This window comes from Pseudobacter ginsenosidimutans, assembly GCF_007970185.1.
In the GTDB taxonomy this organism is placed as follows: Bacteria; Bacteroidota; Bacteroidia; order Chitinophagales; family Chitinophagaceae; genus Pseudobacter; species Pseudobacter ginsenosidimutans.
On sequence record NZ_CP042431.1, the window covers coordinates 6,632,220 to 6,862,905 of the forward strand.

The window sequence follows — 230,686 nt, forward strand, 5'->3', positions numbered from 1 at the left end:
TGAGATCGCCTTCAAGTCCGCGGATGATTGCACCCGGATGGATGGTGAGGGTTTTGTTGTTGGAAACATACACCAGTCCATCCAAATACCAGATGGTGTTGCAATCAAGTGTTTTGTCAACAGTGATCACTCCACGCAGTGTGTCGGTTTTGGCATAGGTACAGGTGTCGCACGAAGCCAATACCGCAGCCCTGACAGGCTGTTCGTTTCTGATTTCCTTGCCCGTTTTTTTACAGGACGCAACAGCTAACACCACCAGGGTGAACATAGCCATAGCCGATACAAATCGAATGTTTGCTCTTTTTTTCATAAACCCATTTTTATTGATTAGAATAAGGAAAAAATGAAGCGGAAATAAGAGGATCAGAAATTGTAATTGAGGGTTATAGAATAAGTTCTACCAGGTTTACTGATGAGATTGATGATATCACTTCCATTTTTGTCGAAAAAATAGGCGCTGTTGGGCAGTTCATTTTTTTCTGCTTTTTCTATATCGTTCTGCCCCATATCTTTTTGATAGATCACACTGTAACTATCCAGGAGATTACTGATGTTCAGTCTCGCTTCCAGCTTACGTTTCAGGAAATAACCTGTCAACTGGAAATCCAGGGATTCCACGGGTCTTTCAAAATAGCTTTCAAAGTACCTGAGCGCAGGTCTGAATACGCGGTTGGTAGTTCGGTTATACGTAAGCGATACACCAGCATATTTGTTATCGTAATAGATCCCTGCATTGTAGGTATAATTGCTCTGACCGCTCAAGGGTCTTTTCTCCTCCTTCAGCACTTCCCTTTTTATGATGATGGAATCTTGTGCAGAATTCATGGTTGCCGATTCGTGCATCTGGCGGACTTTCGCATCCATATAAGTGAAATTGCCATAAAGGATAATATCCCTGATAACCGGCACACCTGTGAATGCAAGGCTCTTCCTGGCTTCCAGCTCAATACCGTAATTCTTTGCATCATAGTTATTCTTCAGGTCAAATACTTTGTTACCGGACTGCTGGTAGATCTCCATTGGGTATTTGAAATTCTTATAGAATAAAGACAAAGACATGATCTCGCCTGCACCCGGGAACCATTCGTACCTGAAATCGTAATTGTGCAAAAGCGTTGATCTTACAAAGCCTCCCAGGTACATGCCGCCCAGTTCGTAATCATATTCCTGGAAAAAGGAAAGGTCGCGCAGATCAGGCCTGATTATGCTCTTTGAATAAGCCAGGCGGAAATTCATTTTTGGCGTCAGCGAATACGTGAGGTTGGCGGAAGGAAAGAACTGCCATTTCTTTTCCCTGTTGTATAGTGCGGCGGGATCAGCATCGGGATACAGGTATTCCAGTTGCCGCAACTGATCGTTCACTTTATCCATGTTGAAAAATTCAGCCCTCACACCCCAGACCAATCGAAGTTTTTTGCCGATGCGGTTATCAAACATGCCATAACCTGCATACAGCGGAACTTTCTTTTCATCCTCATCTCCGAAAGGAACGATGCCCGCTTTCAGATCATGTTCCGGAGTGAAGAGGTTTCCGATGAAAGGATACACACCTGCATCATTGGCACCCATAGTGGCTCGTATCACATAGAACGTTCGATGCTTGTACCACCCCGAAGTGCCTGCTTTGAAAATATTTCGGGTAATGTTCCAGTTGAAGGGAACCTGAACTGAGAGGTCCCAGGCATAGTTCTTTTCCTTTACCTTACTCCAGCTGCGCAATACGCCGGTAGTGCCGTCTCCGGCAGTGGAACCAGCGGGTCCTTTTGCCTCGATGATATTGTACATATTGAAGTCAGCGCCTTTGGTGAGTCCATCAGGATCATTGAGGAATTCAGCCCAGAGCGCATGATTATCCGGGCGCTGGCGGTCCAGGTGGATATAGCTTCCCATCCAGTTCAGCTTGATTCCTTTGCTGCCGATCAAATGTTCGCCTTTCAGCTGGCTTTGCAAGAGTGTGGATTGTTGTGTATTGTCGAAAAATCCCAGCGATAATGCGTCATTGCTATTGTCTGCATGCTTACCGATGCCTGTCAATAATTGCTGGTCCAGCACTCTTGTGTAAAAATTCTGCCATCCTAATTTGAATTTTTTCCCGCTAAAGCCTGCACCTGCCAGCACACCGATATTGGTAGTGAAACCGTATTGTTTTCCATAAAGTCCGATGCTGTCCATTATTCCACTTTCCATTTTTGCATCGAAGCCATTCCTGCCCGAGATCACATCCTGGGTCTGCAATGTATTCCTGTAATTCACGGAAGCAACAAACCCGATCTTCTTTTCATTTTCCAGCGCATACGTCCTGCCGAGAGAGAATGAATAGTTTTGAGACGGTTGAGCATTCATCTGTTGAACTGCCCAGTTATTTCCGAATGCAACCGGTTCCATTCCTTTGCTGTCGTAATACGCAAGTACATCGTTCTTATTCTTCCAATCTGATTTTCCAAAGAGCTTTCTGTGATCTGAAACGGCGCCCAGGTATTCCTTTCCTTCCAGTTTCAATGTATGGAAAGATTTTCCCGTGGTTCTGTCGTTATAGCCACCACCTACAGTGATGGAGTTGAAATTCTGCGAAGGGATATCTTTGGTTGTTACCTGCACCAATCCACCGCCGAACTCTGCACTCTGGTCCGGTGTGATGGATTTATACACCGCCACATTATCGATCATATTGGTAGGGATCATATCGTAGCTGAAATTCTTCCGGTTCAACTCTGTGCTGGGCATGATCTGTCCATTCAGCATGGCCTGGTTGTATCTTTCGCTCATACCACGGATCACCACATATTTATTTTCCATAGTTGCCAGTCCGCTGATGCGTTTCAGTGTTTCACCGAGATTCTTATCTGGTGTGCGTTGTATCTGTTCCGCGCTGATCCCGTCGCTGATAGCGGCAAAGTTTTTCTGTCTCGCATACAAGGCTGCTACGCTTTCCTTCCTGGCAGATGCTTTCACCACCACGGATTCCAGTGATCCTTTCTCTCTCTTCAGTGTTATATTCAGCTCGAAGTTTTGATTTTCCTTCACTTCAATATCAGTGATCTCCTTTTTTCCATAACCTACAGCAGACAGTTCCGCTTCATATTTCCCTTTCAACAAACTGAGAGTGAATCTGCCATCGATGGCCGTGGTTGTACCTTTTTTCCCGATCCGGATACTTACATCTGCGATGGGTTCTCCACTTTCTTCGTCAACCACTTTTCCCGAAACAAGGCCGCGAGCCTGGGCAGCAACCACCGCGGCTGCCGGCTTAGGCTGAGGTTTAATGATCACCAGTGTGCCATCGATAATGAACTGGTAGTTGGTATTACGCAATGTTGCTTTCAGTGTTTCGCGAATAGAAGCATCTTTGATATTTACATTGATCTTTGTTGACTCATTTACATCCGGCATGGTATAATTGATACGATAGCCGGATTGCCTTTCGATAGCCACCAGCACATCTTTGAGTGCGGTATTGGAGAAACTGATACTGATCTTTTTTGCGGGCGCCTGGGCCGGGGCCTGAAATATCAGCAACACAAACAGCATGCACAGGAAGCCGGTTTGCAATAGTTGGTCCGGGGCAAAGGATCTCCCCTTCCCTCTTTCAAGGGATCTTTTGATAGTGTTGAACATTAGAATTACGCTTTACTTTTTGAAAAGATCACGATATGCAATCATGTGGTCTTTTTATTTAACGATGATGGTTGAATCCCTGATCACGTATTTGAAATCGCCCAGCAGGCTCAGTGCATGCACGATCTGTTGTGGTGTATGTTGATTGAAACTTGCTCTGTACAAGCGATTGGCGGCGGATCTGTTTTCGATCTTGTAATTAAGTCCATAACTGTTTTGTATAGCCGTAAGTACTTCTGCCAGGGTTGCATCTTCAAAAATGAATTCATTCCTTGTCCAACCCGCGATCGCATCTTTATTACAATTCAGTTCTTTCCAGTTTCCGTCTTTCTTATGGAATACGCCTGCTTTACCGGGTGTGAGCAAAAGCGATCGAAGCTTACTATTGGTGCCGAATGATACTTTTCCTGTTTTTACGGCTACACTTACCTGTTTGCCTTCAGGTCTGTTGCTTACCTGGAAGGAAGTGCCCAGCACCTGCACGGCAAGACTATCAGTTTTCACCATGAAAGGCATGGCTTCATTGGGCGTTACTTCCAAAAAGATCTCTCCGCTCACCAGTTCCACTTCCCTGCTCTTACCGGCAAATACCTGCGGATATTTCATGGTGGTGCCGCCATTCAGATAGATCACAGTCCCGTCTCCCAGTGTGAGGCGGCTTCTTTCACCAGGTTTGGTATTGACCTCGTTCCAGGCTATTGCTGTCAGTTTTGACGGAGATGATAATTTTCGATAAGACCAGTAGCCTCCAGCAGCTCCACAGGCTACTATCACACCTACCAGGCAGGCTGCGCGAAGCCTGGCGGATTGCCACCAGCGGCGGCCTTTCATTGGAACTATTACAGATTCCTGCTCTGTATGTAATTGTTGATATACAGCTTCAAAATTCCTTGCAGCGCGTTCCTTCTCTTCTGGCGTTGGCGCCGGTCCGTTCAGCATTTCCTCCCAGACCTCAGACGCATGCAAATGCCCCTGTTGTTGCGAAGCCTCCTGCGCCAGGGCTTCCTGTAACAGGGATGCCTCTTCCTGCGACAGATTTCCTTCAGCCAATTTTTTCAGTAACAGGTCTAATGTTCGCTTTTCCAAAATATCCTTTATTACTATTACAAAGCTGAAGACTCCGTACCCTGAGTAAATCAGGTTACGGAATTGTTACCATCAAAAAGATAGAAAAGTAGAAAAAGACACAATGTGTAAGCGAAACAAGCTTACGCAGATCTTTCAGTGCGGCGCTGATATGCCCTTCCACTGTTTTTACTGCCAGACCTTCCAGGTCGGCGATCTGGTTATACGTAAGTCCTGCTTCCCGGTGAAGACGGAAGCAGCGGAGCCTTTGTGCAGGTTTGATGGATTGAAGTGCGCGGTGATAGAGCAGGTCGCTTTCTTTTTGCAGCAGTTGAACCGGGCCTTTGTTATGATCAGTCAGCTGTGCAGATCCCAGGGCCCATGTTAATGCATCGATCCTTTTTTTTTCAGCAACAGCTTTCTGAAGATGATTCAACATAGTGGTGTATACGATGGAGAAGAGCCATCCTTCCAGTGAGCGGCCCGGATCGATCTGTGACCTGTTTTGCCAGACCTTGATATACACTTCCTGGATGATATCATCAATAAAACGATTGTGGTGCAATTGTTTGTTGAGATACCTGAGCACGGCATGGTGCGTTTGATGGAAGAACGCCTGGAATGCCTGCTCATCACCTTTTTTTATTTTCAAAGCCAGTTGTTGCATACAATGCTGGATGAATCTTTGGTGCCTATAAAAGTAGCCGCTTTTTCCAAAGAGCAAGATGTGTACGCATTACCAATACATTAAGGATTAATGCGGATTTTACTAATTTTGCGCGCTATGAAAAAGATTGCCCTGCTTCTAACCATTACAACCAGCGCCTGTGGTCTGCAGCTCAACGCACAGGAAATAGAAAAAGAGAATGAGCTGAACCCTGTAACCGTCACTGCTTCCATGATACGGCAGCGTGCATCGGAAACAGGCCGTAATATAACAGTGATCAAAGGAGAACAATTCAGACAACTGCCAGTGCATTCGCTGGATGAACTGCTTCGCTATCTTCCCGGCGTGGAGATCCAGGCCCGCGGACCGATGGGCTCGCAGAGCGATATCGTGCTGCGTGGCGGCACATTCCAGCAAGTGCTGGTGATCCTCGATGGCATGCGTTTGAACGACCCCAATACCGGCCATTTCAATAGTTATATTCCGATTGCACCTGCAGAGATCGAGCGCATAGAAGTGCTTAAAGGCGCTTCATCCGCTATTCACGGCCCGGATGCCGTTGGCGGTGTGATCAATATCATCACCAAATCCTTCGCAGCACAGAAAGGTGCAGAAGCCCTGCAATTGTCTGCCAGCACAGGTGCAGGTGAATACGGTCTCTGGAATGCCGATGCAGGATTCCTGTACAGCAAGAATAGACTTACCCTTGCAGGCGGCGTTCTCCATAACCAGGCGGATGGTGTGCAACAACGCGGCACTACCGGCTTCTTCAATAACACCACAGCCAGCGTATCCGCCAATTACCACCTCAGTTCCAAATGGAATGTTGCTTATCGCTTCGCTTACGACAACCGCGATTTTGCGGCCCAGAACTATTACACCACCTTCCTCTCCGATACAGCCAGCGAAGAGGTTACATCACGCTGGCACCAGCTGCGGATCGGTTACCAGGATGAGCAGCAAAGTCTTTCCCTCGATGCCGGTTTCAAATCCGTAAGCGATCATTACAAATACAATAATGTATCCATCGCCAATAACAGTACATCAAGATTGTTCCAGAGCCGCCTCATTTACCAGCGAAAACTCTCTTCCTCCACAAACCTCGTAGCCGGTGCTAACCTGATGGATAAGAATATAGAGAGCAACGACAGAGGCAATCATTCGCTCCTCATCGTTTCTCCGTTCGTTTCTTTATCACAATCACTCTGGAAAGGATTTACAGTAAGGCCTTCATTGCAATGGGTGTTCTTCGGCAGCATCTCCAATGAACTGGCGCCACAGATCGATATCTCGCAGAAAGCAGGACAATTCCAACTCCGCGGCAGCGTTGGCAAAACCATCCGTGATGCAGATTTCACGGAGCGTTACAACAACTATAACAAGGCACTGGTGACCAGCGGACGGATCGGCAATCCCAATCTCAATTCAGAAACATCTGTGAGCTACGAAGCAGGTGCAGACTGGTTTTACGGCGAGCACCTGAAACTCTCCGCCACTTTTTTCCAACGCTATCACAAGAGCCTGATCGATTACAGCAATACTGCTTATGCGGATATGCCGAGAAAAGACAATCTCTCACCCTCCGGCACATACGCACTGGCAAAGAATATCTCTTCCGTAGAAACAACAGGATGGGAAACCGATGTGCAATACATTCATCCTTTCTCCGCGCAACATAAACTCACAGCCAGCCTTGGCCTGGTTTGGCTGAGCAGCGAAAGCAGTGAAAGCACGCCGAGCTTTTATATTTCCTCGCATGCTAAACTGCTGACCAATTTCTCCGTGATCTGGAGTTTGAAGAACCTGAGCCTGAGCGTGAATGGGATGTATAAAAAAAGAGAAAAACAGAACCTGCCTGCTATCAATGCAACCGTGAGCAGGGATTATTTCCTGATCAACGGTCGCGCGCAATATGCTTTCTGGAAACAAAGGCTGGGCGTGTTTGTTCAGGTTGATAATGCCTTCGATCAAAGTTACAGTGATCTGTTAGGAACCCCAATGCCTGGAAGATGGCTGATGGGAGGATTGCAGGTGAGATGGAGTAAATAACTGAATAAATCAAGAGAAGGCGCTTTCACCAAAGCGCCTTCTTAACAAAAAGAAAAGGAACAAATACCGGATACTGCATGATCAGTAAATTCCGGTACACCAATCGGGGTTCTGGCATCCTGAACCGTAAAACGCAGTCTGGAAAAGCGTTTCAAGCCTTCCACCTCATTTCCCTTTAGCATAATTTTAAGAATCCAATGATTTGTTTTGCGCAAAAAACAAGTCATGAAAACAAAACTCCTACTCATTCTTTTTGCCGCTTCTTTGGCCGGCAGTTGTAAAAAAAGCGACAAACATTCAGAAGCTCCAAAAGAGGATTTTATCCAGCTTCAGCAGATGGAACATGAAAACGGCACCATCCGTTTTCAATACAATGAACAGAACCAGCTTACCAAAATTGAACAACTGGAACGTATTGGTGATGGATCAGTCTTCCAACCCTACCAATACACCAATTTCACCTGGACCAACGGCATCGTTACCAAAGCCGAACTTTTTGATAAATCCGGCAATCTTTTTTACAAAAGAACAAACTGCAAATATGAAGTTGATGCGCAAAAGCGGATCGCCTATATTGCAAGAACATTCTATCATGAAAACGGAACTGTAGACAGAAAAGACACGGTGGATTTCACTTTCAATGCAAAGGACCAACTGGTTGGCGTGGAATTCAGCGGCGAGAATTATCACGCATACTCTTATGATGCGCGGGGCAATTTCATGCCCGAAGACCTGCAGGAGCTTAATGACAACGAAGTATACACTTATGCCTATGATTTCCGTTACGACAATAATCCAAATCCTTTCGCATCAAAGGGCCTGGGATTGCATGTATTCTCCGTATACTTCGACGAACCTTTTCTCGTAAACCAGCTGCTCTCCAGGAACAATCCCGTATATGCGAAAACAACACTCGGTCATACGATACTTGGAGAACACAATATTCCTCTTTACAGCAATGAGAACAGTTATACTTCTGAATTCAGCAATTCATTCGACACCAATGGAGGGTTGAAAGAAGCAGGATTGAAATATGCCTACCAGAGAAAAGAGAACGGGAATGTGGTGGACGGTTATACGGAGCATACATTGCTGCGGTTCACTTGTTTGAAGAAGCAATAGTATACAAAAAACAAAAGCCGTCTCCAAAAGAAGACGGCTTTCCTATTTTATGGAATGAAAGTCTATGTTACTTTACTTCCTCGAACTCGGCATCGGTTACATTTTCACCACCACCGTTATTCGATTGACCAGCTCCGTTAGCACCTGCCTGATCAGCGCCAGGTTGTGCGCCACCCTGCTGTTGTGCTTTGTAAATCTCTTCGGAAGCGGCTGTCCAGGCATTGTTCATCTCAGCTGTAGCAGCATCGATAGCGGCAATATCCTGTGATTTGTGTGCTTCCTTGAGTTTATTGAGTGCGGTTTCGATCGGTGCTTTTTTATCAGCAGGGATCTTATCGCCAAACTCTTTGAATTGTTTTTCGGTCTGGAAGATCAGACTGTCTGCAGCATTCACTTTGTCAACCTTTTCACGGGCTTCCTTATCGGTAGCCTCGTTGGCGCGTGCTTCTGCCTTCATCTTTTCCACTTCGTCCTTGCTCAGACCGGAACCGGCTTCGATACGGATCTTCTGTTCCTTGCCAGTGCCTTTGTCTTTAGCGGTTACGTGCAGGATACCGTTGGCATCGATATCGAAGATCACTTCGATCTGCGGAACGCCGCGCGGTGCTGGTGGGATGCCATCCAGGTTGAAGGTACCGAGGCTCTTGTTCTGATTGGCCATCGGACGCTCGCCCTGCAGAACATGGATCTGTACGCCGGGCTGGTTATCGCTGGCAGTAGAGAATGTTTCTGATTTTCGTGTAGGGATGGTAGTGTTGCTGTCGATCAGACGGGTCATAACGCCACCCATGGTTTCGATACCGAGAGAGAGCGGGGTTACGTCCAGCAGCAGAACGTCTTTCACTTCACCAGTGAGTACAGCACCCTGGATAGCAGCGCCGATCGCTACTACTTCATCGGGGTTAACACCTTTGTTGGGTTTCTTTCCGAAGAATTTCTCAACGATCTCCTGAACCTTGGGGATACGTGTGGAACCGCCTACGAGGATCACTTCATCGATCTGGGAAGTGCTGAGGCCTGCATCTTTCAGGGCCTGCTCGCAGGGCTTGAGGCAACGCTCGAACAGCTTGTCTGCCAGTTGTTCGAATTTTGCCCTTGTGAGTTTTTTCACCAGGTGTTTGGGAACGCCATCCACTGCGGTGATATAAGGGAGGTTGATCTCTGTTTCGCTGGAAGAAGACAGTTCCACTTTTGCTTTTTCAGCAGCTTCTTTCAAACGTTGCAAAGCCATCGGGTCTTTGCGGAGATCAACAGCTTCATCAGCTTTGAATTCGTCGGCCAGCCAGTCCATGATCACTTTATCGAAGTCGTCACCACCGAGGTGCGTATCACCGTTGGTTGATTTCACTTCAAATACGCCATCGCCCAGTTCGAGGATGGAGATATCGAAGGTACCACCACCGAGGTCGAATACTGCGATCTTCTCGTCGTGCTTGGCTTTATCGAGACCATAGGCCAGTGCGGCGGCTGTGGGCTCATTCACGATACGGCGTACGTTCAGGCCGGCGATCTCACCGGCTTCTTTGGTAGCCTGACGCTGAGCGTCATTGAAATAGGCAGGAACGGTGATCACCGCTTCTGTTACTTCCTGTCCGAGGTAATCTTCTGCAGTCTTCTTCATTTTCTGAAGGATCATGGCAGAAATTTCCTGCGGGGTATATAAACGTCCGTCTATGTCAATACGTACGGTATTATTGTCACCTTTGGCAACTTTATAGCTCCAGTGGCTGATCTCTTCTGACACTTCATCAAAGCGGCGTCCCATAAAACGCTTCACGCTCATGATGGTGTTGTGTGGGTTCGTAATGGCCTGTCTTTTGGCCGGATCTCCTACCTTTCTTTCACCGTTCTTCAAAAAAGCCACCACAGACGGGGTTGTACGTCGTCCCTCATCATTGGCGATAACCACAGGTTCATTGCCCTCCATTACTGCTACGCAGGAGTTGGTTGTACCCAGGTCAATTCCTATTATCTTTCCCATAATTGTGCTGAATTTAATGTTCGCTTATTGGTTATCAATCATTATGCCCATTGGTGGAAAGGTGAAAAATTGGCAGTATCTTCCGTTTTCAAACATGTTTTCTGATGGAATGGCTGTGGATCATACTGGGTTTTGTGCTAATTGTTCTGGGTATCCTGGGCAGTCTGCTGCCTGTACTGCCAGGACCGCCGATCGCCTGGTTCGGACTCCTGCTCCAGAACCTCCGCGATCCCAATCCTTTCAGCACCCAGTTCCTGGTGATCTGGGCAGGCATTGTGATAGTGACCATCATCCTCGATTATGTGATCCCCATCTACGGCACCAAAAAATTCGGAGGCACCAAATACGGGGCCTGGGGCTGCACACTCGGCTTCCTCCTCGCCTTCTGGATGGGACCCTGGGGCGTGATCATCGGTCCATTCATCGGCGCGTTCGTGGGCGAAATGATCGGTGGACAGGATTCCAACCGCTCGCTGAAAGCCGCTTTCGGTTCATTCATCGGCTTCCTGGTGGGCTCCTTCCTGAAAATTGTGGTCTGCTTCATGATGCTCTGGTACCTCATCAAATCTATTTGGTAACTTTCTGGTATGGAACTGACAAGGGATACCTGCCAGCGCATCGTTGCCGCCAAAATATACATGGACGATAATTTCCATGCACCCATTAACCTGGAAGGCATTTCCGAACGCGCTTTCTTCTCCCGTTTCCATTTTCATCGTCTCTTCTGCCGCGTGTACAGGAAAACGCCACACCAGTACCTGACGCGCAAGCGGCTGCTCAAAGCACAGGAACTGCTGCAGCAGGATCTGTCAGTCACAGAAGTTTGTAACGAAGTAGGCTTCGAAAGCATCGGCTCCTTCAGCGTATTGTTCAAAAAAGAGACCGGCATGGGACCGCAAATGTTCCGCAACATGATGCTCATGCGGAAACAGAAAGCCAAAGAGCAGCCAAAAGCGTTCATCCCTCACTGTTTCATTCATCAGCTGGTGGAAAAGAAATAACCTCTCCTCTGAAAAGCAAGATCCGAGAAATGGAATGCCCGCTACTTCCCTAGCTTTATTCCTTATTTAAATCAACGATCATGATCACAAAAATGACGCACACTTCCCTGTTCGTAACGGACCAGGACAAAGCCTATGATTTCTATGTGAACAAGCTCGGCTTCAAAGTGAACACGGATGTAACCATGCCACCGCATGGATGTGAAGAAGGAAAAGAACCGCCACCAGACGCAAAGATGTTCCGCTGGCTTACACTCAATGCGCCCGATCAGCCGGATTTCGAGATCATCCTCATGAGTACCGACAGCTTCGAGCCCGACGATAAAAAAGCGCTGGAACACTTACTCAGCAAAGGTGTGATGGGATGCGGCGTTTTCTATACTTCCAATTGTATTGCCACCTATGAAGAACTGAAAGCAAAGGGCGTGGAATTCAAATCCGAACCGCGCGAACAATTCTATGGCATCGAATGTGTGATGACGGACGGCTGCGGCAACTGGTTCAGCATGACGGAACCCAAAGCCCATTAAGCGCTCTCGTTGCTCTTCACCGCCTCCACTTTGAAGGTGAATTGTTTTTGGGTGAGATAACTGAAGCTCACTACTATTATTGTAGTGAAGATCTTAGCCACGGTGGGATAAAAATGGAATTGCTCCACGAACAATTTAATGAAGACATAATTGAGCCCTATGCACACCACCACCAGCAGGAAATAACGGAAAAGCTGCACCCTGCCCTTCAACGTAGAACCGGGAAAAACAATGAATCTGTTCAGTAAATAGCCGGTCGGGAAACTAACGGTAAACGAAATGAGGAATGCCATGATATGCGGACTGATGGCCCCATGAATGTATGCACTACCTGTTTTTCGAGGATGAAATTGTAGCTGATATAATAGATAAAGATGTCCAACAGTGTATTCCCACCGCCACAGGCGGCATATCTGAAGGTTTGCAGAGGCATCCACTTTTTGAATGGTGGATAGAAAAAATTGATAATACTATTGACCCAGTCTTTCAGCATCATGTTTGAATTCGCGCTGCGAAGTTAGGGGAAAGAGCTGACAGGATTATAGGCGTCCGGCTGGGTCTTGTTGATTATTACATTAAATTTGCCCCCTTAAATCATGTAAATGGGCATTGTTGCAGCAATTCAATCGGCCGTTCATCAGCAGATAAAGTTATTATACCAGACAGATTTTCCTGCCGCTTCAGCATTGGTAAACGAAACCAAGCCTGAATTCGAGGGAGATTATACCGTAGTGCTCTTTGCACTGGTGAAACCGTTGAAAAAGAGTCCCGAAGGGCTCGGACAGGAGCTCGGCGCCCAACTGGTGGCCGCCCATCCGGAACTGTTCAGCGCATTCAATGTGATCAAGGGTTTCCTGAACCTCAGCATTGCCGAAACTTACTGGCTTCAGTTCCTGGACCAGCATGCCGCCAATGCCCAATTCGGTTACCATCCGGCAAATGGACAAAAAGTGATGGTGGAATACTCCTCCCCCAACACCAACAAGCCCCTGCACCTTGGTCACCTTCGCAACAATTTCCTCGGCTGGAGCATCGCTGAGATAGCCAAAGCCAATGGCTTTGATGTGGTGAAGACCTGCATCGTGAACGACCGCGGCGTGCATATCTGCAAAAGCATGCTGGCCTGGCAACGTCTCGGCAATGGCGCCACTCCCGAAAGCACCGGCATCAAAGGCGATCATTTCGTGGGTGATTACTACGTGAAATTCGAGAACCTGCTGAAAGAACAAACAGCTCCCATTCTTGAAAAATTCTCCAAAAACGATACTTCGGATGTAGATGCCAGTGAGTTGCCAAAACTCACAGCCATCCTGAATAAATTACCAGAGCTCAGCGGCGATAAAAAGAAAGAAGCGGAAGACGAGATCAAAGAGATCGCCCGCAACAGCACGGAAGCCATGCGTGCCGTTCGCCAGATGCTGATCAAATGGGAACAGGGCGACCTGGAAACGATGGCCCTCTGGGAAAAAATGAACAGCTGGGTGTACGAAGGTTTCAACGCCACCTACAAGCGCATCGGCTCCGACTTCGATAAAACATACTACGAAAGCAATACATATTTATTAGGTAAAGAGCTGGTGGAATCCGGCTTGCAGAAAGGCGTGTTCTATGCAAAGGAAGATGGCAGTGTTTGGATCGATCTTACCGCCGATGGCCTGGACGAAAAAATCGTAAGAAGAAAAGACGGCACATCCGTGTATATCACGCAGGATATTGGCCTGGCCGTTCAGAAATACGAAGAATACAAATCTGATCAGAGCATTTATGTAGTGGGCGATGAACAGAATTATCATTTCAAAGTACTGAAGCTGATCGCGCAGAAACTGCAACTGCCTTCTGCCGATGGAATTTATCATCTCAGCTATGGCATGGTGGAACTGCCCAGTGGAAAAATGAAAAGCCGTGAAGGTACTGTGGTGGATGCCGATGACCTGATTGCTGAAATGGTAAAGATCTCTGCGGCAAAGACCGAAGAATTAGGAAAAGTAAAAGACTTCAATGAAGCGGAGCTGGCCGAATTGTATGATACGCTGGGACTTGGAGCTTTGAAATTCTTCCTGCTGCGTGTTGATCCGAAGAAGAAAATGCTGTTCAACCCGGAGGAGTCCATAGAGTTCCAGGGATTCACCGGGCCGTTCATTCAGTATACGCATGCGCGGATCAAATCCATTCTGCGTAAAGAAGAAAGTGGAATTACGGGTAGTGCAGTGAATAGTGGTCAGTTGTTCCCATTAGAGAAGTCCGTGATCACATTGGCAGAGCAATTCCCTGCTATCATAGCACAGGCTAACGCTGAGCATAATCCTTCCGTGATCGCGAATTACATTTTTAGAGTAGCACAAACATTCAATTCTTTTTATACAGAGCATTCGGTGATGAACGCGGAGTCTGCTGAGAAAAAACAACTAAGATTGAAGCTGGCAGCAATCACATCGCAGATCATTGCTACAGGGATGAAGTTGTTGGGAATTAAGGTTCCGGAGAGGATGTAAAATTGTTAAGCTTATAAACAAACCGCCTAAGTTCTGATTCTTAGACGGTTTGTTATTTTCCTTCATAAATCAGTAACTTCAACAGGTGCGAAACAAGCATTTAATATCATCGTTGTTGCCCAAACACCTTTTTTGGGATATGAATTATGATCTCCTGGATATAGATCGAGATCAGGATATAATTATTCCAAGGGCTTTGTATATGACAACTCCATCAACATTTCATTTGGATATTGACAAATTAGAGAGCCTGTACACTTCAGATCAAATTATAAGCGTGTTGAAAACTACCAGAGAACTCATCAGCAATGAAGTGTGTGAGTTAGTTGCCAACAGATATTCCATAGCTGTGTTTCGCAGGTTCTCGCTTTAGATTCTGAATAGCCCAATCAATTCATCAACTTCTTCACCGATCTGAAAATATCCGCCTTCGTAAACGGCTTCTCAATAAAATCATCGGCGCCATTATCTAAAGCCACATCTCTCGCTGCCGCATCCAGTCCGGAGATCATAATTACTTTTGTTGCCGGATGTTGCTTTTTTATATCGCCAATATAATCGATCCCGAAACCATCAGGCAGGCGATTATCTAACAATACCAGTGCAGGCTGTTCCTGTAGAAGATATTCCCCTGCTTTTGCCAGGCTGGGAACATGATCGATTTCCATATCCTGACCATCCAGCAGCAGGTTCAACAAGAGGCAGAGATCGCCTTCATCTTCAATGATCAATACTTTGCGCGTATTAGTCTTCGTGGGCTGTGCTTTCATACGTTGCTTGGTTTGTTCAAGCAGGATATAAAAATGTTATGCCAGGTTCTTATCATCAGAGCGATGCCCGGATATGCGATTGATCTCTTCCTCAAATTCCTCTACTGTTGGAATGCTGGATTTCAATTCCTCCGGTAAAGCTTCTGTTAAAGTGAATTCGCTTACACCTATTGGTTTGTTGATCCCCCTAAGTGCGTATTCTACTTCCAGGGATGTTTTGTTCTTACATAGCAAGATACCAATGGTAGGCTGGTCACTGGCATCTTTCAACAGATCATCGATCACAGAAAGATAAAAGTTCATTTTACCTGCATATTCCGGCTCAAACTCCGTGACTTTAAGTTCGATCACAATGAAACAACGTAAGCGGATATGATAAAAAAGAAGGTCGAGAAAATATTCCTTCTCTCCTACCTTGATCGGAAATTGTCTGCCTAAGAAAGCAAATCCTTTTCCAAGCTCTAATAAAAATCGGGTGATCTGCTCCGTTAATTGTTTTTCCAGATCAAGCTCCTGAACATGCGATTCAAGTGCTAAGAAACTGAAATTGTAGGGGTCTTTCAATATTTGCTGGGCTAACAATGCCTGTTGTGCGGGTAAGGTCTCTTTGAAATTCGAAAGCGCTTTTCCCTGGCTGTCGAATAATTTTTGTTCGATATGAAGGGAAAGCACTGATCGGCTCCAGTTATTTTCAATGATCTGGCAGATATAAAACAATGCTGCTTTAGGATCACTTACTTTATTAAGGATAAGAAGATGGTGGCCCCAGGGAATTTCGGCGAGAAGTTGCCGCACAATTACAAAATCCTGATTTTCAAATTCTTCCGCTACATAATGAGTTACATTATCTGCTATATTTTTTGGAAAGTCCAATTCTGCGACAGCTTGTCGCAGAATTTCGTTGCAGTAAAAAAGATAGAACCTTCTGGTATCCCAAAGGTTTCGTGAAGAAAAATCCGAAATGCCTGGAAACTCAGCTTTCAAATCTTTGGAAAGCTGATCAATGATGCGTGATCCCCAGGAGTGTTCAGCTTGCTTTTCTGAGATCACTTTACCAATGTTCCAATAGAGAAGTATCAATGATCTATTAACAGCAAGCGCAGCTTTTGACTGACTGCTTTTTATCCTTGCCTTAATTTCATTCAACATTAACCTGTATTCAAATGGCGCAGCATGCTCTTCCATAAAGGTGAGTTTACGTGAATAATTTTCCCGTCTTGTCTTAATGCTGCTGCCAGTTCAATTCAAGTTACTCCAGGTACGCTCCTGTCACGTTCTTTCCATCTGTTTCTACGTATATATGTTCCTGTAATGTTGTTGCCAGACTCATTCCGATATAATCCGTATTTACCGGAAAGGTCTTATGTGTGCGGTCCACCAGTGCGAGGGTTTGCATTTTGGCGGGATGAGATGCCAGAAAAGGCTTCATGGCATATAGCATAGTGCGGCCGGAGTTGGCCACATCATCGATCAGAATGATCACCTGTTTATTGAAGTCGGGGGTTTCACTTAGAACAACTTCCCCGGGATTTCTTTTATCGAGAGAGATATGGATGAGGTCGATAGTAGCGGTATGGATCTGCTGCAGCAATTGCTGCATGATGGTGGCAATCACACTGCCGTTCTCGCGGATACCAGCCAGGATGATCCTGTTGGCGTCGAGGTTGTTCTCCACGATCTCATAGGCCATGCGTTGGAGTTTCTTTTTAGCCGTTTCCTGGTCCAGTATATAGTTCCTTTCCATCTGATTTTTTTTCAAATCTAATAAAAAACTGAAAACTTGTATCTTAGCGGGCATAACACTTGTTTTCATGTCTATTATCCAGCAAATAGTTTTTGTAATAGCCGCCGGTTTTGCCATCTGGTTATTTGCAAAAAATATCAGCAAGATCCGCCGTAATATCCTATTGGGAAAAGATGAAGATTACTCCGATAATCCTTCCGCACGCTGGCGCAACACACTATTACTGGCATTTGGACAAAAAAAGATGTTCCGCAATCCCCTGGTGGCCGTCCTGCACTTTGTGGTATATGCCGGGTTTGTGATCATCAATGCCGAGATGCTCGAGATCATGCTCGATGGCGTCCTCGGTACCCACCGTCTCTTTGCTCCCATGCTGGGTGGTTTCTATAATTTCCTGATCGATGCATTTGAGATCCTGGCCTTTGGCGTACTGCTCGCCTGTGCCGTGTTCCTCATCCGACGCAATATCATCAAACTGAAAAGATTCATCAGCCACGACCTGGACGGATGGCCGCGCAGCGATGCCAACTACATCCTTATTACAGAGATCGTGCTCATGGCGCTTTTCCTCACCCTCAATGCATCCGATACGCTGCTGCAACAACGTGGATACAGCCATTTTGCCGAGCACCCCACTGGTAATTTCGTGATCAGTCAGTGGATGCATCCACTGTTGAATGGGATGAGTAACGAAGGTCTTCTTGCACTCGAAAGATCCACCTGGTGGCTGCATATCCTCGGCGTGCTGGCATTCCTGAACTACCTGCCCTACTCGAAACACCTGCATATTATCCTCGCCTTCCCCAATGCCTATTACGCAAGACTGGAGCCCAAAGGCAAAATGGAGAACATGCAGAGCATCCAGAACGAAGTTCTTTATGCCATGCAACCGGAACTGGCTCCTGCCAATGCCGTTGCTCCTGATAAATTCGGTGCGAAAGATGTGATGGACCTCAGCTGGCGCAACCTCCTGGATGCTTACAGCTGCACGGAGTGCGGCCGCTGTTCGGCAGCTTGTCCTGCCACACAGACCGGTAAAGCTCTTTCACCACGCAAGATCATGATGGATACCCGCGACCGTGCCGAAGAAGTAGGAAAGAATATCGATAAGAATGGCAGCTTCACAGACGATGGCAAATCACTCCTTCACGATTATATTTCTACTGAAGAACTCCGAGCCTGCACTACCTGCAATGCCTGTGTACAGGAATGTCCGGTAAGCATCAGTCCGCTGGAGATCATATTGCAACTTCGCCGTTACCTGATCATGGACGAAAGCAATGCGCCACAGGAATGGAACACCATGTTCAGCAATATCGAGAACAATTTCGCTCCCTGGAAGATGAGCCCCGAAGACCGGGATAAATGGACAGAGACGGTGTAGTTAGATTCCAGCCCGACTGGACCCATTTTTTTGCAGGACTGTATCCGAGGAATATCTAAAGTTTGCTGTCAAAGGTATGCAGGAGGCATGGAAAAGGTATTAAAAGAGAGTTTCATTCCGGGTTTCACTTGTAGTTTTCTTCCTCATCATCCTATACCCCTGAACAATCGCCGTAACCGCAAACACTCCCCCTATTACATAATTCAGCACATTCTGATTTCCATTCAGGGTATTTACTATCATCCTTCCACCAAAAATAAAAACAGCATTACCCAGAAAAGTGCCAAATCCGATTCCCGAAATATATGCATTGTAATGCGATGCTTTCGGCAACAAAATATTCTTCGCAAACAACACCGTACTCCAACCAAACCAGAATGGGATCTGTACCGGATTGATCGCGCTCATCGTGATCCCTAAAAAGAATCTCGGCATTGTATTACTCAATATCACATTCTTGCCTTCGCCGGAAGGGTGCGCTGCTGCAATAAAAGAAGAAACTGCCAGCGCCACGATGATCACCAGCGTGATCCAGTTCAGCCAGCGAAAAAGTTTTTCCTGTTTCCTTACCCAATCCATCGCCACCAGCGATAATCTCACATAACAGATCTCCACCAGCAGGGCGCCCAGCGAAAACCCAAGCGCGGGGCGTATCCCATCTGTTACTGCTATCTGCATGGCTGCCACATTCAGCGTTCCCAGCGGTAATGTGCCCAGGAAACTGATGCCAAGTCCAACACAAAAAATGCGAAGTAACTGCATGCAGGATTAATAAGATGATTTGAAAAAAGATGTGCCGCTTCTAATCCGTCATCGCGTCCAGCTTTTCGGAAAGCGCTTTGTTCTCCCTGAACATTTCGATCCCTTCGCGAAGCGATAAATACGGATGCCCCTTCCTCCTGTTCTGGCGACTGATACGATTCAATATGATCCAGTGCCGCACGATCTCCTTCCATGCAAAGAAAAGGGAATGTTTCGGATCATAGATATGTGTAGGCTCAGAGCCGGCGCCATTCACTTCGATAATAGCAAAATGCTTTCCGGCTTTGAGCTCTTCCCAGCTCTGGTACCGAACATCCAGGCGTCCATAATAAAAATCAGGGATCTGCCTGCAAAGTGCATCGATAGTTTCCGTAAGCATTTCATCCGTGCGATGGCTCACATCCAGGAACAACGCGCCACGCGCATGATTGCCGAATGGCGAGATCACATGCTTCTCCCCTTTGCTTAGCACAGTATCCAAAAATTCGCCATGAATGGTTTCATAACTCTCCATATACATCAGCGCGCGCTTGTTCTTCAGTAACAATTCACGCATACTGTGAACACCGTCGCCGGTAACGCTCATGAATTCTTTCTCCACGATACCGGTGATGCTTCCACGATCCTGGTCCGGATAGCGGCAATAAAAGATCCCCACTTCATTCTTGTAAGGTACATATTCCTGTATATGGAAATCGAGAAAGGCCGTTTGCGCATAGGCGCGTACGTCATCGTCCGAACCAAGCACTTTCACACCACGTCCACGGCCGCCTACATTGGGTTTGCCCATAAGCGGATAGGATAATCCTTTACGCTGCAGCTCGGCAAGCACATGATCGGCATTACAGGGCAGGGCAAAAAATGCTGTGCGCGGATGCCATTCTTCCGGGATCATCGGAACGATCTCTTCCTTCGATTCGTTCAAAAAACCTCCATTGCGGATGCGTGGATTGGCGGCTGCAAAAAAGAAAAAAGAACGGGCGCGTAAACAAAGCAGGAACCATACGGGATAGATGCAGGCATATACGGCGCCAAAGCTCCAGTACTCCCAGTTGAACAGCCGGATGAAAAATGGTTGATGGAAGAACCTTTGAAAGGAATTCATTATCTGCCTGCCATTATTTTTTCCAGTGATAAAGATACGGATACAGTTTCACTGCTTTGCAGGTCAAGGTACTGCATCAGTGTATCGGATGAACTGAGTTGCAGTTGTGTTACGCTGACGGTGCCAACTTTGCCGCCGCGGTTCATGAGGAGATCGTTGTGCTGATCGCCATCGCCGGTGAACTGGTGGAAATGCATGATGGCTTCCCCATCGGGTTGCCCGTTTCGTTTCAACCATTCATCAAACCAGGATTTGCGCTTATTGATCACTGTTTCATCGTAGAGAGTAACAGAACTCCAGATATAGGGCTTTTCGCCATTCAGATCCCGCTGGTATTTGCGCTTGCCGTCCCACCTGCATTCGAAGAGTAGTCTTTCTTCCCAGAGCACGGCTGTAAAGGGCTCGATATTATTCAGGTTGATGGCCATGAAACTATTGATGGGAGAACTGCTATCGAGCAGATCGAGCAATATAAGGCCCCTGCTCTTCCTGTAGGGAGGTTGTGGTGAATGCGCCACAAAGCCGCCATTAAGAAAAACGAGTGCATTGCCATTCTCGTGGGCGGCGATCCAGGTGCCACCGGCATGCGGGTCTTTTGGAAAGAGAATATGTCCTGATGGGAATTCAGTGATGGCGGGAGCCGCAGCGGACGGCCGCCAGTTCTTTTCGTCTCTGTTAGAGGTAATGTACAGGCGATTGCCTGTAGGTACAAAAGTTACTGTGCACATTGTTGCTTATGCTTAACTGTGGATGATGCCACCCCGAAATTCTCCGGCAGTACAATATCCGCTACTTCTTTGATGCCGATCCTGATCAATGCCATATGGTGAATGGTATGCTCCAGATTGTAGGCCACTTCGCGATAATAATTGGTGCCGATCTGAACAGGGATATCTGAATGCTCGTCGTAGGCTGCTTCCAGTACCAGCATCCTGTCGGCCCTTGCCAGGTTTTGGTGGATGGATTGCAGGAGGGAACCGGCCAGCTCTTTATCGGTTTCGATCAGGAGGTCCCTTTTTCGTTTTTCATAGTTCACGGTTCCGCTTTCATAACCCTGCTCCAGGCATTGAAACAGTTCGATGATATGCCTTACATGCTGACCAATGGTATGATCAGAGAGTGTTTTGCAGGGCTGAACATACTCTTGCCCGGACAATTGCTCCAACGTCCCGGCAAGCTGAACAAAAATGTTGTTGACAGCCTGTTGTAATTGCATCGGTTCGATAGTTTGTATTAGCGTTTATTTTGCTACAACTCGGGCATGAGGGTTCGGGCGGTTTTCCGGAGGACAGGGGTTGTAGCCTTTAGCTACAATCTATAAATAACGTGCCAGCTTTTGATTTGTGCCTCAATGTTATGCAATATGTACCGGCTTTTGAACTTTTGCTGTAGATTTACAAAAATTTTTTTGAATGCATGTACCAAGCATGGCCGAAATGATGGCAAATGGCCAGAACCCGGAGATCCTTTTCTGGGTAGGGTGTTCAGGTAGTTTTGACCAGCGCGCACAGAAGATCACCAAAGCATTTGCCACTATTCTGCACAAGGCCGGTATCAGTTTCGCGATCCTTGGAAAAGAAGAATTGTGTACGGGCGACCCCGCCCGAAGAGCCGGAAATGAATTCATGTTCCAGATGATGGCTTACCAGAACATCCAGATCCTGAATGGTTACGGCATTAAGAAAATTGTCACTACCTGTCCCCACTGCTTCAATATCTTCAAAAATGAGTACCCCGTCCTCGGCGGTACCTACGAAGTGATCCATCATACCACCCTCCTTCAGCAACTGATAGATGAGGGTAAGATCCGTCTCAAAGAAGGCGGCGCCTTCAAAGGCAAACGCATTACTTTTCACGACAGCTGCTATCTCGGCCGCGCCAACGATATCTACGAAGCGCCCCGCAAAGTGCTGGAAACCCTGGACGCAGAGCTGGTGGAAATGAAACGTTGCCGCTCCAAAGGCCTTTGCTGCGGAGCAGGTGGCGCCCAGATGTTCAAGGAAGAGGAAAAAGGCACAGAACGCATCAACTTCGAACGTGCCAACGAAGCCCTGGAAACAGGGTCAACCATTATCGCAGCCGCCTGCCCCTTCTGCAATACCATGCTCACCGATGGCGTCAAGAACAAGGAAAAAGAGAATGATGTTCAGGTGCTGGACGTTGCTGAACTGGTAGCGCAATCCATGGAATAGCATTTCGTATCTTTGCTCCCATGAACTGGAATTTCAAAGAATTACTGCCGGAAGATTTTGCTCCGGATTCAAGAGTGTGGGTATACCAGAGCAGCAGGCTCTTTACCATGGGTGAAGCTTTGCAACTGGAAGACCTCCTCAATCATTTTGCCGCCAACTGGAAATCCCATGGCACCCCCGTGAAAGGATTCGGAACCCTGTTCTTCGGTCAGTTTATCATATTGATGGCCGATGAAAGCGCTACCGGGGTGAGTGGCTGCAGTACAGACAGCTCAGTCCGGCTCATAAAGGATATCGAAGGGATTTTCAAAGTGCATATGTTCGACAGGCTCAACCTGGCGTTTGTCATTAAAGATAAAGTGCAGTTGTTACCTCAATCACAGGTAAAATATGCACTGGAGAATAAGTTTATAGATGAGAATACCATCTTCTTCAACAATGTTGTGCAAACGAAGGAAGAACTGGAGAATAATTGGATGTTGCCGTTGAAAGAGAGCTGGCTCGGTAAGCGCGTGCTGCCTGCTAAAACTGAAGGATAAACGCAGTCCCCTCTCCTTCCACACTCTGCACCGTAATATGTCCGCGGTGCAGCATCATGATCTGTTTGCACAAACTCAACCCAATACCACTTCCACTTTTTTTGGTGCTGAAAAATGGAATAAAGATCTTTTCCAGCACTTCTTCGCTCATACCTGTACCATTATCCGAAACACGGATCACGGTCCTGCGATTGGAAGCGAGATAAGCCGATAAAATAATATGCGGTTCGGGCTGATCTTTCACGGCCTCCATTGCATTCACCACCAGGTTGATCAGCACCTGTTCCACCAGGTTAGTGTCTGCATCCAGCATCAGGTCGGGATCTTTGAGGATCACTTCCACTTCAATCTTCTTCGCCTGTAAGGTAGGCTGCATCAGATGATGCAGGTTCTCGAACATATCACGTACATATACTTTGCGCAGGTTCGGTGCGGTAATTTTATTGAGGTTACGATAGGTCTCTGCAAATTTCAACAATCCCTCACTCCTTCTCTTGATGGTATCGATGCCGAGCTCCAGGTCTTCCAGCACACCGGATCCATTGCCGATCTCCCTGGCGGATTCATGCAGCCTGTTCTTCAAAGTGGCCGCCAGTGAAGAAATGGGGGCGATGGAATTCATGATCTCATGTGTCATCACACTGAGCAGTTTCTGCCAGGCTTTCGATTCGGTTTCATCCAAAGCCTCGTTCACATTCTGAAATGCGATGAGCTTGTATTTGGCGCCATCGGTCTGGAATGCAGTGGCAGACAGCAATACCTTGAACGGGGATTTCTCCAGGTGCGCCGTCCCGATCTTGCTCTCGCCGGGCTTGAGCGCCGTCACCTGTAAATACAGATCAGCATCCCTTCGATTCAGACTATGAATGGTTTTGAGATAAGGCAGCTGCAGCATATTCTTCAGCGCTTCATTCATCCACACAACAGTGCCATCATCTTCACGATACATGAGAATACCTGTATCGATCAGCTCCAGTATTTTTTGAAGATACTGGTACTGCGTTTCGCGTTCACGACTAATATCCTTGATGGTAGTGTTGATCTCATTGAAACCTTTTCGCAATGGTTGTAAGTCAACAGGAGCATGCTTCACATCGAAATAACGGGAGAAGTCGCGGTAATGAACGGACTCCACGAACTGTCCGAGCTCGTCATGTGCTTTGCGCTGTAGTTTGTAGAAGTCCACCAACTGTGCAATGATCACAGGCAAGGCCAGCACCAGGTAAACATACCATCCCTTGAGAATGATCAAACAGGTGATGGTGATGGTCACGAACAATGCCAGCACGCGGTAAAGTACCCTCCATTCCGTTTTGTTGAAAAAGCTCATTGTCAGATATCGTATTTGCTCAGGCGGCGATACAATGCAGTGCGCGTCAGTCCCAGTTCTTTTGCGGCCTTGGTGATATTGCCATTATGTTTTTCTATCACACGCAGGATGGTATTCTTTTCCACTGCGCTCAGCTTGAGCTCATCGGGCTCATCCTGCGATGCAGCGGGAGAAGATTCGATGGGTGAAAAGATGAGGTCCTGTGCCTGCAGCACATTCCCATCAGCCATGATCACGGCCCTTTCGATGGTGTATTGCAGTTCCCTTATATTACCTGGATAATGATAGCTCAGTAATTTGTCCATTGCTTTGGAATCGAATTCCAGAACGGGTTTCAGATACTTGTTACTATAGATCCTGCTGAAATGTTTGGCCAGGAGAATGATATCATTGCCGCGCTTACGCAATGGCGGTACGATGATCTCTACTGTATTGATACGATAGATCAGGTCCTTCCGGAAACGGCTTTCATTGGCGAGCTCTGTCAGTGGCATATTGGTGGCGCAGATCAGGCGGATATTGATATCCACCGGCGTATTGGTGCCCAGTTTCACCACCTGCCTGTTCTGTAAAACACTCAACAGTTTGGCCTGTTGGTGCAGCCCGATATTACCGATCTCATCCAAAAACAAAGTGCCCCCGGTAGCTGCTTCAAATCTTCCAACCCTGTCCTCACGCGCATCCGTAAACGCACCTTTCTTATGACCGAACAGTTCACTTTCGAAGAGGCTTTCCGTGAGCGCACCTACATCCACTTTCACATACACTTTGTCTGAGCGCAATGACTGCTGATGGATGGCTTTCGCGATAAGGTCCTTCCCTGTTCCGTTCTCTCCCAGGATCAGGATATTCGCATCGGTAGGTGCTATCTTTTCGATCTTATAAAAAATATCCTGCATCACTTCCGATTCTCCCAATAGTTCAGAACCCACAACGGAGTCTGTTCTGAAACTGGGCGTGGTAGCAGCTTTTCCCTTTCTCTTGAGGGCTTCGCGGATGGTAATGAGGAGCTTTTCGTTATGCCAGGGCTTCACTACAAAGTCAGCAGCGCCTTCTTTGAGTGACCGCACTGCCAGATCGATATCGCCATAAGCGGTGATCATGATCACAGCCGCCTCGGATTTGAATTCTTTGATCTTTCCCAGCCAGTATATGCCTTCATTGCCGGTATTGATGGAGCTGTTGAAGTTCATATCCAGCAATATCACATCAAAAGACTGTTTCGATAAGATATTGCGGATATTTTCGGGGTTCTTTTCAGTGACCACTTCTTTGGCTTCCGTTTTCAGCAGCAATCTTACAGCGGTTAAAACATCCTGGTCGTCATCTATTACTAGTATCGAGGCATTCTTCAGCGACATGGTAAAAAAATAAATATTCTGTTTTATGCAACAAAACCCAACTACAATTATACCATAAATACAAAGCCATGGCAAACAATTTTTTATAACAGAAAGGCACTGTTCACCCACTGTATCAAAAGCGGACACAAAGTGTAACACTACTGTACATGGTTCCCTGAACTCAGGCACTAACTAACTGGTTTTCACCACCCTTTTAAACTGGCACAGCGTTGTGATTAAGGAGATGCAGTTGTTTTTTTCTCTAAGTTGTTTTTTTAAGTACTCAGGGTCGCCCGGCCGGAACCTCCGGGCGGCTTTTTTCAAACAGTAACAATCTAAAACTTTCATACCGTGGATCGAGTTATTGCCAAAAAGAAATGGACCACCAAAAAGCTGCTGACCATCCTGGGCATCGCAGCTATCCTTATCCTCATCACTGCCAGTTATTATTTCACTTCCGGCAAGAGCCGTCTGAACGTGAACATGGAAAGGATCACCATCAGTGAGGTCCGTAAAGGCACATTCCAGGAATTCATTCCTGTGAACGGCGTGGTGCTGCCCATCACCACCATTTACCTGGATGCCCTCGAAGGCGGCCGTGTGGAAGAGAAATTCGTGGAAGATGGCGCCGTGATGGTAAAAGGCCAACCGATCCTCCGTCTCTCCAATACAGATCTGGCCCTCAGCCTCGTGAACCAGGAAACCTCCGTGTACAACCTGCTCACACAAATGCAGATCGCCAACAACGCCGCTCAACAGAATACCGTTACCAAGCTCAACCAGCTCACCGATGTGGAGAACACACTGAAAGAAGCTGAGCGCGAGTACAGCCTCAACAAAAAACTCTTTGCAGAGAAAGTGATCGGTTCACAGGAATTCAAGAAATCTGAAAACAATTATATCTACCAGGTGCAGAAGAAGAAACTAACGGATGAGATCATGCGCCAGGACAGTGTTACCACGCGACAAAGCGTTGAACAGGCCCGCGAGCTCTACCAGCGCTCCAAAGCCACACTCGATCTTACCCGTAAGAAAGTGGGTGACCTGATCGTACGTGCACCGGTAGACGGCCAGCTCACTTCGCTTGAAGCAGAGATCGGCCAGAACAAGAACAAGGGAGAAAGACTCGGCCAGATAGATGTGCTCAGCGGTTTCAAGGTACGCGCAGATATCGATGAACATTATATCTCCCGCATCTACAACGGTCTCAGCGGTGAATTCACTTTCGCCAACAAGACCTACAAGCTGAAGATCATTAAAGTATTCACACAGGTCACCAATGGCCGCTTCCAGGTGGATATGGAATTCGAAGGCGAAAAGCCACAAGGCATCCGCCGCGGACAAACACTCCAGATCCGTCTCGCACTCAGCGATGAAACAGAAGCGCTGCTGTTGGCAAAAGGTGGTTTCTATCAGCAGACCGGCGGCAATTCCATTTTCAAACTGAGCGATGATGGCAAAACTGCCTACAAGGTAGACATCCAGCTCGGCCGCCAGAATCCCGATTACTATGAAGTGCTGAAAGGACTGAAGCCCGGCGACAAAGTGATCACGAGCAGCTATGAGAACTACGACAAAATGCAGGAACTGATATTGAAAAAAGAATAAAAGCCACTTGTTATGAAAATTCAAAACAGGATCATCTATACCTCCCTGCTCGTTATTGGCTGCGTGCTGTTTGCATGGCCCAACACCACAGGAGTTGTATGCGACGGGCAGCAGACTGCCAGGGCAACCTTCATCATCCGGCCTGAAATGGAAGAAGAAACAGAAAAAGAAGACATGAACCTGATAGAGCCATTGATGAACCTAATGCCATCCTGTAACCTTGGTATTCACTAAACCGTTTATACAAACAAAATCATATGATCAAGATCACCAATCTCGAAAAGGTTTACCGCACTGAAGAAGTGGAAACCGTTGCCCTCAACAAACTCACCCTCGAAGTAAAAGAAGGCGAATTTGTAGCAGTGATGGGCCCTTCCGGTTGTGGTAAATCAACCTTGCTGAATATCCTGGGACTGCTTGACGATCCCGATGCAGGCAGCTTCCTCTTCAACGGCATCGAGGTGGCGCATTTCAATGAAAGGAAAAGGGCTGATCTCCGCAAACACAATATCGGATTCGTATTCCAGAGCTTCAACCTCATCGATGAACTCACCGTATACGAAAATGTGGAACTGCCCCTCATCTATACCGGCGTAAAATCTGCAGACCGCAAGAAACGTGTGGACGAAGTGCTTGACAAAATGCAGATCATGCACCGCCGCAAACACTACCCGCAACAATTGTCCGGTGGTCAGCAACAACGTGTGGCCGTTGCCCGCGCCGTTGTCAACAATCCAAAACTGATCCTCGCGGATGAGCCTACCGGTAACCTGGATTCATCCAACGGTAATGAAGTAATGACACTGCTCACAGACCTGAACGAACAAGGCACAACCATCGTGATGGTAACACACTCGGAGCACGACAGCCGCTTCAGTCACCGCATCATCCGCATGCTGGACGGACAGGCCGTTACCGAGAACATCATGGTATGATCAGTAACGGGATCTGATCATACCCGTATAGCCATGATTTTTTAGCCCTGAACAAATCAAACGGACCACCATGCTGAGAAACTACTTTAAAACCGCCTGGCGCAATCTCTGGAAGAACAGGTTCTACACCAGCATCAATATCGCCGGGCTGGCCATTGGACTGGCCGTAGGACTCATCATCCTTCTCTGGGTGAACGATGAAAGAAGCTATGACCGCTTTCATTCCAATCAGGAACAGATCTTCCGCGTGATCCCCGATGTTGGTTCCGGAGAAGCGAAACAAACCTGGGCCCATGTTCCCGCTCCCATTGCCACTTATAGCCAGCAGGTAGTTCCCGGTGTAAAGAACGCCGTGAGGATCGCAGATAATTACAGGCATAGTTTCTACGCATACAACAACAATAAATTCAGAAGCCTCAAAAGCGTTTATACGGACCCGGGATTCTTTACCCTCTTCAGCTTCCGTCTCAAAGAAGGAAATCTCCAACAACCATTCCCCGATAACAGCTCAGTGCTGATTACCGAATCAACCGCCAAAGCCATTTTCGGAACAGACAATCCCATCGGCAAAACCATCAGCGCCGATAACAAAACGCCTTTCACCGTTCGCGGCATCCTGGAAGATTTCCCTTCCAATTCCACCATCCGGGCAGATATGCTCTTTCCACTAAGCATCCTGGAACAATCATTCACCGCCAACGATTACTGGAAATCCTTCAACGAGAACTGGGGCGATTACAACTACGAAACCTTCCTGCAGGTTGAGCCCGGTACTTCCATTGCCGGTATCGAAAAAAAGCTCAACAGTCTGCACAAGGAACATAATAAATTCGGCACTTCCGTTTATCATCTCCGTCCCATCAGCAGCATTCACCTGCACGGACTGGATGGCAGATCAGGCAATGCGCAGATGGTGAACATCTTCATGGGTGTAGCCATTTTGCTGTTACTGATCGCCTGCATCAATTATGTGAACCTGAGTACCGCCCGGGCCATGCTGCGCGCCCGTGAAGTGAGTGTGAGAAAGATAGTAGGAGCAGGTAAGATCCAGCTCTTCTTCCAGTTCATTGCAGAAACCCTGATACTTTTTCTGATAGCCACTGTGCTGGCTATCGCGCTCATCAAAATATTGATGCCGCTCTACAATACTATCTCAGGGAAGAGCAATGAATTTGAATTGATGAATACAAGCGTGCTCTCCACCATCGGCATCACCATCGCCGGAACACTGGTGGCAGCCAGCATCTACCCGGCCCTCCTGCTTTCCTCCTTCAAACCCATCCTGGCACTGAAAGGAAAGATCAGCAATGGCATCGGAAATTCAGCCTTCAGAAAAACACTGGTGGTTACGCAATTCTCTTTTGCCGTGATGCTCATCATCAGCACCCTCATTATCGGTAAACAACTGAATTTCCTCCGCAGCAAAGAATTGGGATACGATAAATCACATGTCTTCTTTTTCCGAATGAATGAAGTGGAAAAACATTACGAAGCCGTGAGGTCTGCGCTGCTGCAACAGCCAGGTATAGTTGAAGTTGCAGCCGCCAATGCCAGTCTCGCCAATTTCGGCAGCACTACCAGCGATACCGACTGGGACGGCAAGCCCGCCGACAAGGATTTCCTGGTGCATCCTGTTGAAGTGGACAAGAACTTTTTCCCCGTAATGAAGATGCAACTGGTGCAGGGCAAGGGCTTTACCGGCCTGCCTTCTGATACACTGGGACTGGTGCTGAATGAAACCGCTGTGCGCAATGCAGGCATCCAGGACCCCATCGGAAAATCTTTCACCCTCTGGCAAACAAAAGCCACTATCATTGGTGTGGTAAAGGATTTTCATTACACCTCATTGAAGCGGGAGATCGAGCCCGCTGTTTTCTATATTACTGCTACCCCTCCCAGTCTCATGTATGTGCGCACCAATGCAAAAGATGCTTCCAAAGCCATTGCCGCCACAGAAGCAGCATTCAAAAGATACAATGGCGACTGGCCATTCGAATATAAATTCCTGGATGAATCATTCGACAAGCTGTACCGTGCCGATCAGCGCACCGGTCTGCTCTTCAACATTTTTGCCGTGATCGCGATCCTCATTTCCTGCCTGGGCCTGTTTGGCCTGGCCACTTACACCACGCAGGTAAAGACCAGGGAGATCGGCATCCGTAAAGTGTTGGGCGCCTCCGTGGCCGGCGTAACCGGTATGCTGGCGAAGGATTTCGTGAAACTGGTAGCCATTGCCGTGATCATCGCCTCACCGCTTGCCTGGTATGCGATGAACTACTGGTTACAGAATTTTGCCTACCGCACCGGAATTGGCGTATGGGTATTCCTGTTAGCAGGGGCCATCGCCATCCTGATCGCATTGATCACCGTGAGCTCGCAGGCCATCAGGGCCGCGCTCACCAACCCTGTGAAAAGCCTGAAAACCGAATAGGATCATTTCAAATCATCACCCATGTTGCTCAACTATTTTAAAATTGGATTCAGGAACTTGTGGAAGAATAAAAGGTTCTCTGCCATCAACCTCCTTGGGCTCTCCATCGGGATGGCGGCAGCTATTCTCATCCTGTTATGGATACAGCATGAGCTGAGCTTCGACCGTTTCTATACAGACCAGGAAAGAATATACAAAGTGATGAACAGGGCTGATTTCGATGGTAAACTACAGGTTTGGTCCGCTACTCCCAAAATCCTGGGAAAGACCCTTAAAGCAGAGTATCCTGATATAGAATACATGAGCCGTGCAGACGACAACAATCTGCTATTGATAGCGGGCAACAAAAAGATCAATGGAGCAGGCATGTTTGCTGATCCGGATTTCCTGCACATCTTCGATTTCAAACTCAAACAGGGAAGTGTAAGCAAAGCCCTGGACGGCACTTACTCCGTGGTACTCACCGCCACCCTTGCGAAAAAGCTCTTCGGCAATGAAGATCCTATGGGCAAAGTGATTTCCATGAACCCCTATAATGAAGCCAGCAACTTTACTGTAACAGGCGTTCTGGAAGACCTTCCCGACAATTCCCAGTTCAAATTCGAATTCATCCTGCCCTGGCTCTACATGACAAAACTGGGTTGGGACGATGACTGGTGGGGCAACAACTCCGTTTCCACTTTCGTAAAACTTAAACCTAACGTAAACGAAGCAACGCTGAATGAAAAAATAAAGAAAGTCACTATCACCCATTCCAATAACGATGAAGACACGGAAGTGTTCCTTCATCCCGTTTCCAAACTGAGGCTTTGGGAACAATTCGATAATGGAGTGAATGTTGGCGGCAGGATCTCTCTCGTACGATTATTTGGTGTGATAGCCGGCCTGATATTGTTGATCGCCTGTATCAATTTCATGAATCTGAGTACCGCCCGCAGCGAGAAGAGAGCGCGTGAAGTAGGTATTCGAAAAGTAGTAGGCGCTCAGCGCGGTTCACTGATCGGGCAGTTCCTCGGAGAATCAGTGCTGCTCACCTTCATTGCCGGATTGGTGGCCCTGATCCTTGTGCACCTGAGCCTTCCGGCTTTCAACAACCTTGTTACCAAAGTACTCTTCGTCCCCTACACAAATATCTATTTCTGGCTGATGGCAGCTGGTTTTGTTCTGTTCACCGGTTTACTGGCCGGAAGCTATCCTGCATTCTATCTTTCTTCATTCCGTCCCATACGTGTGCTGAAAGGAGCTGCGCATAAAGTACAGGCACTGATCACTCCCAGAAAATTATTGGTGGTAACACAGTTCACCATTGCCATCGTGCTGATCGTATCCACCATCATCATTCGCCAGCAGATCAAACATGCGCAGGACCGCGATGCTGGCTACAACAGAAGCGATCTTGGTTATATCCACCTCACAAAGGAGATCAAAAAGAATTATGATGTGATCGCACAGGCTCTGATCAGTTCAGGCGCAGTTTTGTCTATGAGCAAGACCAGCGCGCCCCTCACCGAGAACTGGAGCAATAGCTGGGGCATCTCCTGGGATGGGAAAGACGAGAGCTCCAAAATTGTTCTCGACCGGTTCTGTACCGATGGCAACCTCGTAAAGACCGCGGGCTTCACACTCATCAAAGGACGTGATATCAACCTGAAAGAATTTCCGGGAGACTCCCTCTCTGCCCTCATCAACGAATCCGCAGCCAGTTTAATGGGATTCAAGGACCCACTGGGCAAGACCTTCGGCGATATGAATAAAACATGGACCATCGTTGGCGTGGTGAAAGACGTGATCCTTGCATCCCCTTATCTCCCCAAATTGCCCATGGTGATTGCAGGACCAAAAGGCTGGTTCAATGTATTACACATACGTCTGAATCCTGAACGATCCACAGCAGACAATCTAAAAGCCGTGGAAGCTGTTTACAAAAAGTTCAATCCCGATTTTCCTTTCAATTTCAAATTCATCGATACTGAATACGAGAAGAAATTCAATGACGAAAAAAGGATCGCCACACTGGCCAGCCTTTTTGCCGGCCTCACCATCTTCATCAGTTGCCTGGGACTATTTGCCCTGGCCACTTATATGGCAGAGAACAGGATCAAGGAAATTGGCGTAAGGAAAGTGCTGGGCGCATCAGTGCTCAGCATCACTACCCTGTTGAGCAAAGATTTCCTGGCGCTGGTGCTGGTATCACTGGTGATCGCCACACCCATTGCCTGGTGGGCCATGCATACCTGGTTGCAGGATTACACTTACCGGATCAGCATTCAGTGGTGGGTATTCATCCTCGCAGGTGCGGGAGCCATTTTGATTGCGCTCGCTACAGTGAGCTACAATTCCATCAAAGCGGCCATGAGCAATCCAACCAAATCACTGAGAAGCGAATGATCATTTAAAAACTTATCCCAATGTTCAAAACATATCTTAGTACCGCATTTAGAAGCCTCTGGAAGAACAAAGTATTTACCATCCTGAATATGCTGGGACTGGCCATCGGTATCAGCGCAGCGCTGGTGATCTACCTGATGGTGAACTGGGATTTCAGCTTTGAGCGCGCCGTACCGGACCATCAGCGCATCTATCGCGTTGTATCCAATTTCACATCGGCAGAGGATAAGTTTTACAACAGTGGCGTGAACGTGCCGCTGGTGAATGCCATCCCCGGTAATATAAGTGGAATAGAAGAAGCAGCGCCTTACCGCCAGCTCTCCGATATGCTGAAGGTTACTGTATTGCGCGATAACGGACAACGCGATATATACAAGAACCAGGAAGGTTTCATCTACACCTATCCATCATACTTCAAAATACTTCCGCAGCAGTGGGTGAACGGAACACCCGATGCATCCCTCAATACGCCCAACCAGGTAGTACTCAACACTGCCAGTGCAGATAAATATTTTCCCGGCATTCCCTATGATCAGCTTACAGGTAAACAGCTTTATCTGGAAGATACAGTAACTGTTACCGTTAGTGGAGTGGTTAAAGTCCGGGAAGACAGAACAGACTTCAATTTCATTGGATTTGTAAGTTACAGCACACTGGCGAAGCCCAATATGCAACCCCACGACTGGCTTGAATGGGACAATACCAGCGATAATACACAAATACTACTGAAACTACCTGAGGGAACATCCTCTGCTTCCATCGCGCAGCAGGTGACCGATCTCTTCCGCCGGAATTATACCCGCGATGTGAAAAGTTCTAATGATCAGTTCTATTCCCTGCAACCACTTACTGATGTGCATTTCGATGCACGCTATCCCAATTTCAACCAGCGCATGGGCAACAGGCCCACCTTGTATGGCCTGCTGGCCATTGCAGGTTTCCTGTTATTGCTCGGCTGTATCAACTTCATCAACCTTACCACTGCGCAAAGCAGTACCAGGGCCAAAGAGATCGGTATCAGGAAAACGATGGGCAGCAGCAAACGCCAACTGATCACACAGTTCATGGGCGAAACGCTTTTGCTCACACTGATTGCCACTATCCTCAGCTGCATTTTGGCGCCCCTGGTATTGAAACTGTTCTCGGATTTCATTCCTGCCGGTATCCGCTTCCCCAATACAGGCGATCCAAATATCTGGATCTTCCTTGCGGCGCTGGTACTGGTGGTCAGTTTCCTTTCAGGCATCTATCCTGCCCTGGTATTGTCGGGTTTCAGGCCCATCCAGGTGCTGAAAAATAATACGGCTACCGATAACGGACATACGAGAAGGACCATCCTGAGAAAAACACTCACCGTTTCCCAGTTTGTGGTGGCGCAGGTATTCATTATTGCCACCCTGATGGTGGCCAAACAGGTGAAGTTCGCGCTCAATAAAGATATTGGCATGCGCAAGGATGCTATCGTATTCATCAGAACGCCCTGGGGCGAGTCCAATCCCATGAAAAGGGAACAACTGGCTGACAGGCTACGCGCCATTCCGGAAATTGCCAATGTGGCCATCGGCGGCCACCCACCCTCCAGCAGGAGTATCTGGACCAGCACTATCAACTATAAAGACGGACAGAAAGATCTGGAAGCCAGCATCGATATCAAAGTGGGCGACTCAAATTACATCCATGTGTATGGCCTTCAGCTCATAGCGGGAAGGAATATACGAAAAAGCGATACGCTCAGTGAAATGCTCATCAACCAGACCTATGCCAATATACTTGGCTTCAAGAACCCTGAAGAAGCCATTGGCAGGAACCTGAGCTGGGATAACCGACTGGTCCCCATTGCAGGCGTACTGAAAGATTTCAACCAGAAAACATTGCACGAAGCTATCCGTCCGCTCGTCATCAGCAATGAGGGCAACAGGCTCAATACCATGCACCTGTTGCTGCATCCGCAGAATGCAACAGGCACTGCCTGGAAAAATGCCCTCGCCAAAGCCGGGCAGGAATTCAGATCAGTCTATCCTGAACTCGAATACAAGGCAGATTTCTTTGATGAATCCCTGGCCAATGCTTACGATAATGAACAAAAAACATCCCGGCTCCTCTTCTGGGCAGCAGGACTGGCCGTACTGATCAGTTGCCTGGGATTGCTCGGGCTTGTCACTTTCACCACCCTGCAGCGCACCAAGGAGATCGGTGTGCGCAAAGTGCTGGGCGCTTCCGTAACGCAGATCGTTAGCCTGCTGAGCAAAGACATCATTGCACTGGTGGCTATCGCATTGCTGATTGCCGTGCCCATCGCCTGGATCGGCCTGCATCAATGGCTGCAGCAGTTTGCCTATCGTGCTGCAATAAGCTGGTGGCTCTTCATCCTTACCGGCGGTATAACCATCATCATTGCACTGATCACACTCAGTTTTCAAACCATCCGCGCAGCGCTTTCCGATCCTGTGAAAAGCCTGCGCAACGAATAACCGAAAAGTACAAGTCATGATAAAGAATTACTGGAAGATCGCTGTAAGGAATGTACTCCGCTACAAGGGGTACTCCGCCATCAATGTGGCCGGACTGGCCATCGGGATTGCGGCTTGCCTGTTGCTGTTCCTCGTGATCAGGTACGAGAATTCCTACGAGAAGTTCAATACCAATTATTCCCGCATATACAGGGCCGTTACGGAAGACAGGGACGCATCCGGTCTGGATTACAATCCGGGTACTCCCTTCCCTGCCATTGCCACCCTGCGCACACAAATGCCCGATGTAACCATCGCCGCCCTCAATGCGCATTTCGGCAGCCAGTTCACGGTGATCGGCCAACTGGAAGCAGGCACCAATATCGAAAAGAAATTCCTGGAAGACAGAGGCGCTTTCTTCATGGAGCCTGAATACTTCAAAATATTCGACGTGAAATGGCTCAGCGGTAATGCCGATGTGCTCAAGGCGCCCAATATGGCCGTGCTCAGCAAAGCCACTGCCACAAAGTATTTCGGCAGCTGGGAAAAAGCCAACGGACAAACCATCCGGCTTGACAATTCCTATGTACTCACCGTAGGCGGCGTGTTTGATGATCAACCCCTGAATTCCGATATGCCCATGAGTGTGATCACCAGCTACGCTACGCTCAGGACCATCAAAGATTATGGTTGGGACGAAGGCTGGGGATTGCTCAGCAGCAATCACCAGGTGATGATCCTCCGCCCGGAGAATATGAGTGAGGCTACCTTACAGGCACGTATAGACGAGTTCAACAAAAAGAACTTCCCCCAGAAAAAGAAAGACGATTACAGAAGAGCCGTGCTGCAGCCACTCAGCATGCTGCACTTCGATGACCGCATGGGCGGCAATTTCGGGGACCATGTGACCAGCAAGGCCTCACTGCTCACACTTTCGCTGATCGGCATACTGATCATCGTGATGGCCTGTATCAATTTCGTGAACCTGAGCACAGCGCAGGCCATTGGCCGCTCCCGCGAGGTAGGCGTGAGAAAAGTTCTCGGCGGTAACCGCTGGCAGCTGTTCTGGCAGATGATGGGCGAAACAGCCGTGATAGTGGTGTTCTCCGTGGGCATCGCACTGCTGCTGGCGCAACTGGCATTGCCTTACCTGAAAACATTCATCAATATAGAAGAAACACCGGCCCTGTTCACAATGAACAATATGCTCTTCCTGCTGGGCATAGCCATTGCCGTTACATTGCTGGCAGGCTCCTACCCCGCACTGGTATTGAGCGGCTTCAGACCGGCGCTGGCACTGAAGAACAAGATCACATCCGCCAATGTAGGCGGCATCTCTATCCGCCGCGGACTGGTGATCACTCAGTTTGCCATCTCGCAGGTGCTGATCATCGGTACCATCATCGCCGTTTCGCAAATGAACTTCGTGCGTAATGCAGACCTCGGATTCAAAAAGGATGCAGTGCTGGTATTGAACAGTCGCGCTGACAGCGCCGTGCTTTCCCGCCAGACGGCTTTCAAGGCAGCACTGAAAGACCTGAATGGTGTGGTGGATGTATCCCGCAACAGCGATGCCCCCTCTTCCGATAACAACTCATCATCCAATTTCTCATTCGATCACCGCGGAGATGATGAGCCTTTCGATATCTTCCACAAATTCGCGGATGAAGATTATTTCAAAACCTATCAGCTGGAACTGCTGGCAGGACGTCCTTTCAGGAAAAGCGATACTATTTCCGAGATCGTGGTGAATGAAACATTTGTAGAAAAAGTGGGCGCAAAAAGTCCTGAGGAAGTGATCGGTAAAGAGATCAGGCTGGGCCGTGGCGGATGGAAGCCCATCGTTGGCGTGGTGAAGGATTTCAAGACCAATTCACTTCGTGAAAGTATCAAGCCACTGGAAATATCCTCTATGAGCAGCAGATACGGTCAGGTGGCCGTAAAATTCAGCGGCAGAAATTTCTCTCAAACCAATAAAGCCATCAAGGATGTCTGGGAAAAATTCTATCCCGAATATGCTTATAGCAGCTTCTTCGTGGATGAGAATATCGCTGAGTTCTACCTGCAGGAAGAACAATTAAGCAGGCTCTATAAATTCTTTGCAGCGCTGGCCATCTTCATTTCCTGTTTGGGCTTATACGGACTGGTAAGTTTCATGGCTGTGCAGAAAACAAAGGAAGTGGGCATCCGCAAAGTACTTGGCGCCAGCACGGGCAATATCGTTTACCTGTTCTCGAAAGAGTTCACCATCCTCATCAGCATTGCATTCGTGATTGCCACACCACTGGCCTGGCTGCTCATGAATAACTGGTTGCAGGATTTTGTATTCCGCGTGCATATCAGCATCGGCGTATTCATTGTAGCGATCCTCATTTCACTGGGTATCGCCTGGATCACCGTTGGTTACAAAGCCGTGCGGGCCGCATTGGCCAGCCCGGTCAAGAGTTTGAGAAGTGAATAAACCATCATAGCCATTCCTTAAAACAACCTTTATGTTCAGAAACCTTCTTAAAACGGCCTTTCGCAATCTCTGGCGGCACAAGGCTTTTTCGTTCATCAATATCATGGGCCTCACCATTGGCATGACGGCCTGCTTCCTGATATTCCTGTTCGTGAAGTTTGAGCTGAGCTATGAGAATTTCCATCCGAAGGCAGACAGGATCTACAAGATTGCGGCAGATATCAAAACGCCCACTGAAGTGATCCACGCCGGAGGGCCCTCCTTTGCCGTACCACCGAACCTGAAAACGGAATTTCCGGAAGTGGAGGAGTTTGCAAGGGTGCTCAATACACCGATGATCGTACGCTATGGCGAAATCAAGTTCAAAGAAGATAATATTCTGGTGGTTGACTCCGCTGCCTTCCGCATTTTTGGCTGGCAATTGCTGAAGGGCGATCCCAATACCGCTTTGGCAGCCCCATTCTCCGCTGTACTCACGGAAACTGCCGCTAAAAAATATTTCGGAAATGAAGACCCCATGGGCAAGACCTTATTGTTGGGAGATCAGGCCCGTCCCAATATCGTAACGGGTGTAATGAAAGATCTCCCTGAAAACACACAGATCAATTCGCCCATGATCTTCAGCATGAGCTCACTCACAGCCGAGCTCAATCCGAACCTCGATAAACAATGGGGCAATTACGGCGCCGATGCCTACATTCTGTTGAAAACCGGCACCACCGGCGCAGACCTGGAAAAGAAGCTCCCCGATTTCCTGAAAAGAATGAATGGTGAGGAAATGGACAAATGGAAAATGTGGGTGACCCTTTTCCTGAAGCCCGTCCGTGATGTATATCTCTATTCAGACCGTAACGACGGCAAGAGCGGTAAGATCAACAATGTGTACATTTTTTCTATTGTTGCCATCTTCATACTCGTTATCGCCTGTATCAATTTCGTGAACCTTACAACAGCCCGCTCCACCGAACGCGCCAAGGAAGTAGGGATCCGAAAAGTGGCCGGGGCCGGCAAGTACCAGCTTATCAGGCAATTCATTGGAGAATCCCTGATCATCAGCCTCATCGCTTTCGGTTTGGCATTACTGTTAACCATGCTGCTATTACCCATGTTCAATAACCTGGCAGGAAAGACAATCAGCACCGGCGTATTCTCCAACTGGCAATATCCCGCCTGGTTGTTTGTGGCATCCGTTGGCATCGGATTGCTGGCTGGCTTCTATCCTGCCCTGGTACTGGCAAGGTTCAGGCCCATCGTGGTATTGAAAGGCAGGTTCGCCACAGGAACAAAAGGCATCCTGCTGAGAAAAGGATTGGTGGTAGCGCAGTTCACCATCTCCATTGCATTGATCATCGCCACACTGGTGGTGTATTTTCAAACCAGCTATATGCGCAACCAGGACCTGGGCTTCAAGAAAGACCAGATGCTGGTGATCAGAACGGAAGCCACTAAAACGCAGAAGACCTTCAAGGAAGAGATCAGGAAAATTCCCGGTGTGAAATCAGTTTCACTCGGATCCAGTGTGCCCGGTAACGGCTGGAATGGCGCCTACTCGGAAATAGAAAATACGAGTGGCGAATACCAGGTGGCCAACCTAAACCTGATCTTCGTGGATTTCGATTATATGCCACAGTTAGAGATCCAGATGGTGGCCGGCAGGCAATTCTCCAGGGATTTCCTCACAGATACCACAAAAGCCATGGTGATCAACGAATCCGCTGTTAAGATGTTCGGCTACTCCGATCCCAAACAGGCCATCGGCAAAAAATACAAACAATGGGGCAGTGAAGGACAGATCATTGGGGTGATGAAGGACTTCAACTACAATGGTCTGCAGGAAGAGATCAAGCCCCTCACCTTACGTATGGCTGAATCCGGCAATGGCGGTTATGACCACCTCACTGTGAATGTGGCAGGTGGACAGATCCCGGTCACCATTGCTGCTATCAAAAAGAAATGGAAAGAGATGGTTCCCAATCTTCCTTTCTCCTACACTTTCATCGATGAAATTTTCGATCATAAATACCGCGATGAGCAGCGCTTCGGCGAGCTCTTCCTGAATTTTGCCGCACTGGCGATACTCATCTCCTGTCTTGGTTTGCTGGGCCTCACCGCCTACAGCACCATGCAACGCACCAAAGAGATCGGTATCCGTAAAGTAATGGGAGCCAGCGTGAGCAATATCCTGCACCTGCTGTCGAAGGAATTCATCTGGCTGGCTGGCATCTCCTTCGTGGTGTCTGCTCCGTTAGCCTGGTTCTTCATGCATAAATGGTTGCAGAATTTCGCATACAGGATCAATATCACCTGGTCTGTTTTCGCCATTGCCGGCACGGCAGCCCTGCTGATTGGCCTGTTCACCATCAGTTTCCAGGCAGTGAAAGCGGCCATCGCCAATCCTGTAAAAGCATTGAGAACCGAATAAAATCTGTAAGCCATGTTCCGGAACTATTGGAAGATCGCCTTAAGGAGTTTGTGGAAGAACAAGAGCTTCTCAGCCCTCAACATTACCGGGCTGGCAATGGGCCTCGCGGCCTGTCTCCTCATCCTCCTGTATGTGAAAGATGAACTGAGCTTCGACAAGTACAATACAAATGCGGACCGCATTTACCGGATCGATACCGATATCCGTTTCGGCGGTTCCGATTTCCTGATCGCTACCGGTCCGGATCCGCTGGCCAAAGTACTGAAAGATGAGTTCCCGCAGATCGAAGCCGTGGCGCGCTTTCGCGGGCAGGGCAACCAGCTCTTCCGCAAGGGCACGGAGAATATCATGGAAGACCGCGTGATCTATGCAGATGCTTCCATCTTTGATGTATTCACATTGCCTGTACTTGATGGCAATCCGCGGCGGGCGCTGCAACAGCCCAATACCGTTGTGATCACGGAATCCACAGCCAGAAAATATTTCGGCAAAACAACAGTGGCCGGGCAATACCTGGAAACAGGCAATCGTAATTTGCAGATTGCCGGCGTGATCAGGGATCTTCCTGCAACCTCCCATTTCAAATACGATTTCTTCATATCACTGGAAACACTGGAGGAAAGCCGCCGCAACCACTGGCTCGGCAATAATTTCAACACCTATTTTTTATTGAAGGAAGGCGCTGGCCCCGAAACTGTGCAGGCAGGTTTACGTGGCATCGTTGTAAAACATGTTGCCCCTCAATTGAAGGGCCTCCTCAACAGTACACTGGATGAACTGGAAAAAAAGGGTGATCATATCCGTTATGATATCCGTCCGCTTACCTCCATCCATCTTCATTCAGACCTTATAGCTGAACTGGGAGCGAACAGCAATGTGCAATATGTGTATATTTTTTCTGCTGTTGCCTTGTTCATCCTCCTGATCGCATGTGTCAATTTCATGAACCTTTCCACAGCCAGGTCTTCCAACCGAGCACGTGAAGTGGGTGTAAGGAAAGTGATGGGCTCATTACGCAGGAGCCTGGTGATGCAGTTCCTGATGGAATCCATTGTTATCAGCATCGTATCCCTGCTGCTGGCGTTGATCCTGGCCTGGTCCTTCCTTCCCTGGTTCAACCAGCTAAGCGGCAAGTCCATAGATTTTGCAAAAGAGATAACTCCGGGTGTTGGCCTCATCCTCATTGGCTTTGCCATTGTGGTGGGCATCATTGCAGGCAGTTATCCGGCCTTCTTCCTCTCCTCCTTCCAGCCCATCAAAGTACTGAAAGGAAAGCTGGCAGCAGGTTTCAGAACAGGCTGGATGCGGAATTCACTGGTGGTTTTCCAGTTCGGCATTTCTATTTTTCTCATTATTGGCACGGTGGTCATTTACAATCAGCTCAATTATATCCGCAATAAGAAAACAGGGTTCAACCGCGAACAGGTGCTGATTGTGAATGATGCACAGATCCTCGGCAATAAATCGACACTGTTCAAGGACGAAGTGAAAAGATCAGGGATCGCCAGAGATGTTACCATGACCGGCTACCTGCCTACCAGCTCCGACCGCAATACAGATGTTGTGTTCAAAGATGCTACCGCCACATCTTCCAACAGTGTTTCATTGCAGATATGGGCAGTAGATGAAGACTATGTGCCTACGCTCGGCATGGAAATGGCAGCGGGCAGGAATTTCAGTCGTGATTTCCCAACGGATTCTTCCGCCGTGCTGATCAATGAAGCAGCAGCCAAAATATTCGGCTATACCAATCCGGTAGGTCAGACCATCTACATGCCAGATGGTTATATCGGCAGCAGCAATTCTCCCTACACTATCGTAGGTGTGGTAAAGGATTTCAATTTCAACAGCATGCGCGAGACTGTTGGTCCCCTGCTGTTGCAGAACCGCTTCGACAGAGGCTCGGTAGCCATCCGGATTCCCGCAGGCAACCAGCAAACTGCTGTTGACAAAGTTCGCGATATCTGGAAAGGGATTGCGCCGGACCAACCATTCCGCTTCACTTTCATGGATGAGGATTTCAACAGGATCTACGAGGCCGAACAACGCACCGGCAAGATCTCACTCGCCTTTTCGATACTGGCCGTGATGATCGCCTGTCTTGGATTATTCGGGCTGGCTGCCTATGCAGCCGAGCAACGCACGAAAGAGATCGGCATCCGCAAAGTATTGGGTGCATCCGTTGGCGGCATTGTTCAGTTGTTATCAAAGGACTTTCTGAAACTGGTATTCATTGCAGAGCTCATCGCTTTCCCCTTTGCCTGGTGGGCAATGAACAACTGGTTGCAACATTTTGCATACAGAAGCGCCATTAGCTGGTGGGTATTTGCCGGAACAGCTATTGTTACGTTATTGATCGCCATACTGACCGTGAGTTTTCAGGCTATCCGTGCTGCATTGAGTAATCCTGTAGAGAGCCTGAGAAATGAATAAAAACAGAAAAGAATAAAACGCCATAGCATGCTCATCAATTCCCTGAAGATTGCCTGGCGCAATCTGATGAAAAGTAAATCTTTTTCACTGATCAATATCCTGGGACTATCTACCGGCATGGCCGTAGTGATCCTAATCGGGCTCTGGATACATGATGAGCTCAGCTATGATCAGTATCACAAGAATTACAGCGCTATTGGTCAGATGATGACCATTCAGAAAAGGGATGGGAAATACAATGCGCACACATATATCGCTGCGCCGCTGGCGCAGGCATTGAGAACGGAATATCCCGATGATTTCAAGGCCGTGGCCCTCACCTCACCCAAAAGCAACTGGTTGCTGGGATATGGAGACAAGAAATTCAACAGGGACGGGATGTGGGTGGAACCTGAATTCCCGGAAATGATGGGACTGAAAATGATAAAGGGGAATTATGCAGGTCTCAAAGATCCCAGTTCTATTTTTTTATCACAGTCGATGTCTTCCGCACTTTTCGGGAATGATGATCCGATCAACAAAACCATTCGCGTCAACAACACGCAGGATGTGAAAGTAGCTGGCATCTACGAGGATCTTCCTCACAATACATCACTGAACGGTGCTGCCTATTTCGGCACCTGGTCAACCTTCGAAGCGCTGAACGGCATTGCCAGGGATGCAGACGATGCCTGGGGCATGCACAGTTTCCTCTGCTTTGTGCAACTTAATGCCGCTGATAATTTTGAGCAGGTCACCAAAAAAGTGGAACATATTCCCATGAAACATTTGGTGGCTGCGGAATCAGGCGAAGAAAGCGTAGTAGTGCATCCGATGAAGGACTGGTACCTGCGCAGTGAATTCAAAACAGGTAAGGCAAGTGGCGGCCGCATTCAGTTTGTCTGGCTCTTCGGTATCATCGGGGCTTTTGTATTATTGCTGGCCTGTATCAATTTCATGAATCTCAGCACCGCCCGCTCTGAAAAAAGAGCCAGGGAAGTGGGCATCAGGAAAGCCATCGGCTCCATGCGGCAACAACTTATCAGGCAGTTCCTGACTGAATCTGTGCTGGTGGCGATCGTATCCGCCATCATCTCTATAATACTCGTTTACATCAGTATCGGCTGGTTCAATCAGCTGGCCGCAAAAGAAATAAACATCCTCTGGGACCAGCCACTGTTCTGGATCTCAATTGCAGGGTTCACCATCATTACCGGTCTGCTCGCTGGTAGTTATCCCGCATTCTATCTTTCTTCTTTCCAGCCCGTAAAAGTTTTGAAAGGCACATTCAGGTCAGGAAGGTTCGCGGCTATTCCCCGCAAAGTGCTGGTGGTGCTGCAATTCACTGTGAGTATTGTGCTGATCATCGGAACTATTGTGGTGCTTCGGCAGATCCAGCATGCACGCAACCGGCCTGTGGGCTTCGCACGTGAAGGACTGATCCAGATCTTCATCAATACACCTGAGCTTCGCGGCCATTATGATGTGCTGCGCGATGACCTGTTGAAAACCGGCGTGGTGGCCAATATGGGGCAATCATCTTCCCCTGTCACCAATCTCTGGGCATCACAGGTAGGTTTCCAGTGGCAGGGAATGGATCCCAATTCCGTTCCTGTTTTTGGCACTACTGCCGTTACACATGATTTCGGAAATACTGTTCAGTGGAATATCACCAAAGGAAGGGATTTCAGCAGGGAATTCGCATCCGACTCAAGCGGACTGGTACTGAATGAAGCTGCTGTGGAGCTCACCGGCTTCAAGGATCCGGTTGGTCAGATCATCAATTGGAATGGCGACAGGTACCATGTGATCGGCGTGGTGAAGAATATCATCATGACATCGCCTTATCAGCCTGTGCAGCCCGGCATCTTTTTGCTCAGCTATAACTGGAGCGAAGTGATCAATATCCGCATCAAACCCGAAACCAGCTTACCCACAGCGCTGGCATCCATAGAAAAAGTTTTCAGGAAACATGATCCTGCTTCTCCCTTCGAATACAAGTTTGCAGATGAGCTGTATGGTTCCAAATTCGCTGCCGAGGAAAGGATCGGTAAGCTCGGTGGATTCTTTGCAGCGCTGGCCATTTTCATCAGCTGCCTGGGAATATTCGGACTGGCTTCCTATGTAGCCGAGCAACGCGTGAAAGAGATCGGAGTACGCAAGGTTTTAGGAGCCTCCGTGTTAAGCATCTGGCAATTGTTATCGAAGGATTTTCTGCTGCTGGTATTCATCGCATTCCTGATTTCCACGCCGCTTGCTTATTTGTTCATGAAGAACTGGCTGCAAAGCTACCAGTACCGTACAGAGCTGAGCTGGTGGTTATTTGGCGTAGCCCTGGGCGGCGCATTGATCATCACTATTTCCACAGTAAGCTACCAGGCAATACGAGCGGCCCTGAGCAATCCCGTCAAAAGTCTGAGAAGCGAATAATACTAATTTTTAAAACACCCGCATATGTTCCGCAATTACCTGATCACAACCTTGAGGTCACTGCGCAGAAGCAGGGTCACCAGTATCATCAATATCACTGGCCTTTCACTCGGAATGGCAGTTGTGATGCTCATTGCACTCTGGGTTCTGGATGAACTTAATCACGATAAGGAACATTCGAACTTTGATACATTAGGACAGGTTTATGTAAATCAGCAGATCAGTGGCAACAAGAACGTGATGATGGCCAATGCCTATCCTTTCGCCAATGAGCTGCGTACAAAATTACCGCAGGACTTTAAGGCAGTTGCACTTGCTTCCTGGCATATGCAAAGCCTCTTTGCTGTTGGTGATAAAAAGCTCAACAGCGACGGCATGTGGGTTCAGGAAGATTTCCCTTCTATGATCACAGTGAATATGATCAGGGGTGATATCAATGCTTTGAAAGACCCTCATGCAGTGCTGATCAATGAAAGTCTCGCCAAAGCCCTGTTTGCTGATGAAGATGCATTGGGGAAACCTTTTCGGGTGGGGAAAGATTTTGAAGTGGCAGTTGCAGGTGTGTATAAGGATCTTCCCCGTAGCTCCAGTTTTTACAATGTAAATTTTTTAGGGAGCTGGAAAGGTTATGAGATCATGCAGCCATGGATCAAAAACAATTCGGATCGATGGGACAATCATTCTTTCCAACTTTTTGTGCAGCTCAACCAGCCCAATGCATACAATGCGATCAACAATAAGATCAGCACTTTACTGAATCCTTATTTCAAAAACCCAAACTGGAAAGAATCATTAATGATCCTGCCCATGAAGGATTGGTATCTGCGAGGTGAATTCAAAAATGGTGAAAGAGCTGGCGGCAGGATCAGATTTGTTTGGCTCTTCGGCGCCATTGGGGTTTTTGTTTTGTTACTCGCCTGCATCAATTTCATGAACCTTGCAACAGCCAGATCAGAAAAGCGATCCAAAGAGGTAGGCATCCGCAAAACACTCGGCTCACAGAAAAAAGAACTGATATTTCAATTCCTGGGTGAAAGCCTTGCAGTGGCGCTGATCAGTTTGGTGATGGCTTTGATACTGGTATCCCTGGTTATGCCCTGGTTCAATGAAATTGCGGCCAAAGACATGCACATCCCCTGGAACAAGCCACTGTTCTGGAGCTGCGTATTGGGTTTTACTGCCTTCACCGGTTTGCTCGCAGGCAGCTACCCTGCATTTTATCTTTCTGCATTCAATCCCATAAGAGTTTTTCGTGGTTCATTCAAAGCAGGAAGATTTGCTGCTTTACCAAGAAAAGTATTGGTTGTGCTGCAATTCACCGTCAGTATTACACTCATCATCGGAACCATTGTAGTAAAAAGACAAATTGATCATGCCAGGAACAGACCTACTGGTTTCGATAATCAGCGAATGGTGCAGATCAATATGAATACGGATGAGTTGAGAAAACATTATGATGTGATTCGCCAGGAATTGCGCCAGACGGGATTTGCAGCCGATATGGCAACCGCTTCCTCTCCCATCACCAGTTTATACAGCACACAGAGTGGTTATAACTGGCAAGGTAAGGACCCGGATTTTATTGCTGATTTCGGCACTATCGGCATCACACACGATTATGGGAAAACAGTAAAATGGGAAATTTTACAGGGCAGGGATTTTTCAAGAAGCTTCCAAGACAGTGCATCCATGATCGTGAATGAATCCGCGTTGAAAATCCTGCAATTTAAAACCCCTCTCGGAGCAACCATAAAATGGGGGGAACGCAATTATGAGGTGGTGGGTGTTGTAAAAGATATTGTGATGACCTCTCCCTATAATCCTGTTGAGCCAACCATCTATATACTCAGTTATGATTGGGCCAACAGCATGCTCGTTCGCCTGGGAGACAATAAGAGTATTCCCGATGCTATTGCCGGAATGGAACCCATTTTCAAAAAACACAACCCTTCTGCGCCTTTTCAGTACAGGTTTGTGGATGAAGTACATGGGAAGAAATTTGCTTCGGAAGAAAGAGTTGGCAAGCTCTCCGGCATCTTTGCCATGCTGGCTATCCTTATCAGTTGTCTCGGCATTTTCGGCCTTGCAACATTTGTTGCGGAACAGCGTCTTAGAGAAGTGAGCATTCGTAAGATCCTGGGCGCTTCTGTTTATAGCATCTGGCAATTATTGTCGAAAGATTTCTGTTTGCTGATACTGCTCTCATTTGCGCTGGCAGCGCCACTGGCCTGGCATTTCATGAATATCTGGTTACAGGATTATGAATACCGTACAACACAGCCCTGGTGGATCTTTGCGATAGCTTTTGGCGTAGCATTATTCCTCACGATCGTTACAGTGAGCACACAAGCTGTCAAAGCTGCGCTCGGTAATACAGTGAAGGCGCTCAAACGCGACTAGAATACTAACGATCATAAATACCTGACATCCTAAACAAAGTATATGCTGAAGAACTATTTTATTGTAGCCATCCGTAACCTGAAACGGAACAAGGTGTTCAGCGTCATCAATATCGTAGGGCTTGCCCTGGGACTCACCTGCAGCCTGCTGATCATGTTGTGGGTATTGGATGAGCGGAGCATGGACCAGTTCCATGTGAACAAGGACCGCTTGTTCTCTGTATACGAAAGACAGTTCTTCGACAATAAAGTGCAGGGAGGTTTTGGCACGCCCGGACCACTGGCCCGTGAGCTGAAACAGATCCTTCCGGAAGTGGAACACAGCGCCTCCATCGGTTGGGAAGACCAGACAACTTTTCAACTGGGCGATAAGATCCTGCAAATGACCGGCAGTTATTCAGACAGTGATTTCTTCAAGATGTACAGTTTTCCATTACTGGAAGGCACTGCACAATCTGCGTTGGCAGATCCCCTGAGCCTCGCTATTTCCCGGAAGATGGCCACAGCCTTCTTCGGCAGTACGCAGGCCGCGATCGGCAAAACACTGCGCGCAGACGACAGGCGCGATTTCAAGATCACTGCCGTGTATGAAGACATGCCAAAGAACAGCACCGCACACTGGGACTATATCATCAACTGGAACTACCTGATGGAAACAGCGGACTGGATCAAACAATGGGATAACAATGGTCCCAGAACAACCCTGCTGTTGCACAAAAATGCCGATCCCGCCAAAGTGGAAGCGAAGATCAAAAATTATATGGATCAGCACCTGGACAAAAACGGGGGCTGGCGCATCGAGCTATACATGATGAAATTCTCCGACCGGTACCTGTATGGCAATATGAAGGATGGTGTACTCAGTGGAGGCCGGATCGAATACGTGCGTTTATTCAGCCTGATAGCTGTATTCATTCTGCTGATCGCCTGTATCAATTTCATGAACCTCACCACCGCCAGATCGATCAAGCGTTCCCGTGAGATCGGCGTGAGAAAAGTGGTGGGCGCTGTCAGGTTCGGATTGGTTAGGCAGTTCCTCGGAGAAGCCATCGTAGTGGCTGGCATTGCCATGATAGTGGCTCTGGCACTACTTTTCCTGGCTTTGCCCTTATTCAATCAGCTGACAGAAAAACAAATTGCCTTTCCATTTGCAGACTGGACTTTCTGGGCCTGCATCCTGGGACTGCTGCTGATAACCGGACTGCTGAGTGGTAGTTATCCTGCTCTCTTCCTTTCATCATTCAAACCCATCGTGGTATTGAAAGGTGTGTTGAAAGTAAGCTCTTCCGCCAACTGGTTCAGGAAAGGACTGGTGGTGTTCCAGTTCACCCTGTCTTCTTTACTGATCATCGGCACCATCATTATTTCACAGCAGGTGCGCTATATCCAAAACAAGAACCTGGGTTATAACCGCGAGAATATAGTTAAAGTAATGCTGCTGGGCGAGCCTGAAAAATATTACAGTCTGTTCAAACAACAGGTGGGTCAGCTTCCTGGAGTTAGCAGTGTTACCAGGGCAGAGCAGGATCCTGTTGTGATCGGCAACAGTACTATCGGCGTGGACTGGGAAGGAAAAGAACCCAATTCCAAACCACTCTTTACGCAGATCGGTGTAGGCTATGATTTTGTAAAGACCATGCAAATGACGATGCTGGAAGGAAGGGATTTTTCCAAAGCATTTGGTACAGATACCGCAGGTTTCATTCTCAATGAGGCTGCTGTAAAGAAAACCGGTTATACGAACCCGATAGGAAAGCCCTTTACTTTCTGGGGCACCAAAGGAACTGTCATTGGCGTGGTGAAGGATTTTCATTTCAACTCCATGCATGAGCCCATCAATGCTCTGGTGATGCACCTGCGCGAAAATGTTAACTGGGGGAATGCCCTGGTGCGCGTGGAAGGCAGTAAGACACAAGCGGTACTCAATAGCATGGAAGCCATCAGCAAACAGATCAATCCCAAATTCCCCTTCACCTATGATTTTGCCGATGAGGAATTCAGGAAAACATTCGCAAGCGAAACCATGATTGAGAGATTATCCAACTGTTTTGCAGGTCTGGCTATCATCATTTCCTGTCTCGGACTGCTGGGGCTGGCGATGTTTGCGGCTGAACAGCGCGTGCGCGAGATCGGAATCCGCAAAGTGCTGGGAGCCGGACTGGGCAGTTTGTTCGGTTTGCTCAGTAAAGAATTCCTGATACTCGTGTTCATCGCTATCCTGATTGCATGTCCGCTTGCCTGGTGGGCTATGAACAACTGGCTGCAGGATTTCGAATACCGGATCAGTATGAATGCCTGGCCATTTGTGATTGCCGGCATCGCAGCATTAGCCATCGCTTTGTTCACCATCAGTTTCCAGACCATCAAAGCGGCCCTGGCCAACCCCGTGAAATCATTGAGAAGCGAATAGAACGACTGTATCAGTACCGGACGGTTTTTGTATCGGAAACGGACTGCGCAATTGTGCCGGAATTATGTAAAATTTTGAAAATCATATATCTTAGGTTCTGGCACAATTATCACAAAATCATTATCATGTTATCACTGAAACATATTTCAAAATGGGTGAACGTTGGCGGCAAACCGAATTTCCTGCTCAAAGACGTGAACCTGACCATCAACCAGGGCGAGTTCGTTTCCATCATGGGACCTTCAGGTTCCGGCAAGTCCACCCTCCTGCATATCATTGGTATGCTGGACGATTTCAATGAAGGCGAATACCTGTTCATGGAACAGCCCGTACATAGTCTGAAAGAGAAACAACGTTCGGCCCTCTATAAACAACATATCGGTTTCGTGTTCCAGGCATATCACCTGATTGATGAGCTCACCGTGTATGAGAATATCGAAACGCCGCTGATCTATCAGAATGTAAAATCCAATGAACGCAAAGCGATGGTGGCTGATATGCTGGACCGCTTCCAGATCGTGGGAAAGAAAGATCTCTTCCCTACACAGCTGAGCGGCGGACAGCAACAGATCGTTGGTATCGCGCGTGCACTGATAGCCAAACCACAGTTGCTGCTGGCCGATGAGCCAACAGGCAACCTCAATTCAAAGCAGGGTGAAGAGATCATGGACCTGTTCAAACAACTCAATAAGGAAGGCGTCACCATTATCCAGGTAACACACTCCGAGAAGAATGCCGGCTATGGCAGCCGCATCATTCACCTGCTGGATGGAAGGATTGAACAAGAGCAATAACCGTATAAAATTTAGAGACCATTCAATTTATCAAAGCCATGAGAGCTGGAAAATTCCTGGCGGGATGCTGCCTTGCCCTTATTGTGACCATTAACCTCCATGCACAAAGCGCCCCTGCTGTGCTCACGCTGAAGCAATGCGTGGAAACTGCGCTGAAGAACAATATGGATGTGAAACTGGCCGACCTCAATTCTCAGCGTGATTTCATATCGCTGCGCGGCGCCAAAGGCGCCATGCTGCCCAGCCTGATTGGCGATGTTCGCCACAATCTCCGTCAGGGCCGCACCATCGATTATTCCAATAACAGCTATACCAATACGAACAATACGGCCGCAGACATTTCTCTGTCTGCTGATGTAACCCTGTTCAACGGCTTCCGTCTTTTCAATAACCTGAAAGCGCGTCAATACATGTTCGATGCCGGCAGAATGGAATGGCAGCAGGCCAGGGATATGCTTACCCTCAACGTGATCCTCGCTTACCTGGATGTGCTCAGCTTTACCGATGTGCTCCAGCAAACGGAACAACTCACAGAGGTAACGCAGAAGCAGGTAGACAGGCTGGCCATCATGCATGAGGAAGGCGCAATCAAACCTTCGGATTACTTCGATCTGAAAGGACAGCTGGCTGCCAACAAACTATCCCTCATCGATACACGAAATCAGCTCAACAATGCGAGGCTCCGCCTGGCGCAGCTGATGAATATCACTTATGATGAAAGTCTCACCGTGGAACGCATCGGCCTGGAACAATTCGATATGACCTATTCCACCACACCCGATGCCGTTTATCAATCTGCACTGGAACAACTGGCGCAGGTAAAGGCAGTGGACCTGGTGAAGAAAAGCGCGGAGAAAGATGTGAAAGCCGCACGCGGCGGGCTCTTCCCTACCGTGAGCCTGGGCGCGGGCTACAACACCAGCTACCAAAGTATCTTTGTTGATACCGCCAACAAGAAGATCCCCTATTTCGATCAGCTCAAGAACAACCGGGGCACCAATGTAGGTGTAGGTGTTTATATCCCCTTCATGAGCGGTTTTCAGAACAGGAACCGGCTCTCGCTTTCGAAGATCGCACTGAAAGAGGCAGAGTATTATGCAGAGAACACAAGAATTCAGTTAAGACAAAATATCGAAAGAGACCATCTCAATATGACGGCTACCCTTAATCGCTACCAGGCCCTGGTAGACCAGGTGGGCAGCTATGCAGAGAACTTTCGTGCTGCTGAAGTCCGTTTCAACAATGGCGCTTCCAATTCCGTTGATTATCTCATTGCGAAGAACAAACTGGATAATTCCAAGATCGATCTGATCATCGCCCGTTATGATTTTCTGCTCAGGACGAGGATCCTTGATTATTACCAGGGAAAACTAAGCTGGTAGACCATATCTTACTGCAGAGGGGCATCTCCAACGGGATGCCCTTTTTTTATGCAAATGCAGGACAGTGCTGTAACTTTTTACGGCCTGTATCGTTTGACAGGCAGACAATCAGCTATGACTGCAAACAATACGAACCGTGATCACTGGGTTGATAACCTGCGATCGGCCATTACCCTGCTGGTAGTGGCCCATCACGCTTCACTGTCTTACACCAGTTTTGCCAGCTTCAACAAAGATGCTTATATCCTGAGCACGCATCCTGTAGTGGATCCGCATCGTTGGGTGGGGATGGACATCTTCGAAAATTACAATGATATTTTCTTCATGTTCCTCATGTTCTTCATAGGTGGCCTTTTCCTGGTGAAGAGTGTGCAGAAAAAAGGAGGCTGGCAATTTACAAAAGACAGGTTCTCCAGGTTGTTCATACCTTTCCTCTTCCCCGGCACAGTATTGATGTTGATAGCATATTTTCCGGCATGGATCATCGCTAAGAACAACACTAACATTGAAGCATATGTGAAGGATTTCTTCACTATCGAAGCATGGCCCGTAGGCCCGCCCTGGTTCATCTGGGTGTTGTTTGCGTTCAATGCTTTGTTTGCGTTTGTATATCCGTTGGCAAAAAATAATATTGCCAGGGCAGGCATGAGGCTCGATACGCTGCAAAACAAACCCTTTCTTTTTTTCATGCTGCTCTTGTTGGTCACCTGGATATTATACGTACCTGTTGCATTCAATATTGGCGCGGGTACCTGGACCGGCTGGGGGCCTTTTGATTTTCAACTGAGCAGGATACTGGCTTATGCCGGGTATTTCCTGTTGGGTGTGATCATTGGCGCCACCGAATTCAATAAGGGGATTTTCAATGTACAGGCTGCCGTGATTGGCCGCTGGAAAAGCTGGCTGGCATTGTCGCTTTTATTGTACGCGCTTATCACACTCAACACAACATGCGGATGGTTGAGAGCCCTCGTTATGGAAAACAGGCTGCACGCCAATACAGCCTGGTTGATATACTATACCGTGTATGCGGCCAGCTGTGCAGCCAGTTGCCTGGCTTTTATCGGACTGTTCAGAACAAAAGCGAATACAACCAATTCCTGGTGGCGATCCTTATCCGCCAATGCTTATCTCATCTATTTGCTGCATTATGTATTTGTGGTCTGGATGCAGTTTGGCCTGATGGAATGGGCGATTGCTGCATGGCTGAAATTCATCATCGTGTTTTTTGTGTCAGTAACGTTGAGCTGGTTCACTGCAGGCTGCCTTCGAAAGATCCCGGTAATCAGGCGCTACCTGTAAATAAAAAAGGGTGTACCTCCAATAGGCACACCCCAGTATTTCACGAATACCACTAAAGGTTCAAAGCAATCACCGGCGATCCGGTCTGCTAACTAAAGTATCAGCCAGGGGCTGCCACAGTCATCTCATGGAAATGGATGCCTGCTGCTCCTTCAAAACCTCAACCAGCGTACATGATGCCTTACCCACATGAAAGACAGTGTACGTAAAAAATTAAAATGATTTTTTTAAAGAGGGGCTCTCTGTTGAGAGCCCTCTTTTTTTCCATTAATCTAATTAAGCATCACTAATCGGATTTTAGTGAGACCTAACGCTGCGATGCGGAAACCGAAGTTTGAAATGATTTATGTCAGGGAATCAGGTGGTAGTTTATTATCGCAAATCTGAATCCTTGTGAACGAAGAAATGAATCAGTATCATTCGTACTAAAATAAGTACATTTTCTTACTAAAAAAAGTAAATATCCTACTACTTCATTACTAAAGATTCTTTTTTAAAGTACTAAGTATACTTATATAAGAATCAATCCGGCGGCTCTCTGTTTATTTGCGTCATGAACAAGGAAAAGCAATTAAAGCAGATCCGTTCGATGATAGACAAAGGCGAAATCACGCTTTTCAAAGAGATATTTGACTACTACGACATCACTCCCATTATCAATCATCTCCGCACCAACCACGCCACACTCACAGGCTATATCAATAACGTAACAAGAATACGCGTTGGCAAGATCATCAGCATAGCTGAGTACTTTGATGTTGATGAAAAAAAGATGATCAACCTCGTGTACAACCAATTACTTGCCGACCGGAAAACAAAAAAAGCGCGAAACAAATAGCTTTGAAGAGAACTCAATCAGGCGGTTCAATAATACCAGCTCACTGATTGTTGAAAGGAGAACACAAATATAAAATAGCCTGCTCTTACATCTTACTGCAGAAAGGAAAAATCTTCCATAAAATTGACCGGAATCAAGGTCGCTTACTTTTTCAATGTACCTGTGGCTTTCTTTGTCGCTGGTTTCTTCTTCTTACCCAGCTGCGTGAAATTATACCCGATGGTGATCCTGTAATTGCGGGTATTGGTACTGCTCAGCGATTCGATATTGTAGGCGGGCGTTGTGGTGAAGCTGCGGTACTCCTGCTTTGCGATCGGATCGATCATATTGAATGTAAGCACCAGTTTCTTCTTTAGCAGTTTTCGTTGCACACCGAAATTCATGCGAAGATTACTGCGCACTGTTCCCTGCGGATTTGCAAATCGGTTATATGTAATACCGGTGGTGATATTCCACATATCGGTCGGCACAAAATTGCCATTGAAATTGGATGTGAAAGTCCCCCCATTGATGAAGCTGGTATTCCTGCTGCTGTACTTGTTGAAAGTATAGCTGGCGCTCAGGTTCACGCGGAGCGCTTTGGAGAAAGTATATCCATTCCAGGTACTGATCTCATACTCTTCTCTCCCATCGATATTGTACCAGCTGGTGGTGGTCTTGTTGGTATCGTTCGGCGCAGGCAACCGCAACTGAGAAAAGATATCGCTCACTTTATTGTAGCCGAGGCTGAGGTTGAGAAAGTACTTGTCGGTAGTTCTTCCGAACACCAGGTCGAAGTTATGTGATGTGGAAGGCAGCAGGTCCGGATTACCGAAACGGAGATTGTTGGTATCGGCAATATCAACTGTCGGGTTCATATGATTGATGCCCGGTCTTCTGATGCTCTTGCGGTAACTGAGGTTCACGCTCAGCACTTCCTCCCATTTTTTGCTCAGCGTGAAGAAGGGCAGCCAGGTGGAATAATTGTTGTCCGCCTTTGCGCCTTCTTTCAACGTGAAGCGGAGATCGGTATTTTCCAGCGTGATGCCGCCGGTAACCGACAGGCTTTCAGAAAGCCGTTGCTTCACCGCTGCACGGATATTGCTGACGCGCTGACGGAAATCGAAACTGTTGCTGAGGTTGGTATTCGGCATCAGCTCTTTCACAGGTACGCTGCGCAATCCATATACATCCACATCGATATCGTTCAGTTCATACACGTAGGAGGCGCCTGTACTAATGGAAGTCTTTTTATTACTGAGTTGTTTATCGTAATTCACCCTGGCATTATAGCCCTTGTTATGTGTTTCGTTGTATTGCAATTGTGTACTGTCTTTTCCGCGTTGCGTATAATCCGGATTGAGCGGAACTTCATAAAAGGTTCTGTCGCTATTGTTCCAGGCAGTATTCGTACCTGCAATGAAGCGGAGCGATTCTCCCGGCTTCTTACCCTTACGCGTATACGTAAAATTGATCACCGGGCTGATATTGTTGCCTTCAGTGGCAATGGACCGCTGGCTGATCCTGTATACTTCATGAAAGCGGTTGATATTGGTGTATTCGTTATCCGATTTGTTGCGGGTAACGGCCTGGCTATAGGTTGCCTGTATATTGAAGAGGTTCCATTTGTCGAGCTCATAATCCACGTTGAGCCTGGCATTGGGGCGGATGCCCTTGTTGAAGCTCTGTCCTGCCGTTGCATAATAGTTGGTGGAATCCTTTCTGAAGTTTTCGCGCATGGAGCGGCTGTATCCGTCGAATTCATTGTAGGCGAATCCCATATTGAGGTTCACGGCCAGTCCTTTTTTCCGGTAATTGATATTGCCGCTGACGCCATATTCACCGCGCGTACCGGCGGTGAGGGTGAGCCTTGCTCCCATGCCTACTTTGCCTTTTTTGGTAACGATATTGATCACACCGCCCTGTTCATTGGCGTATTGCGGCGGCGGGTTGGTCATTACTTCGATCTTTTCGATCATACTGCCGGGAAGGCTTTCCAGCAGGTCTGCCAGTTGTTGTGCATTCAGCTCAACAGGCTTATCGTCGATCAGTATTTTGGGTTCGCGGCCGCGCACCACCAGTTTACCATCGGGATCGTTGGCCACCAGCGGAACGCTTTTCAGCAGTTCTGCTGCATTGGAGCCCGCACTGAGCGCGGATTCGCCGGCATTGAAAGTGATATTGCCATCACGGCTCTGGATCAGGGGCTTTTCAGCATACACCACCACTTCTTCCAAAGCCGTATCGGTATTGGGTTTGAGTGTGAGATCGCTCATATTGAAATCATAACGCTCGGCGCGGATCCAGATACTGTCCAGCGTCAGCGGACGGAAACCCACATAACTGATGGATAATTTATAATAACCGAAAGGAAGGTGCTCGAACTCGAAATTCCCGTTCTGGTCTGTGCGGGTATTGCGCGTGGGGAGTGAATCATTGAACGGACGGAGGGAAACCGAAGCATCGGCAACAGCCTTCTGCAGGGTGTCTATCACATTGCCGGTGATCAGGCCCGGGGCGGATTTCGACTGCTTATCCTGGCCGGAGGCTGATAAGGTTACCAATAGCAGGCAGCAGCAAACAATTAGCAATGGTCTCATTAGGGGCATACACGCGTAAAGATAACGCAAACCCGTATACAGACAAACAACTGTCATCCTGTCATTTACCAGGACTTTTCCCTATCTTTGCCCCTTTAATTTCAGATTGCAATGTTGGATTTCATTACCCAGAAGAAACATGACGAGAGCCGCCAGGGAGAAGCCTTTGCCCCTGAACAGGCTGGTGTGCAACAATTCAGCAAAAGATTTTATATAGAAAGCTATGGTTGCCAGATGAATTTCGCGGACAGCGAAGTGGTGGCTTCCATCCTCCAGGAAGGAGGTTTCGGCGCAACCCGTAATTACGAGGAAGCCGATCTCATTCTTATCAATACCTGCTCCATCCGTGAGAAGGCCGAACAAACCGTTCGCAAACGACTTACCGATCTTCGCAAAGTGAAACAGAACAGGCCCGGCGCATTGATCGGCGTGCTCGGTTGTATGGCGGAACGCCTCAAATCAAAATTCCTCGAAGAAGAGAAACTGGTGGATATAGTAGTGGGCCCCGATGCCTACCGCACATTGCCTTCTCTCATCACAGAAGCCGAAGGCGGACAAAAAGCTGTGAACGTTCTTCTCAGCCGCGAAGAAACCTATGCAGACATTGCACCTGTGCGCCTCGGCGGCGACGGTGTTTCTGCATTTGTAAGCATCATGCGCGGCTGTAACAATATGTGCTCTTTCTGCGTGGTGCCTTTCACCAGGGGAAGGGAAAGAAGCAGGGATGCTATCAGCATCGTGAATGAATGCCAGGTATTGTTTGATGAAGGTTATAAAGAAGTAACATTACTGGGACAGAATGTAGACAGTTATTATTGGGTGGATGAATCCACCGATACAATAGTGAACTTTGCGCAACTGCTGGAAAAAGTAGCGCTGATCAGTCCCCTGCTCCGCGTTCGTTTCTCCACCTCACATCCGAAAGATATTACAGATGAAGTGCTGCATACCATGGCGAAGTACGAGAACATCTGCAAATACATACACCTCCCTGTTCAAAGCGGCTCCACACGCGTGTTGCAGCTGATGAACAGAACCTATACGCGCGAATGGTATATCGCAAAAGTAGACAGGATCCGGGCCATCATGCCCGACTGTGGCATCAGCTCCGATATCATTGCAGGTTTCTGTACCGAAACCGAAGAAGAGCACCAGGAAACCATGAGCCTGATGGAATACAGCAAATATGACCTGAGCTATATGTTCTTTTACAGCGAAAGGCCCGGCACTCTTGCCGCCCGCCGCTATGAGGACGATATTCCTGAGGATGTGAAGAAGAGAAGGCTGGACGAGATCGTGCATTTACAGAATAAGCTCAGTCATGAAAGCAATGTCCGCGATCTTGGCAAGACCTTCAAGGTGCTGATCGAAGGCGACAGCAAGAAAAGCGGGAACGACTGGAAAGGCAGGAACAGTCAGAACAAAATGTTGGTTTTTCCCAAAGGCGACCATAAAGTGAACAAAGGCGATTACGTGATGGTTAAAGTCACAGATTGCACCAAGGCAACGCTACTGGGAGAAATCGTATAAGTTATATTGTCAGAAAGGAGCTAAACGAGTTGTGAATATGGATATCCAATCAATCAAAAACCGGTTTGGTATTATCGGGAATTCACCCGCACTGAATTACGCATTGCAGGTGGCAGCCACGGTAGCCAATACAGACCTTACCGTTCTCATCAATGGTGAAAGCGGTACTGGTAAAGAAGCATTTTCGCAGGTGATCCATGCGTTATCCGCCCGCAAGCACAATCCCTTTATTGCGGTGAACTGCGGCGCGATACCCGAAGGCACCATCGATTCAGAATTGTTCGGGCATGAAAAAGGTTCTTTCACGGGAGCCGTGGATTCCCGCAAAGGATATTTTGAAACTGTCAATGGCGGCACTATCTTTCTCGATGAGATCGGTGAAATGCCCCTGGGCACTCAGGCACGTTTGTTGCGCGTACTGGAAACAGGTGAGTTCATCCGTGTGGGCTCCTCCAAGGTACAGAAGACAGATGTGCGCGTGATTGCCGCCACCAATAAGGACCTGCTGGAATTTACGCAGAAAGGGAGGTTCAGGGAAGACCTCTATTACAGGTTGAGCACTGTGCCCATCCGCGTTCCGGCATTGAGAGACAGGAAGGAAGACATTGGCCTGCTTTTCCGCAGATTTGCCGTTGACTTTGCAGAGAAGTACAAAGCTTCTCCCCTGCAACTGGACGAGGAGGCGAAAGAGATGTTAATTAACTACTCCTGGCCCGGCAATGTGCGCGAACTGAAGAATATTGCAGAGCAGATGAGCGTGCTGGCCAACGATAAGATGGTCACCGGATCAGAGATCAGACGCTTTTTGCCGGACAGGGACTTTTCTCGCTTACCCGTGCTGGTTAGTCCGCAGCCCGGCGGCGGTTCCGCCAACGGACATGAGTTTGCCAATGAGCGCGAGATCCTGTACAAGCTCTTCTTCGATATGAAGAAAGATGTGACCGAGCTCAAGAAGATGTTCGTGGAGATCCTGCAAAACCCCGGCATGGCCGCGGCGCAGAACCAGGCACTGATCAATGAACTGAAGAACAAGGAAGTGCTGAGCAGCTCCCCCGGGTTCATCCCCCACTCCCAGCCCGCTGCCGTGCAGGGAGCCATGCAACCGGTGATGATCCATCACGATGATGATATCCACCATCATGAGGAAGTGGAAGAGAGCCTGAACATCATGGACAAGGAAAAGGAACTGATCATCAAAGCGCTTAAAAAACATAAGGGAAAAAGAAAGGATGCCGCCACCGATCTGGGCATCAGTGAGAGAACCCTTTACCGTAAGTTGAAAGAATATGATATCAAAGAGTAATATGGCCCTGCATTCCGTACGATTCAGCCTGCTCCTCGCAGGATGCATGCTGGTAGCGCTTTTCAGCGGTTGCTACACTTTCAATGATGTTACCATCGATAAGAAGATCAAGACCGCGAGGGTGAACTTTTTCGATAACAAGGCAAGGTATATCAACCCGCAACTGAGCCCGCAACTCACAGACAAGCTGAGGCAGAAGGTGAACAACCAGACCCGCCTCACCCTGGTGCAGAGCGAGGATGCGGATTACGATATTGGTGGATTCATCAGCGACTATTCCGTTACCACTTCCGGTATCAGCCAGCAGCAGGCCGCCACCAACCGTTTAACCGTTACCGTTACCGTCAGGTTCAAGAATAACCAGGACCCTACCAAGAATTTCGAGTCCCCGGTTTCCCGCAGCTTTGAATTCTCGGCCAATCTCAGCCTCCAGCAGGCAGAGGCCCAGTTGACGGAAACCATCATCCAGAATATGACAGACGAGATCTTCAACAAGATCTTCTCCAACTGGTAGGTCCATCATCAATCAACAGCGAAACATACAAGCCCTGTTCATGCAACAACATATTCAATCCATCGTTCAACATTTTTTTCAGAAGAACAGTCTGCACGATGTAGCGGAAGCCGATCTGCAACAGTTTACGAACGACTATCCGTATGCGATCATCGGCCAGTTCCTGCTGGCAGAAAAAATGCGTCACGATAACCAGGAAGCATTCCATGACCAGGCGCTTCGCACCAGTTTATATTTCAACAACCCTGCATGGCTTTACTGGCAGTTGCAGGAACATCCCGAAGCCAATCTCGAAGGGCTGAAAGCCGCCATCACCATGACCGACGAGCCCGAGCTGGAGCACGAGAAAGTGGTGGTTGCCCATACAGAGTCTGCTTCAGGGGATATCACTGCCATCGAGAACAAGGCTTCCGCAGCAACACCTTCTCTCAATATCTCCGATCCTGCAGTGGAGCACAAGGCCGCTATTGCCAGCCAGCCTGTTGTTGCCAAAACCGAAACAGAGCAAAAGCCTGCAGAACTCAAAGCGGAGAACAAGGAAGAAGCTCCGTCAGCCGTAGCACTGGCAGAAGCAGCTGCCGCAGCAGCGCCGCAAACAGTTATCAACGAGATCGGATTTGATCCCTATCATACCATCGATTATTTCGCCAGCCAGGGCATCAAGCTGAAGCTGGAAGAACTGGCCAAAGACAAACTGGGTCAGCAGCTGAAGAGCTTTACCGAGTGGCTGCGCAGTATGAAGCGCGTTGGCCCTGCCGCCATCAACGGCGCCGCCCTGGACGATACCACACAGCAGACCATTCAGAACATTGCAGACACCAGTATCGAGGGTAAAGACATTGTAACTGAAGCGATGGCGGAAGTTTGGGTAAAACAGGGTAACTACCGGAAAGCCATTGCCATCTACGAGAAATTAAGTTTGCAGAATCCGGTCAAAAGCCCTTATTTTGCAGACCGTATACAACAATTAAAAGCTTTGTGATATGATGTATTTATTCCTGGTGCTGATCATTATCCTGACTGCCGTGATCAGCTTGTTCATCCTGATCCAGAATCCCAAAGGTGGTGGCCTGGCAGGTAACATCGCAGGATTCAACAACCAGTTCATGGGTGTGAAGCAAACTACTGACGTATTGGAAAAAGGAACCTGGGTAATGGCTGTAGCTATCGGTCTGCTCTGCCTGTTCTCTTCTTTCTTCATTGCCGGCGGTTCTGCCAAAGGTGTTGATGCGCCTCCTACTGCAGCTCCCAAAGCGGCTACTCCGCCTCCTGCAGCACAGCCTTCCAACACTGTTCCTATGCAACAGCCCGCAACACAGCCTTAAGATTTATTTCAACTTTTTCAATATACCCTGCTGAAATCAGCAGGGTTTTTTAATTTACAGCATCAATCCGGAACATCATGTGGAAAAAACTGATACTGGGATTGCTTATCGTACTGCTGCTTGCCGCAGCTGTGATTGGTATGCGATTCTTTACCTCCAACACGCCCTTTGAAAGCAAACACAAATACCTGTACATCAGAACAGGACAGGCCACTTTCCCGGAAGTGATCAAAACCCTGCGCGACAGCCACCTGGTGAAGAACCCGGGATCCTTCGAGTGGATTGGTCATCGGATGGACCTGGACCAGAAGATCAAACCAGGCCGCTACGAGATCCGCAAAGGAATGAGCCTCTTCAATATTGCACGCATGCTGCGCAACGGACAACAAAGCCCCGTGAACCTGGTGATCACCAAACTGCGTACGCGCCAGGACCTGGCAGCCCTCATCGGCCGCCGCTTCGAATGTGATTCAGCTTCCGTGATGGACTATATGAACAATGCAGATTCCATGAAAGTATATGGCTTCGATTCCACCAGTATCATGACGGCCATCTATCCAAATACTTACACCTATTTCTGGAACAACACCCCTACCGGCATCTTCAAAAAGTTCTTTGCAGAGTACAGGAAGGTTTGGGACGATGAAAGAAAAGAAAAGGCCGCCAAACTGGGCCTCACTCCCGGTCAGGTATATACGCTGGCCAGCATCGTGGAGGAAGAGACAAATGCCAATGAAGAGAAAGGCAATATCGCCAGTGTATATTACAACCGCTACAAGAAGGGATTGAAACTGCAGGCCGATCCTACCGTGAAATTCGCGCTGGGCGATTTCACCCTTCGCAGGATCTACCTGAAACATTTGACGGCAGAAAGCCCGTACAATACCTATCGTGTAGCAGGGCTGCCTCCGGGACCGATCTGTACGCCCTCACTGGTAACAATAGACGCAGTACTGGACCAACCTGTTACCAATTATCTTTTCTTTGTAGCGAAGAGTGATTTTTCCGGCAGGCATACTTTCAGCGAAACCTATACCGAGCACCTGGTGAATGCCAAAGCCTTCCAGAAAGCGCTGGACTCTGTAATGGCGAAAAGACAGGCAGCCAAAGAAGATATCGGCACACAAAAATAAAAACCGGAGAAGCGGCATGACCAAACTTGAACGCATCTTACTGAACCTGCCTCCTGTGAAATTCCTCACGGAAAAGAGCAAGCATATCATTTTGCCGGGCTTCGACAAAGTGCCATTGTATGATGTGATCCTGTTCTTTCTCAGCCAGGTGAAAAAAGTGGGGCTCACGGAACGCGCCGCAGCAGTGGCCTATAACTTCATCATGGCCATTCCCCCTACCTGCCTGTTCATCTTTACGCTGATCCCCCAACTGCCTTTCATTCCAAAGGAAACCATCGAACTGCAGCTGCATCACCTGATCAACGATATCATTCCAGCAAAGGAATACAACCAGGGCATCATCGATTTTGTGGATGGCTTCCTGAACCAGCCACGCGTTGGTCTGATCTCCTTCGGTTTCTTTTTGCTGATCTTCTTTGCCAGTAATGGCATGATGGGGCTGATGCGCAGTTTCAACAAGAACTATATCGGCTTTGAAAAGCGTAGCGACCTGGAGAGCCGCTGGATGGCTATTAAGCTCACCTTCATCATCCTGGGCCTGCTGGTGGCCTGTCTGATCCTTTTAGCCATGCAGGGCGTGGTATTGCGCTGGCTGGGCGTAGGCGCCAAATGGGCCGCTATCCTGAGCCTCTTCCGATGGGTACTGATTGTTGGGCTCGTATTCTATGCTATCGCCTTCATCTACAAATATGCGCCTGCCATGCAAAAACGCTGGAAACTCCTCTCCCCAGGCTCCATCCTGGCCACTTTCCTCAGCCTGCTGGCCACTTTGGGGTTTAGCTTCTTTGTGAGCAATTTCGGAAAATATAACGCACTCTATGGATCTATTGGCACTATCATTGTGGCTATGACACTGATCTATATCAATGCCCTGGTGCTGCTGATCGGGTACGAGCTCAATGTGAGCATACACTCCCTCAAAGCGCTTGCGGATGAAAGGGCGAGACACGAGACAAGCGGCGTGACCGTTCCATGATTTTTTCGTAAACTTTGTATACATAAATAAATCGTCATGAAAAGAAAACTCCTGTTCAGCCTGATGCTGCCTGCACTGGCGATGCTGGCATTCAGATCCGGCAACGAGCCGCTCGCAATCGGTTCGGCTATGCCTAAGGGTGAGATAGTGATGAAAGATATATCCGGCAAGGACATTTCACTGAACAATGCCCGCAAGTCCAACGGACTGCTGGTGATGTTCAGCTGCAATACCTGCCCCGTAGTGATCAACAACGCATCACGCGCCAATGAAGTAAGCAAATTTGCGCTCGACAAAAATGTGGGCGTGATATTCCTCAATGCCAATGAAGCCAACCGTTCAGCTTCAGAATCACTCGATGCCATGAAAGCCTATGCAGCCAAAGAAGGATTCAACTGGTACTATGCAGTTGATCAGAACAGCGAGCTGGCCAATGCTTTCGGCGCCACCAAAACACCCGAATGTTTCCTCTTCGATAAAGAAGGAAAACTGGTGTACCATGGCGCCATCGATGATAGTCCCGGTAAAGCAGAGAACGTAAGCCGCAAGCACCTGCAGGAAGCCATAACAGAGATCAGTGGCGGAAAGGAAGTGAGTGTGAAGACTTCCAAATCTGTGGGATGCACCATCAAGCGACTCGGTTAAGCCCCGTTTTTAAAATCTTTGAAACAGCCCGGATCTGACAGGATCCGGGCTGTTCTGTTTTACGGGGGTTGAAGGATCAGGGGTATTGTTCATATTGGTATTGTATTAATGATGAAATACGGGCCTGAAGGATGGTGAATCCATGCAACTTTAAAAGGAACGATGAATTTGAAAAGGGAGGACGCAGATAGTAAAATTAGTGGGTGTGCAGCTTGTTACAATCCCTCTTACGGGGGCAGGAGATAAAGTAGAAAAGAGTCTGCCAAAGAATGGCAAACTCTTTTTGAAACCGGGAACTGGATCTATTTACATTCCCAGGTGAAATCCGCATCTGGGATCACAAACCACAGGAAGTCGAAGTACCTGGTATGCGGATAACTTGTTTTCAGTGGCAGCCCTTTCTTATTGTATCCGGCAGCTTTGAAGTTGTTGTTGACGCTGTAATTCCTGTTGAGGAACATCCAGAGTGGATGTGTGCGCAGGAAATTGGTCTGATTGTCGTACTCAGCAAATTGATCAATGAGGTTGCCTTTCCCATCATAATTGTAAAGGGTGGTATCAGGGGGATAATGATAGAGGAGATCACGCTGGATAGTGCGACTGATCCTTCCGTACTGATCATATTTGTACGTAGTAACATATTGCGAAAAGGAAAAGATACTTCCATCGGGATTGTAGTATCCCAGGAACCAGCTGGAATCATGCGTTACCCGGTCCTGTTTATCGTAGTAATAATTGATCCTGTATTCGAAATTGGTAGTATCGCCGTAATAGCCGTTGTAGAGGATCAGCCTGTTCTTTTTATCGTACACGAACCTGTGGTTGGGATTGCCTGTGCCCCAGTCGTCATTGCTGATATGCACAGGATTGCCGAGTTTGTTGTATTCGAAAGTCAGCGTGCGGGTGCTTCCGTAGTATCGATGGGTGATGGTTTTGATCCTGCAATCATCTTCGATACCGCCGGGATGGTGTTTGATGTAATCGTAGAGCTTGTTGCAACCTGCAAAAAAAAGGAGGATTGCCGCCATTGAGCACACTCGAATGGTGTTACCGGATAGGTTCATATGGTTTATATTAGAGATGAAGAAATCGCTCACTTGCACATATACTCGAAAACAGCCTGGTCCATGCCCAGACCGAAGAAATTAGCGCGGTTGGGTCCTTCAGGATCCTGGCCGATATTCAAGGGCAGCTTGTTCTGATTGTAGGTGGCTGCCTGGAAAGGATTGTTGACACTGTAATCCCGGTTGACGAACATCCAGATCTTATTGGTACGGTTATAATTGATCTTGTTATCGTATTGGGTGTCTGGTTTGATGAGATTGCCATCGGCATCATATTCATATTTGGTGATGAGTGCCGGCGAGCCGGAATTATCGAACCAGGTGAGTTTGGATTCGATCATGCGATCCCATTTGTCGTACTTGTAATCCGTAACGTTGAAGCCCAGGGCAGGACCGTATTCCCCGTTAATGATCTCTCCCCACCACCAGGCAGTATCGCGGATGATGCGGCCTTTGGAGTCGTGCAGGAATTTTTTGTGGAATTCGTAGAGGCCATTGTCGTAATGTCCGGCGTGCTGTACCAGTCTTTGTTTTTTATCGTAGAAGAAAAAGTGATTGGGTACGGCCGTGCCGGTTAGACTCACGATGGCTGAAACCGGGTACCCCTGGGCATTGTAGGTGAATGTGTAGGTACGGGGACTGCCGGCGGTGAAGCTGATCTTTTTGATATTGCAATATTTGATGTCCCCATCCTTTTGGCTGCGGAGGAAATCACCAACTTTATTACAGGCTACAAACGTAAGAACGATGAGTGTGAGGCAAACGAAGAGCCTCCTGCTGTTCCTTGTCATAACAGTATAGGTTGAGTGTGAGTAATCCCTTACTATGTTTTAACAGGGTTGGCAATAGCAATGAGAAAGGGAAGGATGTGTGGGAGGTAAAGCAGAAATTGGATCAGGTGAAATTACATCAAATTTCAGCCTGATCCAATACTATTTTGTGGTAATAGGCGCGCAGGTTAATTACCGCATTGATAAGTTATGGTAGCGTGTGGCTCCATTTCCAGTTCCAGAAAATATCTGGAATTACCATCGTTATAGGTGGCGAAGAAATCCCTGGGAAGCAGATAACCGATATAAGAAGTTGCCCTGTATGGGTTATTCTTGCTGTAATCCTTGTCGATCAGCCTCCACCAGTTATTGGTATTGTGAATATTGTTCCTGTTATCGTATGTGATACCGGGTCTGATGAGGTTTCCGTTGGCATCATAAGTATACAGTTTTTCAAAGCCGGTCTCAGGCGATTGAGCAAAAACAGTGTAAGTACGGCTGATACGGCCGAGGCTATCGTAACTATAAGTAGTTACATTGGAAGAAATATAATTGGCCGGTTCACCGTTCACCACGTTGCCGAATGCCCAGGATGAATCATGAGTAACCCGATTGTCCGGGCCATAAAAAAACTTCGTATACCTGAAGAACATATCCACGTTATCGAACTTTCGGATATACTTGTTCATGCGCCTTTTGGTATCATAATAGAAGAGCCAGTTGTGGTTCCCTGTGGAGGTAGACCCGGTGATGATGCTGTCAGGATTGCCATAAGCATCATAGCTGAATCTCCACCACCTGTCTGAATTGGTAACCTGAATAAATTCAATATTGCAATAGCGTTGATCGGGCCAGTAGTTGGCTTCGGCTTCGCCGGGCACTTTCAGGCCATCTGATTTTTTGTTGCAGGAAACACACAGGAATACCAGGCCGGTAGTCAGTAAGGCGGCAACGTTGCGAATTACATGTTGCATAAAGAATAAGAGTTTAACTGATGAAAAATAAGAGATCAAAGAGGATTAATTACCGCATTGATACGTGAAGGTGGCATGCGGCATATCGATATCCAGGAAATAACGGTAGTTGGTGTTCAGGTCAGAGAAGAAATCTCTCGGCAACAAGTAACCGATGTAAGAAGAAGCCCTGTAAGGATTGTTTTTGCTGTAGTCTTTGTCTATCAGCCTCCACCAGTTATTGGTATTGTGGATATTGTTCCTGTTATCATACGTGATGCCGGGTTTGATGAGGTTACCATTGGCATCGTAATTATAGGTCTTTTCGAAACCCTCTCCCGGAAACTCAATGAAAGCCGTCCAGGTCCTGCTGATGCGCCCCAGGGAGTCGTAATAATAAGTGGTCACCTGGGAAGCCACATAATTGGTGGGTTCGCCATTCACCACTATTCCGAATACCCAGGACGAATCATAAGTAACACGATTGCCGGGACCATAAACAAACTTTTTGAAGGTTTCAAAATAATCACCCTGGTTATCATACATCCGGATATACTTGTTCATACGCCTGTTGGCATCGTAGTAAAAGAACCAGTTGGGATTTCCGGTAGACGTATTGTTAGTTATGATGCTTACCGGGTTACCAAAAGAGTTGTAACTGAACTTGTACCATCTGTTTTCATTGGTGATCTTGATGGAATCGATATTACAATACCGTTGGTCCGGCCAGTAATTGGCTGCGGCATCACCCGCAAGTTTTTGCACCTCTGCTTTTTTGTTACAGGAAACAGACAGGAACGCAACGCCTATCGCCAGAAAGGTAGCAGCGGATCGAAATACATGTTGCATAAAAGATTATAGGTTTAACAGTGAAAAAATCCTTCAATGGCGGATGTAAACAGGCAGAGGCTTGAAATCTGAAAAGAAGTTTTTGGATAGGAAGATAGAATCGCAGAGTGTGGCTGCAAAATTAGTGATTAATGAACGTGCAGGATCAGCCGGCATACCGCAAATGCGGAATACTGCCTTGAATCGAAGGATAAGACAACTGAATGAGCAATAAGGGGCAGAATAAATTTTCGATCAGGGATATGCGTTATAGCAGGTTGCGAAAGAGGATTTCGGTTAATGCGGATTATTTTGCGGGCGCTATCAGTAATTTTATTTCTGGTTCCACCTGTCTGTCTGTCAACTGGCGTTCGAAGAATTTACGATAGCCGGTGGCTTTGTTGATGAACAGCGTGGCCGGGATACCCCCACTCCATTTCTCATCCACCTTGGGGCAGAAATAATCTGCATTGCTTTCATCCAGCCAGAAGAAGGTGGCGCTGAAATTTTTCTTTTTGATGAAGGATTGTAAACCGGCGGGATATTCTGAATCGAAGTCGAGGCTCACAAGCATCAGTTCCACTTTTTCATTCTTATACTTTTCCACTCCTGTCTGCAGCCAGGGGATCTCCTCTACACAGGGTGCACACCATGTGGCCCAGAAGCTAACTACCAGCGGATGGTCACTGCTATCAATATACGAAATCAATTGATCGATCTTCAGTTTCTTTACGGATTGCGGGAAACCGGTAATGGTTAGAAACAGCAAAAGGAAAAGAAAAACGGATCGTTTCATAATAGTAAAATTTATCGGAGGGCGCCCACTCTCTAAGTATTTGCATCAGGCTCCTGCAACTGCAGCTTCCAGTCTTCCAGCAAACTATCCAGCTCCTCTCCACTGTACCTCCTTTGATCATAATGCCCGGCCAGCACTTTCTGCCGTTTGGCTTCATAAAGGCTCACTGCACAGGCCACGGAAATATTCAGAGAACGGATGATCCCCACCTGCGGGATCACGAAATTGCCATCGGCCAGCGCGCGGATCTCATCACTCACACCGCTGTGCTCATTCCCGAATACCAGCGCCACACTGCCTGCCGCAAAATTGATGCTATACAAATCTACTGCATCACTGCTCAGGTGCGTAGTTAATATCTTCTCATATTTTGCACGAAGCGCAGCAAAACAGGCCGCCGCATCCGTGAACTGATGTACCGTGAGCCATTTGGCCGCACTGCTGCTGCTGCGGGCCCCGAATTTCTTGTGACGCGGGATCTTCGTGTTGAGCACATAGATCTCCTGCACTCCTACCGCATCGCAGGTGCGCATCACAGCTGATATATTATGTGGATCGAATACGTTCTCCAGCACAACGCAAAGATCATTCTGACGCTTGTTCAATACAGATACCAATCGCTCGTAACGTTCCGGTGTCATATTAATAAAATTGAGATAGGTTCCTCAATGCTGGCAATATTACGTGGTATTTTTAAATTATTATCTTCGTTCACAATTAACGCCACTTAAACCCAATATGGCCTATGTTGAAAAAGATCTTCAAGATAACAGGAATCACTCTGTTGGTGCTGCTCATCATCCTTTTTGCAGCGCCTTATCTTTTCAAAGACAAGATTGCCAAAATCGTTAAAGAGCAGATCAACAAGAATGTTGCTGCCAAAGTGGATTTTACAGACCTCAGCCTGAGTTTCTTCCGGCACTTTCCAAGCGCCTCCGTTGCCTTGACGGATCTGCAGGTCACCGGCCCCGAGCCCTTCGGCAAAGACACACTGATCAGCGCAAAGGAGATCTCCGCTGCCGTTGATCTTTTCAGCCTGTTCGGAGACCAGATCAAAGTTACCCGTGTGAATATCGATCAGCCCAGGATCCATGCCCTCGTTAACAAAGAGGGAAAGGCCAACTGGGATATCATGCTGCCCGATACCAGCACTGCAACACCGGAATCGCCCGAAGAGCCTTCTTCCTTCAAAATGAACCTGAAGAAGTATGCTATCAGTGATGCCTATGTGCAGTATTCAGATGCCACCAGTGGCATGAGCGCCGAGATCAATCACCTCACCCACGAAGGATCCGGGGATTTTACCGCCGATGTCTTCACGCTCAGCACCGGCACCAACGCATCTGCCGTTACCTTCACCTATGCAGGCATTCCCTATCTGGCCCGCACAAAGACCAATATCGACCTCGATATCGAAATAGACAGCAGGATCGGCAAATACACTTTCAATACAGAAGAGATCGCATTGAACGATCTGAAGATCGCCGCCAAAGGATTCTTCCAGCTGGTGAACGATAGTACCTATAATATGGACATCGCCTTCAATGCGCCCAGCACAGAATTCAAGAGCATCCTCAGTCTTATCCCCGCTGTATATGCCAATGATTTCGCTAAAGTGAAAACCAGCGGTAAGGCCCTGCTCAACGGTTTCGTGAAAGGAACTTACAGCAGCATAAAAATGCCTGCCTACAATCTCAATCTCCAGGTGGAGAACGGTTTCTTCCAATACCCCGATCTTCCCAAGCCTGTGCAGAATATCAATCTCCAGGTGAAAGTGGACAATCCCGATGGCGTAACCGATAATGCCGTAGTGGAAATTCCCAAAGCGCATATCGAATTCGGTTCCGATCCTTTCGATTTCCATCTGCTGCTGAAGAAACCTGTCACGGATCAATACATCGATGCCGGCGCCAAAGGCAAACTGGACCTGGCAGGCATCACGCAATTTGTGAAACTGCCCAATGGCACCAAACTCGCCGGCCTCGTGAATGCGGATATCGCAGCCAAAGGGAATATGGCCGTGGTTACACAACAAAAACCCGGACAATTCTCTGCACAGGGTTTTATAGATATCAGCAAACTTTTCTATTCATCACCCGACTTCCCTGCGCCGATCCAGAATACCAGTGCACGCATCGACGTAACCAATCCTGATGGAGTGCCCGATCACACCATAGTGAAGATCCCCGCCGCTCATGTGGAAGTAGGAAAAGATATTGCCGACCTCACATTATTGCTGCAGACACCTGCCTCCGATCCTGCATTTGACGGAACGATCAAAGGCGGATTCAATCTGGCCAATGTAGCCCAGTTCTATGCCTTCGAACCTGGCACTTCTTTGGCCGGACAGGTGAACGCCAATATTGCATTCAAAGGAAAGAAATCGATGATCGATAAAAGCCAGTACGATGCCATCCAGACTAACGGTACCGTACAGGCCACGAACATCTCTTACAAATCGAAGGATTATCCCGATGGCGTGAACATCACCAACAGTCTCTTCACCTTCAATCCGAAGAACGTTACCGTGAACAACCTGGCGGGTAATTTCATGCAAACGAATTTCAATGCCAATGGCAGCTTCGATAACCTCATCGGTTATGCGCTGAAAGATGAGCCGCTGGCAGGAACGCTCAACGTGAATGCAGACAAGGTGGATCTCAATAAATTCATGGGCACCACCACTGCCGCACCAGCGGCTGAAGAAAAGAAAGACAGTGCAGCGGCTCCTGCAGCAGCCGGCGATCCTTTCCTCGTTCCGAAGAATATCAAATTCGCGCTCAATACAAAAGTGAACAGCCTTCACTATGATAAAGTGGATTATAAGAATATCAGCGGCTCTCTGCAACTGGCCGATGAAACCGTGTACATGCGCGATGTGAAGCTGGAAGCGCTGGATGGCACCATCGGCCTCAGCGGCTCCTACTCCACCCGCGTGAATAAAAAGAAACCAGACATCTCTCTTACTTATGATGTACAGAACCTCGACGTGCAGAAGACTTTCTTCGCTTACAACACTGTTCAGAAGCTGATGCCCATCGGTAAATTCATTGCCGGCAAACTCACTTCGAAGATGAGTGTGAAAGGTCAGCTTGGCGGGGATATGATGCCGGATCTCAGCTCACTAACGGGCGAGGGTACACTATTTTTACTGCAGGGTGTGCTCAGCAAATTCGGTCCGCTCGATAAACTGGCCAGTACGCTCAACCTGACCGATCTTCAAAACTTCTCCGTAAAAGATATCAAGAACTATTTCGAATTCGCCAACGGCAAAGTGCTGGTGAAGCCTTTCAATGTAAAGGTGAAGGATATCGATATGGAGATCGGCGGTATGCACGGCCTGGACCAAAGCCTGGATTATGTGATCAACCTCAAGGTGCCCCGCGCCAAACTGGGCAGCCAGGCCAATGAGCTGGTGAACAACCTGGCTTCACAGGCAAACGCCAAAGGCATTCCCGTGAACATCAGCGAAACCATCAGCTTCAAGGTGAACCTGGGCGGCTCCATTACCAATCCTGCTGTCAAGACTGATCTCAAAGGATCCGGCGGCAGCCTGGCGCAGGACATGAAGGCGCAGGCCGAAGAATTTGTGGAAGCGAAGAAACGCGCAGCCGACAGCACGCTGGCCGTAGCCAAACAACAGGCGAAGGATTCACTGGAATCTGCGAAGAAAAAGGCCGCAGCTGCCCTGAAAGACGAACTGGCCAAACAACTGAGCGGTAAGAAAGATACTGCTGCAGGTGAAAAGACAGACGTGAAGAAAGACCTGGAGAATACGGGGAAAGGATTACTCAATAACCTCCTTAAGAAAAAGAAAGCAGCCGCGGATAGTACGAAGCAATGATGAAACTACCAAAAAAACAGGGGGGTACCGGTTATTACAGCCGTTTTCCCCTATTTTTGCCCTCCTTAAAACAAATAAGATCAGAACTTACGAATTGAATTGCTTATGGATAAACTGATTTATCTGGTTCCCGCGATGGGTGTTCTCGGGCTCCTGTACACGTTGGTAAAATTCAAATGGGTTTCCCAACAGGACGCTGGTAGTGATCGGATGAAAGAGATCTCCACCTATATCGCCGACGGCGCCATGGCCTTTCTGAAAGCAGAATGGAAGATCCTGGCTTACTTTGTAGTGATCGTAGCCCTTCTCCTCGGATTCATGGCCAGTTCCAATCCGCACTCACACTGGTCAATCGCCATTGCATTTGTTATCGGAGCATTTTTCAGCGCCCTTGCTGGTTTCATCGGTATGCGCGTTGCCACCAAGGCCAACGTTCGCACCGCCAATGCTGCCCGCACCAGTCTGAAGAAAGCCCTCTCCGTTTCCTTCACAGGAGGTTCCGTAATGGGACTGGGTGTAGCCGGTCTGGCTGTACTCGGCCTGGGCGGTCTCTTCATCATAGTAAAGGCCCTGCTGGTTCCCGATGGTTCTTCCGTGAACAGTGCAGACATGGTGAAAGCCATCGAAGTACTCACAGGTTTCTCCCTCGGTGCTGAATCAATCGCACTCTTCGCCCGCGTGGGCGGAGGTATCTACACCAAGGCTGCCGACGTTGGCGCCGACCTCGTAGGTAAAGTGGAAGCAGGCATTCCTGAAGATGATCCGCGCAACCCTGCCACCATCGCCGATAACGTAGGCGATAACGTGGGCGACGTTGCCGGTATGGGAGCCGACCTCTTCGGTTCCTATGTGGCTACTGTGCTGGCCACAATGGTACTCGGGCAGGAAACCATTGCAGTTGATGCATTCGGTGGACTGAGCCCCATTCTTCTTCCGATGCTGATTGCCGGTATCGGTATCCTCTTCTCTATTGTGGGAACCTGGTTCGTTCGCATCAGCGATTCAGCCGGTATCAGCACAGACGCTGTTCAGAAAGCCCTTAACATGGGTAACTGGGGTTCGATCGTGCTCACCGCCATCGCTTCTGTTGGACTGGTTTACTGGATCCTTCCTGAAACGATGAGCCTCCGCGGACATGAGTTCACCAAATGGGGTGTACTCGGCGCCATCGGTGTGGGTCTCGCAGTAGGCACACTCATGAGCATCATCACTGAATACTATACGGCAATGGGTAAACGCCCGGTGATGAGCATCGTTCGTCAGTCAGGCACCGGACATGCCACCAACGTGATCGGTGGTCTGGCAGTAGGTATGGAATCTACCCTCCTGCCCATCCTCGTACTGGCAGGCGGTATCTATGGTTCTTATGCCTGCGCAGGCCTGTATGGCGTTGCCATCGCTGCTGCCGGTATGATGGCCACCACTGCGATGCAGCTGGCGATCGACGCCTTCGGTCCTATCGCAGACAACGCAGGTGGTATTGCTGAAATGAGCGAGCTCCCCAAAGAAGTGCGTGAAAAGACTGATGTACTGGATGCAGTAGGTAACACAACTGCGGCTACTGGTAAGGGTTTTGCCATCGCTTCCGCAGCGCTCACCGCTCTTGCACTCTTCGCAGCTTATGTAGGCGTGATCAAGAACAATGGTTACGATCTCGGAGACGCTATCAATATTTATAAAGCCGATGTTCTGGCTTCACTCTTCGTAGGAGCAATGATCCCCTTCATTTTCTCCGCACTCGCCATCAGGGCGGTGGGAGAAGCAGCCATGAGTATGGTGGAAGAAGTACGCCGCCAGTTCCGCGAGATCCCAGGCATCATGGAAGGAAAAGGCAAACCTGAGTACGACAAATGCGTGGCCATCTCTACAGACGCATCTATTAAAAAGATGATGCTGCCCGGCGCAATCGCTATCCTCTCTCCATTGATCATGGGCTTTGCTTTCGGTCCTGAAGCACTCGGAGGTTTCCTCGCAGGCGCTACCGTGAGCGGTGTACTGATGGGTATGTTCCAGAACAATGCCGGTGGCGCATGGGACAATGCAAAGAAATCTTTCGAGAAAGGCGTTGAGATCAACGGACAGATCTATTACAAAAAATCAGAACCGCATAAAGCATCTGTTACAGGTGATACCGTAGGTGATCCGTTCAAAGACACTTCCGGTCCTTCCATGAACATCCTCATCAAACTGATGTCGATCGTTTCACTGGTAGTGGCACCCACGCTGGCGCAGATCCATGGTTACGGCATTCCTGAAGTGAAAGCTCCAGCCCAAAAAGTGGAAAACACTACCACTGCAAAGGCCGGAGTTATAGCTACAGCAGACAATGCCGTTGTTTATTCGACAAAATAATCCTGGAAATTTTAAGGGATAAACTTTGAAAATATCCCCGGGAATTTTATCTTTGTCGTCCATAACTAAGCACTATATCATACCAAATACCAAAAGTCCCTGTATTTCCATACGGGGACTTTTACATTTTAGTCCACTCCGTTCAACCTTCATATACCACCATCTATTTAATATCCCATTGGTTTATCCACAATAGGGGGCAAATTGTAGGAGCTTGTTAACTTTTTATTACGAAACATATCGTAAATTGAGGCAAATCATTTTATCGGTTATGGCCAACACAAAAACCATCAAGCCCACAGAGAGCGAACTGGAGATACTGAATGTGCTGTGGGTAAAAGGAACAGCCAGTGTCCGCGAAGTACATGAGGAACTGCTGAAGTACAAAGAAGCAGGTTATACCACCACGCTCAAGCTGATGCAGATCATGCATGAAAAAGGACTGGTGAAAAGAGATGACAGCGTGAAAACGCATATTTATCAGGCAACCGTGAGCCGGGAGAAAACCCAGAAGCACCTGGTGGGCAAGATGATCGATACGCTGTTCGGCGGATCGCCTACTGCCATGGTGATGCAGGCGCTGGGCAATCACAAAGCCTCTCCCGAAGAACTGGAAGCCATCCAGCAAATGATCAACAACCTGAAAAAACAATAGAAGGATGAACCAAGTTTACCAATCCGCTTTCCTCAAAGCATTGGGATGGTCATTAATAGACAGCTTGTGGCAAATGGGACTGCTGTGGTTGTTATACGTAGTGCTGACTGCTAATGGAAAACGTTTTCAATCCCACCAGCGGCATAATATTGCCCTGTTATCACTCGCCGGAGGTTCACTCTGGTTCCTGGTTTCACTGGTGATGAATTTTTACGAAGCCGCTGCCGAACCGGTTGTATACAACTGGTACCAGGGTGCAGCAGCTCCTGTAACAGATCACGGTTTCTTCGGCAATCTTTCCAGGAATATCGAATCAGCACTCCCCTTCCTGTCTATTGGCTATCTCCTTGCAGCGGTCTGGTTATTCATCCGTTTTTATTATCGTTATCTTCAAACACGTCAATTACTGAAAGCTAAGATGGTAAAGGCCGCGCCTGAACTGCGCGTATTTCTCCAGCAGGCTGCAGCCCATATGGGCATCAATAAAAAAGTGGCGCTCTGGCTCTCTGCCGCCGCTGAAGCTCCCATGACACTGGGTTTCTGGAAACCCGTGATCCTGCTGCCCATCTCCATCGTGAATCATCTCAGCCTGGAGCAAACAGAAGCCATCCTGCTGCATGAGCTGAAACATATCAAACGCAACGATTATCTCATCAATATTTTAATGGCCTGTGCAGACGTGGTCCTGTTCTTCAATCCATTTGCACAATGGATCTCCGCCACCATCCGCCGCGAACGCGAGAACAGCTGCGACGACCTGGTACTGCAGTTCCGCTACGATCCCGCACAATATGCCACTTCCCTGCTGGTACTGGAGCAACAGCGCTCCGCCACACAACAGACGCTGGCAGTAGCCGCCACCGGGAGTAAAACACCCGCGCTTCTGCATCGTGTGAAACGCATCCTCCACCAGGAACAGGTATGCCCCCCGTTAGTCAACGTATGGTGGCTTACCTGCTCACAGCTTTGCTGTTCGGATTCGTTGGTTTGTACAACCCGGGCAATGTGATCGTCAATAAGATCTATCCCGTTGTGTTCAATACGGAAGCCGCGCCGCAGTTTGCCAGTTATGAGCCCGCTCCCGAAGAGAAGGAAGCTCCCAAAAAAGCTGCGACAGCCTCCAAACAGAAAAAAACCTGCGCTCCCGTTCAGCCCGTTGAAACACTTGAGCCTCTTCCATCACTTCATGTTCTCACAGCCAGCGAAGCAGAACAGTTACTCCGCCTCGCAGCCAGTATTGAGATCGCAGGTATGGTGGAACGCCAACTGGCAGAACAACAACGCCTCATAGAAGAACAACAGCGGCAGGCAGCAGCACAACAGCACCAGGTACAATTTCAGATCCAGATCACTGCTGTAAGTAACCAGCTAACTCTTGAAGCCAGGGATTTCACCCTCGCCAATAACCAGGCCGCCGTTCTTTGTGAACCTGAGAACTCAGCAGAGATCAAGCCTTATGTTCCCCGTAACAGTTTCGCTTATCAATACATGCAGGACAGCTGCACTCCCAAAATATTTGCAGAGGCCAACAAACTGCAGGCTGAGGCCAGAGAAGCCATTACCCGTGCTATGACAGCATTGAAAGAAGTGGACCTGACCAGGCTGGAAAACGAACTGAAAGAGAAAGGCATCGAGCTCCACGCCAACCAGATCCGCCAGGAACTGCATAGGGCATTCATGGAGATCACTATGAAACGCCTCTGCGAAGGAGCCATCAATACTGCCGAAGATGTGCGCGCAATGTATGCGAAAGCACAGGCCGAATGGCAGAAAAAACTGGAAAACTTTCAGCGCGACCGCGCCAAAAAGCGTGTTGAACAGGATGCTTTACGCAGACAGATCGTGGAAGAGCGTCTGATGGAAAACGCGAAACCTGAATTGAAAAAAGCGATCAGGAACAAGTCCGTGGACATTTAATCTTCATCACCAGACATTCTTCGGGCACCAGCTCCCATATTTATTTCCGATGATGAACCCGATCATGAGCTCATGGGTTCCCTTACTCACCGTACTCAAACGCGTGGTGGTGTAATCATATGCATAACCGATATTCAGGGCATTGGAAATATTCAGGCCCAACATCGCGGCAAAGCCCTCTCCCGTTCTGTAACTCACGCCTCCCCAGCAAAGGTCCAGGTATTGCAGTTTCAGGTTAAGGTCCGCCTGCACGGGCAGCGGCCGGATGTATTTCACCATCACCGATGGCAGAAGATTGAACTCATCCGTGAGCAGGAAACGGTAACCAGTAGTCGCAAACAGGTGCGGCACCAGTTTTCCTTCAGTGGTTGTAACGCTATTGTCTGAAAACTTCAGCTTTTGCGGAATGATCTGCCGGGCCGACAGCCCCAGGAAATAATCCGCAGAATAGAGATAGACCCCTGCACTGAAATCCGGTCTGAAATAATTGAGGCTCCTGTTCTCATATACTGCCGGGTCTACCGGCGTAACGATCCCGAAGTCCAGTTTTCCTGTATTCAATCGCAGATTATTTACTCCTGCTCCAAAGCCCGCTGCCAGGCTGGTTTTGGCGCTGATCCCCAGATGATAGGCATAGGTCAGGTATCCTGAGAAGCGGTTGAGCGGCCCCGTTTTATCGTTGATCATCTGAATGCCGATACCATGATGTGGCTCCGCCGCGGTATAAGACTCCCAATATGCCTTCCCTCTCGGATTCTCACCGGGAATGCGGAATGAAGTGGGGGTAGTACGAAAGTCCTGCTTACCCAAAGGCATATGCGCAGTGAAGTAAGTGGTCACAGGAGCACCATCGATCCCCACCCACTGGTGGCGATGACTGACCTTGATATCAGTATAATTCTCGATGCCGGTCAGCGCTGGATTGAGGATATACTGGTTGAGCATGTACTGGGAATAATGCGGTTGCTGCTGTCCGTATACCAGCAATCGCATCAGGGAAAAAAGTAGAAATATAGAAAAGCATTTCATGGATCATCGTATGATGGTCACCGATCCTTTCAGCAATCCTTTGCCGGTTTTAGGATCGATCACCCAGTAATAAGTACCTGCCGGCAGCAGGCTGCCATTCAATCTTCCATCCCAGGCACGGCCATAACCGGTGGAATGGAACACGCGCTGACCATAACGGTTGAATACGTCCACCGTGCAATTTGGATAGGATTCCAGGTAAAGCAACACCCATGTTTCGTTGATACCATCACCATTGGGTGTGAACGCATTGGGCACTACTACCTTCGGTAATACTTTCACCCAAACTTCATCGCTGGCCTTACAGCCATCCCTGCTCGAAACAACCAATGTATACCGTGAATCTTCTTTGGGAGATACCGATGGCTGTGCGCGCGACGGGTCGCGAAACTGATCAGCAGGCAGCCAGGAATAACGGATCCCCTCACCTGTTCCGCTGCCATCGAGGACAGCAACTCCATCCGGCAGAATGCCTTTGTCCGGCCCCGCATTGGCAGTGGGCGTCGGGTTCACGGTAATGGTTTGGGTGGCAGAAGCGCTGCATCCGTTGGCGGCCTGAAAGCGAAAACCCAGTGTATGCGTACCCGTACCTGCCACTGCAGGATGGAAATACCCTTGCGGGTCCATACCCGGTCCGGAGAAAACGCCATTGCCGGGAAAGCCCAGTGTTTCCCGGGCAGGAGGCACTAACGGCGGCGATTCCGCGCAAACCGGGCTCATGCCATCGAAAGCAACTACCGGACTGGCTTTTAGGGTAACCGTTCGCGTAAGGGTACCCAGACAGGCCTCCCCGGTATGGACTTCAAATACAATTTTATGATCACGCGTTGGAGGGTTATTGAAATCATCATACTTATGCGCATACTGTTTACCGGGAGCCGGATCTTCATCCACTGTCTTAACGGTAGGGTCCCGGTCGTAGTCCCACCAGATACTCAGACTGCTCAGTTTTCCGCTCTGTATCCTGGAAGCTTCGCGGATCACCAGTTCCGAACTGGCGCAGAGCGCCCCGGCAGGCAACACGAAATCAGCAGCCTGCACCCTGCCGTTGACGGTAATTCTCTTTTGAATATTGGCCGCACAACCATCCTTCGAGGTCACCTGCAGGCGTACCTGGTAATTGCCTGACTGCGCATAAACATGACCGGGATGCTGGTCAGCCGACGTTTGATTATCACCGAATTGCCAAAGCCATTTGAATTGATCTTCCGAATGATCGGCAATGGAGCTGGAGTCGGAAAACTTAACCAGAGGATCATCGATACACACCTCAGGAAATCCAAAGTTCACCTGCGGCAAAGGGTTCACCATAACGGTTTGCGATACCCGCTCACTCCGACACCCCCTGGCAGTGGTTACCTGCAGGCTGATCGTACGGCTGCCGGTTTCTTCATAGCGATGAGTTATCGGGTTACCGTTAGCAGCCCGCAGCGTTTGGCCGTCACCGAGATCCCATTCCCAGGAACTCAGCCTGTCGCCAACACTGGTGGATGTACTGGCAATGCGGACAGACCGCTGCTCACAGACCGGGTCACGGAACTCAAAGGCGGCAGTTGGTGGCGGCGAAATGCGGAGCAGCCTCACAGCCGTATCGGAAGTGCAGCCGATATCAGTGGAAACAGCATGACGGATATTGTAATTGCCGGCAGCCGCATACCGGATGACTTGATCTGCTGAGCCTGTAGACCTCCGGCCATCGCCATAACTCCAGAACCAATTGGTAAGTGGACGGCCATTGTCGCGGCTCGTTCCTTTTATCAGTACATCATCTGTAATACATCCGTTATGTGTAACCGAAAAGCTGGCGACAGGTTTTTCAAAGACCTGGAAATCAAAGTTGATCAGCTGCTCACCTGTACAACCATCCGAAGTTGGATTTATCACCTGTATCCTGATAGCATAATTGCCCGGTCGGCTGATCCGGTGCTCTCTTTTCAGCCGGTACCGATAAAGCCTGACGCCTCCATCCACCAGCCAGGTTGAATCGTAAACCGGGTTATTGATCAGGGAATCCCGGATGCCGAGAGCATTCAATTCAGTCCCGAAGATCCAATGGATCATGGCAGGCTGATATGGGAATGTCATGGCCAGGCCAAAAGGCGAGTTCCGGCAACTGGCCGGTATATTGATGGGCGAATGATCATTCTCAACGGTCACATACTGGTGGAGATCGCTCAGGTTGGTGCCTGCCGAGTATCCATAGGATTCATTTTGACTGAAACCATAGGCGATGGCATTGAAGGGCGTATCGCAGGCAATTGTATGGGTACCCTGCTCCACCCGGATCTGCGCATAGGCATAACGGCTATCCACGGGATGGGGTTGAAAATCCGAAGCCCTGAACTGACCATCGAGCGTGAAACTATTGATAGCCGCCGGCTGGTTCTTCAACAACACATTGATAAAATGAATGGGGTTGGCATCGTTGATCAGCCGCATACTCAGCATCGTGGCATGGGTGATCACCTGCTCCACCGGGTTCAGCAGGATCATTTCCGGGTCACCATTATTGGTGATCTCCCCGCAATTATTGTTGGTGAAATACTGGGCAACCAGGATGGGGCGATCACCCTCAATCACATGCGGCAGCGCATCATTGAACTCATAATAGAGATTGTTCCTGAAGGAAGCAGGATTTATCAGCACCCCGTCTACCCTAACCCGGGTACCGGGATCAGGACGAATGATCCGGTAATAATTTCCCGGACGGGTAGCGCTGGGAACGGTCAGGAATTTTCTGCCCCAGGTAGTTTTTGGATACAGTTGCTGAATGAGATTATCGCTGGAAGAAGGTACCGTTCCGCATCCGATCCCCAGCCTCCCGCTGCCCGAAAAGGCGGCTATCTTTTTACAATCGTTAGCGGAATTCCGGGTGCGGATAATGGAGCCCGTGAGATCGGTCCTCGACAAATAATTGAATACCTGGCCCCGGTTCAAACGAATGGTATACGCCTGCCCGGCAACCATCGAACCCGACAAACCGGTGGCTGCAGGAATGATCTCTACTTCGGTATTATCCTCGATGGCCACCACGAAAAAATAACTGTAAGAGCTCTCATTCGTTGGGCCCGGCTGAGCGATCTGAGTGAAGTTTACGGAGTAATATTCTCGGCCAATGGTACTGACAGGAAGGCACAAACTGGAGCCTGTGGCCAGGGCTGTGTAGATATGCGCATATACAACAACGGGATGCTCAGCCAGGATATGTATCCCCTTATTACTGATCCCCTCCTGGTTCAGGAATGCATCATGGGTTAGTTCAGGTACCACGGTTATCTGATTGGCCTTCACCTCAAATGTTCCGATAGTGATACCCATCGCCGGGATCTCTACCAGCACTTTTGTGTCCACATCCGAAGTAATATAAATATCCATCCCCGGCAAACTGGCCGTATACATTTGTTGATGGTTCCCGTAGCCGAGCCAGAACTCCTTCCCTTTATTGGTGAAGTCCTGCCCCCAGGCAAAAGAACAAAAAAGCAGACCGGCCAGCAGCAGGATTCTTGACATGCAGGTGATCAGGAAGCGGGTAAGCAGTCGCCTTCCTGGTCCTCAATATATAAAAAATATCAAATACAAATTTGTAGATATGCGTGGGCAGATCAGTCCTTCGAAAGTAACCGGCGAGCATTTTTTCCTTCACAGAAAATGAGGTCGAGGACTGAGCAGTTGGGAATGAATCCGAGCCGGTCTTCGAAAACCTGGCTATACTTTACCGGGTCCGGGAATGTCTGATTGATGGTTTGGGGAAGCACCTTATTCCGGAGGTCGAGCCATTCGGCCGGGTCATAATTTTCCTGGTACCCGGTGGTCAGCTCCATCGTAAAATCCCCATCTATTTTTGAAGCTGCCCATTGCCAGCAGGCCAGGTTCCAATCCAGCAGCCATTCAAAATTTTTCTCATATAATTCAGCCAGCTCATGTTCAAAAAACTGGAACCAGGGGCTCCGGTTATAGCAGCTTTTGAGAGTCTTGAAATGTTGCGATTGCCAGGCCGCATCATTGGCGATCCGGACCTCTTTCATGGGCCTCCTTTGTTCCCGGCCATCCACCAGGGGAACACTGAGAAGGATGGGACCATTGGAGCCCGGCACCACCGTCCGGTTACGAAAACTCATTTTTTGATAGCGATCATATGGATCAAAAACAATATGTTTCAAATCTGTAGAAATCCGCCATAAGATAACCGGCGCAAAATACTGACAATCAACAATTAGTTTCATTACAATTCCTATTTTTCAAATTCTGTTCAATCTCGCTCAAAAATCTTGTAATTACGGACGATTTTGGTCTGTCTTAAATTTGATTTAAATCACCAATAACCTTCATAATCTTATTTAGAAATAGCTATTTACAATTAAATTTTAAATCTAAATATTTTAGTCCCCTGAATTCCTCCAAACTGTCGGTTTGTCGCTCTGATTTTTCTAAAAGAATTAGCAAACAAATTCCTAAAAGTACAACTCCTTTTTGGCAGAAAAAATTAATCCGGTACTTTGTGGTCCATAAAATCTCCTGCATGAAAAAAGCGCCCTGGTTGCTCCTGCTCCCACTCCTTTGGCTGGGTTGGATGGGATGTGCAAAGCCGACCTCTCTCGATTATCTGGGTATCCGGAATGTGAAGGTGTTAAGTATGGGATGGAAGGAATCGACGGTAGCCGTTGATGTGGAATATTACAATCCCAATCGCTACCCCCTGACCCTGAAAAATGCCGAAGTGAACGTTTTCGTGAACGACCGGTATTTCGGAAAATCCACATTCGACAGCACCCTGAAAATTCCGAAACTGGACACTTTTATGATGCCCGTAAAGTTGACTGTCGACATGGCGAATACCGGGATCAGCCTCCTCCAAAATCTCAGTTCGGAAGAAGTGATGATCCGCCTGGAAGGGAGTGCGAAAATTGGAAGAAGTGGAATTTTTATCAATTACCCTATCAAATATGAAGGGAAGCAAAAGCTCGGATTTTGATATTTTGAGCCTTTTCAAATGAATTGGTCCGGCGGTAATCCGCCGGATTTTTTTTTGCCTGGAGTTGCTGTTTTTTCAATTTTCAGGGTTCTGGAAGAGGGGAAATTCTGAAGCGCCGGGAGTCAAAAAGAGGGAATGAACGAACCGGAAGCGGGTCAATTTGCATGACGATTTACTTTAATCCGGAGAGGTTTGCCAGGTCAGTGAAGCCTGGAATTTTCATCATTCAACCGAAAGATCCGGGAGGATCCCGCTCAGAAAATCAACTGAACCTCACCGTAAGATTATCCATCTTTCAAAAAATATACTGGGCGGAAAACCTCAAATCGGGATCATTGCCAGGCGGTTCAAAAAATGAAAAAATGGATTTCCGGACTGCCCATTAGATCTCCTTTTACCACTCTCCGCTCCGAATTCCAGCGGATAATAAGACGGTTGTACTTTCGAAATCGCAGGTCTGAATTTTGGAATTTACCTGCTGCCAGTGCTTTTTTTCAGCTACTAACGGTTGGGGGTAGTTCTACATTCAACTGACATTACAGCAGCTATTTTTTCATAACCAGGCTTTCTGCTCACCATTTTCTCCTCGCGGAAGCGCCCATAGTCACGATATTTTACGCTAAGAAAACAAAGGAAAATTCTATTGAACCTATAGGCTATTACCAGATTTTCAGAGACAAAAAAGTTCCGGCACCAATCAAAAATGAGAGGAGATGATGCTGGCCGGATTGTTCGTGGAAATCAAAAATCAGAGAGCAAATCCACATTTCTTTCTTCCCATGTCCGGCAATGATCCGTCGTTTTTCCGCCCCAAATAATACAGAAAGAAGCTGTAGCAGAAATTAAATCTCACCAAAAACCTGCAGATCCGGGATAGTATTTTGCCTGGTTGAAGGAGCCGGATATTGCCTGAAAAATCCAAAGCAACGGTGGCCCTCTGTACGAAGAATCCCCCGGGCCAGCCGGTATCCGCCAAACAAAAAAGGGCCAACCTTAACGGTCAGCCCTTCACTTATCTGAAAAATTATTACTGTTTTTTTTCGCTCCCGTCTGCCGGTTTCTGACAACACCTGGGCAACTTTTTATACGCCTCTTCATCTGCTTTCACATCATCCGCATCATAACCAATATTGGCGATAGCGGCCTTGATGTTCTCGATGTTCTGACGCTCGGCAAGGAAAGTGACCTTTGTTCTCTTATTCCTGAAATCTACAGTCACTTTTTGCACGCCCTCTTCACGAAGGAGATATTTCTCCATGCGCTCTTTGCACATCTGACATTGAACGGTGGGGGTTTGAATGGTTACAGTCTGGCTACCTTTTTTCTGCTGGGCCAACCCCATTGCAGTGATCCCCAGAACGGCCACCATGAGTAACAGGAGTTTCTTCATAACAGTATTCGATTTACTCCAAATGTACTCATTTCCCCTGCCAGTTCGCAGGGTCCTCGCGCCATTTTAACAAAATGCCTTCCTGTTCCCTGCTCACGATACCTTTTTCAATGGCCAGTTCGATCAGGGTGGGATAATCGGTGAGTGAGCGGTATTCCACCCCTGCCTTTGCAAAAGCTTCTGCTGCAACAGGGAATCCGTAAGTAAAGATGCTGACCATACCAACGATATTCAGACCGGCATTCTTCAGCACATCCACCACCTGGAGACTGCTTTTACCGGTAGAAACCAGGTCTTCGATCACTACCACTTTTTGTCCGGATGTGTAATAACCTTCGATCTGATTGCCCAGTCCATGCTCTTTCGGTTTTGGACGAACATAAATATAAGGCAGCTTCAGCTGGTCTGCCGCCATAGCGCCCCAGGCAATACCAGCAGTGGCTACACCGGCCATCAGCTCTCCATCAGGGAACTCTTCAAATACCACATTACACATTTCAGATTTTACAAATTCACGGATATAAGGAAAGCTCAGTGCCTTGCGATTATCGCAATAGATCGGGCTCTTCCATCCCGAAGCCCAGGTAAATGGTTGCCCGAGATTTAATTTAATAGCATTAATTTGTAATAACTTTTCAGCGACTGCTTTTTTGTTCGGTGCCATAATATTGATTTATTCCTGGTTGCGGCGAAATTGAAATTTGAAAAGGGAAAAGCGAAAATTATTTATGCACATTATCATATACTTTAACGACAAGCCTTTATTCCTGACCGATACCATCACGGATGAGATCGCTCCCTTTGCCCATCACGATGATGCCGTTTACATGGATGAGCTCTCCGCTCCGGGCGTCAATTCCATGATCCATGAGATGAAACAGGAAAAAGTGCATGCCGGAATTTACTTCCACGACGATATCGATCAACTCAAAAAAGCCTTCTGGCGCAAATTCATGCTCATTCAGGCGGCCGGAGGACTGGTGCAGAACGAAGACAAAGCCGTTTTGATGATGTTCCGCCGCGGCAAATGGGATCTGCCCAAAGGCAAGATGGACCCGGGCGAAACGCCCGCCCAAAGCGCATTACGCGAGGTACAGGAAGAAACCGGACTGGCCGAAGTTACCCTGGGAACTCCCCTCACCACCACTTATCACACCTACGATGATGCAGGGCATCATATCCTGAAAGAGACTTTCTGGTTCAATATGACGGCTCCTAAATCACAGCCACTGGTGCCACAACTGGAGGAGCAGATCACGGAACTGGTATGGGCCGATGCGAAAGCTTTAAAAGAATACACGAAAAATACCTTCCCTTCAGTGAGGGAATGTCTGCAAAAAGCAGGATTCTAAGATTATTCATTCAGTGATTCAGTGATTCAGTGATTCATCGCTCGCCTCCGGTGAGTGACTTCTATTCCATCGCCCCTGGCAATACTCAGTTATTTCTTCGGAAGAATGGCTACAGTCAGCCTGCTGATGCAAATGAGTTTCTGATTGTCATCGTGGATCTTAATGTCCCAAACATGTGTTGAACGTCCAATATGAATTGGAGTTGCCGTACCTGTAACAAAGCCTTCAGACGCACTACGGATATGATTGGCATTGATCTCCAGTCCCACGCAGATGAACTTTCCTGTATCTATCACCAGCGCGGAGCCAATACTGCCGAGGGTTTCAGCCAGCACGCAGGATGCGCCGCCATGCAGGATACCATATGGTTGATTGGTACGATGATCTACCGGTATCCGGGCTTTGATCAGATCTGGCCCAAGCTCCGTGAACTCGAGCCCGATATGCTCAGCCATATTATTCTCCCGCATCCGGTGAATATCGTTCAGCTGCAGGTCTTTTTTGAACCAGATCATACGCTTAGCTTTTAGACTTAACAGGCTGCTGGCTGATGCTTGCCGCTACTTCTTTGGGAAGGAACTGCATTACATCGCCTCCATTTTTGAGTACATCACGTACAAGTGTAGAGGCTACGGAAGTGTATTGGGGAAGGCAGGTGAGGAAAACGGTCTCGATATTCTGGTCCAGACTGCGGTTCATGTCTGCAATCGCCTTTTCATATTCGAAATCGTTCACGTAACGGATACCTCTGAGGATGAACTGTGCTCCTACCTGCTGGCAGGCGCTAACAGTGAGGCCTTCGTAAACCACTGCACTTACTTTGGGATCGTTCTTGAAGATCTCGCGGATCCAGCCAAGACGCTGCTCCTCGGAGAACATGGGCACTTTGTTGATATTGCGGCCGATACCGATCACCAGCTTGTCGAATAACGGCAATGCACGGTTGATAATATCAAGGTGACCGATAGTAATAGGATCAAAGGTTCCGGGGAACAAAGCGATTCTTTGCATGGCAATGCATTAAAGTTTAGCAAATCAGGATGCCGCAGGCACATCCCTTCCTCCCGAAAGCAGATACAGGGCAGCCATTCTCACGGCCACACCATTCTCTACCTGGTTCAGGATGATCGATTGCCCGCTGTCTGCCACATCACTATCCAGTTCCACTCCTCTGTTGATGGGACCCGGGTGCATGATCACCACTTCTTTATTGAGGCTTTCGAGCAGTCTTTTATTGATTCCATAGGCCAGGTTGTATTCCCTCAATGAAGAAAAGAGCACCTGGTTCTGTCTTTCCAGTTGAATGCGCAGCACATTGGCCACATCGCACCATTCCAGCGCCTTTCTAAGATTGTATTCCACGCGTACATCGAAGGCTTCCTGGATATGTTTGGGGATCAGTGTGGGCGGCCCGGCCACCATCACTTCTGCTCCCATTTTTTTCAGCAGGTACATATTGCTCATCGCAACGCGGGAGTGCATGATATCACCAATGATGGCCACTTTCAAACCTTCCAGCTTTCCCAGTCTTTCACGCATGGAGAAAGCATCCAGCAATCCCTGTGTGGGGTGCTCGTTGATACCGTCGCCGGCATTGATGATGGCTGCGGGAATATGTTTGGCCAGAAAATGGGGCGCTCCGGTTGCACTGTGACGCATCACCACCATATCCACTTTCATGGAGAGGATGTTGTTGACAGTATCCAGAAGGGTTTCGCCTTTGGAAACAGAAGAACCGGAAGCGGTGAAATTAATGGTATCGGCGCTGAGCCTTTTTTCGGCCAGCTCAAAGGAGATTCTTGTACGGGTGGAATTCTCGTAGAATAAATTCACAATTGTCACATCTCTCAAAGAAGGCACCTTTTTGATGGGGCGCTGTAACACTTCCTTGAATTCTGTGGCAGTGTCTAGAATAATCTGAATATCCTCGCGGGTTAGATCCCTGATACCGAGCAGATGTTTTACAGAAAGTCGCATTTCAGGGGGCGAAGTTAAAGGAAAAATCAATACATGCCATCAGGGCCTCCGAGAAGGCCAACTTCATCCTTTCCATCTTTCTCCTTCCAGAACACTTTCACTTTCTGGGAAATGATGGAATCGATGGACCTGCCTACGTAATCGGCCTGTATGGGCAACTGCCTGCTGAAGCGACGGTCAACCAGCACACAGAGTTCCACTTTTGCGGGCCTGCCAAAATCCAGCAGGGCGTCCAGCGCGGCGCGAATGGTACGGCCGGTATACAGCACATCGTCTATCAGGATTACATTCTTGTTCTCGATGCTGAAAGATATATCGGTGTGATTGGGAACATGCAATTCCCTGCGTACGTCATCACGGTAAAAAGTAATGTCCAGCTTTCCATACTGCACGGTGCCGGGAGGCACTATTTGACGGATCTCCTGCACCACACGATCACTCACAAACACACCACGCGGCTGAATGCCGATCAGTACGGTATTTTCCAGGTTGGTATGGTTCTCCAGGATCTGGTGACTTAATCTCTTGATGGTAATGGCCAGTTGCTGCTCGTTCAATACAGTTTTCAAACCCGAAATTTTTATAAAAATACTTCAAAGAGGCAAAATAACGCCAAATTATTGGAACGGCTGCTTTGCATCCATAAAACAGCGAAACCTGCCGTTGATGCTGTAACGCACCTGTGCAGGTTTCACTTTCGAATTATTTTCAGAAAATTATTTTCCGCTCCAGAGTGTATAAGTAATACCTAACTGGAATACGCGGTTGAACAGCTTCGCATCGCCATCATCATCCAGTCTGCTCAGACCGAAAATGTAGCGGGCATCGATACCTACCGGAGTGGATGGGAATTCGTAGCTGGCGCCGATACCAAGACCAAGATCGAATCCTTTGTATGCATCATTTACATCAACAGTAACATCTCCTGTTTTTGTTTTCCTGGAAACTGCAAAACCGAACTGAGGACCAAACTGTGCATTCAACCCCTGAATGAGTTCGTATTTTACCATCACAGGGATGTTGATGTAATTGAACCTGATTTTTGTATCATCACCAGGACGATCAATTTTACCACCCTGAGTAGAATAAGTCAATTCAGGTTGGATGCTGAATTTATTGCCAACTTTAAAATTTGCATAACCACCTACGTGGAATCCGATCTTTGCATCAATGTTATCAGCATCTTCTCCGCCCCAGTCGGCTACGTTCAAACCACCTTTTAAACCAATTTTTGTTTGAGCATTAGCTGCAGCAAAAGTTCCGGCAAATGCAAGCAGCAAAAAAATCCTTTTCATGTTTCTTCTTGTTTAGTTTATTGACTAGTTGTAAATGCTTACAGAAAGATTCCGTTTTCATTTACGGGTGCAAACATATAGTGCAGATATGAATCGTACAACTTATTGCACCTTATGTATAGCTGAAATTTTCATGCCATCTTTCAAATTCCCATTTTTACACACATCTTTAAACCTGCTACTAAGCTGCATTTCAGGGAGTACTGCATCTTATTAACAAGACGCAACGCCGAAATGGGAATTTTATTTCATACTAAAGAAAATGACCGAAGCATTCACTTCAGTCATTTTCAAAAATCAATTGATGCCAACTTATTACTTACCGAAAAGTTTCCAGCTTATACCAAGTTGAATAGCGTTATTATGCGCTTTTCCACCCATCTCTGTATCGTTGATATCGGAGATACCAAAATTGTAACGGGCATTCACCGCAATTTCTTCAGTGATCTTGTAACCTGCGCCGGCAACCCATGCAAAATCTGTTTTCTTGGTTGCATCTTTCACGTCCAGTTTGTCGTCACCATCTTTCAATTCAGCCTTTGTAAGGAAGCTGATCTGGGGACCAGTCTCAAAATAAAGACCCACTGGCAAATGGTACTGGAACATTACAGGCACAGTGATGTAATTGAGGTTGTGGTTATAATCATCACTTCCATCTTCGATCTTTGCACCTTGTGCAGAATACAATACTTCCGCTTGCGCAGCCATGGTTTTAGTAAAATGATAACGACCATAAGCGCCACCATAATAACCAACTTTCATTTTGGAGTCTTCTGCAAAATAAGATCCGCCGCGGAAATCAGTGAGCTGTGCACCAGCCTTCGCACCCAGGCTGAATTGTGCAGAAGCAGTAGCAATAGAGGCTAAGCAAATAAGAGAGAGCAATACCTTCTTCATAATGTGAAAATTTAAAAGGGGCGTTGATAATGATGTGCAAACATAACGGTCAGCAAAACAAATTGTTCGTAATGATTTGTTAACCTGCATTTTTTTCTTTCGTGTATTCAGAACAGTTATTGCATAAAAAAGAGCGCATGAAGCGCTCTTGATAATTTTATTTCGATAAAAAATTTTATGCTTCCAACATGAAAGGATAACCGTAGTCAACCGGAGGGTTGAAAGTTTCCTTGATGGTCCTTGCGCTCAACCAGCGATAGAGATTGAGGATAGAACCAGCTTTATCGTTGGTGCCGCTGGCCCTTGCTCCGCCGAATGGTTGCTGACCTACCACCGCGCCAGTTGGCTTATCGTTGATATAGAAATTACCAGCCGCGTTACGAAGCTTATTGGTAGCGAGTTCTACAGCATACCTGTCCTGCGCGATGATAGAACCGGTCAAGGCATAAGGAGAAGTATTATCTACCAGCTCCAGCGCTTTTTCAAACTGTTCTGCATCGTACACGTGAATAGTAAGTACAGGTCCGAAGATCTCTTCGCACATGGTCACATAGTTCGGATCCTTTGCTTCGATCACGGTAGGTTGAATGTAGTATCCTTTTGTTTTGTCGCAGTTTCCGCCAACCAGCACAGATGCATTGGCATCATTCTTTGCATTATCGATATAAGACTTGATCTTGTCGAAGCTCTTTTCGTCGATCACAGCATTGATGAAGTTGGTAAAGTCTTCCACTGTACCCATCTTGAAGCTATTGATACCATCCACCAGCAGCTTCTTCACTTCTTCCGCGATATTGGAAGGGATATAAGCGCGTGAAGCGGCGGAACATTTTTGTCCCTGGTATTCAAAAGCGCCGCGCAGCAAGGCAGTGGCCAGCACTTTCGGATCAGCACTCTTATGTGCGAGCACGAAATCCTTACCACCGGTCTCACCCACGATGCGTGGATAGGATTTGTAATTGTGCATGTTCTTACCGATGGTTTCCCACATATTGTTGAACACACCTGTAGAACCGGTGAAATGCACGCCGGCAAAATCCCTGTGACTGAAGCAAACGCTTCCGATTGTTGGACCATCCACGTAAATAAGGTTGATCACACCATCGGGAAGACCTGCTTCCTTCAGAATGCGCATGAACATTTGCGCAGCGTATACCTGTGTATTGGCAGGTTTCCAAACCACTACATTGCCGCACATGGCTGCAGATGTGGGCAGGTTACCGCCGATCGCTGTAAAGTTGAAAGGCGTTACGGCCAGCACGAAACCTTCGAGTGGACGGAACTCCAGCCTGTTGTGGATTCCGGGCGCGCTGATCGGCTGCTGACGGTAGATCTCACTCAGGAAGTGAACATTGAAACGAAGGAAATCGATGAGCTCGCAGGCGCTGTCGATCTCAGCCTGGTAAGCATTCTTGCTTTGACCGAGCATCGTAGTACCGTTCATGTATGGACGATATTTCGTTGCGATCAGGTCAGCTGCTTTCAGGAAGATATTGGCGCGGTTCTCCCAGCTCAGGTTGCTCCAGCTCTCCCTGGCAGCGAGGGCTGCGTCGATGGCTTTGGTAACATGGCTGGCGTCTCCTGCATGGAAATGTCCCAGTGTATGGGCAGTTTCATGAGGTGGGCGGAGCGCTACTTTCTTGCCGCTGCGCACTTCTTCTGCACCGATATACATTGGGATATCAGCCTGTGTATTTTTCAGCTCTGCCAAAACTTCTTTCAGTCGCTTTTTTTCCGGGGAACCCGGAGCATAGCTCAATACCGGCTCATTCGCTGGCATAGGGTATGAAAAATATCCAAGATTCATATCATGTAGTTTTTGTTTGTGAGCAATAGTAGTTATGCAGTTTCCTTTTCCATCATCAGGTATGCTTTGATGAATCCGTTCAGATCCCCGTCCATCACGGGTTGCACGTTACCCACCTCGAAGTCGGTGCGATGGTCTTTGATCATTTTGTAAGGATGGAAAACATAGCTCCTGATCTGGCTGCCCCACTCGATCTTCTTCTTGTTGGCATTGGCCGCATTCTTCAATGCTTCGCGCTTGCGCAGTTCTTCTTCGTAGAGACGGCTCTTCAACATCTGCAAAGCCATTTCCCGGTTCTCACCCTGTGTACGTGCTTTCTGGCATTCCACGATGATCCCGCTGGGAATATGTTTCAGACGAACAGCGGTTTCCACCTTGTTCACGTTCTGACCACCCTTACCTCCAGATCGGTAGAATTCCCATTCAAGATCGGCGGGACTTACTTCCACTTCGATACTGTCGTCCACTAACGGATACACATAGATGCTGGCGAAAGAAGTATGCCTGCGGGCATTGCTGTCGAACGGAGAGATGCGCACCAGCCGGTGAACACCGCTTTCGGCTTTCAGGAAGCCATAGGCGAATGGACCATCAAACTGGAGCGTTGCGCTCTTGATGCCTGCGCCATCACCATCCTGCCAGTCGAGCTCGGTAACGGACCAGCCCTGCTTTTCGCCATACATGCGGTACATGCGGGCAAGCATTTCGGCCCAGTCCTGGCTCTCTGTTCCACCGGCGCCGCTATTGATCTGCAGCACGGCAGGCAGTTCATCTTCAGGTTGATTGAGCGTGCTCTTGAACTCTGCATCTTCGAGATGACTGATCGCCTCATCGTGCGCAACGCGGACTTCCTCCTCCGTTGCCTCACCGGCTTTCCAGAAATCGAAGAGCACGGCAAAATCCTCTACCGAGGTAACAGTTGTTTCATACAACTTTACCCAGTATTCGTTCTGCTTGATGTTCTTGAGAATCTCTGTGGCGCGTTTGTTATCGTCCCAGAATCCGGGAGATAAACTCAATTGTTTTTCCTGGTTGATCTTATCACGTCTGTTATCGACGTCAAAGAAACCTCCTCAGGACCACAATACGGTCCCTCATAGCCTTGATTTGTTCTTGTGTCATAGGGGCGCAAGTTACAAAAAACTAACCGATTGCGGACTTTTTCCGAACTTCACCCTTCAACCACACATATCATGAAGACCTACGTTTTACTGCTTGCAGCCGCATCATTTTTTGCCGCCTGCAACAACGCAGACAATTCCAAAAAAGAAGGAGAAGGCGAAGCCACTAAAATTACTCCCGCAGCTCCAGTGATCAAAGAAGAGTCAGTTGTGTATACAGATGGGAAAGATACCCTAAACGGCTTTATTGCCTACAACGAAAGCACCACCACCAAACGCCCGGCCGTACTGATCGTTCCGGAATGGTGGGGCCTTACCGAATATCCGAAAATGCGAGCGCGTGAACTGGCTAAGCTCGGCTATATCGCCATGGCAGTGGATATGTATGGAAAGGGAAAGGTGGCGGAAGATCCAAAGACAGCCCTGGAATATGCGATGCCCTGGTATAAAGATCCCAAAGCAGCGCAACGACGCATCGAAGCTGCGGCTGCAGTGGTGAAAGGCAATGCCGTTACAGACACCGCACGGCTGGCAGCCATAGGCTATTGTTTCGGCGGATCGATGGTACTGAATGCAGCAAAGCTCGGATCGGATTTTAAAGGTGTAATGAGCTTCCATGGCGGACTTGAAGGCGGTGTAGTTCCCCGGAAAGGGCTTACCAAAGCAAAGATCTTTGCAGCCAATGGCGAAGCTGATACTTTCGTTTCTGCTGAGCAGATCGCTACTTTCAAAAAGCAACTGGACTCAGTGGGTGCTGCTTACACTTTCAAACAATATCCCGGCGCACTGCACGCTTTCACAAATCCGGACGCAACTGAAAATGGAAAGAAATTCAATATGCCGATCGCTTACAATGCTGCAGCTGATACGGCATCATGGAAAGACATGCAAGACTTCTTCAAATCAGTATTGAAATAAACAAAAATTATCCGGAAAAGGATAGGAAGATCAGGGAAAGATCACCGGCATAATGGATAATTTCTATTGTGCATTGGACAAAAAAAGAAGGCCGTTTTCAGCTTTTTTTTGAATGATCCCGACCGCCGGTTTTCATATCCTTTTCTATTTTATGCATACTGCACTTCCTGCTCCTGCTCTACTGTTTCATAACGAGGTAATATAACCGAGAAAGTACTTCCGACTCCCGGATTGCTGTTCACTTTTATACTTCCTCCATTCTTTTCCAGGAAATCCCTGCACAGTTTCAATCCCAGCCCCGTTCCCGTTTCACTGTTGGTGCCGCGGGTAGTGTAATAGTAATCTCCGAACAGTTGCGCGATCGCTTCTTCGCTCATGCCTATACCTGTATCCTGAACGGCAATTTCCACAACAGCTGCATGTTCAGTAGCGCTCACCCAGATGGTTCCGTGTGCTGGCGTGAACTTGATGGCATTTGAGAGGATATTGCGCAATACCAGGCTGATCATTTCACGGTCGGCATAGCAATACACCGGTTGCTGCAGGCTGGCTTCAAGCCAGATCTTTTTGTTGTCCGCCTGCAGGCGAAGCAGGGCTACCGTTTCATCGATCATATGATGAAGGTCCAGCATTTCCGGCTGTACCGTTTCCTGCCGCATTTGCGCCCTGGCCCAGAGCAGCAGGTTTTCCATCAGGCTGGTCACATAATTCATTTCATTGGTTATACCGGGTATCATTTCTTTGATCTCTTTGGCGGAAAGCTTTGCCTGCTGCATGCTGAGGAAGAGATTGCGAAGGGCATACATCGGCGTTTTCAGGTCATGGGCGATCACGGAGAACAGTTTTGTTTTGATCTGATTGAGCTCTGTGAGCTCTTTGGTTTGTACTTCAAGGAGTGCAGCCTTTTCGGCGATCTCACGTTTTTGTTTGCCGATGGCCAGGTTCTGCTGATGCAGCTCGCGGCTTTTCATCATCAGCGTATACTGATAACGGAGATGTTCCTGTTTGATCAGGAAGAGTGCATAAAAAATGAATCCCAGCGCCAGGATATGATTGAATGCATATACCCAGTAGCTGATCTCCGACAATTGAAAGTAATACTCACGGGGAACCACAACCGCTAATAGGTAACAACTGCTGCTCCATAGGAAGGAGAACACCATGCTTACCATTCTTTGAAGAAAGAAAACCGCAGTAACCACATACAAAAGGAAGAAGAGTCCCACTCCTACATTTACTTTCCCGAGATATACGATACAGGTTACGAGGGGGTATAAACCGAAATAGACAAAGCGGGCGTAGCGGTAATGATTTTCCTGATTGAGCCAGAGCACGAGGGTGCAGATAAGCAGCGGGGCCAGGGCCACATACCAGGTCAGGGGTGGCAGGTGCTGATTGCTCAGCAGTCCGGCAAAGACCAGCATCAGTCCTGCCAGCATGCTGATACAGTTGAGCTGGTTGAAAATGATCAGCTTGCGCCGTTCATAATCGTCCATACCGGCGGTAACGCCCAGTGACCGGAGCTGTTTCCATTGCCTGATCAGAGCCTGGCCGCGGGTTTGCATATAAAGTAGTTTTCAGGATATTGAACGGAAACAGTAACGTCCGGAAGCTTGTTTTATTTCGATGAAAAGAAAGACGGGAAAAGCGTTGTACAATTATTATATGTAAATTGCTGTAACAGATTTAATTCCCCTTTAATAGCCCGGACCGTTCTGGCAGGATTCTTGAAAAAAATTCAGGTATCGCCCATTTGTATTATTCATCATTTAAATAAGCAGCTATGAGTACACAAAAAGTTATGCTCGGCACATTAACCGGGGTATTGGCGGGAGTGGCCATCGGAATGTTGTGTGCCCCCGCATCGGGAGCGGAAACGCGTCAGAAGATCGCCGATGGCGCTGGTGCATTGAGGAAAAAGTTCAACCGTTTGATTGGAGCGTCTGCCGACGAACTGGATGAATTGAAAGATGTATTCTCCTCCGAGATCTCAGGGCTCAAGGAGGATGTACGCGAAAGAGTACTTCAATTGATCAAAGCAACCAAGGCAAGTGGCAACAATATCAGGGAACAAGCTACGCTGTAACGTCAGCAGTAACCGAAAAGCTATAGGCTATCGTTTGTGTAAACAGACGGTAGCTTTTTTTATGCTTGCTAATTACAAAATCATTAACATTGTGTTCTAATTATCACAAAATAAAACACTATGAAAAAACTCAACTCTCGTCTTTTCGTATGTGCAGCGCTTGCACTCACCACCATTACTACTCCTGTTCTTGCCTCTGCTGTTGTTGAGCCTGTTCCCGTTTCTGTACCCGGGTCCACGGAACCAACACCTGCTGAAGTAAAAGCAGCCATGGAATCATTCAGGGCGCTTCCCCGCAAGGAAAGGAAAGAAAGACTGAAGGATGCCAAAAAGATGCTGAAAGAGTACAAGGCAGACAAACGCGCCGGCAAAGCTGCAGAAACTGACCAGGTATTGCTGGCCATCCTGGCTATCCTGCTTCCACCGCTGGCTGTATACCTGAAAGAAGGTGAGATCAACAGCAAATTCTGGATCAGCCTTATCCTCACCCTGCTTTTCTGGATCCCTGGTGTTGTATATGCATTACTGGTAGTATTTGATGCAGTATAATTTCACGCATCCCATACCGTAGAAAGATGACTTCAAAAACATCTTTCACCTGTAAATACAAATGCATGAAAAAATTATCGTTCGCCTTATCCGGTATGGCGGTAACGCTATTGATGGCAGCATGCAGCAACAGCATGAACACCACCGGCGGTAACCACAAACTGGAAGGCACATCCTGGAAGCTCACAAGCCTCAGCTCCATCACCGGAGATCTGCCAAAAACTCCAAAGGAAGTGACTCTTCAACTGGATACCGGAAGAGTGTATGGAAGCGGCGGATGCAACAGGTACTTCGGGTCTTACAGCCTGAATGGCTCCTCACTCAAATTCAACGGAGTGGCCAGTACCAAAATGTTCTGCCAGGGAGCTATGGAAGTAGAAGATGGATTGATGCAGTCAATCAATAATACCGATGGATACTTTATCCAGGGAAAGTGGTTGTCACTGCTGAAAGGAGCGGATACGCTGGCGAAGTTTGAAGCATCCCGAACGATACCAAAATAATTTTTCGCTCAGGGGGTCTCATTCAGGTCTGGAAAATAAACCAACGCGGGAGAATATATATGTTCTTCTGTAAGGAGAGATCGGGCGGAAGTAATTCTGTTCAATTTCATCGCTTATATTTTCAAGGCCCTGAATGAGATACCCCTTCGCTTATGGCCCCCGAATGTGCAGCAGTTTAAATACAATATTGGAAGGATAGAATACTGCATAATGGACTTACATTATCTCCTTTTCTAGATCTCTTATCAACATCATCAACCTTCCGTTTAATCATCATGCAAAACTGACCGCCATTACTTTCGCTGATGCACTTGTTCCCATCCCCCTTCCCCACCGCTCCGAAGCAGCGCCAGCGGCCACTCCATTAGCCCAAAAAGAATTGATCATTTCCTCCCCAAGACGGGACATCATTGTGCCCATCCTATTTGCATATGCTTTATGTTTTTAGTCTTATTTTTTTGCCTTCACTGAGTGCCAGGGCCGCCGGAGGGAATATGAATCGCGGCCTATGAAACATAAGCGAAAAAGTCCCATAGTATTACCTCCGCCTAATCTCTTCCCCACAGCCTCATCAAAATTCTCCCGCGCCGGTTTGTTTCATCAGCCGCAGATCATATTCCCCCGCCGGCCCCCACCAAAAAAACAAAAAGCCGGTCGCCCACCAATGAGGGACCGGCAGTTTCCGGGAACGGATCAAACTTTCTTTTTCGGGTATTGAGAAGCGCTGGTTTCGGAGCGGCACCACCCGCTCCACTCTAAATACGTAACATGCCGGCAATTGGATTGCGAATTCCAATGTGTACATTCGTACCCTAATATTTTTTCCATGATCGACCTCCGTTCCGACACCTTCACCTTACCTACCCCGGGCATGCTGGAAGCCATGATGAAGGCCCCGGTGGGCGACGATGTCTTTGGTGAAGACCCATCCGTAAACCTCCTGGAACAACGCATGGCCAGTCTCTTTAATACAGAAGCGGCACTTTATTGTCCAACTGGCACTATGAGTAACCAGATCGGTATTAAAGCGCATACACAACCGGGTGATGAAGTGATCTGCGAGCAGTCCGCCCATGTATACATTTATGAGGGCGGCGGCATTGCTTTCAATTCAGGGGCGCAGGTGCGCACACTGGAAGGCGACCATGGAAGGATCAGGGCTGAGCAGGTGGCAACTGCCATCAATCCGGATGATGTGCACAAGGCCAGAACCAGCCTGGTATGCCTGGAAAACACTTCCAATCGCGGAGGCGGCAGTTGCTACGATCTGGAAGAGATCCGGCGCATCCGCGAGGTTTGCGATCAGCACCGGCTCCTCTTGCACCTCGATGGCGCCAGGCTTTTCAATGCGCTGGTGGCGAAGCAACAGGCTGCCAGTGATTACGGTCACCTTTTCAATAGTATCAGTGTTTGTCTCAATAAAGGGATGGGCTGCCCGATAGGCAGTGTATTGATGGGCAGTAAAGATTTTATCCGCAGGGCAAGAAGGATCAGGAAAGTGTTGGGTGGTGGCATGCGGCAGGCTGGTTATATGGCTGCAGCAGGACTTTATGCGCTGGACAATCATATCGGGCGACTGGCCGAAGATCACAACCATGCTCAATTGATCGGAGCAGCATTGATGCAGACAGATTACGTGGAGAGTCTTTTACCCGTGAGCACCAATATCGTGATCGCAAAAATCAAAGCGCCCTGGAAGCCGGCACAGATCACGGAGCTGCTGAAAGCAAAACAGATCCTCGCGTTACCTGTATCTCCTACTCAGATCAGGATGGTCCTGCACCTGGGCATTACGCCTGAAATGGCCGCTATAACGGTGGATACTATACGAAATTTGAAGTTGGATGACCTATAAACGAGAATCGGACAGCTCTTCGCTGCCCGATCCTTACCTCATTCACGTAGGTTGCAGGGTTTAGGGGAAATACGTAGGGTAAAAATTGTAACTATGTAAAGAGAAGGGATTTTCGCCTGACCGCAATATTTAAGAAACAGTATTTACTCAACCTACGTGTATACACCTACGACTTGATAAGTAAAGAATATTGAAAGCACTTTATTTTTGACCATAATTCTAACCAGATGCTACCGAAAATTAAACCTCAGCGTACCGAAGTGTGGAAAAAACTGAACACGCATTACAAAAAAATAAAAGACGTCCAGATCAGGGAACTGTTTGCAGAGGACCCCGAAAGATTCAATAAGTTTTCATTGCAACTGGAAGATATCCTGGTTGATTATTCCAAGAACCGCATCACGCACAAAACCTTGTCGCTACTGGAAGAGCTCGCCTTGCAAAGCGAGCTGAAAGCTGCCATCGAAGCAATGTTCACGGGAGAGGCCATCAATGAAACAGAAGGCCGCGCCGTACTGCATACCGCCCTGCGCAACTTCTCCGGCAAACCGGTGAAGGCCGATGGCAAGAATGTGATGCCCGAAGTACAACGCGTATTAAAACAGATGCAGGACTTCTGTGCTAAAGTGCACAGTGGTGAATGGAAAGGATATACCGGCAAGAAAATAAGATACATCGTCAATATCGGGATCGGCGGAAGCGATCTCGGCCCTTATATGGTTACCGAAGCGCTGAAACCTTTCTGGATGGAAGGCATCGAGCCCTTCTTCGTATCCAATGTGGATGGCACGCATATCGCCGAAACCTTGAAAAAAGTGAACCCCGAAGAAACCCTGTTCCTGGTGGCCAGCAAAACATTCACCACACAGGAAACAATGACCAACGCCCTCACCGCGCGTGAATGGTTCCTGAGATCCGCCATCGAAGAAGCGCATGTGGCCAAACATTTCGCTGCTCTCTCCACCAATGAAAAGGAAGTAGTGAAATTTGGTATCGACAAGGCAAATATGTTCGGGTTCTGGGACTGGGTTGGTGGACGATATTCACTCTGGAGCGCCATCGGTCTCAGCATTGCGCTCACTATCGGGTACGATCATTTCGAGCAGCTGTTGCGCGGTGCTCATGCAACCGACCTGCATTTCCGCAATACACCATTCGATAAGAATATTCCTGTGGTCATGGCCCTGATCGGTCTCTGGTATACTGACTTCTTCGGTACACAAACCGAAGCCATTCTGCCGTACGACCAGTACATGCATCGCTTTGCAGCATATTTCCAGCAGGGCAATATGGAGAGCAATGGCAAGAGCACCGACCGTCGCGGCAAAGCAGTCGACTATGCAACCGGACCTGTGATCTGGGGCGAGCCAGGCACCAATGGCCAGCATGCCTTTTACCAGTTGATCCACCAGGGCACAGTGATGATCCCCTGCGATTTCATTGCGCCCGCCATCAGTCATAATCCTATCGGAGATCATCATACGAAACTGTTATCTAACTTCTTTGCACAAACGGAGGCGCTGATGAATGGTAAATCGAAAGACATTGTGCGTAAGGAACTCACAGCAGCGGGAAAAAGTCATGATGAGATCAAGGCCCTGCTGCCATTCAAAGTATTCTCCGGCAACAGGCCCACCAATTCCATCCTGATCAAAAAGATCACTCCCTATACATTGGGACAGCTCATCGCTCTTTACGAGCATAAGATCTTTGTGCAGGGCGTGATCTGGAATATCTTCAGCTTCGATCAATGGGGTGTTGAACTGGGCAAACAACTGGCCAATGCCATCCTTCCGGAATTGAAAGACAATAAGCCTGTGGCATCTCATGATTCCAGCACCAACGGGCTGATCAATGCTTTCAAAAAAATGCGGGGATAGCAATTAAATTGCTATTTTACCGCCCCGGAAACCATGACCCCATCATATGAAAAACAAACCCTCACTCCTGTTACTGTTCAGTGTAATCCTTTCACTGTACAGTGTAGCACAGGAGCGCCTTTGGAACGATCTGAGTCCAGCAGACCAGGGATTGGCCCAACGCCGTTTATCCGCATCGCCCTGGCCGGGCAAACACCGTTTGGTAAAACTCAATACAACAATAGCAAAGCAGTTACAGCAACTGGCGCCCATGGAAAATGCACAGGCGCCTTTTCCTGTAACTGCTGTGCCTTTCGGGATACCACTTCCGGAAGGCGGACTGCATCCGGACATCATTACGGAATCACCTGTATTGTCGCCCGACATGCAAACGCTCTATCCTTCTATCAAAACTTACAGGCTCCGCGATGAACAGTCAAAAAGATTCACCGGCAGGATCACCATCACGCCCGATGGTGTAAACGGATTGGTTTTTACAGATAGCGGCGCCGCTTATATTTCACAGGCTCCTGAATTCGGGGCCGATGCACATGTGGTGTACTATGTAAAAGATATCGAGCTGCCGCTAACTCTTCGTTGCGCTGCAGAAGAAGAAATCTCAAGGGTAGCTACCCACGAACTGCCCGGGTCACCTGCCCCGCTTGGCAGCGATTGCCAGCTGCGCACTTATCGTGTAGCCGTGTCCGCTACAGGCGAGTTCACGCAATGGGCAGGCAGCGTCAGCAATGCAGTGGCCAGCATCACCAGCACTATCAATGCAGTAAGCGCCATTTACGAACGCGATGCTACTATCCGGTTCGTACTGGTGAACAATACGAATGTGATCTATCCCGATCCTGCCATCGATCCCTTTCCCACAGTGAACTTCCCGGACCTGAATACGCTCAGCATGAATCATGCAACCCTCACCAGCAATATCGGCAGCAGCAACTTCGATCTGGGCATGGTGTTCAACAAGGGCTGGGACGGTGGTCTGGCAAGATTGAACAGCACCTGTCTGATTTCCAGCAAAGGCAGTAACGCCGCAGGGCTCAATTTCGGCACCGGCTCCAATCCTGTTCCGGGCCCTCAGGGACCGGTATTCATCGGAACGGTTGCGCATGAAATAGCCCATCAGTTCAGCGCCACGCACTCTTTCTCTGCCAGCAATGGTCAATGCGGAAGCAATGCAACGGAAAGCACTGCCTGGGAACCTGGCGGCGGATCCACCATCATGGCATACGCAGGAAGTTGTACCGGCAACAGCTACCAGAACAATACCGATCTCTATTTCCATGGCGGAAGCATTGAACAGATCACCAGCTTTGCCTTGAGTTCAGGCACCTGCGCCAGTATTACAAGCACCGGCAATACACCTCCTGTAGTTTCGGTTGATAATAACAGTTATATCATACCACCCGGCACTCCTTTCGAACTTAAAGCAAATGCAACAGATGCCGGAGGCAACCTGCTTTATAGCTGGGAACAGATGGACGCGGGCCCGCTGACCAATGACAAACCCAGTTCCAGCGCCAATTCCGGGCCACTGTTCAGATCTTATCCACCCAATGAAAATCCCGGTCGTGTGTTCCCCTTGATATCCGCTGTTCTCTCCAGCACCATGCCTGATTATGAAGTGCTGCCCACCGTGGCCCGCTCCATGAAATTCAGGGTAACGGTGAGAGACGGCGCACCCGGCGGTGGTTGTACAGCTGAAGCCAATGTGACCGTTACCACGGCCGGCGCTACACCTTTCCGGGTAACTTCACAGAACAACGCCACTTCCTGGACGGCCAATGGGACCAACACAGCTACCATTTCCTGGAATCCCGGCAGCAGCAGCGAAGCACCGGTGAATTGCGCTTCCGTAAACATCCTGTTCTCTGTTGATGGCGGTTACACTTATCCCTATACGTTAGCATCGAATATTCCCAATAGCGGTGGTGCTCAGATCATCATTCCAAGCCTTGCCACCAGTGCAGGAAGGATCAGGGTACAGGCAGCCGGCAATATTTTTTTCGATGTCTGCCAAGGCAATATCACCATCTCCACCGGCTGTTCCGCATCAGGCGCAATGGTCACTCCTGACGATAATGTAACTGCCGGTGCCGGTGATCCATCGCTGGACCTTAGTCTCAGCCCTGCATATGGCAGCATTATCAATAATTTCACAGGACAACTCACCAACGCTGATCCGAAAACTGCTATTGCTTTTAACAATGTGGGAGCAGGCAACTGCCAGACTTCCGGCAATGTGTACCAGCACAAACGCTACCGCTTCATGGTGAACAGGGCTGGAAATTACAGTTTCATTATTCCATCCGCCACTTATCCGGCAGTGATGAACCTGTATCAGAACAATTACAATCCCACAAGTCCCTGCGCCAATTTCCTGAACTCGAACGGTACCAGGACCGGGAATGGTGTTGGGGTTGGAACCAGCTTCACGCAGAGCTTATCGCCCGGCATCTACTATGAACTTACAGTAGGCACTTTCAACAATAATTATCCGGCATTGCCACTCAATTACACCATCACATCCACCAACAATGTGGGAGGCAACCTGTATACCAATTATCCTTCACCCGGCGCAGGATTCAATTACACTTATGTGATCGTGAACAATACAACCGGATTGATAAAAGCCTTCGATGCCGGCGCCAATCTGTCTAACGCCAACAATTATCCGCCCGGCGCCTATTCGGTATATGGACTTTCGTACGGCACCAGCATTACAACATTCAACACCTACCAGGGAGGCAGCTTCGATGCCTTTAAACAGGCAGTGCTGACCAATCCCGGCACGCTCTGCGCAAGCCTCAGCGCCAATGCAGTGCAGGTGATTGTGAAAGGCGATGGCCCTCCGCCATTGCTTCCGCTCAACGCTATTCTGAGAGACAATTCTGTTTTGCTGAGATGGAGCACGCTTACTGAAAATGGCGTCAGTCATTTTGAGATCTACCGTTCTACCGATGGCAGCAATTTCCAGAAACTGCCCGGACAGGTAAATGCCAAAGGGAACAGTAACTCGCAAACCGACTATACCTATACCGATAATTCACCCGCAAGCGGCGATAATTATTACAGGATACGCCAGGTAAACTTCGACGCGCAGGTAGTGATGAGCAGCATTGCCAAAGCCGGACGTATAGATAACAATACCATAATACGGCTTCGCCCCAATCCCCTAAAGGACCAGCCGCTTCATTTGGAATATATTACAGGCAACAGGGAAGAATTGCGGATAGTGATCACCGATAGCAAAGGAGTTGTAATCACACAGTCTGCAGTATTGGCAAAACCAGGCGCGAACACCTTCCTTTTCAACCTGCAGCACCTGGCGAAAGGGTTGTACTTTGTTACCATCCGTCGTGATGCCGGCACCATTGTATCCAGGTTCGTAAAACAATAAAAGTAGAAATGTAAAAAGCCTCCGGTATCTGGTACCGGAGGCTTTATGATAAAAAGAATTAAGACTAAAGAGGGATTACCATTTGTCTACTTCTTCACCTGCATCGGCTGATGCGCTGTGTGAAGGAGCTGCTGCACTGGCTACCACTACCACTTCTTCTGCAGTGTCCACTTGTTCTTCTGCCACTTCACCTTCTATTCCCTGCTCATTGTCCTGGTCGTGGTTGTAAGCATCGAAATCAAAGTTAGGCATCAGATCAGTCTTTACATAGTCAACAGCTTCGGTCAGCGCTTTCAGGAACTTATTAAAATCTTCTTTGTAGAGGAAGATCTTATGCCTGTCGTAACCGTTTTCGTTGAATTTCTTACGGCTCTCCGTGATGGTAATGTAATAGTCATTGCCGCGGGTAGCTCTCACATCGAAGAAGTATGTTCTTCTTTTCCCAGCTCTGATGCGCTTACTGTAAACGCTTTCCATTCGTTTGTCGTTGTTTTCGTACGCCACAGTCATTTTAATTTTTGCAGTTTAATAATTGGCAGTTTTACAAAAAAGTAGGCACAAATATAATATTGTTTTTGAACCGGCAAAATTTCCGGCCGGAATTTACGTGGTTTTATTTAACCGGAGAATAGTAAGTTAACTACTTAATTGTCTTCAGGAGTATCAGATCGTTCCAACAGTTGTTGTTCATACAAATATGAGTAATACCCGTTTTGGGCCAGTAACTCATTGTGCGTTCCTTTCTCCACCATTTTCCCTTCTTCCATTACGATGATCTGATCAAAGTCAAATAGTGTAAAAATACGATGCGTAATGATGATAGCAGTCTTGTCTTTAAGGTAACGGTTCAGGTTACCGAGAATCTCCTTTTCTGTTCTGGCGTCAACTGCGCTGAGGCAATCATCGAAAACAACGATATGCGGGTCCTTGATCAACGCGCGTGCAATGGAGATCCTTTGCTTTTGTCCGCCACTGAGTGTAACACCGCGTTCACCGATCATCGTATTATATTGATCATGAAAGCCTGCGATCTCCTTTTCCACGCTCGCATGGCGGGCAGCGAGCTGCACTTTGCTCATATCCGGCGCTCCATCCAGCCCAAAGCTGATATTGCTTGTGATGCTATCGCTGAACAGGAAAACATCCTGCGGTACATAGCTGATCTGTTTGCGGAGGCCCTGCAGGTCCATCTTCCGGAGATCTGTTTTATCGATTTCTATATTTCCACTGCTGGGATCGTACATGCGCAGCAGTAATTGCGCTATCGTAGTTTTACCAGACCCGGTATGTCCGATGATGGCGATCTTCTCACCGCGCTTCACATGCAGGTCGAATGATTTCAATGCATGTATGCCGGTATTGGGATAAACGAAATCTACATTGTTGAAATCGATCACGCCATCCAGTGATGGTTCGATAGCGGCAACAGGCTCTTCGATGGCAGGGACAGTGTCCAGGAATTCGTTGAGGCGTTTCTGTGATGCCGCTGCGCGCTGGATCATACTGGCCGTCCAGCCAATAGCGCTCACAGGGAATGTGAGCATGTTCACATACATCACAAACTCTGCAATGGTGCCAATTGTAATGGATTGATCCCCGCGGATAGCATAAATGCCACCGATCATGATGGTGAGCAGGGTGCTCAATCCGATCAGCAGCGCCATGCTGGGGAAATAGATGGCTTCCACTTTTGCCAGTCCGATCGCATTTTCCTTATAGGCCTCTGCATTCTTATTGAAGAAAGAGAACATCGCTTTTTCCTGCACAAAGGATTTGATCACGCGAATGCCGGAATAGGATTCCTGCGCATTGGTGGTGAGGTCGGAAAGCAGCCCCTGGATCCGTTCACTTTTCCTGTTGATGATATTGTTAACGAAGTAGATGGTGATGGCCAGCAATGGCAGCGGGGCCAGCACATACAAGGTAAGCATCGCGTTGGTGGCAAGCATGAAATATACACTGAAACCAATGGTCACCGCCAGGTTGATGAAATACATCAATGCCGGGCCAGTATACATACGCACGCGGCTCACGTCTTCCGCAATCCGGTTCATCAGGTCGCCTGTGCTATGTGTCTTGTAAAAATTGGAATCGAGTTTCAGGTAATGACCAAACACTTCGTTCTTCTGATCGAATTCAATATGCCTGCTCATCACGATGATGGTCTGCCGCATCAAAAACAGGAAAAATCCACTGAGTATAGCCAGTGATAACAATACGATGCCCGTCCACACGATCTTCTGTCCGAAGCCCAGTTCGGCGCTGGTGAACTGATGGATCAGCTCCTTTACGCCAATATCATAATTGGATTGCTTTTTCGTTACCTCACCTATCCTTTCGGAATAGTGACCTGGTGAATTTTTCTGGATCAGTTCCAGTTGCACTTCATCAATCACAAAGCCCGTCAGTTGCGGAGAAAGTATTTTGAAATAGTTGGAAAGCACGATGAACAGAATACCGAAGAGGAATCGCCACCGATATTTCCAGAAATACTTGTTGATCGCCTTTAAATGCTTCAATCGGGGAAATTTTACGCAAAGGTAAAGGATATGAAAGAATATCGCCGCCGGTGACGGAAGCCTCTTCGCTGTATTTAATAATTTATTATGTCAGAAGGGAAAAACAGGCATTCCGGCGGGGCATATTGCAGCTCATCGGAATCTGTCGCATACAATTGGGATGCCGATAGCATTTGCAGGATCAAAACCAATTGTATGCTTCGCACGCAAATTTTGTTGATCCTATCCTGTTTTTGGGCGTTTCAAAATGCGCAAACAGTTGAGCATAGCCCGGGACCTGTAAACAAATTTTTCAAAAAAAATATCTATTGCGCGTAAGGGTTTTCTCAGGCAAGCGTGTATCATTATGGTAAAACCATTTCAACCACCTGCTCTGAAAGATCAAGAAGGCATACCAGGCGCAGAAGCGGAGCGGGCTGGCGGCCATGGCTTCCCGGACAAATATGTGTATCAGCGTCATGTTTTTGCTTATAAAGCCGTTCCTCCATCGGCCATCCACAACAAATTGGTATTGGAACTGGAATGCGGCGAAGGTTACGGCATGGAGATGCTTTGCCGGAATGCCACCTGCCGGATGGCGGCAGACAAGAAGAAACCAGCGCAGATCAATTTAGGCGGCAACCTGGATTTCAGAAGATGAATACTGCCTGCTCTCTCCACTTTCAGCGATGAAAGTTTCGATACCATCATTTGTTTCCAGGTGATCGAACATATCAGTTATGATCATGCGCTGATGAGAGAAATGAAAAGAGTATTGAAAAACGGAGGCGTCATCTGTCTCACAACACCCAACAGGCGAATGTCGCTCCCACGCAATCCCTTCCATATACGTGAGTACAATGTACTGAACCTGCAATGCCTGCTTCCTGCTTTCATGCTGCGCGGCTTTTACAGCCTGCTCAATAATTGTTACCGGCTGCTGATCGCCAAACAGGCTCCGGATATTACCAGCTCCATCCATCACACCGATTTTTTCCTTGATTCACATGCAGGCAACTGCCTCGACTTCTTCCCGGAACTGAAAAAAAGATAAGGTTCTGAAAATCCGTAATTTAGTTGTGTGACCGTTATCACCAAAAATGACAATGGCAAAAGGCAACTTTGTGCAACTAAAAAATTACGGCTATGTATTTTCAGCATGTTTATGATAAAAGCCTGGCACAAGCCAGTTATTTCATCGGATGCCAACAGGCAGGCGTTGCAGCAGTGATAGATCCCAAGCGCGATGTGGACACATATATTAAGATCGCGCAGGAGCAGAACATGGCCATCACTCAGATCTATGAAACGCATATCCATGCCGACTTCCTCTCCGGCAGCCGCGAACTGGCCGCGCTCACCGGCGCAACCATGTACCTGTCAGGAGAAGGCGGACCGGATTGGCAATACGAATTTGAACATCATTCTCTTCATCACGGCAACAGCATCAAACTGGGCAACCTGCAATTTGATGTGCTGCACACACCAGGCCATACACCTGAAAGTATCAGCCTGCTGCTCACCGATCTTCCCGGTAGTGAAGATCCCGTAATGCTTTTCACCGGCGATTTTGTTTTTGTAGGCGATATCGGCCGCCCGGACCTGCTGGAGAAAGCAGCCGGTCTCAAAGGCACCCAGGAAGCTGGCGCTCATCAACTGTTTCATTCATTGAAACAATTCACCGATATTCCCGATTATGTACAGGTATGGCCAGGACATGGCGCAGGATCCGCCTGCGGCAAGGCTTTGGGCGCTGTGCCTGTTACCACCGCAGGATATGAGAAAAGAAGGAACTGGGCTTTCCGCTTCAATAATGACGAAGCAGGATTCGTCGCAAACCTCCTGGAAGGACAACCCGAACCTCCGAAGTATTTCGCCATGATGAAAAAGCTGAACCGGGTTCCCCGTCCGCTGCTCACTTCCGTGCCAGTCATCCCGCAACTGGATGCCACCGCGCTGAAACAGGCAATGGACAAAGGCTATCGCATCATCGACACCCGTCACAAATCAATATTCGCCAAAGGCTTCATTCCCGGCAGTATCAATATCCAGGGCAACAACTCCTTCTCCACCTGGGCAGGCTGGCTCCTGAATTATGAAGAACCATTCATTCTGCTGGCCGAACCCGGTCAACTGGACGATCTAACCCGGAAGCTCATGCGCATTGGGCTCGACAATATTTTTGGATACATTCCATCTGTGGAAACTTATACAAATAACGGAGGACAATTAACAGAAGCACAATTGACAGATTACAAAGGATTGCTGGCATTGCAGGCGCAAGGCCCCGTCCAACTGGTTGACCTGCGTGGCGCTACCGAATATCAGACAGGTCATATCCCCGGTGCAGAAAATGTATTCGTGGGCACATTGCCTCAACAACTGCAGAAAATAAAAAAGGATACAACCGTAGTAGTTCATTGTCAGAGCGGAGACAGGTCCACCATCGGATATTCATTGCTGGCGGCAAACGGATTCAACAATATCATTAACTTTTCCGGCAGCATGAATGAGTGGGTCCAACAAGGCGGCGCTGTGGAAAAAGGAAATCAATAAAACAAAAAACACCCTGATGTTAGAAGCTATAAAAGCACCCTGGCCCTGGTATATAACAGGTGCATTGATCGGATTGATTGTTGCCGCACTCTTGCTGCTGGGCAACAAACATTTCGGCATATCAGCCAACCTGCGGCATATCTGCGCAGCATGCTTTCCGGCCAATATCAAATTCTTCCGCTACAACTGGAAAAAGGAAATATGGAATCTTTTTTTTGTAGCGGGTATCATACTCGGCGGCTTCATTGCCACGCAATGGCTGTCGAATCCTGCACCTGTGAATATCAATCCCGCACTGGCGGAAGAACTCGCTTCCTATCAGCTCACAGATCATAGCAGTCTTGTACCCGGAGAATTATTTTCGTTCGAAAGCCTTTTCACCCTGCGTGGTTTCATCATCATGGTGGCAGGCGGATTCCTCGTTGGCTTCGGCACACGTTATGCAGGCGGCTGCACTTCCGGACACTCCATCATGGGACTGAGCAACCTGCAATGGCCTTCACTGGTAGCCACCGTGATGTTCATGATCGGAGGTTTCATCATGGCTAATCTCCTGCTTCCCTTTATTCTCCGACTCTAAACCACCTGATCATGCAAATCATCGAAAAAATTAACGGTAAGGAAACTGATTTTGAAGTGCCCGCTTTTGAAAACAGCAACGGCAATGAATCGCAGCAACAACAACCCTGGTGGCATAACCTGAAATACCTGGCAGTGGGAATGATCTTCGGGATCGTTTTTGTGAAAGCGGAGATCATCAGCTGGTACAGGATCCAGGAAATGTTCAGGCTGCAAAGTTTTCACATGTACGGCGTGATAGGAACAGCCGTGGTTGTGGGCATCATTTCTGTCTGGCTGATCAAAAGATCAGGCATTAAGACCATTCATGGTGAGCCCATCACTTTCACTAAAAAGAAATTCAGTAAAGGTCAGGTATATGGCGGGCTCCTCTTCGGATTGGGCTGGGCCCTCACAGGAGCTTGTCCTGGTCCATTATTCGCACAGATCGGAACCGGTGCGCTCGCAGTAACTTTGGTAGTATTGAGCGCCATTGCCGGCACCTGGGTATATGGTTATTTCCGCGAACGGCTTCCCCATTGATAATAACATTAACAATAGTGAACATGGCAGACCAGCATTGAGGTACTAATGCTGGTCTAACCATGTTGCTCAACCGAATTCTAACTACAGATATTCTTGTACTACAGGGAAACAGACAACCAACTATTAAGATCCCCCTATCCCACCTCCAAAATTTCTTTCCGTTCAATTTCCATTTTTCCAGTTGTTCATTTCTAATCTGCCGGCGATTTGTACCTAAACAGGCACGAATAGTGCAATTTTCCCAAACCCTCATTAGCTAATTTTGCCTGTAGCAAAGGGAAATCAGGGTTTTCGTTAAAAACCCGCCATTTCATCCCTGTGATTTGTCCCTAAACGAAAAAATACCGAATATGCACAGGAAAGCATTCATCAACAGATCGGTCTTAGCGCTTATGGCAACCATCACCGGAAGGAAGGCCCTGTTTTCGCAACAGGAATCAACACAAAAAAATTATAAGCCAATGGATTTTGAAGTAGCTATCATCGGTGGAGCATCGGCCGGCCTTTCTGCTGCCATGGCCCTCGGACGCAGTATCAGGAAAACGATCGTTATAGATGGCGGCAGTCCGCGCAACAAACCCGCACCACATGCACACAATATTTTCACCCGAGACGGAACGCCGCCGCTTGAACTGCTCGATATCGCAAAAGCCCAGCTGAAACCTTACACTACAGTTACATTCAAAACAGGAAAAGTGATCAGCGCCAATCTCAATAATAACCTGATCACTCTCACTACAGATTCAAACGAAACATTCACAGTAAGAAGACTTATTCTGGCTACCGGTCTTACAGATGTACTGCCCGCCATCAAAGGATTCCGTGAATTATGGGGAACGAAGATCGTTCATTGCCCCTACTGCCACGGCTATGAACTGAAGGACCAACCCGTAGGTATTCTCATGAACGGAAAGAATGCAGAGCATATTACGCCAATGGTTTTCAACCTCAATAAAAGCATCCATATTTTCACCAATGGAAGAATGGAATTCTCCGAACAATTCCTGAAATGGACAAACAAACAGAACATCCGCATCACTGAAACGGAGGTAGATGAACTGGCAGATGTTGCGGATGGCGTACAGGTCAGATTGAAAGACGGCAGCTCATATCTTGTTACAGGAATTTATTCGAAGGGCGACAAATACAAATTCCACAATGAGCTGGCCGTACAACTCGGCTGCAAGCTCAGTGAAGAAGGCGCTGTACAGGTGGATGACATGTTCAGTACCACCGTGCCCGGAGTGTATGCAGCAGGTGATCTGGCCCACGCCTCCGCCCACCAGGTGATCATTGCAGCAGCAGGTGGCGCCAAAGCAGGCATGGCCTGTAACAATAGTTTGACAATGGAAGATTATGAGCACGCGCAGTAAACCGAAATTGATCCGGAATCCAACGGATTTCCAGCAACAATATTTGTCTGTACCCGGGCAATCAGGTTGCGAATTGAGCAATAACAGCAGAACGCATAATTTCTTTGAAGCCGTTCCACTGGAGAAGCTCAAAATGCTTCACAAGGACAAATCATTCACCACCACCAGGAGAAATTTTTATACCCTGGTGCTGGTGACCCGTGGCTCCATCCGCGAAACCATCGGCTACAGGAATTACGAGTTTGGAGCCAACACACTTTACTTCATCCCGGAAAACCAACTGCATACCATCGAACACTGGAGTAATGACGTGAAAGGATACCATTGCATCTTCGATGCCGATTACTTCCTGCTCTGTCTTAGAAACCAGGTGAAGCTGAACCATTACCCTTTTTTTCAACCAGACAGGGATCCCTTCATGAAGATCACTGAAACTGAAGTAGGAAGCATATTATCGCTGTTCGAGAAAATGCATTTCGAATATTGTAAAAAGAAAAACCACAATGACGATCTGCTGGTAAGGATGTATCTCAATATCCTGCTCATCGAGATCGAGCGATTGTACCAGCACAAACAGGCCGCCGGAGACAATAATGTTCCCAAAAGGCAACAGATGGTAGCGCAGTTCCGTAAACTGGTGGCGCAGCATTACCTGCAGAAAAGACAGGTGGCCGATTATGCAGCCCTGCTCTATGTTACGCCTCATTATCTCAACGATACAGTGAAGGAGATCACCGGCAAATCCGCCAGTGAATTCATTTATGAAGAATTGGTGAGGGAAGCGAAATCGCACCTGATACAAACAGAGAATACTGTAACACAGATTGCAACAGAGCTTAATTTTTCAGACCAGAGTTATTTCTGCCGCTTCTTCAAAAAACATACTGGTCTAAGCCCACAGGAATTCCGGAAAAGACATTTTCATTGATTACATCCGGGAACTCCATCTGTACACCAGCAACTCCTCTCCTTCCATGATGGACCTCTCGAAAACAAATTCCAGTTTTTCCAATAATCCGATGGACCTGCTGTTTTGCGGCGTTACGATGGCAAAGACGGTATCCAGGCCCAATTGATGCTGTGCAAATTCCATCACGCCCTTGCCCGCTTCCAGCGCAAAGCCAAGTCCGCCGAATGCTGGCAAAAGCGCATAACCGATATCGGGAGCAGGCAGATAATCCCGCTTCAATAAACCGCACATGCCCACCACTTCCTTCGTGTCCTTCAATTCCAATGCATACAAACCGAATCCCTGCACCTGATAATTATTGCGGTTCTTTTGGATATACAGCGCTGCGCCTTCCAGGTTTTTCACGCCCCTGTCGCCGATATACTGCAGCCAGCCGGGAGAATTCACTATCTCAAGAACAAAGGCAGCATCATCGCTGGTCAGCTCCCTGATGGTCATACGACTGGTTTCAATTATCATCATATATGTGAAGATTAAGAATGGAGACACACAATTTACTACGGTTTGACCGATTGATGGATATTATCTATCTTCATTCCTCCAACTTTCAGCCGCTAAATTTTAAGATCATGAAACATTTTATCAGCGGCATCGTTTTCTCTTTTTCCATTTTTGTCTGCAGCAAATCCTCCTTCGCCCAGAACACGGATGCAGAACTGACTGCAACCATCCTGCACCTCGACAGTTTATTCTGGCAATCCTACAATACCTGCGACACTACCAGCATGCGCAAGTATTTTACAGAAGATCTTCAATTCTATCACGATAAAGGCGGCCCCACCTATGATTACCAGACCATGGTAAACGGTTTTGCCCGCAACCTCTGCAACGGTAGTTTCAGGATCAGAAGGGAAGCCGTTCCCGGCACAGTAAAAGTGTATCCCATGCGGAATAATGATACTATCTACGGAGCGCTTATTTCGGGAGAACATTATTTCTTCACCACAGAAAAAGGTCAGCCTGAAAAAAGGGTTGGGCTTGCCAGATTCTCACAATTGTGGCTGAAAAAACAGGGAGTATGGAAAATGAGCATCGTACTGAGTTTCGATCATGGAGAAGCGCCTGCTGCCGGTAACAACCGGTAATGGTAAAGGATTTTACTTTTCCTTTTTCTCGATACGATGGCAAATGAAAGCGCAGATCCCGGTGAAGAAAAGTATACAAACAATGATCAGCCAGGTAAGGATATCGGCCAGTTCAAAAACAGCGGCAATGGTGATCCCTGTGATGATGCCCATCGATACACCCAGCAACATCAGGCCGGAATAAAGCAACCACCTGGCTTTGCGGCCACTCATCCATAAACTGGAAGGCGCTTTCTCCACCCGCTTTTGCCGGAACAATCTGTAGGCGCTGATGACAGTCAGGGAAATGATCAATATCAGAGCTATCAAAGGTAATTGCATGGCAGGCTGACCGGGTTTATCTGTAAGTTACAACTCCTGCCTGGCTTTCACAACCATCATGTCAGCCTCCATGCCTCAACCCATATTATCTTTTTGAAAAATTCCTGATTTCTATTTCCGGGACAACCGCATACTGGTAAACGTTAGTACAATCGCCAGCACCACAAACAAGGCGCCTACCCAGGGCGTTGCCCCGATACCCATCGGTGAAACCACTACCATTCCGCCTATCCATGCACCCAGGGCAATTCCAAGGTTGAAGGATGCGATATTGAATGCCGAGGCCACATCCTCCGTACCCGGCAGATGCTTCTCTGCCAGCTGCACTACATAGAGCTGAAGGCCCGGCACATTGGAAAATGATAATCCACCCAGTATGAAAAGCGTGATCAAACTCCATACCGTATGATGCACCGTAAAAGTGAACAATACCAGTATCGCCGCCTGCAATATGAACATCCACAACAATGCTTTCAGAGGATTCTTATTGGCAGCTTTTCCACCCACTATATTTCCGATGGCAATAGCCACACCATATAATAACAGGATCAGGCTCACTGCTGATTCACTGAAACCACTCACCTCCTGCAATATTGGAGAGAGGTATGTGAAGGCCACGAATGTGCCGCCGTATCCCAGTGCCGTCATCAGGTAAGCGAGTAAGAGATGTTTATTGGCTATCACCTTGAACAGGCTTTTCAATGATGCCTTATTATCGTTCTTCAGATTATTGGGCACCAGCAGCCAGCTGCTCACCAGCCCGATCACACCCAGCAAAGCAACGCCCAGGAAAGTAGCCCTCCATCCGAAATGCTGCCCGATAAATGTTCCCAGCGGCACGCCGGTTACTATTGCGATGGTCAGTCCGGCAAACATGATCGCGATGGCCGATGCCCGCTTTTCAGCCGGCACGATGGCCGCAGCAATGGTAGCGCCGATGGAGAAAAATACACCGTGTGCAAATCCTGTTACGATCCTCGCCAGCACCAGCGAAAAATAACCCGGCGCAATCGAAGCCAGTCCATTGCCGGCAATGAACAATACCATCAGTGAGATAAGCAGTAGTTTTCGTGGAAGTTTTGCCGTTAGCGCTGTAAGGACCGGTGCTCCGATGGCCACACCAACTGCATACAAACTCACCAGCAGTCCTGCAGAAGGGATCGAAATACTCAGATCTGTGGCAACAGTTGGCAACAACCCAACGATCACGAACTCCGTGGTGCCGATACCGAATGCACTGATGGTAAGCGCCCAGAGCGCGCCGGGCAATCCGCGTTTCGAAACAACTCCGACAGTTTCAACTGTTGACGCCTGCGCAATTGAAACCGCCTGCCGCTTCGGTTCCATGCTATTTGTCCTGTATTCCATTTTGCTTGTTTTTAGATGAGAAAGCAAAATTCCTGCAAAACAAGCTATTATCCTAATAACACAACTTATGCGGTATTATCATTAAAATAATACACAATGAAATGTTACAACAATGATTTACAATCCTTTCGCTCACCATTTTTTTCAGGATTTGTATTAATTTGACGGCCATGAAAGCACTGATCCTTACCCTCCTTACCGTTAGCTCCATCATTGCCAAAGGGCAAAGCATCGAAAATTTCCCGGATATGCGAACCTGGGGTATCTATTATACGGATACTGTTGAACGTTATATCTTTGCGGATACTGCCTACATCCGTATTTCGCCGGACACAAAACAATCTCCCATCGATACACTTTTTGCAGGCGATAATATCCTGGTAACCGGCGCATCAGCCAATGCACTTACCATTCGCGGAATCAAGGGGCCCTGGTTGAAAATAAAATATGTAAAAAATGGAGAAGAAAAGAATGGCTATATCTGGCAGGGACTGATCAGTTGTACTCCCCTTCGCCGCGGGGATCTGAAATTCGTATTCGGTATCGAGCGCAGGGCAGACAGTTCATACACCGCGGATAACCGAAAAGAAAATATGCCCCGCTACCTTGTAAGATTGAAAGTAGTACAGAACGGGAAGATCATTACCAGGTCTTCACTGATCACAAACGACAACGAAAGCGCCAATTTCTGTGACGGCAAAGTGATGAGCGGACTCGGTCTCACCAACGTGCAGAACATAGTGGTGATCTCATTCAGCGGCGCTGCCTGCGGCATTCCCACACTCGATTATTATTTCGCATTCACAAAGAACAATACCCTCGTACGTTTCCCTGACAAGATGAATGTGGGCTATGCAGGCGCTTACTATCATGAAGAAAAGTTCATCTTCCCTGCTGAGAAAAACGGTAAACCGGATCTGCTTTTCTGGAGTATGACAGAAGAAGAAGCAACCGATAAAACAGACCAGAACGGTGAGCCCGTCATGAGAACAATTGCCCGTAAAAACAAGACCTACACATGGAACAGCCAGGAGGAATCGATCACTGAAACAAAGAAATAAGCAATTACCCTTTGTTCTGAATGCCTGGTAACATCGGTACAAATGCAAAATGGTCGAACTGTTCTTCGGTAATGGTATCATCCGTTCCTTTTGTCAGCCTGACCATCCTTTGCATGCCGGGGCGGCCAACTGGAGCCACCAGCAAACCGCCGGGAAGCAGTTGATTGACCAGCACTTCAGGGATTTTTTCCGGCGCCGCCGTGATCAGGATCCTGTCGAAAGGCGCCGTTTCCGGCCAGCCGTTGTAACCATCACCATAACAAAAATGCAGGTTGGAGAATCTTTGCAGGTAAGTGAAATGCTTGTTGCGGTCATAGAATCTCTTTTGCCTTTCTATCGTGTACACTTCAGCCCCCATCTGCGCCAGCACAGCAGCCTGATAGGCGCTTCCCGTGCCCACTTCCAGCACTTTCATGCCGGGCTCCACTTTCAACAACCAGGTTTGATAGGCAACAGTATAAGGTTGTGATATCGTTTGCTCGTTACCGATAGGGAAAGCATTGTCCATATACGCTTTGGTGCGCAGGCTTTCAGGCATGAAAAGATGACGCGGAACTCTTCCGATGGCGGTCAGCACCCGTGCATCCCTGATGCCTTTGGATTGAATGGCCTCCACCAGTTTCCGGCGTTGCATCTGACATTTGGGCGAGTCTTCGTTTTGCATGACCTCATATTTCCATGCAATGGAAAACAAAAAAACTGTACCATTGGTTTAACGGCTAATCCGGATAGGTTATCCGGCTGTTTGTCCCCCTTTTTCCCCAGGAATACGACTGTACGCGGCTTATCAGAGACCTGATACTTCAGCATGGTACAGTTCTGGTTTCATTTTGATGGTGGATGAAATAAAACGCAGTCCTTTCGCATAACTGATCTCTCCCGGTTTATCTGCATTGATCTGCACATTTTCAAAATAGCAATCAGTAATGGGCGAACCGGGCAATCCCCAGATCCTGATGCCTGTTCCTGCATTCACTACCCGGATATTGCTGCAACGTATATTCCTGAAAACAGGCATGAAGGGTACATCAGCAAAACTGGTGTCCTGCTCCGGCTTCAGCGGTTCTTTCGGATAATAACAGGAGAAGAAGATGGGCCATTTGCAGTTCTTAATGGTTAGATCTGAATAGCGAAGATTTTCCACTATTCCACCTCTGCCTCTTGCGGATTTGATGCGAAGCCCTGAAGTGGTGCCGTCAAATTCACAATGCTCCACTTTCAGGTTCCTCAATCCGCCGGATGTGAAACTCCCGATACTTAGACCATGTCCAACACCGAAAAAACAATTCCGGATCAGGATATCGCTGCATTGCGGTAATTCACCTTTATTCCTGTCGCCGAAATTGATGGCGATATTATCATCCCCTGTACGGATATCGCAATTTTCAATGGTACAGTTACGCGCTGAAACATTGATCCCGTCAGTATTGCGGGATTCATCAGGTGCCTGAATGCGGATATCATGAATATAAACATCTGTACAATTCCGTAAAGAGATATGGGTATTGGGCGGATCAAGGGTGAGGATGCCTTCCAGTTCCACCCTTTTACATTTTTCTATGAACAGCAATTGCGGACGACGATACTGCAATTCTTTGTCCGTGTATTTTGTCCACCAGTTTTGTCCCTGTCCATCGATTGTTCCCGGGCCGCTTATCTTAATATCCGTAGCATCCAGGATACTGATGAAATTCAGGTAACGTTCATTTCCGATGGGATAGTTGGCAATATCATTCCGCAGCCGGAGAATTGCGCCGGACTGCAATTCCAATGCTGTATGACTATACATTTGAAGCGGGCCGCAGAGAAAGATCCCTTTGGGTATGATCACCTTACCCCCATGGATACGCGCACTATCCAGCGCGCGCTGGATAGTAACTGTATTCAATGTTTTTCCATCCCCAGCCGCACCAAAACTGGTGACCAGGAAGGTATTTGCAGGGATCTGCGGCAGGGCTGTATGTTGCGCCAATGCAATGCTGCCCGTAAATACCAGGCAGCACAAAAGAAAGATTATCGATTTCATCATTATCAATTGATGGTAGTTAACATAGAAGCATTTGCGCCATAATTGAAAATGGCCTTACTTTTCGCGACGGATAAATTCGTATTCTGCACCCTGATATTACCTGAACGATTGCCGTTGATACTGAAGAAAGCTTCAGTCAACTGATTACCTGTAATGGTTTCAAAACTGAGCCCTCCACTGTTCTCGATATGGATCAACGGCGCAGAGGAAGCGCATTGCAGGGACACATTCTTTAAAGAGATATTCTTTGCTTCGATGATATCGGCGCCTTTGGCCGAACGGACGAAAATATTTTTCAGGCTGATATCCCTGATGCTCATTTCCGGCAATCCCCTGATCAGCATGGCGCGCCCTGCACCTTCGCAAATAAGATCACTGATGAAGAAACCACGAAACTGCGGAGTACCTTCAGTTACAGAAGGGATGTCCACTTTTCCATTTGTCTGCGCAAGGCTGGGCGCTTTTGTGAAATAGTACATATCGAAGAGGATGGCATCGTGCTGGATATTACGCATACTGATATTCCGGATATGGATATTCTCCACGATGCCGCCGCGGCCGCGTGCTGTTTTGAAACGGAGACCAACATCCGTTCCGATAAAACTGCAATCGGAAACAAAAATATCATAAGCACCGCCGGACATTTCACTGCCGATCACAAAACCACCATGCCCGCGGTACACCACGTTATTCTGCACAACAATGTACCGGGAAGGCTTTCCTACCCTTCTTCCTTCCTCGTCCTTACCGGATTTGATGCAGATGCCATCATCGCCGCAATCCAGTGTACAGTTCTTCACCTGCACATAAGAACAACTTTCGATATCGATGCCATCTCCATTCTGCGCATAGGATGGATTGCGCACCTTGATGCCATCGAATGTGACGTGCTCGCAATACAGAGTGTGCAGGCACCAGGTGGGGGAATTCTGGAAACTGGTATTTTGCAGCAGCACTTTTTTGCAGTTGGTGAGCACCATCAGGTTGGGTCGCAGGAAATCCCTGATGGCCGCATGGTCTACCGGACCAATCGCATCTATCCGCTCCTCACCCAGCCTGTAGCTCTCAGAAGGATACCAGGTTTTGCCATCCTTGCTGAGCAGTCCACCGGATTCGGTCAAACGCTGCCAGTCGCCATTCGTCATCTTATCTTTTTTCACCGGTCTCCATACATCGCCATTTCCATCTATCACGCCATCGCCTGTGATGGCGATATTGGTAAGATCAGTACCGGAGATGGGTGGTTGATTTCGCACGGTCTTTCTTCCTTCAAAATTTGTCTCCACCAGTTTGTACTGGCTCTTGTTGCCGGTGAACTGCAATACGGCAGCGCGTGTGATATGCAGGTTCACATTGCTCTTCAGCACCACAGGCCCCGAGAGCCACACGCCCTGCGGGATCAGCACCACGCCTCCTCCCTGCTGACTGCAATGAGCAATGGCCTTGTTGATGCTTTCCGTGTTGAGTGCTTCGCCACCGGCCTTTGCACCAAAGTCTGTGATCAGGAAAGTGTCATTTCTAAAGGAAGGCAATTCTATTTGTGGCAAATTATTCCAGGAATATTTTCCCGGCTGCGCAAAGGCTGATCCGGCTACAGTTGCCACTAAACCTGCAGTTACTACGATACGGCTGTAAAACTTCATGAACTTCTCAGATTATTTATGGTTTCAAAAGCAATGGGTCAAATCAATAGCTCCACCTCGGATCACCGATAGCGCTGCCTGCACTGCTTACAGTGCGCAACAGGTGACCAGCAGGCAAAGTGAAATCCTGTGTAGCCGCCGTCCATCCCAGGTCTATCTTATGGTTACCCACCATGGTAGTTCCGGCAGGGAAGCTAAGCTCAACATCAGCGCCATTTTTGAAATTGAATGAATTGTTATTATTGAACACGATCACTGTATTGGCGCCGGTTGCACGCACAGCCAGGTTGGATACCGTCTGTGAAGGCAATGGCGTATTGGCGATGATGCTATTGGTGAAATTGAAATTGACAGGATTGCTGCCTGCATCCATCAGCACGGTCTTGTTATTACCACCGATACTGTTGATAGTGCAATAATCGAAAGTGATGGTTGGCCTGTTCACCAGCAAAGCTGTGCTGGATATCAAAGTCCTTCCCGCATTCTGGAAAGTGGAATTCGATACATGCACTTCACCAACAGCCAGCTCATCAAGGTGGAAAAGATTATAGCCAAGTGTTGTAGCTACATCCATCACCAGGGTATTTCTTACGCTCACCTGGTTCATCCTGTAATCACCGGCATTGGATCCCCTGTCTGCGCGGAAGAAGCTGGTGGTAGTTCTTGCCACTACGCAATTGCTGACCTTCACCTGCGTGAAATCACAGATCTCATTATTGGCTGCGGCGCCGGTAAGATTGATGAAATACAATGCGGTATTGGGTGCGCCATCGAGATAGATACCTTCGAGGATGATGCCTGCACCACTTCCCCTGAGATTGAATTCCTTGAAATTGATTCTTGTATCGGCAGGATTATTGGAAAGCGATTTGATGGTGATCGTTTTCTGCTGGATCGCGAAATTGGCGCCGGCAACATCATATACGCCGGGATTGAGACCAATCACATCGCCATTGGCTGCATTGGTCACCGCCGCCACGATATCATCCCCGGGATTCAGCACTACGGTATACACGGTTGGCTTTGGCGTACGGAAACTCAGCCATCCCTTGCCGGATGTGCTGTTGAAAAGCTCTGCCGAGTAAAGGGTGTCGGATGTAAGTCCGGTGATTTCCTTAAATCCATTGCTGAGATCAGTTGGAGTCAACAGCAACTCCTGCGCTGTGCCACCTTTGATGGTTAACAGGAGCTTTGCAAATATTTCGGTTGTTCTCCAGCGTAAGGTTACCCTGGACTCAGTGAGCTCAATATCCCGTACGGGCAGAAAGAATTGCTCTCCGATCACAGTGAAGGAACCGCCCGTCAGCCATTTCGAAGCAGGCTGGTTCTCAAAGGCATTCGCCATGATGCGCACATAATATTTTTGCCGCAGTGTAAGTTCGGCAGCCTTGATAGTGAGTGCAGTTGTATCGGATTGAAAGCTATGGTCAGTTGTTGCAAAAGTGGAATCCTGTGAAAGATCGATAGTGTAGGTCAACAGCTGCCCCTCGCTGAGGATGGGAGCCGTCCAGCTGATGGTGGCTGAAGTATCTGTAGTTCTCACGGAGATGCCCGAAGGCTTGAACAGCCGCGGACTGTCCAGGCCTTCATTGGGATCATCTTTTTTACAACTTGCCAAAAAAACCACTGCTGCTGCCAACAGCAATGGTAACGTTTGAATATAAAAAAAGCGAAGCTTCATGATGCAAGATTTTAGTATCCGTAATTTTGAACGATGTTGGTATTCTGCTGAAGGATGGTTTGATGGAAAGGGAATACCTCCTTCTTGTTCGCCTCAAAATAAGTGGCGAAGCCGCTGGAATTACCGGTGATATATTCCTCATTCAAACTGGCCCTCCAGTTCTTTGTAACCCATCCGCCTGCCGGCGGCGTGGATGTTCCCATTCCTGGCTGGAATAGTACGGCTGATGCATGTCCGCCATAGAGATCGAGCAACTCCACTTCATCCACAGAATTGATCACTTTGTATTCAGCAGGTTTTACGTATACGTATTTCGGAATGTTGGCATATACGCCTTCCCCGTTCATCAGTTGCCTGAGTTTGTTGCGGGTTTCGATGAATTTTGCTTCGATGATATTCCAGCGGATCAGGTCATATTTACGGATAGCTTCTCCACCGAATTCGAGCAGCCGCTCTTTCACGATGGCATCGAAGAACCCCTGATGATCATCCGGCATCGGTGGCAAACGATCTTCATGGTTCACGAATGCACGTTTCCTCACTTCAAGCAAAGCGGCTTTTGCTTCTGCGGAAGGCGCTCCGTTCAGCTCATTGTCTGCTTCGGCAAAGAAGAGCAATACATCAGCAAAACGGATCACCGGCCAGTTCACCGCCAGGGTTTGAGTGGTGCCGGTCATGGTGGTCCAGCTGCGACGGAATTTCGCATCGGTCATATTGTTGAGCGTGTTGATCAGTTTTTCACTTTTATCGTTGATCTCGTAGGATCCGATGGTGACATCGCGCCTGCAATCGCCCAGTTGATCGAACTCATAGAAATAAGTGGCGATGCACATTTCACCGCCACCGCCCTGTCCAAAACGGGAAGAAGCATTGATGCGGATCCCATTGTAATAACCGAGCTTTGTATCGGTTCTCGCTCCCGCACCATATGCGCCTACTTCAAACATCAGTTCGAATGTTGGGTCCAGGCGGGTGCTGCTATGCAGGGTCTTGAATACATTCTCGTAGGAAGGATTGAGGTCATGCTGTTCACGATGGGCGATAATGTCTTTGCATTCATCCAGCGCTATCTGGTAAAAGTCTTTGTAATTGGCGCTGCGCAACATGGTATGTGATTCCTTATCCATCATATAGCCGCCACGGAACATGGCGATCTTCGCTCTCAGCGCTTTGATAGCGCCTTTCGTCCAGCGTGTGCTGCCATAGCCGGATTCAGTACGCCAGGGCACCAGTTCCTGCGCTTCCTTCAGATCATCCAGTAAATGCTCCAGTATTTCTGTGCCGTTGGTAACAGGCACGTCCAGCATGGGTGTATGTGCGGAAGGTTCCCATTGCGCCACCACACTGCCCCAGTTGCGTACGAGTGAAAAATAGAAATGTGCACGCAGTGTCAGTGCTTCTCCAAGCAGCTTTGCCATTTCGGATTTGGAAGCATTGCCCTCTGCAAACAAGGGAGATGCCTTGATTCCACGAATACAGATATTCGCTCTTTCGATGCCGGTGTATAGTTGATTGAAACCATTCTGCAATTCCCCGTTATCATCTGTTGCTCCCCACATGCTGATGCCACGGCGGTCCTGCGAGGAGTAACTTCCGGATGTTTTGAAATCATCTGCCATCAGGCCCCAGATAGTGCCTTCCTTGGTGGCGCCATTATCTCCACAGAGCTGGTTGTACACACCAATGATGGCAGAGTTGGTATAGCTCACACTGTTGAATGTGGCATCCTGTGAAATAGTGGAAGGATTTTCAAGATCGAGGTATTTCTTGCAGCCATTGCCCAACACAAGCAGGGAGATGTAAAGCAGGCCGGCCAATGGTTTGCGGTATGTTTGTTTCATCTTTTCTGATTATTGGGTTAAAAACTGATTTCTACTCCGGCCAGTACATAACGGCTGCGTGGGTAAGCAGCATAGTCTACCGCCGGCGTCAGCGGATTGCTCCTCCTGGTATTGGCTTCCGGATCATAACCGGAATAATTGGTGAAAGTGTGGAGGTTATTTACAGTAGCGTATATCCTGAACCGTGAGAACACTTTCCATTTTTGCAATAATCTTGATGGAAGGGAATACCCAAGTGTTACATTGGAGATGCGCAAAAAGGAACCGTCTTCTATCGCATAGTCGGTGAGGATGTATTGTCCACCAGGCGGTGTCCAGAAACTGGTATTGGCATTCATGGCCCTCAGCTTGTCCGGATCGGTTACTTTCTGTCCGTTCTCATCATACCATTTCCATCGGTTGGCCACTTCTGCCAGCATGTTATTGTCTTTGTAGAGATATTGTCCGGTGAATTCAGACCTGTTGGCATTATAGGTTTCATTGCCATATGAATAGTTCATGAAGATATTCAGGTCCCAGTTCTTCCAGGAGAACTGGTTACCGAAACCGCCTGCAAAATCAGGAAAAGCATTGCCCAGTACAGTCCTGTCGTCTTCTGTAACATAATCGCCTGGCTTGCCTGAGAGTCTTTTCAGCTTCAGATCACCGGGCTGAGGATCCTTGCTGCCCAGGGCCACTTCCCTGCTGTTGGCGATGCCGGGTTTCAATTTATAGGTCCAGGTTTTGTTACCTTCATTGTAAGTGATATCGAAATCATCCACAGTGTACCATCCGTCTGCCTTATAGCCATAGAACTGACCAACTGCGGAGCCTACCTGTGCCAGGAAATCCTGTCCATTCACACCACCGGAAGCAATTGCATAGGAAGTTTTGGGATTGCCGTACTGGTCAAGGCCAAGGCTTTCGATCCTGTTCCTGTTATGAGAGATATTGAAGTTCATGGACCAGGTGAAATCTTTTTTATTGATGATCATGGCGCTCAATTGCAGCTCAATGCCCTTATTGGAAGTTTCACCAATGTTCTGTAACTGTGATGTATAACCGCTGGTAGTGGGTATCTGTGCGGTGAGCAGCAGGTCTCGCGTATTATTGAAATACAGATCGATGCTGGCAGTGATGCGGTTCTTGAAAAGACCGATATCCAGTCCCAGGTTGCGCGACACAGTTGTTTCCCATTTGATATCGGGATTGGCCAGGTAAGATGGCGCAAAGCCGGGCGTAACGGCCTCTTCAATTGCATAGCCATTGTTGCTGCTGGCAGCAAACAAAGTTTTATAGAGATCCACCCCGATCCTGTTATTGCCACCCATGCCATAACTGGCCCTGAACTTCAGGCTGTTCATCCAGGCGATATCAAGTTTTTGAAAGAGGGGTTCTTCTGAGATCCGCCACCCCACTTGAGCAGAAGGGAAAGTTGCATAACGGTTATGCGCCGGGAAGAGAGAAGAGCCATCACGTCTTACAATGAAGTTGGCCATATACCTGCCGGCATAGGAATAAGACAGGCGGCCGAATAAACTGAAAAGTCTTTGTTCTGAAATGGAAGTGGTAGGTGGTTCCTGCAAAGCGCCTGAGGGCGGCGTTGCTTTCTGGATACCTGCGAAAGCCTGTTCAGCAGTGATGTCTACCGGCAACCATTTTACATTCACTCCTGTATTCTTCGATCTGCCCTGGTTCAGCTCCTGCCCTGCCAGCAAAGTGAAAGCATGTTGCTTTTTTATTTTGAAATCGTAGCTGATGGTATTGGTATTGGTGATGGTGAGCGTAGCGCCGGTAGTGATGTCCACAACAGGCATATTGGCATTCTGCCTGGCCACACCGGTGATGGCGCTGTTGAACTGGTCCATTCTCCGGTCTGTACTGGTGATACCGAAAATGGTTTTGATGTTCAGTCCCTTGATGACAGTATAATTTCCGTTCACACCGGTGATCACCTGGTTGGTATAATCATTTCTTTCGGTGGCGTATGCATCCATCACGGGGCCGGTGAGATTGGTCTGTTTGGCATAATCCGGATCGAACTCATCCACCACGTCTGCAATGCCCGGGGCTTCAAAAGGACGGTACCTAACGGCATTGCGCAGCCGGTTATTACTTTGAGAGCCGGTATTGGCGGTACCAGCGCCCCATACTTTCTGGCGGCTGTACCTTACATTGAAACCGAATTTGAATTTATTGGAAGCCACATTATCGTACCGGAACGCGGCAAACTGCCGCTGTGCGCCGGAATTCAGCATGATACCATCCTCCTTATAATTGTTCATGGTGAAGTTGAAACTGGATTTATCCGTTCCACCGGTGATATTGAGATTTTCGGTGTGCGAGAAAGCATTGCGGCCGAACACGCGGTCCTGCCATTCAACAAAGGGCACATTTTTGTAAATGTCCAGGTCTTCCCAGGTGCCATAACTTTTGGCGAATGCATCCTTCGTTTGCTGGTCTGTATTGTTATTGTAGAGCTGGTACTGGTACATTACATAATCGTAAGGTTTCAGTACATCGAGTTTATTGATAATGGATCGCGCGCCGGCAAAGCTGTTCAGGCTTACCATTGTTTTTCCGGTTTTGCCGGTTTTGGTGGTGATCAGCACCACGCCATTGGCGCCACGTGCGCCGTATACGGCAGTTGATGCCACATCTTTCAATACATCGATACTTTGGATCTCCTGTGGTGAAATCACACTGAGAGCATTTTCCACCTGTATGCCATCAACAATATAGAGTGGCGCATTGTCCTGTGTAATGGAGTTGCCACCCCGCACACGGATCTGGATATCTGCTCCGGGCTTTCCTTCGGAAGTGACCACCGATACGCCTGCCAGTTTACCGGCCAGGGCTTCGGCTACAGTAGCCACAGGGAAGTCCTTGATATCTTTTGCAGTAACGGAAGAAACAGATCCTGTTACTGCATTTTTGGAGACGGCTCCGTAGCCGATATTCACAACCACTACATCTTCCAGTTGTTTGGAATCTTCCGGCAGCAGTGATACGGTTATATCTGTTTGACTGGAGATCCCATATTCCAGGGTGCTGAATCCGATAAAGCTGATGCTGAGCACGGACTTACCTGAGGAAGGAACGGAGATCCTGAATTGGCCTTTGCTGTTGGTGGAAGTGCGGGTATTGGTCCCTTTGAGCTCAACGGTGGCGCCGCTGAGTGGTTCCTTGTTCTGTCCCATGACCGTTCCGGTGAGCGGTCGGTTCTGCGACCATGCCTGCGTGGCAAACAGAAAGAAAAAACAGGTCAGAATGATGGCTGTTCTCATGATTGAATCGTTAGTTTTTTGGTAGCAAAAAACCGGAGGGACAGGAACAGTCGAAAGGAATTTCACCTGGCCGCAATCGGTTTTTCTGTGCATTCAAACCTAGCGCAAACCGCTGCAGGTGAGGTTCAATTTCTGACCGAATAGGTTCAAAAATTGGTTTTTGAGAATTTTCCGGCCTGAAATGCGGGAGTTTGAAAGGACTGAATTAGTTTTGCGCGCAGGGATGATCTAAAAACATCTGTCCCGGGAGACCATGAGCACCAATCTTCTTCAGATCTATGCGCACTGACGCGCCAGCGTCCTTCTAAATGACAATAGCTGTTTGCACAGCTACCTACTCCTTATTGTGTAAATTAATCTGAGAAGAATGGAAAAGATGATCCCGGATGTTCTCCGAGAGAATCCATGCCCGGTATACTGTCCCGTTTGCCAGGCCAGCATCAATAGCAACAATACAAATGGTTTTACCTGTCTGAACGGCCATCAATTTGATCAGGCTGCCGAAGGTTTTATCAACCTGCTGGGCAGGCGTCCCAGGTCCTTATTTAAAGCGCAATATTTCAATACCAGCAGAAAACTGATGGCCACTGGCTTTTTTGTGGGCCTGGAGCGCAAATTGCTTGAACTCCTGTACGCGGAATATGCCGTGAATGATTCACTCACCATCCTGGATGCAGGAACCGGCGAAGGCATGCTGTTCTCGAATATCCTTCTATGTATGCGCTGGGACCAGTATCGTCACCAGGGAATCGGCATCGATCATTTCATGCCGGCCGTAAAAACGGCCGCCCGGCATTTTGAAAAGGCTTTATGGCTGGTGGCAGATATTCAAAAGATACCGTTGAAGTCAGGTTCTGTTGATGTGGTTTTGAACACTCTCGCGCCCGCCAATTATGAAGAGTTCCTGAGGATATTGCAACCGGGTGGACTTCTGATCAAGACCATTCCCGGGCCGGAGCATTTAAAGGAATTGAGTGTTCATAAGCACATTCACGGCAATGATCATACGCAGGAATTATTCCGGCAATATTTCGGACAGCTGCAGCAGGTCAGGGTAAGGTTCCAAAAGGAGTTGCTGGAAGAGGAGAAAGACCTGGTGCTGAATATGCCTGCAACAGCTGTTCAATGTGAAGAATTAGAATTGCAGCAATTATCAACCATTACCATTGATCTGATCATACTTTGCGGGCGGAAAGCTTATTGAATCGGAGTGCTGACAGTCGCTCGCCGGGAGGCAAGCGACTGTCAGCACCCTGAGTTTTTACAACAGGTTACTCACTCCTGTTCTGCATCCTTTCGGACTTATTCTGTTTGAGGTATTCTGAAGGCGATACCCCGAACTTTGTCCTGAAACAGGTGCTGAAATATTTGGCATTGCTGAAACCTACGGCGTAAGCTACTTCGGTAATATTTCCATAGCCGCTGTTCAGAAGCTGCTGTGCTTTTTTCAGCCGCATCTCACTCACGAATTCAACGGGGGCCAGTCCTGTAAGACTTTTGAATTTCTTGTAGAAAGTGGTCCGCCCCATATTGATCGCCTCTGCAACGGTATCAATATCAAAATCCGCGTCCGTCATTTTTTCTTCAACAATAACGGCCACATTTTGGAGAAAGGTTTCATCCTGTGCAGTCAGCTTCAGCTCACCGGGAATGGACTTCAGCGCCTTCTGCCCTTCCAGTATCGCTGATAATATTTTCTTCCGCTGCCTGATCAGGTTATCGATCACGGCCAGCAGGAAATCGTGATGAAAAGGTTTGGTGATATAATAATCCGCACCGGAACTCATGCCTTCGATCTGGCTTTCCACCGCGCTTTTGGCGGTGAGCAGCACAACGGGGATATGGGAAGTACTGAGATTGGCTTTCAGGTTGCCCAGCATCTGCATACCATCAGCCTTCGGCATCATTACATCGCTGAGGATAAGATCAGGCAATAATGCCTGGGCGCGCAGATATCCTTCTTCACCATTTTCGGCTGATGCTATCCGGTAGTTGTCCTGCAATTGTGCCTGCAGGAAGAATCTAAGATCTGCATTGTCTTCAACCAGCAAGAGCAATGGCAGGGAATTATCTGACTGTTTATTGCCTTGATCTGAAATAGTGGCAGGCGATGCAGCAAATCCTGTAAGAGCCGGGATCGCATCATTTGCAGTATCCACAAAGCTCACATGCTCACCTTTGAAATGATCCTTGCCCGGCAACAGCTCCACCTTCACAGTCAGGCCGCCACGGGGATTATTCCAGGCAGTTATGCTGCCGCCATGCAATGCAACCATTTGCCGGCAAAGCGCCAGCCCGATACCCGTTCCTTTTGCAGCATGCTGCCCTGCAGCATCACCTTCATAGAAAAGCTCGAAGATCTTACTGAGCTTATCTGGCGGCACGCCGGCTCCCTGATCAGCTACTTCAACAATGGAATGTCCATCATTTCCCGTTTTCACGGCAACTGTAATGCTCCTTCCGTTGGGTGTGAACTTGAAAGCATTCGATACCAGATTGTAAACTACAGTTTCTATTTTGTCTGCATCGATCCAGGTATAGATCTCCTGGTCTGCATGCTCCACTTTGAAATCGATCTGCTTCTCTCTGGCCTGCTCGGTGAAATAAGCACTGATGCCTTTCACGAAAGAGACCATTTCCACTTTCGACAAACCCAGTTTCGCTTTTCCACTTTCTATTTTTCTAAGATCCAGCAATTGGTTCACAAACCGTCCCATCCTGTTGGCATTCTTTCTTACCACTTCCATGTACTGTTTTCCACGCTCTGACAGCGCTTCATGTTTATAGATCTCCTCGATCGGATTCACGATCAGCGTTACCGGCGTTCTCAGTTCATGGGATACATTGGTGAAGAAATTCATCTTCATCGCCGCGATCTTTTTTTCCAGCGCAATCTTATGCCGGAGCCGCAACATGGTGAGGGCTGTTCTCCTCGCAAAAAGGAATAACAACAGGGCAGCAATGGCATATAACGTATATGCCCACCATGTTTTCCAGGGCGGGGGCAGAATGGTGATCCTCATGCTTTTCACCGGTACATTGTTGTACAGCTCCCTGGTCATGCATTTTACTTCAAACACATAATCACCAGGCGGCAGGTTGGTATAGGTGGCCCGGCGGTCAGACATATTGTAATGCCAGTCTTTATCGAAGCCCGCCAGGCGGTAAGCGTAAGATTGTTTGCTGCCCGCCCTGTAATCCAGCACCACATAATCGATACTGATGATATTCTGATTGTATTTGAGTTCCAGTGACGGCGTGTGATTCACGGAAGCACTGAGAATACCATCGGACGCTCCGGGTTTCACATCAGTATTGTTGATCTGCAGATTGGTGAAGGCCATCTCCGCTTTCATAGGATGATCTTTGATAGCCGCAGGATCAAAATTCAGGTAGCCCCTGATTGTACCAAATACGAGCTCACCATCCTGTAAACTGGTTACAGATGATTCCGAGAAAGCATATTTGGGAACACCATCGTAAGAATTGTAATTACGGAATATTTTCCTGACGGGATCGAAGCGTGCAAATCCGGCCTGTGTTGCCACCCAGAGGAATTGCTGCCTGTCTTCAACGGCGCTGAGGATATAATCATTGGGCAGACCGTTCTCTGAAGTGTAGATGGTGAATTGCAATGCTTTCAGGGGATCGGAACCTTCCGCTTTATTTAATCCGCCACCTGAAGTGGCCAGCCACATATTGTTTTTGGAATCCTTCAGAATGAACTGCACATTGTTATTACCCAGACTACTTAGGTCCCCAGGGATTTTCTGGTAAGCTGCATACCGGAATACACCCTGCGTGTTGGGATCCACTACCAGCAAGCCTTCCGTTGTGGCCAGCCAGAGATGCCCCTGATGGTCCTGCGCCATATGCCTGATCTTTTTGAAATGATCCACGGGATAATCTTTCAGCGCGAGACGATTATGTACAAAACTTCCTGTTACCGGATCGTAGAGATAAAGGCCATTATCGAATGTGCCGATCCAGATTCGGCCCGCTTCATCTTCCAGAAGTGAATAGATCTCGTTGCTGATACTATTCTGGTCTTTCGGATCGGATTGAAAATGCGTTAACCGATAAACTGTTTCTTCTGTATTTTGAGGCGAGGCCAGGAAAAGCCCGTTTGCCTTGGTGCCCAGCCAGATATTACCCTTTCTGTCCTGCATGATGGTATAGGCCGAACCCAATCCGCCCGCGGGCTGGTTCAGGAAACGGATATTCTGCTTCACACCATTTTGCAGCACATAGAGCTGGTTACTTTTAACGCCAACCCATAACCGATTCTTCCGGTCGCGGCAAAGCCCGCGGACTTCATTGTCTGACTGGAACACTCCCGGATTGGCCAGCAGGTGCTGATTGAACTGGTTACGCTGGAAAGTGATCTTTTCGATACCTCTCTCGTCGGTACGCAACCAGAGCAGCCCTTCAGCATCGTAGAACAGTGAATGCACGATATTGGAGAAAAGCCTTTTGGAAGAATTCGGTTCGTTATTGAAATATTCTATCTGGTCTTTCGAGGGATCATAATAACCGAAGCCGCCTCCTTTCATATTCACCCAAACCACTCCTTTATTATCTTCATACACCTTGAAATGGTCGCCAGAGTGATTGTAGACTGCGTTGTTCTTCTGTGTAAATGTTTTGAATTGCCTGGTTCTGGTGCAGAATTTTACAACACCATGGTTTTGTGGTTTGATCCATAGATTACCGGAACGGTCTTCGTAAAAAGTATGCAGACCGCCGGGTTGATCGTATTGAAAAGCAGCGGAACGCTGGCTTTGAAGACCGGTAATGATCAGTTCGCCGGCAGCGGAAGTGGCATACAGGTTTGAGTTGGTCTGGTCCACCATCAATGCATGCAGCCTGGCATTGCTCAGTTTTAGCGCAGTGATCTTTTTTTCTTTTTGATGATAGATGAACACCTGACCATCGCTGGCGCCCACAGCCACCAGGTCTTTCCCTTCCGCAATACAGGTTATGTTCAGGGAACCTTCCGGAATTCCCGTATTATAGTTTTTGAAGATTCCATTTTCATCTTTTGCCAGGCAGGCCAGCCCCTTCGGAGTGCCTACCCAGATCATTCCATTTTTATCTTCCCTGAAAAAATTGATCTTGTCGCCGGGCAGCCTGAATCCTTCCTGCGCCTGTGAGTTGTAAACGAAATAATCTGAACTGTCTTTCTCCGGATTTGTCACCAGTAACAATCCCTTGCTGTAGGTTTCGATCCAGACCCTTCCATTGGCAGTGCTCAGAATACCTTTGTAGGTTTCAGTGGTATTGACGGGGATATGGAGGATGGAAGAAAGCGGCAGGAACCGTTCTGTTTTTTTATCGAAGCGATAGATCTGTCCATCATATGCTTTCATCCAGAAATGATGGAAGTCATCTTCTGCGATCTGATCGATACGGTCATTTTTCAGATGAGAAAGATCGCCGGGAGCAGATTTAAAAGAAACAAAGCGATGGCCATCGAAGCGGTTGATTCCATTCCAGGTGCCAAACCACATGAAACCTTCCCTGTCTTTGTACATATAAGTGATGATATCATGGGAAAGTCCGTCTTCGGTGGAATAATGATCTATCCTGCATTTGGGCTGGGAAAAACTGTACAGTACAGGAAGAATACAATACAGCAAGGTACATAAGCAGTGTTTGGCAGCATTCATAAACCGGTAACAAAAGGTCCGGAACTCAATATACTGAAATTATTGTCCGGACGCTGTTACAAGTTACGGAATTGCCGGCATCACTCAGCTCCCCATCCAAATTTTGAAACCGGAAGCTTTTTCCCTGCTGATGATCACTGGCTCCGTGGGAGCAGGCTGCAGGGAAGCCAGGAGTTTACCATTGAAGTGATGCGTTACAGTTTTTATAGCATAACGGTTGATCAGGTATTGACGATTGGCGCGATAGAATAACCAGGGATCCAATTGCTCCATCAATTCATCGATCGAGCGCTCCTCCAGCACCAGGCTGGTATTATTGAATTGAGTGCCCGCTATCCTGCCGTTCCTCACATCAAACCAGGCAATATCTTTCACTGCAACAGGAAGCAGTTTGTCCTGGAATGGAATGAGAAAGTTCTCCCGGTACCGGGCACCACTGAACAATAGCTCTCTTAATTTCCGAATATCGATCACAGCAGCAGTGGACTTTGCCTCCTGCCATCGCTTCTCGAATTTCATCAGCGCTTTTTCCACTATTTCCAAATTCACAGGTTTCAACAGATAATCAACACTATTCACTTCAAACGCTTTAATGGCATATTGATCATATGCAGTAGTGAAGATAACTGGTGTTTGCACATCCACGACGTTGAAAATCTCAAAGGAATGTCCGTCTGCCAGGTGAATATCCAGGAAGATCAGATCGAAGCCTTCTGGCGCCCGCAGCAAACGGACCGCCTGTTCCACCGTTTCTGCAACAGCAGCAATAACCGCCTGCGGTCTGCATTCCAGGATGATCTGCTGTAGCTGCCTGGCAGCATGTGGTTCATCTTCCACTATCAGTATTTTCATATTCTCCACCAATTAAGAAGCTTCATTCAGCAATGGTAACGTAACAGAAAAAATGGAATCCTTTCGGATGATCCTGATCTCCTGCCCGCAGATATGCAAATAACGTTTGTTGAGATTGTATAAGCCAGTTCCTGTACCCGCCTCTTTGAAACTACGCTCCTGCAGATTGTTCGTTACCGTTAGTTCATTCCCTCTGGCGCTGATCTGTATGCTAAGCGGGGCCGAAGCAGACACTACATTATGCTTGAATGCGTTCTCCACAAGCGTTTGCAGGGCCATCGGCGGCAATTGCCTGGTCAGGCTCAAAGCTTCGATATTTGTTTCAAGACTGAAGCGGTTGTTATACCGCTCACGCATCATATTCACCCAGGCCATGGAAAATGCAAGCTCTTCACGGAAGCTCACCAGCGGCGCCTGCTGGCTTTGCAACACATAGCGATAAACCTGCGACATATTGTTCAGAAAATGTTTGGCCGCTTCCCTGTCTGTATCCATCATTGAGCTGATGGCCGTGAGAGAGTTGAACAGGAAATGCGGATTCACCTGGTTCTTCAGCGCTTCGAAAGAAGACTCTGCATTGATCTTCTGCAGGATCTCATTCCTGAGTTTCATAGCCTGGTTCTTCATTACCAGCATATATGCTTCCGCAACCAGTATGCAAAAACAGATCTCCAGTATCAGCGTAATATTCAGCAGGAAGCCGTAAAATTTCTCATTGAATGCAAACCCTGCTCCATCCAGTCCCAACAACATTGCCAGCCATCTCACCACAACAAACAGGAAGAGGTTGAGCAACAGCCTTTGCCGGAAATTCCCCAGTTCAACGGCGAGGCTGCCTGCGCTCAACCGTTTCCGTGATGTATTGAGAAAAAGGAAAACTAACGCCACCAACCAACCGAAAATAAATTTTAAAAAGAAATCGGTCCATGATTGCTGACTGGCTGCAAGGGAAAAAGGTAAGGAACGGACATATAAAATAATGGCCAGGCGGGGCAGGGCCATAAATACTGCGATGGCGGTGGCAGCCAGCAGGATGATCCTTATTTTATGGTGCTGCAATTGAGCATCCTGTTGCTTCATCGATGTTGGCATCATGGAAGAGAGAATCGTTTAAAGAAATTCCAGATCATTGAATTGGCATCGATCCTTTCCGATGGCGGGTCTGCCCTCGGCCGATGCGTTGGCGCACCAGGCCAGGAATGTCCGCCATCAGTTGTAAGATAGCACTCCACCAGCGTTGCGCCGGTACCGTTCTTCCAATATCTTTTTACATAACCATCAAAAATCTCTTCTGTACTGTTAGTATCACATGCATTCTGCGCAGCGAAATAATGTATGCCTTCCATTGCAGGTGGAAAATGATAATTGCCAAGGCCCGTTCCTCCATTGAAGGGAACTTTTGTATCGATCATTGAATGAATATGCAACAAGGGCACAGCAGCCTTCCGCGCCGGGTCCTTCATAAATACCATATTACCGCTGACGCATGCAATGGCCGCAATCTTATCCGGTATTTCCGCCGCCAGCCTGTAAGCCATCATGGAACCGTTAGACATCCCGGTTACATACACCCGTTTTTTATCGATATTGAACCGGTTGCTGCAGGAATCGATCAGCGTACTGAGGAATCTGGTATCCCCGATATTTGCATAAGCCGCGTAATCACAGCAGGATCCTGCATTCCAGGTGCGAATGCCAAAGGGGCCATCCTGTTTTCTGATCCCGTCTGCATACACCACCACAAAATTTTCCCTGTTCGCTTTTTCTGTAAATGAATAGTCTTTCTCAAACTGTGAGGCGCTGCCACCCGTTCCATGAAGGGCCAGTACCAGCGGGCGACTGACATTGTTGCTGTAATAAGTTGGAGGCAGGTTCACCAGGTAAGTCCTCTCCCATCCATCGATAAGCAACGTACCCTGGAACCGGTGCAGCTGACTATTATTTTCATCCTTTTTGCAACAGATCGATAAAACGGAAATCATGACACAGATAAACATACTTTTCATCTCAATACCCTCCATTATTTCGATCCTCTTTTCGATTTCAGTTCCTTCTTCATCTCCGATTGCATCTGCTGGTAAATTTTGTACTGATCCGGTGTCAGCGCTTCTTTCATCTTTTTGTCCTTTTTACTCTTTGCCTCCCTGAAACGTTTATACCTGCTGAGTTTGGAACCACCGGCCTCTTTTAGTTCTGATAATTCCGCAAAGAAATCCTCATTGATCTTTTCCACCTTCGACTGCTGTTCTTCCGAAAGGTTCAGTTTGGTTTTATAGTTTTCCATTTTTTCCATCAATTCTTTCTTCTGCTCTTCATTCAGTTTGCCCTTGCCTGTTTGTGCGCTGGCCACTGCCGCAACGATTATGAAAACGATGATCATGGCCAGGAACTTTACGATCTTTTTCATTGTTTGATTTTTTATTACCCCGAAATAAAGCAACAAGAGGCCCCGTCACAAGGCCATAAACAGGGAGACGGGGAAATTTGAACCTGAAGCGTAGGTGGCTGGCAACATCTTTGCGGATTCAAGCTGATTGGCGTCAACCTTCCCGGCTCAGGATTGTTAACGGGTAGGAATCGCCACATACCTTCATCATAAAATTGTCGTCATGAACAGCAACTTCAATCCAACCCGCAGGCTTTTCATCAAGAATGTAGGCAAGGCTGCCCTCTCCACTTCCATTGCAATTCCTTTCTTATCTTCCGTTGCCTGCGCCGGCGAAACGGCCGGAGGCGATGCAGATGGAGACATTACATGGACGCAGCAGCCGCTGAAATATGCATACAATGCTATCGAGCCTGTGGTGGATGCGCTAACCATGGAGATCCATTATTCCAAACACGCTGCAGCATATGCCAAAAGTCTGGGCGAAGCAGTGAAAGATGAAAATGTGAACACCGGCAGCATCACCGTTCCCGGATTGCTTGCAGGCATTTCCAAATACTCCGCCAAAATGAGAAACAATGCAGGCGGGCATTACAATCATGAACTCTTCTGGAGGTCTTTAAGAACTCCTGCTGAAGGCAACGCTCCCTCGGGTCCGCTCGCCGATCAGATCAAAAAAGATTTCAACTCAGTTGAAGCATTTCAGAACCAGTTCAATGAAGCTGCCAAAACAAGGTTCGGCAGCGGCTGGGCCTGGCTGGTACTTACCAATGATAAGAAGCTGGTGATCGGTTCCACACCGAACCAGGACAATCCCCTGATGGATATTTCAGACCTGAAAGGATTCCCCGTTCTCGGTCTCGATGTTTGGGAGCACGCCTATTACCTGAAGTACCAAAACAAGCGCCCCGACTACGTTTCAGCCTGGTGGAACGCCGTCAACTGGGATTATATACAGCAAAGGTTTGCCAAAGCATAAATAAAATGTAAAACGATACAATATGAATACGGTAGAACGGGACATACCCATCGATGCACCGGTAGAAAAGATCTGGCAGGTGCTGACTGATGCAGCCTACATAAATCTGTGGGATGATGTGCCCGGCAGTTTTACAGACAGCAAACTGAGTCTGGGCAGCAAGCTGATCTGGGACCTGGAAGACGGCCACCAGAGCAGTATAACGGTAACAGTATTTGAGCCGGAAAGTGAATTGAGAACAGATTTGTATGTTACGCGATGGCCTTCACCACCTTCGGCTTATGATATTGCCTACCATTACCGCATCATCAACCGGCAAAACCAGACAGTACTGAAAATTACTGTAGGAGATTTCGAAGCGCTGGGCGATAAAGCACCCAACTATGTAGAAGCTTCAGAAGAATTTCTGCAGGCGGCAGGCGACAAGATCAAGGAACTTGCTGAAGCCCGCGCATAACCCATAGATGAATATTCAAAAAGAGGGCTTCCGGAAAAACCGGAAGCCCTCTTCTGATTGCTGTTTTGTTTTTTCATTATTTCTTCAACGAATTCATATCTATCACGAACCTGTATCGCACGTCGCTTTTCAGCATACGCTCATATGCCTTGTTGATGTCCTGGATATTGATCTTCTCGATCTCAGAAACGATATTGTGCTTACCACAGAAATCAAGCATCTCCTGTGTTTCAGCAATACCGCCGATCACGGAACCAGCAACAGATTTCCTTCCCATGATCATTGGAACAGTGTTGAGCATCGGCTCTAAAGGACCAAGATAACCCACTACCACCAGCGTACCGTTCACTCCCAGAGTAGACACGTAAGGATTCAGATCATGCACATAGGGAACGGTATCGATAATAAGATCGAATTTTCCTCTGACAGATTCCATTTGTTGCTCATCTGTGGAGATCACCACCTGGTTCGCTCCCAGGTCCAGCGCATCTTTCTCCTTGTTCGGAGAACGCGAAAAAAGTGTAACATCCGCGCCCAGACCTTTTGCCAGTTTGATAGCCATATGGCCCAGACCACCCAGACCAACTACGGCTACTTTACTGCCTTTGCCTGCATTCCAGTGCCGGAGCGGGCTCCAGGTTGTGATGCCTGCACAGAGCAGTGGCGCAGCTGCCGCCAGATCAAGATTATCAGGCATCTTCAGAACGAAATGTTCATCAACCACTACTTTTTCGGAATAACCGCCAAAGGTATGTCCACCCAGGTGTTTGTCCGGCGCGCCATAAGTTCCGGTGAAACCTGGAATGCAATATTGCTCCAGGTCTTTTTTGCAACTCTCGCAAACCCGGCAGGAGTCTACCATACAGCCAACAGCAACATGATCACCCACTTTGAATTTGGTTACGCCACCGCCAACTTTGGTAACCCTTCCCACGATCTCATGACCAGGAACAACCGGGTAGCTGGAAGGCCCCCAGTCACTTCTGGCAACGTGCAGGTCCGAGTGACAAACGCCGCAGAACAGAATATCGATCTCCACATCTTTCTCCTGTGCCTCCCTTCTGTGAATATCCATCTGACCCAACGGGGCGTCTGCCGCCTCCGTTCCGTATGCTTTTACTTTGAACTTTTCCATTGTTGGATATGTTTGATTGATAATAAATACAAAAGTGAACAGATTCCTTCATCCGGCCTTTATACCAATTACGGCTTTCCCTACCAAAATCACTGATTGGTATGTTGTTTACGTTAAGACAAGATGCTAAATGCTAATTTTGATCCGCAGCAATGAATGCACTATGGAAGAAATACTAAGATACGATACAATCAGCCAATACAACGCACTCGTCAACAATGAGACCCTGCACCCGTTGGTTTCTGTGGTGGATTTTTCCAAATCCGGACCTTTCTGCCATGGAAAAATGAACATGGGTTTCTATACCATTTTTCTGAAAGATGTGGTCTGCGGCGATATCCGGTACGGCAAACATAAGTACGATTACCAGGACGGCACCCTGGTTTTCATGGCGCCCGGACAGGTGATCAGCATCACCAGCAGGACCGGCAGCTACCAGCCACAAGGCTATGCGCTGGTCTTTCATCCCGACCTTATCCGTGGCACCAATCTGGGCCGCCGTATCCATGATTTCACATTCTTCTCCTACGAGGTCCATGAAGCCCTGCATCTCTCCGAACAGGAAAGAAAGATAGTGGTGGACTGCTTTACCAATATCGATATGGAGCTGAGGCGCGGCGTGGACAAGCACACTAAAACACTCATCGTTTCCAATATCGAGCTCTTCCTCAACTACTGCTCCCGTTTCTACGACCGTCAGTTCATTACCCGCGACAATGCACATAAGGGCGCAGTGGAAAAATTCAGTGAATTGTTACATGATTATTTCCATTCAGAAAAGAAGCAACAGGAAGGTCTTCCGTCCGTGAGTTATTTTGCACAGGAGCTTAACCTCTCGGCTAATTATTTTGGGGATCTTGTAAAAAAAGAAACCGGTAAAACTGCACAGGAATATATTCAACTGAAGTTGATGGATATTGCCAAAGAGAGAATAATAGACACAAGCAAATCTGTCAGCGAGATCGCCTATGAACTGGGATTCAAATATCCGCAGCACTTCACCAGGCTGTTCAAAAAACGCGTGGGCCATACACCAAACGAATACAGGAACCTCAACTGATCATTTCCCTTCCTCCAATGGCCAGTGGAATGTGAGGCCATATCCATCAGGATCTTTCAGGTTGATGGCTTTGAAACCATAACCGGTTTTAAAGGGCGATGTCACTTTTACATTTTTACTTACCAGGTAAGTATACATCAGGTCGAGATCCCGGCAACTGAAAAAGAAGGCCGTGTCCTCATGTCCTGCAGCACGCGCAGGATCAGGCTTTGGGGGCCGGTCATCTTTCTCATAGATCGTGTTCAGCATCAACCAGCTCTCTCCCAGCTGCAATAACACCCAATCCACGTCATCATCCGCTCCCGAACTTTGCGACACTACAAATCCTACTACATCTCTATAGAATTGCAACGACAAAGGCATATCAAAAACCTGAATATATGGACACATTCCTGCAATAGCAGGTCGAACTGCTGTTATTGGTTCCATAATCTTAATTATTTTTGCGTACCCTAATTTACCAAATCCCGACCCTAATGAAAATTTTCTTGTTGCTTATTCTCTGCTGCGCTGCCCGGCCGGCACTTTCTCAATTTGCATTTATTGCCGACAAGGATGGACAGGCAAATATCCGCACCTCCGCTACCATCGCTGATAATATCGAAGATTCATTGCAGAACGGACACCTGGTCTATTGTATGGAAAACGATGGCAACTGGGTGAATATCGATTATATAAAGAACGGCGCCTCCCTTACCGGCTACATTTACAGGAACCGGCTGATCATGGTGGAGCAATATGAGAAGATCACCCAACTGTCATCACAGCCCCACCAGCTTTCCTTCGGAAAAGATTCCCTCAGCATCACCATCCGCTCGCAACCTTTTTACCGGCCAAAAAATAAACTGTTCTTTTCCACTGAATATCCCGGCATTGTTGAATTGATCAATGGTAAACTTCCATTTGGCACTGATGGCAATATGCCCAACACTGCTTATCAATCTATCGAGATACAAACAGGAAGCCGGAAAACGATTGTGCCCGCAGGAGAATTTGCTGACCTCTTCGAACCGAACTTCAATAAAACATCGGTGAATTACGACAGAAGGCAGGACATTCTTTACATTCACGCCATGAACAGCGACGGCGCCGGAGGCTATCTTGTGATCTGGCGGATCGTGAAAGGCGAGTACAGGGACAGGTTCGTAGCTTACGGTTTCTGACCAGCGAAAGTTCCGCCACTTCCTGTCGTCGAATTCCATTATTCTATTATTCACAAACAGCACCGCACATGAGAAAACTCCTGCTATTCATCAGTATCCTGACCGTTCATTTCGGATTTGCCCAGGAGGATGGCTACAAAACGCCTCCCCGGGCAATTGCAGACCTCCTGCTGGCCAAACCTGCTCCTGCCGTGAGCATCGATGGCAAAGCCAACTGGATGCTCCTGATGGAGCGCAACAGCTATCCCTCCGTTGAAGAACTGGCCCAACCTGAACTGAGAATCGCCGGGCAAAGGATCAATCCCAATAATTATGCGCCAAGCCGTCAGAATTTCATCAACAATTTCAGATTGAAAGATATCAAAGCAGGAAAAGAATATCCTGTATCCGGATTACCGCTGAATATGCTGGCCGGAAATATTGCATGGAGCCCCGATGAAAAAAAGATCGCGTTCACCAATACCACCAATAAGAACGTTGACCTTTATGTGATCGACATCGCCACGCGTAAAGCCACCAAACTGAATAAGCAACCACTGAATGTTGTGCTGGGACAGGAATTCACCTGGATGGACAACAATACGGTCCTTTACAAAACAACTTTGCAACCTGCATCCGCCGCACCAGTGAGGTCATTGATGCCTTCCGGGCCCGCCATTCAGCAGAATCTCGGAAAAGTGGCGCCCAGCCGTACTTACCAGGACCTGATCAGATCCCCATACGATGAACAGTTATTCGCTTTTTACAGTACTGTACAACTGGTAAAAAATGTAAATGGAGTTGAAACGAAAATCGGGAAACCCGCTATCTACACAATGTACAGCGTATCACCCGACAAAAAATTCCTGCTCACCCGCGTGATCAGCAAACCCTTCTCCTACCTGGTGCCCGCAAACGGGTTCAACTCCACAGTGTACATAACGGATCTCAACGGGAAGATCATCAAAACGCTGGCTGAGCTTCCTTCTTCCGAACTCTCTCCCTCAGGCTACGATAATGTATTGAATGCTCCCCGCAATTTCAACTGGCGCGATGATGAAGCAGCCACCATTACCTGGTGCGAACCGCTGGACAGTGGTATCTATAAAAGAAAATCAGATTATCACGATGCCGTATATGCGCTGAGCGCTCCCTTCACCGGCGAAACAAAAGAATTATTCAAAACAAGCTGGAGATTTTCCGGCATCAGCTGGAGCAATGAAAAATTCGCACTCGTCAACGAAAGGCTTGCCGGTAAACAGTCCGTCCGCATGAGCCGGTTCGATCCATCCACCGGTCAGCTCGAAACATTGCTGGAAAGAAATTCCACAGATGCTTACGGGAATCCAGGCAATCCTGTTACAGAAAAGAATAAATATGGACGAAGCGTGATCAGGCTGACCGACAACAATACAAAAATACTGATGAACAATCCGGTGGGCAGCTCACCCAAAGGCGATCTCCCCTTCATTGCCAAATTCGATCTCGCCACAAAAAAGAGCGAGATCATCTGGCGCTGCCCCGAAGGAAGTTTCGAATACGTGACGGATATTCCCGATGCAGATAAATTGGTATTGCTCACCCGCCGGGAATCGCAGAAAGACATGCCAAATTACTTCATCAAAAACCTGGTGCTCCGCATCGCAGACCAGCCCATCACCCATTTCACCAACCCCTATCCACAACTGGAAGGTATCAGCAAACAAAAGATCACTTACAAGAGGGCTGATGGTGTAGACCTCAGCGGCGATCTCTATCTTCCCAAAAACTACGATCCTAAGAAAGACGGGCCGCTCCCCGTGCTCATGTGGGCCTATCCCCGCGAATTCAACTCTGCCGCCGATGCAGCACAGATCCGCGGCTCCGAAGATAAGTTCACGATGGTCAGCTACGGAGGGCCCGTGTTCTGGGTAACTCAGGGCTATGCAGTTTTAGATAATGCAGAAATGCCTGTCGTAGCCACCGATTCCAGTAAGAAACCCAATGATAATTTCGTGGACCAGCTAAAGATGAACGCAGAGGCCGCCATCAATAAACTGGCGGAACTTGGTGTGGGCGACAGGAACCGTGTTGGCATTGGCGGTCATAGTTACGGCGCTTTTATGACGGCTAACCTGCTGGCACATACGAACCTGTTCAAGGCAGGCATCGCGCGCAGCGGTGCTTATAACCGAACACTTACGCCCTTCGGCTTTCAGAATGAAGACCGCACCTACTGGCAGGCGCCTGATCTGTATTTTTCCATGAGCCCCTTCAGTTATGCCGATAAGATCAAAACGCCCATGCTCCTCATCCACGGAGAAATGGACGATAATCCCGGCACTTTCCCCATACAGAGCGAGCGTTTGTTCAATGCCGTGAAAGGCCATGGCGGTATCGTCCGTTATGTTACGCTGCCTTATGAAGCACATGGTTACCGTGGAAAGGAAAACCTCCTGCATATGCTGTACGAACAAAATGCATGGCTGGAGAAATATGTGAAGAATGCGGGAAAAAGTGGAAATGAGGAAAAGAAGAGATCATTTTAGGAAAGATAGAAAAGCATAAAACAATAAACGCCTTCAGAGTCAGATCTGAAGGCGTTTATTGTTTTATATGATCATTCATTACAAAAAGCGAAAAACCTGCTTCCTGTATTCTTCAAAATCATGTTCGTTGGAATAAGTCTCGAACCTGTATTGTTGTCCATCGCTGTTCTGCCTTACGAGGATCACTTCCTGGCCACCGATGATGGTACGTTTCGCTCTTTCAAAGATGAGTTCCAGTTCCTGCCTGTCTTTGATGGTCTGCAGCTCTTCGATCTTATTCACAACAATTACATAATCTTCCATGAATGCTTATTTGCTGCAAATGTACAACCATAAAATGTACAAAAAGATCTAGGCAACCAACCTGGCAGCGCTGGTTTCTTTTGAGGCAGTAACGCAGGAACAGTAATCCGTGTATAGGAAACAGGGAGGAATGCAGCCTCTTAAGAAAGCAAGCGCTTCGCGGATATGTTCCCTGATGGTATTCCTGGATAATTTCAGTTTCTCAGCTATCTCATCAATGCTGAACCCTTCCAGCCGGCTCATTTTGAATACTTCCTTTCTCTTCTGTGGCAGCATCTCGATAGCACGGTACAGGATCGCTCTCAACTCCTTCACCTCCATCCCTGAGTCTGAAGCAGCCAGGGATTGCTCAACCCGTTCTTCGGTCAACTCCGGCATGATGGCGTCTCTCCGCTTCAGTTGATTCTTTACTTTGTTCTTTGTAACGATATAAACGAAGCCCGGGAAGTTTTGCATCTCCGGCAGCTTATCGCGGTACTTCCAGATGCTCATCAAAATATCCTGCATCACTTCTTCCGCCTGCATGGTGTCTTTCACGCGAACAGACATATGCATACTGATCAGCGATGCATAACGTTCAACGATGCGCGAAAATGCCTGCTGGTCGCCTTTCGCCACTCTTAACAGTAACTCCTGTTCATTGTATGAACTGCTCTCCGCAGCGGGTGATGTATACATTACTGGCATCGCTTGTACGTTTCCATAAAGTTGCGGAGTACCCATATTTATTCCAATAGCAAGCCCCAAATACCGTAAATTTTATGGAAAAAGGTCATTTTTCCGTAATTTTATCCGGAATTGTTTGTTTTTCCATCTTTCAATTATTCTTTTTTACACCATGGCCCAGGCTGAATTAGATGTGTTTGATCTCAACATCCTCCGGATACTCCAGAAAGATGCCTCCTTAACCAATAAGGAAATCGCTTCTCAACTTAACAAGTCGGTTGCCACTGTTCATGAAAGGGTACGCAGACTGAAGGAACAGGGATATATCAAACGAGTGGTGGCAATCCTGGACAGGAAGAAGATCAACAAAAGCCTGATCGCATTCTCGCAGGTGCTCCTGCACGATCATACCGCAGAAACGCTGGCTACGTTTGAAAGGGAAGTAAGCAAATTCCCTGAAGTGATGGAATGTTTCCAGATGACCGGAACTTTCGATTTCATTCTCAGGATAGCTACCAGTGATATGGACGCTTACCATGATTTCTATCGCAACAAACTGGCAAAGCTGCCCAATATCACCACCGTGCAAAGCTTTTTCGTATTGTCTGAAACGAAAAGCATCACGGCTTATCCAATTTGATTTTTCTATTTTTCTATTTCGAAGTCAAAACCTGCATTAAGCACCAGCTTTCCTTCCGCTTCGCCTTCAGTTCCCGGCAGTTTCCATCCTTTTATCTTCGAGGTCTTCCCTTTGGCAAGCAGGTCAGCAATTTGTTTTTCGGTCAGCTTCTTTCCGAAGATCTCGAAAGGTAGTTTGAAGCCACATACTTTGAAGTTGGCGCATCCATATGCAGTATTTCCTTTTTTCAGCGGATGCTCCTTGCATTTAGGGCATTGCTGTTCTTCAATCACCACCGCTTTCTTAGGCTCTTTGGGTTTTGCCTCTTTCTTCTTTTCTTCCGCAGGTGGCGCAGGCTTTTCAGCAATGGCGATCACTTTGTAATTAGCCGTTTTCACTTCCACTGTGAGGTCGATCACCATCTGGATCAGTTCCTGCTTGAAGGTATCGATGGTATATTCCCCTTTTTCAATGAGGCGGAGTTTTCGTTCCCAGATACCCGTTAGTTCCGGGCTTTTCAGTAATTCAGTCTGAATGGTATCTATAAGATCGATGCCGGTTTGCGTGGCAAAGATGTTCTTTTTCTTTTTTTCGATATACTTCCGGCGAAAGAGTGTTTCGATGATATTCGCACGGGTGGATGGACGGCCAATGCCGTTGTCCTTCAGGAGCTCGCGCATCTCTTCATCATCCACCTGCTTCCCGGCTGTTTCCATCGCTCTCAGCAAACTGGCTTCGGTAAAGGCTTTCGGCGGAGTTGTTTTTCCCTGGTGTACCCTCGGGGTATGCGGACCGGTTTCACCAGCTGTGAATACGGGCAAGATCTTTTCCTCCTCTTCCCCTTCTTTTTTGGGAGCCGTATCGTTGGCATAAACTTCTTTCCAGCCTGGTTCCAGTATCTGTTTTCCCGTTGCCTTGAATTCCACTTGTCCAACTTTTCCGAGCACAGTGGTATTGGCGATCTTACATTCAGGATAGAATGCAGCAATGAACCTTCTCGCCACCAGGTCGTAAATCCTTTTCTCTTCCAGGTTGAGATTGGAAGGAAAAATACCAGTGGGAATGATGGCGTGGTGGTCCGTCACTTTCTTATCATCGAACACCGTTTTGAGTTTGGGGATCGGTTGCGCAAGGATCGGTGCAGTAAGTGCAGCATAAGGCGTAAGGTCCTTCATGATCCCTTCGATCTTCGGATGCAGGTCTTCCGACAGGTAAGTGGTATCTACCCTGGGATAGGTGACCATCTTTTTCTCGTAGAGATTCTGTATGTATTTGAGCGTATCATCTGCCGAGTAAGCGAATTTCTTATTGGCTTCCACCTGCAACGCTGTAAGATCAAACAGGCGTGGATTTCCTTCTTTTCCCTCCTTCCTCTCGAAACTGGTGATCTCAAAGGGATGTTCTTTCAGATAAGCCAGTCCTTTCTCTGCCCTCTCCAGTACTTTGATGCGATCGATAGTGGCCGTGAATTCGGTTTCTCGGTAGATGGTCTTGAGCTCCCAGTATTCTTCAGACACAAAAGCGTTGATCTCTTTCTGTCGCGCCACAATCATCGCCAGTGTTGGCGTTTGTACCCTACCGATAGACAGCACTGTTTTGCCCTGTGCAAATTTTTTGGTGAAAAGCCGGGTGGCATTCATGCCAAGGAGCCAGTCGCCAATAGCGCGGGCACTACCTGCGGCATAAAGATTATTGTATTGATCTGCGTCTTTCAGTTTCTGGAAACCTTCGCGGATAGCGTCTTCTGTGAGGGAGGAGATCCAAAGTCTTTTTACCGGCGCAGAACATTGTGCTTTGAGCAATACCCATCGCTGGATGAGCTCACCTTCCTGGCCTGCGTCCCCACAGTTGATCACTTCTTCGCATTGCTGCACCAGTTGTTCTATTACCTTGAACTGTTTTTGTACACCGGCATTCTCGATGAGCTTGATGCCGAAGTTAGAAGGTATCATGGGCAGGTCTTCCAGTCGCCAGAACTTCCATTGTTCGGTGTAATCGTGCGGTTCCTTGAGGGTACAGAAATGCCCGAAAGTCCAGGTGACCTGGTACCCGTTACCCTCGTAATAACCATCCTTGCGTTGTTTCGCCCCGATAATGTCGGCGATATCCCTCGCCACACTGGGCTTTTCAGCAATGCACACCTTCATAGTCCGTAATAAGAAACGGCAAATGTCGTAATTTTTTGGAGCATCCTTTTAGGGAAATTGGGCAATTACCCTCTCGCGGCATAAAGATCGTCCAATGTTTTGGGAAGATGTTTGCCCAGTTTTTCACTTCCGGTTCCGTTGATCACATAATTGTCTTCGATACGGATGCCTCCGAAATGCCGGTAGTCTTCCAGCAGTTCATAATTGATGAAGTCACCCAGTTTATTCACTGCTTTCCATTTGTCTATCAATTCAGGAATAATGTAAATGCCTGGCTCAACGGTGAGCGTGAATCCAGCCTGCAGCGTTTTACCCAGGCGAAGTGATTTCCAGCCAAAGCTTGTTCCTTTTTTCAGAATATCCGAATAGCCAACATATTCTTCCCCGAGGTCTTCCATGTCATGTACATCCAGTCCGATCATATGTCCGAGCCCGCATTGGAAGAAAAGGGTATGCGCATCATTGGCTACTGCTTCTTCGGGATCGCCTTTCACCAGTCCAACCTGTTTGAGACCACTCAGCAGGCGGATACAGGCCTGTGTATGCACTTCCCTGAAAGTGATACCAGGCTTCAGCAGGCTTACTGCATGGTCCATGGCATCAAGCACTATAGTATACAATTCCTCCTGCTTGCCGGTAAAGCGTTTACCCGACGGCGTGGTGCGTGTGAGATCGCCTGCATAATGCCTGTTGGTTTCTGCACCTGCATCACAGAGGATCATTTGTGCGTCCTGTATGGTATTGCCGTGGTAATGATTGTGCAGGACCTGCCCATTTACGGAAAGGATGGTTGGATATGAAACGCGCCCCCAATGGCTCATGGCAATTGATTCCGCCATTGCAGCCAGCTCATATTCTTTCATACCAGGCTTTGCATTTTGGATCACAGCCAGGTGCATATCGGCACTGATGGAGCAGGCTTTGTGCATTTCTTCCAGTTCGATCGCTTCTTTTATTTCACGCTGGCTGATCACTGCTTTGATGAAAGGAACAGAAATAAATTGTTCGATGCCAGGCAATGTTGTATTCAGCCAGGCAGATAATTTGATCTTGTTTTCAGGGCGGTATGGCGGAAGGAGCTGAATGGATTGTCCACTTTTTTGCGCCTGCTGCAATAGTATAACCAACTGTGTAACCGGACCACTTTTCTGCACGCCTACAGCCTGCGCCAGCTCCTGCAATCCGGGCTGCGGGCCAGTCCAGATAATATCATCGATGCTCAGCTCATTTCCGAAAATGATCTCTTTGTTATTGTCAAGGTCTATCACCGCCACCAGTCCGGAAATGTCCAGTCCAAAATAATAAAGGAAGGTACTGTCCTGCCTGAACGGATACCAGTTATCCCGGTAGTTCATACTGCTCTCTTCATTTCCCATGAAAACCAGTAGCCCATTTTGCATGGTTTCGCTCAACTGTTTCCTGCGACTTACGTACACGTCTTTGCTGAAAGTATTCAAATGCATTACAATCGGATTTGATCAGCAATTTACGGGATTTACTGCTGGCGGAAAGACGCAATTCCACTATTACAATTTTCTGCCCGGCATGAATTAACCAACCTGGTTGATCATTCCATACGGAAGCAGCCTGAAAGCCATTGCAGGACGATATTCTACCGGTCACAGTCTGCGCCTTGCTGTAAAAACATATTGGAACCAGCATAGCAATGAACAATACCAGCAGGAAGCAGCCGATTCTCAAACTCATACAAATATTTTCAGGCTACTTTCAGTTGTTGCTTATTCCTTTTGAACTCAGATGGAGAAACGCCAAAATACGACTTGAACAATCTCGAAAAATGCGTAACGTTTCCAAAACCCAGGGTATAACATACATCTGCAACCGCAAGTGACGTATTGGCTACCATCTCCTTTGCCTTTTCCAGTTTCTTCTGTCTGATCCATCGGGAAGGCGCCATATTATTGATGGCATGGAAATCCCTTTTAAAGCTGGAAAGACTTCTGCCTGATAATTTTGCCAGTCGTGAAAGCGTCAGGGAGTTTTCCAGGTTATCACAAACAACGGTCATGATATCGCCGTATACCTGTTGCTTCCATTGCAGCAGTTGTTTCAGAAGTACAGGATGTTTGGCGCCGATACAATACAGGAGTTCCAGCAATTTGATCCTGGCGAGGGATGGCTCTACCCCATTTTCCGAAGTAAAATAATGGACAAGTGTAATGAAGTAATCTTCCAGTTGTGGGGTAATATCATGTACCGTTACGGCATCCTGCAATGCAGGTCCTTCGGGTAATGCAGCCATGCGCGTAAATTCCAGCAGAAGTTCTTCTCCTATTACAGCCGTGATGATCTCCAGTGAAGCATCGCCGGCTGTGAGCGAAACAGCAATGTCGCGTTTCAGGTAAATCAACTGACCGGCTTCCAGCCTGTAAACACCGGCGCCGTGCTCTACTGTGGCAGCGCCGCTCAATACGAACAATAAACGATGACGGGTATGTTGCGTGCTGAAAATAGAAAACGGAACATAGGTTTGTATGGAAATGAATGAGTCGCGGTATTGAATGGACCTACCGGAGTTGGACAGAATATTCATGACGAAGGTTTTGAAGTTCACATTATCAAGCCAAAGGCAATGCCAAAGGATACTAAACTGAACTTCAGTGCATTAATGCAAAACAGGAAACTATCATTAACGAAATATCGTCAATCCACTTCAGGATTGACGATATTTCGTTAATGATCCGGAGAACCAAAACATCATTGTAAGGCCATCTCGATCTGCAATTTCAATTTCATTTCGATATCTGCTCCTTCAAAACCGATGTTACTGAATTCAATGTACCCTTCCCGGTTGATGATATAGGTAGCAGGGATTACACTGAATTTGAACTTATCTCCTACTGCCGGATCAGTATTGTAGTAAACCGGAAAACTGTATTTACGGTTTCCAAACCAGCTCTGTGCGTCTTTGAGTGTATTGCGGGAACCGCTGTTCACTACCATGAACACTACATCAGGATTTTGTTTGCAGGCATCGTACAATTTCTGGATATAAGGCATTTCCTCCATGCAGGGACCACACCAGGTTGCCCAGAAATCTATCAGCAGCACTTTATTCTTCAACGCATTCGTGTCTACCGGCTTTCCATCCAGGGTAGTGAAATGTTTCAGGGAAGGAGCCGGGATCCGTATTCTTTTTTTCGCCACATCCTTTTTCATCAGCTTCAATCTGGCAGCCTGCAACTGATCGAGACGCCCAGGCTGATTTGTTTTCCGGAAGAACCAGGCGGCATTATCAGCAGTTTCTTTGTCGAGGGCCGCCTGCAATGCAGCATCGATATTTTGCTGAGCTTCGGTTATCCGGCCGCGTTTGTAGTTGATCTGCGCCAGCATGGACAAAAGATTTCCGCGGGCAGTGCTATATACAGATTGACGCATGCTGTCGTTGGTATAAGGATATACATAGCCAGTTTCCGGCCAGTAGCGGATCACTCCCACGGGGAAACTATCGGCCATCGATAAAGTATGTTCAGCATACCAGGCTGCACTGTCCAGCGCCAGGTCATTATCCAGCAAGGTCTGCGTGATCTCTTTGTACATGCGCGGCGTATAAGGATCTTTTTCACCCCTTCGCATGAAACCTGCATGGTACAGGGCTTTTGTACTGTCTTTTTTTGCAGCGAACAATTCAAACAAGCGCTCATGGGCGCCTGTAAATGCGTTGCCATTGGTAGTAGTCTCATGTTGCAGCGCTTTCTCAAGCAATGCGATTTTTGTGGCTGTATCTTTCTCCCGGGAAATCTGACCAATGTAATACTCCCAGGCAAGATCGGAGCCTGCATACTTTTCAATCACCACTTTCCTGATACTGTCCACCCGCTGTGGTTCGCCGATGATATGATACCCCATCGTCACTTTATTCAGGTTACCTCCGTTGGTGGGAGCCGCATAAAAACGATCGGATATCACCTTCAATGCCTCTTTCCTTAATTTCTCTTTTCCATTTTCCGGTGCGGCATTCATCTGACTGGTCAGTAACCTCAGCTTCGCTTCATAATTATCCGGATAGAGTTCCAGTTCTTTTTTGAACATTGCAGCCTGTGCTGCTGCCAGCCCGGGCGATTTACCCAGCTGCTGGTTCAGGCTATAACCGCGGTGCAGATTGGCGCTGAATACAGGTTTTCTTTTTTTATCATACACCATTATTTCGTAATGCCCTTTGGCTGGTGCTTCAATTATCTCTCCGCTCTGCAGATAGAAGCTGGCAAAAGTGGCATAACGTTCCAGCGGAAAAGATATCGTCCAAATCCCTCCTCTCTTTTCCATATCAACCCTGTATGGCTGATCATACAGTGTGGAAGAGCTGAATACAAGGGTAACAATTCCTGCATCCGGCCCAATTGATTTTCCGGAACTACCGGCGCCGGCTATCCGAGGATCGAAGTTGACGGTAACGGTTTGTCCCCGCTGCGGGAATTCAGGAATAATGCTCAGGCGTTTTTGTGCAGTAAGGATCAGTACAGCCATGATTGCCATGGCTGTACTGATCAATTTTTTGATCATCATTTGTATCCGTCGTTTTGTTCCAGGTAAACATTCGTTTTCATCGCATTCAAAGGAATGGGATACAAGGTATCCGTAGACTGCCAGTTGGCGTCTTTGATGGGTTTCAATACTGCATCGGACCTGCCTGTACGTTTCAGATCGAACCAGCGATGCCCCCATTCAACAAACAGTTCCATATGCCTCTCCTGCTCTACTGCCAGCAGCAGTTCACTTTTATCAAGTGTTTCCGGCAATGCCAACAGTCCTGCGCGAATGCGTATGGAATCCAGGTCGGCACGGCCATCATCCAGTTTGCTTTGCTGTATTCTCGCTTCAGCACGGATCAGGAATTGCTCGGCCAGGCGCATTACCATGGAATATTCTGTGAGTGTACCGATGGTGGTTGTACGCACTTTGTATTTATACGGAAAGTACACAGTAGCGCCGGAACTCAGTTTCCTGAAACCGGTCCAGTTGGCCAGCCTTTTATCATTGGGCTCGAATTTCTCTATGAGATGGGTAGTATCCAGCCTGAAGAGCGGTGTTCCTGTTGGGGTTGCAGGTGTTGAAGTAAAACCTTCCCAGGTATTGCGGCCACCTGCCAGATTCACAGGCATCAATTGCCAGATCGCTTCACGGCTATTGGCCAGGAAAACGGAGTTCAGGTCTGTCAGCAGATCATACAGGGAATTATCCAGCACCAGCGTAGCCTCTGCTTCAGCCAGCGACCATTGTTTCGTGTACAGGTAAGCGCGAGCCAGTAATGCAGTGGCAGCAGCTTTATTGGGGCGAACACGGTTGGCAGTAGGATAATTATCCTCCATCAGATTCTTAGCCTCTTTCAGATCAGCAATGATCTGATCATATACCACGGCTGTTTTTTCACGGGGCTTCACACCGTTGGCGATATAATCCGTACTGGTGATCAGTGGCACATCGCCATACATATTCACCAGGTAGAAATGCAGGAAGGCGCGCATGAAATAAGCTTCACCCAACAACTGTTTCCTTACAGGCTCGGACAATGAAGTTGTCTTTGTCAATCCTTCAATGCAAGAGTTGGCATGATAAACATAAGAATACTGATCAGCCCACATGCTTTGTACATACTGACTGGAAGGCAACAGCGAATTTTTCCTGAACACATCATAATTCTCGAAACCTGTAAAATAGTACAGGTCATCCGCCTGCATGGCAGTGAGATAATTCATCAGCACATTGGCCCAGAAATAATTGAAGGAGTTCATATTGCTGTACAGCCCCACTATGGCGGCTGTAGCCGTTTTATCATCAGTGAAGGTCAGCGCAGAAGCCAGTTCATTATTGGGATCCGGGGTTTCAACAAATTTGTTGCAGGACATTGACCCCATTATCAACCACCCTGCCAATAGTATGTGAATGCGTTTCATAATTTCATTTTTTGATTGTAGGAATACCATTTAGAAAGTGAACTGTAAACCTGCAGTGATCGTTCTCAGCGGCGGCATCACCAGCCCCTGTGTTTCCGGATCGAAGCCATCATAACTGGTGATGGTGATCAGATTCTGCCCCAGCACATACACACTCAGGTTGTTCAGCTTGTAGCGTTTTACCAGTTTGGACAGATCATATCGCAATGAAAGATTCTTCAACCTGATATAGCTGGCGTCTCCCCACATGGCGGAAGACAAACGGTAAGTACGGTAATCAGCTCCATCGGTAGTGAGGCTGGCTTTGGGAAGATTCACGATATCCCCGGGTTTGCGCCAACGGTTCAAAGCATCTACAGTCATGTTCTCTAAAGCTCCGGGCTGATTGGACAGGTATCCGTAGTTGATATTTCTACCATCCTGTTTTACGAACTGGAACAGGAAATCGAGCTCAAATCCTTTGTAGGTGAAAGTATTCCTGAAACCTCCAAAATAATCTGGCATTGTTTTGCCCAGTATTACGAAATCATCGGGATCGGAAATGTCACCGCTCTTATCGATATCTTCAAATTCAGGCAGACCTGTTTGTGGATCGATACGATTGAACTGGAATCCCCTGACGATAGTGAGCGACTGGCCTAAAACATATAAATCTTTGTAGGTGGATGATTCCAGATCAGGAAATTCTTTCAGCTTGTTTTTGTTCACTGTGAGATTGAGCTCAGTTTTCCAGGTAAGATCCTTATTGCTGATATTGGTGGAATTCAATTCAAATTCCCAACCTGTGTTCAGAACTGTAGCCGGGAAATTGGCAGTCATTTCAGTAAAACCTACCTGTGGCGTGAGTGCAAAGTCCACCAGTTGGTTGCCTGAAATATTCCTGTAAAAATTCGTTGTCAATAAAATTCTATCATTCAGAAAACCCAGTTCCAGTGAAGCTTCCAACTTCTTGTTCTCTTCCCATCGGAATAAAGGATTGGCGAGTCTGGAGGGATAGATGCCTGAAACGCCGTCATAAGCGAAGGAAGTTGACTTCCAGGTTTCCAGGTACCTGTATTCATCTATCTGATCGTTACCTGTTGTTCCATAGCTGGCCCTTAATTTACCAAAGCTGATCACATTGTTATCAGGGAAAAAATCTTCTTCAGTGAATATCCATGCTGCACCTACAGCACCGAAATTACCAAAGCGGTAACCAGGACCGAAACGTGTAGAACCATCCCTCCTGAAGCTGGCATTCACAATGTATTTTTCTTTCCAGTTATAAGTGGCCCTTCCGAAAAATGAATTGTAATTATATTTCTTGTAAAGTGTAGGTGTCCGCACCGTAACTGATCCTGCCGAGCCGATATCTTCCAGCAATGCATCGCTGGAAAAACCATCAGCAATAAAGCTTTTACCCTGCCTGGTGTTTTCCTGCCAACTGCCACCCGCCAATAATTGCAGTTTACCTTCACCAATCCTGCGTGTATAATCCACCTGCGGCTCGATGATATAGGAAGACACTTCACTGTTACCGAAATAAGTCATGCTGCCGATAGAGGATTCCGGGTTGAAAACGACCTTCGGATACACCTGCATCTGGTCCATATTGGTTTGAGTAAGCCCCAGTCTGGTCTTCACATTCAGGCCCGGCAACACCGTATACCTGATCACGGAATTGGCCACCAGGTTCTTTGTTTTATTGGTGTTGCGTCTTTGCAGGTAAGCAATCGGGTTCTGCGCATTGCGGTACCAGTAGAACTTTCCTTCATCATCATAAACAGGATAGTTCGGAGCGAAATTATAGAAAGATGTAACGTCGGAAGCAAGCGATCTGTCCTTAATTCCCGAATAACTCACGGAAGTGGTGATGTTGAATTTTTTATCAACGCTGGAATGGTCCAGGTTCAGATAAACTGCTCCGCGATGAAAAGGAAGATCATTGGGCAGTACGGTAGTTTCATGGCGGTAGGAAGTGCTGAGGAGGAACCTGGTCTGTTCATTACCGCCAGACACCGATGCCTGCACCTGTGTAAGTTTGGCTGTATTGCCGATGATCATATCCTGCCAGTCAGTGGTTTTATTCTGATCCCAGAGTACGAGATCAGGGGCATTTTGATCATCGGGCGTTTCACCATCATTGGCAAATGCCTCCTTACGCAGGGCCACATATTCGGGCGTGCTCAGCATGTCCACTTTATTTACCACTTTGCTGGCGCCGGTATAAATATTGAAATCGAATTGTGTTTTTCCTGTTTTTCCTTTTCGCGTAGTGATCAGGATCACACCATTGGCGCCCCTTGATCCATAGATGGCGGTAGCATCAGCATCTTTCAATACATCGATACGTTCGATATCAGATGGGTTGATGCTTGCAAGCGGACTTTGATTGCCCCCGGCGCTGGTGAACTGATCGATGGACTCTGAAAAGAATGGAACTCCGTCAATGATATATAACGGATCATTCCCTCCACCGATCGAATTTTGTCCACGCAAACGAACGGTAAAGTTGGAACCCCGGAAACCACTGGAAGTGGAAACGAACAAGCCTGCCACCCGGCCCTGCAAAGCAGCCAGCGGATCGGCTACGGGTTGTGAAACAATATCTTTATTCTTCACCGTTGCCACTGTACCGGTATTGCTCCTTCTCACTGCAGTGCCATAACCAACAATCACCATCTCATCCAGCGCATTGGCGGAAGCAGACAATACCACCATCATCTCACCGCTTCCCACTTTCTGTTCCCGCGTTTCATAACCAACAAATGAGAACACCAGTGTTTGTCCGGGTTGCGCATTGATCATGAAATAACCCTTGATACCTGTTGCCACCGAAGTACTGGTCCCCTTGATGGTAACCGTTGCACCGGTCAAAGGCTCGCCATCACTGTCTTTCACATACCCGGTCACGGGATCTGCTGCAACGGTAATGCTCAGGTGATTTTTAGCAGGCGGGCTCTTCTTCTGCCTGATGAAGATGGTTTGATTCTCGATGGTATATTCCAAAGGCTGATCCTTCAATACCTGTTTGATAAAGCTTTCCAGGGGCTGTTTGCTGGCCTGTACATCAACAGGTTTCGATTGGCTGATCTGATCTTTGCTCCACACTACAAAGTAGCCTGTTTGTTTTTCTATTTCAGCAAAGATCTTTTTCAGGGGGATCTCCTTTCCACTCAGGGTAACCGTTTGGGATAAGCCCCTGGCGGAAATGGTAAGGCTGAAAGCGAGCATGAAAAAGGCGGTCAGTTTCATTGTTTTCAGAATTGTTTTGGTACCCAGGCCGCGCCAGACAATAGCAGCCTGGTCACAAAGCGCTTTGATTTGCATAACTTCGTAACAGTTTTGGGTTGAACAATAATTAGCAGTCGATCCAAACTTTGGCCGGAGGTGCTCGAATCACTTCCGGTCTTTTTTATTGGAATGAATTCAGGTCAGGTTTAACAGTATCTGAAGTGTTTTTTTATTGGCAGGAATGAGATGGCATCCACCATTGTCCGATATTGATCAATATACAACCAGCTTCCTCCCTTCTTCGATCCTGAACTGCACACCCATACCGGATAAGCCGTTCAGCACCTGCGACAGTTTCAGATTACGTTGCATTTTTCCACCGAAGCGCACAGGCGGTTGTTTCTCGTATTCTATATTTACATCGTACCAGCGCGCCAGTTGCCTCATCACGGTTGGCAGTTCTGCATTGTTCAAATCAAACACACCATTCTTCCAGGCCAATACCTGGCTTGTATCAGCACCATCGATCACATTGATCTGCCCGCCTTTTACAGCGGCCTGCTGCCCTGGTCTGATAGCCCTGTATCTATTACCTGCATGTACATTTACAGCGCCTTCCGTGAGTGTGGTGGTAACGGCTGCTTCATCGTGATAAGCATTCACGTTAAAACTGGTGCCTGTTACTTCAATGAAGGATTGATCTGGCGTTACCACTTTGAAGGGCATGTTCTTTTGTCTGCTCACTTCAAAATATACTTCACCGGTTACTTTTACATTTCTTTCTTCACCGGCGAATCTGGTTGGATAGGTGAGGCTGCTGGCGGCATTCAGCCAGGCCCTTGAACCATCCGGCAGGCGAACCTGGAACTGACGGCCCTTTGCCGTTGTTACAGTATTGAATTGTATCTCCCCTGCTGTTGAGCCATCGGCTTCATACTTCAATGCGCCATTTTCCAAGACCGCTTTACCATTGCTCTCCAGGGAGATCACTCCATTCTGCATATTATCGAGCACTACCATCTTTCCATTGGCGAGTGTAAGTACGGCGCCATTGCTGCCAGGCAGCATGTCCAGCGATTCTGCAATAACCGGCTTCATAGGATCAGTGTGTTTTTTTCCATTATCCAAAAACAGTACAAACATTCCCGCGCCGGCAAGCAGCAACACCACGGCAGCGGCGGCCAGGCGAATATAGTGGCGCATCTGTACAGACTTTCGTTGGGACGGTAAACTTCCGGCTGCAATATGACGGTACATTTTTTCCACAGGCGCATCGATACCTGCTGAAGACTGGTCTGTATTCACCAATGCTTCCAGGTGTGCTTCCAGCTCCTGGCTGTAAGCATCATCCTGCATCATTTGTTTCCACCGCAGGAACTCTTCCTGCGTCATATTGTCGCCCAGGTATTTTCGAAAGAGTTCCTCAAATTCTTTGTCGGCCATATTCACATTTTTCGATGGAATGCAATGTTGTTGGGTATTCTAATAACAGGACGCAAAACAGTACAGGGGGTAAGGCATTGAAAAGAAAAAAAATTTCAGCCCCTGGGGCTCAGCAGTACTGTAACTACAATGGCCACTTCAGGATAATGTACTTTCAGGTAACTGCGGATGGAAGCAAGTGCGCGTACCAGGTGGCTTTTAGAGGTTGTAGGGGAAATCTGCATCTCCCGGGCTATCTGTTCATGCGTCATACCTCTGAAACGGCTCAGCGTGAAAGCGGTCTTGAGTTGCGGGGAAAGCTGATCGATTGCTTCCTTCATCACCTGCTGTAATTGCCGGTGGGCCAGCTCTTCTTCCGCAGAAGGGGAAAGATCGGCAAAGAAGCCGAGCAGATAAGGTTCATAATCCGGTGCTATTACTTTTTTACGCAAATAATCGCGGGCCAGGTTGCGGGTGATGGTGTTCAGCCAGGGCCTGAACTGTTCCACTTCCGGAAGAATGGCTCTTTTTATCCAAACCCGCACAAAGATCTCCTGCGTGAGGTCCTGCGACAGGTCCGGCGATTTCATCAATTGCAAGGCTATTCCGTACACATGCTGTACATATTGATCGTACAGCATTCTGAACGCCTGCTGATCTCCATCCGCAACCCGTAGAATCAGTTCTTTTTCATCGTATGGTACCGGCTCTGCCAAAAACAACCCTTTGGAATCAAAAATATCGATTCAGAACGAAAAAGCCATGCTATCCGTCATTGGATCGCATGGCCTGAATAATTGAATATTGAAAAATAGAAATCAATAATTCTTGATCGCCTCATCGAAGGCCGCTTCCAGGGGAAGGAATTTAGCCGGACAAACATTATCTCCCATTATTTTGAAATCCCCGTTCTCATTTCTTTGTACGTGCACCCTCACGGTGCCGTCATTATAAGGAATGTATAATTGATAGAGTTGCTTTTCAACACAGTTCATGGTGATGAAATCGATGGTGATGGTTTCGCCATCTACAGTGAAATCTTTTTTGAAATTCTTTATCGCTGTTCCTCCTACTGAAATCATGGGGCTTGTGGTTGGTTCAGCTGCAAATATCGCCCGCATTCAGGAAATTCTGTAATAGAACCGAAAATAATTCCAACCACTGTTCACTTCTATGGTTTTATTTCGCAACCATTGCAGCGGTCAGCAAAAGGATAATCGATATAGCCCGCCGCGCCACCACCAAAGAATCGGGCCCTGTCTGGTATATTGAGCGGAATATTGTTCTTCATCCGGTAAGGAAGATCTGGATTGGCGATGAACGGCCTGCCGAAAGAGATCAGGTCTGCCCATCCTCTATCGATGGCTTCCTCCGCGCGCCTCAGATCATATTTACCAGTATAGATAAGCGTTCCCCTGAATGCCTTTCTGTAAGCCTCCTTGAATGCAACCGGCATTACCGGCGCATCATCCCAATCGGCTTCCGCGATATGGATATACGCAATGCCGATCTCATCGAGGACCTTTGCAGCTTCAATATACGTGATCTCCGGTGTATCATCCTTAGCGCCCATCAGCGTGGTAAGCGGCGCCTGGCGCACGCCTACCCTGTGTTTCCCGATCGCATCGGCTACTGCCGTTGTTACTTCCCGGAGGAAACGTAACCTGCCATTCAGATCTCCGCCATATTCATCCTGCCGGAGATTGGTTTGTGAATCGATGAACTGCTCTATCAGGTAACCATTGGCGCCATGCAGCTCCACTCCGTCAAATCCTGCTTCAATAGCATTGCGCGCAGCCTGCGCATACTCTCCGATAATACTTTTGATCTCCGGGACACTGAGCTCGCGAGGCATGGAGTGCTGTATCATTTCGCCAACGCCTGTATCCGGACCTTTGCCTGATACATCCACAAATACTTTCACGCCTTCAGCCAGCAACGCGGAAGGCGCTACAGGCGCTTGTTGCGCCGGTTGAATCGACACATGTGATACACGGCCAACATGCCATAGCTGCGCGAAGATCAGTCCGCCTTTTTTGTGAACGGCATCCGTCACTTTTTTCCAACCTTCTATCTGCGCTTCGGTGTAGATGCCGGGCGTCCAGGCATAACCCTGTCCCTGGCGACTGATCTGCGTTCCCTCGGAAATGATCAGTCCGGCAGATGCGCGTTGTGCATAATATTCGGCCATCATCTCAGTGGCCACTTCGTTCTTACCCGCCCTGGACCTGGTCATGGGCGGCATCACGATCCTGTTAGACAGTTTCAAATCTTCTAAACTATATGGATGGAAGAGTTTCATTATTCTATTTTTTTACAGTTGCTGTAATTGTGCCTGGATGAAATCAAGTTCCTGTTGCGTGAGTGTGAAGTCCATGGACTTTGCATTGCTGGCAGCCTGCTCTGCATTCCTTGCGCCGGCCAGCGCAACGGTGATGCCTGGCTGCTGTGTGGTCCACCTCAATACCAGCCGGGCCAGTGAAGCGCCTTTGTCTTCCGCCAGCGGAGCCAGTGCCGTGAGCAATGTTTTAACAGCTTCAGGATCGAACTGTCCGAAATAACCATTGCGATGATCATCGTCTTTCAGTTTGGCACCGGAGAAATATTTTCCAGATAGCAGTCCGCGCTCGAGCGGACTATAGGCGATGATCCCGATCTTCTTTTCGCGCACATAATGGACCATTTCTTTTTCGATACTCCTGTTCAGCATGCTGTACGGTACCTGGTTGGAAGCAGGCGTAATTGTTTTACCTGCATCCTGCAATTGCTCAACACTATAATTGCTTACGCCTGCTGCGCGTATCTTTCCCTGTTGCAGCAATTGTTGCAGGGCCAGCATCGTTTCGTCGATGGGCGTTGTGGTATCCGGCCAGTGCAGCTGCAAAAGATCGATATAGTCTGTACGTAAACGCTGCAGGCTTTCTTCCACTTCTTTTATGAGATTCTCTTTCGAAGCGTATTTGTAAACGGGCAGGGATTTGCCATTGTCTTCCGCATCGAAGAAATATTCTCCTTTTCCATTATTACTTCCGTCCCATACCAGTCCGAATTTGGTGAGGATCTGCACTTTGGTGCGATCCTTTCCCTGCAATGCTTCTCCGATGATTTTCTCACTAAGTCCAAACCCATAGAATGGTGCCGTATCGAGCGAAGTAACACCATGATCGAGCGAGGCATGCACTGCTGCGATAGAATCCTTCCTTTCATTACCACCCCACATATTTCCTCCGATGGCAAATGCGCCATAAGTGATGGCAGACAAGGCCAGATCTGTATTTCCCAGTTTCCTGTATTCCATTTTTTCTGTTTTTTGATTTTGACAGCACAAAGTTGAGACTATGCCTCCTATTATCATAATAACATAAGTAATACCTTTGCATTACTAAAATTATGGAACATGACCATTAATCTTGAATGGCTCCGCACCTTCAAAGCCATCTATGAACTTGGTACGCTTACCAGTGCAGCAGAGGCGCTCTTCATTTCCCAGCCCGGCGTGAGCCTTCACCTGAATTCGCTGGAAGGCTTTACCGGATACAAATTATTCGACAGGTCCGCCAAAAGAATGGTGCCCACAGAGAGAGGAAAAGTGCTCTATAATTTTATTATCGAACCGATTGATAAACTATTGTCGGTTGAACAGGTCTTCGGCAGAAGTACGCAAGCTGAACGCTCCACCATCAGTGTTGGCATGTGTTTCGAAACTTTCCAGTACACGCTGGAAGAGCATATCTCCAAACTGCCTTTCAATCTCATCATCAAATTCGGAGAGTATCCGCAGATGATCCATGATCTGGACAAAGGCGTGCTCGACCTCATCGTAACGCCGCACAAGGCCGATCAAAAGAATCTTGAATACCAGGCCTTCTCCAGTGAGCGCATTGTATTAGTCAGTGGCGCCAAACTGGATGCAAAACCATTCCATAAATTCATCAAAGAAAAAAATCTGAAAGAGGCGGCCAACTGGCTGAAGAAACAACTCTGGTACAGCACGGCAGCAGATATGGAACATCTGAAACGCTTCTGGCAACTGAATTTCAGGTACCATATGGATTTCAAACCCAACTATATTGTTCCCAATATCAGTTCCATCGTAAGATGTTTGCGCAACGGCAATGGTATATCCGTGATCCCGGATTTTCTTTGCCGCGAAGAAATGCGCTCAGGTGAGCTCAAACTATTATGGGAAGGTGAAAATAAAATCGAGAACACATTGTACTTCGGCACCAGGAAAAAAACCATCTACACCAATGAAGTGAACCAGATCAAAAAGATCTTCGCCCAAAAGATGACCTGAAAAAAATACACCAGGATCACAAGCCTGGTGTATTCCCATTGATAGCATTTTCCCGGAAAACCGATCAAATCATTTTTTGATCAATGCCCTTCCGGCAGTGATACGGAAGCTTAGTGGAGTAGCGTTTTCTCTGTTGATAACAAGATCAAGGTTTGTTATGGATTGAAAGATCGCATTATCCGATCCAACATTCCAATCCTCATTCGGAACGCTGAAACGGTCAGCCTGCAATTCATTCCAGCCATCCTGTTGAATACATGATCCGCTCAACCTGCAGACTAGAATCTCAGGCTTTGAACCACTCTCCTTCTTAACGATGACCGGGAATTCCATGCTGAACTTCTTGTTTTCAGCAATGGTAACCTGGAATGGATTACCCATATGAACGGAAGCCCATTGCCCTGCAATACTGTTTATATTATTATCGTTTAAACTTTCCACATTTTTCCTGCAGGAAAAGAGAAAAACAAGAGCGGCTGCAAAACAATATATATTTCTCATCTTGTTCAGGTTTAATTATTGACAATTAATTAAAGTGTAAGCTGCGTAACTACCGCTTACCGGCAATTTCGACTGTGTAGCCCAGTTAGTCATGTCCTTATAGGAAACATTAATAGTGGAACCCAGGGAAGTAAATGCTGACCGGTTGATGCCAAGCTCAGCAACAGTACCGGACTTGTTCGCATTGATAGTGGCAGTAACGGCCGTCCATGACCATCCACCTGTACCATTGTACCTGTACAAAAGTCCATTTTCAATCAGGTATTCTGCGCCGGAAGAGCCGTACTGACTGTCTTGATACCCTGTGCCCGCATTGTTATCGGTATCGATAAAAATTTGATATTGTGAATTGTCCATCCCACTACCAGAAACACCAAAGAACAACGATTGCGCATTGTTGGTCACTTTCAATGTCAATGTGCTCTGACCTGTAGCTGTGGCGATAGCCGCAATACCATTCCAGTCGCTCAGATTTCCATTTACAGAAATAGCCGGGCATGAGCTTGTTGTTCCGGTTTCATCCACACCGATATCAACTCTAGCACCATTCAATCTTGGCTGACCATCAAAATCCACTTCTCCTGAAAATGGACTGAACCCGGATTTCCCGGCGTTGATACAGGGAGAGTTCGATTGCAAATGAGGATCGGGGTTTGTTGCATTGGCGCTGCTGATCAACGGGTCAGAAAAAATGGACTGATCAGTTCCATTATCATTCGTCAAAGTGCGAAAGGCCGCCAGGTCCAAACCAGTCCAGGTACCAGGACCAGTCTGTTGACTGGCGCTGAAGGAAGCAGCACTGTTGTAATAACAATTCGCCCTGCAATTGATGGCTGAAACACCAGTAGCCACCGTGAACATTTGACCATAACGCCCATAGATCACATTGTTGAAGCAATCAATATTATTTGCATTTTGCAGCACGATCTCACTCGCCCATTGGCTTGATGACGCATTCTTCACAAGTGTATTACCCGTTATCGAACTGTGAGACACAGTGCCTTCCGTACTTCCATTGTTCACCCCGTTGGACCCATACAAGATTCCCGCCAGTGAATTATTGTAGATAAGATTGTTCCTTACATGAATGCCGCTGGATGTGGCGTTGACTTTGTTGATCTGGTTCTCGCACCCAACAGTGATCCCGAATTTATTATTGTACACTTTGTTGTTGGCGATCAAAACATTCATCGCACCATCGGCATAAATAGCGCCATTATCCGTGTAATTGCAAATGCAATTGTAAGCGGTATTGCCTTTGATAGTGCCGTTTGAAGGCTGGTTATTGGTTGTAATATTCGGATAGGTGGCCAATCCCAATACATCGATCCCGATATTGGTGATATGATGTACATTATTCCCCTCGATATTGAAATTGTTTATATTCCCTTTCAGCGCAATGCCCTCGCTCCAACCTGTAATGCAGTAAGACACTTCATTGTTGATAACGGAAACATTACTGATCGACGAAGATGCGTTGTCGCCCACGATTGCAATTCCATTGGCCCCAACGCCGCTGCTGCCGGGATTATCCGTTGGGTCCCAGCTTTTGTTCACGTATGAGATCTCAGTGATCTTATTCCCTGAAATAGTGAGGTTACTGCCTGTGCCAATGAAAGTGATGCCGGTAGACCAGGCCTGCTTTCGGGTATTCCTGATAGTAAGTCCTGAAATGGTTACAGTACTTGAGTTTTCGATATAAATAGTATGTACCGCTGAACCATTACCGGCAATGATAGCCTCACCATCACCCGCACTGGTAAGGGTGATATTATTTTTGTTGGCGATCACCACCGCCTGACTGTAGGTTCCGGTATGGACCAGCACACGGTCTCCCGCCACACAGGCATCAATTTGTGTTTGGATGGAGGCAGGCGCATATACATGCCTGTCAACCGCTAGTAAGTTCAGACAATAGAATAGTAGTGCCGCGATCATCGCAGCTTTTCTCATGTTTCCCATAATGGCAATTTTTGGAGTGAAAGATTATTTTATGGTTAGATAAATACCCAGCTTGTTCAAGCCGGTTGCGCTCTCCCAGGTATCATTGTTTGCGAGACGGACAGCATATTCAGAGCGGTTTCCAATGCTGCCATATTTGTCGGGCAGGAATAAAAAAGTCTCATATTCACCGGGTGTAACTGTTGAGGGTACAGTTACGTCGCTTTCCAATTTGATATCGCCGCTATACCATGCTCGGGGATCGGCATCTGTATCGATGGAAAATTGTTGTCCTGTTGTTCTGTTTCTTAAAACTATTTTCACCTGACGGGGATTATAGCAGGAAGCATATCCCCTGTTGATCAGTTGGATCCTGAAATTCATTTTCTGGCCTGCTGACAGGCTTTTGGGAAAACTGGCTGATTGCAGTACGAACCTGTATCCCAATCTTTTCTTAATCTCTTCCATGCAACCACCGGTCTGCCAGTCGTTGTTCACATCATTATTGTAAGCGCAGTTCAGGAAACTATAGTGAAGGCTTTCCAGTTCGCTTTGTGCAATTCCTGCCGGCGCGCAATCATTTTGCGGACTGTAATCATCCGTGCAGGTTTCACCACCCACCACCACAAACCTGCTGTCTTTCTTTTTGTATTCTTTCAGAACAGCCAGGTCTGATCTGCGTACCGATGAGGAATTTCCATAATCCTCGTAAGTGCCGTAATCATCGGGAGAAGCGAGGAGACAGTCATTGTGAAAACCGATACGCGCTTTATCCGTTCCCTTGAATGCTTCATTGTCCAGCAGCGGAGCAGCACTGGTCAGCGCCTGTATACCGTAAACGAAGCGTTGTTTCAATTGCGGATAGCGCACCTGTATCATCCTGTCTGCAGGCACTGCTTCCAGGAGTGCCCGGAGCACATCTGTTCTGTCGCGCCAGTTGTCATCCAGCAGTTTCCCTGCAGATCCGTTCTGCGATGCATCACCAAAATGATCGGTGTAATATTGTTCGCCCCATACTCCAATAAATCCCATCTGCACACAGGCAATCACATCCGCATTGTTATGAAAGAGGTCTTTCAATTGCGCAATATGACCCAGTACAATTGATTTAGGCGCATCACCATAAGGTGGACAAATAAAACCTTCAGGACAATTGCCTGCGTTGGAGGCATTGGTGTAGGTGAACCTGGGGATCAGTTTAGATCCGGCTTTCCGGGCAATATCGAAATCAGCTTTTACACTGTTCAGGAAAGCGGCAGACAAGGGCTTGTCTTTAAAAACATTCAAAATGTAATAACGGAATACCAGCGTGCTTTTGACACTGTAATTACCACCGTCGGCTTTTTTTCCATTTCTCCATTCTTTCAGCTGGTCCTGATCCAGCGGAATAAAATTACCGGCAGAGGTTTCACTGTACCGGTAAAAACCTCTTTCAGGATTGGGGAAGTCTTCATTACTTTCAGTATAACTGACAGTAATGGTTTCCAAATGCTGAGCAGATGATTTTACCGGTTTTGAACAAACCATTGTGGTTAGTCCAATGACCAGGAAAGAGAAAAACATTTTCACGCTGACATTCATTTTGGGTAAAATGCTAATAATGAAAAAAATCTACCTTGTTACCAGTTCGAAAAATGGCAATTGGTTTAAAGCCGCTTCAACAGTGATCCTGGCTGGTCCTTTGAATTTTCTTCCATCGATATACTTCCATGTTCCTTTCGGCAGCATAACATTTCTCTTATTATCCTTTGCGAGAACCGGCGCCACCAGGATACTATCGCCGATCATCAACTGATCGTTACAGCCCGCGAAGCCTGCATTTGGAAAAACATATTCCATATGTCTTACCACTGGTTCACCTGTGATAGCGCTTTCCCTTACCAGCTCCATGATCAGCGGCGTGAATTTCTTTCTCAATGCAACCGCTTCTTTGATGGCGGACAGGTGCTGACTGTCCAGTATCCGCCAGGGCGCCACAGAGAATTGCATCATCGGCATAAGCGCATGGCATTGGGCAGAACGCACTACGAGGTCCTGGTCCAGCTTGCCGGCATCCACATTATCGAAGGAGCTGTAGTCACCGCCACCGATCATATCCGGGCAGGTGAAAGGATAGCCCAGTAATCCAGCGGCTGTCATACCCGGCACCAGCTTTTGCAGATCTTCCCAGTTATGCAGTTTATCCCTCAGCCTCTCTGCGAGTGGTTCGCCTCCCCGCTTCCACATGGCGCGATACTCATTCAGCGGGTATTTGAGACCGAAAGCCCCCCATAGCTCTGTATGCTGATTGGCTGCAGCGGGTTGAAAAGAAATTGTATTTGCAGGATAATATTCAGGATCACCTGCATCGAATTTGAAACCATCAACGCCGTATTCTTTGATCAGTTTATCCAATTGCTGCTGGTACCAGTTTATTGCTTCCAGATTGGTAAAGTCCATCACCATGCTGAAGCCATTCCACCATTGCACAATGGCTGGCCTGGTGGCATTTTCCCAGTTTCCATTATTTTCCTTTTCCATCATCACCCATTTCTTTTTCATCAGGAAACGCGCCTCTTCTGAGTCCGGTCGGATAAACGGACAAACCCAAACCATCACCTTAAAACCCATCCGGTGCAGGGTATCGATCATGGCTCTTGCATCTGCAAAACGGTCTTTCCTGAATTCAAAGCGGCCATAGTAGGGAGCCCAGTTATCGTCGATCATCAGTACACCGGGCTCGAAACCATTGTCAATAATGGCGCGCGCATACTTCAATATATCATTCTGGTTTTGATCGTAAATGAGCTCGATCCAGGTATTGTACTGGGGTTTGGAAAACAACAGTTCATCCGGCATCTTTCCTGAAGGCGGGAAATACTTTCTGGCAGCAGCTTTGTAAGCTTCAGCCAGTGTGCTTCCGGCCTTTTCTATTGTTACATTTTTCTGTTGACTGAATTGTATTTCCTTATCTGTTACTGTGAAAGCAAAAGCCTCATCACTCCAGATATAGCGTCCTTTATTGGAAAGCAATAAAGGGGCAGCCTGGTTACCTCTGACATCTCCGTTCAGGTTAAGTGTATATCCTTTCGGGAATGGTGTGTGCTGACTTTCATTCACTGCAGCGCCATACCATTTTTCATCGGGTAACAATGTAATGCTTTGCTGCGCAGATGTCATCAATACATTCAACAGGAATAAGAGCCCCAGCAACGATCGCAAACAAGATGTACGTTTTTCCATTTATTTATCCCTCCATTTATCAACTTTGATCTTCCATATTCCGCCACGTTCAGTGGTGGTGTAATTCCAGGTAACATCAGCACCCGTCAATGATACAGCCTGAGTTTCCCAGGTACCGCGACAAACAAAGATCTCTGTCAGCTGCCAGTCTGTATGTCCTGGAGGATAAGGAATACTAAGGCAATAACAGTTATTCATATCCGGATTCTTATGGAATTTGTATTGCGGTTCATTGCGGCTACCCCATCCATTGATACTGCCGAAAATATACATGTCCTCATCAGCCGGTGTTGTAGCAGGTGTTTCCAGCATGATGGTGATCTGATTGGCTACAATACAGTCTGCCACCGGATCGCAGGTCAGCACATCTTTTCCATAAAAACTCTTTTTTCCTATTTCAGTATTGTGCGTATCGAAGGATGTCACCAGCACTTTATATATACCGCCCCTTGCCTCTTTGGGTATGTTTAGCTGTACATTGAAAATATGATATTCCGGTCGATAGAATGAAGTGACCTCAGTAGAGCTGAGCAGTTCATCATCTTCGTTCATCAGTTGAAAGGAGATCTTTCCCAAACCAGCGGTAGAACCGGTATTACCGCTTACAGGAATATATTTTCCCTGGAGGCCGGACATGCTGGCTATGGTGTCTTCAGCTGTTACATCCTGATCATTGTTCACATTATCCACTTTGAATATGGTGAGGGAATTTTCGATATCGTAGGGAGCGCCGTTATGATCGTCGTTCTTGTTACAGCTTACAATGATGAGCGCCAGCACCAAAGAGGCCATGAACCCGGCAAACAGCCACTTGCTTTTCTTATTCATAAGAAATTATTTAATTGATCAGTAACCAGGTGTTTGTTTTACAATACCCTTACTTAATTCTATTTCAGATTGTGGAATAGGGTACAACATATAATGGTCTTCCCAGGGTCGTGTAGTGGTGTTGATCTTTCCTACACGGATCAATGCATTCTTCAGTGAGTCTACTCCCCATCGTCTCAGGTCCAACAAACGCCAGGCTTCCATACCCAGCTCCAAACGTCTTTCATTCCTGATATTGCGCAGGAGCTCGTCATTGTTGTACGACTGGTAATCAGTTTTCGAAGGCAAGGTCAGTCCTGCCCTGTTCCTCACCCTGAGCAGCAGATCGATGGCTTCATCTTTGGCGGCAGCGCCTACGCTGGCTTCAGACATCAGCGCTTCAGAGCGCATCAGCAGCACATCTGAAAAACGGAACAAAGGCCAGTTGAGTGGAATGATATCATAGCGTTTATAATCGCTGATCTCTTTTCCCGGAACAACGTGTTTGCCCATTCCCGGTGCTCCTGCATTGCCGCACATCGTTACTCCGGAGATCACATCGTCTGTGGTGGTGGCGGTATATTTCCGTCTTCCGTCGCCGGGTTGAAACTGACTGTAGAGATCACCGGAAGGCGCATTTTGTCCCCACATACCATTGCCGCAACCAACGCGTATAGGCGTTAACGTTCCATCGAAGGAATCAGGTCCCCAGCCACCGCCATTGTCCGTAAAATTTTCAACACGCTGGATCTCCCAGACTGATTCAATGCCATTTGCAGTGGCCTGTACAAAATTGGCGTAATAGTCTGGGTTCAGATTGTATTCGCCTGAAGACATCACCACCTGTGCAGCAGCAGCAGCTTCCGTGTATTTTTTATCGAAGAGGAATACTTTCGCCAACAGCGCGCCGGCTGCGCCTTTGGTAACTCTTCCCACCATTTTTTCATCGATGGTAGCCTGTTTGGTTGGCAGGGCAGGAATAGCTTCTGTGAGGTCTTTTTCAATCTGATCGTACACCTGTCTTGCCGTAGCACGGGGCATGTTCACGTCATCGGCATTGCCCGGATTGATAGGCTTCGTGAACAAAGGGATCCCGCCATAATAATTCACCAGCATGAAATAATAGATAGCCCGCAATGCTTTGCATTCTGCAATGAACCGTGCTTTTTTCTGATCAGAAATGGGAGCAGTTTCGATGCCGTTGATGGCCACATTGGCACGGTTGATGCCTTCATAGAATCCTTTGTACATGTTTTCGAATGCAGGACTGAATTTGGCTTCAGCAACATTTGCATAATCTGTGATCGGGTTGATATCAACATAGGGAGGGCTGCCATCATCCCGGTTCATTCCGAAATTGCTATCATCGGAAGCACCGTCTCCCAGGGTCCAGAACATGCGGTCGAATGTTTTGTCCCAACCGGAAACATCATATACACCCACCACGGCCTGAAAAGCTTTCGCTTCATCGGTGAAATAGGTTTCTATTGTGTATTGCCCGATAGGTTTCTTATCGAGAAATCCTTTATTACAACCCCAAACCACCACAACCATCATGGCAATCGTCAGCGTTGCAAAAATTATCTTTTTATATTTTTCCATTGCAAGAGTTATTAAGCGTTAAAAGGTAACATTCAGTCCGAACAGCAACATGCGGGGTTGCGGGTACACGCCTCTGTCTACCCCGATCTGCAGATCCCTGTTGGCGGAGAAAACATCGCTGTAACCAGTTGAATTGATGCCGATCTCAGGATCGAATCCTTTATATCTTGTGATCGTGAAAAGATTGCTGGCGCTCACATAGAGCCTGATCCGCTCTATCTGCATCTTCTTTGAAAGAACTACCGGCACCGTATAACCGATCTGTACATTCTTCAGTCGCAGATAAGATCCATCCTGTAACCAGAAACTGGAAAATCGACTGTTCTTGGCGTTGTCATAATCACGGAAAGCGATCCTCGGCAAACTGGCATCGGGATTATCAGGTGTCCAGCTTTTGTTTACATCGGCCAGCCTGTTGATGCCTTCATTGTATCTCGGGTCGCCAACAGTTCCCTGCTGGTAGAAATAATTGTAGATCTTGTTACCGGCCACTCCCTGCAGCAACATGCTGAGATCGAAATTCTCGTAACTCAAATTCAGGTTTATGCCGTAAGTGTATTTGGGAGTGGGATTGCCGATGATGGTCCTGTCATCTTCATTGATCTTCTTATCGCCATTGATATCCTTGTAACGGATATCGCCGGGACGCAGTTCCGATCCTACCTGGTCTACCGGTGCATTTTGTATTTCTGCTTCTGATTTATAGATGCCATCATACACAAATCCATAGAAGGCGGAAATGGGATGGCCCACCATCGTTCTCGAAGGCTGGTAAGCGCCTACCAGCGTGCCATCGGGAGGAACGATGAAATCCATATCGCCTAAGCTGATCACTTCATTCTTGTTGATACTTCCATTGGCGCTGATGGAATAATGTAATTTCCCTATTGCACTATTATAGGTAACAGTAGCCTCAAAACCTGTGTTGCGGATATTATCGCCAGCGAGGTTGATCAATGGAGGATTGGTGCTGGAGCCGAAAATATCGCGCACTTTGGGGATCACGCGCATCCCTTTCGTGATACGATTGTACCAGTCGAGCGTAATGTTCAGGCGGCCCCTGTATGCAGTGAGATCGAGACCGATATCCGTTTGTCTCAATCGCTCCCACCCCGTTCCGGTAACGCTTGCATACTGTCCTAATGAAATACCATTCTGTGATACGCCGCCCATACCATAATTGGAATTGATCTTCACCAGTGAGTAACCGGGGTATGCAAGATTCCCGATATTCCCCATTTCACCGTAGCTGGCGCGGAAGCTCAGTTCATCTATCTGCTCTATCGCTTCCATGAATTTCTCTTTTGCCATTCTCCATTTCACTGATGCGGCAGGAAAGAATCCTCTTGGCTTATCGGTTACATATGCAGGTGAGCCGGCATCCTGCCTGCCTGTTATCTGCAAATAATATTTCTCCTGGTAGTTATAGCTCAATCTTCCAAATACAGATGTATAGGCAATTTCAGAAGGAGGTGTGAAAGGGAAACTGATGGTGGCGGGATCGCCCAGGCCCGGCTGCTGGAAATCGGGTGTCTGGTTGGAGAAATTACTCTGACTGTAATTGATGGCTTTGTTGTACACATATTGCGCCACATAACCGGCAGTGAGTTCAAGACTGTGCCCTTTCAACCATTTGGACCAGGTTGCATAATTATCCCAGTTCCAGTTATGTCCGCCATATTGCCCTGCATAGAGATTGGTTGCAGACACAGGAGCAGCAGCACTTCCCACCAGGCTTCCATTGAAAACGGAATAGCTTCCTGAATACTGGCCAGCTGCAAAAGTGGAACGGAATGTAATGCCGAAAGGCAGTTTCACCTGTCCGAATACACTGCCGGAAAGATTATTGTCAGTATACTTCGGATTGCTTTTTTGTATGGTGTTGACAGGATGAAAGATATTTCCGTACCAGTTTATGTTGGCAACCGGCGCCACACCATATTCACCATTGCTGCCATAAACAGGAATATCGGGTGAATAAAATACAGCTGACTGCATGAAGCCTGTTCTGTCGTCATTGGTGCCTGCCACTACTTTCCTGTTGGAAGTGGAGTACCCCAGGGTAATGCCCACCTTCAACCATTTGTTGGCGTTAGTTTCTGCATTGGCGCGCAGTGATGTTCTCTGAAAGCCGCTATTCACCATCGTTCCGTCCTCTTTTCTATGTCCAACGGAAAAATAATAAGTGGATTTGCTGTCGCCTCCTGAAACACCGATGCTGCCATCCACCACTTTCCCTGTATGGAAAACCTGGTCCTGCCAGTTGGTACCTGATCCTGGAAGATTGGCAATGCGTTGTGGTGTTGCCCATTCCGGGTTTACAGCAATGGGCACAAAGGAAACAACATCTTTGAACTGTTCATTGTATGCCCTGATGATATTCGTATTCAGTGTCGCTTTTTCCTGAATGTTCAGCACGTCCATTTTTTTCCATACCTGTGATACGCCGGTAAAACCATCAACAGTCACCCTCACTTTTCCGGAGCTGGTTCCCTTTTTTGTTTTGATGAGCACCACGCCATTGGCGGAGCGCACTCCGTAAATGGACAATGCCGCTGCATCTTTCAGGATATCGATGCTTTCAATATCATTCGGATTGAGAAATGAAATACCATTGGGTTGAATGATATCATCCACCACATACAGCGGCTCGCTGCTGCCGGCAGGACTGGCGGTGGAAATGCCACGGATGCGAACACTGATCTGTCCACCGGGATCGCCGGTGCTGGAAGTGACCTGTACGCCTGCGGCCCGTCCCTGCAATGCCTGGTCGATAGTGGCTACCGGCGCTTTGCGCAGCACATCGCCGGACACACTGGATACTGAGCTGGTAAGATCCTTTCGTTGCTTTGTGCCATAACCCACCACCACTACATCCTTCAGCATATCGGTGCCTGGTTTCAGGCTCACGATAACGGCATTATTGCCTTCGCTTTTCAGGATATACCCCGTGATGGTGCGGCTCTGGTATCCGACCGCAGAGAATTCAAAATTGTAGGTCCCTTTTACGGGCAGGTTCTCAAATGAGAACTTTCCCAGGGAATCGGCAAAAGTGGTGTAAGACCTTTCACCAGCAGAGCTTTTTGCAACGATGGAAGCAAAACCAATAGGGTCGCCCTTGCTATTGGTGACAATCCCGGTTACGGTAACTGTTGGGGGTTGCTGGGCAGTGGCAATGCCTGACGACAACAGGAAAGCAGTCAGCAGGACAGCCGTTAGTTTTAGTAGTTTAAACATATTGTATTCTTAGGCAAGTATGCTAATATGCCATACTACGTTTTCCGGGACAACTATCCCCTAATTACCCCGGAAAATTATTTCGATATATAGAATTTTTTGTCTGCGATCTTCTTTACTTCGAGATTATTGATAGCGGCAATATTGCGCAGTATCTTATCGATCGTTTGCGTTGTGTCTACAGAAATGAATATATTGATGGAAGATGATATTTCTGTAGGATAATCGATTTCCACATTGTAGCGTTCAGCAAGCTGGTCCAGCACCTTTTTCAGGTTTTGGTTCTGGAAATTGATATGACCGCTATTCTCGTCAGGTCCGGTTTCGATCTGTGAGGCTTTCGCATCCGCAGGTCTTGTGTTAACCGTTGTGCCCTTTTCCATTTCTGTTTTGGGAGATGATTTTGCTGCAGCGAGCCCCTCATTACGGAACTTCTCGAAGATCTCTTTCCTGATATTGAAGCTGATCTGATCCCCTGGTAACAAATAATTGGCGATGGTTTCATCCTTCACTTTTTTCACCACCACTTTGCCTTCATACAGCACAACAGAAATGGTCTTCGCATTGCCATCAACGCTGAACCTGGTACCCAGTGCAGTGGTAGCCACCTTGCCACAGAAAACAGTAAACTGCTTTTCTTTATCTTTTGCCACAGAGAATTCGGCTTTGCCGGTCAGGTAGATATGGCGATTGGATACATTATAATCACTGGCATACCTGATCTCGCTGCCTGCAGAAAGTGTAATAATGGAATGATCGGGAAGCGTGATCTGCTGAGCAGCAGCTGTACTGTTTTTCCTGATCGTTTCAGTAGTACTGTTTGCAGCCAGTTCAGTTTCTCCGGCAACTTTATTATCCTGGCTGATGTACCTGATCCCGAAAAATAAGAGGATCGCGGCAGCTGCGCCGAACAGTGAGATCAACATTGTTCTTTTCCTTTTTCCGCTACGGATGGATTCCTGTATGTTCCCATAAAGTTCCTCATCAACGGTTGTTGCGGGAACCGAAACATATTTCTCCCATTCCTCCTCGGGCAGGAATTCCTCCAGCACAGATGGATGCTGCCGCAGGTATTGCAATACCCCGGCTGCCTCATCCTCCGGACACTCGCCCCTCAGAAACTTCTCTATGAGTTTTTTATCGATCAACTTATAACAGTACTATATTGAATAATAAAGTTCCGCTCATGAATATCAAAACCGGGAAAAATGGCTTGATGAATTTCAATGCGAGATGGATATGGTTCTCTACGGTTTTGGTGGAAATGGAAAGCATTGAAGCAATTTCGCTGTAACTGTAACAGTTCAGCCTGCTCAGCCTGAATACACGCTGTCTTACGGGCGGCATCTGCCTGATCAGTAATTCCAGTTTTCGTAAAGTGTCGTTATAAGAAACGCTTTCAGTAACCAGCTCCCATTGCACCGGTCCTGATTGATGGAGCTCGGCTTTGCGAAGAGCCTTCTGTTTTCTCAGCTCATCGATCATGATGGTCCTTGCTATGCGGAATAAGACCGAAGACAATGAAATCTCTGCTTTTAAGCTATGACGGTATTTCCAGAGCTTGATGAATGTAAGCTGAACAACTTCTTTTGCTAATTCCGGGGACCTTGTTTTGTCGAAAATATACCTGTACAAGGGCTCCTGGAATAGCTCAAAAGCTCTGCGCAAAGCAGTTTCGTTGCTGGTTTTTAATCCATCAATTAATGACATAGCAATTGTTTAGCGAACCAAATCTAATGAAACAGGATTGTATTTCAGCAGGTCAATCGTTTGCGTAATCGTCTTTTCCATAAAAAAACAGCCTTCAGATCAAAAGACCTGAAGGCTTTTACGGGCGTCTGCCTCAATTGCTTTATTTGATCTTATTTTTCAGGAGACAGTACGAATATTTTCAAATTGCCTGTATTCAAATATTTTTTCGCAGCCTCTTTAAAACTCTGCGCGCTAACCGCTTCAATTTGCTTAGCCACTTCAGTGATCTCTTTAAGTTCCCTGCCCACCTGTAGTTTAGCACAGATCTGGCTCGTCCAGTATTCGTTTCGCTTGAGCTGAACTTCCAGGCTCTTTGCAAATTCCGCTTTGAATTTTGTCAATTCCCCGGGACTTGCGCCGTTGGTAACCAGCTTGTTCAATTCATCCTTTGCAGCCATCGTCAATTTTTCCACCATTGCAGGCGAGCAGGTAAAACCGATACGTAATTCATAGCGTTTGCTGTTATCCAGCATGCTCAATGAAATACCAGGCGAATACACTTCATGCTCTGTGCCACGAAGCCTTTCCGTCATTTTAAGCTGTACTATATCCCTGATGGCCGTCATATTTCCCACCAGGTTGACGTCATCCGTATATTTCCCATCCAGGATCATCGTTACGGTAGACCGGTCTGTTTTCCCTTTTTCGATTATTTTAGTAAACCCGCTTTCAGGATATGCATATTGAATGTAGTTGGTCCCTTCATTCCTGTTCAGCGAAGGAAGACCTGCCAGGTATTTCTGTACCATTGGCCTGATCGAATTGAGATCGAAGCTTCCTACCAGTACAAAAGTGAAATCTGAAAAATCAGCAAAGCGTTCCTTATAAATTTTAAGCGATATATCCGGATCGATCATATCAACTCTTTCTGCAAATGCAGCTCTTTTACGAAAGTGATGTCCGAACATGATAGCGTTGATGGAATCCGCATACACATTTGATGGCTTACTGTATCTTTTCATGGCCCTGTCTTTGGCTTCCCTGAGTACGCTGCCAACCAATTCCTTATCCAGCCTCGGTTGCGTGAAATAGAGATACATCAGTTGAAAAGAAGATTCCAGATCCTTCTTACTGGTGTTTGCATTCACCCCTTCATAATTTTCGCTGATAAAAGGATTTACCTGCATGATCTTGCCAGTCAACACCCTCGATAATGTTTTCAGGTCCAGGTCTCCAATACCGCCTCTCGATAAGATCCCTACAGCATCGATTGCCGACTGATAATCCTTATCCGGATAAAGGGAACTTCCCCCAGGGCTAAATGCCGAGATCAATATCTGATCATTTCTGAAAGTTGTTGGCTTGAGTACCACTTTTGCTCCATTGCTCAATTTCCAGGTAGTGATCCCCATTTCCTGGTCAGTTGTTTCAGAAACAATGCTCCCTCCTTTGGGTAACTCGTTCATCAGTTTCTTATTCACTTTCTTTTCTTCCTGAACCACCAGTTCCTCTTTTTCTACTTCTCCTGTCCATTTTTCCAGTTCTTCCACACCAGGAAGCTGATCCTGTTCATTCAGTGGCGCTATCACATAGAAATCCCGGTTCTTATTATTGTAAAACTTTTCAATGACGGCCTGTACTTCTTCCAGCCCGATATTCCTGATATGCAGGTTATAGAATTCATTGTAAAATTCAGCGGAAGGGTATGATAAATTCTTTAAAAAAGCATTGACATACACGGTTACATAATTTTGAGACGTCACCTTGCTCCGTTCACCAAACTGATAATCCCTTTTTTCAATAAAGGAAGCCTTCGCACGATCCAGTTCATGCTGGTTAAAGCCTGATTCTTTCACCTTACGGATCTCACGCATGATGGTCTTGAATCCTTTTTCGTATTCACCGGGGTTGACTGTTACATTCACTGAAGCCGATCCCAGGTCAGCAAATAAAGTCTCTATTTTTGCACTTGCACTCAGGAATGGCATTTCAGCCCCTCTCCGCAAATCATTACTACGGTTAGCCAGCATTGTATTGAACAGAGAAACGATCATGGAATTTCTCAGGTCCAGCTCGGACTTTATTTTGTCCCGGGCAGCATATTTATGCAGCACCTGAATGGTGGTATTGGTGATCTCTTCATCCAGAATTGTCTGGTAATGTTCCCGCTCAATCTGCGGTATCTTCACTTCCTCCGGTTGAGCGGTATTGCTATTCTTTTTCAGATCGCCGAAAATGGCAATGATCTTTTTTTCCATTTCCTCCGCATCAAAATCACCTACTGCAATGATGGACTGAAGATCGGGCCGGTACCAGTCATGATAGAATTTTTGCAGATCGGCAGCCTTTGCATTCTTCAATACGCTATCGATCCCGATGGGGGATCTTTCTGCATATTTAGCGCCATTCAACAGGTTGAACAGACTTTGTTCCCTGATACGTTGTTCCAGTCCCTGCCGCTGCCGTTTTTCAGCCAGGATAATGCCACGCTCCGAGTTCACGCCTGCTTCCGTAATCTCGATATGCTGCGCCCAATCTTTCAGGATGGCCAGGCCGGTGCCCAGCAAACTGCTGTCCTGCGTAGGAATCGGAAGCTGATACACGGTTTCATTATAACTCGTGTAAGCATTCAGGTCAGCTCCGAATTTGACGCCGGCCTTTTCCAGGAAATCAATCACATTATTTCCCGGAAAATTCTTTGTTCCGCGAAATGCCATATGCTCTAAAAAATGCGCCAGGCCACGCTGCGCATCCGTCTCATGAACAGAACCTATCTTATTCACAAGGTAAAGCACTGCCCTGTTCTCCGGGTTCCTGTTCTTACGGATATAATATCTTAAACCATTCGGCAGTTCACCGGCAACAACGGCAGAATCATTCGGCAATATCTTTTTGTCCAATCCTGTCAATGAAACTTTATCGTCTTTACAGGATACTAAATTGATGACCAAAAGTAACAACACTAAAATGCCAGCACTTCGTTTCAATAGAATATTCATAATGAAAAATAAAATGATTAACTATTTCGCAATTTCTTTGAAGGAAAGAGATCGAAGATCCCTTCCTGCCGGATGATCATCATACCATGGCGATCATCCGAAATTCCCTCCTGCAGCGTATAGGTATACCGGGTAGTATGAGCTTCCAGCAGAGAGGGCATATATTTATATTGGATCCCAACTGCTTCCTGTTGCAGCAGCGCTCCTACTTCAACAATATGGGTACTCAGAACAAACAGGCTCTGCTTATAATCCAGCATGGCTTTGGCCACGCCTGAAGTGGCGTCGAAGGCATCCTTTACATTGGTGCCCTTAAAGAGTTCATCAAAAATGATCAACAGCTTTTTGCCTGCCGCCACTTCAACAGCCACATCCTTTACGCGCAGTACTTCTGCGTAAAAATGGCTGTACCCCTTACTGATATTATCAGGTAGATTGATAGAAGAATAGAAACCATCATACACGGAGGTTTCCATTTCACTTGCAGGAACAGGAAACCCCATATGCGCCAGGTAAAAACAGATACCAATGGTTTTCATGAAGGTGGACTTCCCGGCCATATTGGCGCCGGTAAGGAACAGCAGGTTCTGTCTGGCATCCAGTTGCAGATCATTACCAATGGCCTTTTTCAAACCGGGATGATAAGCTCCCTTCAGCTTCAGCAACGCGTTCTGACCATGATGGATAACCGGAAAACTATAATTCTTTTCCTCTATCATTGCTGCGATGCCCAGGAAAAGGTCCAGCTCATAACAATCACGGAGCAGGGAATTGAACGCTTCATGGTTGCTGCCACGAAGAAAAGATTCATACTTACTTTGTTGTATAACCGATAAATTACCGGATGCAATACCCTTTTCAGGCAGCTCCAGCAATTTATTCTCCAGCAAAGGAAGATAGCGCCCGGTCAGGTTTTGAAGATAGGCGGAATCGATGCCTGCCAATGTTCCCTTAAACCAATCGCGGAGTTGCAGCAATGCCTTTAAACCATCTGTGAGCAGCGCATTCACATGCTCCTGTTCTTCTCGCATTCCGGCTATTGCTTTTGATTTTCTTTTGAAAACCTCGGTGAACAATCTGGCTTTGCTAACGGGTGCAAAGCTTGTGATGTATTGTTCCAGCGCCCCGAACTCCTGATCCCCGACTGGAAAAACAATCGCCTTTCCAACCAATGATTTGATATTCCACTGACGCTCTTCTATGGCAGCTGCCTGTGTAAGCGGCTGCTGGAAATACTGTTCCAGCAGTTGCTCTCCTCCTTTCGTTTTTGTACGGTTAAAAAGAGAAAAAACAGAATCGGTTTTATACTTGCCCAATAAGTTAAGGTCCTCCGTAGTCTGCTTATCGGTACAAAACGATTTCACTTCCTTATTCATAGTATTGTGCTTTCTTTCCATTCGCTAAAATGTCCAGGATACCTTCGTTTTGAATGATCAGCATACCATGACGATCCTGCGTTACCCCTTCAGTCAGAACATAAGTGTAAACAGGTATATTGTGCTTCATCACTGTAGGCATATAGGAATATTGAATGTTCCTGCAGTTCTCGCGCAGGTTATCCGCCGCTTCAACAATATGGGTTGATACCAGCATCAGACTGTTTTCCAGCTCCGAATAGAGGGAAGTAACGGCAACAGTAGCTTCATGTGCATCTTTCACATTCGTTCCCCGGAATAATTCATCGAATATGATGATGAGCTTTTTCCCTGCTGCCAGTTCCATCGATACTTTTTTCACTCTCAACACCTCTGCATAAAAATGACTATGTCCCATTTGTATACTGTCAGAAAGATTGATGGTAGTATAAAGTCCATCATTAACCGTAAACTTCATGGAATCAGCAGGGATGGGGAAACCGATATGCGCCAGAAAAACCGTGATACCAAAGGATTTCATCAGGGTTGATTTTCCTGCCATATTAGCCCCCGTGAGGAACAATACACGCCGTGAGGCATTCATTTGTATATCATTTCCCAATGCATCTGGCACCAACGGATGATAAAATCCTTTTATATCCAGTTGCTGATCGCTACCGGGCAGTACTTCCGCAAAAGCCAGTTTTCTTTCCCTGGCAACAGTGGCAACAGAAATATAAATATCTAACCAGTATACATACTCTAAAATGGTTTGCAGCTGATCATAATGGGTAAAGCGGAAGAACCTGTCGCAGGAGGCCATCTGTTCAAAAGATAACCGGCCTTCCATCAGGGAAGCATATGTTAACCTGAATTCCTGATCATCCAGGATAGTCTTTACCTCATTTTGCATTTTTTGAAAAGAAGTACTGTATCTGTTATCAGCAGTTTTTTCCAGGAAAGCGCGTAAATGCGTCAGGCATTCTCCTATTGCCTTCAGGGCTTTTTGTGTGAAGTTCAACCGGGTGTCTACCCCCAACCATTTATTCAGCTTGCTTTCCATGGTCTCGCCATCCGCTCTCAGCAGGGTCCTGCTATCACGATCGGATAAATAAGCCACCATCACCTCAATCCAGACTGCTTCCAGCGGAAAGGCGGAAGAAGACCGGCAGAAGAATTGTATCGTTTCACTCCGGTCCCTGATCTCCGTTTCTCCGGTAGTGGGATAATGAAAGATCTGCTCCAGCTTCGCTGCGCCGCCTGTTGTGTAGGTCCGGTTAAAGAGAGAATAAACAGACTCTTTTCCTTTTTTCCCAAAGATGTTCAAATCATCCAGGGTTTGCTTATCTGCATTGAAGATCATAACTGTTTCTGTTTTTGATTACCTGGCCCTTCTTCTCATCCAAATAAATACACCAATCAAAGCCAGTACCAGCGGGAATCCGATTTTCAACAATCCACCAACCATCTTCCATGATTTGGAATAGTTGAGCTTATTGTCGACGGGTGGAGCCAGGCGCATATCGATAGGCGCTTTGCCATCACTCAGCCAGAAAAAGGCGGCTGCGATCAGGTAATAATTCGCGGCTCTTACTTTCGGTCTGTTGATGCCGAGCTCTTTATTACTCAGCCAGTCTGCATCACCGGTCACCAGTATCTTTTGTTGTTTATCATTCACAGTTCTGCTTAAAGCCATTACAGCAGGATATTCCTGTTCTGATTCTCCTTTTTCAACATCCAGCACAGGTAAATGATCGATCGTATTGAAGCTGTCTTTTTCAAGCCAGACGCCGGATGCAGGCGTTCTGAAAAGCGTAGTGGCCTCAAACCCTTTCGATGGATCAAATTGCAGTACAGAGCTGCCGGCAAGCGCAAGGGAATAAGCCTGTTTCTTCATATCCTCCAACTGAAAAGAGAACTTAACAGCTTCATCGGAAGGCCGCAGGGCAACTACATCGGGTTGAATATCTTTATTGGCATGCACCAGGGTACCAGGCAGGAATGTCACCCCGATCTCTTTGGTGATCTCATTCATTTGTGCAGAAACATCCGGTTCACCTGCAATGATCAGGTTGCCTCCTTTGGCGATATACTTTTCCAGGTTTTGCAGCTCGATGGCGGAATAGGGTTTCCTGGGCTCTGCAATCACCATGATCTGTATATCAGCAGGTACTTCAGACGCCAGGGAGATATTGGTAAAATCAAATCCCTGGTTCAGCATGGAGTGACGGAAAGTTTTTTCCTCTGTTACCATATTATAGCCCCTGTCCTGGTTTGAATTGCTTTGTCGTTCTCCATGTCCTTCCACAAAACCCACTTTCGGAAGTTCCATCACCAGGCGTTTAAGAGCCGCCGTTATCTCGGCTTCGCTGGGATGCACATACATGTCGTTGAAGATGCGCAGGAATGTCTTTTGTCCATTCGCCGCTTCCAATACATGTACATAACGGTATCCTTCACCCGACAGATCTACTTTGTCGCTGATCTCGTCATAGGACTTCACATCAAAGGACCAGTCGTTCAGGATCTTCAGGGAGTCCATTCTTTCTGAATCGGACAGTTCAGGGAAGCGGGTTTCCAGATAGGGATAATTGGCGCGATTGTAGTACAGGGTTTGCTCCAATTTCATATCAGGTTTGAAGCGGAGATATTTTTCAAAACGCTTGGCTTCCTGCTTATAGTTTTTCGGTAATCCATAGAAGTAATACCTGTCCAGCATATTCGCATAGGTATGAATGGTCAGCGGACCTTTCAGCATGTCAACCACTTTCTGACTGTTCTCACTGATCGTATTCACTTTCGAATAAGTGGTATCATAATAAACCTTGAAGGAAGGCAGGGCGCTTACATAGCCAACAAGACAAACCACGATCAGCGTTACTGCATACCTGGAAAAGGTAGCCCAGGCAGAGATCTTCTTTCTTTCAACCTGCAGCTTTATGATAGTGAATGAAACGAAGAGAAGGATCACCATTACAAAATAAAGCAGATCTTCCGAAGTGATCAGTCCTGCAATGAATGTGTTGCTTCTTCCTGAAATAGCGATCCAGTAAGTGATATCCCTCACAAATGCAATATCCTGCCACCAGCTTTTCATCAGGTTCAGCAATGCCAGGATCCCCAGTGTACCAATGGCGGCCACTACCGTATAAGAAGTGATGGACGACATAAAAATACCTACAGCAGTATATGCACAGATCAGCAGGAACAATCCCAGCAGCGCGCAGAGTACAGCAGGATAATCAAAGTTCCCGATGGTGATAGCGCCATGCAATGCAAACATGCTCAGTATTCCGATCAATGTGAATGCAAAAACGATCAGCGCCAGGTACTTTCCCAGAACTATCTGAAAGCTATTGACCGGTGATGAATACAGCAGTTTGATAGATCCGCTGTTGAACTCGCGGCTGATCACTCCCATCGTCAATAATGGAATATATAAATAGAGATAGCCCTGAATGCTGAGAAAGAAGCCATCCATTTGGTTATTGAAAATGGCATAGGTAATATTTTTGGTTGCCTGGCCCACAATATCCCTGTGCGCCATGGCGCCATAAAGATTGGTATATACAATACCTGTCTGAAGTGCAAAAATCACCAGTATCAACCAGGCTACAGGAGAATAAAACAATACCTGTAATTCCGCCTTTGCAATCCGATATGTTGTTTTCATTTATTGTTCTTTTGTTTGACTGCTTAATTTGATCAGGACTTCTTCTTTGAGAGCTCGGCAAAAATATTATCGAGTGAATTTTTGTTTTGTGAGATATGCAACAACTCCCAGTTATTCTCCACAGCGCTTTTCACGATACGTGAGATCACCTCCCTTGAATCGGAAGCATAGTTCACTGTATAGTCGATACCTCCCGTATGGGTTGCATCAACCACTCCGTCGATAGCTGTCAGGTACTGCAGGGAAGGAAGCTGCGCCAGGCTCAAAGAGAGCGAGCTCGGCTGCAGGTAGGTGTCGAAATCCTCCATGGGACCGGAAAAGATCATCTGTCCTTCATTGATCATCCAGATATGCTCACAAAGCGCCTGAACTTCCTGCAGGATATGCGTAGAGAGGATCACTGTTCTTTCTTCAGCGATATTTTTGATCAGCTTCCTTACCTCCAGGATCTGGTTAGGGTCCAGTCCATTGGTGGGCTCATCAAAAATTACAAATTCCGGTTTGTGAATGATTGCCTGTGCAATACCGGCCCTTTGTTTGTATCCTCCTGAAAGATTTTTGATCAGCCTCCTTCTATAGTGAGAGAGATTACATTGTTCCATTACATTTTTTACAGCAGATGGAATTTCTGCTTTGGGTATCATACGCAGGTGCGCACAATAAGTCAGATATTCCTCTACAGTAAGTTCAGGTTGAACCGGGGGCACCTGGGGAAGAAAGCCGATCCTCTTCTTGGCCTCCACCGGATGCGTATCCAGGTTGTATCCCCTGATATATACATTGCCCTTTGTTTGTTTTAATACGCCACACATGATATTCATGATGGTGGATTTGCCCGCTCCGTTAGCTCCCAACAATCCATAAATCCCTTTTTCCATTAATTCAAAGCTGATGTCTTTGATGGCCCATTGTACACTGTACCGATGGGATAGCTGTTCCACTTTTACAATAGATTCGCTCATAAATCCTGAAAGTTTTAAAAAAATGATGCCCTGTATCGTCTGTTATGACGATTCCAATTAAAGCATATATGTAGTTGGAGGATTAACGCATGATACTGTTCTTAACAGTGATATCGGCAATGACTCCCAGGCCCGTCATACGGTGTAGCTCAACGGGGTCGGGCAATGTAAGGGATGCATCGGAAATATTATAGAGAACCACTGTGCCGTCTTCCAGCCCCACTGCCAGTTCAAGGAAATTGTCGCTTTGGCTCATGGCAGTGATCTTACTACCGAAGGAAGTGAAGAGTTTGGCGGCACTACCTGTGATCATGTCATAATAGTACAGGTCTGTATTGCCAGGCCCTCCGGAGAAGAAAATAAAATTCCTGTTCTTGATACCTAAATATTTACTGTCTGCATTTACAAGACTGCTACCGGTAAATGGCTTCCTTGCTTTGGGAGAGAAAGTAATTACCCGATTCAGATTGCGCATGGTAAATGACTGCAGGTAGATCTGCGTTTCTCCCGGTTTCCTCATCAATACCACTCCATCGGTGGAGGCTCCATTTCCGGAATTAGGCAGTTCATTGAAGGAGCCGCCCCAGACATATTCCCAGTCACCCATATGATTGAAGTTGACATGGTCCGCAGGATAAGGAGTTGCAGGCGCCGGGCTCGGTAATGTATCGATAACCACCCACCCTCCTGTTGGATTGGGTCCGTTCAACGAGAGGTAAAGGATCCTGTTGTTCATAGCATCATACATGAAGTTCATCAGGTTGGCATTGGAATATGGATTCCACAGATCGGTGATCTTCATTCCATGCAGCGTGGTCATAGGAATATTCAACCAGGGCATCGAAAAGGGAACAGGTGAATTAGAGAATAATCTCGGATACACCTCTCCGTTTGTATTCACCAGCAGATGGGCATTGGGATAGAAACCCATATTGACGGGGTCGATATTGGCAGGCGCACTACCCGCAAAAGCGTCCCTGAGCTTCAGCCTCTTCTGAAGGCTGTAGGAGTCCAGCTCAACTGTTCCCTGCCCTCCCTGCTGCATTACTACCAGGCTCCATACACCAGTCACCGGATAGTTCTTCAACTTTATCGGTTTGCTTCCCAAAGATTCACCATCGTTCTTCCTTTTATAGATATCACGGTCATCTACATACACTTTTTGAGTGGCATCATAACGGATATGCGCAAGCTCTGATTCTCCGTTCTTTTCATACAGGATAGTATAGCCGCTCTGATAGGGAGAGGCCAGCCGCAGTATGGCAGTAGTAGAGAAGTATTTAACCTTTGTTGCTTTATCCACCATGCAATAATTGATGGGCAATGTTCCGGGTACTGCCCCATTGTACACCAGGATGGAATCGGTACCCGCCAGCTGATCACTTACATACCATTCATGACCGTAATCTGCTGCGGTTTTGGTGGGATCGCTGTATTCCCTGATAGCATCGATGGTTACCGGGTTATCTATCAGTCCATCGATATTGGTAGCCTGAAATCTTATAGTAACGGGGCTTCCATCTTTATAGGAATAATTACCCTTGTCTTTGATACAACCCGGCATTGAAATGAGCAGGGTGGCTAAAGCAGTATATATAGAAGATTGTACTTTCATTGTTTTCAGATTAGTAATTAACCAATTAAGGGAAGACTGGCCAGCATATCCGATCCATCTTCCAGCAACAGGGGCGTTCCGTTTTCCTTCATTTCAATTAAGTAATACTTGAATTGAAGCATCAAAACACGTTGCTGGCTGGGATCAAACGCAGCAAGATCGCCTACACCTGTAACATCCATGAAAGCCCTGAATTTTTTCTCGGAATAGATGCCCAGATAGAATCTGTCCATTTCTGCATTCCACCAGACCGGCTTTGCTATCAGGTCACTGATCTTGAAAACGCGGTAAGCATAATTGGTCTGACCGGCTTTCACGGCTTCGGTATCCTTGATCCTGATGGTCAGCAGCACTGCTTCAGTGGCCAGCTGAGGAATATTCTTGAAAACGATATGAGCAGTATCCTGTGTAAAGCCTGCCCTGTATTTGAATACAGTGGGAAGCGTATAGGTAGTGGCAGGCGCATTGGATTTGCCCTGAACCACTTCGATAAGATAGTTCAGGTCCTTTTCAGGCATAGTGCCAGTGAGCATTACGGGCATTGCCAGATCCACTTCCGATTTACCAGGATGGAAGAAAAAAGAAAACTGCATGGTATCGGTGAAAGCGGTGGTAAACTGAATGTAATGACCGCCTTTATAATTTTGGATCTCTCTCTTTGAACAACTTTGTAATGAGAGGCCTGTAACAACCAATAATATTATTGCTAATTGTTTCATGAGTGCTGATTTCGATAATTAGTTAATGAATTCTCCTTCTGGAATTTTGAGTGTGAACCTTTCATCCATGGGGATCAGCTGAGTGCTGCTGACCTGCATTCCCTTTCCTAATCTTTTGTAGGCAAAGAGGGTTTGACCTTCCGTCAGGAATTCCCTTCGATATTCATTTAATAACTCGTTATAGAAACCGGATTCTGATTGATCTGTGAATGTATTGATCTTACCTCTCGCTACTCTCACCTGGTTGAGAATGGTAAGGGCATCTGCGGTTAGTCCTTTACGATAGAGCGCTTCACTATAGATATAATAGACCTCACTCAGCCGAAGTACGGGAGCAAAAGTGTTCTGCTGCGACCTGAATGTGCCGGTAGAATTGGTGGCAATCCATTTTTGACTAACCAGATCAGTTGATACTACAGCGTCCGGGATCAGCAGGTTGAGCCGGTAATCTCTTTCAGCAGAAGGAAACCAGGCCGATACCTGTTTGTTGATCCTGTACCTTACGGTGGTTCCCTTATACGCGGTAATATCCGCTACCAGGTCTGTATTGAATGATCCGAACAATACATCATCCGCGAACTTCGTGTATATGTTCACGCCAGCTGCATTGGTGGAGGATGTAAACTCCCACCATTTCTTTGTTCCCGAAGGACCATAGGTGTATACATAAGATGCTTCACTCAATGCGCGCTCCACATCACCGGCATACAATGCCACTTTCGCCAGCAAACCTGCGATGGCTACATGGTTCAATCGCATCATGCGGAAAGAGAAAAAACGTTCTTCCGCAACATTGGTGCCCACTAAGCGGGTGCTTAGTTTGGTGCTGAGCGAGGCCCTGTTCAGGATGGTATCGTTCTCAGCCACCAGGTTCTTTGCTTCTTCCAGGTCGTGCTGAATGTTTTGCAGAACAGTGGAAGTAGGCGATGGCGCAGTGTAATAGGAAGGATATTTGTCAACATAAGGAATGTACTGCCCTGACAGGTCCTGTGCCGGGGAAGGAGCAAAAAGTCTTACCAGCTCAAAATGAAGCATCGCCCTCAATGCAATGGCTTCTCCAAGGATCAGTTTTTTCTCCACATTGCCAAACTGGAATAATCCGGTATCCTTGCCTTTTATTTCATTGATCAGCTTATTGCTGTTGGCAATGGCCTTGTAGGCATTCCCCCAGATATTTGTTCCTATGGCAAGAACAGCGGGATCTGTCTGAACGAAAGTGGTGGCGGCATTCTGGTATTCCTGCGAAATATCATTACCGATATAATCCTGTGCCAGCGCGCTATTCAGGCCCCAGGTGAGGTTCCTGCCATACAGGTTGCCTTCAGCAATGTATTGGTAGATCCCATTCAATGCATTCCGGAAGCCGATCCCTTCACTGAACAGGCGTTCCTGCGTGATCTGATCGGTAGGCTTAACATCCAACCATTTATTACAGCCGGAAAAAACAAGTACGCAAAGTACTACTGCTATATGTTTAATGAATGTTTTCATGTTTCTGTTTTTTATACAAGCACAGCTTACAATACAATCTTTACAGTCAAATCATAGTTCCTTGCAAAAGGATAGGAAGTTCCCCTCTCCTGCAGAATGGTTGACCAGGTGGCCAGGCTATTGGATGATAATTGCACTTTCAAACGCGAAATACCAAAGTTTTGCAGCTTCTTCGAAACCATGTCATAAGCGATGCTGAGTGAATTGAACCTCACAAAATTGTTATCCTGGATGAACCTGGAACTGGGCCTGGTGGTGTAACTACGGCTGGCAATGTCTTTCAGGGGAGTGATATCGCCCGGCTTCACCCACCTTTCCAGCAGGATCCTTTTGTCGCCATTCTTATTGTATATGTCTACATTCTCAACTTTAGTTACCAGGGTCCTGTTGTATTCCTGCGCACCATATTGATAGAGGAAAGATGCAAAAAGCGAAAAAGCCTTATAGCCGATATTGAATCCAAATGATCCCTGGCCTTTGGGAGAGTAATCACCAATGATCGTTTGATCGGAAGCCAGCCAGTCGTAGGTAATAGTGCCATCAGGACGAACATACACTTCCTTACCGTTCATAGGATTGATGCCCATTGAACGCATACCAAAAATGGAAGTAAGCGATCCGCCTTCTACATATTTTGTGTAAGGGGTTGAATAGCGATCCAGGTAATGCGGGCTGGTAGGCGTGTTTCCTGTAAAACCGTCGTACTGGGTATTTACGAGGTCATTGTATTTTTTCAGGGAGTTGGATAGTTCCAGCAATTCGTTCTTGTTGCTGGCAAAGTTGCCGTATACAGAGAACTGAAAATCTTTCTTACGAATGATATTGGCTCTCACAAATAGTTCAAAGCCCTTGTTGCGAACCTTACCGATATTATCCTTGTAACTGGTATAGCCGGAAGAAAGCGGAAGATCCACATCGTTCACGAGATTGTTGGTGATCTTATTGTAAAAATCGACGTTTACAGACACAAGGTCTTTGAAGATCCCGACATCAAGTATCAGATCGTAGGTGGTTGTTTTTTCCCAGGTCAGTGCAGGAGATTCCATGCCCATGAGGAATGCACCGTTACCGGTTGCATACCATTTGTCCTGGTAAACAAACAAACCTTTTGCCGCGTAAGGAGGGAAATTTGTTTTGCCCAGTTCGCCCGTTGTTCCGGTCAATCTCAGCCTGTTGAAAATACCCAGGTCTTTCACCCATTTGTATTTATGGAAATTGATACCGGTACCCACAGACCAGAATGGAGCAAAGCGGTTGTCAGAACCGAATTCGGAGGATCCGTCCAGACGGCCTGAAAGATCAAGCAGGTAGATATCCTGGAACGCATAGTTCATGGTCACAAAACTTCCGAACAAACGGGTATGGTTATCCGAATACCCCGGCTTACGTACGATCTTGTTGGCGAAATTGGGAGAGTTCTGCGAACCGGAAGGGAACCCGGTGTAGTACTCGGCGGACATGGTCACATTCGTTTCGCGGGCATTCATTCCACCGGAAAAATTGAAACTATGTCCGGCAAAACGGTTTTCATAGCGCAGGAATAAATTGGTGTTATATCCTTTGTTGACTGTTTTTGTACGGGTCAGTTCTCCGATATTGCTGAGATCGGTACTCGTAAGCAGATTGTATTTGCTGGATGCCGGATCGATAAAAGCATCTGTCCAGGAATCCTGCCTGGTGAGCGCCAGGTCAGCCCTTAACTGAAATTTGGGTAAGAAGTTCCAGATAATTGCCGTGTTATTGACTAAGCTGTAATAACCGTTCTTGTCAAAACTATTTGTATTGAAGGCTTCATACATGGGGTTGAAGCGGTTGGAGATCAAACCGTCTCCTGCATGCCAGAGGGTAGTATTTTTTACCGGGCGGCCGTCCGGTCCGTAAATTTCATCGTAAGGCGCCTTGGTGGTATAAGTGCTGAATTCGCCATAGGGAGAAGCCTGTGCATCCACCACATCATAAGTGATATCATTACGGATCTGGAATTTCTTTTGCCTGTAATCGATCCCCAATCCTCCTCCTTTCCTTTCACGGAAAGAGGATTTCATCACGCCTTTCTGCTTATCGTATTTCACCAGGAAATTGAAGCGCAGGTTATCAGTACCTCCGTCGATATTGAGCGTGTGTTTGTGATTGAATACATTCTCCACCGGTTGTGCGATCCAGTCTGTATTCACACCACGGGCAATTTGATTTTGCTTCATCAGCAACTCTTTCAATATCCCTCCTTTTACCACGGGTGTCATCTCAGGCGTTACTTTATAGTAGCCTGCCAGGATCTCTGCCTGCAGTTTTTCTTCTGCATTCATTAAATTATAGTCGGAAAGATCGGGTAATGTCATAGAGCCTACCATGGTATAATCCAATCTCAGTTTGCCCGGCTCGGGCGCCACTGTTTCGATCACCACTACTCCATTGGCCGAGCGGGAGCCGTACACAGCTGTTGCAGCTGCATCTTTCAATATGGTGATGTTCTTGATACGGGTGATATCAAAATCATAGACCCTTTCTGCAGACACTTCGTATCCATCCATGATGAAGATGGGCAGATTGGGGTTGTTGGTAAGGGCGGCCTGCGAAACATCAACCTGGTCAAGCGCTTTAACGCCAATGCCTGAACGACCGCGGATATAGAATTCAGGAAGAGTATTGGGATCGCTGCCCATCACATTGTTGACCTCTATGCGGAAGGAAGGATCGAAAACCTGTAATACATCCACCAGGTTTCGGTTGCTCACTTTCAGCAGGTCTTTCTGAGTAACCTGGATGGAATTGCCGGTAAAACTTTCTTTTTTCATGCGGCTATATCCGGTCACTACTTCATCCAGGGTCTTTTCGGCAACTTGTAATCTGATGAGAATGGAAGTGGAATTGGTAGTTACCTTATGAGTGGTTTTCTCAAAACCCACATAAGTGATTTCGAGTATATCACCCGTATTGGCCTGAATGGAGAGTTCTCCACCGGGCCCTGTGACCTTTGAGACGCCGCTGTTCTTATTGGTGACAGTTGCGCCGGTCAGTGCATTTCCATCTGCACTGACCACCCTTATTTCTATTTGAATGGGAGGGATCAAAAGAGAGGGATTGGAACCTGGTGGAGACAGTAGTGCACCTGCATTGTTATTCCCTCCGGGTAGGGTTTGCGGGGTAATGAATACAGTTCTGTCGGCAATCCGGTAGGTAAGCAATTGCCCTTTCAATAATTTCTCCAGGAAATCTTCCAAAGGAAGATCCTTTGCTTTTATAGAAACAGGTTTGGTGTTGGTAAGTAGCCCTTCCTTGTAGAGAAAAACAAATCCTGTTTGTTTTTCAATTTCCGTAAACACTTTTTCCAGTGAAGTACCGGAAGCGGCGTACGTAATTTTCTGGGCCAGGCCATTGGCGCTCACATTGAGGAACGCAGCAGTTAGTAAGATCACAGTCAGCTTCATCGCTAATAGCATTTGAACAATCCCCCGCTGCCTCAACCAGGCGAATGGGGAACAATAAGCAATTTTTCGCATACATTTGCATTGTTTGGGTTATGAAAGCAGTCTTCCCGACTATATTTATCAGCCTGAACATTTTCCGTTCCGATGGCCGTCGGAACGGTTTTGTTTTTTGGCCTGCTGTATTACTTAACTTTCCGGTTTATTGTACTATTAACCTGCGGTCCTCCAATCTTAGTTTCAGATCATTATCCGATAAAAATGTAATTACATCCGAGAGCGTAACGCCCCGGCTCATTTTGCCATGGAATTTTATTGAAGGCACTGTTCCTTCATAGCGTACTTCAATATCATACCAGCGTTCGAGCTGCCGCATGATCTCTGATAGCGGCATGTCCTCGAAATTGAAATTGCCGTTCTTCCAGGCCAGGATCTGATCGATATCTACTTTGGAGGCGATGGTGATGGCGTTGCCAATCCTCGCCTGCTGGCCAGGTTGAAGGACCTCAGCCTGATCTTCTTTTTTCACTCTGACCTTTCCTTCGATCAATGTTGTTTTACTACTACTTTCATTGTCGTAGGCATTTAGATTGAAGCTGGTCCCCAGCACTTCAATGGAAGAGCGATCTTCCACCTCCACGATAAATGGTTGGGTTGCATTTTTTGCCACTTCAAAATAGAGCTCGCCGGAAACGCTTACTGCGCGTTTATTTCCGGTAAAGCTGGCAGGGTATGTAATGGAAGAGGCAGCATTCATCCACACTTTGGTGCCATCGGGCAAAGTCAGTTTGTATTGGCCGCCTTTTGGAGTACGCAATGTATTGGTCATTACTTTTCCATCAGACGCCCCATTGAGGTTGTATACGATGGTTCCGTTGGATTGCTTTTCAATGGCAGCGGTCCCTTGTTGGGCGATGATCCCATTTGTTGTGCTATCGAGAAAGATGGACGATCCATCTGCGAGTGTGAGTATTGCTTTATTAGTGCCGGGTAAGATATCTTTTGCGGAAACGACGTTCTGCACTGCTGTTGATCCAGTTTTTTGTCTGAACAACCAGAAGTAAGATCCTGCCCCAAGCGCAATTACAATAACGGCGGCCCATTTTAACCAGCCGGCAGATTTGACGGGGAATAAGGACTTACGGGAGCCTGCATTTGGCGCCGCTTCGTGGCCGGCTATATTTATGATGGCTTCCTGGAGTTCCAATAACCTGTCTTCCTGCATTGGCTGGCCGCTGACATATCCTTCTGCTATCGCTTGCCGGATCAGCTGCCTGCTTTCTGATTCATTCGCTGCATCGGTCATGAGCGTCATCAGTTCTTTCAGCTCGGCCTCCGTAGCCCCGTTCTGCATTGCCTTATTATACAATTCATTTATACGAGTCATATAGGATAATAAATGCTTTTCTATAGAGACAACATTCACTATCCTTTTTGGGGGAGTGGGTTATAAAAATTTTTTTGCTTCTGCTAAAATGAGAATGATGGGAATGGATTTATCCAATCTCGAAGTACAATAAGTGCGGATATTCCGCATAGCCTGCTCCAAATGTGTTTTAACTGTTTCGGGAGAAACGTTCATTTGCATGGCCGCTTCTTCGCGTTTGTATCCTTGTTCTTTGATAAGCCGGTATGCTTCACGCTGACGGGGAGAAAGATGTTGAACTGCCTGCTGCAGCAGATCAGTCAGTGCATTCTCCTGCATTTCTTCCTGATTCACTTCTTTGTAAAAGTCGGCTACCCAGCTTTTTACATCATTTTTCTTACGAAGTGATTGTTTAATAACATTCAGGGCCATGTTTTCGGCAACGGTGTTCAGCCATGCTGTGAAATTATCCAGCAAAGGTAAGTGGGTACGCTTCATCCAAACTTTCAGGAATAAGTCCTGCACTACTTCTTCCGCCATCCATTGATCGCCGGTTAAACGGAGCACAGCATGATACACACCTACGTGTTTTGCCCGCATGAGCTGGGTAAAAGCTGCTTCGTCACCGGATGCTATTTGCAATAGAAGCTCTCGTTCATTGTTAAGTAGGTCAAACAAGAAGGTACGTTGATTATGGGTTTAGGAGCCAAATGTAGGGTTTTTGGTTTATAAAATGTGGTTAGAACTTATGCCTCCTGGTTTGCGGAAATCAGGTGGCTTGAAAGATAAATGATGAAAAAGAAAAATCCTTCTGATCAAAAGACCAGAAGGATAGTTCTCACGGGCAGGAGAGCCCGGCAATACATCTTATTATTTTCCCAGTTTCTTTCTGTATTCCGCCAGTTCCTTCTCCCCTTCAGCAATCGTATCCGCTGTGATGAAACCTGCAAACTTTCCATCTTTCATTGCCTGCTTTCCTTCTGCAACGGACTTCTCCTGGTTCTCCACGGCCGCTGCATAATCCCCCATATTCGCATAGCCTTTGGCAATCATATTATATACCAGTGAAGCCGGCTGTGGTGTATTGAACAAGGTTTTGCTCAGTTCAATACCATACAGGTAGGCCTCTTTCTTAAGACCTGGCTTATTCACGATCACCGCGCCTGTTGACGCAACATATCCCGGCTTTGATTTTTGCCATTCCTTTGCAAATGCAATAGCGCTGTCTTCATTGATATGATCAAGCAGTACCTGGAATTTGAAAAAGCCAAATGTTCCGGCAAAATTCGGGTCTGCCTTCATTCCTTCTTCTGTTAACTTAAGCGCTTCATGGTATCTCTTTTCTTTCACAGCTTTTTCATATTCGCCAAAAAGCTTACGGAAAGGCGCATACGCTGAATCATTCTCTTTGTCTTTTTGGATTCGTGCATTGCGTGCCGCCATCACATCATAGTTTCCGCTGTTCACCACTTTCACAATGGAATCCAGCTCAATTGGGTGCCCCATCCACTGGATGATACCATCCTTTACCATGAAAGTGCAGGGAATACCAGACTGCCCTGCAGCTTTCATCCACTTATTGCCCATCCACTGATCTTCACTGTCTGAGATCACACTGAATCCCATCTTGTCTCCCATATTCTTCACAAATTTCTCCACTTTCGGAAGTGAGGCGCCTGGCAGCTTGCCGGCAGACTTGCTTTCCCAGATGTTCACAGCTATCACAGTTGCTCTATCCTTGTTTTCTTTGGCAAATTCAGAAAGATGGGGCATCGATGCGATACAGGGACCGCACCAGGTAGCCCAGAATTCGAACAGGTAAAGCCTTCCCTTTTCATAACCTTTCACTGGTTTTCCTTTTATCCATTTCCCGTATTTGAGTGGCGGCGCTTTATCGCCAATGAATAAAGTGGGTTGCTGCTGTTCTTCCTGCGCCAGGGTGGCCAGGCTTATCATGAATACTAAAACAAAAGACAGGGCCCTTCTTCCCGCGTTCATTACTTTGAAATGCATGGTTTGTTTTTTTTGAATTTGAATTTATTTTTCGATGGCTTACACAAAAGCTTTCTATCCGCCGGAAAATTTCCATTATCCGGCGTCAGTAAGTTGTTCAGAATTTATAGGAGCAATTAATTGTTGGGTATCTCAAATACCACTTTAGGGTCATCTGGTTGTATGATTAATGCAGTGCCATTGTTATCAGCTGCGAGCCTGGTCATTGGTAATCCGTTCCGGAAATAATCATAACCGGCATGATCTTCAAAAGCGAGCTCCAGTCGTCTTTCCTTGAGGATTGCAGACAGCAGGTCCTGATCATTCAGGTTATCGATATCGGAAGCTGGAAGGCCGGCACGTGTGTGAATGGTCCTGAGATCATTCCTGGCCATTGCAAAATTCCCGGTCTTCGCAAAGGCTTCTGCCCTGTTGAGGTAGATCTCTCCCATTCTGAAAAAGATATGAGGAGCGCGCGACAGTCCCTGAAAGAACAGCACCAGGTATTTTGTTGTTTCCGTGATCCCATTGGCTGGATTTATCCTGTAGAAATTGCTGCGTAAATCCTGGGCGGTAATTTGTTGTTTCAAATCCATTGATGGTACAAAAGCAGCTCCAATATTATAGTTTCCATCATAGTTGTACATTATTCCATTATAGCTTGTCCCTGTATTATTATCAAAGGCAAAAACGATCTCCTTGTTATTGGCAAATTGCGCCCTGTCAAGATCCCCAAACTCATCATTGGCAAACATGTTCACATAAGCATTTCCCAGCAGCAACGCATATTTGCTGCCTGTATGATTGATCACACTGTCTGCATAGGCGACCGCCTCTTCATTGAAGGCCTGAACAGGATCAGTTACACTGCCTCCCATGTACAGGTAAGCCCTCGACAACAAAGACCATGCAGCGGACGTACTGATAAAACTGTTCGATTTAGTCACCGGTACTTTCATCAGCTGGGCAGAAGTCTTCAATTCACTGATCACGAAATCATACAATTCCTTTACTGTTGAAGGTGCAGGTATATCGCTCACAGCACTGGTCTTCTTCAATGGTACTGCAGGATTGTTACCGTTATTCTGATAATAAGGTTTACCATATACACGCACCAGGTTGAAATAAGCAAAAGCACGGAGAAAAATATTCTCGCCTTTTGCATAGATCACTTTGTTCCTTTCCTCTGCACTGAGGCTTTGCCAACCTGATTGCTGCATCTTCTCTATACCTTCCAGCACAGTGTTTACACTAACGATCAACTGATAGGACCCACGGTAAAAAGCGCTGCTGAATCCCAGCGAGGAGCCGGTGCTGTTCCTGTAAAAAAAGGCATCAGATGTTCTGTCAACGGGCCCGAATGTTCTCAGGGTCACATTGTTTCCCCTGCTTTCTGAAATATTGGACCATGCCTGCTCATAGGCCATATCCCGTATATTGTTATCGCGCAGCAGGCTGTAATTACCATAGGTTGCTTCTACAATACCGGCCACGGAAGACAATTCCCCTTCCTGATCGATCTTAACCAAAGGTCTGATCTCATCGATCTGTTTGTTGCAGGCAACAATCAGCACCGATGCACATAATATGATGAATGATCTTTTCATTTTAATACTGTTGAGTTTCTGCTAAAATGTTACCTGCAATCCGAATACATACCTCCGTGGAATGGCCAGCGTACCGCCTCCGTTCCCGAAATCCTGCGCCTCTCCCACTGAAGGCCCTTCAGGGCTGGAAGCAATCACTTCCCTGGAATAAAGAGTATAGAGATTGTCTGCACTGAAATAGAATGTGCAGGCTGTTGACTTCAAACGCTTCAGTAAAGACTGTGGCAGGTCATAGCTCAACCTCACATTGCGCAGTGAGGCATTACTGGCATCATGAATGTATTTGCTGGTACCGAAATAATCGGATGTTGAATTGTAATACAGGGACGGTTCTGTTGCATCGGTTTGCCCGGGTGTTGTCCATAATTTCTGATGTGACCTGAAAGCTAACTGGTTGATGCCTGTTATTCTTCTGCCCTGCATGCTTTCAGCCAGGTTATCCCTGATCACATACTTCAGAGCATAGGTGATCAGCACGCTCAGTGAAAACTGTTTATGAGTGAATGTATTGGTGAAACCTCCAAAATACTTCGGTTGAAAGGAACCGATAGTCTGGAACTGCCGGTGATCGGCAGCTCCATTCACTTCTGCAACCGTATTCACATATTCCACTCCTGTTTTGTTCCCTTTTTCATCGAAGATCAGTTTCTCGAATAATGGTTTTCCATTTTCAGGATCTACTCCAGCATATCTGATCGCTTTCAGGGAATTGATATCATCACCTTTGAACATATAGTAGGAGTATTGGGCATAGTATCCCTGTTTCAGTGAATCATTGGCTACACTCACTATCCTGTTCCTGTTGTAAGCGAAATTGAAACTCATGCTCCAGCCAAATTCCTTTTTGGAAAGCAATTCGGAATTGATCTGCAATTCTATTCCACTGTTCTGAACAGTCCCGGCATTCTGCCATTGCAATGGGAAGCCTGCCAGTGGAGGCAACATAACTTTCTGCAAAAGGTCCTCTGAACGCCTGCTATAGTAATCAACGGTTGCAGTGATTCGTTTGAAGAGTTCCATATCCAGGCCGGCGCTGAAAGTTTTAGTGATCTCCCATCTGAGGTTGGAATTACCGAGCGTGGAGATATTGGCTGCCCCCTGACCACTATAGATACCTGTAGGATCATAGAGTGTACGGGTAAGGAAATTATCTCCCAGTTGTGAACCACTGGTACCGTAGTTGGTGCGCAGTTTCAGGAAAGTCAGCCATTTTGCATTCTTCAGGAATTCCTCATTGCCCAGAACCCAGGCGCCACCTACAGAATAGAAAGTGCCATAGCGGTTATTGCGGCCAAAGGAACTGCTGGCATCAGTACGGGCGGAAGCACTCAGGCTGTACCGGTCTTTATAGGTATAGCCTGCTTCGCCGAATACGGAATAAACAGCTTTCACATCTTTACCACCTTCGATATTTCCGTTCTTGGTAGTGGGTATTCCGAAAATAGAGAGATCAGATGCGCCACCAACCTGACGGCCCAGGGAGATCACAGGATAACCGGCCCGCACCTGGTTTACGTTCACCAGGATATTGTCCGTTGTTGTTTTACCAAATTCCATGGCGGTCAATACGCGCAATGAATGTTCGCCGAACCGCTTGTTCACATTCAATTGGTTGGAGGTAAGATAAGATTGCAGTGATCCGGTATTTGTTCCCAGGAATCCCTGGGGTGCATAGAATATTGTTCCGCCACCATATGTACGCACATCGATGTATTGTACATTTTTGGTATAGTTGAGATTGGCGGAATTGGTAGTGGAAATGCTCAGCCAGTCTGTTAACCGGTATTCCAGTTTTGCAGAACCGAAGAGTAACTGCGACTCGAGCGTGTTACTGTTATATTGCCTGTTGAATATAGGGTTATCCATTTCCCTTTGTGCACCGGCTAATTTGAATTTGAGCGACTGGCTGGCCGCTCCCTCTGCATTGTAAGGATTTGCCCAGGGCATTACCAGGTAGATCTGGTAGCCTGCAACATCGCCCTGATCGCGCTTTCCATTATTGAAAATGCCATTGAGCGAAATACTGGCAGTGAGCCTCTCCGTTAGTTTACTTTGCAGGTTAAGCCGGAAGCTTTTTCTTATCAGGCCCGTAGCAACACCGGTTGATTGTTCATCATAGTAAGTGGCGCCTAAATAATATTTCGTCCGGTCATTTCCACCACTTGCGGAAATATTCGCCTCCTTTGTATTGGTGGTCACAAATGCATATTTCGACCAGTCGAAGGAGTTAGCCACATCCTGCTCTGCGGGCAGTCTGTAATTCAGATAGGCACCCAGTGTAGGATATAAAGGAGAAAGACTTGCTTTATTGATTTCATAATCCTGGGTAAAGAAATCCTTTTGCATGGCATACAACTCAGGACCACTCAGGAAACGCAGGCGTCCCTGGTTGGGTTTGTTGATACCATATTTCAACTCGGCCGTGATCCTTGGCTTTTCAGAACGTCCTCTTTTGGTGGTCACAACCAGTACACCGGCTGCAGCCCTCGATCCATAGATGGATGTAGCAGCAGCATCTTTGAGTACTGTTATATCCTGGATCTCCTGGGGCGTAACCAGGTCTTTCAGATTCTGATTGGGCATGATCACACCATCGAGCACTATCAATGGACCGTATACCAGGGAAGGCATTACAAATTCATTGAACTGGTCTACCCCCACTCCTGCAATACTGCTCTGCCCTCTCACGAAGATCTGTCCGCCACTGCTGTTGGGATCGGCCGCATTCTGCTCGGAGATGTATAAGCCTACGGCCCTGCCCTTCAGGAGGGAAGCGGGGTCTGCACTGGTAAGTCCTTTTCTGAGCATATCGCCGGAGATCTTTTGTGTGGAACCGGTAAGCTCACCAGGTTTCTTTACTGTGTATCCGGTGGAGATCACAACTTCCTCTTCCACTTTTACCAGCAATTCAAGATTACAGGTCATATTCACGGGAGCATTCTTCACATTGATCTTCCTTTCGAAAGTGGAATAGCCGATACTGGTGATCTGCAAAGTATAGTTTCCGGGAGGAACATTGTTCAGCATGAATACTCCATTGGCATTGGTGGTAGTGCCTATGCCGGAGGGCTGCAATTGTACGGAAGCTCCTTCCACCGGCTTTCCTTCATGCGCTACCCGTCCGGTTACAGGAACATTGTTTCCTGTGAGTAACAGTTCAATGAAATCGATCGCCTTTGATGGTGCTTCCCGCTTTTTAAGCACCACCGTTTGATTCCGGATACTCCATGTGAAAGGCTGATCTTTAAAAGCCTTTTCGAGGAACTGCTCTACAGGCATATTACTGGCCGCCAGGTTAATCCTGGGGGCATCCTTCAGTATCTCCTTTTTGTAAATGAATACCAGTTTTGCCTGTTCTTCAACAAGCGCAATAACTTCCTCTACGGTGGAGTTCTTCGCATTTACAGAAATGGATTGAGAAAGACCATTACCCGCTACAGCAAAAAGAGAAGCAGTCAGCAACATCAAAGTCAGCTTCATAACTAAGATAGTTTTGGACATCAGCCCAAACCTGCGTTGAGGAGAATAAGATCTCACTACACCGCCCGGGCCGGGACGTGCAATTAATTTCATAACTTTGTTATGTGTTTTGGTTAGTGAATTGCTACACCGGACCAGGGTCGAAATTGGAACCGGAGAGCATCTATTAAATCAGCCAAAGCTTTACGGGTCAGGTGAGCAAACCTGATCCGTTTCTATTTCGAAACAATCAATTTTCTTCCTTCGATCCTGTAATGTATATCAAGATCACTGAGTGTTTCCATCACCTGGGACAACGCCAGATTCCTTTGCATTTTTCCGGCAATCTCACCCGCTGCGGGTTCTGATTCATATACCAGATCGAGATCATACCAGCGTGCTATTTCCCGAAGTACTGTTTTCACATCTTTATTATTGAAATCGAATAATCCATTTTTCCAGGCCACTACCTGTTCAACATCAACATCAACTACCCTGATCTTTTCAGTGCCCGATACCTGTGCCTGCTGGCCAGGTAAGAGCTTTTGCGCCTGTCCTTTTTTATTTACTCTCACGGCTCCTTCCAGCAAAGTTGTATTCACAGATGGTTCCTCATCGTATGCATTTACATTGAAGCTGGTTCCAAGCACCTCTATTGTGGTATTGTTTTCCAGGTCAACCCTGAATGGCATCTTACTGTTCTTTGCCACTTCCAGATAGGCTTCACCGGTTATGTGCACCACTCTTTCGTTACCGGCAAATAAGGTCGGATAGCGAACGGAGCTGCCGGAATTCAACCAAATGATAGTTCCATCCGGTAATGTAACCCTGTACTGCCTTCCTTTGGGGGTGGCAATTGTATTGAAGGTTACGGCAACGCCTTTGGCATCATACACCAGATTCCCATTCTCTACCCTGGCCCTGCCTCCACCGGGAAGCGCAAGCACAGCACCATCTTTAACAGTATCCAATAATACCTGCGATTGATCAGCGAGTGTTAATATCGCTCCCTGTTTTCCGGGAAGTCTTTCGTTAGTTTGCTGTGCAATGTCTTTCGATCCTGGATTCTTATTTCCTCTGTTTAACAGGTAGCCGAAAACAGCTACGCCCAGCAGCAACGCAATAACTGCTGCAGCCCACCAACGTCGCGAGAGCTGATATATGAAAGCAGTCTTTTTATTACCGGTCTCCTGATCTGCTTCTGCTTCCTCTATCACACGTTCATAGATATCCTGCACTTGCTGTTCAGTTGGAGGATATGAAACTGGAAGATGATCAAAAGCTTCTCCTACCAACTGCTCCTTTACCACGGAGAGCTCAGTGCTTTCGCTCTGCCATGCTTCCCAAAGCTCCTTTTCCTCGGGAGGAGATAACTCCCCCTGCAGGAACTTCCCAAACAATTCTGTAAATCTGATTGGTGTCATATAACAATATTAAACGCTTGTCCCCCGGGAGGTGGGGGACAGGGATAAGAAATTATTTTATCAGAGGAAAAGGGGAATGGCTGCGGTAACTACCAATTCGATATGGCCATCGAGCTTATTGCGAATCACCTTCAGGGCACGCACCAGATGTTCCTTTGCGGTATGACGGGTAACTCCCATTTTTTCAGCCGCTTCCGGAAGCGTCAGGCCGGCGATCCTTGTCAACTCGTACACTTTCCGTTGCTGTGGAGATAAGTTGTTAAGTATTGACTGCAGAAAGCTGGCAAGCTCTTTTTCCCTGACACCATCCAGTGTATCATTGCTGTGATCAGGGAGATTCAAAGCATAGTTGGTGATGAGGAGCTTTTCACGCGCCGCTTTCCTTAAATAACTAATGGTAGTATTTTGGACAATTGTTCTGATCCAGGCAGAGAGATGCTCTATTTGTGCAAGTTTATCTTTGTTCTTCCAAATCTTTACGAATACTTCCTGAGCAATTTCCTCACTCATGAAAGAAGACTTCGTCAGGTAAAAAGCAAGTGAATATACCCTGGCATTCCAGGCATCATAGAGTTGCCTGAAAAATAGTTCCTCACTTTCAGGAGGTCGGTCAGCAAGATCAATTTGGTTTTGTTTTGGCAACTTGGTAAATGGGTTATAATACTGTTACAAAGCTAAAGTAATAGGTAGAATTTTCACAAGAAAGGCAGACAGGTCAAAAGCTGGTTTTCAAAAATAGGGTTTTCAAATCAAATACCGAATGCAGCTCGCCTGGCATTGCATGTAGTGCAAAATCAAAAGAGTGAGTATCTCACTTGTTTTACGAACCCTTTCTCTTTTTTGACTATTTTTTCTTATTTTGGGATACAAAACTGTTCCTAATTGCTACAGGACCCTTTCCATGCTGTCACAGGAGAAACACATGCCGATAACACCACCCATACATTCGAGTGTTTATACCGGCAGCATGAACATGCCCTGTTCTTACTCGCATCGAGAGCCACCAAATCTCCTGAACAGGCAAGGGACATTGTACAGGAAGTTTTCCTCAAACTCTGGGAGAAGCGCAACAATCTCGAACATATCCAGGATATCGAAGCATGGCTCTACCGCGTCACCGGCAACAAACTGATCGATCACCTCCGAAAAACAGCCGCCGATCAAAGACTGAAAACCGCCCTTTGGAACAGCACACAAGCTAAGAACAATGAGCCTGACCAGCTCCTCGAAGCCCGGGAATGCAACCAGCAGATTCATGCAGCCATCAATCAACTGGCTCCCCAACGCCAGCTTATCTATCGCCTGAACCGCGAAGAAGGAATGAATTACCAGGCAATAGCCGATACGCTCTCCATTTCACGCCATACAGTCAAAAATCAAATCTCCTTCGCACTCCGCTCCATCCAGCGATTCCTTGGACTCTAAAAAAACTTATTCCTCCATTAGGAACATTACTTCCCTGCTTCGTCTTTAAAGAAGGCGCTTTCCAATTCAGTTGAAATGCGCTAAGCAATCAATCAACGATACATGGAAGAAAGGATTCAATACCTGCTTCGAAAATACCTCGATAACACCTGCACCAAACAGGAGTTCGACGAGCTGTTTGCCTGCCTGGAAAATCTGGAAGATAATTCTCCACTAAAAGAATCACTGCAACAGGTGATCATGGAACATCCGATCAGATTGGCCGCAAAAAAACGCAAGCCCTGGCTTATTCCCGTGGCAGCCAGTATATTGATCATGGCAACTGCCCTGACCTGGTTCTATTTTTCTCCTGAAGAAAAAACACCAATACCCACCATTGCAGCAAAACCTACCCTGGTAAAAAAATCCACTGAACGTTCAGAATTCAAATACCTTCTGCTGCCAGACAGCACACAGGTTTGGCTGAATGTGGCCAGCACACTCGAATACTCCGAAAACTTCAATGAACACAAACGGGAAGTGATATTGAAAGGAGAAGCTTATTTCGATGTGAAACAGGCCAGCAAAAAACCCTTCATCATTTATTCAGGAAAGGTAAGCACAGTGGTGCTGGGCACCGCTTTCAATATCAAAGCCTATCCCGGTTTTGAGAAGATCACAGTAATGGTGAAAAAAGGAAAAGTGAAAGTAAGCTACGATAACAGGGAAGTAGCCCTGCTCACCAAAGGACAACAGGTAAGCATCAGCAGCTCCAATAGTAAAGTGAATGAGAAACAATTGAAAGATGAAGAAACCAATACCTGGCACGACGGCATTCTCAGCTACGATGATTACCCATTGAAAGATATTCTGGCAGACCTGGAAAGGATCTACAATGTTACCATTAAAATGGAAGCCACCAATCTCCAGCGTTTCAGGGTTTCAACAGCATTCAAACGGGAACAGGGCGTAGAAACCGCCCTCGAGATCATTTGCAAACTCACCGATACCAAATTCAAACTGATCAATGGCATTTATACGATCCAATAAATCACCGAACTAAACTTAATCGAATATGTCTCCACCAACAACAAAATAAAAAAATGGACCGAACCAGCTGCAACCTGGAACGGCCCTTCGTTTAGTAAATCCTGTTTAAGAATTTTAAACAACCAAAGCTATGAATTTGCATCAAAAGGTGCCTGGAATTTTATTGCCTGGCATCGTCAAAAGCTGCTTCCCTTCCCACCTGCAGAGGGGAATAAAACTGAAATGGTTATTTATGAGAATGATGATCCTGGTCTGCTTACTTACCCTTAACGGACTACTGATGGCGGGAACATCCTCAGGACAGGACCTCAGTAAAATGAAGATGTCGATCAACCTGAAAGACGCTTCTCTGAAAACCGCCCTCAGGAAGATCGAGACCGCCACAAAATTACTCTTCACCTACAAGACCAGTGATATCGCTGCTTTTGAGAACATTACTTATGCAGCCGAAAATATCAGCATCGACAAATTGCTGAACGTACTGCTTAACAATACCGGCCTTCAGTACGAGATGGTGAAAGCCAATATCATCATCAAGAAAGAACCTGGACTTCCTCCCATTAACGATGAAGCAAGTACCCGCGCCGATGGAGGCATCAAAGGGAAGGTCACCGGCGCTGCCGGTGAGCCGCTGCCCAATGCTTCGATCGTACTGCTGGGCACCAGCATCGGCGCAGCTGCTGATGCCAAAGGTCAGTTCTCCCTCTCCGGCGTGAAGCCCGGTAATTACCGCCTGCAGATTTCCGCTATCGGATTCAGCACGGAAGTGCGCAACATCGTTGTGAAGGACGGTGAAGTGCTCAACCTCAGTTTTCAATTGACTGAAGATAAATCGAACCTCACGGAAGTAATGGTAACAGCCCTCGGTATCCGAAAAGAAAAAAGAGCATTGGGCTATTCGGCCCAGGAAGTGAAGGGCGATGCGCTGGCAGCAAGCCACCAGACCAATATCGTGAACGCTTTGCAGGGACAGGCAGCAGGTCTGCAGATCAACTCAGGTGGTGGTGCACCCGGACAGGGAGCCAAGATCATTCTCCGCGGCATCAACTCCATGGACCCCAACCGGGATTTCCAACCGCTCTTCGTGATCGATGGTATTCCTATCGACAATACCACCGATGTGTCTGACGGCAGCACCCTCAAGGGAATGAGTAACCGGGCCGCAGATATCAATCCGGATGATATCGAGACCATCAATATCCTGAAAGGCGGCGCCGCCACTGCATTGTATGGACTACGTGCATCTACCGGAGCCATCATCATCACCACCAAATCCGGAAAGTCAGGCAAACTGAGGGCCAGCCTCACCAGCACCATCGGATTTGATAAGATCAACAAATACCCCGAAACTCAAAAAACTTACACACAGGGATGGATGAACGAATATGATCCCAACAGCTTCTGGTCTGCATACGGTCCCACAGTAGCGGAAGCCAAAGCAGAAGATCCAACTCACCCGGACAATCTCTTCAACAACTATGAGCACGGGTACAAGAACGGGCACTCTTACAGGACCAGTCTGAATATCTCCGGCGGTACTGATAAAGCCATCTTCACAGGTGCTTTCTCCCAGTTCAACCAGGATGGCATCATGCCTTTCACCGATTACAAGAACTATTCTGCCAGGATCGGAGGTGAATTCAGGTTCTCTGAAAAATTCCGCTTCGGCAGTTCCCTCAATTATATCAAATCGGGTGGCCGCCGCGGCGATGCCGACCGTTACAACGAAAGCCTTACCTACTATTCCCCAGATGGGATATCTGGGATTATAAAAAAGCCGATGGAACGCAAAAGACCATCGTGGGCGCAGATATCGACAATCCTATCTACCAGCTCTACGGTAAAAAATATATCGATGATGTGGACCGCATCATCAGCAACAGCAATATATTGTTCGCCCCTTTCAAATGGCTCGATATCAGCTATCGTCTCGGGATCGACATGTACAATGATTCACGCAGGCAAACAACGCCCGGCCCGATGGGACTGCCGGACGAGATCTATCCTGCCGGCGATTTCTACTATGGCCGCGTGATGGAATACAATATCAAAAATTTCGTGGTCAACTCCACCGTGATGCTGAACTTCAAGAACGATATCGGCAAACACCTGAAATCCTCTTTCAAGATTGGTCACGATCTCTATAACAGCACACGCTCCTCCGTATACACACAAGGCGATACACTTGAAGTGCCCGACTTCTTCTATCTCGACAATACCAAGAAAAGGGTGACCAAGAATTACGAGAAAGATTATCGCATCATCGGCGTATTCGGAGACTGGACGCTCAGCTGGGATAATTTCCTCTTCGTTACTTTTACCGGAAGGAACGACTGGACCTCCACCCTGGCAAAGGAGAACCGCTCTTTCTTCTATCCTTCTGCCAGCGCCAGTTGGGTATTTTCAGAGAATATCAAACTGCCGGATTGGGCCAGTTTCGGAAAATTCCGCGTGTCTGTTGCCAAGATCGGTAAAGACGCCCTTCCCTATGCTACTTCAACAGGCTTCAAGATCAATGAGCCGCTTTCCAATGGCGTGCTTCCCTTTGTACTGTCGAACCAGACAGGCGATGCAAAGCTGAGACCTGAATTCACCACCTCTTACGAAGCCGGCCTCGAACTGCGGCTGCTCCGCAACCGTATCGGTGTAGACTTCACTTATTACAACAATACCAGTAAAGACCTGATCATCCCTGTTAAGGTTCCGGTTCCAAGCGGCTACGATCAGATCTACCTGAACTCCGGCAGCATCCGCAACCAGGGTATCGAGCTCAGTCTTACTGCCACACCCATACAAACAACGGATTTCAGCTGGGACATGCGTATCAATTTCACACGAAACAGGAACAAAGTGCTGAGCATTTATCCCGGTCTCACAGAGATCCCGCTCGCAGACCATTATGGCTATCTCAGCGCCACCGTTACGCAGAAATATATTCCCGGTTATCCTGTAGGCGCCCTCTTCGGAAGGACGTACAAGCGTTATTTCGCTGACGGAAAAGAAGACGAGATGAACCTCGACAAAAGCCGGCCCATCGTGATTGGCAGCAACGGGTTCCCCGTACTGAATCCCGCCTCCAAACAGCAGTATATCGCCAACTCACAACCGAAATGGATCGGCAGCTTCGGCAGCACAGTCCGCTACAGGAATTTCAGTCTGGGTTTCCTCTTCGATGCACAGCAGGGCGTGTACCGTTACAATCAGCTCGCGAACTTCATGGCATCTTTCGCCCTTCATAAAGGTTCTGAAAACCGCAACGACATCATCGTATTCGATGGCGTACTCGCAGATGGAAGCCGCAACACAAAACCAGTTTGGTTAGGTCAGGGTGTTGGCCCGGATGGTGTGAACTATGGTAATGGCTACTATCGTAACGTATACCGTGGCGCTTCCGAAACCTTCATCGAAGATGCATCCTGGATCCGGCTGAGAAGCCTCAACCTGGCATATTCCATTCCGGCCACTGTATTGCAACGCACCGGCTTCATCAATGGAGCCACTGTGAGCATTTCCGGAAACAATCTCTGGCTCGACACCAAGTACAGCGGCTATGATCCGGAATCAAGCTCCACCGCCTCAGGCAGCGTGGTTGACGGCTTTGCAGGTTTCACCTACCCTGCCGTACGCAGCTTCCTGGTATCATTAAATCTTAACTTCTAAAACCAGTAATATGAAAAGAATCTCCGGCATACTCGCAGCATGGGTTTTAGCAGTAAGCATCACCGGTTGCGATAAATATCTTGACAAGCTCGACAACCCCAACCTGGTGAAAGAACCGCCGCTCAACGGCCTGCTCACTACCAGCACTTATCAGACAGCTTACGACGCATTCCTGATGGGTGACATCACTTCCTACTACACACAATACCTCGCTTCCAACAGCAAGGCAAGCGATGGCGACATCTATAACGAGGTAGACTACTCGAATACCTGGGAAAGCTTCTACGCTACCATGATGAATATCCAGCAGATGATCACCAAGGCAGAAGCGAACAAAGCCTACAAGCACCTGGGTGTGGGTAAGATCCTCATGGCTTACAACCTCAATATGCTCATCAACAGCTTTGGCGATGTTCCTTTCTCCGAAGCACTGAAAGGGCTCGACCTGCTGATCCCCACATTCGACAAACAGGCCGATCTGCACCAGACCTGCCTCACCCTGCTGAGCGATGGCATCGCCGATCTGAACAAGCAGGATGTATCGATGGACCTGAACTCCAACAACGACCTTATCCATAAAGGCAGTGTTTCCGCATGGATCAAAACAGCCAATGCGCTGAAAGCAAGATTCCTTACACAGTTCAGCAAAACTCCCGGCTACAATCCAACTGAAGTATTGAACACACTTACCAATGCATACGAATCTAACGAAGATGATGCTGCGCTCACCGTGTTCGATGGCAGAAGCCCCTGGAATGCCGTATCATACGCCAACACACAGCTTGACCTCGATGGCTGGCTGAGCACACAATATGTAGATGCATTGAACGGCACTACTTATGGAGTTGTAGACCCCAGGCTGGCATTGATTGCCAGCAAAACCAAATTTGGCGACTATCGGGGCACACCCAACGGCGCAGGCCGCATTGGTACCGGCACTGATGATGAAGAATCCTATCTCTGGATCAACGGCTACTATTCAAAAGGGAATGCACCTCTCTGGCTGGTAACCTATGCCGAAATGAAATTCATTGAAGCAGAAGCAGCCTTCAGGGCCAATGATCCGCAAACAGCCTATAATGCTTATCTCGACGGCATCAGATTACATATGGAAAAAGTAGGCGTTGCTACAGCCGACAGGAATGCATACCTGAACAATCCCGCCGTGGCTGTTGGCAAGGACAATCTTACCCTCAACCTGATCTTCAAAGAAAAATATGTTGTGATGTTCCTCAACCCCGAAGCATGGGTGGACGCGCGCAGGTTCGATTACAAATACAAGGATTTCACGCTGCCGCAAAATGCAGCCATGAACAGTTTCATCCGCCGGCTGGCCTACCCTACAGTGGAAACAAGCCGTAACGGAAAAAATGTTCCTCCTGTTGCAGGACTGGATGAGCGGCTCATCTGGGATAAATAAAATATCGGGCTGACTGAAAGTAAACTTCAGTCAGCCCTTCCATGTTTCAAACGACTTCACATGAAAAAGCTGTTCGTCAGCATAGCTGCTGCCCTGTCCATTTTCTCTTTTACATCCGTCAGCGCACAATCCCTCACCCTTGAATCCATCACCCGCTATCCTTTCATCAGTGAGCTCAGTGCTGCTTCCAGAGGATCGCGCATAGCCTTTGCCGTTAACAGGGAAGGACAACGTAATATTTATGTGGCCGAAGGGCCGCAATTCGTTCCCCGCAAACTGACGGCTTACGATAAAGATGATGGCCAGGAATTATCCGGCATCACTCTAACACCTGATGGCAGCAGGGTGATTTTTGTCAGGGGCGCCGACCATGGCGCATTTGACGAAACCATTCCACGCAATCCTTCCTCATCTGCCCAACCGCCTGCCATCCGTTTGTATTCTATTCCTTTTTCCGGTGGCATCCCCAAATTATTGAGCGAAGGAGATGAAGCTGTTGTTTCTCCTGATGGCAAACAAGTGGCATTCATTAAAGATCGCCAGGCCTGGATTGTTCCTGCAGATGGATCGAAACCAGCGACAGCACTTTTTTATGATAAAGGCCATACAGGCGGACTGCAATGGTCGCCAGACGGATCAAGGATCGCATTCATTTCTTCCCGTGGTGATCACTCTTTCATTGGAATTTTCTTGAATACGGATTCGCCCATCCAATGGATCAGCCCTGCATTTGCGCGGGATGCCTCTCCCCGCTGGTCGCCGGATGGGAAACGACTCGTTTTCGTCCGTCGCCCTGCATCTGGTGGAGCGCCTGATTCGCTTACTGTTGACAGTTATCAGCCCTGGGCTCTGCAGGTGGCCGACCTTTCTTCCGGTAAAATCATTCAATTATGGAAGTCGCCGGAAACCCTGCGTGCCTCCGTTCCTGCCAGTCATGGCCGCTACAATCTTCTTTGGGCAGCAGGCAACCGCATCGTCTTTTTATCCACCCACGATGGCTGGCCGCATCTCTACTCCCTGCCGGCCGATGGCGGAGAACCTCTCCTGCTCACTCCCGGTAATTTCATCATCGAACATATCAAATTAAGTCCCGACGGACAATGGCTCACAGGTAGCGCCAATACCGGCCCGGATACCGCCGACTACGAACGCCGCCATATCATCCGCGTTCCCGTGAACAGACCAGAGATGGAACTGATCACCCGCGGTGATGGCATCGAAACATTTCCGTTGATCACCGGAAACGGTAAACACCTGGTGTACCTGAGCGCCACTGCCCAACGCCCAACCCTGCCGGCAGTTATCTCTTTTGCAGAACGCAAACAACAACTCCTGGGCGAAAACCTTATTCCCAAAGGATTTCCGGCAAATCAACTGGTAACACCCAAACCAGTCCGGTTCAAAGCGCCTGATGGACAAACAGTATATGGACAAATATTCTTACCTGAAAAAATATCCGGCAAATCTGCCGCCGTGTTGTTCATTCATGGTGGCCCCGAAAGGCAGATGTTGCTTGGATGGCATTACGGCGACTACTATGCGAATACTTATGCATTGAACCAATATCTCGTCAGTCGTGGCTTCATTGTACTGTCTGTAAACTATCGTCTTGGGATCGGCTACGGATATGAATTCCAGCATCCTGCCCGTTCCTGGATCTATGGTGCATCCGAATACCAGGATATCAAAGCAGCAGGTGAATGGCTGGCAGCTCATCCATTGGTGGATGCCTCTAAGATCGGCGTATACGGTGGATCCTATGGCGGATTCCTTACTGCGCTGGCACTTGGCCGTGATTCAAAATTGTTTGCAGCCGGAGTGGATATTCATGGAGAACATAACCTCACTGTGTTCGGCCCGGATATCACCAGGCAGGAGCAGGCGCCGGACCTCGCACTGGCCAGACAATTGATCTGGGAATCGTCTCCCATCGCCTGGCTCGATCACTGGACTTCCCCCGTGCTGCTCATTCACGGTGATGACGACGGCAATGTGGAATTTCATCAAAGCATCGACCTGGCCCGTCGCTTCGAGAAAAGAGGCTTCGCATTTGAAAGCCTGGTGATACCAAATGAAACACATCACTGGATGAAATATTCAAACCTGCTGAAAGTAGATGAGGCAGTAGCTGAATTCCTGGAAAGAAAATTATTGAAGCCATAAACCGATCTGCCATGTATTATCATAAACAACTGTTGACCGTTTTGTTGTTTAGCTGTATGCTGATCAAAGCAACTGCTCAAAAACAGGAACAGCCGCCCCCCGGGCTGGACGCTTATATTCAAAAAACATTGGCAACATTTGAAGTGCCCGGCGCAGCCGTAGGCATCGTTCATAACGGGAAAACAATTCTTGCCAAAGGTTACGGGATTAAAAAGCTGGGCAGCAAAGACCCGGTGGATGAACATACTTTGTTCTGCATCGCTTCCAATTCAAAAGCTTTCACCGCTACAGCGCTGGCAATCCTGGAAGAAGAAGGCAAATTGAAATGGGATGATCCGGTAATCGATCATCTCCCCTGGTTCAGGATGTCTGATACTTATGTAACCTCCCACCTGACAGTTCGCGATCTGCTGGTGCATCACAGCGGTCTTTCAGCGTACGCGGGCGATATGCTTTTGTTCCCGCCTTCCACTTTCAGCAGGAAGGAGATCGTTGAGAAGATCCGGCTGCTGCCGCTGCAACATGATTTCCGCACCACCTATGCCTACGACAATATCCTTTACCTGGCAGCAGGAGAACTGATCGCCGCAGTATCAGGCATGTCCTGGGAAGAATTTGTGCGCGTGCGTATCCTCGATAAAGCTGGGATGAAAGAAACCCTTTCAAGGTTCTCCCTGATGAAAGCCAGCGCCAATGTATCGGCTTCGCATAGCCGAAATAATAAGGAAGTGAAGATAGTGGAAGGTTTCTTTGAACAGGGTATCGGTGATGCGGCCAATCCCGCAGGAGGCATCGCTTCCAATGCCGGTGATATGTGCCGATGGATGATCACCCAGCTGGATTCAGGCCGTACGCCCGAAAAAACGGTGCTGTTCAAGCCCACTACCACAGAACAATTGTGGAAGATCATTAGGCCAATGCCCATCACAAAAAATATCCCTGAATTGAAAGCTGCGCAGATGGACTTCTATGGTTATGCGCTCGGATTCAGAAGCTACAATTATGGAAGATATAAAGTAGTGGGCCATGGAGGCGCACTGGATGGCTTTGTTTCGCAGGTTGCCATGGTGCCCGAACTCGGGCTTGGCGTAGTGGTGCTCACCAACCAGGAATCCACAGGAGCATACTGGTCTGTCATCTATCATATCCTGGACCACTACATGAAGAATCCCGCGTATGACTGGACGGCTGCTTATCGAAAACAACTCGACAGCAGCCTTGTCCGGCAAGAACGCAAACTGCAGGAGAACACGGTTCAACCCATTGCCGGTGCAATATCTCCTTTGCCGGTAAAACAATACGCCGGCAAATACAAAGACCCGTACTATGGCGATGTGACCATCTCGGAAAATACAGGGAAACTCACAATGGTATTCGAACAGTTGCCCCAACTGGTGGCCGATCTGCAGTACTTCCAATACAATAGTTTTATTGCCAGATTCCGGAATGCAGACCTGAAAGGAGATGCCTACATCAATTTTTCGATTTCGGAAAAAGGGAACATCACCGGGGTGACCATGAAAAGTATCCATCCCAATTCCAGTCTTTACCTGGAAGATGTAAAACTTGTGCCTGCTGTTCCTGAAATAAAATAATATCCAATCACAAAGAAACTTATATGCCATGCCGGGATTATTCACTTTACTGTTAACCACCATGATCTTCAACAATGATACAACAGGACTTCGTAAGGAGCTCGAAGCTGAATTTGCCAGCCATCCGGAAGGTTATTTTGCTATCGCCTTCAAAGACCTCTCCTCAGGGAAAACCTTCTTCATGAATGAGCATGCTTCTTTCCATGCAGCCAGCACCATGAAAACACCTGTACTGATCGAAACATTCCGGCAAGCGTCCAAAAAGAGGTTCAAGATCGAAGATCCAATAGAAATCAAAAACACATTCTCCAGTATTGTGGATGGCAGCCCGTATTCACTAGACTCCACCGACGACAGCGAGCATGATCTGTATACGCATATCGGGCAAAAACTGCCCATTTCGGATGTGCTGCACCGTATGATCACCAAAAGCAGTAACCTGGCCACCAATATCATGATTGACCTGGTGGATGCGAAAAAAGTAATGGCCACCATGCGTTCACTGGGCGCCAAAGACATACAGGTACTGCGCGGTGTGGAAGATGATAAGGCTTTTGAGAAAGGCCTCAACAATACCACCACCGCATTTGACCTCATGCTGATCATGGAACATCTTGCAAATGGAACTGCAGTGAACAAAAAGGCCAGTGAAGCCATGATCAAAATATTGATGGACCAGTATTTCAGGGATGTGATCCCCGCAAAATTGCCGGCTGATGTGAAAGTGGCCAGCAAGAGCGGATCCATTACCGGCATTTGCCATGATTCAGGGATCGTGTTCCTGCCTGACGGAAGGAAATATATTATAGTTCTGTTATCGAAGGGTATTAAAGACCACAAGGAAGCCACCAATACATTGGCCAATGCTTCTCGTATCATATACGATCATTATTTCGGAAAAAAGTAAATTGTATAATAATGGATTTTGACAAATACAAAAAAGGAACACAGGCCGTATGGGCAGGTGAAGATGATCCTTTCACGGAAGGAGCTGTTACTACTCCCATTGTGAACAGTGTGGCATTCTCGTACAAAGACCTGGACCATTGGCATGATGTGGCCACCGGCAAATCTGCTGGTCATATTTACAGCCGCAATACCAATCCCACAGTAGCCGTACTGGAAGCCAAGATACAGGTCCTGGAAGGCGCCGAGGCCGCCATCGCTTTTTCAACCGGCATGGGAGCGATCAGCAATACACTGTTCAGTTTCCTGACTCCCGGCAAACGCGTTGTGTCGCTCAAAGATACCTATGGCGGCACCAGCAGGCTGCTCCTCGACTTCCTTCCCGCATACCATGTGGAAGTGAAACTTTGCGACACCACCGATCATGAACAGATCGAAGCTGAAATAGCCAAAGGTTGTGATCTCGTCTACCTCGAAACACCCACCAATCCTACCCTCAAGATCGTTGACATACAACGGTTATCTGCAGCTGCTAAAAAAGCGGGCGCCATCGTGGTAGTGGACAATACTTTTGCAACGCCCGTGAACCAGCATCCATTGCAGCTTGGCGCGGACCTGGTGATCCATAGCGCCACCAAATACCTCTGCGGCCATTCCGACGCCATGGGCGGATTGTTATGCGGCAACAAAGAGCTGGTAAAAAAAGTATTCCAGTTCCGCGAGATCAACGGCGCCAGCCTGCAGGCCGACCCTGCTTACATGATCGCAAGAGGCATGAAAACACTGGAGCTGCGTATTGAACGGCAGAATGCTTCCGCCATGAAGATCGCCCGTTACCTGAAAGCACACCCCCGTGTGAAAGATGTATTCTATCCCGGTCTTGAAACCCATAACGGGCACGAGATAGCGAAAAAACAAATGAACGGCTTCGGTGGTATCATGAGCTTTTCCCTCGATGGTGGCTATGAGCTCGTAAAAAAAGTATTGCCGAAACTCCGGTTCACACATCTCGCAGCCAGCCTGGGCTCTGTAAGCACATTGGCAGGGCCGCCACGAACTACCAGTCATGTGGAACTGACAGAAGAACAACGAAGGCTGCTGGGCATTCCTGAAAGTCTTATCCGTTATTCCGTTGGCATTGAAAATGTGGAAGACCTGTTGCAAGACCTGGACGCTGCCCTTGCAACAATATAAAAGCATCACAGATCAAACAGTTCATGATGAATAGCTACAAACGAACAGCATTATCTTTCGGCCTGAGCATTTGTATATGCACCCCAGTTTCACTGTATGCACAAAGCACTACCCATTCCGCCGCCCTGGCGCCGATGGAGAAAGCCATGGTTTCAGACAGGAACAATTTTTTCTTTATCGATCCTGCACATTATCCCGGTGGAGATGCCTCCCTTCCTGTTGGCGTATTCGATTCAGGTACCGGCGGGCTCACTATTCTCAACACTCTCCTCAATTACGATGAGCACCATAACAGTACAGGGAAACAGGGCAAAGACGCTGTTGCCGATTTTGCAAAAGAAAAGTTCATCTATCTGGCCGATCAGGCGAATATGCCTTATGGCAACTATTACAGTGAAAAGAAATCCGACCTGCTGATCGAGCATGTATTGAAGGATGTCCAGTTCCTGATGTCCGATAAATACTATGCCGGCGCGGAAAACAAGCAATACAGTACAGACAAGAAACGGGTAAAGACCATCGTGATCGCCTGTAATACCGCTACCGCCTATGCGAAATCACATTTGGAAGATTTCATCCGCAGAACAGGCATCAACCTGAAAATAATCGGCGTGATCGATGCGGGCGCCAGAGGCGCACTGGAACAAATCGGGAAAAATGAAAATGCCTCCATTGCCGTTTTTGCAACAGTGGGCACAGTGGCATCGGGAGGATATGAAAGAACGATACTGGCTTTTAAAGATAAACTGGGCTATACCGGTAAACTGAACATTCTGAGCCAGGGAGGATATGGACTGGCAGAAGCCGTGGATGAAGAACCGGATTTCATCAACCGGAAAGCGAGCAGCCCGGCTGCAAACTATCGCGGCCCCTCCCTCCAAAGCGCTGAATACAAAATTGACAAAACCCTGCTTGATCTTTACAATTTCAATTTCGACCATAACCAGATGCTCTGCGATACAAAGAACAGCGATGATTGCCAGGTCATGCAACTCAACTCCACCGGCAATTATGTTCGTTACCACCTGGTTTCCCTGATGGAGAAAATGCGAAAATCTCCCGGCGCTCCGCCATTGAAAGCGCTGATACTGGGATGCACTCATTATCCCTACCTCGTAAAAGAGATCCGGCAAACCTTACAGGAACTCTATCATTACAAAAAGAACGGGAAGTATATCTACCGGCCGTTTATGGTTGCCGATGTCAAACTCATCGACCCGGCAGTGAATGTAGCCGCTGAGCTCTATGACCATCTCGCTCAGCAAAAACTGCTGAACAGCGAGGGAAACCAGGCAGAAAGCGAATTCTATATCAGCGTACCTAATAACGATAATCCACAAACGCGAACTGATGCGCAGGGCCGGTTCACATATGCATACAAGTACGGCAGGAAAGCCGGTGAAATACAGGAATACGTAAAGATGGTGCCTTTCAGTGAATCGAATATCCCGGCCGAAACCTTTGCCCGGTTCAGGGAGCTGATCCCATCTACCCATGCACTGATTCAGGCTTATCGCAATAAACAGGAAAAATGGAAAAACGCTTTGCAGGTTGTTGACGGGATCTATAAGGATTTTGCCAGGAAGAACGATTATCCCGGCCTTGTTTATGGTATCGTTCGCAACGGGCAGCTGATATATACAGGCAATACAGGGCTCAGTAATATCGAGAAGCAAATACCAGCCACTTCAACATCTGCCTTCCGGATAGCCAGCATGACGAAGAGTTTTGTGAGCGTGGCCATCCTGCAATTACGCGATCAGGGAAAACTGAAGCTGGATGATCCTGCTTATAACTACATTCCGGAACTGAAGCAACAACACTATGCTTCGGATGATGCTCCTTTATTGACAGTACGCCATCTCCTCACCCACGCTGCCGGCTTTCCGGAAGACAATCCCTGGGGCGACCGCCAGCTGGCCATTTCCAATGAAGCCATGCTGGCCATGGTGAAGAAAGGCATTTCGTTTTCCAATAGTCCGGGTGTAAAATACGAATACAGTAATCTCGGATTTGCCTTGCTGGGTTACATCATTCAACAGGTATCCGGCTTACCGTATGAAGAATATATCGATAAAAATATACTAACGCCGCTGAACATGGCACATACTTACTGGGAGTACAGTAAAGTACCGGCCAATGAACTGGCGCTGGGTTACCGCCGGCTCAACAATAACTGGGTGGAACAACCGATGTTGCACAGTGGTGCATATGGCGCAATGGGAGGCATGATCACTACCATCGAAGATTTTGCGAAATACATGAACTTCCATCTTTCCGGATGGCCCGCCAGGAATGGCCCTGAAGATGGACCGCTGAAAAGAAGCTCTATCCGCGAAATGCAGCAGCCCTGGAACTTCAATACACTCAACGCCCGCTATCAGTTTCCTGGTGAAACCAGCGCCTGTCCGATGGTGGCCGCATATGGCTACGGGCTTCGCTGGACACGCGACTGCAAAGGCCGGGTAATGGTTGGGCATAGCGGAGGCCTTCCGGGTTTTGGCACCAACTGGACCATCTTACCCGATTATGGCATCGGTGTGGTATGCTTCGCCAATCTCACTTATGCTTCCGCTACTTATATTAATACCGTGGTGATCGATACTTTACTGGACCTCACCGGAGCCACGCCCCGCCCGATTCCTGTTACTCCAATACTTGACCAAAGGAAAAAAGAACTGGTTGCATTTCTTCCAGACTGGCAAAACGCAACCAATTCCGATGCCTTTGCAGATAATTTCTTCCTCGATTATTTTCCAGATTCCCTGCGAAAAGAAGCGAAGGATATTTTTACCAAAGCCGGTGCTATCAAATCTATCGGCACCATGGTGCCGGAGAACAATCTGCGGGGATATTTTCTCATCGAAGGAGAAAAGGCAACCATTGAAGTAAGATTTACATTAACACCTGAAACACCGGCGAAGATCCAGGAGTATGAGATCAGGCGCCTTTGATGATGTTCACTATGCCTTCATTCATGATGATCTTCATGCCATGCCTGTCGGCTGAAATGCCTTCCTGCAGTTTGTAGATATATCGCGGTACTTCTTTTTCCATGATCGTGGGAAAAAACAGGAACTGCATATGCCCTGTTCTGTCGCGAAGCGTTTCGCCGGCTTCTACAATATGTGTGGAAACGATATACGTGCAATTGCTGTTGTCTGCAAAAGCTTCGGTAACTGCCACTGTAGCGTCGTATGCATCTTTCACATTGGTGCCTTTGAAAAGCTCATCAAAAATGATCACAAGGTTCTTTCCACGGCTCACCTCTTCCGCTACTCTTTTCACCCGCAGCACTTCTGCATAAAAATGGCTGAATCCTTCATTCATATTATCCGGCACATTGATGGAAGTATACATGCCATCCTGCACCGAAAAGATCATCTCCTCCAGTTCTACCGGAAACCCCATATGCGAAGCATGAACAGCGTTTTGAAAGACGCTTCGTTGCATTCGGCAATTCCAGCAAAGAGGGCCTGTTCTTCGTATGATTATGCTGCAAGTTGGTATTCGGGTATGTTTGATCCAATCCGCAAACTAGGGTAATTTTTTCAGAAATGTAAAGAAGTAGAATTGCAAAAGGCTGCTCATTTCAGAACAGCCTCCTGCATTTGAATAGCCCTGCCCTTATTGTATCACAATTTTTTCCGTAACAGGTATTTCCTTAATTAGCCTTAGTATATAAGTACCCGATGGAAGTCCGTTGATATTGATGATTTGCTCGTTGGAGATAAGATATCTTTTCACCACCCTTCCCTGCATATCCAGCACCTGCAATTGTTCTGTTGATTTGATGCCGGTAACTTTCACATTCAGGTTGTTTATGGCCGGCACCGGCCAGGCTTTCATCATCACAACATCTTTCTCCTGTGCTGCAACTATTCTTATTGGAGAGAAAACATATTTCTCATCTTTATCCAATTGTTTGAGACGATAATAAGTTTTTCCTGAATACCCATTCATATCTGTATAGGTATAAGATAAGGCAGAAACTGAATTCCCATCCGTAGCTTTTGATGAGATGAAAGTGAGAGGAGCAAAGTCTGTTTCAGTTTCTTTTTTCCGTTCGATATAAAAACCACTGTTATTGATCTCCTGCTTCGTACTCCAGTTGAGCAGCACCTGGTTGGTGTTGATGCGTCTTGCAGTAAAATCAAGACCGGTCACGGGCAGGGGGCCCTGTTGAAGATAAGGTTGCAATATCCCCTGCGTGAGCAGATTATTGGAGTTCGATAAAGTGATGCTTGCAAACTCTCCCAAAGTATATTCGAGAAGGTTGTTCCCATTGATCAATGTAGTGCCCGCATTATTCACAACGGTTCCACTGGTAAGCTGTGGGCTGCCAACTGCCGGCACCTCGGTAGCAGTACCTGCAAACGGCTGAAGAAAATCCTGGGTAAGCAACACAGGTCCTGCATCCAGGCTTGAAGGCGCCAACCCGCCTACTGCGTATTCAAAGTGAATGCCGCCGGTTGTACTGTGGCGGCCAGAACTGTTGATGGTTTCAGGTTGAACGCTTTGAGCGCCTGCCTGCGAACAGCCTAAGATCAACAATACCATAAGAGAAAAATTCTTCATCTTCTGTTATTTAAGTATTAATTGATCTTGTAAGCCTGGAAAGTACATTCGTTGTGGAGTTGCAATGGATAATTAACACTTGGATTTATTCCATCCAATTGAACAGTTACCTGCTCGTTAGCCTGCAGATATACAATGGCGCTCAATGAGCGGGAATCCAATTTCCCTGCCACGATTTCGATTCTGGCACTTTCACCTGATGCCCCCAATATTCCCCGGGAACCGGAATAGAAGAACATCATGCCATTTGAAGTGTAGTTGGAACCGAGCGTATAAAAATTCATAGTGGTATTCAGGAAATACATACCACTGCTTGGAGCAGTAAATACACCTGTGGCAGGATTATAAACATTGGCACTGTCAAAACAAGAATAGGTAGCATCATTGTTGAATTTCACTGGTATATAATTATAAGCGCCGGTAACTAAAATTGAGTTGGTTAGCTGCGCACGGAATCCAACAAATCTCTTAGCTGCTGCGGCAACAGGATCTGTAGCCACCCACGCACTACCATTCCAGCGAAGTATATCGCCTGTATTGGGAGTATTGGTATCTACGTAATGCCCGCCAATATTGATGGCATTCACAGCCTGATCTGCAGCAAAAGCATAAGGAACGGTAACCAAAGCCTGAACACCCATATCTACAAATGAGTTGTTATTGTTGATGTCCAGCTCCACTTTCAGATTCTCAACTGTTGTAGTGTTGTTAAGCCAATTAATGGCGGTAAAACTGCCGGTAGTGGCAACCGCTCCCGCACTGCCTATCTGCAAATTAAACAGACCAAGTGAATTGGTGGTTACACTTCTTGTTTCAGAATAGATCACGGCGTTACCCGCTGCTGAATTCACGATGCTGAGCCTTACTTTGATGGCCTGATTGGCAATGGCCTGCCCTGAGCTGTTACGAGCCACCGCCTGGTAGTTGATTGCTTTAGGCATTTGCGCCTGTGCAAGTAAAATGCTGAATACAAATACAAGGATCAAAGAGAGTTGTTTCATGATTATTTTTTCAGTGTGTGAAAAATATTTGGTTGATGGCACAAAAATGAATCACAGCTGGGGCTACTGAAAATTTATCAGGACATAGTGTGGCAGAACCCAAATGAACAGGGAAATATGCGAAATGAAGCGTTGGACGTCTCAGTCCGAAAAAATATGAGAATCATGGAGACTCAATGGGATCCAATCCTTTCAGCAACTGCCTCCGGAATTCCGGCTGCGTCAGAATTAAGCGACACCATAAAAAATTTGAATTTTAAAGAAGATTGTATTTACTTTGTATTTCAAAGTACTTTTCAATTCATCACAAAAGCCCGGCACCATGAAGATTTCAAGAAAGAAATTCGTCATCGGATTCCTCGTTTCGGCGTTTGTATTTCAATTCATCACCAATTCAATCTTGGGAAATGAAATCAGTCTTTTTCCCAGAAATGGCGAGTGGTTCCCGGAAGGTGGATCAATTGCCTGGAAGAATACATTAGCCACTATCATATACCCGGTCAAGTTTGTTTTGGTTGAACCTTTGTCATTTTTGGCCCAGGATCCGGATCCGCCGCCCCCGCTTTTGCTTTTGGCTTTTGCCATCTACTGGACCGCTATTGCACTGGTCCTTCATTTTGTTTTTTTCAGATTATTCAATCGCAAAAAAACATGAGCTGAAGTTCAATCTGCGCAATATGCCCCGACTTGAAGAAATATACTATGTAGCGAAATCAGATAACTGGTTCAGAGGGTTTGCTGTTTTTTGTAGAGTAGCATTGGCTTTGAGCTTTATCCCGTCAGGTCTGGTCAAGATCATGGGTGAGCGATTCGCAGAGGGGCTTCCTCACAATAATCCATTGGGGCATTATTTTGATGCCTTACAACTGACAGGATATTACTATACCTTTATTGGCATTGCACAAATTATAACAGCCATACTCTTATTGATACCCCGCACCTCTCTTCTTGGTGCGCTGATGTATTTTCCCATGATCATCAATATTTGTGTGCTGACTTATGCCACACGCTTTGCAGGCACCAGGATCGTGACGATGATGCTACTGGCGAATTTGTTCTTACTGTTCTGGGATTATGACCGCCTGAAACATATTTTGCCATTCAGGCAACCCAAACCAGCTCCTCCCAAACTAACTACAACGCATAATCCACTGCGCCTTCGTCTCCTCTTTTCTGGAGGTTCCGTCGCAACACTGGCTTTTCTCATAATAGGCAGTTCCTATTTATACGAGATAGGTCCGGGCAACTCTGAAGAAGAGTGCAGAGGTCAATGCAATGCAAGCAAGAATCCAGCAGCCTGTGAAGCTTTCTGCGACTGCATTTATAAACAAGGCCGTTCGCTGGATAGTTGTCTCGCTGCTTATGAGAAGGCAAAGGCACTACGCAATACTGGCGCCAGGTAAATGACTTTGGGCAGGTCATCCGATTTGCTTCAGTTGTTTTCGCAGGTCTGCTGCGAGGTCATCTTCGATACCTGGCAATAATTTTTCAATTTTGGATATATATTGTTCTGCGGACTTATTAAGGAAGGTAGCCAGGTAATTGTTTTTTTTCTTCCCGCTGATCATCCTGACCATATGCAGGTACAATTCAGCAGTTGCGGATTTATTCCCTATATATTTTATGGGCTTATTGATCTTTCGCTGGATCTTCCTGAATTGCTTTTTATATTGATAACCAGGGAGACCATCAATCTCCTCCATCTCTTCACTGATCTCTTTTTTGACCTGCTCTACATACTCATGCTCATTTGCCGATTCAAATAAGATATAGGTGAGTAGTTCTTTATTTTCTTTCTTGAACCTTGCGAGACGCAGCAGGAGCTCCATTACCTGTTTGGGAGGGAGCTGTTTCAATTCCGTCTTAATGGTATCAATAGTTGCAGAATGCATAAGAATATTGTTTACAATTTCCGGGAAGTGCCGGCAACTGTAAATATAGTTCCTTTGTCCTTTCCATTAAGTTTTCACTCCATCAACTCAATAATTCCTTCATTTCTTATGATCATCATTCCCTGCCTGTCTTCGGTTATTCCATTACGTAAACGGAAAGTATAGCGGGGAACATCACCTTCCATAACGGTTGGCATATATGTAAACTGTATATTGTCTCTGGCTTTAAGCGCCTCTCCTACTTCAATAATATGCGTGGAAACAATGAAGAGACAGTTCGCATATTCAGAAAAAGCCTCTGTTACCGCCAGCGTACCATCAAAAGCGTCCTTTACATTGGTGCCCTTGAATAATTCATCGAACATCAGCAGGAGATGTTTTCCTGTAGCCGTGGCTTCGGCGGCATTTTTCACCCGCACTACTTCTGCATAAAAGTGACTATACCCTAATGCAATATTATCGGCCACATTGATGCTGGAATAGATCCCTTCCCGCACGGAAAACTCCATAGACGCCGCAGCAACGGGAAACCCGATATGAGCCAGGTACATGCTGATGCCGATCGACTTCATCCAGGTTGATTTTCCCGCCATATTGGCTCCGGTGAGAAAAATAACATTACTATGCTTTTGCATCTCAATATTATTGCCGATGGCCTTATCGATACAGGGATGTTTCAGGTCCATTGCCTTTAAGGCATTCAATGCTTTCGGCAGTGCTTTGGCATAAGTAAAGCCCCTGGTAGCAGCTACATGCCCCACCACTATATTCACATCTACTTCAGCAATAAAATCCAGTACTCCTTTTATCTCTCCGTTTATTTTATTCTTCAGCAGATGATCATAGGTTGCAATTGTTCTTACAGAAATAGCTTTGTAAATATCTGTTTCAATTAAAGCGGACAATGAAGGCGTATCGAGAATTTGTCTGATCTCATTGGCTCTTCGTTGATAAGGGCCTTCCATCCCAGACAATTCTGCTGCAAACCCATAACATTTTTTCAGTGTAACAATGGTAGCCTGCAATCCTTGAATTAAAGATTTGTACCGCTCATCGCGGGTCAGTATGGACAATACCTTCTTTACCATTATATTTCCATAGCTGGCAAGACGCCCCTGTTCAGCAGAAGCATCTACGTATTCCCGCATCAGGCTTACCTGCTGTGCATCAAAAGGAAAATTCAATCCTTTTTCCTGGAAAAACCGGAATATAGCTGTACGCTCATTAATGGCCGCTTCGTCTACCAGTGGCTGTTTGAATAACTGGTCCAGCAGCTGCTCTCCCCCACGCGTTTTCATCTGGTTGAACAAAAAGTAAACCGATCCCTGGCGAAACTTCCCCATGAGATTCAACTCGTCAAGCGATTGCTTATCTATCGAAAAATTCATGATTACATTTTTGGATTTTATACTATCCGTTTTTCTTTCCTCTTTTCAGGATATCCAATATTCCTTCATTCCGTATGATGATCATGCCATGACGATCATCTGTTATACCTTCTTCCAGTGTATATGTGTATTCAGGAACAGTTCCATTCATCCTGGTGGGCAAATAATGAAACCCGATATTGGATTTTTCTTTCAACTCATCCGCAGCTTCCACAATATGTGAGGAGATGATGAACATACTATTCTTCTTTTGTGCAAATGCTTTGGTGAGGGCCACTGTTCCTTCGTGGGCATCTTTTACATTGGTGCCCCTGAACAATTCATCGAACAACACAAATATCGACTTACCCGTTCCCAGCTCAGCAGCCATCTTTTTCACCCTTAATACTTCTGCATAAAAATGGCTGGCGCCAATTCCAAGATTATCCGGCAGGTTGATAGTGGTATATACGCCATCCATCACGGAGAATTCCATTGATCCGGCTGCAACCGGAAATCCCATATGAGCTATGTATACAGCTGTACTGAAGGATCGCAGGAAAGTAGATTTTCCTGCCATGTTAGCGCCTGTGAGAAACACAACAGATTTTTCCGCACCCATCGCTAAACTGTTGGGAACGGGATTCTTTAGCTCTGGATGATAAACACCTTCCACCCGCAGCACATTGCTACCTTTCGGATGTACTGTTGGAAAAATGAAATTATGTTTCGATGAAACCTGTGCAACAGAAATATATACATCCATCAGGTAAATGAACTGCAAAATTGATAATATCTTATCGCGCTCACGAACCCGCAGCAGCAGATCAAAGGCTGTAACGGCTGCATAAGAGAGCCTGCCCGGTGGTTTCTCATTAAATACAGGTTTCAATGCAGGTGTGCTCAGCAGGGAAAGCATCTTTTCACGTTCATTGTTCAGTGCAGGCACATTCACCAGATCCCCTTTCTGTACAAATTCCCGCATCGCATGTAAGAGCTCGATCATGGATGTAACGCCGTTGCTGATCTCCTTTTCTCCCAAAACAGCCCTTTGCCCATCTTTACCTTCTTTATCATCCGCCATGAATTTTTCAACGCTATCCAACAATGATGCTCTGAAAGGAAAACAAGTATTCAATTGGGCCAGAGAAGCAATGATAGTTGCCCGGTTGGTAATGGCCTCCTGGGAGGACAGGGGATTTCTGAACATATGCTCCAGCATTTCCTCCCCGCCCCTTGTGCTTGTATTATTGTATATATCATAGATCCCGCTATGATCGCGTTTGGAGAATAGTCTCAGATCCCCGATCGTTTGATCATCTGTTTGCAAATACATGAGAACGATTTTTTTTAGCAATACTGTAATATCTTTTTCCACTAATCATGATGCCCGCTATTTGCGATGTCTTCTAACAAGTAATATGGAAGACACAAAGAGTATCAACGCAGGAAGCATCCAAACATAGATCAGTTTCCAGCTTACGGCTGCAGTATTGCCAATCCGGATCTGATCAACAGGGTATACCGGCGTATGATAGATTGGAAATTCGTTGTAGTGCAACCAGCTGTAGAAATCCGGGCTTCCTCCGCCTTCTTCATTTTCATTGATCATGGTGTTGAGCACTATGATCCGCTGTTCTTTATTGTTTATGTTTCTCGATAGCAAAACTCCAACCGGAAATATTCCGGCTGAGTCGCCTTCAGCTGGCGTGAACACAGCTTTTGCACTGTCTGTGTTAAGTGGTTTTGCCTTTAGCCAGGCTCCCTCGTAGGTATAACTGAAAATTGCTCTATTAAACCTGGTGGTATCGATGAATTCCATGCCAACCACTCCCCGGAACTCCAGCTCTTCCAGGTGGAGATGCCTCTTCTTATCTTTCAAATCTCTTTGGTATTCTGCAAACAGCTTGCTTTCCGGCGCCAGCTGAACGGCCTCCGGCATCAATTCTGCATGAATCAGATCAGAAGACTCTTTGGGATTGTGAGCTGCCAGCTGCCCCGGCAAAAAACGCAGTCCCAATTCTTCCAGGAGCGGATTCAGGATCTGTTGCTTGCCTGGTACGCCGAGTATCATCAGGTTACCGCCACCATTAATATAAGCTTTGAGCTTATTCAGTTCCATTACAGACAGCTCCACTTTCGGATCGGCGAGCACGATAGCTGTAATGTCATTCGGGATCTCTTGCAAGGCCAGGTTCAGCGTATCTGCTGCAAACCCCAGGTTCAGCGCAGAGCTTCGCATGTTTTTCGCCGTGGTATGATTCCGGTATTCGCGATCACCCGGTTTATAAATATCGCGTTCAAAATGACCGGTGATAAAACCAATTTTGGGATTGCGCGCAGATTGAAGTCTTTTCAGTGCCCCACCAATTGTTCTGTAATCCGGCCAGAAGCCCATATCATTGAAAGTCCGCAGGAACTCTGTTCGTCCTTTATACCTTATGGTCATTGCCAATCTGTATCCTTCAGGATCCAGATCGATGGATTGTTGCATTTTATCCGGGGACTTGAATGAAGACAGATCTTCGTGGTTCACCACAGCATATCTTTCTGCAATCTCTTCCAGGGATTTACCGGGATGCTGTTTGTACAACATGCTGTCTGTAGGCGTCTCAAAATGATGATCCGTTTTGGGATTGTAATCATAGTAATATTCATAGCTGAATTTTATGTCTGGTTTGAATCTTACATAGGGATCCCATACTCCCTCCAGTACTTTATTCCTATTAGCGGGCGATCCCATTTTATATTCGCGCCCCAGCAGGTTGGCATACATAGTTATCTCTACGATACTATCTTTTTCAAATGATTGCAGCAGGTGTTGCAGCTTTTCAGGAATGGTATGAAATTTTTGGTAGGTAGTATCCCAATAGCCCGTAAACCGGGGACGGGAACTGATATAGCCGATCATCAATCCCGAAATCAATACCAATGCATATCTTCTGAATGTAGTGAAGCGGGTGGCGGATTCCAGATGACTGCGCAGTCTGATCATGGTAAAGCCGACGAACAGGAAGATGATCACCAGAAAGTAAATCACATCCCGGCTCCGCAGTAGTCCGGTCAGTATTTTTCCTAGTCTGTCCTGCACCGACAAGAACCAGGTAAGATCACGTATGAAATCATATTGTTGCCAGAGCGCTCCTATTTTGGTTAAACAAAACAAGATCGTGAAAGTACCGATTGCAGCCACTACCTGGTAATTGGTGATGGCAGACATAAACAATCCGATAGCGGAATAGGTTCCCAGTAACAGGTAAAAGCCAAACATGGAACAAAGCAGGATCCCATAGTCTGCATTGCGCACATGGATCGCAGCTGTGATCATGAATATCGCTATGATGGCCAGCAGCAGCAGGTTGAAAAGCATAACTCCGATGTACTTTCCAAACACGATATGACGTGCTTGTATAGGGGAAGAAAACAATAATCTGATAGACCCGTTATTGATTTCCCTGTTGATGAGGCCCATCGTTAACAAGGGCACAAACAGGTAAAGGTTACCAATAATATTTTTGAACAGACCGTCTCTTCCAAGCAGCAATTGTAGCGTGGCGCCCAGGCCCAGCCTGTCTGCGTTTTCAGGATTGTTCCTCGAAAATATTTCAGTACTGTTGGCAAGTGGTTCCAGGGCCTTGAAGTAAAAGAAGGCACATTGAACAAAAAATGCCAGGATGATAAACCAGGCAACCGGGGAATAGAAAAGGTTGCGCAGTTCGTTCTTAGCTATTTTGAAAATCATTGGATCAAATATTTATTGAGCGGATTGGATGAACTGTTGCCGGTATTGCGGCAGCCCCTTATTTATTTTCGGTTCCTTCGTTTTAACAATAGTGCTGCGCCGGCAAGAATCACAACCGGCACTATGAAAACGTACACGATTCGCAGCCATTTGGCTTGATTTGCCGGTAACTTCATTACATCCTTTGCCTGAATGAGTCCCTTGTCGAGAGGAAACTCCCCGTAATGCAGCCACTTCAGCAGCATCGGCGGCAGGTTATTGGTAGCAGGTAAATTCCAGTTGCTAAGCAGATCTGCATCGCCCCAAACGAGTATTCGCTGTTCACGGTTCCCGGTACTTCTCGTTAGCTTAAGCGCTACACTGAAGGTGCCTGTGCTATCGCCTTCGGCCGCATTGAATACGGGTTGTGCCGAATCAGACACCAGTTTTCCGGCTTTCAACCAGGCTTTGTCTTTCATCGTTTCAAAAACGGGCTCGATATCGAATTTGCCGGAATTGTATTTCAATGCGGCTGTGCCCGGTAACTCAAGCGGCCTGTCAACCGGCAGATTAAGCGCTATGCTTTGCCGATAATTCTCTTCCCCCCAAACAGCTCTGTAGCCTTTGGCGGGCTTCGCCAAAATCTTTTCCGGCGTTGCGGTATATTTTGGCTCCACTATTTGACCTGGCAACATTTCAACACCCAATTCCCGGAGCAGGGGATTCAACACATACTGTTTATCGGGTTCTCCCAGTATCAGCATGTTCTTACCCTCAGCTATATACGCTTTTAATTTTCTGAGCACTTCTGTTGCCAGTTCCCGTCTGGGATCTGCCAGAACAACTGTTGTTACGCTTTTTGGAATATCGCGGGTTCGTAAATCAATGGTATCGATACGGAATCCTGTATTGATGAGGGCATCCAGATTTTCTTTCAACATGGAATGCTCTCCGTAATCACGGCGACCCCGTGAATAAATATCCCTTTCCAGTTCTCCATACACGTAAGCCAGCTCTGGATTATCATTATTGATCAGTCTTTTTAACGCCCCACCAATTTGCTGTACAGCAGGTCTTCCTGTTCCGAACCGGACGAACTCCGTCTTTCCCTTGTATTTCAATTGCATCACCAGGGAATATCCTTCCGCATCGAGGTTGATCTGCCTGCGCATTTCTTCTGGTGATTTGAATTTGGAAAAACTGACCTTAAACAGTTTCGCATGTTCTTCTGCGATATGTTTGAGACTCTTGCCCGGAAACTCCCTGTACATGCGGCCAGCGCCGAGTGTAGCATGATTGATTGCCGGATTATTGTCGTAATAGTATTCATACCTGAATTGTATTTCCGGTTTGAATCGCAGATAAGGATCCCATAACCCCTCCAGGTACCCATTCCGGTTGAAAGGCAATCCCAACGGGGTCCTTTGCTTGCTGTCTACAAGATTGGTGTACAGTGTTACCTCCAGGGAACTGTCTTTATCCATACGACTGATAATTTCCTGTACAGGCGCAGGTATCGTATGTACTTTGGTGGCTGTAGTGTCCCAATACTTTGTATAACGGGGACGGGAACCGATATAGCCTACCGTCAATGCGATTAACAACACTAATACATGTTTACCCAATACCAAATACCAGGGGCTATACTGCCTGCCCTTCTGCAATCGGATCAGGGTAAAACTCAGAAATATGAAAACGATGCTCAGATAATAGATCAGATCCTTGCTTCGGATCAGGCCCACCATCAGCTTTTGCAGGCGACCTTCCATCGAAAGCAGCCAGGTGATATCCCGGAAAAAATCATATTGCTGCCAGAGTCCGCCTATCCGCGAAAGCGTGAAGAGAACAAGAAAAGTTCCCAGCGCTGCCACTATCTGATACGTAGTAAGGCTTGACATAAAAAGACCCACGGCCGAATATGCGGCCAGCATCAAAAAGAACCCGAAGGAAGCTGACAACAAAGTGCCATAGTCGATATGCCTGACAGCAAAAAAACCCGTTGCCACAAAAACACCTACAATGGCCAATAGCAAGAGATTGTACATCATCAGCCCCAGGTATTTTCCAAATACGATATGCCAGATCTTAATGGGCGACGAATAGAGCAAGCGGATGGAACCGTTATTGACCTCTCGGTTAATGAGCCCCATCGTCAACAAAGGAATGAACAGATGCAGGTTGCGAACAATACCGGGCATCAGACCATCCAAACCAAAATACAGAGCCAGCGTTGCGTGCAGGCTCAGGATCTTCATGGCAGTAGGATCCGATTTAACCAGGAGTTCATTGAATACAGCCTGATCGTAGAGTTTATTGGTGAACAGAACGGCGCAGGTGATAAAGAACACAAGCGTTATGAACCAGGCAACCGGCGAGTAGAAAAGATTGCGAAGTTCGTTCCTGGCAATTTTAAAGATCATGATCGCTTATTTATTGGGCAGTTTGAGAAGATAGTTGTTTGAAGATATTATCGAGCTTGGTATTATCCGGTCCGATCTCGCGTAACAGCCAATTGCCCGATACGCTTGCAGCAACGATCCTGTCCGAAACGGCCTGATCTCCCGAATAGCGGATACGCATCTGTTTTGGAGATAGCAACTCTACTGCTTCCACTCCGGCTATCTTCAGTAATTCTTCGCGTGATGGCGGATTTTCAAAACGGAGCAGCAAGCTGTCTGATTGAGCATAATTGGCGAAGCTCTCCATACTGTCTGAAAAAACAACACGTCCGGATTCGATCATAACAATCTCCTTGCACAGCAGATTCACTTCCGTAAGAATATGAGAAGACAGTAACACACTATGCTCCTGTGCGATACCCAATATGAGTTTACGCACTTCGATGATCTGATTGGGATCAAGTCCGTTGGTAGGTTCATCCAATATCACCAGTTTGGGCTTATGAATGATGGCCTGTGCAATACCTACCCGTTGCCGGTAGCCGCCTGATAAATTCTTAATCAACCGTGAGCTAAGGTGATTAAGGCCACATCGTTCTTTGGTTTCCTCCATGGCGGATCTGATCTGCTGTTTATCGATGCGCCTCAGCTGCGCACTGTACAGCAGGTATTCATCGATAGTAAGATCGGTGTAGAGGGGAAGTTGTTGCGGAAGAAAACCCACCCGTTTCTTTGCCTCTTCCGGATGTTTGCGCAAATCGATTCCATCGATGATCACCTCGCCCGCTGTTTGATTAAGGGTACCGCTGATAATATTCAGCGTGGTGGATTTACCTGATCCATTGGCGCCTAACAAACCTACAATGCCGGTATGGCCGATCTGAATATTGATATCACGTATAGCCCAGCTGGCACTATACCTATGTGAAAGATTGATTGTTTGAAGGATCATAATTTGTTTATTAAAATCATGTATTGAATCTTTTAATGCCAAATCAAAGGATTCGTTTTTAGAGATCAGTGGACGCAATAGTTATCTACCTACACGTATGCGGGCAGCCGTGCAGCTATTGAATACAGCAATAAATTTTTTAGAAATCCT

Annotated in this window: 179 protein-coding genes (1 of these 179 running past the window's edge); 77 read left to right on the forward strand and 102 right to left on the reverse strand. The window is 47.3% G+C overall.

The window, feature by feature from the left end; all coding sequences use genetic code 11:
- The 4 genes in view from FSB84_RS25955 to FSB84_RS25970 are tightly spaced (at most 55 nt apart) and all read right to left on the reverse strand, a layout consistent with a single transcriptional unit that may run on beyond the window.
- Positions 1 to 310: the 5' end (the start) of a hypothetical protein gene (locus FSB84_RS25955; protein ID WP_130540749.1), read on the reverse strand. 1,226 nt of this gene lie to the left of the window's left edge; 310 of the gene's 1,536 nt are visible here — the first part of the coding sequence; its start codon is at positions 308 to 310; the stop codon falls past the left edge of the window.
- A gap of 53 nt (positions 311 to 363) precedes the next feature.
- Positions 364 to 3,615: a TonB-dependent receptor gene (locus FSB84_RS25960; protein ID WP_130540750.1), complete on the reverse strand. Its 3,252-nt coding sequence runs from the start codon at positions 3,613 to 3,615 to the stop codon at positions 364 to 366.
- Between the two features lie 54 nt (positions 3,616 to 3,669).
- A complete protein-coding gene (locus FSB84_RS25965; protein WP_130540751.1) occupies positions 3,670 to 4,701 on the reverse strand; it encodes a FecR family protein in 1,032 nt (343 codons plus the stop codon).
- Between the two features lie 55 nt (positions 4,702 to 4,756).
- A complete protein-coding gene (locus FSB84_RS25970) occupies positions 4,757 to 5,347 on the reverse strand; it encodes an RNA polymerase sigma factor (RefSeq protein ID WP_130540752.1) in 591 nt (196 codons plus the stop codon).
- A 117-nt stretch (positions 5,348 to 5,464) separates the two neighbouring features.
- On the opposite strand from FSB84_RS25970, the gene FSB84_RS25975 reads away from it, so the two are divergent.
- The gene (locus FSB84_RS25975) at positions 5,465 to 7,396 is read left to right on the forward strand and encodes a TonB-dependent receptor plug domain-containing protein (RefSeq protein WP_130540753.1); all 1,932 of its coding nucleotides are present in this window, start codon (positions 5,465 to 5,467) and stop codon (positions 7,394 to 7,396) included.
- Positions 7,397 to 7,621: 225 nt separating this feature from the next.
- On the forward strand, positions 7,622 to 8,518 hold the full coding sequence (locus tag FSB84_RS25980) for a hypothetical protein (RefSeq protein ID WP_130540754.1): 897 nt from the start codon (positions 7,622 to 7,624) through the stop codon (positions 8,516 to 8,518).
- A gap of 67 nt (positions 8,519 to 8,585) precedes the next feature.
- Here the strand turns inward: FSB84_RS25980 and dnaK are convergent, their stop codons facing one another.
- Complete coding sequence (dnaK, locus tag FSB84_RS25985; RefSeq protein ID WP_130540755.1) at positions 8,586 to 10,499, reverse strand: molecular chaperone DnaK; 1,914 nt, start codon at positions 10,497 to 10,499, stop codon at positions 8,586 to 8,588.
- A 104-nt stretch (positions 10,500 to 10,603) separates the two neighbouring features.
- Here dnaK and FSB84_RS25990 point away from each other — a divergent pair, with 104 nt between their 5' ends.
- The 3 genes from FSB84_RS25990 to FSB84_RS26000 all read left to right on the forward strand — a co-directional run bounded on the left by FSB84_RS25990 (position 10,604) and on the right by FSB84_RS26000 (position 12,030).
- Positions 10,604 to 11,077: a DUF456 domain-containing protein gene (locus FSB84_RS25990; protein ID WP_130540756.1), complete on the forward strand. Its 474-nt coding sequence runs from the start codon at positions 10,604 to 10,606 to the stop codon at positions 11,075 to 11,077.
- 9 nt (positions 11,078 to 11,086) lie between these two features.
- Positions 11,087 to 11,500, forward strand: coding sequence for a helix-turn-helix domain-containing protein (locus FSB84_RS25995; RefSeq protein WP_130540757.1), 414 nt, complete (start codon positions 11,087 to 11,089; stop codon positions 11,498 to 11,500).
- Positions 11,501 to 11,580: 80 nt separating this feature from the next.
- Positions 11,581 to 12,030, forward strand: a complete 450-nt coding sequence (locus FSB84_RS26000; protein ID WP_130540758.1) for a VOC family protein — start codon at positions 11,581 to 11,583, stop codon at positions 12,028 to 12,030.
- Here the strand turns inward: FSB84_RS26000 and FSB84_RS31280 are convergent.
- The gene (locus FSB84_RS31280; protein WP_225979891.1) at positions 12,027 to 12,323 is read right to left on the reverse strand and encodes a GtrA family protein; all 297 of its coding nucleotides are present in this window, start codon (positions 12,321 to 12,323) and stop codon (positions 12,027 to 12,029) included. The two genes, FSB84_RS26000 and FSB84_RS31280, sit on opposite strands and share 4 nt — an antisense overlap.
- A gap of 309 nt (positions 12,324 to 12,632) precedes the next feature.
- On the opposite strand from FSB84_RS31280, the gene argS reads away from it, so the two are divergent.
- Together argS and FSB84_RS31765 are read left to right on the forward strand one after the other, a co-directional pair.
- Positions 12,633 to 14,522 (forward strand): arginine--tRNA ligase, encoded by a 1,890-nt coding sequence (gene argS / locus FSB84_RS26010; protein WP_130540759.1) that lies wholly within the window; start codon positions 12,633 to 12,635, stop codon positions 14,520 to 14,522.
- Between the two features lie 85 nt (positions 14,523 to 14,607).
- Positions 14,608 to 14,895 (forward strand): DUF6922 domain-containing protein, encoded by a 288-nt coding sequence (locus FSB84_RS31765; RefSeq protein ID WP_394367086.1) that lies wholly within the window; start codon positions 14,608 to 14,610, stop codon positions 14,893 to 14,895.
- Between the two features lie 16 nt (positions 14,896 to 14,911).
- On the opposite strand, the gene FSB84_RS26020 is transcribed toward FSB84_RS31765, so the two are convergent.
- The 3 genes from FSB84_RS26020 to FSB84_RS26030 all read right to left on the reverse strand — a co-directional run bounded on the left by FSB84_RS26020 (position 14,912) and on the right by FSB84_RS26030 (position 17,036).
- Positions 14,912 to 15,292: a response regulator gene (locus FSB84_RS26020; protein ID WP_130540761.1), complete on the reverse strand. Its 381-nt coding sequence runs from the start codon at positions 15,290 to 15,292 to the stop codon at positions 14,912 to 14,914.
- A 36-nt stretch (positions 15,293 to 15,328) separates the two neighbouring features.
- Entirely contained in the window at positions 15,329 to 16,477 is a 1,149-nt protein-coding gene (locus tag FSB84_RS26025; protein WP_130540762.1) for a PDDEXK nuclease domain-containing protein, read from the reverse strand.
- Between the two features lie 64 nt (positions 16,478 to 16,541).
- A complete protein-coding gene (locus FSB84_RS26030) occupies positions 16,542 to 17,036 on the reverse strand; it encodes a phosphoribosyltransferase family protein (protein WP_130540763.1) in 495 nt (164 codons plus the stop codon).
- A 67-nt stretch (positions 17,037 to 17,103) separates the two neighbouring features.
- Here FSB84_RS26030 and FSB84_RS26035 point away from each other — a divergent pair, with 67 nt between their 5' ends.
- Positions 17,104 to 18,420 carry a (Fe-S)-binding protein gene (locus tag FSB84_RS26035; protein WP_130540764.1) on the forward strand — a complete coding sequence of 439 codons (1,317 nt, stop codon included), beginning with the start codon at positions 17,104 to 17,106 and terminating at the stop codon, positions 18,418 to 18,420.
- A 99-nt stretch (positions 18,421 to 18,519) separates the two neighbouring features.
- Here the strand turns inward: FSB84_RS26035 and FSB84_RS26040 are convergent, their stop codons facing one another.
- From FSB84_RS26040 to FSB84_RS26055, 4 genes are read right to left on the reverse strand one after another with little or no spacing between them, the layout of a single operon-like run.
- Positions 18,520 to 19,182: a LysE family translocator gene (locus FSB84_RS26040; protein ID WP_130540765.1), complete on the reverse strand. Its 663-nt coding sequence runs from the start codon at positions 19,180 to 19,182 to the stop codon at positions 18,520 to 18,522.
- A 40-nt stretch (positions 19,183 to 19,222) separates the two neighbouring features.
- Entirely contained in the window at positions 19,223 to 20,287 is a 1,065-nt protein-coding gene (locus FSB84_RS26045; protein ID WP_130540766.1) for an ATP-grasp domain-containing protein, read from the reverse strand.
- Positions 20,287 to 21,015, reverse strand: coding sequence for an NRDE family protein (locus tag FSB84_RS26050; protein ID WP_130540767.1), 729 nt, complete (start codon positions 21,013 to 21,015; stop codon positions 20,287 to 20,289). The genes FSB84_RS26045 and FSB84_RS26050 overlap by 1 nt, the downstream gene beginning before the upstream one ends.
- A complete protein-coding gene (locus tag FSB84_RS26055; protein WP_130540768.1) occupies positions 21,003 to 21,503 on the reverse strand; it encodes a DinB family protein in 501 nt (166 codons plus the stop codon). The genes FSB84_RS26050 and FSB84_RS26055 overlap by 13 nt, the downstream gene beginning before the upstream one ends.
- Positions 21,504 to 21,699: 196 nt before the next feature.
- On the opposite strand from FSB84_RS26055, the gene FSB84_RS26060 reads away from it, so the two are divergent.
- Together FSB84_RS26060 and FSB84_RS26065 are read left to right on the forward strand one after the other, a co-directional pair.
- On the forward strand, positions 21,700 to 22,479 hold the full coding sequence (locus FSB84_RS26060; protein ID WP_130540769.1) for a (Fe-S)-binding protein: 780 nt from the start codon (positions 21,700 to 21,702) through the stop codon (positions 22,477 to 22,479).
- A gap of 20 nt (positions 22,480 to 22,499) precedes the next feature.
- A complete protein-coding gene (locus tag FSB84_RS26065; RefSeq protein WP_130540770.1) occupies positions 22,500 to 23,018 on the forward strand; it encodes a hypothetical protein in 519 nt (172 codons plus the stop codon).
- On the opposite strand, the gene FSB84_RS26070 is transcribed toward FSB84_RS26065, so the two are convergent.
- On the reverse strand, positions 23,002 to 24,348 hold the full coding sequence (locus FSB84_RS26070) for a sensor histidine kinase (protein WP_130540771.1): 1,347 nt from the start codon (positions 24,346 to 24,348) through the stop codon (positions 23,002 to 23,004). The two genes, FSB84_RS26065 and FSB84_RS26070, sit on opposite strands and share 17 nt — an antisense overlap.
- A gap of 2 nt (positions 24,349 to 24,350) precedes the next feature.
- A complete protein-coding gene (locus FSB84_RS26075; protein WP_130540772.1) occupies positions 24,351 to 25,709 on the reverse strand; it encodes a sigma-54-dependent transcriptional regulator in 1,359 nt (452 codons plus the stop codon).
- 333 nt (positions 25,710 to 26,042) lie between these two features.
- Between FSB84_RS26075 and FSB84_RS26080 the strand changes: the two genes are divergently transcribed.
- The 16 genes from FSB84_RS26080 to FSB84_RS26155 all read left to right on the forward strand — a co-directional run bounded on the left by FSB84_RS26080 (position 26,043) and on the right by FSB84_RS26155 (position 54,353).
- Positions 26,043 to 27,299 carry an efflux RND transporter periplasmic adaptor subunit gene (locus tag FSB84_RS26080; protein WP_130540773.1) on the forward strand — a complete coding sequence of 419 codons (1,257 nt, stop codon included), beginning with the start codon at positions 26,043 to 26,045 and terminating at the stop codon, positions 27,297 to 27,299.
- 12 nt (positions 27,300 to 27,311) lie between these two features.
- The gene (locus FSB84_RS26085) at positions 27,312 to 27,533 is read left to right on the forward strand and encodes a hypothetical protein (RefSeq protein WP_130540774.1); all 222 of its coding nucleotides are present in this window, start codon (positions 27,312 to 27,314) and stop codon (positions 27,531 to 27,533) included.
- 23 nt (positions 27,534 to 27,556) lie between these two features.
- The gene (locus FSB84_RS26090; protein ID WP_127125706.1) at positions 27,557 to 28,234 is read left to right on the forward strand and encodes an ABC transporter ATP-binding protein; all 678 of its coding nucleotides are present in this window, start codon (positions 27,557 to 27,559) and stop codon (positions 28,232 to 28,234) included.
- Positions 28,235 to 28,304: 70 nt separating this feature from the next.
- Positions 28,305 to 30,665 (forward strand): ABC transporter permease, encoded by a 2,361-nt coding sequence (locus tag FSB84_RS26095; RefSeq protein WP_130540775.1) that lies wholly within the window; start codon positions 28,305 to 28,307, stop codon positions 30,663 to 30,665.
- 57 nt (positions 30,666 to 30,722) lie between these two features.
- Positions 30,723 to 33,053: an ABC transporter permease gene (locus FSB84_RS26100; protein WP_225979892.1), complete on the forward strand. Its 2,331-nt coding sequence runs from the start codon at positions 30,723 to 30,725 to the stop codon at positions 33,051 to 33,053.
- Positions 33,054 to 33,073: 20 nt separating this feature from the next.
- Positions 33,074 to 35,524, forward strand: a complete 2,451-nt coding sequence (locus tag FSB84_RS26105) for an ABC transporter permease (protein ID WP_130540777.1) — start codon at positions 33,074 to 33,076, stop codon at positions 35,522 to 35,524.
- A gap of 16 nt (positions 35,525 to 35,540) precedes the next feature.
- Complete coding sequence (locus FSB84_RS26110; protein WP_130540778.1) at positions 35,541 to 37,964, forward strand: ABC transporter permease; 2,424 nt, start codon at positions 35,541 to 35,543, stop codon at positions 37,962 to 37,964.
- Between the two features lie 31 nt (positions 37,965 to 37,995).
- Positions 37,996 to 40,386, forward strand: a complete 2,391-nt coding sequence (locus FSB84_RS26115) for an ABC transporter permease (protein ID WP_130540779.1) — start codon at positions 37,996 to 37,998, stop codon at positions 40,384 to 40,386.
- 12 nt (positions 40,387 to 40,398) lie between these two features.
- Positions 40,399 to 42,819 carry an ABC transporter permease gene (locus FSB84_RS26120; protein ID WP_130540780.1) on the forward strand — a complete coding sequence of 807 codons (2,421 nt, stop codon included), beginning with the start codon at positions 40,399 to 40,401 and terminating at the stop codon, positions 42,817 to 42,819.
- A gap of 27 nt (positions 42,820 to 42,846) precedes the next feature.
- Complete coding sequence (locus FSB84_RS26125) at positions 42,847 to 45,228, forward strand: ABC transporter permease (protein ID WP_130540781.1); 2,382 nt, start codon at positions 42,847 to 42,849, stop codon at positions 45,226 to 45,228.
- Between the two features lie 24 nt (positions 45,229 to 45,252).
- A complete protein-coding gene (locus FSB84_RS26130) occupies positions 45,253 to 47,628 on the forward strand; it encodes an ABC transporter permease (RefSeq protein WP_130540782.1) in 2,376 nt (791 codons plus the stop codon).
- A gap of 42 nt (positions 47,629 to 47,670) precedes the next feature.
- Positions 47,671 to 50,037, forward strand: coding sequence for an ABC transporter permease (locus FSB84_RS26135; protein WP_130540783.1), 2,367 nt, complete (start codon positions 47,671 to 47,673; stop codon positions 50,035 to 50,037).
- Positions 50,038 to 50,162: 125 nt separating this feature from the next.
- Complete coding sequence (locus FSB84_RS26140; protein ID WP_130540784.1) at positions 50,163 to 50,831, forward strand: ABC transporter ATP-binding protein; 669 nt, start codon at positions 50,163 to 50,165, stop codon at positions 50,829 to 50,831.
- A gap of 38 nt (positions 50,832 to 50,869) precedes the next feature.
- A complete protein-coding gene (locus FSB84_RS26145; protein WP_130540785.1) occupies positions 50,870 to 52,213 on the forward strand; it encodes a TolC family protein in 1,344 nt (447 codons plus the stop codon).
- A 48-nt stretch (positions 52,214 to 52,261) separates the two neighbouring features.
- Positions 52,262 to 53,515, forward strand: a complete 1,254-nt coding sequence (locus FSB84_RS26150) for an acyltransferase family protein (RefSeq protein ID WP_225979893.1) — start codon at positions 52,262 to 52,264, stop codon at positions 53,513 to 53,515.
- A gap of 553 nt (positions 53,516 to 54,068) precedes the next feature.
- Positions 54,069 to 54,353, forward strand: coding sequence for a hypothetical protein (locus FSB84_RS26155; protein ID WP_130540787.1), 285 nt, complete (start codon positions 54,069 to 54,071; stop codon positions 54,351 to 54,353).
- A gap of 143 nt (positions 54,354 to 54,496) precedes the next feature.
- Here FSB84_RS26155 and FSB84_RS26160 read toward each other — a convergent pair whose 3' ends face one another.
- Entirely contained in the window at positions 54,497 to 56,932 is a 2,436-nt protein-coding gene (locus tag FSB84_RS26160) for a TonB-dependent receptor (RefSeq protein WP_158644126.1), read from the reverse strand.
- A gap of 111 nt (positions 56,933 to 57,043) precedes the next feature.
- Here FSB84_RS26160 and miaB point away from each other — a divergent pair, with 111 nt between their 5' ends.
- The 8 genes from miaB (at position 57,044) to FSB84_RS26200 (ending at position 64,358) form a co-directional block, all read left to right on the forward strand.
- Entirely contained in the window at positions 57,044 to 58,462 is a 1,419-nt protein-coding gene (gene miaB / locus FSB84_RS26165; protein WP_130540789.1) for a tRNA (N6-isopentenyl adenosine(37)-C2)-methylthiotransferase MiaB, read from the forward strand.
- A 37-nt stretch (positions 58,463 to 58,499) separates the two neighbouring features.
- Positions 58,500 to 59,765, forward strand: a complete 1,266-nt coding sequence (locus FSB84_RS26170) for a sigma-54 interaction domain-containing protein (protein WP_130540790.1) — start codon at positions 58,500 to 58,502, stop codon at positions 59,763 to 59,765.
- The gene (lptE, locus tag FSB84_RS26175; protein WP_225979894.1) at positions 59,749 to 60,279 is read left to right on the forward strand and encodes an LPS assembly lipoprotein LptE; all 531 of its coding nucleotides are present in this window, start codon (positions 59,749 to 59,751) and stop codon (positions 60,277 to 60,279) included. Before FSB84_RS26170 ends, lptE begins: the two co-directional genes overlap by 17 nt.
- Before the next feature lie 40 nt (positions 60,280 to 60,319).
- Positions 60,320 to 61,261: a hypothetical protein gene (locus FSB84_RS26180; RefSeq protein WP_130540791.1), complete on the forward strand. Its 942-nt coding sequence runs from the start codon at positions 60,320 to 60,322 to the stop codon at positions 61,259 to 61,261.
- A 1-nt stretch (position 61,262) separates the two neighbouring features.
- The gene (secG, locus tag FSB84_RS26185; RefSeq protein ID WP_130540792.1) at positions 61,263 to 61,604 is read left to right on the forward strand and encodes a preprotein translocase subunit SecG; all 342 of its coding nucleotides are present in this window, start codon (positions 61,263 to 61,265) and stop codon (positions 61,602 to 61,604) included.
- 77 nt (positions 61,605 to 61,681) lie between these two features.
- Positions 61,682 to 62,737 (forward strand): endolytic transglycosylase MltG, encoded by a 1,056-nt coding sequence (gene mltG / locus FSB84_RS26190; protein WP_130540793.1) that lies wholly within the window; start codon positions 61,682 to 61,684, stop codon positions 62,735 to 62,737.
- Between the two features lie 16 nt (positions 62,738 to 62,753).
- Complete coding sequence (locus FSB84_RS26195; RefSeq protein ID WP_130540794.1) at positions 62,754 to 63,713, forward strand: YihY/virulence factor BrkB family protein; 960 nt, start codon at positions 62,754 to 62,756, stop codon at positions 63,711 to 63,713.
- A gap of 36 nt (positions 63,714 to 63,749) precedes the next feature.
- Positions 63,750 to 64,358, forward strand: a complete 609-nt coding sequence (locus FSB84_RS26200) for a thioredoxin family protein (RefSeq protein WP_130540795.1) — start codon at positions 63,750 to 63,752, stop codon at positions 64,356 to 64,358.
- A 302-nt stretch (positions 64,359 to 64,660) separates the two neighbouring features.
- Here the strand turns inward: FSB84_RS26200 and FSB84_RS26205 are convergent, their stop codons facing one another.
- The 6 genes from FSB84_RS26205 to FSB84_RS26230 all read right to left on the reverse strand — a co-directional run bounded on the left by FSB84_RS26205 (position 64,661) and on the right by FSB84_RS26230 (position 69,410).
- Complete coding sequence (locus tag FSB84_RS26205) at positions 64,661 to 65,386, reverse strand: hypothetical protein (RefSeq protein WP_130540796.1); 726 nt, start codon at positions 65,384 to 65,386, stop codon at positions 64,661 to 64,663.
- Positions 65,387 to 65,451: 65 nt separating this feature from the next.
- Positions 65,452 to 66,213 carry a hypothetical protein gene (locus FSB84_RS26210; protein ID WP_130540797.1) on the reverse strand — a complete coding sequence of 254 codons (762 nt, stop codon included), beginning with the start codon at positions 66,211 to 66,213 and terminating at the stop codon, positions 65,452 to 65,454.
- A gap of 167 nt (positions 66,214 to 66,380) precedes the next feature.
- Complete coding sequence (locus FSB84_RS26215) at positions 66,381 to 67,166, reverse strand: hypothetical protein (protein WP_130540798.1); 786 nt, start codon at positions 67,164 to 67,166, stop codon at positions 66,381 to 66,383.
- 45 nt (positions 67,167 to 67,211) lie between these two features.
- A complete protein-coding gene (locus FSB84_RS26220; protein WP_130540799.1) occupies positions 67,212 to 67,994 on the reverse strand; it encodes a hypothetical protein in 783 nt (260 codons plus the stop codon).
- A 286-nt stretch (positions 67,995 to 68,280) separates the two neighbouring features.
- Positions 68,281 to 68,769: a TlpA disulfide reductase family protein gene (locus FSB84_RS26225; protein ID WP_130540800.1), complete on the reverse strand. Its 489-nt coding sequence runs from the start codon at positions 68,767 to 68,769 to the stop codon at positions 68,281 to 68,283.
- A 32-nt stretch (positions 68,770 to 68,801) separates the two neighbouring features.
- Positions 68,802 to 69,410: a TrmH family RNA methyltransferase gene (locus tag FSB84_RS26230; protein WP_130540801.1), complete on the reverse strand. Its 609-nt coding sequence runs from the start codon at positions 69,408 to 69,410 to the stop codon at positions 68,802 to 68,804.
- Between the two features lie 104 nt (positions 69,411 to 69,514).
- On the opposite strand from FSB84_RS26230, the gene FSB84_RS26235 reads away from it, so the two are divergent.
- The 5 genes from FSB84_RS26235 to FSB84_RS26255 all read left to right on the forward strand — a co-directional run bounded on the left by FSB84_RS26235 (position 69,515) and on the right by FSB84_RS26255 (position 77,537).
- A complete protein-coding gene (locus tag FSB84_RS26235) occupies positions 69,515 to 72,613 on the forward strand; it encodes an AsmA family protein (protein WP_130540802.1) in 3,099 nt (1,032 codons plus the stop codon).
- A gap of 105 nt (positions 72,614 to 72,718) precedes the next feature.
- Positions 72,719 to 74,965, forward strand: a complete 2,247-nt coding sequence (locus tag FSB84_RS26240) for a sodium-translocating pyrophosphatase (RefSeq protein ID WP_130540803.1) — start codon at positions 72,719 to 72,721, stop codon at positions 74,963 to 74,965.
- Between the two features lie 271 nt (positions 74,966 to 75,236).
- Entirely contained in the window at positions 75,237 to 75,620 is a 384-nt protein-coding gene (locus FSB84_RS26245) for a BlaI/MecI/CopY family transcriptional regulator (protein WP_130540804.1), read from the forward strand.
- Positions 75,621 to 75,624: 4 nt separating this feature from the next.
- Positions 75,625 to 76,629 carry a M56 family metallopeptidase gene (locus FSB84_RS26250; RefSeq protein WP_147122369.1) on the forward strand — a complete coding sequence of 335 codons (1,005 nt, stop codon included), beginning with the start codon at positions 75,625 to 75,627 and terminating at the stop codon, positions 76,627 to 76,629.
- Positions 76,563 to 77,537: a hypothetical protein gene (locus FSB84_RS26255; RefSeq protein WP_225979895.1), complete on the forward strand. Its 975-nt coding sequence runs from the start codon at positions 76,563 to 76,565 to the stop codon at positions 77,535 to 77,537. Before FSB84_RS26250 ends, FSB84_RS26255 begins: the two co-directional genes overlap by 67 nt.
- 6 nt (positions 77,538 to 77,543) lie before the next feature.
- Here the strand turns inward: FSB84_RS26255 and FSB84_RS26260 are convergent, their stop codons facing one another.
- The 3 genes from FSB84_RS26260 to FSB84_RS26270 form a co-directional block, all read right to left on the reverse strand.
- Positions 77,544 to 78,566: a PorP/SprF family type IX secretion system membrane protein gene (locus FSB84_RS26260; protein WP_130540806.1), complete on the reverse strand. Its 1,023-nt coding sequence runs from the start codon at positions 78,564 to 78,566 to the stop codon at positions 77,544 to 77,546.
- 3 nt (positions 78,567 to 78,569) lie between these two features.
- Positions 78,570 to 82,076 (reverse strand): PKD domain-containing protein, encoded by a 3,507-nt coding sequence (locus FSB84_RS26265; RefSeq protein WP_130540807.1) that lies wholly within the window; start codon positions 82,074 to 82,076, stop codon positions 78,570 to 78,572.
- A 92-nt stretch (positions 82,077 to 82,168) separates the two neighbouring features.
- Positions 82,169 to 82,684 (reverse strand): WbqC family protein, encoded by a 516-nt coding sequence (locus FSB84_RS26270; protein ID WP_158644127.1) that lies wholly within the window; start codon positions 82,682 to 82,684, stop codon positions 82,169 to 82,171.
- A 401-nt stretch (positions 82,685 to 83,085) separates the two neighbouring features.
- On the opposite strand from FSB84_RS26270, the gene FSB84_RS26275 reads away from it, so the two are divergent.
- Complete coding sequence (locus FSB84_RS26275; protein WP_130540809.1) at positions 83,086 to 83,538, forward strand: LEA type 2 family protein; 453 nt, start codon at positions 83,086 to 83,088, stop codon at positions 83,536 to 83,538.
- A gap of 1,027 nt (positions 83,539 to 84,565) precedes the next feature.
- Here FSB84_RS26275 and FSB84_RS26280 read toward each other — a convergent pair.
- Together FSB84_RS26280 and pyrE are read right to left on the reverse strand one after the other, a co-directional pair.
- Positions 84,566 to 84,928 (reverse strand): heavy-metal-associated domain-containing protein, encoded by a 363-nt coding sequence (locus FSB84_RS26280; RefSeq protein WP_130540810.1) that lies wholly within the window; start codon positions 84,926 to 84,928, stop codon positions 84,566 to 84,568.
- A 28-nt stretch (positions 84,929 to 84,956) separates the two neighbouring features.
- Positions 84,957 to 85,592, reverse strand: a complete 636-nt coding sequence (gene pyrE, locus FSB84_RS26285; protein WP_130540811.1) for an orotate phosphoribosyltransferase — start codon at positions 85,590 to 85,592, stop codon at positions 84,957 to 84,959.
- A 64-nt stretch (positions 85,593 to 85,656) separates the two neighbouring features.
- On the opposite strand from pyrE, the gene FSB84_RS26290 reads away from it, so the two are divergent.
- Positions 85,657 to 86,280 carry an NUDIX hydrolase gene (locus FSB84_RS26290; RefSeq protein WP_130540812.1) on the forward strand — a complete coding sequence of 208 codons (624 nt, stop codon included), beginning with the start codon at positions 85,657 to 85,659 and terminating at the stop codon, positions 86,278 to 86,280.
- An 89-nt stretch (positions 86,281 to 86,369) separates the two neighbouring features.
- On the opposite strand, the gene FSB84_RS26295 is transcribed toward FSB84_RS26290, so the two are convergent.
- The 8 genes from FSB84_RS26295 to prfB form a co-directional block, all read right to left on the reverse strand.
- Positions 86,370 to 86,795: a hotdog fold thioesterase gene (locus FSB84_RS26295; protein ID WP_130540813.1), complete on the reverse strand. Its 426-nt coding sequence runs from the start codon at positions 86,793 to 86,795 to the stop codon at positions 86,370 to 86,372.
- Positions 86,796 to 86,799: 4 nt separating this feature from the next.
- Positions 86,800 to 87,291 (reverse strand): pantetheine-phosphate adenylyltransferase, encoded by a 492-nt coding sequence (coaD, locus tag FSB84_RS26300; RefSeq protein ID WP_130540814.1) that lies wholly within the window; start codon positions 87,289 to 87,291, stop codon positions 86,800 to 86,802.
- Between the two features lie 24 nt (positions 87,292 to 87,315).
- On the reverse strand, positions 87,316 to 88,257 hold the full coding sequence (locus FSB84_RS26305) for an aspartate carbamoyltransferase catalytic subunit (RefSeq protein ID WP_130540815.1): 942 nt from the start codon (positions 88,255 to 88,257) through the stop codon (positions 87,316 to 87,318).
- 26 nt (positions 88,258 to 88,283) lie between these two features.
- Positions 88,284 to 88,826, reverse strand: a complete 543-nt coding sequence (gene pyrR / locus FSB84_RS26310) for a bifunctional pyr operon transcriptional regulator/uracil phosphoribosyltransferase PyrR (protein WP_130540816.1) — start codon at positions 88,824 to 88,826, stop codon at positions 88,284 to 88,286.
- 147 nt (positions 88,827 to 88,973) lie between these two features.
- Positions 88,974 to 89,552, reverse strand: coding sequence for a porin family protein (locus FSB84_RS26315; protein ID WP_130540817.1), 579 nt, complete (start codon positions 89,550 to 89,552; stop codon positions 88,974 to 88,976).
- A 315-nt stretch (positions 89,553 to 89,867) separates the two neighbouring features.
- Positions 89,868 to 90,449, reverse strand: a complete 582-nt coding sequence (locus FSB84_RS26320) for a porin family protein (RefSeq protein ID WP_158644128.1) — start codon at positions 90,447 to 90,449, stop codon at positions 89,868 to 89,870.
- A 175-nt stretch (positions 90,450 to 90,624) separates the two neighbouring features.
- Positions 90,625 to 92,256: an L-glutamate gamma-semialdehyde dehydrogenase gene (pruA, locus tag FSB84_RS26325; protein ID WP_130540819.1), complete on the reverse strand. Its 1,632-nt coding sequence runs from the start codon at positions 92,254 to 92,256 to the stop codon at positions 90,625 to 90,627.
- Between the two features lie 32 nt (positions 92,257 to 92,288).
- A protein-coding gene (prfB, locus tag FSB84_RS26330) for a peptide chain release factor 2 (RefSeq protein WP_394367088.1) occupies positions 92,289 to 93,378 on the reverse strand; the annotation gives its coding sequence in 2 pieces (ribosomal slippage) (positions 92,289 to 93,329 and positions 93,331 to 93,378; 1,089 coding nt in all).
- 71 nt (positions 93,379 to 93,449) lie between these two features.
- Here prfB and FSB84_RS26335 point away from each other — a divergent pair.
- Positions 93,450 to 94,295 (forward strand): dienelactone hydrolase family protein, encoded by an 846-nt coding sequence (locus FSB84_RS26335; protein ID WP_130540821.1) that lies wholly within the window; start codon positions 93,450 to 93,452, stop codon positions 94,293 to 94,295.
- A gap of 149 nt (positions 94,296 to 94,444) precedes the next feature.
- Here the strand turns inward: FSB84_RS26335 and FSB84_RS26340 are convergent, their stop codons facing one another.
- Positions 94,445 to 95,860 (reverse strand): sensor histidine kinase, encoded by a 1,416-nt coding sequence (locus FSB84_RS26340; RefSeq protein ID WP_130540822.1) that lies wholly within the window; start codon positions 95,858 to 95,860, stop codon positions 94,445 to 94,447.
- 218 nt (positions 95,861 to 96,078) lie between these two features.
- Between FSB84_RS26340 and FSB84_RS26345 the strand changes: the two genes are divergently transcribed.
- The 6 genes from FSB84_RS26345 (at position 96,079) to FSB84_RS26370 (ending at position 104,559) form a co-directional block, all read left to right on the forward strand.
- The gene (locus FSB84_RS26345; RefSeq protein WP_130540823.1) at positions 96,079 to 96,381 is read left to right on the forward strand and encodes a YtxH domain-containing protein; all 303 of its coding nucleotides are present in this window, start codon (positions 96,079 to 96,081) and stop codon (positions 96,379 to 96,381) included.
- A gap of 120 nt (positions 96,382 to 96,501) precedes the next feature.
- Positions 96,502 to 96,930, forward strand: coding sequence for a YqaE/Pmp3 family membrane protein (locus tag FSB84_RS31285; protein WP_207234227.1), 429 nt, complete (start codon positions 96,502 to 96,504; stop codon positions 96,928 to 96,930).
- Between the two features lie 65 nt (positions 96,931 to 96,995).
- Positions 96,996 to 97,433: an META domain-containing protein gene (locus tag FSB84_RS26355; protein WP_158644129.1), complete on the forward strand. Its 438-nt coding sequence runs from the start codon at positions 96,996 to 96,998 to the stop codon at positions 97,431 to 97,433.
- Positions 97,434 to 98,259: 826 nt separating this feature from the next.
- Positions 98,260 to 99,288, forward strand: coding sequence for a threonine aldolase family protein (locus tag FSB84_RS26360; protein WP_130540825.1), 1,029 nt, complete (start codon positions 98,260 to 98,262; stop codon positions 99,286 to 99,288).
- A gap of 227 nt (positions 99,289 to 99,515) precedes the next feature.
- Positions 99,516 to 101,168, forward strand: a complete 1,653-nt coding sequence (gene pgi, locus FSB84_RS26365; RefSeq protein ID WP_130540826.1) for a glucose-6-phosphate isomerase — start codon at positions 99,516 to 99,518, stop codon at positions 101,166 to 101,168.
- A gap of 46 nt (positions 101,169 to 101,214) precedes the next feature.
- Positions 101,215 to 104,559, forward strand: a complete 3,345-nt coding sequence (locus FSB84_RS26370) for a reprolysin-like metallopeptidase (RefSeq protein ID WP_130540827.1) — start codon at positions 101,215 to 101,217, stop codon at positions 104,557 to 104,559.
- A gap of 75 nt (positions 104,560 to 104,634) precedes the next feature.
- Here FSB84_RS26370 and FSB84_RS26375 read toward each other — a convergent pair whose 3' ends face one another.
- Positions 104,635 to 105,069 (reverse strand): DUF3276 family protein, encoded by a 435-nt coding sequence (locus FSB84_RS26375; protein ID WP_130540828.1) that lies wholly within the window; start codon positions 105,067 to 105,069, stop codon positions 104,635 to 104,637.
- Between the two features lie 134 nt (positions 105,070 to 105,203).
- Positions 105,204 to 107,078 (reverse strand): ABC transporter ATP-binding protein, encoded by a 1,875-nt coding sequence (locus FSB84_RS26380; protein ID WP_130540829.1) that lies wholly within the window; start codon positions 107,076 to 107,078, stop codon positions 105,204 to 105,206.
- A 346-nt stretch (positions 107,079 to 107,424) separates the two neighbouring features.
- Here FSB84_RS26380 and FSB84_RS26385 point away from each other — a divergent pair, with 346 nt between their 5' ends.
- From FSB84_RS26385 to FSB84_RS26415, 7 genes are all read left to right on the forward strand, one after another.
- Complete coding sequence (locus FSB84_RS26385; RefSeq protein WP_130540830.1) at positions 107,425 to 107,718, forward strand: hypothetical protein; 294 nt, start codon at positions 107,425 to 107,427, stop codon at positions 107,716 to 107,718.
- A gap of 3 nt (positions 107,719 to 107,721) precedes the next feature.
- Positions 107,722 to 108,111: a class I SAM-dependent methyltransferase gene (locus FSB84_RS26390; RefSeq protein ID WP_225980122.1), complete on the forward strand. Its 390-nt coding sequence runs from the start codon at positions 107,722 to 107,724 to the stop codon at positions 108,109 to 108,111.
- Positions 108,112 to 108,203: 92 nt separating this feature from the next.
- Positions 108,204 to 109,613 carry an MBL fold metallo-hydrolase gene (locus FSB84_RS26395; protein WP_130540832.1) on the forward strand — a complete coding sequence of 470 codons (1,410 nt, stop codon included), beginning with the start codon at positions 108,204 to 108,206 and terminating at the stop codon, positions 109,611 to 109,613.
- A gap of 16 nt (positions 109,614 to 109,629) precedes the next feature.
- Positions 109,630 to 110,193, forward strand: coding sequence for a YeeE/YedE family protein (locus FSB84_RS26400; protein ID WP_242626704.1), 564 nt, complete (start codon positions 109,630 to 109,632; stop codon positions 110,191 to 110,193).
- Between the two features lie 11 nt (positions 110,194 to 110,204).
- A complete protein-coding gene (locus tag FSB84_RS26405; RefSeq protein ID WP_130540834.1) occupies positions 110,205 to 110,714 on the forward strand; it encodes a YeeE/YedE family protein in 510 nt (169 codons plus the stop codon).
- 353 nt (positions 110,715 to 111,067) lie between these two features.
- Positions 111,068 to 112,090, forward strand: a complete 1,023-nt coding sequence (locus FSB84_RS26410; RefSeq protein WP_130540835.1) for an NAD(P)/FAD-dependent oxidoreductase — start codon at positions 111,068 to 111,070, stop codon at positions 112,088 to 112,090.
- Entirely contained in the window at positions 112,074 to 113,018 is a 945-nt protein-coding gene (locus tag FSB84_RS26415) for a helix-turn-helix domain-containing protein (protein ID WP_130540836.1), read from the forward strand. Before FSB84_RS26410 ends, FSB84_RS26415 begins: the two co-directional genes overlap by 17 nt.
- Here the strand turns inward: FSB84_RS26415 and FSB84_RS26420 are convergent, their stop codons facing one another.
- Positions 113,019 to 113,522, reverse strand: coding sequence for a GNAT family N-acetyltransferase (locus tag FSB84_RS26420; RefSeq protein WP_130540837.1), 504 nt, complete (start codon positions 113,520 to 113,522; stop codon positions 113,019 to 113,021).
- Positions 113,523 to 113,629: 107 nt separating this feature from the next.
- Here FSB84_RS26420 and FSB84_RS26425 point away from each other — a divergent pair, with 107 nt between their 5' ends.
- The gene (locus FSB84_RS26425; RefSeq protein ID WP_158644131.1) at positions 113,630 to 114,145 is read left to right on the forward strand and encodes a nuclear transport factor 2 family protein; all 516 of its coding nucleotides are present in this window, start codon (positions 113,630 to 113,632) and stop codon (positions 114,143 to 114,145) included.
- Positions 114,146 to 114,157: 12 nt separating this feature from the next.
- Here FSB84_RS26425 and FSB84_RS26430 read toward each other — a convergent pair whose 3' ends face one another.
- Both FSB84_RS26430 and FSB84_RS26435 read right to left on the reverse strand, forming a co-directional pair.
- On the reverse strand, positions 114,158 to 114,466 hold the full coding sequence (locus tag FSB84_RS26430) for a hypothetical protein (RefSeq protein ID WP_130540839.1): 309 nt from the start codon (positions 114,464 to 114,466) through the stop codon (positions 114,158 to 114,160).
- Positions 114,467 to 114,577: 111 nt separating this feature from the next.
- Positions 114,578 to 115,834, reverse strand: coding sequence for an MFS transporter (locus tag FSB84_RS26435; RefSeq protein ID WP_225979896.1), 1,257 nt, complete (start codon positions 115,832 to 115,834; stop codon positions 114,578 to 114,580).
- A 170-nt stretch (positions 115,835 to 116,004) separates the two neighbouring features.
- On the opposite strand from FSB84_RS26435, the gene FSB84_RS26440 reads away from it, so the two are divergent.
- Positions 116,005 to 116,895 carry a hypothetical protein gene (locus FSB84_RS26440; protein ID WP_130540840.1) on the forward strand — a complete coding sequence of 297 codons (891 nt, stop codon included), beginning with the start codon at positions 116,005 to 116,007 and terminating at the stop codon, positions 116,893 to 116,895.
- 4 nt (positions 116,896 to 116,899) lie between these two features.
- On the opposite strand, the gene FSB84_RS26445 is transcribed toward FSB84_RS26440, so the two are convergent.
- The 6 genes from FSB84_RS26445 to FSB84_RS26470 form a co-directional block, all read right to left on the reverse strand.
- The gene (locus tag FSB84_RS26445) at positions 116,900 to 117,559 is read right to left on the reverse strand and encodes a protein-L-isoaspartate(D-aspartate) O-methyltransferase (protein ID WP_130540841.1); all 660 of its coding nucleotides are present in this window, start codon (positions 117,557 to 117,559) and stop codon (positions 116,900 to 116,902) included.
- Positions 117,560 to 117,682: 123 nt separating this feature from the next.
- Entirely contained in the window at positions 117,683 to 118,924 is a 1,242-nt protein-coding gene (locus FSB84_RS26450) for a glycoside hydrolase family 28 protein (protein WP_130540842.1), read from the reverse strand.
- Between the two features lie 2 nt (positions 118,925 to 118,926).
- Complete coding sequence (locus FSB84_RS26455; protein WP_130540843.1) at positions 118,927 to 120,567, reverse strand: glycoside hydrolase family 28 protein; 1,641 nt, start codon at positions 120,565 to 120,567, stop codon at positions 118,927 to 118,929.
- A gap of 43 nt (positions 120,568 to 120,610) precedes the next feature.
- Complete coding sequence (locus FSB84_RS26460) at positions 120,611 to 122,248, reverse strand: fibronectin type III domain-containing protein (protein ID WP_130540844.1); 1,638 nt, start codon at positions 122,246 to 122,248, stop codon at positions 120,611 to 120,613.
- A gap of 11 nt (positions 122,249 to 122,259) precedes the next feature.
- Complete coding sequence (locus FSB84_RS26465) at positions 122,260 to 124,089, reverse strand: RagB/SusD family nutrient uptake outer membrane protein (protein ID WP_130540845.1); 1,830 nt, start codon at positions 124,087 to 124,089, stop codon at positions 122,260 to 122,262.
- Between the two features lie 17 nt (positions 124,090 to 124,106).
- A complete protein-coding gene (locus FSB84_RS26470; RefSeq protein ID WP_130540846.1) occupies positions 124,107 to 127,355 on the reverse strand; it encodes a SusC/RagA family TonB-linked outer membrane protein in 3,249 nt (1,082 codons plus the stop codon).
- A 367-nt stretch (positions 127,356 to 127,722) separates the two neighbouring features.
- Between FSB84_RS26470 and FSB84_RS26475 the strand changes: the two genes are divergently transcribed.
- Entirely contained in the window at positions 127,723 to 128,559 is an 837-nt protein-coding gene (locus tag FSB84_RS26475) for a putative RNA methyltransferase (protein ID WP_130540847.1), read from the forward strand.
- Between the two features lie 67 nt (positions 128,560 to 128,626).
- Here the strand turns inward: FSB84_RS26475 and FSB84_RS26480 are convergent, their stop codons facing one another.
- The 5 genes from FSB84_RS26480 to FSB84_RS26500 all read right to left on the reverse strand — a co-directional run bounded on the left by FSB84_RS26480 (position 128,627) and on the right by FSB84_RS26500 (position 136,283).
- Complete coding sequence (locus FSB84_RS26480) at positions 128,627 to 132,994, reverse strand: hybrid sensor histidine kinase/response regulator transcription factor (RefSeq protein ID WP_158644132.1); 4,368 nt, start codon at positions 132,992 to 132,994, stop codon at positions 128,627 to 128,629.
- Between the two features lie 114 nt (positions 132,995 to 133,108).
- On the reverse strand, positions 133,109 to 133,876 hold the full coding sequence (locus tag FSB84_RS26485; RefSeq protein WP_130540849.1) for a LytR/AlgR family response regulator transcription factor: 768 nt from the start codon (positions 133,874 to 133,876) through the stop codon (positions 133,109 to 133,111).
- 12 nt (positions 133,877 to 133,888) lie between these two features.
- The gene (locus FSB84_RS26490) at positions 133,889 to 134,971 is read right to left on the reverse strand and encodes a sensor histidine kinase (protein WP_130540850.1); all 1,083 of its coding nucleotides are present in this window, start codon (positions 134,969 to 134,971) and stop codon (positions 133,889 to 133,891) included.
- Positions 134,968 to 135,858 (reverse strand): alpha/beta hydrolase family esterase, encoded by an 891-nt coding sequence (locus tag FSB84_RS26495; RefSeq protein ID WP_158644133.1) that lies wholly within the window; start codon positions 135,856 to 135,858, stop codon positions 134,968 to 134,970. Before FSB84_RS26495 ends, FSB84_RS26490 begins: the two co-directional genes overlap by 4 nt.
- A 38-nt stretch (positions 135,859 to 135,896) precedes the next feature.
- The gene (locus tag FSB84_RS26500) at positions 135,897 to 136,283 is read right to left on the reverse strand and encodes a hypothetical protein (RefSeq protein WP_130540852.1); all 387 of its coding nucleotides are present in this window, start codon (positions 136,281 to 136,283) and stop codon (positions 135,897 to 135,899) included.
- Positions 136,284 to 136,485: 202 nt separating this feature from the next.
- Between FSB84_RS26500 and FSB84_RS26505 the strand changes: the two genes are divergently transcribed.
- Both FSB84_RS26505 and FSB84_RS26510 read left to right on the forward strand, forming a co-directional pair.
- Complete coding sequence (locus FSB84_RS26505) at positions 136,486 to 137,241, forward strand: superoxide dismutase (protein ID WP_130540853.1); 756 nt, start codon at positions 136,486 to 136,488, stop codon at positions 137,239 to 137,241.
- Positions 137,242 to 137,263: 22 nt separating this feature from the next.
- On the forward strand, positions 137,264 to 137,698 hold the full coding sequence (locus FSB84_RS26510; protein WP_130540854.1) for an SRPBCC domain-containing protein: 435 nt from the start codon (positions 137,264 to 137,266) through the stop codon (positions 137,696 to 137,698).
- A gap of 76 nt (positions 137,699 to 137,774) precedes the next feature.
- Here the strand turns inward: FSB84_RS26510 and FSB84_RS26515 are convergent, their stop codons facing one another.
- Complete coding sequence (locus FSB84_RS26515; RefSeq protein WP_130540855.1) at positions 137,775 to 138,833, reverse strand: NAD(P)-dependent alcohol dehydrogenase; 1,059 nt, start codon at positions 138,831 to 138,833, stop codon at positions 137,775 to 137,777.
- Positions 138,834 to 138,996: 163 nt separating this feature from the next.
- On the opposite strand from FSB84_RS26515, the gene FSB84_RS26520 reads away from it, so the two are divergent.
- Complete coding sequence (locus FSB84_RS26520; protein WP_130540856.1) at positions 138,997 to 139,893, forward strand: helix-turn-helix domain-containing protein; 897 nt, start codon at positions 138,997 to 138,999, stop codon at positions 139,891 to 139,893.
- Here FSB84_RS26520 and FSB84_RS26525 read toward each other — a convergent pair whose 3' ends face one another.
- A complete protein-coding gene (locus tag FSB84_RS26525; RefSeq protein ID WP_130540857.1) occupies positions 139,894 to 140,322 on the reverse strand; it encodes a VOC family protein in 429 nt (142 codons plus the stop codon). It abuts the gene before it with no gap.
- A 47-nt stretch (positions 140,323 to 140,369) separates the two neighbouring features.
- Here FSB84_RS26525 and FSB84_RS26530 point away from each other — a divergent pair, with 47 nt between their 5' ends.
- Both FSB84_RS26530 and FSB84_RS26535 read left to right on the forward strand, forming a co-directional pair.
- Entirely contained in the window at positions 140,370 to 141,056 is a 687-nt protein-coding gene (locus tag FSB84_RS26530) for a hypothetical protein (RefSeq protein WP_130540858.1), read from the forward strand.
- A gap of 68 nt (positions 141,057 to 141,124) precedes the next feature.
- Positions 141,125 to 143,563: an alpha/beta hydrolase family protein gene (locus FSB84_RS26535; RefSeq protein ID WP_130540859.1), complete on the forward strand. Its 2,439-nt coding sequence runs from the start codon at positions 141,125 to 141,127 to the stop codon at positions 143,561 to 143,563.
- Positions 143,564 to 143,641: 78 nt separating this feature from the next.
- Here the strand turns inward: FSB84_RS26535 and FSB84_RS26540 are convergent, their stop codons facing one another.
- Together FSB84_RS26540 and FSB84_RS26545 are read right to left on the reverse strand one after the other, a co-directional pair.
- Positions 143,642 to 143,866, reverse strand: a complete 225-nt coding sequence (locus FSB84_RS26540) for a hypothetical protein (protein WP_130540860.1) — start codon at positions 143,864 to 143,866, stop codon at positions 143,642 to 143,644.
- A gap of 48 nt (positions 143,867 to 143,914) precedes the next feature.
- The gene (locus FSB84_RS26545; RefSeq protein WP_158644134.1) at positions 143,915 to 144,553 is read right to left on the reverse strand and encodes an RNA polymerase sigma factor; all 639 of its coding nucleotides are present in this window, start codon (positions 144,551 to 144,553) and stop codon (positions 143,915 to 143,917) included.
- Between the two features lie 151 nt (positions 144,554 to 144,704).
- Here FSB84_RS26545 and FSB84_RS26550 point away from each other — a divergent pair, with 151 nt between their 5' ends.
- A complete protein-coding gene (locus tag FSB84_RS26550; protein ID WP_130540862.1) occupies positions 144,705 to 145,172 on the forward strand; it encodes an Lrp/AsnC family transcriptional regulator in 468 nt (155 codons plus the stop codon).
- 5 nt (positions 145,173 to 145,177) lie between these two features.
- Here FSB84_RS26550 and FSB84_RS26555 read toward each other — a convergent pair whose 3' ends face one another.
- From FSB84_RS26555 to FSB84_RS26605, 12 genes are all read right to left on the reverse strand, one after another.
- Positions 145,178 to 147,298, reverse strand: a complete 2,121-nt coding sequence (locus tag FSB84_RS26555; RefSeq protein ID WP_130540863.1) for a type IA DNA topoisomerase — start codon at positions 147,296 to 147,298, stop codon at positions 145,178 to 145,180.
- 65 nt (positions 147,299 to 147,363) lie between these two features.
- Positions 147,364 to 148,698, reverse strand: a complete 1,335-nt coding sequence (locus tag FSB84_RS26560) for an aminopeptidase P family protein (protein WP_262713774.1) — start codon at positions 148,696 to 148,698, stop codon at positions 147,364 to 147,366.
- Positions 148,664 to 149,005 (reverse strand): hypothetical protein, encoded by a 342-nt coding sequence (locus FSB84_RS31290; RefSeq protein WP_225980130.1) that lies wholly within the window; start codon positions 149,003 to 149,005, stop codon positions 148,664 to 148,666. The genes FSB84_RS26560 and FSB84_RS31290 overlap by 35 nt, the downstream gene beginning before the upstream one ends.
- Positions 149,006 to 149,015: 10 nt before the next feature.
- Positions 149,016 to 149,852 carry a helix-turn-helix domain-containing protein gene (locus FSB84_RS26565; protein WP_130540865.1) on the reverse strand — a complete coding sequence of 279 codons (837 nt, stop codon included), beginning with the start codon at positions 149,850 to 149,852 and terminating at the stop codon, positions 149,016 to 149,018.
- A gap of 164 nt (positions 149,853 to 150,016) precedes the next feature.
- Entirely contained in the window at positions 150,017 to 151,825 is a 1,809-nt protein-coding gene (locus FSB84_RS26570) for a redoxin family protein (RefSeq protein WP_130540866.1), read from the reverse strand.
- Positions 151,822 to 153,213, reverse strand: coding sequence for a RagB/SusD family nutrient uptake outer membrane protein (locus FSB84_RS26575; RefSeq protein WP_130540867.1), 1,392 nt, complete (start codon positions 153,211 to 153,213; stop codon positions 151,822 to 151,824). Before FSB84_RS26575 ends, FSB84_RS26570 begins: the two co-directional genes overlap by 4 nt.
- Positions 153,214 to 153,243: 30 nt before the next feature.
- A complete protein-coding gene (locus FSB84_RS26580) occupies positions 153,244 to 156,522 on the reverse strand; it encodes a TonB-dependent receptor (protein ID WP_130540868.1) in 3,279 nt (1,092 codons plus the stop codon).
- A gap of 177 nt (positions 156,523 to 156,699) precedes the next feature.
- Entirely contained in the window at positions 156,700 to 157,869 is a 1,170-nt protein-coding gene (locus FSB84_RS26585; protein ID WP_130540869.1) for a FecR family protein, read from the reverse strand.
- 95 nt (positions 157,870 to 157,964) lie between these two features.
- Complete coding sequence (locus FSB84_RS26590) at positions 157,965 to 158,564, reverse strand: RNA polymerase sigma factor (RefSeq protein WP_130540870.1); 600 nt, start codon at positions 158,562 to 158,564, stop codon at positions 157,965 to 157,967.
- A 102-nt stretch (positions 158,565 to 158,666) separates the two neighbouring features.
- A complete protein-coding gene (locus FSB84_RS26595) occupies positions 158,667 to 158,930 on the reverse strand; it encodes a hypothetical protein (RefSeq protein WP_130540871.1) in 264 nt (87 codons plus the stop codon).
- 89 nt (positions 158,931 to 159,019) lie between these two features.
- Positions 159,020 to 160,150, reverse strand: coding sequence for an alkene reductase (locus FSB84_RS26600; protein ID WP_130540872.1), 1,131 nt, complete (start codon positions 160,148 to 160,150; stop codon positions 159,020 to 159,022).
- A gap of 12 nt (positions 160,151 to 160,162) precedes the next feature.
- The gene (locus FSB84_RS26605) at positions 160,163 to 161,146 is read right to left on the reverse strand and encodes an aldo/keto reductase (RefSeq protein ID WP_130540873.1); all 984 of its coding nucleotides are present in this window, start codon (positions 161,144 to 161,146) and stop codon (positions 160,163 to 160,165) included.
- Between the two features lie 99 nt (positions 161,147 to 161,245).
- Between FSB84_RS26605 and FSB84_RS26610 the strand changes: the two genes are divergently transcribed.
- The gene (locus FSB84_RS26610; protein WP_130540874.1) at positions 161,246 to 162,145 is read left to right on the forward strand and encodes a LysR family transcriptional regulator; all 900 of its coding nucleotides are present in this window, start codon (positions 161,246 to 161,248) and stop codon (positions 162,143 to 162,145) included.
- Between the two features lie 69 nt (positions 162,146 to 162,214).
- Here FSB84_RS26610 and FSB84_RS26615 read toward each other — a convergent pair whose 3' ends face one another.
- The 25 genes from FSB84_RS26615 to FSB84_RS26735 form a co-directional block, all read right to left on the reverse strand.
- The gene (locus FSB84_RS26615; RefSeq protein ID WP_130540875.1) at positions 162,215 to 162,646 is read right to left on the reverse strand and encodes a hypothetical protein; all 432 of its coding nucleotides are present in this window, start codon (positions 162,644 to 162,646) and stop codon (positions 162,215 to 162,217) included.
- A 15-nt stretch (positions 162,647 to 162,661) separates the two neighbouring features.
- Positions 162,662 to 164,608, reverse strand: coding sequence for a right-handed parallel beta-helix repeat-containing protein (locus FSB84_RS26620; RefSeq protein ID WP_147122374.1), 1,947 nt, complete (start codon positions 164,606 to 164,608; stop codon positions 162,662 to 162,664).
- Between the two features lie 24 nt (positions 164,609 to 164,632).
- Positions 164,633 to 166,075, reverse strand: coding sequence for a DUF4832 domain-containing protein (locus tag FSB84_RS26625; protein WP_207234228.1), 1,443 nt, complete (start codon positions 166,073 to 166,075; stop codon positions 164,633 to 164,635).
- Positions 166,076 to 166,198: 123 nt separating this feature from the next.
- On the reverse strand, positions 166,199 to 167,788 hold the full coding sequence (locus FSB84_RS26630) for a glycoside hydrolase family 31 protein (RefSeq protein WP_207234229.1): 1,590 nt from the start codon (positions 167,786 to 167,788) through the stop codon (positions 166,199 to 166,201).
- 21 nt (positions 167,789 to 167,809) lie between these two features.
- Positions 167,810 to 168,637, reverse strand: a complete 828-nt coding sequence (locus FSB84_RS26635; protein ID WP_130540879.1) for a hypothetical protein — start codon at positions 168,635 to 168,637, stop codon at positions 167,810 to 167,812.
- An 18-nt stretch (positions 168,638 to 168,655) separates the two neighbouring features.
- Positions 168,656 to 170,218: a RagB/SusD family nutrient uptake outer membrane protein gene (locus tag FSB84_RS26640; RefSeq protein WP_130540880.1), complete on the reverse strand. Its 1,563-nt coding sequence runs from the start codon at positions 170,216 to 170,218 to the stop codon at positions 168,656 to 168,658.
- A gap of 18 nt (positions 170,219 to 170,236) precedes the next feature.
- Positions 170,237 to 173,455: a SusC/RagA family TonB-linked outer membrane protein gene (locus FSB84_RS26645; RefSeq protein WP_130540881.1), complete on the reverse strand. Its 3,219-nt coding sequence runs from the start codon at positions 173,453 to 173,455 to the stop codon at positions 170,237 to 170,239.
- Between the two features lie 77 nt (positions 173,456 to 173,532).
- Positions 173,533 to 174,603, reverse strand: a complete 1,071-nt coding sequence (locus FSB84_RS26650; protein WP_130540882.1) for a FecR family protein — start codon at positions 174,601 to 174,603, stop codon at positions 173,533 to 173,535.
- A 1-nt stretch (position 174,604) separates the two neighbouring features.
- Positions 174,605 to 175,165 (reverse strand): RNA polymerase sigma factor, encoded by a 561-nt coding sequence (locus tag FSB84_RS26655; protein ID WP_130540883.1) that lies wholly within the window; start codon positions 175,163 to 175,165, stop codon positions 174,605 to 174,607.
- 152 nt (positions 175,166 to 175,317) lie between these two features.
- Positions 175,318 to 178,098 carry a M16 family metallopeptidase gene (locus FSB84_RS26660; protein WP_165434897.1) on the reverse strand — a complete coding sequence of 927 codons (2,781 nt, stop codon included), beginning with the start codon at positions 178,096 to 178,098 and terminating at the stop codon, positions 175,318 to 175,320.
- A 65-nt stretch (positions 178,099 to 178,163) separates the two neighbouring features.
- The gene (locus FSB84_RS26665) at positions 178,164 to 179,522 is read right to left on the reverse strand and encodes a MutS-related protein (RefSeq protein WP_158644135.1); all 1,359 of its coding nucleotides are present in this window, start codon (positions 179,520 to 179,522) and stop codon (positions 178,164 to 178,166) included.
- A complete protein-coding gene (locus FSB84_RS26670; RefSeq protein ID WP_130540886.1) occupies positions 179,515 to 180,864 on the reverse strand; it encodes a MutS-related protein in 1,350 nt (449 codons plus the stop codon). Before FSB84_RS26670 ends, FSB84_RS26665 begins: the two co-directional genes overlap by 8 nt.
- Before the next feature lie 18 nt (positions 180,865 to 180,882).
- Positions 180,883 to 183,174: a Gldg family protein gene (locus FSB84_RS26675; RefSeq protein ID WP_130540887.1), complete on the reverse strand. Its 2,292-nt coding sequence runs from the start codon at positions 183,172 to 183,174 to the stop codon at positions 180,883 to 180,885.
- A gap of 32 nt (positions 183,175 to 183,206) precedes the next feature.
- Complete coding sequence (locus FSB84_RS26680; protein ID WP_130540888.1) at positions 183,207 to 184,136, reverse strand: ABC transporter ATP-binding protein; 930 nt, start codon at positions 184,134 to 184,136, stop codon at positions 183,207 to 183,209.
- A gap of 82 nt (positions 184,137 to 184,218) precedes the next feature.
- Positions 184,219 to 185,751, reverse strand: a complete 1,533-nt coding sequence (locus FSB84_RS26685; protein WP_130540889.1) for a PKD-like family lipoprotein — start codon at positions 185,749 to 185,751, stop codon at positions 184,219 to 184,221.
- A 17-nt stretch (positions 185,752 to 185,768) separates the two neighbouring features.
- Positions 185,769 to 186,470, reverse strand: a complete 702-nt coding sequence (locus FSB84_RS26690; protein ID WP_130540890.1) for a DUF4843 domain-containing protein — start codon at positions 186,468 to 186,470, stop codon at positions 185,769 to 185,771.
- A gap of 18 nt (positions 186,471 to 186,488) precedes the next feature.
- Positions 186,489 to 187,961 carry a RagB/SusD family nutrient uptake outer membrane protein gene (locus FSB84_RS26695; RefSeq protein WP_130540891.1) on the reverse strand — a complete coding sequence of 491 codons (1,473 nt, stop codon included), beginning with the start codon at positions 187,959 to 187,961 and terminating at the stop codon, positions 186,489 to 186,491.
- 26 nt (positions 187,962 to 187,987) lie between these two features.
- A complete protein-coding gene (locus tag FSB84_RS26700; protein WP_130540892.1) occupies positions 187,988 to 191,461 on the reverse strand; it encodes a SusC/RagA family TonB-linked outer membrane protein in 3,474 nt (1,157 codons plus the stop codon).
- A gap of 127 nt (positions 191,462 to 191,588) precedes the next feature.
- Positions 191,589 to 192,773: a FecR family protein gene (locus FSB84_RS26705; protein ID WP_130540893.1), complete on the reverse strand. Its 1,185-nt coding sequence runs from the start codon at positions 192,771 to 192,773 to the stop codon at positions 191,589 to 191,591.
- 60 nt (positions 192,774 to 192,833) lie between these two features.
- The gene (locus tag FSB84_RS26710; RefSeq protein ID WP_130540894.1) at positions 192,834 to 193,430 is read right to left on the reverse strand and encodes an RNA polymerase sigma factor; all 597 of its coding nucleotides are present in this window, start codon (positions 193,428 to 193,430) and stop codon (positions 192,834 to 192,836) included.
- A 192-nt stretch (positions 193,431 to 193,622) separates the two neighbouring features.
- Positions 193,623 to 194,765: a TlpA family protein disulfide reductase gene (locus FSB84_RS26715; RefSeq protein WP_130540895.1), complete on the reverse strand. Its 1,143-nt coding sequence runs from the start codon at positions 194,763 to 194,765 to the stop codon at positions 193,623 to 193,625.
- Between the two features lie 116 nt (positions 194,766 to 194,881).
- Positions 194,882 to 196,351 (reverse strand): RagB/SusD family nutrient uptake outer membrane protein, encoded by a 1,470-nt coding sequence (locus FSB84_RS26720; RefSeq protein ID WP_130540896.1) that lies wholly within the window; start codon positions 196,349 to 196,351, stop codon positions 194,882 to 194,884.
- Between the two features lie 21 nt (positions 196,352 to 196,372).
- Entirely contained in the window at positions 196,373 to 199,831 is a 3,459-nt protein-coding gene (locus FSB84_RS26725; RefSeq protein WP_158644136.1) for a SusC/RagA family TonB-linked outer membrane protein, read from the reverse strand.
- A gap of 215 nt (positions 199,832 to 200,046) precedes the next feature.
- Positions 200,047 to 201,234, reverse strand: coding sequence for a FecR family protein (locus tag FSB84_RS26730; RefSeq protein WP_130540898.1), 1,188 nt, complete (start codon positions 201,232 to 201,234; stop codon positions 200,047 to 200,049).
- 60 nt (positions 201,235 to 201,294) lie between these two features.
- Positions 201,295 to 201,876: an RNA polymerase sigma factor gene (locus tag FSB84_RS26735; protein WP_130540899.1), complete on the reverse strand. Its 582-nt coding sequence runs from the start codon at positions 201,874 to 201,876 to the stop codon at positions 201,295 to 201,297.
- Positions 201,877 to 202,116: 240 nt separating this feature from the next.
- On the opposite strand from FSB84_RS26735, the gene FSB84_RS26740 reads away from it, so the two are divergent.
- From FSB84_RS26740 to FSB84_RS26785, 10 genes are all read left to right on the forward strand, one after another.
- Positions 202,117 to 202,659, forward strand: a complete 543-nt coding sequence (locus tag FSB84_RS26740; protein WP_130540900.1) for an RNA polymerase sigma factor — start codon at positions 202,117 to 202,119, stop codon at positions 202,657 to 202,659.
- Positions 202,660 to 202,761: 102 nt separating this feature from the next.
- A complete protein-coding gene (locus FSB84_RS26745; RefSeq protein ID WP_130540901.1) occupies positions 202,762 to 203,688 on the forward strand; it encodes a FecR family protein in 927 nt (308 codons plus the stop codon).
- A gap of 232 nt (positions 203,689 to 203,920) precedes the next feature.
- On the forward strand, positions 203,921 to 205,723 hold the full coding sequence (locus FSB84_RS31295) for a carboxypeptidase-like regulatory domain-containing protein (protein WP_158644137.1): 1,803 nt from the start codon (positions 203,921 to 203,923) through the stop codon (positions 205,721 to 205,723).
- A complete protein-coding gene (locus tag FSB84_RS26755) occupies positions 205,669 to 207,348 on the forward strand; it encodes a TonB-dependent receptor domain-containing protein (protein WP_262713816.1) in 1,680 nt (559 codons plus the stop codon). Before FSB84_RS31295 ends, FSB84_RS26755 begins: the two co-directional genes overlap by 55 nt.
- A 10-nt stretch (positions 207,349 to 207,358) precedes the next feature.
- Entirely contained in the window at positions 207,359 to 208,768 is a 1,410-nt protein-coding gene (locus tag FSB84_RS26760) for a SusD/RagB family nutrient-binding outer membrane lipoprotein (RefSeq protein WP_130540902.1), read from the forward strand.
- Positions 208,769 to 208,828: 60 nt separating this feature from the next.
- Positions 208,829 to 210,931, forward strand: a complete 2,103-nt coding sequence (locus tag FSB84_RS26765; RefSeq protein WP_130540903.1) for a S9 family peptidase — start codon at positions 208,829 to 208,831, stop codon at positions 210,929 to 210,931.
- A gap of 11 nt (positions 210,932 to 210,942) precedes the next feature.
- Complete coding sequence (locus FSB84_RS26770; RefSeq protein ID WP_130540904.1) at positions 210,943 to 212,526, forward strand: serine hydrolase; 1,584 nt, start codon at positions 210,943 to 210,945, stop codon at positions 212,524 to 212,526.
- Between the two features lie 28 nt (positions 212,527 to 212,554).
- A complete protein-coding gene (locus FSB84_RS26775; protein WP_130540905.1) occupies positions 212,555 to 213,433 on the forward strand; it encodes a serine hydrolase in 879 nt (292 codons plus the stop codon).
- An 11-nt stretch (positions 213,434 to 213,444) separates the two neighbouring features.
- Complete coding sequence (locus FSB84_RS26780) at positions 213,445 to 214,626, forward strand: cystathionine gamma-synthase family protein (protein WP_130540906.1); 1,182 nt, start codon at positions 213,445 to 213,447, stop codon at positions 214,624 to 214,626.
- Between the two features lie 23 nt (positions 214,627 to 214,649).
- Positions 214,650 to 217,580 carry a serine hydrolase gene (locus tag FSB84_RS26785; protein WP_207234231.1) on the forward strand — a complete coding sequence of 977 codons (2,931 nt, stop codon included), beginning with the start codon at positions 214,650 to 214,652 and terminating at the stop codon, positions 217,578 to 217,580.
- Here FSB84_RS26785 and FSB84_RS26790 read toward each other — a convergent pair.
- The 3 genes from FSB84_RS26790 to FSB84_RS26800 form a co-directional block, all read right to left on the reverse strand.
- A complete protein-coding gene (locus FSB84_RS26790) occupies positions 217,567 to 218,079 on the reverse strand; it encodes a MutS-related protein (RefSeq protein WP_130540907.1) in 513 nt (170 codons plus the stop codon). The genes FSB84_RS26785 and FSB84_RS26790 overlap by 14 nt on opposite strands.
- A 174-nt stretch (positions 218,080 to 218,253) precedes the next feature.
- Positions 218,254 to 219,204, reverse strand: a complete 951-nt coding sequence (locus FSB84_RS26795; RefSeq protein WP_130540908.1) for a T9SS type A sorting domain-containing protein — start codon at positions 219,202 to 219,204, stop codon at positions 218,254 to 218,256.
- 17 nt (positions 219,205 to 219,221) lie between these two features.
- Positions 219,222 to 220,205: a C1q-like domain-containing protein gene (locus FSB84_RS26800; protein ID WP_130540909.1), complete on the reverse strand. Its 984-nt coding sequence runs from the start codon at positions 220,203 to 220,205 to the stop codon at positions 219,222 to 219,224.
- 165 nt (positions 220,206 to 220,370) lie between these two features.
- On the opposite strand from FSB84_RS26800, the gene FSB84_RS30745 reads away from it, so the two are divergent.
- Both FSB84_RS30745 and FSB84_RS26810 read left to right on the forward strand, forming a co-directional pair.
- Positions 220,371 to 220,616: a hypothetical protein gene (locus FSB84_RS30745; protein WP_130540910.1), complete on the forward strand. Its 246-nt coding sequence runs from the start codon at positions 220,371 to 220,373 to the stop codon at positions 220,614 to 220,616.
- Positions 220,617 to 220,804: 188 nt separating this feature from the next.
- A complete protein-coding gene (locus FSB84_RS26810; RefSeq protein ID WP_225979897.1) occupies positions 220,805 to 221,608 on the forward strand; it encodes a hypothetical protein in 804 nt (267 codons plus the stop codon).
- A 15-nt stretch (positions 221,609 to 221,623) separates the two neighbouring features.
- Here the strand turns inward: FSB84_RS26810 and FSB84_RS26815 are convergent, their stop codons facing one another.
- From FSB84_RS26815 to FSB84_RS26840, 6 genes are all read right to left on the reverse strand, one after another.
- Positions 221,624 to 222,097, reverse strand: a complete 474-nt coding sequence (locus tag FSB84_RS26815) for a hypothetical protein (protein WP_130540912.1) — start codon at positions 222,095 to 222,097, stop codon at positions 221,624 to 221,626.
- A 74-nt stretch (positions 222,098 to 222,171) separates the two neighbouring features.
- Complete coding sequence (locus FSB84_RS26820) at positions 222,172 to 223,485, reverse strand: MutS-related protein (protein ID WP_130540913.1); 1,314 nt, start codon at positions 223,483 to 223,485, stop codon at positions 222,172 to 222,174.
- Positions 223,486 to 223,507: 22 nt separating this feature from the next.
- Positions 223,508 to 224,800: a MutS-related protein gene (locus tag FSB84_RS26825; RefSeq protein ID WP_130540914.1), complete on the reverse strand. Its 1,293-nt coding sequence runs from the start codon at positions 224,798 to 224,800 to the stop codon at positions 223,508 to 223,510.
- Positions 224,801 to 224,857: 57 nt separating this feature from the next.
- Complete coding sequence (locus tag FSB84_RS26830) at positions 224,858 to 227,206, reverse strand: ABC transporter permease subunit (RefSeq protein ID WP_130540915.1); 2,349 nt, start codon at positions 227,204 to 227,206, stop codon at positions 224,858 to 224,860.
- Positions 227,207 to 227,268: 62 nt separating this feature from the next.
- A complete protein-coding gene (locus FSB84_RS26835) occupies positions 227,269 to 229,605 on the reverse strand; it encodes an ABC transporter permease subunit (RefSeq protein ID WP_130540916.1) in 2,337 nt (778 codons plus the stop codon).
- A 10-nt stretch (positions 229,606 to 229,615) separates the two neighbouring features.
- Positions 229,616 to 230,536, reverse strand: coding sequence for an ABC transporter ATP-binding protein (locus FSB84_RS26840; RefSeq protein ID WP_130540917.1), 921 nt, complete (start codon positions 230,534 to 230,536; stop codon positions 229,616 to 229,618).
- Between the last annotated feature and the right edge of the window lie 150 nt (positions 230,537 to 230,686).

Coding starts and splice junctions, on each gene's coding strand:
- FSB84_RS25960 (WP_130540750.1), bottom strand. CDS start 3,615: ATGTTCAACACTATCAAAAGATCCCTTGAAAGAGGGAAGGGGAGATCC.
- FSB84_RS25970 (WP_130540752.1), bottom strand. CDS start 5,347: ATGCAACAACTGGCTTTGAAAATAAAAAAAGGTGATGAGCAGGCATTC.
- FSB84_RS25975 (WP_130540753.1), top strand. CDS start 5,465: ATGAAAAAGATTGCCCTGCTTCTAACCATTACAACCAGCGCCTGTGGT.
- FSB84_RS25980 (WP_130540754.1), top strand. CDS start 7,622: ATGAAAACAAAACTCCTACTCATTCTTTTTGCCGCTTCTTTGGCCGGC.
- dnaK (WP_130540755.1), bottom strand. CDS start 10,499: ATGGGAAAGATAATAGGAATTGACCTGGGTACAACCAACTCCTGCGTA.
- FSB84_RS25990 (WP_130540756.1), top strand. CDS start 10,604: ATGGAATGGCTGTGGATCATACTGGGTTTTGTGCTAATTGTTCTGGGT.
- FSB84_RS25995 (WP_130540757.1), top strand. CDS start 11,087: ATGGAACTGACAAGGGATACCTGCCAGCGCATCGTTGCCGCCAAAATA.
- FSB84_RS26000 (WP_130540758.1), top strand. CDS start 11,581: ATGATCACAAAAATGACGCACACTTCCCTGTTCGTAACGGACCAGGAC.
- FSB84_RS31280 (WP_225979891.1), bottom strand. CDS start 12,323: ATGGCATTCCTCATTTCGTTTACCGTTAGTTTCCCGACCGGCTATTTA.
- argS (WP_130540759.1), top strand. CDS start 12,633: ATGGGCATTGTTGCAGCAATTCAATCGGCCGTTCATCAGCAGATAAAG.
- FSB84_RS26020 (WP_130540761.1), bottom strand. CDS start 15,292: ATGAAAGCACAGCCCACGAAGACTAATACGCGCAAAGTATTGATCATT.
- FSB84_RS26025 (WP_130540762.1), bottom strand. CDS start 16,477: ATGGAAGAGCATGCTGCGCCATTTGAATACAGGTTAATGTTGAATGAA.
- FSB84_RS26030 (WP_130540763.1), bottom strand. CDS start 17,036: ATGGAAAGGAACTATATACTGGACCAGGAAACGGCTAAAAAGAAACTC.
- FSB84_RS26035 (WP_130540764.1), top strand. CDS start 17,104: ATGTCTATTATCCAGCAAATAGTTTTTGTAATAGCCGCCGGTTTTGCC.
- FSB84_RS26040 (WP_130540765.1), bottom strand. CDS start 19,182: ATGCAGTTACTTCGCATTTTTTGTGTTGGACTTGGCATCAGTTTCCTG.
- FSB84_RS26045 (WP_130540766.1), bottom strand. CDS start 20,287: ATGAATTCCTTTCAAAGGTTCTTCCATCAACCATTTTTCATCCGGCTG.
- FSB84_RS26050 (WP_130540767.1), bottom strand. CDS start 21,015: ATGTGCACAGTAACTTTTGTACCTACAGGCAATCGCCTGTACATTACC.
- FSB84_RS26055 (WP_130540768.1), bottom strand. CDS start 21,503: ATGCAATTACAACAGGCTGTCAACAACATTTTTGTTCAGCTTGCCGGG.
- FSB84_RS26060 (WP_130540769.1), top strand. CDS start 21,700: ATGCATGTACCAAGCATGGCCGAAATGATGGCAAATGGCCAGAACCCG.
- FSB84_RS26065 (WP_130540770.1), top strand. CDS start 22,500: ATGAACTGGAATTTCAAAGAATTACTGCCGGAAGATTTTGCTCCGGAT.
- FSB84_RS26070 (WP_130540771.1), bottom strand. CDS start 24,348: ATGAGCTTTTTCAACAAAACGGAATGGAGGGTACTTTACCGCGTGCTG.
- FSB84_RS26075 (WP_130540772.1), bottom strand. CDS start 25,709: ATGTCGCTGAAGAATGCCTCGATACTAGTAATAGATGACGACCAGGAT.
- FSB84_RS26085 (WP_130540774.1), top strand. CDS start 27,312: ATGAAAATTCAAAACAGGATCATCTATACCTCCCTGCTCGTTATTGGC.
- FSB84_RS26090 (WP_127125706.1), top strand. CDS start 27,557: ATGATCAAGATCACCAATCTCGAAAAGGTTTACCGCACTGAAGAAGTG.
- FSB84_RS26095 (WP_130540775.1), top strand. CDS start 28,305: ATGCTGAGAAACTACTTTAAAACCGCCTGGCGCAATCTCTGGAAGAAC.
- FSB84_RS26105 (WP_130540777.1), top strand. CDS start 33,074: ATGTTCAAAACATATCTTAGTACCGCATTTAGAAGCCTCTGGAAGAAC.
- FSB84_RS26110 (WP_130540778.1), top strand. CDS start 35,541: ATGATAAAGAATTACTGGAAGATCGCTGTAAGGAATGTACTCCGCTAC.
- FSB84_RS26115 (WP_130540779.1), top strand. CDS start 37,996: ATGTTCAGAAACCTTCTTAAAACGGCCTTTCGCAATCTCTGGCGGCAC.
- FSB84_RS26120 (WP_130540780.1), top strand. CDS start 40,399: ATGTTCCGGAACTATTGGAAGATCGCCTTAAGGAGTTTGTGGAAGAAC.
- FSB84_RS26125 (WP_130540781.1), top strand. CDS start 42,847: ATGCTCATCAATTCCCTGAAGATTGCCTGGCGCAATCTGATGAAAAGT.
- FSB84_RS26130 (WP_130540782.1), top strand. CDS start 45,253: ATGTTCCGCAATTACCTGATCACAACCTTGAGGTCACTGCGCAGAAGC.
- FSB84_RS26135 (WP_130540783.1), top strand. CDS start 47,671: ATGCTGAAGAACTATTTTATTGTAGCCATCCGTAACCTGAAACGGAAC.
- FSB84_RS26140 (WP_130540784.1), top strand. CDS start 50,163: ATGTTATCACTGAAACATATTTCAAAATGGGTGAACGTTGGCGGCAAA.
- FSB84_RS26145 (WP_130540785.1), top strand. CDS start 50,870: ATGAGAGCTGGAAAATTCCTGGCGGGATGCTGCCTTGCCCTTATTGTG.
- FSB84_RS26150 (WP_225979893.1), top strand. CDS start 52,262: ATGCAAATGCAGGACAGTGCTGTAACTTTTTACGGCCTGTATCGTTTG.
- FSB84_RS26155 (WP_130540787.1), top strand. CDS start 54,069: ATGAACAAGGAAAAGCAATTAAAGCAGATCCGTTCGATGATAGACAAA.
- FSB84_RS26160 (WP_158644126.1), bottom strand. CDS start 56,932: ATGAGACCATTGCTAATTGTTTGCTGCTGCCTGCTATTGGTAACCTTA.
- miaB (WP_130540789.1), top strand. CDS start 57,044: ATGTTGGATTTCATTACCCAGAAGAAACATGACGAGAGCCGCCAGGGA.
- FSB84_RS26170 (WP_130540790.1), top strand. CDS start 58,500: ATGGATATCCAATCAATCAAAAACCGGTTTGGTATTATCGGGAATTCA.
- lptE (WP_225979894.1), top strand. CDS start 59,749: ATGATATCAAAGAGTAATATGGCCCTGCATTCCGTACGATTCAGCCTG.
- FSB84_RS26180 (WP_130540791.1), top strand. CDS start 60,320: ATGCAACAACATATTCAATCCATCGTTCAACATTTTTTTCAGAAGAAC.
- secG (WP_130540792.1), top strand. CDS start 61,263: ATGATGTATTTATTCCTGGTGCTGATCATTATCCTGACTGCCGTGATC.
- mltG (WP_130540793.1), top strand. CDS start 61,682: ATGTGGAAAAAACTGATACTGGGATTGCTTATCGTACTGCTGCTTGCC.
- FSB84_RS26195 (WP_130540794.1), top strand. CDS start 62,754: ATGACCAAACTTGAACGCATCTTACTGAACCTGCCTCCTGTGAAATTC.
- FSB84_RS26200 (WP_130540795.1), top strand. CDS start 63,750: ATGAAAAGAAAACTCCTGTTCAGCCTGATGCTGCCTGCACTGGCGATG.
- FSB84_RS26205 (WP_130540796.1), bottom strand. CDS start 65,386: ATGGCGGCAATCCTCCTTTTTTTTGCAGGTTGCAACAAGCTCTACGAT.
- FSB84_RS26210 (WP_130540797.1), bottom strand. CDS start 66,213: ATGACAAGGAACAGCAGGAGGCTCTTCGTTTGCCTCACACTCATCGTT.
- FSB84_RS26215 (WP_130540798.1), bottom strand. CDS start 67,166: ATGCAACATGTAATTCGCAACGTTGCCGCCTTACTGACTACCGGCCTG.
- FSB84_RS26220 (WP_130540799.1), bottom strand. CDS start 67,994: ATGCAACATGTATTTCGATCCGCTGCTACCTTTCTGGCGATAGGCGTT.
- FSB84_RS26225 (WP_130540800.1), bottom strand. CDS start 68,769: ATGAAACGATCCGTTTTTCTTTTCCTTTTGCTGTTTCTAACCATTACC.
- FSB84_RS26230 (WP_130540801.1), bottom strand. CDS start 69,410: ATGACACCGGAACGTTACGAGCGATTGGTATCTGTATTGAACAAGCGT.
- FSB84_RS26235 (WP_130540802.1), top strand. CDS start 69,515: ATGTTGAAAAAGATCTTCAAGATAACAGGAATCACTCTGTTGGTGCTG.
- FSB84_RS26240 (WP_130540803.1), top strand. CDS start 72,719: ATGGATAAACTGATTTATCTGGTTCCCGCGATGGGTGTTCTCGGGCTC.
- FSB84_RS26245 (WP_130540804.1), top strand. CDS start 75,237: ATGGCCAACACAAAAACCATCAAGCCCACAGAGAGCGAACTGGAGATA.
- FSB84_RS26250 (WP_147122369.1), top strand. CDS start 75,625: ATGAACCAAGTTTACCAATCCGCTTTCCTCAAAGCATTGGGATGGTCA.
- FSB84_RS26255 (WP_225979895.1), top strand. CDS start 76,563: ATGGTGGCTTACCTGCTCACAGCTTTGCTGTTCGGATTCGTTGGTTTG.
- FSB84_RS26260 (WP_130540806.1), bottom strand. CDS start 78,566: ATGAAATGCTTTTCTATATTTCTACTTTTTTCCCTGATGCGATTGCTG.
- FSB84_RS26265 (WP_130540807.1), bottom strand. CDS start 82,076: ATGTCAAGAATCCTGCTGCTGGCCGGTCTGCTTTTTTGTTCTTTTGCC.
- FSB84_RS26270 (WP_158644127.1), bottom strand. CDS start 82,684: ATGAGTTTTCGTAACCGGACGGTGGTGCCGGGCTCCAATGGTCCCATC.
- FSB84_RS26275 (WP_130540809.1), top strand. CDS start 83,086: ATGAAAAAAGCGCCCTGGTTGCTCCTGCTCCCACTCCTTTGGCTGGGT.
- FSB84_RS26280 (WP_130540810.1), bottom strand. CDS start 84,928: ATGAAGAAACTCCTGTTACTCATGGTGGCCGTTCTGGGGATCACTGCA.
- pyrE (WP_130540811.1), bottom strand. CDS start 85,592: ATGGCACCGAACAAAAAAGCAGTCGCTGAAAAGTTATTACAAATTAAT.
- FSB84_RS26290 (WP_130540812.1), top strand. CDS start 85,657: ATGCACATTATCATATACTTTAACGACAAGCCTTTATTCCTGACCGAT.
- FSB84_RS26295 (WP_130540813.1), bottom strand. CDS start 86,795: ATGATCTGGTTCAAAAAAGACCTGCAGCTGAACGATATTCACCGGATG.
- coaD (WP_130540814.1), bottom strand. CDS start 87,291: ATGCAAAGAATCGCTTTGTTCCCCGGAACCTTTGATCCTATTACTATC.
- FSB84_RS26305 (WP_130540815.1), bottom strand. CDS start 88,257: ATGCGACTTTCTGTAAAACATCTGCTCGGTATCAGGGATCTAACCCGC.
- FSB84_RS26315 (WP_130540817.1), bottom strand. CDS start 89,552: ATGAAAAGGATTTTTTTGCTGCTTGCATTTGCCGGAACTTTTGCTGCA.
- FSB84_RS26320 (WP_158644128.1), bottom strand. CDS start 90,449: ATGAAGAAGGTATTGCTCTCTCTTATTTGCTTAGCCTCTATTGCTACT.
- pruA (WP_130540819.1), bottom strand. CDS start 92,256: ATGAATCTTGGATATTTTTCATACCCTATGCCAGCGAATGAGCCGGTA.
- FSB84_RS26335 (WP_130540821.1), top strand. CDS start 93,450: ATGAAGACCTACGTTTTACTGCTTGCAGCCGCATCATTTTTTGCCGCC.
- FSB84_RS26340 (WP_130540822.1), bottom strand. CDS start 95,860: ATGCAAACCCGCGGCCAGGCTCTGATCAGGCAATGGAAACAGCTCCGG.
- FSB84_RS26345 (WP_130540823.1), top strand. CDS start 96,079: ATGAGTACACAAAAAGTTATGCTCGGCACATTAACCGGGGTATTGGCG.
- FSB84_RS31285 (WP_207234227.1), top strand. CDS start 96,502: ATGAAAAAACTCAACTCTCGTCTTTTCGTATGTGCAGCGCTTGCACTC.
- FSB84_RS26355 (WP_158644129.1), top strand. CDS start 96,996: ATGAAAAAATTATCGTTCGCCTTATCCGGTATGGCGGTAACGCTATTG.
- FSB84_RS26360 (WP_130540825.1), top strand. CDS start 98,260: ATGATCGACCTCCGTTCCGACACCTTCACCTTACCTACCCCGGGCATG.
- pgi (WP_130540826.1), top strand. CDS start 99,516: ATGCTACCGAAAATTAAACCTCAGCGTACCGAAGTGTGGAAAAAACTG.
- FSB84_RS26370 (WP_130540827.1), top strand. CDS start 101,215: ATGAAAAACAAACCCTCACTCCTGTTACTGTTCAGTGTAATCCTTTCA.
- FSB84_RS26375 (WP_130540828.1), bottom strand. CDS start 105,069: ATGACTGTGGCGTACGAAAACAACGACAAACGAATGGAAAGCGTTTAC.
- FSB84_RS26385 (WP_130540830.1), top strand. CDS start 107,425: ATGGTAAAACCATTTCAACCACCTGCTCTGAAAGATCAAGAAGGCATA.
- FSB84_RS26395 (WP_130540832.1), top strand. CDS start 108,204: ATGTATTTTCAGCATGTTTATGATAAAAGCCTGGCACAAGCCAGTTAT.
- FSB84_RS26400 (WP_242626704.1), top strand. CDS start 109,630: ATGTTAGAAGCTATAAAAGCACCCTGGCCCTGGTATATAACAGGTGCA.
- FSB84_RS26405 (WP_130540834.1), top strand. CDS start 110,205: ATGCAAATCATCGAAAAAATTAACGGTAAGGAAACTGATTTTGAAGTG.
- FSB84_RS26410 (WP_130540835.1), top strand. CDS start 111,068: ATGCACAGGAAAGCATTCATCAACAGATCGGTCTTAGCGCTTATGGCA.
- FSB84_RS26415 (WP_130540836.1), top strand. CDS start 112,074: ATGAGCACGCGCAGTAAACCGAAATTGATCCGGAATCCAACGGATTTC.
- FSB84_RS26420 (WP_130540837.1), bottom strand. CDS start 113,522: ATGATGATAATTGAAACCAGTCGTATGACCATCAGGGAGCTGACCAGC.
- FSB84_RS26425 (WP_158644131.1), top strand. CDS start 113,630: ATGAAACATTTTATCAGCGGCATCGTTTTCTCTTTTTCCATTTTTGTC.
- FSB84_RS26430 (WP_130540839.1), bottom strand. CDS start 114,466: ATGCAATTACCTTTGATAGCTCTGATATTGATCATTTCCCTGACTGTC.
- FSB84_RS26435 (WP_225979896.1), bottom strand. CDS start 115,834: ATGGAATACAGGACAAATAGCATGGAACCGAAGCGGCAGGCGGTTTCA.
- FSB84_RS26440 (WP_130540840.1), top strand. CDS start 116,005: ATGAAAGCACTGATCCTTACCCTCCTTACCGTTAGCTCCATCATTGCC.
- FSB84_RS26445 (WP_130540841.1), bottom strand. CDS start 117,559: ATGCAAAACGAAGACTCGCCCAAATGTCAGATGCAACGCCGGAAACTG.
- FSB84_RS26450 (WP_130540842.1), bottom strand. CDS start 118,924: ATGATGAAATCGATAATCTTTCTTTTGTGCTGCCTGGTATTTACGGGC.
- FSB84_RS26455 (WP_130540843.1), bottom strand. CDS start 120,567: ATGAAGTTTTACAGCCGTATCGTAGTAACTGCAGGTTTAGTGGCAACT.
- FSB84_RS26460 (WP_130540844.1), bottom strand. CDS start 122,248: ATGAAGCTTCGCTTTTTTTATATTCAAACGTTACCATTGCTGTTGGCA.
- FSB84_RS26465 (WP_130540845.1), bottom strand. CDS start 124,089: ATGAAACAAACATACCGCAAACCATTGGCCGGCCTGCTTTACATCTCC.
- FSB84_RS26470 (WP_130540846.1), bottom strand. CDS start 127,355: ATGAGAACAGCCATCATTCTGACCTGTTTTTTCTTTCTGTTTGCCACG.
- FSB84_RS26475 (WP_130540847.1), top strand. CDS start 127,723: ATGGAAAAGATGATCCCGGATGTTCTCCGAGAGAATCCATGCCCGGTA.
- FSB84_RS26485 (WP_130540849.1), bottom strand. CDS start 133,876: ATGAAAATACTGATAGTGGAAGATGAACCACATGCTGCCAGGCAGCTA.
- FSB84_RS26490 (WP_130540850.1), bottom strand. CDS start 134,971: ATGATGCCAACATCGATGAAGCAACAGGATGCTCAATTGCAGCACCAT.
- FSB84_RS26495 (WP_158644133.1), bottom strand. CDS start 135,858: ATGATTTCCGTTTTATCGATCTGTTGCAAAAAGGATGAAAATAATAGT.
- FSB84_RS26500 (WP_130540852.1), bottom strand. CDS start 136,283: ATGAAAAAGATCGTAAAGTTCCTGGCCATGATCATCGTTTTCATAATC.
- FSB84_RS26505 (WP_130540853.1), top strand. CDS start 136,486: ATGAACAGCAACTTCAATCCAACCCGCAGGCTTTTCATCAAGAATGTA.
- FSB84_RS26510 (WP_130540854.1), top strand. CDS start 137,264: ATGAATACGGTAGAACGGGACATACCCATCGATGCACCGGTAGAAAAG.
- FSB84_RS26515 (WP_130540855.1), bottom strand. CDS start 138,833: ATGGAAAAGTTCAAAGTAAAAGCATACGGAACGGAGGCGGCAGACGCC.
- FSB84_RS26520 (WP_130540856.1), top strand. CDS start 138,997: ATGGAAGAAATACTAAGATACGATACAATCAGCCAATACAACGCACTC.
- FSB84_RS26525 (WP_130540857.1), bottom strand. CDS start 140,322: ATGGAACCAATAACAGCAGTTCGACCTGCTATTGCAGGAATGTGTCCA.
- FSB84_RS26530 (WP_130540858.1), top strand. CDS start 140,370: ATGAAAATTTTCTTGTTGCTTATTCTCTGCTGCGCTGCCCGGCCGGCA.
- FSB84_RS26535 (WP_130540859.1), top strand. CDS start 141,125: ATGAGAAAACTCCTGCTATTCATCAGTATCCTGACCGTTCATTTCGGA.
- FSB84_RS26540 (WP_130540860.1), bottom strand. CDS start 143,866: ATGGAAGATTATGTAATTGTTGTGAATAAGATCGAAGAGCTGCAGACC.
- FSB84_RS26545 (WP_158644134.1), bottom strand. CDS start 144,553: ATGCCAGTAATGTATACATCACCCGCTGCGGAGAGCAGTTCATACAAT.
- FSB84_RS26550 (WP_130540862.1), top strand. CDS start 144,705: ATGGCCCAGGCTGAATTAGATGTGTTTGATCTCAACATCCTCCGGATA.
- FSB84_RS26555 (WP_130540863.1), bottom strand. CDS start 147,298: ATGAAGGTGTGCATTGCTGAAAAGCCCAGTGTGGCGAGGGATATCGCC.
- FSB84_RS26560 (WP_262713774.1), bottom strand. CDS start 148,698: ATGCAAAATGGGCTACTGGTTTTCATGGGAAATGAAGAGAGCAGTATG.
- FSB84_RS31290 (WP_225980130.1), bottom strand. CDS start 149,005: ATGAGTTTGAGAATCGGCTGCTTCCTGCTGGTATTGTTCATTGCTATG.
- FSB84_RS26565 (WP_130540865.1), bottom strand. CDS start 149,852: ATGAATATTCTGTCCAACTCCGGTAGGTCCATTCAATACCGCGACTCA.
- FSB84_RS26570 (WP_130540866.1), bottom strand. CDS start 151,825: ATGATGATCAAAAAATTGATCAGTACAGCCATGGCAATCATGGCTGTA.
- FSB84_RS26575 (WP_130540867.1), bottom strand. CDS start 153,213: ATGAAACGCATTCACATACTATTGGCAGGGTGGTTGATAATGGGGTCA.
- FSB84_RS26580 (WP_130540868.1), bottom strand. CDS start 156,522: ATGCAAATCAAAGCGCTTTGTGACCAGGCTGCTATTGTCTGGCGCGGC.
- FSB84_RS26585 (WP_130540869.1), bottom strand. CDS start 157,869: ATGGCCGACAAAGAATTTGAGGAACTCTTTCGAAAATACCTGGGCGAC.
- FSB84_RS26595 (WP_130540871.1), bottom strand. CDS start 158,930: ATGATTTCAGTAGGAGGAACAGCGATAAAGAATTTCAAAAAAGATTTC.
- FSB84_RS26600 (WP_130540872.1), bottom strand. CDS start 160,150: ATGAAACTCTTCCATCCATATAGTTTAGAAGATTTGAAACTGTCTAAC.
- FSB84_RS26605 (WP_130540873.1), bottom strand. CDS start 161,146: ATGGAATACAGGAAACTGGGAAATACAGATCTGGCCTTGTCTGCCATC.
- FSB84_RS26610 (WP_130540874.1), top strand. CDS start 161,246: ATGACCATTAATCTTGAATGGCTCCGCACCTTCAAAGCCATCTATGAA.
- FSB84_RS26615 (WP_130540875.1), bottom strand. CDS start 162,646: ATGAGAAATATATATTGTTTTGCAGCCGCTCTTGTTTTTCTCTTTTCC.
- FSB84_RS26620 (WP_147122374.1), bottom strand. CDS start 164,608: ATGGGAAACATGAGAAAAGCTGCGATGATCGCGGCACTACTATTCTAT.
- FSB84_RS26635 (WP_130540879.1), bottom strand. CDS start 168,637: ATGAATAAGAAAAGCAAGTGGCTGTTTGCCGGGTTCATGGCCTCTTTG.
- FSB84_RS26640 (WP_130540880.1), bottom strand. CDS start 170,218: ATGGAAAAATATAAAAAGATAATTTTTGCAACGCTGACGATTGCCATG.
- FSB84_RS26645 (WP_130540881.1), bottom strand. CDS start 173,455: ATGTTTAAACTACTAAAACTAACGGCTGTCCTGCTGACTGCTTTCCTG.
- FSB84_RS26655 (WP_130540883.1), bottom strand. CDS start 175,165: ATGTCATTAATTGATGGATTAAAAACCAGCAACGAAACTGCTTTGCGC.
- FSB84_RS26665 (WP_158644135.1), bottom strand. CDS start 179,522: ATGAATAAGGAAGTGAAATCGTTTTGTACCGATAAGCAGACTACGGAG.
- FSB84_RS26670 (WP_130540886.1), bottom strand. CDS start 180,864: ATGATCTTCAATGCAGATAAGCAAACCCTGGATGATTTGAACATCTTT.
- FSB84_RS26675 (WP_130540887.1), bottom strand. CDS start 183,174: ATGAAAACAACATATCGGATTGCAAAGGCGGAATTACAGGTATTGTTT.
- FSB84_RS26680 (WP_130540888.1), bottom strand. CDS start 184,136: ATGAGCGAATCTATTGTAAAAGTGGAACAGCTATCCCATCGGTACAGT.
- FSB84_RS26685 (WP_130540889.1), bottom strand. CDS start 185,751: ATGAAAGTACAATCTTCTATATATACTGCTTTAGCCACCCTGCTCATT.
- FSB84_RS26690 (WP_130540890.1), bottom strand. CDS start 186,470: ATGAAACAATTAGCAATAATATTATTGGTTGTTACAGGCCTCTCATTA.
- FSB84_RS26695 (WP_130540891.1), bottom strand. CDS start 187,961: ATGAAAACATTCATTAAACATATAGCAGTAGTACTTTGCGTACTTGTT.
- FSB84_RS26700 (WP_130540892.1), bottom strand. CDS start 191,461: ATGCGAAAAATTGCTTATTGTTCCCCATTCGCCTGGTTGAGGCAGCGG.
- FSB84_RS26705 (WP_130540893.1), bottom strand. CDS start 192,773: ATGACTCGTATAAATGAATTGTATAATAAGGCAATGCAGAACGGGGCT.
- FSB84_RS26715 (WP_130540895.1), bottom strand. CDS start 194,765: ATGCATTTCAAAGTAATGAACGCGGGAAGAAGGGCCCTGTCTTTTGTT.
- FSB84_RS26720 (WP_130540896.1), bottom strand. CDS start 196,351: ATGAAAAGATCATTCATCATATTATGTGCATCGGTGCTGATTGTTGCC.
- FSB84_RS26725 (WP_158644136.1), bottom strand. CDS start 199,831: ATGAAGCTGACTTTGATGTTGCTGACTGCTTCTCTTTTTGCTGTAGCG.
- FSB84_RS26730 (WP_130540898.1), bottom strand. CDS start 201,234: ATGACACCAATCAGATTTACAGAATTGTTTGGGAAGTTCCTGCAGGGG.
- FSB84_RS26745 (WP_130540901.1), top strand. CDS start 202,762: ATGGAAGAAAGGATTCAATACCTGCTTCGAAAATACCTCGATAACACC.
- FSB84_RS31295 (WP_158644137.1), top strand. CDS start 203,921: ATGAGAATGATGATCCTGGTCTGCTTACTTACCCTTAACGGACTACTG.
- FSB84_RS26755 (WP_262713816.1), top strand. CDS start 205,669: ATGGGACTGCCGGACGAGATCTATCCTGCCGGCGATTTCTACTATGGC.
- FSB84_RS26760 (WP_130540902.1), top strand. CDS start 207,359: ATGAAAAGAATCTCCGGCATACTCGCAGCATGGGTTTTAGCAGTAAGC.
- FSB84_RS26765 (WP_130540903.1), top strand. CDS start 208,829: ATGAAAAAGCTGTTCGTCAGCATAGCTGCTGCCCTGTCCATTTTCTCT.
- FSB84_RS26770 (WP_130540904.1), top strand. CDS start 210,943: ATGTATTATCATAAACAACTGTTGACCGTTTTGTTGTTTAGCTGTATG.
- FSB84_RS26775 (WP_130540905.1), top strand. CDS start 212,555: ATGCCGGGATTATTCACTTTACTGTTAACCACCATGATCTTCAACAAT.
- FSB84_RS26780 (WP_130540906.1), top strand. CDS start 213,445: ATGGATTTTGACAAATACAAAAAAGGAACACAGGCCGTATGGGCAGGT.
- FSB84_RS26785 (WP_207234231.1), top strand. CDS start 214,650: ATGATGAATAGCTACAAACGAACAGCATTATCTTTCGGCCTGAGCATT.
- FSB84_RS26790 (WP_130540907.1), bottom strand. CDS start 218,079: ATGCAACGAAGCGTCTTTCAAAACGCTGTTCATGCTTCGCATATGGGG.
- FSB84_RS26795 (WP_130540908.1), bottom strand. CDS start 219,204: ATGAAGAATTTTTCTCTTATGGTATTGTTGATCTTAGGCTGTTCGCAG.
- FSB84_RS26800 (WP_130540909.1), bottom strand. CDS start 220,205: ATGAAACAACTCTCTTTGATCCTTGTATTTGTATTCAGCATTTTACTT.
- FSB84_RS30745 (WP_130540910.1), top strand. CDS start 220,371: ATGGAGACTCAATGGGATCCAATCCTTTCAGCAACTGCCTCCGGAATT.
- FSB84_RS26815 (WP_130540912.1), bottom strand. CDS start 222,097: ATGCATTCTGCAACTATTGATACCATTAAGACGGAATTGAAACAGCTC.
- FSB84_RS26820 (WP_130540913.1), bottom strand. CDS start 223,485: ATGAATTTTTCGATAGATAAGCAATCGCTTGACGAGTTGAATCTCATG.
- FSB84_RS26825 (WP_130540914.1), bottom strand. CDS start 224,800: ATGTATTTGCAAACAGATGATCAAACGATCGGGGATCTGAGACTATTC.
- FSB84_RS26830 (WP_130540915.1), bottom strand. CDS start 227,206: ATGATTTTCAAAATAGCTAAGAACGAACTGCGCAACCTTTTCTATTCC.
- FSB84_RS26835 (WP_130540916.1), bottom strand. CDS start 229,605: ATGATCTTTAAAATTGCCAGGAACGAACTTCGCAATCTTTTCTACTCG.
- FSB84_RS26840 (WP_130540917.1), bottom strand. CDS start 230,536: ATGATCCTTCAAACAATCAATCTTTCACATAGGTATAGTGCCAGCTGG.